This is a genomic window from Micromonospora sp. NPDC004551 (genome assembly GCF_040609975.1).
Lineage (GTDB): Bacteria > Actinomycetota > Actinomycetes > Mycobacteriales > Micromonosporaceae > Micromonospora.
In genome coordinates this window covers 1-189,937 of the sequence record NZ_JBEXLM010000013.1, presented here as the reverse complement: position 1 = coordinate 189,937, position 189,937 = coordinate 1, and the positions used below count along the sequence as shown (strand labels likewise).

The window sequence follows — 189,937 nt, the reverse complement described above, 5'->3', positions numbered from 1 at the left end:
ATCCAGGGCGGCAGGCTGACCCTGAAGGCCACGACAGCGGCCACCGCGGCGTAGCCGCCCGCCAGCAACGCGGTCGGAAGCACGGCCAACGGCTCGGGTCCGCACTCCGACGTGTCCTGCACGAACGGGGGCGCGCAGGCCTCGGACGGAGCCATGGACACGACAAGTTCAATGCCCGAGCAGCACATGATCGGCAGTAGCGGGATCGCCAACAGCACGAGTGCGACAGTCGCGCCGACGCTGGTGCGACCCTGCGGCGGCGCTCCGCGCTCGTGCCCGGCTGCTCCGCCCGTGCTCCTGCGGTCGATCACCGTCATCCCCCGTGATGCCTGAGCTATTTCTTGTCACGCTGGACCACTGGGATACAACCTCGACGCCTGCCGTCACAGTGCGGTCAACACGACATGGAAGTTGAGTAACGACAACCAGGGATCGACGCTGTCCAACGCCGATCAGCGGCAAACAGCATGCGCCTGGGACCATGACCAGCGAGCATGCTGACGTGGAATTGGCAACTGGGGCAGATGGTCCGCGTGCACGTTTCGAGGCGAAGCTGAGCGACCTTCGAGGCCGGCGGCTTACGGCAGTCGACTACTGGGATCTCCATAACCCCGGCCCTGAACCGACGCGATGGGACTACGGTGATTGGCATCGCGCTGTCATGGGCGTTCAGCTCACCACCGACCTCGGGCCCGCGACGGTGACCTGGACCGCTACCTTCGACCCCTACGGCGTCGAGGTCTTCCACGACCCGATCGAGGACCACCTCGTCCTGAGTGAAGGCGGCCCGGAGCGGGTCGGCCCGGACCCCGAATCCGCGAGTCCCTGGGCTCGGCACCTCGGGTCGCTGATTTGCGGTACCGCCTTCCGTTGGGAGCGGCTGGAACTGGGGCCGAGCCGGCGGGCCGATGGCAGCATCGTCGGGCCCGCGCACGCTGTGGACCTGCCGACGGCACTCCGTATTGACTTCCACGCCGGACCAGTGTGGTTTGTCGCTGCCACCCCGCAGCCACCGGAGATGCAGCGCGTCTTCATCCCCGGCGACGACATCATGGTTGTCTTCTCCCACGAGAAGATGCGCGATATGGGCTTCGACGACCGGGCGTTCCTCCGATAGTTCAGCGCGGATGGTCATCAGCATGATCGAACGCACCGTCATCGGCAGATCCGTTCGTTGTGGTCGCTACGTTCCAGAGGCCATGTACGCGGCGAGGATGTAGTTGAGGCGCCGGTCGAGGTTCTTGCGGGCGCGGTCGTAGCGCATGGTCGTGCGCGGATCGGCGTGACGGGCGGCGATCTGCACGTCGCGCAGGCTCACGCCAGCGTCGAGCATGGTGGTGACGAAGGTGTGGCGCAGCATGTGCGGGTGAATCCTTGGCATCCGTATCCCTGCAATGGCCGCCAGGTGCTTGGGCCGGCGGGTTGCCGCGTGTCGGTCCATCCGCACCCCGAGGGGAAGCGGCGCCGTCCGACGCGAGGGTCCGCGCAAGGTGCGGGACAACGCGCTGATGGATGATCACCGGCGCTGCCGTCTTTCCGTCGACGACGGCGAGTTGGAGCTTGCCGGGCCGCCGGCTGCCCTCCGTGCCCTCGGCCGGCTGCTACGCCAACATCCTGAGGCCTTCCCTGTGCCGATCACCGGCGGGGTTGTCAGTCAAGAGGCGACCACCGGCCCGCTGCTCGTCCGTATGCAAGACGGGACCACGCTGCACTTCTCCGGTGGTCGCGAGTATCTCGACATCATTTGGGATGCGCTCGACGGCGTGGCTCAGCAAGCCGAGACGGCCGATGACCGGGCAGTCAACCGGCATCAGCACCTCGAGTACCTTCCTGGCGACCACTACCGGTCGCCGGACTCAGTCCCATTGGTCATCGTGGCCGACTGGCCAGACACGCCGTAGCAGGTAACGCACTGATCTCGGCATTTCCGGACGGCAACCGAGCCAGTTCGGCGTGACATGAACGCCGCTCAGTTGGGCGATGAGTCGTCCGGCGCTTTGAGGACCAATACCGTCATGTCCAACAGTCGCTGGTAGTACGCGGACTCATCGTCGTCCAACTCCGGGATGACACGGCGGAGTTCCTGTTCGCATGCCGCAAGGATGTCCCACCGCCCGTCATCGATGTTTCCGCCTCGATGCAGCCAGGTGCTGACGCAGCCGGCCACATTGGAATCGAGCAGCACCATGCTGACGCCGACCACGTCAACACTTCTCAGTCGGCCAGGAAACGGGGCCTGCGTGTGCGCCTCCCAGAGCTCGGCGACTGCCGCCAGTCGGTCTGTCATGCGAACCGGCACTCCGATCTCGACCAGGTACTGACTGTAGACGCACTCTTCTCGGCTACCGGAAGCTGAAGCACAAGGCGGACCGGTCACTGTCGGTGACGCGTCATCAGCGGCGAGATGAGTACGGCGAAGCGATTTCGTCGGCCGGCTCCGGGGGCGGCACTTCGCTGGCCGCCCCCGTGCCTGGTCGAATCCTGGCCGATACCGCAGCAGCGACGTCCCCCCGGTGCCGGCCACGCCTCGGCTCAAGCCTCAGCCGACGAGTGACGATCTCATCCCTGCAAGACGCGCCGCGGCTTGAACCGGCGAACCTCCTGCGGCCAGCCGCATGCCTCCGCGATCTTGCCGGCCCACATCCGGGCGGTCGCCTCATCCGGCACGTCCACGATGGTCAGGCCACCCAGGAACTCCTTGCTCTCGACATAGGGCCCGTCGGTGAAGACCACCGCCCCGCCCGTGGCGTCTGCGTTGAAGACCGGGCCGTCCTCTTCCTCCAGGCCCCCGGCGAAGACGAATGCCCCGGCGGCCTTGATCTCATCAACAACCGCCCTGGCGAGTGGACCGCGCCCGCGGAACCACCCCTCGGTGTGCTCACCCACCCACTGCTGATTGAAGTAGATGAGGTACTCAGGCATGTCCGCCCCCTCCGATCGTCCCCGGACCCGACGTCCGTGTCTGCATACGCTACGAACGGCACCCGGCAGATCCGACACCCTCCAGCTTGATCTCCGTCAACCGGTCAACCGTCGCACTCACATCGGCATGTGAGTGCACGGGGCGCGTCGAGGTGTGCGCCAGTCGGGCCACGGAGGCTACCGCGTCCAGAAGCGCGTCAGGGTCTGCTTCTGTGGTGATGGCCGCCGGGTCACCGGGCGTCGCTCGGACCGCGTACCGTCTGCCCCGTGAAGCGCAGGACGGCGCGTTCCTCGCTGGCGGCGCTGACGGCGGTCGTGGTCGGCGTCGGGCTGGCGGGATGCGCAACAGGATCGCCCGGCCCGGCACCGGTCTGGCACGGCGGCACGGCGGGTCCGACCTCGTCCGCCAGCGACGCCGCGACGCCGGAGCCGAACTCTGCGGTCGAGGTGCGGCTGGCCTTCGCCGGTGACGTCCACTTCACCGGCCGTACCCTGCGCCTGCTCGACGAACCGGAGACGGCGTTCGGACCGATCGCGTCAACGCTGCGCGACGCCGACGTCACGCTGGTCAACCTGGAGACGGCGGTGACCGACCGGGGCACCCCGGAGCCGAAGAAATACCACTTCCGGGCCCCGAAGACCGCCTTCGCGGCCCTGCGCGCGGCAGGCGTCGACGCGGTGTCGATCGCCAACAACCACATCCTCGACTACGGCCAGCAGGGGCTCTCCGACACCCTCGACGCCGCGGCGGAAGCCCGGTACCCGGTGTTCGGTGCGGGCCGCGACGCCGAGGCGGCGTACGCGCCCTGGTTCACGACGGTACGAGGGCTGCGGATCGCGGTGCTCGGCATGTCCCAGGTACACGACCTGGCCGGGTCGTGGCGGGCGACCGACACCCGACCGGGGGTGGCCATGGCGTTCGATCCCGCCCGGGCCACCGCCGCGGTGCGCTCGGCGCGGGCGCAGGCTGACCTGGTCATCGTCTTCATGCACTGGGGCATCGAGGGCAATTCGTGCCCGACCGGGGAGATGAAGACGTTCGCCGGCAGGCTGTCCGGGGCCGGCGCCGACATCGTGGTCGGTGCGCACGCGCACACGCTGCTGGCCGACGGCTGGCTGGGCCGGACCTACGTGCACTACGGGCTGGGCAACTTCCTCTGGTACAGCACGTCGCACAGTACGGACTCCGGCGTGCTGCAGCTGGTCGTACGCGGCCGGACAGTGGTGGACAGCAAGTTCGTCCCGGCGACCGTCTCCGGCAACGGCCAGCCGGTACCGGCTACCGGGGCCGGCCGGCAGCGCATCCTCGACAAGCTCGCCACCGCACAGCGGTGTACCGGTCTGGCGGCCAAGCGCCCCGAATAGCCCGGCGGACGTGGCCCGCGATGTGGCTGGCCGCTACTGCCGGGCGTCAACCGGGTGGGCTGCCGGCGGGGGGAGGTCGTCGGGCGCCGGTTGCGGCGTCGGGCGGGCCCGCGCGCGCACCAGGTGGTGCAGCACCACCAGTGGAACCACGCCGACCGGGTACCAGGCCAGATCGACCGGGTCGAACTGCACACCCAGCGCCAGCCTCGCCGCCAGGCTCCGCGCCGACAGCTCGGCCGGCACCCCGGTCAGCTGCGCGCACTCCACCAACCAGCAGAACAAGGTGGCGACCGCCCCGGCCGGGGCCGGCGCCATCCGTGGCCGCAGGAACAGCACCGCGGCCCAGACCATCGACGCGTACAGCGCGGTGCCGGAGTACTGCCGCAGCGCCCCGTCGTCGACGACGCGGATCAGCAGCGCGAGGCCCAGGAACAGCAGCGCGGCCACCGGCATGAGCAGCCGCACAGTACGTGCCGTTGTCAGCATTCGCGCGAAGGGAGCCACCGCCCCACGGTACGGGTACGGGTCCGGACCGATGCCGGTGCGACGGCTACCGCGGCACCAGTCCGGCGGCCAGGTCCGCGGCGGACACCGGTGTCCATGGCGTCCCGGCAGGCCCGTCGAGTAGAAGGGCGACGGAGCCGTCGGCCACCTCGCCGTCGAGGAGCACCGTCAGTCGGTCCTGGTCCACCGTCGCGACGAACGCCTTCCCGCCCTGGGGCCGCGGCGACGTGCCGTCCCGGGTGTCCCGGGTCGCCGCCGCACGGACCGCGGCCACGGTTTCGGCGCCGCGGCCGACCGGCACCTGCGTGGTGGTGCCGTCCGCGTGCGCGACGACGAGCAGGTCGGCCCGCGCCGAGGCGTGCCAGGCGGCAAGGTCCAGCAGGGTCGGGCGGATGCCGGCGCGGAAGTGTTCCCACAGGTCGGCGGCGAGCCCGCCGAGCCGCGCGCGGTACCCGCCGACGTTGTGACCGTACCCGGCGGTCGACAGGCTCGCGTCGATCCACATCACCTCGCCGGTGCGCACGTTGAGCACCAGCGGCGCGAGTGCGCGGGCGTCGCCGCGCAGGTGGAACCGCTGCACGACCCGGGCCGGGTCGAACTGCCGGCCACCCCGCTCCGGAAGGGAGAAGCCGGCGATCGCGGCATCGAGCGCCTCGAACGGTACGTCGTTGTAGCTGAACACCACGGGCACGGCCCACTCCACCCGCGATGACAGCAGCGCGGCCCGGTTGAGGTCGAGGAACTCGGTGGCGCCCAGCGGCGGCGGTGCCGACGTCAGGTCACCGGAGTGGATCGCGGCGCTCCCCTTGAACCGCAGCCGGGTGTAGTCGCAGTGGCCCCGCGGCATCCACTCCCCGTCGTAGAAGGCGCAGGACAGGTCCAAATCGACGCGGAACTTCTCGCCGTCGGTCCAGTGCAGGAAGAGTCGCAGCACGTCCAGGTCGGGCAGGCGGCGGACGCTGCCCCGCGGCCAACCAGCCAGCTGGGCGGAGCCCGCGCGTTCACGTCGCGGGGCGGGCACCCGGCCCAGCGCGGCGTCCAGCACGGCCACATCGAACCGGTCCAACCCGCCGGCCCGGTCGACCAGCTCGGCGTCGACGCTCGCCCGGATCTCGGCGATCGCGTCGGCGGGCAGCGGGCGGCGGCGCTCCGGTGCGCTCCACGCCCGCACCACGTCACCCCTGGGGAAGAACGTGCGCCGCGGCGTACCCGGCTCCGCGCCGCGAACCTGCGCGGCCCTGGCCGGTCGCAGTGTCCGCAGCCCCAGCGCGCGCCCCAGCGCGGCCCCGACCGTGCCGATGTGTCCGACTCCGACCGCCTGCGCGGCCTCCGAGATCGACGCGTCGGCGGCCATCTCCACCGCCTCTACGACCGCGACCGTGGCGTCGCGGCCGGTCAGCGCGGCGGCCGCGTCGGCGAGGACGGTCGGCGAGACCCGGGGCGCGACCTGCCGCGCGGCGTCCAGCACGACGCGCTGCGCGTCCGGGTCGTCGCCGGCCAGGCGCAGCAGATGGTCGAGGCGCCGCCACAGGTCGCCGGGCCGCTGGACGAGCAGGGCGGCGACGTCGGCCGCGTCTCCCTCGGCCGCCGCCCGCTCGACCAGAGCGGCGAAGGTGCGCACCCGCACCGACACCGTGCCGTCGGCGTGCCAGGACAGGATCAGCCGCTCGGGCTCGCGCCCAGCGGCGGTGACCATCGCGGTGCCGAGCGCGCCGCCGGTCGGAGTGCGGGTGCCGCGCAGCGCGGCGAACGCGACGGCCACGTCCGGGTACGCGGTGATGCGCTCGTAGGGGTGCAGCCGCTCGGCGAGCCGCTTCCAGACGGTGGGGTGGCGTGCCATGTCCTCGGCCGCCGTGACCGGGCCGAGGGAGCCGATGAAGGTGAGCACCGTGCGGCGCAGCGGTCGGGGCAGCGCCCGTACCCGCGGCGTGCCGACGGTCACCGCCGGCTCGTCGACCGGCCGGTACATCTCCGACGCCGGGTTGTCGCGGCGTCGCCGCGGCAGGACGAGGCCGGGATCCCCGCCCGAGTACGCCCACAGCGTGCGGGCCACGTCGGTGGCCGTGCCCCAGCGGGCGGCGGCCTCGGCGAGGACCCGCTCCTGGGCGGCGGTGAGTGCCGTGCGGTGCAGCGCCTCCGCGATCACCACAGCCAGGGTCTCCCGGGCGGGCACCACAGCCGGCAGCCAGTCGAGGCGGTCCGGCGCGGTCGCGGCGACGAGCGTCCGCAGGTCGGCCAGATCGGCCTCGCCGAGCGCCGTGGGCCGCCCCACCAGGTCGTCCCGCAGCCGGACGGCGGTACCGGCGGGGGAGTGGTCCAGGGTGAGCCGGCGCAGCCGCACCGGCGGCGCCGTGGACGACGCCGGCGGCGCCGCCTCGGCCGTGAGCGGCAGGTAGGAGTTGCCGGCGGTCAGCCGCCGCCCGCAGATCGGGCAGGCGGTGTACGCGTCGGCGTCGAAGCAGTCCGCGCAGACGAGGTGCCCGCAGGGGTCCAGCGGGTGGACCCGGCCCTCGGCCCCGCACAGGATGCACGGCGCCGCGTCGGTCTGCAGCAGATGCACGATGAGGCGCTCGACGTAGAGCCGGTCCGGGTCGGCCGGGGTGTCCGGGAAGCGGCGGAACAGCGGCACGTGTTCCCGGTCGGCACCGATCAGTTCGGCGGTGACGGCGCAGACGAAGTCGGCCCAGCGCATCCGGGTCACCGGGTCCAGCAGGGCGAACCGCCGCCGGATCGCCGCGTCGAGCAGCCAGCCCGTGGCGGCCAGGTCGGCCTCGAGGTTGGCCACCCAGGCATCGCCGTTGGCGGGCGGCGCGGCGGCCGGCGCCGGCAGCGCCACCGAGCCGGCCCGGCGCAGCAGGATCGTCGCGAGCGCGTCCATCAGCGGCGTCCTCCTCCGGCCGGGTGTGCCGGCGGTCGGCGCCGCTGCGGCAGACAGATGCCGGGGCGGAGAGTCGGCACGCTGCATTCAGTCGAAGAAAGGAGAAGGAAGCGCACCTGGGAGCCGCCCCGGCCCGCCGATGTTACGGGCGACGCCTCAGCTACCGCGACCCGTTTGACGCCGAGACCGCCGCTCGGTCACTTGGCGTTGAACTGTCGCCGGCCTATTGGCTCGTCCGGCGAAGCTGGCCAACCCGGGCGCTGAGCTGCGCAAACACTAAGCGTTGATGGTCCTCGTCGGGTACTCTTGGTCCGCCTTTAACGGCGTGACAACGGACTGGGCCTCGTCCTCGTCGACTCCAGGCTCTCTCGCCCGTTCCGACCCTCGCTTCTAAGGCGCGTTCGGCAAGGGTGGCAATGTCCCCTGACGTTACGGGGTCCGACGTCGGGGCGGCATCCGTCGCCTCTCGTCCCACCTTGGCCGCTACCGTTGATGTCAATGATTGATGTCAGCCGCTGCCCGGGTTCCTATCGCCTCAACCCTTGGTGCTGCGAGGGTTGCAGCAGGAATCGAACACGGCCGCGATCCACTTCGCGGACCTTGTGGTCGCGCCACCCCTCGACCTAAGCCGCGGCGGGTTCGGGACCCTGCCAAGACAGGGCCGCGCCTCCACCCTCGTCGCATGAGCTCTCAAGCCGTGAGCGCGGTGGTCGCCGTCGCAGCGTTCGTGCTAGGGGTCATCAACCTGTGGTACTCGGGCCTCCGACCCTGTTGGCGAAACCGGATCGCGCAGCCAGAGGCGAAGCTTGAGCTCCTTGCTTACGAGACGCGGCATGGCTGGGACCAGGACGAGCGCGTGGTGGTCCTCAATCACGGCCCCGGAAACAGGCCGCGCCGCCGTTGACACATCTTGTCCCCTACATCAGGCACCGACCGGGCACGCGGCAGACAGTGGCCCGGTGTCCGCGAGGGTCGCAGCCAGGTGCGTTGTACGTAGGGTGCGGAAGTGACAAGAAGCGAGCAGCTCTCGGAGCAGTTGGACTGGTACTGGCGCAAGAACCTACGGCCACGACTGGAGGGTCTTACCGACGAGGAGTACTTCTGGGAGCCCGTGAGCGGCTGCTGGAGTATCCGCCCACGGGGCACGTCGGCCGCACCGATGTCGGAAGGTTCGGGGGAATGGACGATGGACTACGTGTTCCCTAGCCCGGTGCCGGCGCCAGTGACCACGATTGCCTGGCGGCTGGCGCACATCATCGTCTCGTGTCTGGGCTATCGGGTCGGATGGTACTTCGGCGGCCAGGACGTCGACTCCGAGACATTCGCCTACGCAGGAACCGCTGACGAGGCGCTCAAACAACTCGATGAGATGTATGGGAAATGGAACGCGGGGGTTCGCGACCTCTCGGACGCTGACCTGGAGAATCCGCCCACGGTGGGTCCCGAGCGGTTTCCCATGGAGAACAGAATCCTGCACGTCAACAGGGAGCTGATCCATCACGGCGCCGAGATTTCCCTGCTGCGCGACCTCTACCGCTGGCAGGACGGAGCCGTACCGCGCCGAATCTGACTTCCCGGCTACCGGCGATCGAGCTTCGGAAAGCTACGTGGCCTCCGTGCCGCTCCGTGGCTGCGAGCTTCCAGTGAAGCTGAGCTGTCAAGCAACCGTCCGATCCCGTCGCTGCCTCCGGCTGAATCACGCACGCGAGGGTGCGGCCGGCCCGGCCGACGCCGGCGGGAGGTTGTCACCAGGCCGGGGCGAGCCGGCCCGGCCCCGCACGTCAGTGGGCCTTGACGCACAGCCGGACGCTGCCGGAACAGACGGAGTCGGCTCTCGTGTCACGGATCGCGTCCCCACTGCCGCAGCCTGAGTCGCAGACCACCGCCGTCGAGGTCGACCGAGTCGTCAATGCCTGCGGCGGCATCAGCATCGCCGGCCGTCAGATCAGCATCGGCCTGCCGCTTGCCGGTCAACGGGTCCGGATCCGCGTCGACGGCATACTCCTGCACGTCATCGACGAAGCCGGGCAGCTGCGTCGCACCCTGCGCTGCCCACTACCGCCCACCGCGCTCGGCCGCATCCGTGACGCCCGCCCAGCGTCCGCGGTCCCGCCGCCAGCAGCCATTCCAGAGGTGGAACGGGTCGTGTCCATCACCGGCAGCATCCAGGTCGCGGGGCAACGCATCCAGGTCGGCAAGGTCCACGCCCGCAAGCTGGTATCCGTCGCCCTCGACGAGCACACCGTCACCGTCTACGACGCCGACACCCCGATCGCGGCCGTCGCCCGCCGCAGCACCACCGACCTCAACCGCACGAAGGCCAAACACCAGATCACTGCGCGCTTTCAACCGTGAGGCCACCGAGGGGTGTTGCGGTCCTCCAACGAACCTGATGGTCGGGCTCGTCGCGGCACTCCAGAACGCCAGCCTGCACCAGGGCATGCAGCATGTCCCATAGCGCCTGACCGAGCCGATTGTCCGACCAGAACACCCACTTGACCTGCATGAACGTTCGATCCGTGAACAGACCCAGGGACCGGCCCAACTCGTACTGGGCGCCATCCACGTCCGTCCACTCAGCGAGATCGTCCGCTAGGGCCATGACACAGATGCTCGCATGCAACAGACCTGTGCCGGCCAACCCCTACGATCACCTTCAACACCAGATCACGACCAGTATTCGATCATGACCCGGCGTCAAACATCCTTCGACGCCGTTTCGTCAACCATCATGCGAGACCAGGCATCGCCGGCAGCTAGCTGTGCGATCTCGGGACCTGCGTGACAGATCGGTATCAGGACCTGGGTGACACTCCGCTGAGGGCTGGCGCAGCGACGGTGCGATTCGATGATCGCGGTGAGAACGTGGCGCAAGGCTGGCTCACCGGCCCGGCTCACGCTCCGGGCAGTCGGCGTGCATCCAGGTGGCGGTCAGGTCCTGGCTCGTCAGGACCAGCGTTCCGGAAAGGCAAACGATCTCATGTCGGCACCCGTGTTCATGCGGCAGCAGCTCGTCCAGCATCACGTCCTGGAGCTGGGCCACGTCCATCCCCTTGTCAGCCGGCTCAATCGCCAGGCTCCGCACGCCGCTGTAGCGGATAGTCAGGTCTTCCTCGTGCTTCCAGCAGTTGTGCCGCAGGTTCAACTCGACCCAGCGGCTCCCGCCCGTCTCAGCGGACGTCAGCCGGGCGGGCTTGAGGTCCTTGACGCACCGCTGCCCGAAGAAGTCGTAGTGACCGGGGTCCGTGGCGAACCGGCGGGCCCCCTCGGGCAACGAGTCAGCAAACGACGGCAACTGCCGCAGGTACGCATCGGGGTCCAGAACCGTGCCGTCCCCGGTCCGCTCCACCCTGACATACCTCACCCTCACGCATCCTTCCACTCCGCCAGCCGCCAAGTAGAGGACATCCTTGCACCGGTCTTGTACGACTTCCCTGACGTGGCGTCCGCCTGCGCAATGATCGACCGGATGATGAAGACCGCAGCCGGCACCTGGCGTGGCTTCATGGAGGCCGTTCGGCAGGAGGCCGACCACCGGCAGACTCAAGAGCTGCTTGCGCCGCGCTCGGTCAGCCGGTGAAGGACTCGGGGCCGAAGCGGCCCCAGGCCAGGAAGGCGGCCAGGGCGAGGTAGATCAGGTCGGGCACGATCGTCAGCGTCTCGCCACGGCGCAGACGCATAGCCGCCGCACCGACGAACAGCAACGCCACACAGACAGCGGTCACCGGCACCAGGACCGGCGCGATGTCGAGTACGGCGGGCATGATCAGGCCCACCGCGGCCAGGATTTCGAGGGTTCCGATGGTCCGGAGGGCGCCAGGGCTGAAGTCCAGGACCCATTCCCCGGCGTGGCCCACGGCGGCGATCTTCTCCCTAGGTACGAAAATCTTGGCGGTGCTGACCAGGAGGACGGCGGACAGCAGTCCGGCGACGATCCACAGTGCGAGGTTCATGGGATGCTCCTTGCGAGTTGGTCGGCGATTCAGGTCTGGTCGGGTGTCCGGGCTCGTTCGCCCCCGGTGGTCGATTCGCTCACGGGGCCGCTACCAGGGGATCGGGCCGTCCTCGCTGAAGAACCCGCCGGTCGGTCCGTCCGCGCCGAGCGTGGCCAGACGCACCACGACCGCGGCGCCCTGGGCGGCGGTGCGGTGCCCGGTGTGCTGGTTGATGTCCGTGGCGCAGAAGCCAGGCGCGGCGGCGTTGACGAGGATGCCGTCCTTGCGCAGCTCGTTGGCGTACTGCAGGGTCAGCGCGTTCAGCGCGGTCTTGGACGGCGTGTATCCGGCCACCGGGGGCAGTCCCGCGAACGGACCGTCCGGGTCGCTGGTGATGGTCAGCGAGGCGGCGTCGCTGCTCAGGTTGACGATGCGCGGCGCCGGTGACCGCCGCAGCAGCGGGAGCATGGCGTTGGTCACCGTGATGACCCCGAAGACGTTGGTCTCGAACACCGCCCGGACGATGTTCAGGTCGGCGACGCTCGGGATCTGCCCGCGGACGTCCAAGGGAGCGACGTTGCCGGCGCCGGAGATGCCGGCGTTGTTGACCAGCGCATCGAGGTGGCCGAAACGCTCCTCGACCTGCCTCGCGGCCGCCAGGACGGTGGCCGGGTCGGTGACGTCCAGGGCGATCGCGTGCGCCTCGCCGCCCGCCGCGCGTACCGCCGCGGCGGCCTCGTCGCCGTGCCGCGCGTTCCTGGCGCCGATCAGGACCGTCATGCCCAGGGCGGCGAGCTGCTCGGCGGTCGCGCGGCCGATTCCCTTGTTCGCCCCCGTGATCAGCGCGACCTGCCGGTGGGTGGTCTGCTCGTTCACAATCAAGCTCCTGCTCGTGGAGTTGCGGGCCGCGCGGACGGGCGCGCGGCGTGCCTACGGGCATGGAGATGCCGGTGATCCGGTCCGTGTGACAGCCGGGTCGCGTGATGCGAGCCACAGATCGCGTGGCAGACGCTGGTGGAGACCTGTGTCTCGTGGACGGCCCGCTGCGCGAGGCGGGCTTCACCGTCGACACCCGCCGCCGGATCGCGCGGAACGGGCCCGGCGAGGTGTCCCTGCCGTACACGTACCTGGGCGCCGACGACCGCGCGGGACTCAACTACACCGGCCAGCCGGCGGTCAGCTCCTCCTACAGCCATCGGTAGGACGCGGGACCTCGCCGTCGATGTCCGCGCCCAACAGGTCCCGTTGATCAGGGGGCTTGTACGCTCGCTCGATGGAACATGATGATCTCCCGACCCTCGAACTCGCCTTTCCGGGTCCGGAACGTGACCGGGGTGTGGCGGCGATCCTGAGCGGTGAGAAGACCGCGCTCACGGGCCTTGTGGAGATCTACGAGCACGCCGGAGAGGCGGTGCCGGTAACCGGTCAGCGTTTCGCGGTGCTTGATTCCGAAGGCCGCCCGGCCGTCACGATCGAACTCGTCGACGTCCGCGTCGTCGCCATGAAGGAGATCGACGACGACTTCGCACGGGCCGAGGGACGCGGTTACGCCGACGTCGCGCAGTGGCGGGCAGCCCACGAGGAGTTCTTCCAGAGCGAGGGTGTGAGCGAGTTCCTGGGCCGCACCCCGGTCATCGATGATGACACTCTCGTGGTCGCCGAACGCTTCCGAGTGGTCGCGCCCGACGACCCGATTCGACCCTGACCTGCATCACGCGGGGAGGGTCCGGCTAGGCCCGGATAAGGCCGTCCGCCTCGACGTCGCACGAGGATCTCGCGGCTGCCGAACGCCGGTCCTTCGACGACGCTGCCCTCTGAGTCACCTGCCGCCTGTTGCTGCGGGACTGAGCATTGAAGATTTAGGTGCTCACCCCGCAAAGCATTCGGGCTGTTCACGCTGGCCGATCCCGGATAGGGTCCCCGCCATCGTCTCAGGCAGGAGGTTTCCGGTGGTCAGGAAGCGTGCGCTTCGCATTGTCGTCGGTCTCGCCGCACTCTCACTCGCCGTCGCCGGCTGCGGCCGCTCGACCAGCGGCCAGACGCCGCAGGCCGGTGCCTCCGCCTCGGCCGCCGCCGACGCCAAGGCGGCAGACCTGGTCCCGGCAGCCCTCAAGGAGAAGGGCGTCCTGCGGGTCGCCACCGCCGAGGGCTACCCGCCGATGGAGATGTACAAGGAGGGGACCCAGGAACTGACCGGCGTTGACCCGGAGCTGGCGGCGGCGATCGCCGGGCGGCTCGGCCTGAAGCTGGAGATGACCAACGCCAGCTTCCCCGGCCTGATCCCGGGTCTGCAGGCCGACCGGTGGGACCTGGCGATGTCCTCGATGAGCGACACCGAGGAGCGCCGCAAGGCCGTCGACTTCGTCGACTACTTCCAGGCCGGCGGCGCCATCATGGTGGCCAAGGGCAACCCGGCCGGGGTGAAGGACCTGGCGGACCTGTGCGGCCGCGCGGTGGTGCTGGCCAAGGGCAGCTCCAACCTCGCCATCGGCGAGAAGCAGAACGCCTCGTGCGCCAAGAAGATGACGATCTCGCAGAGTGAGGACGCCCCGACCGGTCTGCTGCAGATCGACGCCGGTCGTGCGGTGGCCACCATCGTCGATTACCCGGTGGCCAAGATGCTGGCCCAGCAGGCGGGCAAGTACGAGGTGCTGGAGGCCCAGTACGAGGCGGGTCCGTGGGGCATCGCGATCGACAAGAAGGACAGCCAGCTGCGTGACGCCGTCCAGCGGGCCCTGCAGGAGCTGATCGAGTCGGGCGACTACACCAAGCTGTTGGAGAAGTGGGGCGTGCAGGGCAGCGGTGTGCAGGCCGCGACGGTCAACGACCAGAAGTGAGCACGCCGGTGAAGACGAGCGCCACGGGCCCGGCTTCGGCCGGGCCCGCCGGCCTGGAGGCGAACCGGATCAGCCACCCGCTGCGGCCGGGGCGCTGGCTGGCCGCCGGGGTGACCGCCCTGGTCCTGGCCTGGCTGGCCTGGACCATCGCGATCAACCCGAACCTGCACTGGGACATCGTCGTCAAGTACCAGTTCGACCGGGTCATCCTGGAAGGGCTCTGGGTCACCGTCCAGCTCACGGTCGCGTCCATGGCGATCGGTGTGGTGCTCGGCGTCGTCGTGGCGCTGATGCAGGTCTCCGACAGCCGGATCCTGCGCTCCGGCGCCATGGCCTACGTGTGGTTCTTCCGCGGCACGCCGCTGCTGGTGCAGCTGATCTTCTGGTTCAACATCGCGCTGATCTTCCCCGAGATCGGGCTTGGGGTGCCGTTCGGCGGCCCGAAGCTGATGACCTGGGAGACGAACACACTGGTCACCGGATTCGTCGCGGCGCTGCTCGGGCTCAGCATCAACGAGGGCGCCTACATGAGCGAGATCGTCCGGGCCGGCCTGCGCGCCGTTGACCCGGGGCAGCAGGAGGCCGCGGCGGCGTTGGGCATGTCCCGCGCGAAGATCATGACGCGGGTGGTGCTGCCCCAGGCGATGCGGATCATCGTCCCGCCGACCGGCAACCAATTCATCTCCATGCTGAAGACCACCTCGCTGGTCTCGGTGATCGCCGGCGCGGACCTGCTCACCGTCGCCCAGCGGCTCTACCTGACCAACTTCGAGGTGATCGCCCTGCTGATCGTCGCGTCCCTGTGGTACCTGGTCCTGACCACCGTCGCCAGCATCGGCCAGTACTACCTGGAACGCCGGTTCAGCCGCGGCTTCGGCGCCACCGCGCCAGGAAACCTGCGCGGGCGCATCGCCCGCAACCTGCGCTTCACCGGGAGCGCCCGATGACGCCACCGATGGTGCAGTGCCACGCCCTGCGTAAGAGCTTCGGCCGGCTGGAGGTGCTGCGCGGCATCGACCTGACCATCGAACGCGGCCGGGTGGTCTGCGTGGTCGGCCCGTCCGGCTCCGGCAAGTCCACCCTGCTGCGCTGCCTCAACCACCTGGAGGAGCCGCAGGCGGGCCGGGTCTACGTCGACGGCGATCTGATCGGCTACGAGGAGCGCGGCGGCCGGCTGCGGCCCTTGCCGGACGCGCGGCTGCGCCGGCAGCGCGAGTCGATCGGCATGGTCTTCCAGCGCTTCCACCTGTTCCCGCACCGCACCGCCCTGGAGAACGTCATGGAGGGCCTGGTCGCGGTGAAGGGCGTCCCGGCCGCCGCCGCGCGGCGGCGCGCCGCCGAACTGCTCGACCGGGTGGGACTGGCCGACCGCGCCCACCACTACCCGGCGCAGCTGTCCGGCGGCCAGCAGCAGCGGGTGGCCATCGCCCGCTCGCTGGCCATGTCGCCGAAGCTGATGCTCTTCGACGAGCCGACCTCGGCGCTGGACCCGGAACTGGTGGGGGAGGTGCTGGAGGTGATGAAGGACCTCGCGGCGAGCGGGATGACCATGATCGTGGTGACCCACGAGATGGGCTTCGCCCGGGAGGTCGGCGACCACCTCGTCTTCATGGACGAGGGTCTGATCGTCGAGCAGGGCCCGCCGCGGGAGGTGCTCGCCTCGGCGCAGCACGACCGTACCCGCGCCTTCCTGTCCAAGGTGCTCTGATGGACCAGCTGGACCTGCTGATCACCGGCGCCGACGTGGTCGACGGCACCAGCGCGCCGTCCCGCCCCGCCGACGTGGGCGTCCGCGACGGGCGGCTCGTGCTGCTGCCACCGGGCAGCCGCACCCCCGCCGCCGAGGTCATCGACGCGACCGGCCTGGCTGTCACGCCGGGCTTCATCGACGTGCACACCCACTCCGACCTCCTCGCTGGGGACGACGAGCAGCGGGAGGTGCTGCGACGGGCGCCGCTGCTCCAAGGTGTCACCACGGAGATCTGCGGCAACTGCGGCATCAGCCCCTTCCCGGTCCCGCCCCAGCGCACCGAACCGGTGCGGGAGCTGATCGCCGCGACGTTCGGGCCACCCGCGTCGGCGTACGGGTCGTTCGCCGAGTTCGCCGACGCCCAGGGCGTGGCCCGGCGTAACCACCTCGCCGCCCTCGTCGGCCACGGCACGCTGCGCGCCGCCGTGGTCGGCTTCGCCCAGCGGCGGGCCACCCCCGCCGAAATCCAGGCGATGTGCGAGCTGCTCGACGAGGCCCTCGCTGCGGGCGCGGCCGGCCTGTCGACCGGCCTGATCTACTCACCGGGCGTCAACGCCGGCACCGACGAGGTCATCGCCCTCGCGCGGGTCGCGGCCGCACACGGCAAGCCGTACGTGACCCACCTGCGCGACGAGATGTCCCAGGTCGAAGCCGCACTCGAAGAGGCCATCGAGATCGCCACCGCGGCCGGGTCGGCGCTGCAGGTCTCCCACCACAAGACCGCGGGCCGGCGAGCCTGGGGCGCCACCGTCCGCACCCTCGCCCGACTCGAACAAGCCCGCGCCGACGGGCTGGACGTCACTTGCGACGTCTACCCGTACACCGCTGGCAGCACCGCCCTGCACGCGATGCTGCCGCCGTGGCTGATCGCCGACGGGGTACCGGCGATGCTCATCGCCGCCGCCAACCCGGCGGTCCGCGACCGGATCCGCCACGACCTGGTCGCCGGTGTGCCCGGTTGGGAGAACACCGTCGGCAACGGCGGCTGGGACCTGATCCGCGTCGCCTCCGCGCCGAACAACCCCGACGCGCAGGGGCACACCATCGCCGACCTGGCCGCCGCGGCCGGCGTCGACCCCGTCGACTACGCCTGCGACCTCCTTGTCGCCGAACACGGCGACGTCACCATCCTCAGCCACTCCATGCACGAGGACGACGTCCGCCGGGTGCTAGCCAGCCCACTGACCATGCTCTGCTCCGACGGCGTACCGAAGGGAGGCCGCCCCCACCCGCGGTGGGCCGGCAGCTTCACCCGGGTCCTCGGCCACTACGTTCGCGACGTGGGACTACTGGACCTGGCGGGGGCCGTGCACAAGATGACCGCCATGCCCGCCCACCGCTTCGGCCTGCACGACCGCGGGCTGCTCGCCGACGGGTACACCGCCGACCTGGTGATCCTCGACCCGCAGCGGATCGCCGACGGCGCCACCTACGACGATCCCCTCGCGCCGCCACACGGCGTGCGGTACGTGCTCGTCGCCGGCCAGGTCGTCATGGACGGCGGCGCGGTCACCGACGCGCGGCCGGGCCGGGTGCTGGCCGTACCGGACCGGCAGCGCGCCGTGCCGGGGCAGCGATGAGCCCGGTGGTGCGGGTCGGGGCGATGGTGCGGCGCCTCGACGACGGCCGCACCCTCTCGGCCGACCCCGACCTGGTCTTGCCCCTGGCCAGCGTCGGCAAGGTGCTGCTCCTCGGCGAGGTGGCCCGGCGGCTCGCCGACCGGACCCTTGAGGCGGGCCAGCCGGTCGAGCTGCTGGACGAGGATCGGGAGGTCGGCGGCACGGGCCTGCTCGGCCGGCTGTCGCCCCGGTGGTGGACGGTCGCCGACCTGGCCACGGCGGTCGCCACGGTCAGCGACAACGCCGCCACCAACGCCCTGCTGCGGCTGGTCACCCTCGACGCCGTGCAGAACCTGGCCCGCGACGCCGGGCTGCGGAACACCAGCGTGCACGACCGGATCCGCGCCGAACGCGGCCCCGGCGTACCGGAAACCTTCGCCACCGGCACCGCCGGAGAACTCTGCGCCTTCCTCGCCGAGGTGGCGCAGGGGACCTGGCAGAACCCGCAGGCCTGCCGGCTGCTGCGCGGCTGGCTCGCCGGGAACACCGACCGCACGATGGTCGCCGACTCGATCGGCCACGACCCATGGTCGGACGACGGCGTGCGGGTGGAGAACAAGACCGGCACCGACACCGGGGTACGCGCCGACACCGGCATCGTGTCCGGCCGGCACACCGTCGTCTACGCCGTGATCGCCGCGTTCCCGGCGGGGGAGGAGCGGGCCGCCGTCGCCGAACTGCGCCGCTGGGGTACGGCAGTCGACCGGCTCGCCGGGCCCCACCGCTCCGACAACTCCTGACTGAGCGCCGCCGCCGCGTCGCGCAGCCGCTCGACGAAGGCGCCGACCACCGGGTTGGGGTTGCCGGAACGAAGCGCCACGCCGATCTCCCGGTACAGCTTGGCGTGGGCGAGCTGCCGCACCGCCACCCCGCCGGGGTTGCGCAGGCCGAGCGACGGCACCAGCGCCACCCCGACACCGGCGCGGACCAGGCCCAGCACGACCTCGTAGTGGTCACTGCGGCAGCGGATCCGCGGCGCGAAGCCCTCTGCTCGCGCCGCCAGCTCCAGCACCGACACCTCGCCCTGCACGCCGAGGGTGGTGATCCACGGTTCGGCGGCAAGGTCGGCGAGCCGGAGCCGCCGCCGGCGGGCGAGCGGATGATCCGGGGGAAGCACCACCAGCTGGGGGTCCACCATCAGCGGCTCGACCTTCGCGTACGGCGATTCCTGGGCCGGGCTCAGCGGATGGTCGAAGACCACCACCAGGTCCAGCTCACCCTGGTGCAGGCGGGGGAGCAGTTCGTGCGGCTGCCCCAGGATCAGCGCCAGCTCGACCTGCGGATGGTCCCGGGTGAAGCTCGACAGTGCGCGCGGTAGCAGTTCGGTGCCGGCGGTGGCGAAGAACCCGATCCGCAGCAGCCCTTGGCGGCCCTCGCCGTGTGCGGCCAGCTCGTCGCGGGCCGCTGACATCAGGTCGGAGATCTGCTGCGCGTAGTCCGCCAGGCGCTGGCCGGCGACGGTGAGCCGAAGGCTGCGCGGCCCCCGGTCCACCAGTGCCACCCCGGCCTCCTGCTCCAACGCGGCGAGCTGGTGGGAGACCGCGGACGGGCTCAACTGAAGCCGCTCCGCGGCGGCGACGATCGTGCCGTGGCGGGCGATCTCCAGGATGACCTGCAGGCGTGCGGTGGTGAACATCGGCCGGTTGCCTCCCTGCTCCGAGGCGGTGCGGTCAGCCGTCGACCGCCATCCGGCCCACACTCTCGCACGCCGGTAGTGCCGGCCGGCCAGCTGCCTGGCAGGGCAGCTGGCTGGCGCGCGGCGGTGGGGCCGTGGCGCGGCGGATCTGATCGCCGCCACCATCCCCGCCTCGAGGGGCGGTAAGCGTGGCCGTCACCTGGCGCTTCCCTCAAACTCCGCATAACGCCGATGCGCAGCGTAGCGGGATCGTAACTTAGAGCTGCTGTCTGGCCTTCCCAGGGTCGACCAGGCCGGGCCGAGGCGGCAGAACGGGGGAACCATGCGGAGACTTGCCATCGCGCTGGCGGCGGGCGGCATTGCGGCGATCGGCGTCGCAGCACCCGCCCAGGCCGACCCGGGCCTCAACTACGGGCATTGCGTCAGCGCGGGCCTGGTGGAGCCTTCCGATGGCACCACGGGGCCGGCCAAGATCAACCCGAAGGGCAAGATCACGGGCGCCTACAACGCCTCTCAGGCCAGCAACGGCAAGAGCCACTTCGACGGTTGGGCGCTCTGCCCGAAGGGCTGACTGGAACCGATCCCACGCACGAGGCACCGCTCTCACGGCCCGCGCATCACCCGCGCCGGCCCCGAGAGCGGTGCCTTCGGGCTGCCCACCGCCCTCGATCGCTACAGCGGGAGAGCATGCCCGTATTGGCGCAACCAGCGCCTGACTTACGACAGGAGCCTTGGCTACGCAGCGTAGGGCGGTTATGTTGCGGGCGCCGACGGAGGTGTCCGGTGGGGCGGGTACTTGTCGTGGAGGACGACGATCGAATAGCTCGGCTCGTGTCGCGAGCGCTGCGCGACGACGGGCACGTCGTCGAGCGGGCCGGCACCGGGCCCGACGGTCTGGACGCCGCCCTCGCCAACGACTTTGATCTCGTGGTGCTGGACCTGATGTTGCCGGGCATCAGCGGTGTCGAGATCCTCGACCGGCTCGTCGGCTCCCGCCCCGACCAACGTGTCTTCATCATCTCCGCGCTGCCGGAGATCGGCATCAGGGTCGCCTGCCTGGAGGCCGGGGCGGCGGACTTCCTCGTCAAGCCGTTCTCCGTGGCGGAGTTCGTGGCCCGGGTGCGCACGAGGATGCGCGGCCCCGCCCCAGGTCCGGCCAGGCGTTCCCTGTCCGTGGGGCCGATCCGTCTGGATCTTCGGCTGCACCGCGCCTCGGTGGACGGCCGGCCGATCGAGCTGTCGCTGCGGGAGTTCCTCCTGCTTCAGCACCTGATGGAGCGGGCCGGGCAGGCGTGCACCCGCGACGAGTTGCTGGCCGACGTGTGGGGACTCCTCTTCGACCCGGGCAGCAACGTGGTCGACGTTTACGTTCGCCGGCTGCGAGCGAAGCTGGACGCGCCCGAGCGCGTGGAGACAGTGCGCAATGTCGGGTACCGACTCCTCGCGGAATGACCGCCTCCTCCTCGCCGGCTGGGCCGCCACGGCAGTCGTCAACAGCTGCCTGATGTACGTCCTACCGGGAAAAGAGACGGTCCCCTTCCACCTCGTGTGGATCGGACTGTCCGTCGTCTACGGGCTGACCGCCTGGCGCCCGATTGTCACGGCCGCCGTGCTCGCCGCGGTCACGCTCACCACGGGCTACATCCTCGTCCACCATGCCGCCGCAGGCGCCATCGGGTGGGAGGAGATCACCGAGGTGCCGCTGATGGCCGCGGTGTTCGGGGTCATGGTCTGGCACGTGCGGCGGCGTCAGCAGATGGTGGCCGAGGTCGCCCGACTCGCCGACGCCGAGCGCCGCCGCGCCGAGTCCCAGAACCGCTTCGTCCGGCTCGCGTCACACGAGCTGCGGACCCCGATCACCATCGCCCGTGGGCACACCGAGCTGATGGGTGCCGCCACCGCCGACCCCGTGATCCGGGAGGACACCCGGATCGTGCTGGAGGAGCTGGACCGACTGGCCGGCATCACGCACCGGCTGGTGACCCTCATGCAGATGGACGGGCCGTACGTCCGCGAGATGCGAGACGTCGACCACCTACTGGCCGGCATCGTGCGGCGCTGGCGGCCCACCGCGGATCGCCGCTGGGACGTGCGCTCCACGGTGGGGACGGCATCAATCAATCAGGACCGTCTGGAGGTGGCCCTCGACTGCCTCCTCGACAACGCGGTCAAGTTCACCGACACCGGTGACCGCATCGAGGTCGAAGCAACCGGCACGCGAGACGGCTGGAGCATCGTGGTCGCCGACTCGGGCGCGGGAATGCACCCCGAGCAGATCGAGGCGCTGAGCCGCGCGGGCGAATCACCGGCCTCCCCAGGCACGTACTCCGGCACCGGGCTCGGCCTGGCGATCGTGCGAGCCGTCGTCGGCTCGTGGGGCGGCTCGCTGCGGGTGGACAGCGAACCCGGCGTGGGAACGCGGGTCTGCCTGATCTTCCCACGCCACGCCGCCCAACAGGCGCGCCCGGACGCGCCCGCGCCCCAGCCGCGCAGTTCCCGCCCCGGCGATTGATGCCGTCCGGTGCGACCGCGACTGCGGGGATCCGGGCCTGCGGCATGACAGTCAGATGACAGACCTGTCACGAAAGTCGCGGCCCGACGTCGCGGATCCATCATCGGGTGTGACGCATGACCCGTGCTCTGATCAGGGAATACGTGCCGAGCGTCGCGCCGGGAGGTGGAGCCGATGCGACCAGATCGGTCGAGGCCGACGATGACAAGCGCACTGCGGACAGCGTGCAAGACGTGGCGTCCACGGCGGCGATTCGGGCCGATTCGCCGGGTGATCGCACCCTCGACGGTCGTCCTCATGGTCGCCGCACTCCTGCCACCGCTCCTGGGACTCACCGGTGCCTCTCCGGCGCTGGCGGCGACGGCGTGCCCGACCGGCGGCTGCACGGTGACCGTGGACGCCCGCGACTACGCGACCGCTCGGGACAACCCGGTCGCCGGGCAGCTGGCGAACTTCAACTACATCATCAACACGGACAACACGAAGCTTCCCGCCGATCCGCTCGCCTTGAGCACCGAGAGCAACAGCCCGATCGTGGCCGAAGGCGACCAGAGCCGTCCCACGGTCAAGCTGCCCGCGGGACGTTACCTGATCTCGGTGCGCGCGCTGGATCACAAGATGTGGGGCAAGCACATCACGCTGCCCAACGACGCCGCCGCCGACGGAACGCTGACCGCGCGGATCGACCTGACCGAGCAGAGCGAGGATCACCCGCTTCCGCTGGGCAAGATCCGGGTGTTCGTGTTCGAGGACAACGCGTGGGCCAACGGCGCCCCGGACACCGAAGAGGGGGGCCTGGAGGGCTTCAAGGTCGGGCTCGAGGAGCAGACCGGCAACGCGGTCACCGTGGACTACAACAACAACCCGCTGTGCGGCGGGAACTGCCTGACCGACGACACCGGGTTCGTCCAGGTCGACGACCTGGGGCCGGCCACCTACTTCATCGACGTGCACCCGCCGGACCAGCCCTGCAACAGCGACCCCGACAGCCGGTGGTACCAGACCACGACGATCGACGGTGGGCTGCAGTTGCTGGCCCCCGTCGAGGAGGGCAGCGACGGCACCGGTGCGCCGGGCGAGCAGCTGTGGGAACCGCCCAACAACCGCACCGCGTACTGGTTCGGCTTCGTCTGCTCGCCCACCCCGTTCACCGGCAGCGGCACGGGTGAGATCACCGGCCGGGCACGCAACTGGGTGGAATGGGCGCCCTACACCACCGGCACCTACAACGAGCCCGTCGCCAACCCGTTCGTCGCCCTGTCGGACAGCAGCACGGATCAGACCGTGTACATCGGCCGGGGCGACGAGGACGGCAACTTCGACATCCCGCACGTTCCGGCCGGCACCTACAACCTGGCGGTCTGGGATGAACAACTCAGCTACATCATGCGTTTCAAGCCGCTCACCGTGAACGCCGGACAGAGCGTCGACGTCAACGACACCGGCGATGACGGTGAGGTCGGTCTCGGCGTGTCCCGCTGGTTCGGCTGGCTCGACGGGCACGTCTACAAGGACTTGAACAACAACGGCCGGTACGACGCGGGCGTCGACGCGGCGATTCCGAACACCGACGTGGACCAGCGGTGGCGCGACGGCTCCATCAAGGAAGCCACGGTCACCGACGCCAACGGCCACTACGAGTACCCGACGGCAGAAGGCGGCGCGCTCGGCCGGTGGATCATCAACGAGCAGGGCTTCGCCCGCTTCACCGCCTACCCGGGCCCGTCCGTGCACGACGAACACACCGGCGCGGTCACCCCGTCGTGCAGCGTGGCGCCCCCGGCGGTGCCGGCCAACCCGTGCGTGCCGACGGACCAGGGCGGCGGTCTGCTGCACAACCAGCTTCTGGTCGAGGGCCACCGCGCGACGGTCGACTTCGGCAAACGCGACTACCCGGCCGGTACGCCCGGCCAGATCGTCGGCATCACCTTCAACTCCACCACCCGCAACGAGTTCGACGCGCGGTTCCAGGCCGCCGAGGACTACGAGCCGGGCATCCCCGGCGTGACCGTCCTGCTGGAGGGCCCCGGGCCCGACCGCCTGGCCAACACGGCCGACGACGTCGTGCTCAACCGCTACGTCACCGACCACTGGCAGCAGCCCAACGCCAGCCAGGACCCGCAGCCCGACGGCAACACGTTCAAGCAGAACTGCAACCCGATCCGGGACTTCAGCGGCGCGGACATCACCGCCCAGTTCAACCCGAAGATCGGGCCGAACTGCCTGGAGGTGCCGCTGACCGGCGAGCAGGCCAAGGACGGGGCGTTCGACGGCGGCTACGCCTTCGCCGACTACTGCCCCAGTGGGTTCAACCTGGGCACCGACCTGTGTACCGACGGCTCGGACCCGTCCGATCACCCGCTCGTGGCCGGCACCTACATCACCCACGTGGTCATGCCGAAGGATGCCGCCGACACCCGCGCCTGCAACCCGTCGGGCGCCACCCAGCGGATCAGCAACCCCAAGGGCGCCGTCCCCGGCGGCGGCAACGGATGCCTGTACCACATCGTCCGGGAGGAAGACGTCAACGTCGACCTCGGCAACCAGTTCACCCCGCAGATCCCGCCGCCGCCGTGCGCCGGCGACAACCACGTCATCGACCAGGCGACCCTGACCCCGCGCAGCGTCTACTACACCGGCAACCAGGCCACCAGCACCTCCCGGCCGCTGTGCGACAAGCGCCTGGTCGTGCTCGAGAACGGCCAGAACGCCAACGCCGACTTCTTCCTCATGACGAACTTCCGGACCGACCCCAACGGGACCGCCGCCACGGACAACCGGACCGGCGACGTGCAGCCGCCGGGCCGCCTGGTCGGGCAGGTCTTCAACGACATCTACTTCGAGCGCAACAAGCTGTCCCCGTGGTACGGCGAGCCGCGACCGATCGCCGGCATCCCGGTCGGCATCTACGCCCGGGTGGACACCGTGCCGAACGTCAACCAGCCCTACGACGCGAACACCTGGCGGCTGCTGACGACCGTGACCACCAGCCCGGACGGCTCGTTCGAGGCGCTGGTGCCCTCCACCGAGACGTTCAACTGCCCGATTCCGCAGGGCCCGTGCCCCGGCATGTACCTGGTCAAGGTCGACGACCCGGGGACCAAGGAACACCCGAACGCCAACTTCAACCCGAACCTGCTGGTCGCCACCACGCCGGCCGAGGCGTGGCCCGGCCTGACCACGCAGCTGGACCTGCCGCTGGACCCGATCTCCGGCACCGCATGCGAGGACCCGGCCGTCCCGGCCCGGCCCGAGCTGCTGCAGGTCTCCACCCCGGTCGTGCCCGCCACCGGCAGCCGGCAGATCACCGTCCAGGCCGACTTCATCGGCGCGACCGGCACGGCAACCGGCACGACCGGCGTGCGGGCGACGCTGACCGACGCCCGCACCGGCCAGGTGCAGACCCTGACCCGATCCAGCGGCGGCATCGTCAGCTGGACCCCGGGCAGCGGCGCCACGCCCGACACCATCGTGCTCAACGTGCCCGCGCTCAGCACCACCTTCCGGCCCGGGCCGAAGCAGCTGACGATCACGACGGCGGACGCGAACGGCGGCGTGTCGAGCGTCAACGGCATCACCCTGCACGTGCTGGGCAGCAACGGCTCCGGCACGGACATCGTCACCTACACGCCGACCGTGGTGAACGTGCCACCGCCACCGCCGGCCACCGGGAACGGCGGAGTGCACGCCCTGCAGAACGCGATCAACAGCGCCGCCCCGGGCAGCCTGCTCGTGCTCTCACCCGGCGTCTACAACGAGAACGTGCTGCTGTGGAAGCCGCTCAAGCTGCAGGGACGGGGCCCCGGCGGCATCATCGGCGCCCACGAACTGCAGGCCCGCGACCCCGAGGACCCCCGGTTCAACGTCCCCGGCACCGTCATCGACGGCCGGTACTTCCAGCAGAACGCCCCGGACTACGACGCGACGATCAGCGCCAACTCGCCCTACGCCGGCGTGACGAACAACGGCCTGAGCGGCGCCCACCCGGTGCTGCGCGGCGCGGACATCACCGTGCTGGCCAAGACCACCACGGCGTACGACATCGGCACCAGCGCCACCGCGGCGTTCAACCGGGCCCGCATCGACGGCCTGGGCCTGACCACCGGCCAGGGCGACGGGGCCGGCGGCATCCAGCTGCAGGCATCGGCCAACAACATGCAGCTGACCAACAACGTGCTGGAGAACAACGGCGGGATCGTCGCCGGCGGCATCGCGCTCGGCCAGCCGTACGACGCCGGACCGCGCGGAACCGGCACCCGGGTCAACCACAACTACAACGTGCGGATCGCCAACAACCGGCTGACCGGTAACGGCGGCCTGACCGAGGCCGGCGCCGTAGGGCTGTTCTACGGCTCCAACGGCTACGAGCTGGCCAGCAACATCATCTGCTCGAACTTCAGCGTCAACTATGGAGCCGGCGTGTCCCACATCGGCCTGAGCCCCGGCGGCCGGATCCACGACAACCAGATCTACTACAACGACTCCGTCGACTCCGGCGCCGGCATCGCCATCGAGACCGAGCTGCCGGTGGGCTCGCCGTCCTCCCTGGGCGACGGGACCGGGACGGTGGACGTCGACCGCAACCTGGTCCAGAGCAACTACTCCGGCGACGACGGCGGCGGACTGTTCGTGCTCGACGCCCTCACCGCGCGGATCAACATCCGCAACAACATGATCAACAACAACGGTGCGGCGGATATCGGCGGCGCCATCACCCTCGATGACTCGTCGAACGTGTCGATCGTCAACAACACCGTGGCCAACAACGTCTCCACCGGATCGTCGGAGGACTCCGACGGCAACCCGCACTCCGCCGGCCTGGCCTCCGAGGCGAACGACCCGCTGTTCCAGGCGACGCTGCCCGCCGGTTCACCGCGCTTCTCCAACCCGGTGGCGCTGTTCAACAACATCTTCTGGAACAACGACGCGTTCACCCTGAGCCAGCCCGGCCCAGGCGCGACGCTGGTCGATCAAGGGTTCATCGACTTCGAGGTGCGCGGCACCACCACCAACACCGACACGTTCACCCCGCGGTACTCCACGCTCACCAACGGCCAGATCCTGGGGCCGGACGGCACACTGCGGGCCCTGCCCGCCGGCCAGGCGAACCGGATCGGCGAGAACCCGCTGTTCACGACGCCGTTCGTCAACGAGCTGACCGTGTCCGGGTCGCGGCTGGACCCGCAGACCGCGGCGGTGACGATCACCGGGCAGGACCCGCCGGTCGGACTGACCGGTGACTACCACCTCCAGGGCACCTCGCCGGCGATCGACCGCGGCGTGCGCTGCTCCAACACCCCGGTACCGGCGAACATCTCGACGTGTTCGGCCACCGCGATCGGCGCTCCCGTCGGCACCCCCGGCGACTTCGACGGTCAAACCCGCCCGCAGCTGCGGATATCAGGGCGGGACACCACACCCTGGGACCTCGGCGCCGACGAACTGGCCGGCATCACGGTGATCGTCCCCCCGAGCGGCCAGTGAGGAGCCCGACGTGAAAGCCATGACGCCAACCTCGACACGCAGAGCGTTCCTCCGAGCGGTCGGCTGGGGCGCGGCCGGAGTCGCCGCCGGCGGCATCCTCGGCACGACCGCGGTCTACGGGCCGCTGCGCGCCCGCCGCGCAGAGGCCGCCACGACGGAGCTGTCCCTGGTGGCCACGGACGGGTACCTCACCGTCCCCGGCCGGGAGGGCAACCCCCTCTACATCTTCGGCTTCGTCCCGGTCGACCCCTCCCTGTCGGTGACGCAACTGACCGCCACCTACAAGGGGCACACCAAACACACCGCGCCGACGCTGGAGTTCCGGCAGAACGACGACATCAAGATCACCCTGACCAACCTGGGTCTGGTGCAGCGCCCCGACCTCACGGACTCCCACACCATCCACTGGCACGGCTTCGACCTGCCCTCGCCGTTGAACGACGGTGTGCCCGAGGTGTCGGTGGCGGTGCCCATCGGCAAGCAGCTGACCTACTTCTACCGCCCGCACCGCGAGGGCACCTACATGTACCACTGCCACTTCGAGGACGTCGAGCACGTACAGATGGGCATGACGGGCATCGTGTTCGTCCGGCCCCTGCAGGACGGCACCTCGATCGGCGGGTTCACCCGGTTCGCCTACAACGACGGCGACGGGTCGACCGGATACCACCGGCACTTCGCCATCCTGCTCAACGAGCTGTGGACCGACTTCCACGACGGTGACCGCGACATCCAGGAGTCCATCGCCACCGACTACGACCCGCAGTGGTTCACGATCAACGGCAGGGTCTACCCGCAGACCGTGCTGCCCAACGACAGCGCGAGCCTGCCGGCGAACCTGCGCATCGCCACACCGAACCCCAACTACGGCGACGCCCCGGACTACAGCCAGCCGAACTCCGCGCTCATCCAGGTCAACCCCGGCGACCGGGCCCTGCTGCGGGTGGTCAACCTCGGCTACCAGCAGCACAGCATGCAACTGCCGGGCATCGCGATGCACGTCATCGGGCAGGACGCCGCGCTGCTGCGCAACGGCACCGTCGACACGTCGTACTGGACCAACACCCTGTACGTGGGACCGGGGGAGGCGCGCGACGTCCTGTTCGACGCGCCAGCCTACGACCCGGCGCGGCCGTCCGGTTCGGACAGCTGGGGCAGCTACAACGTCTACTACTTCAAGAACCGGGACTGGCGGCGGCTGTCGAACTTCGGCTCCACCGCCCCGGGACCCGGGGGAATGATGACCGAGGTCCGGGTCTACTCGCCCGCCCGTCCTCTTCCCGCCCAAACCGTTGTGAGCCAGACCTATGTCTGAGTGGGCGTGGCCGCGCGTCGCGGAAGGAAAGGCCATGATGAGGCAGAGGGCCCAACGGCTGGTCGCCGTCGTCACGCTCGCCGCCGGTACGGCGCTGCTGGTGCCGGGACCCGCCGACGCGCTTCCCGTCGGGGCGCCCAAAATCGGCATGGTGTGCACACCCGGCACCGTCTCGGGCGGCACCCGCACCTTCAACCTGGTGGCGAAGACCGGCTACATCGACACACCCGACGGCAACAGCGTCTTCATGTGGAGCTACGCCAACGCCGACGCCCCCGACAGCGGCCAGTTCCAGAGCCCCGGGCCGGTGCTGTGCGTGACCCAGGGGGAGACCGTCGTGGTCAACCTCACCAACAACCTGCCGGAACCCGCGTCCATCGTGTTCCCGGGCCAGGACGCGGCCGTGACCGCCACCGGCGGCGCCGCCGGTCTGCTGACCACCGAGGCGGCGGCGACGATCGGGACCGTCAGCTACCGGTTCCTGGCCGGCAGCCCGGGCACCTACCTGTACGAGAGCGGCTCGGACATCGCCAAGCAGATCGAAATGGGCCTCTACGGCGCGCTGGTCGTGCGCCCGAGCGTCGGACCGGGCTACGCCTACGACGCCGCGACCCCGTTCGACCCGTCGCGGGAGTACCTCCTGCTGCTCAGCGAGATCGACCCGGACCTGCACCACGCGGTGGAGACCGGCGCCACCTACGACGTCAACGCCCGACGCGACCGCTACTTCGCCGTCAACGGACGCGAGTTCCCGGACACCATCCAGGACAACGGATCCGGGCTGCTGCCCAACCAGCCGTACGGGGCGCTGGTGCGGATCCGCCCGACCTCGCCCGGCACCCCGCCCGCCCTGCTCCGGATGATCAACGCCGGTGCCCTGAACCACCCCTTCCACCCCCACGGCAACCACACCAGCCTGATCGCCCAGGACGGCCGGCCACTGCGCGCACCGGGCGGGGCATCGGCAGCCACCGAGCACTTCGGCGAGACCATCGGCTCCGGGCAGACCGAGGACTTCCTCCTGCGCTGGGACGACCAGGACCAGTGGGATCCCAACACCCACCCGCTGCCCGTGCCGCCGCCCAACTACCGCGACGTCACCTTCAAGGACGGCAACACCTGGTACGGCGGCAGCCCCTACCTCGGATACAAGGGCACCCTCCCGACCGGGGTCGTGTCGCAGAACATCTGCGGCGAGTGGTACTTCCCGTGGCACAGCCACGCGCTCAACGAGTTCGCCAACTTCGACCAAGGCTTCGGCGGCATGGCCACCCTGCTTCGGGTCGACCCACCCGGCGGCTGCACCGGTTACCCGGCCTCGGGCGCCATCGTCGGCGGCGCGCTCAAGGGCGGCACCGTCGCCGATCTCACCGCGGACGACAGCACCTACTACATGGTCAACCCGCGGACGACGACCCGGCCGACGGCCACCACCGCCACGCAGACGAGCATCACCGTCGCCTCAGCGGCCGGCTTCCCCGCCTCAGGCACCTACTACGTCCGGATCGACAACGAGGTGCTGCTGGTCACCGCCGGGCAGGGCACCACAACCTGGACGGTGACACGAGGCCAGCTCGGCACCGCGGGGGCAAGCCACCTCAGCGGCGCCACGATCACCGGCCTGGCAACCGACTGGTATGCCGCGTTCACCGGCATCCCGGCCGGAGCCCAGAACGTCAAGGTGACCTACAAGGGCAAGAACTGCGGCAGCACGACCTCCACCACCTGCGTGACCATCAGCTCGAACCAGCCACAGCAAACCGTCAAGATCTGCAACTGGACGATCGCCGGCGCGGCAGGCTGCTCCTCTGCGACCTCCGCCGGCTGGGTGACCCTTGCGCCACCGCCGGCCCAGCCGCAGACCGTCGGTTCCACCGACATCACCTCGACATGGACGCTGCCCGGAGCCGCCAGCGCCTACGTCGGCACCGGAGCCAACGCCGGCCAGGTCCGCGTGCTCGTCCACACGCAGCGGTACACCGCTGCCAACCCGACCCCCTTCTCGACGTGGGGCAACCTCATGGCCCTCACCTACGACGCGCCATGACCGGCCGCGAGGCTAAGGAGAGATCGGCGATGCGCGCACACGCATGGAAGACGACGACCAGGAGCCTGCTCGTGCTGACCCTGATCGCCGCCGGGCTCGGGGTCGCCAGCTCGAGGGTCTCAGCCGCACCGGTGTCCATCAACCTGTGCGCGAAGGCCGGTACCACCACCCTGGCCGGCGCAGTGACCGTCCCGATCTGGGGCTTCGGCACCACCGCGACGCCCGGGAACTGCGCCGGCACCACCGCGGGCCTGCCCGGTCCGGTTCTGACCGTCAGCGTCGGGGACACCGTCACCCTCGCCGTCACGAACAACCTCCCCGCGGGCCACCCGCTGTCGTTCGAGATCCCGGGCATCGCCTTCAACGCGGGACCGGCCGACGCCGCCGTCGGCGCGACGGTCACCCGCACCTTCACCGCGAACGCTCCCGGCACCTACCTGTACGGCAGCGGCGGGGACGCCGGACGCCAGGCGGCCATGGGCCTCTACGGCGCGCTCATCGTCCGCCCGGCGACACCCAACCAGGCCTACAACTCCGCGACGACCGCCTACGACGTGGAGGCCCTGCTCGTCCTGAGCGCCATCGACCCCGCCTTCAACACCGCACCCGACACCTTCGACATGCACGGCTACCGGGCGACGTACTGGCTCATCAACGGCAAGGCCTACCCCGACACCGCACCGGGCATCACCGCCGCCGCCGGCCAACGCGTGCTGCTGCGCTACCTGAACGCCGGCTACGACAACACGACGATGCTGCTGCTCGGCATGCACGAACGGGTCGTCGCCCGCGACGCCCGGCCGCTGAACGTTCCCATCGACGCCAACGCCGAGACGATCCCCGCCGGCGCGACGGAAGACGCCATCGCCACCGTCCCGGCCGGCTCCGGGCCGAGCCCCAACGGATTCCCGCTGTACAACCGCCAGCAGCACCTCACCAACGGCGCACAGGCCGGCCAGGGCCCGGCCCCGGCCACCGGCGGCGGCATGCTGACCTTCATCCACCACTGAGTGGAGGTACCGCCATGAGCGACCCACTCCACCCGGACAGCGCGCCGGATCCCCCGCGACGGGGGCGGTGGCGCTGGGGCGGTCGGCGCGCGCGCCTCGCCGGAGGGCTCACCGGCGTCGTCCTGGCCATCGCGCTGACCGGGGTCGCCGTGTCGGCCCGACGCGCCTCGACCGACGACGCGACGACCGCCGACGACCCCGTCCCGGCGGCCTGGGCGCGGCCGGCCGTGGACGCCGACAGCCTCGGCCAGCGCAGCGGCGTCCGGATCACCCGGGTGGCGGTCACCGGTGGGGGAGGACTGGTCGACCTGCGCTTCACCGTCGTCGACCCGGAACTGGCCAACAGCCTGCACGACGAGGGCACGCCACCGGCCGTGGTGGACGAGCAGACCGGCCTCGTGGTCCACGAACTGCTGATGAACCACTCCCACACCGGCACGTACAAGACCGGCGTCACCTACTACCTGGTGTTCGAGAACCCAGGAAACTGGATCCATCGCGGCGGCAGGGTCAGCGTGCTGCTGGGCAACGCGCAGGTGGAGCATGTCCCGGTCGGCTGACCCGGCCCGCCGGCGAGCCGCCCGCACCTGGTGGCGGCTGCTCGGCGCCGCCGGTGCGCTCCTGCTCGTCCTCCTGCCCGCGCGGCCCGCCGCCGCCCACGCGGTGCTGCTCGAGTCGCAGCCCGCCAACGGCACGACCGTCACCGCGGCACCCCGGGTCGCGCTGCTGCGATTCAACGAGGACATCTCACCCGAGTTCAGCACCGCGTCGCTACTCGACAGCACCGGACGCACGGTCGACGGAACACGTATCGCGGCCGACCGCCAGGGCCCGCGCCAGCTCGCCCTTCAGATGCCGGCGCTCGCACCCGGGACGTACGGCATCACCTGGCGCGTCCTCGCCGAGGACGACGGGCACACGACGAACGGAGTCGTGGTCTTCACCGTCGGCAGCCCGTCACCCGGCGCGCCGGCACTGCAGACCTCCGACCTCGGCGATGGCACACCGCCGCCACCGGACATCCTCCGCCGGTGGCTCGGCCTGTGCCTGCTCGCCGGACTGATCGGCGCACTGGCGGTCGCCGCGGTCGTGCTCCGCCCCACCGGCGCGGCGGCGCCCGAGCCGGTCCGCGTTGCCGTCGACGAGGCGCGCCGCCGGACCCTCACGCTCGCCGCCGGCGCGGGCGCTCTGGCGGCGGTCGTCGGCGGCGCTGATCTCGCCGTCCAGACCTACCGGTCCGGTCCGCTCGGACTCTCGACGGCCGTCATCCTGCTGTCTGACACCCGTTGGGGCAACCTGTGGCTGGCCCGCGAGGCGGTGCTGCTCGCACTCGCGGCGCTCGCCGCCGCCCTGCGATCCCCGAACCGGGGACCGTACCTCCGCGGCGCGGCACCATGGGCGGCCGCCGGGTTGCTCGTGTCGGCCGCCGTGACCGTCGAGGCGCTCGGCGGCCATGCCGCCTCGGTCGGGCCCGCCCGGACCGTGGCGGTCGCCGCGGTCGCCGTGCACGCCCTGACCGCCTGCCTGTGGCTGGGCGGCGTCGCCACACTGGCGCTGCTGCTGGCCCGCAGCGGCGGATCCGACCTGCTGAGGGCAGTCGGTCACCGCTTCACGGCGCTGGCCGCCGCCGGCGTCGGGCTGGTCGTCGCGACCGGGCTCTACACCGCCGGACGCGAGGTCGACTCGGTGCGCGCGCTGATCGACACGACGTACGGCCGGCTGCTCATCGCCAAGAGCGCGCTGCTCGCGGTGGCGGGCGGCCTCGGCCTGGTCAGCGCCCTCCGGCTACACGGACGGGTGGCGGCCCGGCCCGCCGCGCCGTCACGGCGGCTCCTCGCGGCCGAGGCCGCGGCGGCTGTTGTGCTCCTGCTCCTGGCCGGGGCGCTGGTCGAGACGCCCCCGTCGAGGCAGTCCACGGCCCTCGACGCCGGCGCCACCACCGCCGTCACCCGGACCGGATCCGTCGCAGATATCGTCGTCTCGGTCACGGTCACCCCCAACCGCCCCGGCACGAACGGGTTCACGGTGCTCGCCGCCAGCTCACGCCGTCCGCCACCGGCGGAGATCGAGGACGTCACCATCTCGCTCGACCGCGGATCAACCGCCGTGGCCCTGCGTGAGATCGAGCCGGGCCGGTACTTCGGCACCGGCGACCTGTCCGAACCCGGCGCAGTCCAGGGCACCGTGGTGATCCAGCGCGGGGGAGCGCGCCTGATGGTGCCCCTGCAGTGGACGGTGCCCACACCGGCGGCCGCCCCGCAGCGGCCCCGCGACCGTCTCGCCCCGATCACCAACGTCGCCGCCGTCGTCGTGCTCGGCGTACTGGCGGTCCTCGGAGGATGGCGCCTCACGGCGGTGCGGCGCCGGCGGCCGCTCGCAGTGCCTGCCGACGAACGCGAGCAGAGGATCCGGGAGGGCGTCCGATGAAGCGCACGCTCATGGCCGCCGCCCTCGCCGTGGCGTTGGCGGCCCCCGCGGTGGCCGGACCTCCGGCCACGGCAGCACCCTCCAACGCGGATCCCACGGCCTCGGCGGAACCTGCGGGACTGGTGAAGGCCATCGTGGTGCTCAGATCCCAGGTCGATCCGAGCACCGTCGTGGCACCGACCCGCCGCCAGCGCACGGCCGCGCTCGTGCGTGCCCTGCACCCTAGGGCGGCCGCCGACCAGACCGGCGTGCTCCGCCTGCTGGCCCGCCGACGGGGGCAGGGCCTGGTGACCGACGTGGTACCCCTGTGGGTGCTCAACGCGGTCGCGGTCGTCGCCCAGCCGTCGGTAATCGCCGAACTCGCCGCCCGGCCGGACGTACGCGAGATCCGTCCCGACCGCACCGTCCAGGCCCCGCCGTCGACGGCGACCTCGACGACCGCCGCCACGCCCGTCGAGCCGAACGTCGCGGCGGTCAACGCCCCCGCGCTGTGGAACCTCGGCCACACCGGTCAGGGCACGGTGGTGGCGACGATGGACACCGGAGTCGACGGCAGCCATCCGGACCTCGCCGCGCGCTGGCGCGGCGGCAGCAACAGCTGGTACGACCCCAACGGCGAGCACCCGACGACGCCGACCGACGTCAACGGGCACGGCACGGCGACGATGGGCGTGCTGGTCGGAGGTTCGGCGGGCGGCACGTCGATCGGTGTCGCACCGGGCGCGAAGTGGATCGCCGTCAAGATCTTCAACGACCACGGCAGCACCACCACCTCGCGGATCCACCAGGGCTTCCAATGGCTGCTCGACCCCGACGGCAACCCGGCCACACCGGACGCACCCGACGTCGTCAACAACTCCTGGAGCGGCAGCACCGGCGGCTGCAACCTCGACTTCCAGCCCGATCTACGCAACCTGCGGGCGGCCGGCATCCTGCCCGTGTTCTCCGCCGGCAACTACGGCCCCGACCCCTCCACCGTCCTCAGCCCCGCCAACAACCCCGAAGCCCTCGCGGTCGGCGCGCTCGACGACAACGCAGTCATCGACCCCTCCAGCAGCCGCGGACCCTCGGCCTGCGGCCAGGCGATCACACCGCGGCTCACCGCGCCCGGCGTCGGCGTACGGACCACCGACCTGTACGGGGGCTACCGCGACGCGTCCGGCACCTCCCTGGCCGCGCCGCACGTCGCCGGCGTGCTCGCCCTGCTGCTCGGCGCGTACCCCGACCTGAGCGCGGACCGCCAGCAGAGCGCACTGGAGAACGCCGCGGTCGACCTGGGCCAGCCCGGACCGGACAACATGTACGGGTACGGCCGGGTGGACGCCCTCGCCGCCTACCAGTGGCTGTCCACGGCACCCGACTTCACTTTGGCGGCATCGCCCGTGAAAGCGACAACCCTCCCGGGCGGGACGGTCACGTACACCGCAGCCGTCTCCGGCGTGCACGGCTTCGCCGGGGACGTCGCGCTCACGCTCGGCGGACTCTACGGCGCACCGGCCACCTGGACGATCACCCCGGCCGTCATCACGGGCGGAACGGGCTCCGCCCAGGTGGCCGTCACCACCGCGCCCACGATCGCGGCCGGAACCTACCCACTGACCCTCACCGGCGCCAGCGGAGGGCTGACCCGGACAGCGGCGGTGCAGCTGGTGGTCACCCCGCCACCCGACTTCGGCCTCACCGCCACGCCGACCTCCACCAGCGTCGTAGCGGGCTCCAGCGCCGGCTACACGATCAGCGTCACCGGCCTGAACGGCTTCACCGGCACCGTCGGGCTGAGCCTGAACGGTCTACCGGCTTCCGTCGGCACCGCATCCTTCTCGCCGTCGATCCTCGCCGGACCGGGCAGCGCGACCCTGGGCATCGCGACGTCCAAGTCGGCGCCGCCCGGGACGTACGCCCTGACCGTGACGGGTACGAGCGGCTCGACCAGCCACTCCACCGGAATCACGCTGGTGGTCACGCCGACGCCGAACTTCTCGATGACAATCTCGCCGCCGTCGGCGACGGTGCTGCGGGGCCAGGCCGCCACCTACACGGTCTCGACATCGGCGACCGGCGGATTCACCGGGGCGGTGGCACTCACGGTGACCGGGCTGCCGACCGGCTCATCGGCCAGCTTCACGCCGAACCCCGTCAGCGCCTCCGGCGCCTCCACCCTGCGGGTGAGCACCACCAGCCGAACCCCGCGCGGCACCTTCACGATCGTCATCACCGGCACCAGCGGCTCGCTGATCCATCAGGCCACCGCGACCCTGGTGGTGAGCTAGCCCCATCTGATGCCGGCACTGCCAGCCATGGTGGTCACCGTGCTGCCCGCGACGGCGTGCAGCAACCGGTCCCGGGCTTGAGGGGTGGGCCGGCGTGCGCCGTCCACCTGTTGCTGAAGCATCCGTGGCCTCTCTGAAAGCGGCCGTCATGCGGTAGCGCCTCTTGACGGTGTACGCCGTACACCCTACTATCATCCAAGTGTACGGCGTACACCCTAGGCAGTGGCGAAACGGCCGGCTGGCCAGTGGATGAAGGGAATCCGCCATGACCCCCTTGGCCAAGCGAGAGTGGCTGGTACCCGCCGGCCTGATCATGCTCAGCGCCGTTCCCGTGATCGCCGGTGCCGCCAGGGCCGCCGAACTCAGCGGCGGCGCGGCGGTCACACCGGACAACGCCCGCTTCTTCGCCTCGCCCATGCCCGTGCTGGTGCACATCGTCGGCGCCAGCCTGTACTGCCTCCTCGGGGCATTCCAATGCGCCCCCGGCTTCCGCCGCCGCCGACCCGGCTGGCACCGCCTCGCCGGACGAGTGCTGATCCCCTGCGGGCTCGCCGCCGCCCTGTCGGGCCTGTGGATGACGCTGTTCTATCCCCGCCCGCCGATCGACCACGTGCTGGTGACCCCGATGCGGCTCGTCTTCGGCACCGCCATGTTCTGCTGCATCGTCCTCGGCCTCGCCGCCATCCGGCGCCGCGACATTCCCCGCCACCGTGCCTGGATGGCCCGCGGCTACGCCATCGGTCTCGGCGCGGGCACCCAGGTCCTGACCCACCTGCCCTGGATGCTGCTGGCCGGCCAGCCGAGCGGGGTCGGGCGGGCGCTGCTGATGCTCGCCGGGTGGGTGATCAACCTGGCCGTCGTCGAATGGGCGCTTCGCAGGCGGCCGGCCAAGCCGACCCGGAGGATCCAGCGACATGCCGACGCTCCCGCCGGCGTTCTGGCCAGCCAATGACGGTGGTACGCCAGCGGTGACCCCGGTACCGGCTAATGGGTGGAGCCCTTCGTCGAGGTCGGTTCGGGGATGGGCTAACCACCAAGCCGCATCTGGCGGCAGCCGTTGTCGAATCTGACGACCGCTGGTCATCCCGGTCCAGGCCGGTCCGGGCACCCCGCCTCAGTTACGGACGAGCCCGAACCCGGCCCGAACCGGATCCTGGCCGACAAGGCATACCGCTGCACAGCCTGGGCCGGCGCCACCAGGCCACCGCTAACGTCGCCGCTGCCGACAGCTGGCGCTCAAATCGCAGCGATTACGAGGCGCGTTGCCAGAGCGGGGAGATCTCAGCCCGCGAGAGGCGCCAGCCGGTCGGCGTGCGTACGGCGGTGTATCGGGTCTGGAGGCCGGCCAGCCGGTGCGGCACCTCGCCCTGGCGGAAGAAGTACACGAGCTGATGGGCGCGGACCTCGGCGTGGTCGCCGTCGAGATCAACCACGACGTCGGTGTTGAAGTGCTGGGTCAACACGTCCTCCGGGCTGGTTCGCTGGACGACGTCGACGATCTCGTCAATACCGCGCAGGGCACCGCGCGGGCTGCGGGTTTCGGCGTCCGGGGCGTAGACGGTCCGCAGGTCGTCGAAGCGCCGCTCGTCCAGTGCCCACGCGAGCCTGGCGACCATTTCGGCGATCTCGGTGCGGTCGGTCACGGTTGACATCTCGAATCTCCATTCGTTGGTGCGGCCAACGATAGGGCAGATTGTTGGCGCGGCCAACGGTCTTGTTAGCATGGTCACCGTGGAACCGACACCGAGTCGTCTCGCGACAAAGGCGAGCTGGTTGATCTCTCAAACCGCCGTGCACTCACGGCGGTTCGTCGCCGAGGGGTTCACCGCCGCCGATGCGCGGGGCTACCACTATCGGCTGCTCGCCGCGCTGGAGGAGTTCGGTCCCGCGAGCCAGGCCGAGCTGGGGCGGCGCAGCCGCATGGACCGCAGCGACGTCGTCGCGGCCGTGACCGAACTGGAGGGACAGGGCTTCGTCGAGCGCAGCGCCGACCCGACGGACCGCCGGCGCAACACCGTCACGATCACCAGGGCGGGCACGCAGCAGCTTCGGCGGCTGGACCGCGTGCTCGACACCGTGCAGGACGAACTGCTCGCCCCGCTGTCGGCCACCGAGCGGCAGACCCTGGTCGCGTTGCTCGGCAAGTTGATCGAGCACCACGGCGGTGTGCCGACCTCATGATCCGACTCGGGTGGCCATCAGGCCAGGGTCGAACACGACACACGCCCGCATTCGCCTGGCCAGCGGACCACCCGGGCGTCGGGTCTCACGCTCGCCCCGGCGGTGGCTCCTTTCGCGGCGGTGATCCTGCGGCGCCGCCCTCGGCCTGCCCCCGCTGCAGCCATCTCGGGCTCACCGAGGAATAACGCCTGCTTCGTCGCCCACGTACAGCACGGCGATGTCGGTCTGGATGCAGCGCGCCTTACCGGCTCTGCGCTCCGGGGAGGACCAGACGAACTTGTTGCCGGCGGCCCCGGAAATCGAAGCCGTCACCGTCGATCTCGACCACGTGAGGCAGCGCCAGCCAGGTGACGGATGTCGTGCGCGTCAGTCATCGTCGGCCGCCGAGCGCGCGTCTCGTTCGGGGACGTCGCAGGTGGATGCGTCGGTCACGACAGAGATGCGTCCCAGCGCTCGCCGAGTCTCCGCCGATCTGCCGGGCCCGCTGTGGCGCCGTATCCTTCGTCAACGTCGGCCAGATGGCCCACGAATGGCTACCGGCGGAACGGGCGGGTCATGGCTGCGAGGAGGGAATGCTCGCTGTCGTCACCGGCGAGCTGCCACGTGAACGCGCCGCGGAGCCCGTGACTCGCCGCGTACGCCGCTCGTTCCTCGATGGAGTCGGCGTCCTCGTAGCTCACGAACGTCTGAGTATCAGGATGGTAGAGCCACGGTGTGCGGGCGACCGGATGGCGGTGGCGCTGCCATGCCGGGTCGGGCAGCAGGTCACGGCTGATGTCGCGCCAGTTGCCGACATCGACGGTACCGATCTGGGGCTGGAACAGACCGGCTTGCTCGCCGGGCGAGGTGACGCGGAATCCGCGGCCGTAGAACGGCACACCGAGTACGAGCTTGTCCCGTGGTACGCCGTGACGCTCGTAGTAGTCGACCGCACCGGTGATGTTGTTCCACCGCCGTAGGCCGGGTTCGAGCGGGTCGTCGGCGACTTCCGCCAGTGGCGCATTGAACGTAGCGATCTCGGAGAAGCCCGTGCCGAAGTCGTAGGTCATGAGGTTGACGAAGTCGAGGACATCGGCGAGTTCCGCGAGCTCGAAGCTGTCCGCTGGGTCATAAGGGCCGGCCGACTGCAGCCGCCCGGCCGGCAGGGCGGCGGTCAGCAGGCGGTCCGGGCCGAGACGGTCACGCAGATCCTGGGCGAGCAGCGTGAAGTTACGCCGATCCTCGGGGCGTCGGGTGAGCTCGGCAGGGCCGCCCGAAACCGGGAACTCCCAATCCAGATCCACGCCGTCGAAGCCGGCGGCGAGTTCCACGCATTCGGCGACCAGGTCGGCGCGTGTGCGGGGGGTCAGCGCAGCATCGGAGAACCCGCCGGCACCCCAGCCGCCGATCGAGATAATGATTCGCAGGTGCGGATGGGCCCGCCTGATCGCGGCGACCTGCGCTGGTGCCGCGGCAGGAAGCGTCAGGTGCCCGTCCTCGATCGTGGCGAATGCATAGAACAGGTGGGTCAGCAGGTCGGCGGGAAGGTGCTCGATCGGGTACTCGTGCGCGTCTGCTCCGGGAAAGTAGGCACCCAGAACCGTCCGCCCCATGATCATCCGGACACGGTAGCAGCCGGTGTCCAGCGCCGGGTCGGTGAATTCGGTGCGATGGAGTACCCGCTCGCCTGAGTGGCGCTGGCCGCGAAGCCTCCGGACTTGACGATGTGAGTGCGTGCCGGTTCAGCTCGTTACTTCAGGCTGCGGCGATGAACACGAACTCACGGCCTGGGCGATCCGGGGCCTCCCGTACATCAAGGACCCGATAAGCGTTGGCAGCCAGGCTCGATTCGACCTCGTCGCGGCTGCGAAACCGGAGGGTCGAGTCGGATGTGAGTACCGCGCCATCGGCCAGGAAACGGTAGGTGTACCGGAAGGAGACGAACGGAAGACTGACGTCGGTGACCGCAAGGCGCCGTTCTACGTGCCCGATGCCCGGGACGTCGAGGTTGACTGGATCAATGTCGGCGGCCCATTCCTCCCAGGCGCGACGTTCGGGGCACCTGGTCTCGAACACGAGATAGCCGTTCGGGCGAAGTGCGGCGTGGATGCCCTGGAGAGCCTGTGCCCAGTCGTTGTCGGTGAGGAAGACCTGCGCCACGTTCCCGGTCATCGTCGCCAGGTCGGCATCGAGCGCCGGCACTGATGTGGCATCGCCGTGGATCCAGGTGATCCTCGCGGCGTCGTCTTTCAGCTTCGCGACCTCAAGTGACGCCTCGGCGGGGTCGACAGCCACGACTGTGTGGCCGCTGCGAGCGAGCAGGATCGCCAGAGCTCCTGTGCCGCAACCAACATCAAGCACACGGCGTGCTCCACACTCGTCGGCGATCGCGAGGTAGGCAGCCAGGTCGCCGCGGTCTCCATCAAAAGCGTCGTAGACGCGTGCGAGGCGAGGGTGAGCGAAGATCGCATCGGGCACCGGGCGACCATATCGACCATGAAGTGCTCTGGCGATAGAGATCCGACGCCATCAGGTGCGCGCTCATGCCGCTGACAATGGGCGGCCCCGACGATCCGGCCAGTGCGGCGCGACTCAGGCGCTGCCCGGAGCGGGTGACGGCAACCGTGCTGGCGCACGCATCCGCTTGACGTCCCAGTTGATCCCACTCACCCACGCCGCGTGGCCGCTGCCCTCATCAGTGTTCGGCTCCGCAAGTACGGTTATGGCGGCGCGTGCTGGCGGCGGTCGGGGCGATCCGTCTCCCCGTCTCGCCGCGGTTCCTTGCGTCAAGCCGTGTCTCGATGTCAGGCGATCGCGGGTGCGGCGGACCGCGGCACCGGTACGGCAGCGCCTACCAGAACCGCGTCGACACCGGCTCCCAGAACTGGACCCAGGACGCGCTGAACGAGAACGACGAGATCTGGGGACGACTGGCCTCTCGCACCCTCTCGCCCCGTCGGTTCGGCGCCTGATGCCAGCCGGACGCCGTGACGTCAAGGCCGGACTACCTCACGAGCACACGGCCTCTGGCCTGGCTACGGCGGCGACCGTCAGGAGATGACCGGTGTCGTCGTACCTGTGGGGCTTGCCGACGGCGACGCCGGGTCGGTGGACGCGGAGCCGCTGGGAGCCGGGCTGCTCGGCCCCGGAGTGCCGCTCGACGGGGTCGGGCCAGGGGCGGACGGGGACGGGGTGGGGGTGCCGGACGGGCTGGGCGTAGCGGTGGTCGGGGGCGATGAGGGGGCACCGGTCGATCCGGGCGTCGGCGGGACCGTCGGGCTCGTAGTCGGTGGCCTGGTTGCCGAGCTTGTGGCGGTCGGCTTCGGTGCGCCGGCCGCCGGACGTGGAGTCGCCGGGCGTGGAGTCGGCGGGGTGGCGGTCGGCTGCCGCGGCGACTCCGTCCGGGCCACCTGATCAGTCGGCGGCGGGATGTCGGTGGGAGACGGACCGGAGACGGCGTCGGCGCTGGGCGTCGTCGGGAGATCTGGCGTGGGGGTGGCCGGTGCCGGCCGCTGGTCCGGCGCTCCGGCGGCCCGCACCTGTGCGGCGCTGCCAGGATCAGCCTCGGCGTCTCCGATCAGCGCGAAGCCGAGACCCGCTCCGCCGACCAGCAGGGCGGCGAGGGCTCCGGTCGCGACGGGCAGCGCGGCCGAACGGGGTGGGCGGGGACGCCGGTGGGCGGGCAACAAATGCTCCTGACCTGCTGGGACGGTTGAGCTGGCGCGACGACGCCGGCCCTGACCCTGCCGCCCGCGATGCGCGGCCGCCAATGGCCAGACAGCGGAGGTGACCGGTGTCACCACCAGGCAGGCATGCGGCAGCCGAAGCAGCCACCAGACCGACATGTCGGACGAGGGACCTGTCGAGCTGTACCGGCGCGGACGAGTATGAGGTGTCCCATGCGCTCGGTGTACGCGCTCGACGGCTGCACGGCTCGCCCGTCGTTTGGGTCATCCGGCAACTCGACCCAGGTCTGATCGATCTGGTGCGCGCCCGCTATCCCGGGCCGAGGAGTGAGGGCGGGCGGTCGTGGTCGGCCGGTCGGCTGGCCCGCGCGGGCCGATGCCCGTATGGCAGTGGCCGAAACGCCGTTCGGTTATCGAGCCGAATGGATGGTGCCACACTGCGTGGCTTCCTCAACGGCTACGTCGTCCGGCTGCACGCCGCCGTTGCGCGGCACCCCACCGTCGGGCGGCGTTTCCTCAGCGGCACAGGCCGAGGGTATGGAGCCCGCGCCACGCCCCACCTGCCCCAGCAGCACCAGCGGCCACGGCCCCGGCCGCAGCGTTGCTGGTGACTCCCGCCCCTACCAGGGGGTATCCTGCGGACATGGCCAACAGCAGCCCCGACAGCGGTGCCCGCAGCGAGGACGTCCTCGCCGCCGCCGGCATCGTCGTCACCCCGGAGGGCAAGGCCCGCGCCCGGGAGCGGCTCAGCGAGGCCAAGCGGCGGTGGACCCCGGAGCTGGACGCCGAGCTGCGCGCCCAGCTCGGCCTGCCCGCCCGCGCCGCGTGACCGACCGGCCCGTCCGGATCGTCCTCGACGCCTCCGCGATCCTCGCGTTCTGCCGCGAGTCGATTCACGTGGGCGAGGTGATCGCCGAAATCGCGGACGAGGAGTGCCTGTTCGGGCTGCCCGTGATGTGCCTCGCTGAGGCATCCAGGGCGGCCGCCGACGGCGATCGGCTGGATCTGCTTGTCAACCACCCGGCCGCCACGGTCCTCGACGTCGACCCGTCCAACTGGCGGGCCCTGGCGGTCGTCTACGACACCGTGGGCCGGCTCGACGCGGCGGCCGCGCTGCTCGCCGCGGTCGACAACGACGGCTACGTGCTCACCGGGCAGCCCGGCCTGTACGCCGGCCTCGCTGGCGGCGGCCCGATCATCGTCTTCTGACACGCCTACGACGAAGCGCCTGCACCCTGGCCTGGGTGCGGGCGCTTCGCTCTACACGAGCCGTCTGGCTGGCCTGGCCCAAACAGCCCTGATCTACGGCCTGTTTCATAACTGTGTGGAGTTGTGAGACAGCGCCCTTCTCGGGCGTCCGCGCCTGGCCCTGGGTGGGGTGGGTGCGGTTCCTGCGTCATCGGGGCTGGTTTCGCCCGCGCGTGTGCGTGGGCCAGAGCCTTCCCCTCGGCCGGCGTTGGTGACCGGGCCCCTTGCGGGGAGGTCCCGGGTCTGGGCGTGGTGCTGCTCGGCCCAGACGGCGAGGTTGACTGCGGCGTTGTGGTCCCGGTCGGCCTGGTATCCGCATGCCTGGCAGGTGAAGGTGCGCTGGTGCAGGGGCATCGTGGGGGCCACGCTCCGGCATGCGGAACAGGTTTTGGTCGACGGGTACCAGCGGTCGACCAGGGCCAGTTGGCCGCCGCGCCACTGCTGCTTGTAGGCCAGTTGGCGGGCCAGTTCGCCCCATGCGGCGTCGGCGACCGCGGAGGCCAGGCGCCGGTTGCCGAGCATGCCGGTGATGGTGAGGGTCTCGATGGCGAGCCGGTCGTGGGTATTGACCAGCTGGCGGGAGACCTGGTGCAGGAAACGGCGCCGGGTCGCGGCGACCCGGGCGTGGTGGCGGCCCAGCCGGGCTGCGGCCTTGGCGCGGTTGTGGGAGCCGCGCTGTTTGCGGGTGATCTTGCGGGACAGGCGGCGCTGGCGCGCCAGCGCGGCTCGGGCGGGTCGTGGCCAGCCGTCGACCCGCAGGACGGGCGTGCCGTCGGCGCGCGCGGCGGCGACGAACGTCGACAGGCCCCGGTCGACGCCCACCCACCCGGCGGCGCCGGTGTTCGGCCGGTGGCGGCGGGCCTCGTGCAGGTCGGCGGCTTCGCAGGTCAGTGACACCGCCCACCGGCCGGCCCGGTGGCTGACCGTCGCGGACACGACCTTCGCCCGCCCCTTGGCCAGCATCCGCCGCAGCCGGCGGGTGTCCTGCCGCACCGCCAGGGCACCGATGCCGGGCAGGGTCACGGTACGCGGCGCCTGCTCACCCACCCGGATACCCGCCCGGCCCGCAGCGGAGGTCCTGCTGCGGATGCGAAACGACAACGGCGCGCGTTTCTTGGACTTGAACCTCGGAAAACCGACCCGCCGGCCCCGCCGCTGCCCGGTGCGCGACGCCGTGTACGCGCACAGGCCGCGGCCGAGATCGACCGCGGCTTCCTCAAAGACCTGCTGACAGATCTCGCCCCGCCATACCAGACCAGTCACCTGCACCGTGACGGTCCCGTCACCCGCGGCGACCATCACCCGGCCCGCGTCACCCGACCGTTTCCACCCGTTGAACGCATTGATCAAGTCGAAGCCCGACCACGGCACCTTACCGACCCTCCCACCACGCTTACCGTCCAACGCATCCTTGACCAACCGCAGGCACTGGTTGTAGCCGAACCGGGCCGCACCCGCATGCCGACGCAACACAATCTCCTGCTCGACCGTCGGGTCCAGACAGAACCGGAACGTGGTGAAACGGGCCACGACAGCACCATGCCACCCACCACCGACAAACAACCCACTTGCACAGACCCACAAACCCACCAGCTGACCCACAACAAGGGCTGACAACACCCAACACCAGCCGCTCACTTAGGGGGTGTCTCAGTTGGTGAGGTTGCGGCCTCGGGCATGATCTTCTATTCGTGGCGGATGTTGTCGGGGACATGATCCAGACCTGGGCGCCGGAGGACTTGTGGGTGGTTGCGCAGCCGTTGATTCCGGTTGCCGCGAAACGGCCTCAGGGCGGTGGGAAGCGCCGGGCTGACGACCGGGCTGTCCTGGCGGCGATCGCGTACATGGTGCAGGCCGGTTGCTCGTGGCGGAAGCTGCCCGCTGCATTGTTCGGGGTGTCCCGGCCGACGGTGCACCGCCGGTTCACCGAGTGGACCCGGTACGGATTGTGGGAACAGATCCATCACGAGCTGCTGCACCGGTTGAACGTGGCCGGTGGGATCGACTGGTCCAGAGCCATGATCGACTCGATCAGTGTCCGGGCTTTGAAAAGGGGGATCTGACCGGGCCAAACCCGGTCGACCGCGGCAAACCAGGCTCGAAGATCCACGTCTTGTGTGACCGGCGGGGCGTTCCGCTGCAGGTGCTGATCTCAGCCGCGAACACCCCGGACGCGCAGTTGCTGTTCCCGTTGTTGGATGCCTTCACGCCGGTGCGAGGCCGTCGCGGCCGGCCCCGCCGCCGTCCGGGCAAGCTGCACGCGGACAAGGCCTACGACCACAAGGCGATCCGCGCCGAGGTCCGCCGCCGGGGCATCGTCGTGCGGATCGCCCGTAAAGGCGTCGAGTCCTCCCAGCGTCTTGGCCGGCACCGGTGGATCGTCGAGTCGTGCCTGTCCTGGTTCACCAACAACCGCCGCCTCGCTCGTCGCTACGAACGCAAAGCCGAGCATTTTCAAGCCTTCGCCGACCTCGCTGCCATCCTCATCTGCCACCGCCGACTCGCAAAGATCACCAACTGAGACACCCCCTTATGAAACACGCCGTAGGCCGTCGCCGACGTGCGGGTCCCCGGAGGGCCGCCGGGCTCATCGCGCCGGGGATCGTCGCCCGGGCGCGGTGGTCCGGCCGGCACATCACGCCGGCGCTACCGATCATTGCTCGCCACAGCGCACGGGAAGGAAACGGGGACCGGAAACGCGTTCGGTTATCCGGCCGGGCCCGCGCGGCGCCGAGGCCGGCGCCAACGCTCACGGGGCCGGCACGACCGAAAGAGCGCGGCAGCGGGGAATGCGTCGATGGCGAGCCTGCGGCCGGGCCGGCGCCCGTACGGTGTGATTAGGCGAGGACGGCGCGGAGGTCCGGAGGACGTCGATGGTGACCGAAGGCGGCGCCGACGCGGCGGCTCCGACCCACGGGACTCCGCCCGCCCGGCGTTCCTGGAACTCTTCTTCGACCTGGCGTACGTCTTCGCGATGATATCCCTGGTCAAGACGCTCGCCGACGAGGTGAGCTGGACCGGCGCCGGGGAGACGCTGGTCCTGCTGCTCGCGTTCACCCTGGTTTGGGCGGTGACCACGTGGGCCGCCGACACGCTGGACCTGATGCGACCCGCGGTTCAGGTGCAGTTCATCGGGGTGGCGGCTGGCAGCCTGCTGCTGGCGGCCGCGGCACCTGAGGCGTACGACGGGCGCGGCCTGCTCTTCGCGATCACCTACTCGGCGATCCACCTCGGCTCGACCATCTACTACCTCCTGCTCCGGCCGACCGCGGCCGAGCCGCTCCGCAGCGGCCGGGTCTTGTTCTGGTACACCTTCGCCGCCGTCGGCTGGATCGGCGGCGCGCTGGCCGGCCCCACCCGCCTGCTGCTCTGGGCGGCGACCGTCGCCATGGAGTACGTCGCCGCCTCGCTCGGCTGGCCGCTGCCAAAGCTCGGGCGGTCGCAGCCGCAGGGGTGGCGGCTGGTCGGCGAGCGGGTGGCCGAGCGGTACCGGCAGTTCGTCATCATCGCGCTCGGCGCGTCCACGGGCTAACGCGACGACCGCGCAGAGGCAAGATCGATGGTGGCTTGCAGTGCGGCTCCTTACTGGCGATTGCGTGGGCGATGTCCCGCAGTTCAAGCGTTGCCCGCGCTCACGAGGTCCCAGGCCATTGCCACCGACTGCCCGAAGTGGGCGGCTCCCGCGTTGGCGACGTAGGCGGCGACATCGGCAGCTGCTGCGGCCCGCAGGTCGACGGCAGCAGATAGCCGTCGCAGCGTCAGCCCGACAGTCCAGTGATTGTGGCCAGCGCGCGCCTGCTCGGCGGCGCGCCCCAGAGGCCCAGGTCCGACTGCGAACAACGGGACGGCCTGGGCGGCGACTCGACCGACACGTAGATCCGCAGCTGTGAGCGGGCGGCTCCGGCTCGCGAGCATCTGAATGCGCGCCTCATCGAACGGATGGTTTAGGCAGAACGCTCGGCAGAATTGGCAGGGACAGTTCCACCGATGCGCTGGATCGAGGACCATTCGCTCAAGCACGTTCCACGTGCGCACCTTGAGCTTCGCCGGCTCGGAGACGTACAGCGTGCCCTGAGCCGCGTCCTTGATCGGGCTGGTCGCATCGTAGGTGACGCTTCGGACCGACCGGGCGGCGTACGCGGAAAGGGGCAACATGACGGGCGCGCCCAGTCCGAGGAAGTGGAACCGATCCGGCGCGGCGGATCCGCCCGCGGCCCATCCGTCGAAGAAGCCTCGGACGACCAGGGCGGTCCGCAGGTAGCGCATCGGGAGTGCCTGGGGCAAAGGGAGCCACCGGCCGCCGTACTTGATCCGTGTGGTCCACGAGTCGTCGGCCATGAAGGCGCCGAAGCCCATCGCGACAGCGCGGACGCCTGTGTCGCCCAGTGCCTGCCCAGCGTCGAAGGCGCTGTCATAGTCGTGTGCGGACGGCACTGTGTAGACGGTCAGCTCTGGGTGCGCTGCCTGCATGGTCAATCCGCGACGTGCGACGGAACGGTTTCGGCGACGCAGTTCGCTCCGTCGCTGAACCAGGTCGGTTTCCCCGACGCCGGCGCGGAGCCAACAGGCCAGGGTGATGTCTTCCGGGCCGATGACGGCGTCGGGGCGTACGGCCAACTGTTCGGCCAGCTGTGAGTTCGGGTCGACGGCACCCGCTGCCGTCCGCACGGCTTTGACCCTTGCGGCGTTGTCCGCGCTGGGGGGCAGTGATGCCGCGATTTTGCCGATCGTGTCGTAGGCTCCGTTGTCGGCGAGCACGAACCTGCGGCGCAATGGCCCGGCCAAAGCCGCCACTGTGGCGGCCGCCGCGCGGTCGGGCGGGAATAGGATCCCGCCCGCGTACATGCCGTTCAGAAATTCTCGGCTCAAGGTCGAGGGACGGGCGTTGACGAGAAACGAGAATTGAGCCACGGCAGTGCTCCTGGCGGTAGCCGGTCAGTCCGGCGTCGAGACGGTGTGCTCGGAGAAGCACTTGCACGCTGCGGTGATGGCCTTCTCGGCTGCGGCAATGGCGCCCTCGGCCTGCTCCTGGGCCAGGATCAGGCCCTCACCGGCGCTTTGAGTCCACAGCAGACCTCCAATCATGGCCAACCCGGCGCCGCCCAGGCACACAACAGTCCCGACTCCCGCGGTGGCAAGAGTGCAGGCGAGAGCTCCGGCGCCCGCCGCCCCGGTGGAGATGCCGCCGGCCTGCATGTTGTGCTTCGCGCTGTCGAACGCCAACTTGGCCTGTTCGAGGGCCTTTCGGCTGTCCTCGAGTGCCTTGATTTCTTCCTTGCAGGCTCCAGGCGTGAGTTCCTCGCCCATCACAGCCTCCGTTCGAACGGCAGCCAGGTTCCGTACCGCAGCTGGTTGTTGGCACCGGACAGTCCCCGCTCCCACGAGCTGGCGTAACGCAGTCCGTGTGGCACGGGCGTCACCACCCATCGGGTCAGATGGGTTGCGGCGGCCAGGAATGAGTGCTCGCCTTCGTCCTCGTAGCTGTGTCGGCCGACGCGCAGGATCGGCGTGTGGTTGAACACGGGATCGTCTGCAACGTAGCGGCCGGCGACCGTTGCGTAGGCGCACTCGTCGAGTCCGCCGGAGTCGAGCTTGATGTGTTCGATGCCGACCGTCAGCGAGAGGCCGTCCTCGTCGAGGAGGGAAGCTGTGGACAAGACTTTGCCGCGTACGTGCTTGATCGTTACCTGCCCGACGACACCTGATACGACGACATCGTGGCCGTCGAACGTCGCCGGGTTGGACTTCAGCTGGGCGAGGGTGACGTCCTGGCCGGGGCCGAGTTCGTTCGGCAACGGCAGTGCGCTCGCCGCTCGCCAGCGGTCGAGATTGTCTCCGCCGAGTAGCGCGGCCCCCTCGACGGTGAGGCCGATCGCCTGCGCCAAGATCAAACTGCGGATGAGTTCACCGGCCGCCTGCGCCGCCGGTCCCAGCGTCCACCGCGAGGCGACGTCGCGGCGCGCAACACTGAGATCCACGGCTCGTCGCACTGTGTCGTCTAGTGTTGTGCCGCGTGCCCAGTCCGCCAGAGAGCGGGCGTTCGTACGGATAGCGTCCCGGTCGCCGGAACCGATCGTGTCGCAAAGCTGCGTCAAGCGGTCGTTGAGCTCGGCAGTGAGCGGGCTGACGATATCGTCTCCGAAGGGACCCGGTACGAGTGGCCGGGGCCGGCGAGTGTTAAGCGCCGCGATCGCCTCGGCAAGCCTGGCGCCGACTAGTGCAGCTCGCCACTGTTCGGCGGAGTTGGCCAAGAACTCGTCGAGGTCCGCGACAGGCTTCTCCATCCTGGACTTGACCGCCCGGGCGGTGGTCGCCCCGAAGTCGTCCGCCAGCGCTTCAGCCTTGGCCGATCCGGTCTGCGGCTTTAGCGTCGCCACCAGCTGGGCCCTGACCTGCGGCCAGTCGGCTCGACGATCCGGCCGCACCCAACCGGCGAGCAGGTCGTCAGCGTGCGTTGCGATGTCCCTATGCGTGCCGCGAACCTTCTCCTGCAGCCTGGTGATCGGCCCCAACGCCGAGCGGGCGTCGCGACGCTGTTGTTTGGCGAGGGCGATCAACCCAGGCCAGTCCGAGGACGCCGCAGCCTTCAGATAGACCGCCCGTGCCGTCTCCGGCAACGGAGACGATGGCCACGTGACGTCGACCAGCTGTTCCAACCTGCGCTGCAGGGTCCGCGCGCGTACCGCTGTACCGACCATCACCGCTCCTCGAGCGTCGCGCGCCCCCAAAGAGACGCCTAAACCACTGAAGTCATGTTCCTCGCTGGGTCGGGAACCTCAACGGCACTGGCGGAATCGCGACACCCGACCGTGGGTCGGTCACAATCTGGACCAGCGCACCACCGACACGCTCGACCAATATGGCGCGGAACGATTCCAGGCCGAATATCTCCCCGCTCGCCCTCCGTGCTGGCGCTTCGTCAGCAGCTCGCCCGCCCGTTCCCGTTCGGTCGGAATGCCGAGGATGGTGCGGTAGCACGTCACGTTGGTCGCCCGATCCGGATGAGGCAGGGTCACCCGCCGTTGCAGGAGGCTTGTCAGCAGGGCACACCGAAGCGAACCTGGGCGCGAATGATCTCAGAGTTCCGTAACTCGCGGTTCGACCGGATTCGGTGGGGAGGAGATTCAGTTGGAGTACCAGGACTTCATCAATGCAGTGGCCACGCGGGCAAAGGTGTCCACCGATCAGGCGGCGACAGTCACCCGCGCGACGTTGGAGGCATTGGCAGATCGGATCAGCGCCGGTCAGGCTGAGGACCTTGCCTATCAGCTTCCCGGCGGGCTTGACGACTGCCTGCGCAAGCCGCTCAGACAGGACCAGGTCAAGGCGTCGCTCGGGTTCGACGATTTCGTGCAGCGGGTGGCGGATCGCCCGGACGTGGACCGTGCGCTCGCCGATGCCGGGGTCGGCCCGGTGCTCACGACGCTCCGTGAGGCTGTCACCCGCGACGAGTTCGAGAACGCGGTGGCTCAGCTTCCGAAGGAGTTCCGGCAGGCGATCGAACCGGTGGGTGCCGGTGGCGGGCGGCGTCTCGGCTCGTAGCAGGCACAGTCGAGGCAGGAGCAGGGGCGCTGGCCGACCGGTTGCCTGGTGAGGCAGCCGGCCGGCCGGCGCGTCGGCCCGTCGCGTCGCCAGCGTTGGGAACGGGCCGACGATGGGTCCGGACTCCAGCGGTCAGCCGGCCACGGACTGCTTGTAGTCCTTGATCGGGTCGGCCAGCGGCTGCTGCTGCTCCGGTGCCGCCCCCGGGGTTCGGTGCCGCTGAGCACCGGTGCCTGCATGGCCTGCTCGACGGCTTGCGGACCTGCGGCAAGGCGACCAGCAGGCAGCCCTGGGTGGCCTTTCTCAGCGGGGTGTTCTGCACCTGGGTGCTGGCGGTCTGGACTGCGGCCGCTGGGTCACTCACTGCTTGTCCCTGTCGGTGTCCACGCCTTTGCTGATCAGGTACCCGGTCGTGGTGTGCCAGGTCGCCAGCGAGTTCCCTTGTCGGACAGGAACTTCACAAACTCCCACGCGGCGCGCTTGTGGGGCGTCGTCCTTGCCCTTGCCGACCACCCAAAGGGAGGCACCGCCGATGATCGGGCCGCCGGTGTCGTTGAGATGAGTTCATCCGGGAGCAGAAGGACCGCCGGGTGATCCGAGGCGCACAAGACTACCGGGCTGGTCGACCAGGTCCGCGCGGTCGGCATAGCCGCAGATCTCCCCGTCCCGCGTGACGGGCGCGAAGTCGAAGCCGGCGTCCGTCAAGGCATTGGCGACATCCGCGGCGGGCGTGTCCACGCCGTAGCACAGGGCGCGAGCGATCGTTGTCTGCAGGTGTCGCGTGCGGATCGCCGTCGCGATGTCGTCGGAATGCCCTAGGTACATGTCGACAGTTGGTCGTGGTCGCGCCGACGACAGGGGTGACTTCGACGCGACCCCGGTGTGCCGCACCGCCTGCGAGGACCGATCCGCCACCACCTCGTTGGGGCGGGGCAGCTATCCGGTCATCTCGACGGCGGCCGCGTCAGCCGCCTCGTCTCCGAAGAACACCCGGACCGCTGCCCGGACCTCCTGGGAGTCGTTGGCCATCGCCGTGCGCGCCTGGGCGAGCAGCGCCTGGTGTTCGGCCTGCCGCTGCCAGTCGAGGTCGGCCAGCAACTGGTCGATGTTCGGCACGTTCCGCTCGCCGGTCAGCGCGCGAGCTGGTGGCCGCAGGTCCATGAGGTGGCAGAGCAGTCGCAGCGGCCGGTGCCCGTACACCCGGGTGCCGCTGGGCGGCGCGGGCAGACCGTAGGTGAGCAGCCGCGTCACGGCGCCGTCGAGCAGCGGGGTCGCCCAGTGAGCGTTGTCGAACAGGCTGTTCGAGGTGGCCTGCGGCAGGCCGAGGCCGGCCACCACCCGGTTGACCTGGTCCGCCGCGGCGTCGGCGACGACGAACACGTGGGGTGAGATGCGGCTGCGGCGGAAGACCTCCGACCACAGACGGCCCTGCCCCGAGGATGTCACCGGGGCGTTATGCGAGGCGCTCACGTGAGGGTCCCTCCTGGTCGTTGCGCTGACGAGCCGCGTCGAGCAGGCGGCCGAGGGCTGCGCGGGTCCGGCCGGTTGCGGTGGCGAGGGCACCGAGCGGGTCGGCGTGCCGGCGGCCGGCCAGGTCGTCGTAGACCGCGAGCAGGTCGGCCTCGAACCCGTCCGCGGTCGCGCCGCGGGCCTGGGCGAGTTCGGCGAGCCGGCTCTCGATGTAGCGGCCCACCATCACCTGGTAGGCGCCGACGCTGGGCATGTCGTGGAACTCCGCCACCATGTCGTCGACCTGTCGGCCCATGCGGTGCAGGACCGCGGAGGTGATGCCGTGCTGACGTGCCTCGTGGGTTGCGTCGTCGGCGATGCGGATGACGACCTCGTCTGGTCCGTTGATTTCGTCCGATCCGGTGTCGGTGTGCCAGCGGGCTGTGACGACGAAGCCGTCGTCGCGCCGGGACAGTTCGAGGGGTCGGTCGGGCACGGCGTGGAGGCGGTTCTTCTGGGACATGCGTTCCTGTCTTTCCGGCGGCCTCGTGGGCGCCTGTTTCCGGGCCGCGGTGGCGGCTGCGTGTCACACCTGTTGTTCAGGGCGTCGGGGCGGCGGCGCTCAGGACGCTGCCGAAGAACACCATGGCGGTGAGCAGGATCATCGGGCCGACGAAGACGTAGCCCAGGACGAGGCCGGGGACCGCCATGCCGTGCCCCGACCGCATGCCGTCGCGGGTCTGGCGCAGGGCCAGGTGGCCGAGGATGACGGCCAGGACGCAGGGCAGCCCGAAGAGGCACCAGCCGCCGAGCACGCCGAGGATCCCGAGCACCAGCGACGCCGTCGCCATGCCCGACGTCAGGACGGGCTGGACGGTGAGCCGCTGGATGCCCGGCGGGTAGCCGCCGCCCTGGTAGGGCATGGCCGGGAGCGGCGCGTACGCGCCGGTTGGCGCGGACACCGGGGGATACGGCCCCACGACGGCCGGCAGCGGCGGCCGCGAGCGGGTGGGGTCGAGGCCGGGCTGCGGGTAGGTCATCGGCGCGGTTCCGTTCTTCCGTCGAGGTGGGTGAGCAGGACGCTCACCTCGGTGTGCAGGCGCCGCAGCTCGGCGGCCGTCGGCGCCAGCTCGTAGCAGTGGTGGTGGGCGGCGGCCGACAGGGCCGCCCAGGTGAAGGCGACCCGCCGGGCCACGGCGGGGCCGGGCCCGAACCGGCCGCGCAGCATCAGCTGCTTCGCCCGGCCCTGCCGGCAGGCGGCGATCACCGGGCGGGTGCGCCGCCAGTAGGCGTCGATGCCGCCTTCGAGGGCGAGCCGGATCAGGCAGGCGCACGCCCGCGGCCACCAGCCGGCGGTCACCGCGGCGGCGCCGAGCGGGCCGGCGCCGCGCAGCATCTGGTCGGCCGCCGCCAGGCAGGCCCGGGGCGTCGGCGCGGTCACGACCGCACCTCCGCGCCGTCGCGGGGCGCGGGCACGGCAGCGGCGTGGGTCCGCAGCGCGTCTGCGAGGTGGCGTGCGTCGGAGACCAGTTCGGGCAGGTCGAACAGGTACGCCCCGTGCACGCCCTCCTTGCACGCCTTGTACGCGCCCACCGCCCGCGACCCGTGCCGGCGACTCAGGTACCCGAGGACGTCGCCGCCGCGGTCGGCGTCGTCGAACAGCGCCAGCGCGACGGTGGTGGTCAGCCTGCGGGACGCGGCCACGACGGCCGCCTCGATGTCGGCGTGCGGCACACCCCGGGCCACTCGTCGCCGCCACACGAGCTGGTGGCAGGCCGCCTCGATCGCCGAGCGGCACAGCTCCGCCACCACCGGCCCGCGCACCTCGGAGGCGATCTCCTCGGTGCGGGCCAGCGCGTACGCGTCGTCCAGGTAGCGGGTCACCGGGTCGGAGCCGGGCCGCAGGGTCACCACCGACCGTTCCGCGCGGGTCACCGCCACGATGCGGGACCGGCCGAGGTCGAGGCGGGCGAGGGCGTCGGGCAGTCGGGTGTCGTGGGTGAAGACCACCACCTGCCGCTGCTCGGCCAGTTCGGCGAGCACCCTGGCCAGCCCGTCCACCTTGGCCGGGTCCATGCTCTGCACCGGGTCGTCGACCACGATGAACCGGAACGGGCTCTCCGGCGCGCAGCCGCGCGGCAGGAACGTGGCCAGCCCGAGGGCGTGCATCTCGCCCTGGCTCATCACCCCGAGGGCGGTGCCGTTGTCGGCGCCGTCCACGCTGACCGGGATCACGACCCGCCGCCGGGTGTTCATGCCCGCCAGGGTCATCGCGCCCAGCTCGACGTTGCTCTCCTGCCGCAGCTGCGCCCAGATCCGCTGCGAGTGCTCCGCGAACGGCGCCACCCGCTGGTTGCGCAGCTGTGCCCCGGTCGCCTTCAGCCACGCCCGCGCCGCCTTCACCCGCGCGAGGGCGCGTTCGCGCTCCGGCAGCGTCCCGGCCGACGCGATCCAGGCCCGCAGCTCGCCGGCCACCGCCTGCCAGCCGGTGTCGCGCTGGCGGAGCAGACCCTTCGCGTACTCCTGCGCGGCCTGCGCGGCCGCGAGCACCGCCGGGTACCGGGCGGTCAGGTGGTCGGCCAGCTCCTCCGGCCCGCCTGGTGTCAGCCGTAGCGCGGTCACCGCCGCGTGCAGGTCGCCGACCGGCGCCCCGTCGGCGCCATCACCGGGCACGTCCAGGTCGTCGATCAGGTAGTGCGCCCGCTGCAGCAGCGCGGTCAGCCGGGAAGCGGCGGACTGGGCGGCGAGGGTGCGGTCGCGCAGCTCTGCCAGGGACTCGGCCGCGCTGATCCGCCAGCCGTCGTCGAGGCGGCCGGTCGCGCAGACCGGGCACAGCCCATCACCCTGCTCGTCGTGCTGCTCGACGGCCAGCCGGAGCAGCTCGGCGGTGCGCAGCGACGCCCGCGACCGGCCGCCGTCGTGCCGGCGCGCCTCCGAGGCGGCCTCCCGCAGCTGCCCCGCCAGGCGGGTCACCTCGTCGGCGTCAGGCACCCCCATCGCCACCAGCTGCCGGCAGAGCAGCACCGCCTCGTCGACGGCCGGGTCCTCCGGCTCGTCGAGGATCGCGGTCAGTGCCGCCAGGTCGACGGCGCCCCGAGTGCGAAGCAGCGCCGCGGCCCGCCGGGCCCGGTCGTCGTCGATCCCCGCGAGGGTGTCGGTCAGGGCGGTGCGCTGTCCGCGTACCTCCTTGATGGCGGTGTCGGCGGGGCGCGCGGCGGCCATCAGGCGGCGGTCCGCGTCGCTGATCGCCTCCAGGCCGAGGATCGCGGAGATGGCGTCGAAGAGCTGGCTCTGCGTGCCGGCGGTGAGCCGGCCCAGCTCGGCGGCGGTGAGGAACGGCCGGTACAGCTCCAACGGCCGGGCCAACCCCAGCTCGGCAAGGTCCCGGTGGGTGCCGCCTGCGCTCGTGACCGTCACCTCGGCGTCGCCCAGCTCCGCCTCCGGCGCCCAGGAACGGACCACCCGGGTGGGCGTGGCCACCCCGTCGACCCGCAGCTCAACGGCGATTCGGCACGGATCGCCGGCGTGCAGGTTCCGCCACCCGGTACGCCACACGCTGTTGCGGTCCGTCCAGCGCGCGCTGTCCCCGGTCAGGGCCAACTCCACGGCCTCGGCGAAGCTGGACTTGCCGGAGCCGTTCCGGCCCACCACCACGGTCAACCCCGGGCCGGGCTCGATGGCGAGGGTGCGCTCCGGGCCGACGCCGCGGAACCCGGCGACGGTGACCGACGACAGCCAGATCCGCTCCCGCGGCTCGTCCGCCGCGGTGCGCTGCGGCTCCAGCGCGGCCGGCGCGCCGGCGAGCGCCGCGTCCAGGTCGGCCTCGCCGCTCAACGCGGCGAGGACCACCTCGGCGGTGTCATCGGGTACGCGGTCGGCGGCGAGCCGGTCGAAGATCAGCTCGACCAGGGGTTCGGTGTGGTTCATCAGGCAACCTCCGGGGAGGGCATGGAAGGCGGATGGCTCCGGCTCGGGCCGGTTCGCTGGCGGTGGTGGTGCGACGACGCTGTGCGGTTGCCCTCTGTGAAGTGATCGGCGGTCAGGCCGGTAGTGCAACAGGACAGTGGGGGGCGGCTGGTCGCGTGAGCAGGCCGGGGGCGGCCTGGCGATCACCGCGCGAGCCGTCGATCCGACCGTCGATGCGGCGGCCGGCAGTCCGACCGGCTGGCGCGGGCACATTCCCGGACCGGCCCAGAACGGTTGTGCAGAGGTCATCGTCTTCTCCTCCAGGCGCGTGGTGTCCGCGGGCCGATGACTCGTCGACCCGCCCGATGGGGTGGTGGGAAGTTGCTGCGGTTTGGCGGTCTATCGGTAACGGCGTCAGCCGGCGTGCCCGGCCAACCGGCCGGCGGGCCGGGTCAGTGGGGGAGAGCCGCGTGCCAGTCGTGCAGGAAAGCGTCGACCAGGGCATGCGCCCGTGGACGAACGTCGAAGGTCTCCGCGATCCGGCGGCGGGCCATGTGCGACAGGCCGTCGGCGGCCTCGTTGAGGGCGTGCCCGCTGTGCCCCTTCACATGCTGGAAAGACAGGTCCGGCCGATGACTCACCTGATCGGCGAGCCGGACCAGCGTCGGCCGGTCGGCCCACCGGCGCTGGCGCAGGCTGTAGCCGGCCGGCATCGCCGAAACCTCACCGGCCTGCCACCGGCGCAGCCAGCGCAGCGCCACCGTGCTGTCCAGCAGCACCGTCATCCCCGCCGGCGCCTCCTCGTACGCCGAGAGCAGGAAGTCCACCGCCCGCAGCTCGTTGATCAGCACCCGCGACGCCCCGGTCGGGTCGAGCCGGCCCGTGCCTCGGCCACGCAGGCCGTAGTGGCCGTCGCTGACCACGTACGCGATGCCGCCGACGCGGCCCTTCCAGCTGGCGTCGGTCGCGGCAACGACCGGTGCGGAGGCTGCCGCCCAGCGCGTGACCCGGCCGCGACCGCGCTGCTGGTCCGGCTGGCGCCGGCAGGCCGTGCCGTGCGCGGCGGCGAGCCGCTCGGCGGCGTCGAGGAGTTGGCCGGCCGAGTCGAGCTCGTCGTAGTTCGCCGCGGTGAGCGCGAGGGTGACCGCGTCGCCGATCCGCTGGCAGTCCGCGCAGGCGGTGCGGTGGACGTAGCGGCGCAGGGGGAGGGCACGGGCGTGCAGGGGAGTGGGGAGCAGGTGCAGGGCGCGGAGGAACTCATCGGGACGCACGACGCCTCCTGACGTCTCGTAGCCAGCGAAGGGGTAGGCGGTGCCGGCCGCACGGTTGTCAAGACGTCGGCTGCGGCGGTCCTCGGTGTGGAGGTGGTGTCGTGTACGGGTTAGGCGGGCGTGATCGTCCAGTAGCCGTCGGCGGTGATCTGGACGAGCGCCGGCGCGGACAGCGGGCGGGTGCCGGAGTACGCACCGATCTCGTTCACCAGCAGGCCACCCTCGCCGGTCTCGAGCGAGTAGGCGTGGACGGCGAAGTTGGAGGTGCCCTTCCGGTGGGTGATCTTGAAGGCGGCGGCGGTGCCACCAAGCACCAGCACGTCGTCACCCTTGCCGGACGCCTTCCCGCTCGGGAACGCGGTGGCCAGTTGGTCGACGGTCCCGATCGTCAGCGTCCATGATCCGGTCGCCTCGATCTCGAACTGCGTGGTCAGCGAGCCGTCTTCCAGGTTGATCCAGCGCTTGCCGCTGTACGAACCGATCTCGTTGACGAGCAGGCCGTCGCCGTCGCTCTTCAGCACGGTGTTGCTGTTGCACTTGCAGGTGAACTTCACGACGGACAGCTCCGTCAGTTCGCGGATCCGCACCACGTCGTCGCCACGTCCCTTGATCACCTTCGGCTTGGGAGTGGGCGGTGCCGTGGTCGGCGCTGGTTCCGTCGTGGCCGGGGCGGCCGACGTCGGGGCGACAGTCGTCGGTGCTGCGGTCGTGGGCGCCACGGTCGTCGGTGCCGCGCTGCTCGGGCTGGCCGAGGTGGCGGCGATGGATGTCGCCTTGGCATCGTCGTCGCTGCCGAGCGCGTTGATCACGGTGCCGCCGCAGCAAAGGGCGATGGCGAGCGCGGCGCCACCGATCACCAGGGCGCGGGCGGTGGAGGGCTTGGCGGGAGTGGCCGGGCTGGCGAGCGGTGGAGTGGCGGCACCCGTCGGCGTGGGCACGGGCCCCGGCGGTACCGCATCCTGGTCGGCCGGGCCATTGTGCGGCAAGGGCTGGGTCGGGTCGGACATGACGGTCTCCTCTGTGAACAGTGGCGGGGGACAGGAGATGGGCGGGGCGGGCGGTAGCACCCGCCCCGGGTTGAGCGGCTGATCAGGTGAGGGAGACGGTCACGCCGCCGGAGAACGGCGAGTCGTGCAGCTCGAGCTTGGCGAGCTTGACGTTCTTGGGGATGTCGAAGACGACCACGCCGGTGACCTGGTTGCCGGGGTTGATGTCGTTGAGGAACGTCTCGGCGTTCTTGTTGGCGTAGATGGCGGCCCCGCCGTCGGCGGAGTACTCGGTGCCGTTGGCGGCGTACGCCTTCTGGCTGCTGCCGTCGAACATCTGCGACTCCTTGCCGATGTTCTTGACGTTGACCGTGACCAGGCAGAACTGGCCCTGCGCCTTAGCGCCGAGCATGTCGGTGCCGATCTTGGCGACGCCGCACTTGGACGACTTGACCGTGAACTCGAACTTGCCGTCCCGGGCCGGCTGGCCGATCTTCGCGACCTTGGCGGGCTTGTCGTCGCCCTTGGCGCCGCCGGCGTCGGCCTCCCTGTTGGTGGCGTCGTCGGTGGAGCCGGCGCCGCAGCCCAGGGCGACGAGACCGGTGGCGAGCAGAGCGAGAGTGGTGGCCTTGCGCATCGTTTTCCTCCTGCTATGAACGTGACGGCGTCAATGAGAGCATCATCTGTGAACGCTGTCAACAACTATGATGCTTGACAGGTGTGACACACTCCGAACGTGCAGGAGACACCGACCATCACCGCAGCGGAGATCGCCCGGCTCGCCGGTGTCGGTCGGGCCGCAGTCAGCAACTGGCGCAAACGACACGCCGACTTCCCCGCCCCGGTAGGCGGCACCGCGGCCAGCCCCGAGTTCGACTTGGGGCAGGTCGAACAGTGGCTCCACGCCCAGGGGAAACTGCCCGAACTGGCCAGCGCCGACCGGCTGTGGCGGCACCTCGCCGCAGCCAGCCAGTCACCCGCCGCCGGCCTCGCCGCCGTCGGCGCGCTGCTGCTTGCCCGGCAACGCGGTCAACGCCCCGGTCGATCAGCTGAGCCGCAGCTCAAGCCGCTACTGCCCGACATCGACGCCCTCGCCGACGAACTCGGACCACAGGGCGCCTTCGACGCCCTGTGGCAACGGTTCTCCGCCCCCGGACCCGGCCGCCCGTTCGCCACCCCGGACGACCTGGCCGACCTGATGGCCGGGCTCGCCGGCGTCGGTGGCGGCTCCGTCCTCGACCCGGCCGCCGGCTCCGGCGCCACGCTGCGCGCCGCCGTCCGCGCTGGCTGCACCTCGGCGTACGGGCAGGAGATCGACGAGGACCTCGCTCGGCTCGCCGGGCTGTGGCTCGCCCTGCGCGACGTGGCAGGGGAGGTCTGCACCGGCGACTCGCTGCGCGCCGACGCATTCGCCGGACGCACCTTCGACGCCGTCGTCTGCCACCCGCCGTTCGGGGCCACCAACTGGGGAGACGAGGAACTCGGCCACGACCCCCGCTGGATCGTCGGCACCACCCCGCGTACCGAACCGGAGCTGGCCTGGGCCCAGCACGCCCTCGCCCACCTGCGCGCCGGCGGCCACGCGGTCCTGCTGATGCCACCCACCGTCGCCAGCCGCCGCGCCGGCCGGCGCATCCGCGCCGAGCTGCTGCGCCGCGGCGCCCTGCGGGCCGTCATCGCGCTCCCGCCGGGGGTAGCCGCGCCGCACGGCGTACCCCTGCACCTGTGGGTGTTGCGGCGGCCCACGCTCGACGCCCCGCCACCCGCACGGACGCTACTGGTCGACGCCGCCGCTGGCGACTACGGGCGAATCCTCGACACCTGGCGGGCGTTCACCGCCGCACCGGACGCCGATGTCGAGGAAGCCGGCTTCGCCCGGGCCGTCCCGGTCATTGAGCTGCTCGATGAAGAGGTCGACCTCACCCCCGCGCGCCGCCAGCCTGCAGTCGGAGGCGAGGCGACGGGGGAGCATCTGGTACGCACCAGAGAGCGGCTCGCTGCCATAGTCGGTGACCTGCCAGGGCTGATGCCGCAGGTGACGCCGGCGCCCGAGGGTCTGGACGGGGAGTTCCTGTCGGTAGGGGAGCTGGCTCGCGCCGGCGCACTGCAACTGCTCGGCCCGATCCGTGCCTCGTCATCCGAGGGTGGTGAGCCGTCAATGGGCGGGCCGTCGGTGTTGACCGTGCAGGACGTCCTGAGCAGCGAAGGCCCCTCCGGTCGGGACGACGGGCGGCTTGATCAGGAGATCCCGCTCGCGGTCGGGGACGTGGTGGTGCCGATGATCGCGCGGCAGCTCACCGCCCGGGTGGTGACGACTGTGGGGGCACTGCTGGGGCGGAACCTCTACCTGCTGCGGCCCAATCCGGCGGCGCTGGACTCGTGGTTCCTCGCCGGGCAGCTGCGGACGTCGGCGAACGAAAAGCAGGCGTCGAGCCTGTCCGGGACGCTGCGCTTTGACATCCGGCGGGCACAGGTGCGGCGGCTGCCGCTGGACGAGCAGCGCGTGCACGGGGAGGCGTTCCAGCGACTCGACGCCTTTGAGTCGGCAATCCGACAGGCGGCAGCGCTCGGTGCGGAGTTGGTCCAGCTCACGGCAGACGGTTTGGCCAATGGTGGTCTGCGCCCTGAGCATCGTGCGCGATGAGTGCCGGCTTCAGGGTTCAGGCCGGATCGAAACACGTGACTCCCGGCCATCAGGCCAGCACAATGCGCCAAAGGGGCACTAGCAGCGTGATCATCCAACGTTGTACGGTCATGCGTCCGTCAGGCGTGGGGCCGACATGACGGAGCAGCACGGGGCGAGTGTCATCGTGAGGGGGACGAATGACGCTGGGTAACATCGGCGGCTATGAGTTAGTCCGACCGCTCGGGTCGGGCGGCATGGGCGACGTGTTCTTCGCCGTGTCGCCGACCGCGGACCGTGTCGCGCTCAAGGTGATCAAGCAGCACCTCGTTGAGGAGCCGACGGTTCGGGATCGGTTCGCTGCGGAGGTCGACAGCCTCAAGCTGGTCTTCGGCTCGCGGGTGGCTCGCCTCGAGGACGCCGACCCCTTCGCGAACCCGGCCTGGCTCGCTGTCGAGTACGTCCCCGGCGCCACGCTGCGCCAGCACGTCGACGCCCGTGGCCGCCTCGCGCTGCAGCACGCCGCGATGGCCGGTGCGATGCTCGCCGACGGCTTGGCCAAGGTGCACCAGGTCGGGCTCCTGCACCGCGACCTCAAGCCGCAGAACATCATCCTCGGCCCGGACGGCCCGAAGCTCATTGACTTCGGTCTGGCGGTGCTGGTCGACCGTGAGCACTTCCTGACCGAAGCCGGAGCCCTTGTCGGCACGCCCGCCTACATGTCTCCCGAACAGGTCCGGGGCGAGCGGGAGTTGACTCCCGCCGTCGACATCTACGGCCTTGCCGCAACACTCGTCTTCGCGCTCACCGGGCATGGCCTCTACCCGCCGACGAACTCCTGGAACCTGCTGCTGCGGATCACCGAGCCAACCGACCTGCCTGACCTTTCCGGTGTGCCGGCTGAGCTGGCGCCGTTGCTCGGCGCGATGCTGGCGTTCGACCCGACCGCCCGTCCCGGGCTGGACACCGTCCGCACGCGGCTGCTGGAGGTCGCCACGGCAACCAGCGGCAGGACGGCCCTCGAGCTGCGGCAAGAGGTCGCCGCGCTCACCTACGACGGAGACACGGAGCTGCTTGTTCCGCAGGGCCTCGAAGATCCAAAAGAAGAGCCCGAGGATCTGCCCGTCGTCGAGGAGCAGAGCACCGTGGAGGCGCCGGAGACGACGCCCACGAAGGTCGAACCCGTGGGGGCCGCCAATCCGCCTGTCGATGTCAGTTGGCTGGTCGACAAGATGCGCCGCCAGTACGCTCGCCGCTCGACCCTGTAGGAAGGCTCCACCGATGACCACCTCCCAGGACGCCACCTTCGCCCCGGGCTCCCGCATCGTCGTCCGCGACGAGGAATGGCTGGTCCGCAGCGTCAAGACCGGCACCGCGGACGGCACCATGATCAAAGCGGTCGGCGTCTCCGAGTTCGTGCAGGACGTCGAGGCGACCTTCTTCACCGCGTTGGACGAGGACATCCAGGCGATGCGCCCCGAGGAAACGGTCCTGGTCCCGGACACCTCGTCCCGGTTCCGGCAGAGCCGGCTCTTCCTTGAGGCTGTGCTGCGGCGAACCCCGCTGCCCCGCACCGAGCGCGGCCTGGCCCTGGCCGACCGATTCCTGCTCGACCCGCTGACCTACCAGCAGCGTCCGGTCGAGCTTGCCCTGTCCGGCCTGCGGCCACGAATCCTGCTCGCCGACGTGGTCGGTCTGGGCAAGACCCTGGAGATCGGGCTGATTCTCGCCGAGCTGATCCGCCGGGGCCGGGGCGACCGGATCCTGGTTGTCTCGCCTCAGCAGGTCCTCGAACAGTTCCAGCGGGAGCTCTGGACCCGGTTCGCCATCCCGCTGGTGCGGCTCGACTCGACCGGCATCCAGCGCATCCAGCAGGAGATCCCCGCCGGGAGAAACCCGTTCACCTACTTCAAGCGGGCCATCATCTCCGTCGACACGCTCAAGGACGCCGGCCAGTTCGGCCATCACCTCGACGCGACCGCCTGGGACGTGGTCGTCATCGACGAGTCGCACAACCTCATCAACAAGGGCACCCAGCGCAACGAGCTGGCCCGCCGGCTCGCCGCGAAGACCGACGCGCTGCTGCTGGCCAGCGCCACCCCGCACAACGGCAACCGGGAGTCCTTCGCCCAGCTGATCTCGCTGCTCGACCCGGCGGCCATCGCCAACGAGAAGGAGTACGAGGCCAAGGACATCGCCCACCTCTACCTGCGCCGCACGAAGATCAGCCCGGAGGTACGCGACCAGATCGGCGACCGGTGGGCCGACCGTGGCCCATCCCAGGCGGTGCACTGCCAGGCCAGTCCGCTCGAGGAGCAGATCTTCGACGAGCTGACCGACGTGTGGCTGGCCGGCAAGTGGAGCGACGAGGCGATCACCGGTCAGCACCGGCTCTTCCCGTACACGCTCTTGAAGTCCTTCCTTTCCTCCCACCGGGCGCTGCACGAGACGGTGAAAAACCGGTGCAAGAAGGCCGCCGGCACCGAGCGGGTGGCGCTGGACCGGCTCGCGGAGCTGACCTCCGCGATGACCGACCGCGACTCCAGCAAGCTCCGGCAGCTGGTTCAGGAGCTGAAGAAGATCGGCGTTGGCAAGGGCAGCGACACCCGTGCAGTGGTCTTCTCCGAGCGCGTGCCGACCATCAAATGGCTCGCCGAGATCGTCCCCGGCCTGCTTGGCCTCAAGCCGAACGCCGTCCGGGTGCTGCACGGCGGCGTCGCCGACCAGGACGAACAGAAGATCCTCCAGGAGTTCGAGCTGGCCGGCAGCGACGTGCGGCTGCTCTTCACTGGCGACGTCGCCTCCGAGGGTGTCAACCTGCACCAGCAGTGCCACCACCTGATCCACTACGACATCCCGTGGAGCCTGATCCGGATCGAGCAGCGCAACGGCCGCGTCGACCGCTATGGCCAGAAGCACCAGCCTCAGTTCCGCGCGCTCATCCTCACCTCCGACCGCGAGGACGCGAAGGACGACCGTACGGTCTCCCAGAAGCTGCTCGAGCGGGAGGAGAACGCCCACCGCAGCCTCGGCAGCGTGGAGGCCGCGACCGGCCAGTTCGACGCCAAGGCCGAGGAGGACCGGCTGGTCCGCGACCTGCTCAACGGCAAGACGGTGGACGAGTCCTACGAGGCCGCCCACGCCGAGATCGATGTGATGGCCGACCTCTTCGGCGACGTCGGCACCGCCCCCGTCGCGGCGGACGTCCCCCAGGCCCGGGTGCCGAAGCTCTTCGACTCCACGCAGGATTTCGTCGACGCTGCCCTGTACGAGATCTATGAGGACCGGCCCGAGGACCACATCGACCTGCGGCGCGAGGACGAGCTGCTGACCTTCCTCGCCCCCGACGACCTGGTGCACCGGCTCACCGACCTGCCCCGCTCCTACCTGCGCTCCCATCGCGAGGGTGAGGACCTGCGGCTCAAGGTCACCTTCGACCGTAAGCTGGCCCAGCGCAAGCTCGACCAGGTCCGGGAGAGCAAGACCCCGATGTGGCCGGAGATCTCCTTCCTCAGCGACGTCCACCCGATGGTCGACTGGCTGGTCGACAAGGTCCTCATCCGCCTCGGTCGCCAGCAGGCCCCGGTCCTCACCGCCGACGTGACCGCACCGACCTACCTGATCCAGGGCGTCTACGCCAACCGCCTCGGCCAGCCGACCGTCGTTCAGTGGATGGCAGTCTCCGGCCTGCCCGCAGCCCCGGAGATCCGGCCCATGGACGAGGCGCTCCGTGAGGCCAACGTCGGACCGTCGATGGTCAACCGCGCCGAGGTCGTCGCGCTCCAACCGTTGAAGCAGCTCCTGCCGCAGGCCGTCGATGCCGCCCGGATTTACCTAGAGGGGAAGCGGGACGAGTGGGCGGAGGCCAACGCCGAGCCGCTACGGAAGTACCGCGAGCAGCTGACGCACTTCCAGCAGGCCAGCCTCTTCGACGAGTTGCCGGCGTCGCATCGTGAAAAGCGCCGCCAGCGTGTCAACGCCACCGTCCAGGAGCAGCACGACCTGCTCGACCGCTTGGAAACCGACGGCGACCCGCTGCTGCGGGTCCTCGCCGTCCTCGTACCGTCCCCGGAGAGTGCAGCATGAGTTTCGAGTCGCTGACCAACCGCGGCGAATACCTCTCCGCCCACTACCTCGCCGAGATCCTGCCCACCACCCTCAAGGGCGGCCTGCTCAAGCAGTGGAGCGAGCGGGAGAAGGCCGGCGACTCGACCCCTCGCACCGGCCTGCGTAGCCTGCGCCGGCCCTACTTCGAGGCCAAGACCGAGCTGGCCGACGACGAGTTCTTCGACCCGGAGCGGCTGCGCAAGCTGCACCAGGACCTGCTGCGGGCGCTCGGTTTCGAGCCGCAGCCCCAGACCATCACCGTCGAGCGGGCCGGCCAGGAACAGCAGATCAAGGTGGCCCATGCCGAGTTGACGACCGCGCACGGCATCGTGGCGCTCGACTGCGGCTGGGCAGTCGACACCGAGGCTGCCCAGGACCCGGACGACGCCGGCCGCCTGCTCGACCCGGTCACGCTGGCCGCGAACGACACCATCGACACCGGCGCGAAGCTCGCCTCCTGGATCTTCGCCGCCGAGACCCCACCCCGGTATGTGCTCATCCTTAGCGGCGGCGTCATCACGCTGGCCGACCGCACTGCCTGGGGCGAGGGCCGCTACCTCGCCGTCAGCCTCGACACCGCTTACGGCCGCAACGACGACAAGGAGTACGACGTCGTCGCCGCCCTCTTCGGCGCCGACTCGCTGCGCCCGCCCGCCGAGGGCGGCACCGAACCCCTCGCCGACCTGGTCTCCGGCTCCCGCCAGCACGCCGTCGGCGTCTCCAGCGAACTGCGCGAAGGTCTCAAGGTCTCCGTCGAACTCATCGCCAACGAGGTCCTCGACCGCATCCGGCAGGCCGGCTACCAGCCGCAGCAGGTGATGGACCTTGACGAGCTGGCCAAGGAGTTGGGCCGCGAAGCACTGCGCTATCTCTACCGGATCCTGTTCCTGCTCTACGCCGAGGCCCGCCCCGAGCTGGGCGTGCTCCCGGTCAACGACCGTGAGTACATCGAGGGCTACAGCCTCGCCCGCATCGGCGACCTCGTCTCCCGCCGGCTCGCCCCCTCCGCCGAGGGCGGATTCCACCTGCACGAGTCCCTCGACCTGCTCTTCCAGATGGTCAACGAGGGCCACCGGGCCCGCGGCGGCGCGGAAATCGAGGACAAGTCCAGCGAGAGCGAGGGCTTGCGTTTCGAGCCTATGCGCTCGGACCTGTTCCTGCCCGAGAAGACCAAGCTCATCGGACGGCTCATCGCCGAGCCCGGCAGCGACCCCGACGACCCCGACGGCCCGAAGATCGACACCCGGCTGCGCAACAAGGTTCTCTACCAGGTGCTGCGCCGGCTGATGCTCACCAAGGGCGCCAAGAAGCACCGCGGCGGCTTCGTCTCGTACGCCCAGCTCGGTATCAACCAGCTCGGCGCCGTCTACGAGGGCCTGATGTCCTACACCGGGTTCGTGGCCACCGAGCAGCTCTACGAGGTCGCCAAGAACGGCGACCCGAAGGATGGCTCGTGGATGATCCCGGCCTCGAAGGCCGATGAGTACGAGGATGGCGTCTTCGTCTACAAGGAGGACCCCTACACGGGCGTGCGTAGCCGGGTCAGCTACGCCCCCGGCGCGTTCGTCTACCGGCTCGCCGGGCGAGACCGGCAGACCAGCGCCTCCTACTACACGCCGCAATCGCTGACCGAGGTCACCGTCCAGCTCGCGCTGAAATACCGCCTCGACCAGGACGGCTCGGTCACCCCGGCCCGGGAACTGCTGGACTGGACGATCTGCGAGCCGGCGCTCGGCTCAGGTGCGTTCCTGAACGAGGCGATCAACCAGGTCGCCGCCGAATACCTGCGCCGCCGCCAGAAGGAACTCGACACCACCCTCGACCCGGAGCAGTACCACCTGGAACTCCAGCGGGTGAAGGCGCACATCGCCCTGCACAACAGCTATGGCGTCGACCTCAACCGCACTGCCGTCGAGCTGGCCGAGGTTTCACTCTGGCTCAACGTCATGCACGCCGGCCTCCAGGCACCCTGGTTCGGCCTGCACCTCCAGCGAGGCAACTCGCTTATCGGCTGCGGGCGCAAGACGTATGAACCGAAGCAGCTCGCCGACAAGTCCTGGCTCACCACCGCACCGGCCGAGAAGCCGTTCCGGGACGGGCCGATCGACGAGGGCGTCATCCACCACTTCCTACTCCCCGCCGACGGCTGGGGCGCGGTCGCGGGGGAGAAGGAAGCCCGGGAGCTGGCACCGGAGGAGACCTCCAAGCTCAAGGCATGGCGTACGGCGATAAAGCGCGTCCCGTCGGCCAAAGGGAAGAACTCGCAAGTCAAGCGGTTGCAGGCGCTCGCTCGGCGGGTTGAGTTCCTGTGGGGCCTGGTGCAGGAGCGGCTCGCCATCTCCGAGCGGGAGATCCGCCGCGACATCAAGGTCTGGGGCGTCGACGACCTGCCCGAGGTGCGCGACGCCGTTGCTCGGGAGAAGATCCTCGCCGACCTGACCGCGCCCGGCACGCCGTACTGGCGGCTGAAGACGCTGATGGACGTCTGGTGCGCGCTGTGGTTCTGGCCGCTCGACAAGGTCGGCCTGCTCGACGGCTCCGACCCCGCGTACCCGGCCGAGCCCGTCCGAGTCTCGCACGTCAAGGACGTGCCAGCGTACGAGGACCCTGTGGTCTACGAGGTCGCGGACTTCTTCGGGAACCTGCAACCGCAGCAGATGATGCTGCCGAATAGGTCAGCCGGCACCCGGCGTATGACCGTGGCGGAACAACTCCGCCAGCAGGTGCCGCTGACCAACCTCGACGACTGGCTCACCTTCGCCGAGGGCCTCATCGGCCGCAGCGACGTGGACGAGGACAGCGAGCGGTTCTACGGCCGGAAGTTCGACAGCCTGGCAGAGATGCGCGAGTTCGAGCAAAAGCTCGATGGTGTGATCGGCGTGGACTCCCCGTGGATGCTGTCCGACCGGTTCCCCTGGCTACTTGCCGCTGAGCGGATTGCCGAGCAGCAGGCATTCTTCCACTGGGAACTGACCTTCGCCCAGGCATTCGCCCAAGGCGGCTTCGACCTCCAGGTCGGCAACCCGCCGTGGGTGCGTCTGGACTGGGATGAACCGGGTGTTCTTGCCGAATGGTATCCATGGTTCAGACTCGGCGCTGGTTCCTCAGATGACCTTTGGCGTGCAAACAAAATTTCGTTACTTAGTCAACTGACCACGCGCAACCAATATTTGGTCCTGATGGCGGAGAATTCAGCTTCGGTCGCCTATCTCGGGGGTGCGACGACATATCCCCTTCTTGTAGGGACGCGGCCGAACCTCTATCGCGCCTTCGCAATAAGGTCTTGGGGCAACATCTCGCATTCGGGTGTCTGCGGGCTTCTCCATCCGGACTCTCATTTCACCGGTGCGAAAGAGGGCAAGTTGCGCGCTGCCTGCTATCGGCGTCTTAGATTCCATGCGCACTTCGTCAACCAGCGGACGCAGTACCTATTCAGCGAGATTGACCATCATGTGGAATTCGGTATCCATGTGTATGGGGGGCGCAAGCGCATCGCGTTTCGCCAGGCTGCGTACCTTTACGATGCAACCACCCTCGTTGGCTCCCTGGTTCATGACGGGTCAGGAGACCCTCCTGGGGTCAAGCGTGATGGAGAATGGGACTTGCGCCCTCACGCTTTGCGATTGATCGACGTAGACGATGAAGTATTGTCCGAGTGGCGCCTGCTTGCAGGCGACCCCAAGACGCCCCTCGAGGAAGTGAAGTTACTGTATCCGGTCAGTGCCGTCGAGCAGGATGCTATCAATTCCCTGGCGGATTTTGAGCTTAGGCTGGAGCGTCTGAAGATCCAAGTAAGTAGCGGATATAACGAGACCAACGGCAAGCGTGAGGGCTTGATCCGGTGGTCTACGTCTGATCCTCGTAGCTGGTCGGAGGTGGTACTTCAGGGTCCGCATCTCGGAGTAGCAACCCCTCTTGCCAAGCACCCCAATGTGCCCTGCCGGAACAACAATGATTACGAGACCTGGGACCTGACTACCGCACAAGAGGATGCCGTTCCGAGGACGAATTACCGTCGGGCCTCCGGTCTCGACCGCTATTGTGCTGCCCAGGATCGATGGAACGGTCGGCCGTACACTGAGTACTTTCGCCTGGCCTGGCGGGAAATGATCGCCCTGAACAACGAGCGAAGCCTTTTCGCTGCACTCGTGCCACCCGGACCTGCTCATATTCATGCAGTGCGAACGATGACTCTGGGGGATAATTCCGCTACTGCTCTTCAGGCTGGCTTTTTTGCGGCGTTGCCCTTGGACTACCTTCTCCGGATCTCGGGACGAGGTCACTTGGATGTTAACGAGGTAAAGGCCATGCCTGCCGCCGTCAAGAACCACCCTCTGGCGTCGGCACTGCTTCTTCGCGCCCTCAGGTTGAACTGCGTCACCAACGCGTACCGCGACTTGTGGCGTGAAGTGTTCGACGAGGCGTGGTATGTAGAGGGCCATTGGGCGGCGGGCTGGCGCGGTGTGGCGCCCTTGAACGAAGGCTTGTCCCGTGAGTGGCACGTCTCCACGCCGCTGCGTGACGAGCGATCCCGGCGTTCAGCACTCGTTGAAATCGATGCCCTAGTGTCAGCCTGGATCGGGATCGACGCGGACGGACTCCTTGCGATTTATCGATCTCGTTATGCCGTCCTTAATGGCTACGAGAAAGATATGTGGTTCGACGCCGATGGCCGCCGGATTGCCCGGGAGTTCCATGCCCAGGGCGTAAACCAGCCAAAAGATGCGTTCAAGCAGCTGATTTCGTACTTGGACAGCCCGGATCAAAATCCGGTGCCCGACGGATATGTGGCGCCGTTCTACAAGGCGGACCGGGAGACCGAGTATCGGCAGGCGCATGCCGTGTTCAGCAAGCGCCTCCAGGATGCAATTGAGGCGGGATGGCAGCCGTCATGAGGCCGACCCTTGCCGCCGACACCCTGCGCCGCGCCCTGACCCAGTACCTGGCCACTACCTTCGGTCTGACTGAGGAAGGCGTACGCCGGGGCCTGGAGGACTTCCTCTCCCACCCGGAGCAGGGCATTTTCCGCGGGCCGTACCTGCGGATCCGCACTCCCTTCCGCCCTGCGGAGGGTGGCTGGCGAGCGTGCCTGGACTGGGCGCCGGCCGGCTTCACCCCCTACCTGCACCAGGCGAAGGCGTTCGCCCGGCTGTCAACCAGGGGCAAGGCCGCCGAGCCGACCCTGATCACCACCGGCACCGGCTCTGGCAAGACGGAGTCGTTCCTGATTCCGGTGCTCGACCACTGCCGCCGGCAGCGGCAGCAGGGCAAGGCCGGCGTTAAGGCGATCCTGCTCTACCCGATGAACGCCCTCGCGACGGACCAGACGCAGCGCATCAACGAACTGCTTGCAGACCCGGCGCTCAATGGGGTCACCGCCGGTCTCTACATCGGCGACGTCGCGGCCATCGAGTACCAGCACGTGATGACCAAGCGGTCGGAGATGCGCCGGACCCCGCCGGACGTCCTGATCACCAACTACAAGATGCTGGACCTGCTGCTCCAGCGCGCTGACGACCTTCCGCTCTGGGAGGGGGCCGAGCCGGCGTACGTGGTGCTGGACGAGTTCCACACCTACGACGGCGCGCAGGGCACGGACGTGGCGATGCTGCTACGGCGGCTCGCCGCCGCGCTCGGCCTCGCCGAGCCGGACCGCCCGTTGGGCCCGATCTGTCCGGTGGCCACCTCCGCCACGCTCGGTGAGGGCGGTGGCCGGGACGGCCGGACGGCGATCCGTGAGGTCGCCGAGCAGGTCTTCGGCGTCTTCTTCGACGCCGGGTCGTTGGTGGGGGAGGACCGTTATGAGCCGGGCGAGTTCATGGTCCACCAGGACTTCAGCCTGCCGCTGCCCAGTCCGGAGCAGCTCGCCGCCGTCGACGACCGGGACCCCGAGCGGATGATGGCCGAGGTCGCCGAGCTGGTGGTCGGCGAGCCCTGCCTCAACGATCCGGCACGCCTCGGTGAGCTGCTGAGACATCACCCGCTGACCAAGGCGGTGCTCGACTCGCTTCAGACGCGGCCGTGCACCCTCGACGAGATCATCGATGTGCTGCCCCGCAAGAACGCCACCGGCTGGGGCAGCGCCATGAGGAGCAGGCCGGTGGTCACCGCGAAGGCTCTCGCCCGATTCGTCGGCCTGCTCTCGATGGCGCAGAACCCGCAGGCACCGGGCCGTCCGCTGCTCAACATCGAGACCCACCTATGGGTACGGGCCGTCTCCCGGCTGCTGCGGGGCACCTCCCACCAGCCCGCGTTCGGCTGGTACGGCGAACCGCCCCGAGAGCTCGACCCGTATGCCCCCGATGCCGACGTTGTTGTCGCCGACAACCGCAACCCGCGCCTGCCGGCCATCTACTGCCGGCACTGCGGACGGGCCGGCTGGATGGCGCTGTCGCCGGAGAGGGATCCGCAGGAGCTGGAGATCGACCCGGACAAGATCTACCGGGCAAGCGTCGGCCGGGACAAGCGCCGGGTCCGCGCGTTGATCGTGGCGACTGACGATGAGATCCGGCAGCGTTCCGCCGGCCTGCTGGTCCTGGAGTACGGCCGGCGGGTGCGCCCCTTCGACGAGCAGCGGGACAGGAAGCCGAGTGAGGACGAGGTGGTCGTGCTCGGCGACATCCTCGCCATCGACGCGGCCGAGAAGGATCGCTGCCCGTCCTGCCAGATGGACCACGGCATCCGCTTCCTCGGCGCCGGCCTGGCCACCCTCGCATCGGTGGCGATCACCCAGCTCTTCACCGGCGGCGAGCTGGACGAGCACGAGAAGAAGACACTGCTCTTCAACGACTCCGTTCAGGACGCCGCACACCGCGCCGGCTTCGTCGCCAACCGCTCGTACGCCTTCTCCCTGCGCTCCCTGCTCGCCAGCCGGCTGCACCCGGGGCAGGCGGTCGGACTGGATGACCTCTTCGCCGAGATGATCGAGGCGGCGGCGCGACCGGAGATCCTCTCCACCGTCGTCCCGCCGGATTTGCACGACCAGCCGGGTGTCGACGCCCTGCTTGCGGGAGAGCACACCGGCAGCCGGGAGACCTGGTCGCTGATCAGCGAGCGGCTGGTGTTCGCCACCGTCATGGAGGTCGGGCTGCGCTCCCGTCAGGGGCGCACGCTGGAGCTCACCCGTAGCGTCGGCGTCGAGGTTGCCCTCAATGATCCCGCGAAGGCCGCCGCGATTTGCCGGGACGTACACCTGACCCGCCCTTGGCAGCTCGGCGGCAAGCCGCCCGACGACGCCCGCTACCTCGCGTTCCTTCGCGGCCTGCTGGAGCGGCTGCGGACCCGCGGCGCGGTTTACCACGAGTGGCTGGCGCCGTACCTGAAGCGGGGCGGCACCCGGTGGCAGGTGTGGGGCGGTCGCCCGGCCGGTCTGCCCGCCTTCCCGAGGGGGGTCTCGGCGCCCGCGTTCCTGCTCGCTGCGCCGAAGGCCCGCTCCGAGTTCGACGCGATCACCGCCCGCGGCAACTGGTACCAGGACTGGACGTTCCGCTGCCTGGGCCTGGACCTCGGCGACGCCGGCAGTTACCTCAGCCGGCTGCTGCCGGCCCTGGCCGCCGCCGGGATCGTGGCCGCTGGCGACACCGAGGACGGCAACCAGGTGTACGGGTTGATGCCGGGCCACCTGCGCGTCACCCGGCTCGACGACACCGCTGCCGTGCTGGCGGGGGTGGGCTGCGACACCTGCCACTGGCAGCAGACCGAGCATCCCGACCGGGTCGCTGACTGGGTCGGCCAGCCCTGCCGGCAGTACCGCTGCCGCGGGCGGCTTCAGCCCGCCCACGACGACACCGCACCCGACGACTACTACCGGCGGCTCTACCTGGAGAGCGACGTGTTCCGCGTGGTGACCGGCGAACACACTGGCATGCTCACCCGCGTCCAGCGGGAAACCGTCGAGCAGCAGTTCCGCGAGGGTCAGCGGTATACCGATCCGAACGTCCTCTCCTGCACGCCCACCCTTGAGATGGGCATCGACATCGGCGCGCTCTCCGCAGTCGTGCTGGCGTCGCTCCCTCAGGGTCCGGCAAACTACGTGCAGCGGGCCGGGCGCGCGGGCCGCAAGAGCGGCAATGCGCTCGTCCTCACTCTGGTCGGCCGTAGCGAGCGGGACCGCTACTACCTGACCGAGCCGAGGGACATGATCGTGGGGCAGATCGTGCCACCCGGTTGTTTCCTCTCCGCCGTGGAGATCCTGCGCCGGCAGTACCTGGCCCACCTGATCGACCTGGCCGCGCGCGGCCGGCTGCCCGGGGTCCTGCCGATGCCGCGACGGGCGCACGTCCTCTTCGGCCCGAGCGGCTGGCTCACCAACCTCGCCGAAGCCGGCCGGCGCGACGGGGCCCGGCTGGTGGAGGACTTCCTGACGCTGTTCGGTGACAAGGTCCTGCGGGCCGCCGCCGACCAGCTCCGGGAGTTCGCGGTGGACGGCATCGTGCACCGGGCGAAGGAGGCCGACGAGACCTGGGAGGAACGGCTGGCCGACCTGCGGCGCCGGCTCCAGGAGATCGCCACGGCCCGCGGCACCCTGGTGCCCAGCGACCCGGACCACGCCCGCGAGATCAAGATGCTCACGGCGGAGGAAGCCGCGGTCCGTCGCAGGCTGCGGGAGGTCAGCGCCGCCGCCGCCCACGGCACCCTAGTCGAGTTTGGGCTGCTGCCGAACTACGCGCTCATCGACAGCCGCACCGACCTCGAAGCAACCCTGACCTGGGAGGAGCAGACCGACGGCGACCGCCGGTTCCACAGCGAACTGCGCGAGTACGCCCGCCCCGCCCGCCCGGCCCTCGTCGAGATCGCCCCCGGCAACAGCTACTACGTGCGCGGCTACAAGCACGAGATCTCCGGCCTCGACATCGGCCCGGCCGACCGGCCCGCGTACGAGCAGTGGCGGGTCTGCGCCCAGTGCGGGTACGTGCGCACCCACCTGGCCAAGGAGGACACCAGCCCGTGCCCGCGCTGCGAGGACGGGGGCATTGCCGACCACGGCCGGCTGTTCCAGGTACTCCAACCGACGCGGGTCTACAGCCGGGACAAGCGCGACGACGCCCGGATCCGGGACGACAGCGATGACCGAGACCGCCGCTTCTATGCCACCAGCGTCGCGGTCGACATCGACCCCGCCAAGGTCGAGTCGTCGTGGCGGCACGCCCGCGACACCTTCGGCGTCGATTACAGCCGGCACGCGATGATCCGCCACTTCAACCTCGGCGCCCAGCGCTACGACCGCGCCGCCGAACTCTTCGCCGGCGAGGAGGTGCGGATCAACCGATTCCACACCTGCACCTCATGCGGTGGCACCACGGTGGATGGCACCCCGGCGGCCAGCCAGCAGCTCGCCGCCCAGGCCTCCGGCGCGACCGTCATCCAGGGCGCGGAGCACCACTTGCCGTGGTGCCCTTACCGGCGGTCGGCGGCCGGCCCGGACAGCCACGTGGACCTGATCCTGGCCCACGAGCTGGAGACCGAAGCGCTGCGCATCCTCATCCCGGCGGCGACCGCGATGGTGCAGGAGCGGCTGCTGTCCTTCGCCGCCGCGATCCGGCTCGGCATCGCGGCCCAGTACGGCGGCGAGCCGGCCCACCTGCAGGCCGTCCCGGCCACGATGCCCGACGGGCACAGCGAGGGCACCCGCAACTTCGTGGTCGTCTACGACACCCAGCCGCAGGGCACGGGCTACCTGCACCGTCTCGCCAAGCCGGACGAGTTCCGGGCGGTCCTCGAGCTGGCCCGGCAGCGCATCGCCGACTGCGACTGCCGGCACGAGGCAAAGCCGGTGTGCCACCGCTGCCTGCTGCGCTACGCGCGCAACGAGCATTTCGCCTTCATGAGCAGGCGTGAGGCGCTGGACATGCTCGAGAAGCTCCTCGACAGCTGGGACGTCGAGGAGGGCACCCGCACCGACGAGATCTCGCTGATCCACCAGGTGGAGAGCGAGCTGGAGCTGCAGTTCCTGAACAAGTTGCTGGCCCTCGGCGAGACGCCGGGCTCCGGGCTGCGTATCGACCGGCGTACGGATCACGACGGCGCTCGGATCGCGGACCTGAGGTTCGTCAGGGATGGGGGCCAGAGCGTCACGCACTGGCAGATGAAGCTGCAGAATACGGTCAAGGGCACCCGGCCCGACGTGCACTTCAAGCGCCTCGACGCGCCGGCGCCGGAGGTAGCGGTCTACCTCGACGGGTTCAAGTACCACGCCTCTTCGCAGTACAACCGGCTCGCCGACGATGCCGAGAAGCGAGCCCGGCTGCGTGCTCACGGCTACCTGGTCTTCGCCGCCACCTGGGACGACGTCAAGACCTGGGGGAGCGCTGACGGGCAGGGGCGCTGGACGCCGTACGGCGGGGTCTGCAAGCAGACGGCGCGGGAGCGGTATCGGCAGTTCCTCCCCGGTGCGGACCCGGACGAGCTGGAGGAGGCGATCTGGACCAACCCGATCGAGCAGCTGATGCGCTTCCTCGCTGACCCCGATCTTGTCCGTTGGCAGCGCCGAGCGGAGGCGACCCTCGCGGGCATGCTCAAGCAGGCCCGCGACAACAGCCCCACCGACTCTGCTGGAGTCGGTGAGCGGTTGCTCGCCTCGCTGCGCGGCGAGCCGCTACCCGCGCCCTCGCCGCAACGCCACATCATCGTGGGTCGCGCTCGTGACAACGCGGATTGTCCCGTGACGGTGGTCGTGGACAGCCGGCGCAAGCCACTGCCAACGTGGTCGGCGTTCACCGTTGTCGACGATCTGCCGGCGGCGGTTGCCGGCGAGGGGCACAAGGAGCGTTGGGCGGCCTGGCTCGCCTGGGGCAACGTCATCCAGTTCCTCGCCAACGGCGGCGGTGACGCCGGCCAGCTCGCGGTCACCACCCTAGGCGCCTTTGATCCCGCGTCGATGGCGGTCACCGAAGGGACGGGACTGGTGTTGGCCCAGCGGGCGCTGCCGCTGGACGAGGAAACCGCCACCTGGCTCGGCGTCGCGCCGCAGCAGGTGGCGACCGAGCCGGAGCCGGTCGACAACGAGTCGCCGTGGCACGAGGTACTGCAGTACATGGACCGCGACGAGACCACGCTGGAGCTTCTCGTCCAGCAGCTCGCGCGGCAGAACCTGCCCGCACCGGTCGTCGGCTACGAGCTGGGCGATCAGGCTTGGCCCGCCGAGCTCGCCTGGCCGGATCGGCGGATCGCCATCGTGCTCACCGGCCGGCCCGACGATCCGGAGACGGAAGATCGCGACCGGGCGTACGCCGAGGCGGGCTGGCACGCGCGAACCGCGCGGGAGTGGTCGATCGACGAACTGGCGGCACAGCTCACGGGGACGAGTGGGGGAGAGAGCTGATGAGCACCGGAGCCACCCTGCGGATGCTGGACCGCGCCGACAAGGAGGTCATGAAGCTCACCCGCGCGGACATCGGCGCGGTCTACGAGTTCATGCACAAGTTCCGGCACAACCCGGAGAATCCCGGGCTCAACCTGAAGGCGCTCAACGGCGACTCCCGGCTGATGTCCGCGCGGGTGAGCAAGGACTACCGTGCGCTGCTTCTCCACATCGCGGACCGGGATTATCTGCTCGTCGCGGTCAAGCATCGCGGCGAGGTGTACGACGACCTGTCGCGGTACGCGTACCGGATCAACCGGGTCACGGGTGGCATCGAAGTCGTCGACCTGGCGCCGGTCGGCGATAGCATCGTCGGTCGGGTCGTACCTCCGCCCGCGGACCCGGAGCCTGCGCAGAAGCCACTGTTCGACGCGTACACCGACGCCCAGCTCCTGGAACTGGGGGTCTCCGAGCCGCTGCTGCCGCAGATCCGTGACCTCACCACTGAGGCCGAACTGCTGGAGCTACTGGACCGGGCACCGCAGCTCACCACCGACGTCCTGTTCGCGCTCTTCGACGGCACCCCCTACGACCAGGTGCTCCAGCAGGTCACCGACCCGGTACGCGCCGACGAGCCGGTCGACCCGGAGGACTTCGAAGCGGCCGTGCAACGGCCGGCCACACAGGTCACCTCCGACGACGAGGCGCTGCAGGCGATCATCGGCGAGGCCTTCGAGCGGTGGCAGATCTTCCTGCACCCCACCCAGCGCAAGCTCGTCGAGAAGAGGTACAACGGCCCCACCCGGGTCGGCGGCGGTCCCGGCACCGGCAAGACCATCGTCGCGCTGCACCGGGTCGCCCATCTTGCCCGGCAGCTGCCGCCCGGCACGGACAAGCCCATCCTGCTCACCACCTTCAACCGCAACCTCGCCGCCGACCTGCGGACCCGACTGCTGGCACTCGGTGGTCAGGAGTTGGTCGCGCGCGTCGACATCGTCAACATCGACCGCCTGGCCAGCCGGGTGGTGAGCGAGGCGAAGGCGGGTGGCAGCCGGCGGGTCGTCGACGACAACCGGGTCTCCGAGCTGTGGAGCGAGTTCCTCCTCGAGACCGGCGAGTCCGGCTGGGACGCGGAGTTCCTCACCGCCGAGTGGACCCAGGTGATCCTCGGTCAGGTGCTCAACTCCCGGACCGAGTACTTCAAGGCACGCCGCCCCAACCGTGGCCGGAGCCTGACCCGGGTCGAGCGGGACCAGATCTGGCAGTTGACCGAGCGGTTCACGACGTGGCTCGAGAGTCGCGGTGTCTGGACCTGGCGCCAGGTGGCCCAGCGGGCAGCGCGCCTGGAGATGGATCGCGCAGCGGCTTCCAGCGAGTCGTCCGGCGGTTTCTACCGCCCGCGCTACCGGCACATTGTGGTCGACGAGGCGCAGGACCTCAGTGCCGCCCACTGGAAGATGTTGCGCGCCATGGTGGCCCCGGGGGCGGACGACATGTTCCTCACCGGTGACACCCACCAGCGCATCTACGACAACCACGTGACCCTGAGCAGCCTCGGCATCAACATCCGCGGCCGCTCGTCCCGCCTTACCCTGAGCTACCGGACCACCCGGCAGATCCTTGCCGACGCTCTGCAGATCATGACCGGAGAGGTGTATGACGACTTGGACGGTGGCGAGGAGGACCTGGCCGGCTACCGTTCGCTGTTGCGGGGCGGCCGACCGGTGTTCCGGGGCGCGGCTACCTGGGCGCAGGAGCGGGACCTCATTTCCGAGCAACTGCGGGGATGGGGCAACCCGACCGACGGCTCGGTGGCCATCTGCGTCCCAACCAGAGAACTCGCGGCCGACGTGATCAGCCGACTCGAAGCCGACGGATTACCCGCCGTGGAGATCGGGCCCGACGGTCCGAAGCAGCCCGACGGCATCCACGTCGGCACCATGCACCGATTCAAGGGCCTCGAGTACCAGCGCATGATCATCGCAGCCGTCAGCGATGGCCTCGTACCCCGGCAAATGATCAGCCGCTACCGGGACACCGATCCCAAGCGCTACCAGCGCGAGCGCCAACGGGACCGGTCCCTGCTGTTCGTGGCCGCCACTCGGCCCCGTGACGAGCTCGCGGTGTTCTGGCACGGCACGCCCAGCCCGTTCCTGACCGCCCGCCTCGTACAGCGACAGCTAACGTAAGTGCCGCCCAGGCAGGGACGGCGTGCGACCAGGGGAGACTGCAGGTGCAGGCGCGGGACCGTATCGGCGACCGGTACGAGCTGACGTATCCGGTCGGCCGTGGTGGAATGGGGCAGGTCTGGGCGGGCTACGACGAGCGGCTCGACCGGCCGGTAGCGGTCAAGTTCCTCCGCCAGATGGACGTGCCCGAGGACGGGCGCGAGGCCGCCGTCAAACGCTTCCGAAGGGAAGCCAGGGTCACCGCCCGGCTCGACCACCCCGGCGTACCGGCTGTTCATGACCTCGGTCAGCACGGCCACGACCTCTACCTCGTCATGCAGCTCGTACCCGGGATGGTGCTCGCTGACCTGATCGCCGAGGAGGAAGAACTTCCCATCGCTCAGTCGGCCTCAATCGCCGCCCAAGTGTGCGACGTTCTGGCCGCCGCACACGCTGCCTCACTGGTGCACCGCGACCTCAAGCCGCAGAACCTCATGATCACGCCGACCGGCACGGTGAAGGTCCTCGACTTCGGCGTCGCCGCCCTGGTCGACCCCGCGGAGGCCTCGCGGCTCACCGCAACCGGCCACACGCTCGGCACGCCCGCCTATATCGCGCCAGAACAAGCGGAGGGCGGCACGGTAGGCCCCGGCACCGACCTCTATGCCCTCGGCTGCATCCTGTTCGAGATGCTCACCGGCCGTCCGCCGTACGAGGCCAAGACGGCCCTTGACATGCTGCATCAGCACAGGCGCGGACCGATTCCAATCGTCACGGAATACCGGCGTGACGTGCCCGACGACCTGGCCCACCTGCTGTTCTGCCTGCTCGCGAAGGATCCCGCCGAACGACCCGCCTCGGCTGCCGAGGTCGGACAACTGCTCGCCCCATTCAGCGACGGAAGGGGCACCCGGGACAGCGCGGCGACAACAGTGAGGGAACAGCCCGCGGTGGCTCTGGCCCAGCAAACAGCAGAGACACCGGGAGAACTGCACGCACGAGCCCTGGAACTGGCTGAGGAGGAGCGCTTCGTGCAGGCTGCCGACGTGCTGGAAGCAGCCTTGGCAGCGCATCAGTCACCGAATCTCGACGACGTCACGAGGGTGCGCCTGCGGTTCGAACTCGCCACAATCCGCATGCTCGCCGGGAACTCTCGCGATGCCCAGCACGACTTCGAGGTACTGGCACGTGAGGTTGAAGGGCGAGACAGCGACCTCGCTGACGAGTGCCGACGGCGCGCCCGAGCGTGCCATTCAGGCGGTCAGCCGATGAGCCTCGAGCCGTAGGGGCGATCTGCAGTTAAGTGTTACCCGACGACGCCGGGATCGGCGTGGCTCATGCATTCGGGTACTTGGTATACGAAGGTCCTGTGAGCAGACGCCGGCTCGGCCGGGTCGCTCCAACCGCCAGGGACCTACGTAGCGGGCGCGCGCCGCCGGAGTCGCGCCGCGAGTGATTCCGTGCGAAACGCCGGTAGTTCGGCGCGCACGAGGTGAGCGAACTCGTTCCGCGACACGGCGAGATCTGTTGGACGGCCTGCCAGCCGGGTGCAGAGGTCGGTGAGCGGCCAAGCCGTGTAGTGCCCGAAGCGCGCCGCGTATATCGCCACGGTGTGGAGCGTGAATGAGTCCGAGTAGCCCAGAAGTACGTACCCCAACAAGTTGGTCCAAGTCGGCCCGGGTCAGGGTGGCGGCGCGGCTACCGTCCTGCCGGGGCCGGCCGCCCTGACCGGACTTGAAGTCCACCAGCACCCCACCGATGATCAGGTCGGCATCGGCGTTGAGGTCGCTGCTCCCCTCAAACGTCGACCCTCTGCTGACCGGCCCGGATGGCAGCGCCGGTAGCAGCCGCTCGACCGCGAGATCCCGCATCGTAATCAGGTCGGCAACCTCGTCGTCGTTGGGCAACGCGAGCAGGTCCGCAGCCCGGAAGCTGGTGGCGGTCTCGCGGGTTTCGCCGGTGAGGATTTCGGTGCAGGCCAGGCGGGAGTGGTGTTCCAAGGCGGTGTGCAGGAACGCATAGCCGGGCCTGGCGCCGCCCCACCGGTCGGTGGTGTGCCCGAGTGTGCCGGTGCGGTTGAGTTTGCCTACTCTTCCGAGTCTTGGAGATCCCGCCGGTGGGCTTTGATCCACCGCTCCACGTCGTCGGCGCGCCAGATGCGCCCGACGGACAGGACGGCCACCGGATCAGGGAAGGTCTTCGAGTTGGTGATCTGGTAGGCGCGTGTGCGTGAGACACCGAGCATTTCCTGAATTTCCTGGCTCGCCACCAGCCGAAGCTCTCCCACGGGCTCACGGTAAGAGCAGACGAACTGAACACTTGCTCTCTGCGCACACGCACTCTTCATGCGCACATGTGCGTGTATGCTGTGCATCTGTTCACCACGGCGGTAGGATCGGCGGTCAGTAGGGGAGGCGTGGCGAAACATGGGCAGGCGGTGGAAGTGGTTCTTGCGGCCTCGGAAGGTCGTGCTTGATCTGACCGGGCATGCGCTGCCGGATGGGGACGTGCGGGCGCGGTTTCGGCGGCTTGGCGGTCGAGCACGTCGTGCCGGAGCTGCGGATGACGTCGCGGTGCGACGGCGCGCTCGTCTACGAGCGGTCCAAGGAGCGGCCGGCGGTGTCCTCGCCGCGCGACCAGCGTGCGGGCCGCTACGAGCCGGACCGGCGAGGCGAGTGGAGCCCGGGGAGGTTCCCGACTCCGGCCGACAAGGCGCCGGCCGGCGGTGAGCCGGCCCGGTCCGCCCGCCCGGCTGCGGATGACGACCTCTTCGTGACGGCTGCTCAGCTCGCCAGGGCAAACCGGGTGGTCGAGGTGCACTGGCGGAGCCCCACAGAGGATCCCCGTACCAGGAAATGCCCAGACTGCCGCGCCGACGGCAACTGCCCCCGGGCGACCTGGGCCGACTCGATCATCGTGCGCTGTTTGCGGACGTACTGGCGATGAACGTCTTCGACCTGTCGCCCGCGCAGATCCGTAACCGGGTGATCTTCCGGTCCCGGCGGGCGGCGTTGGCCGCCGGGGTCGGGCCGCAGCCGCCAACGCGCCCGCATGGCCACGCAGAGGCGGCGCCAGCGGGGGCAACCTGGGTGCCGGTCGTTCCGTGCGTGTCCGTTGCCCCCGGGGATGTGGTCCAGCTCGCCGAGTCCGACTATCGGTACGCGGACGGTCCGCTCCTGCTCCGGATCGTCCGGGTCCGGCCGGAACTCAGCGAGTGGTACGACGGCGAGTGGGTGTGGCTCGAAGGCGTCGAGATCGGCCCGGACCAGGATGCTGCGTTCCGGCCGGTGCTGGCCCGGGTCGCCGCGCTGCAGCCGGAGGGGTGATAGCGCAACCGGCTGGGCTGTCGACCGGCAGCCTGGGCAACGGCTGCCAGCGCGTCCCATCGACATATCACATCGATGTATTCATTCCTTTTCGAGTCAGCTCCCATACGCCACGATGCTCGGTTGGCTTGATCAGTCCTTCATCGACCATGTCCTTGCGCTCCCAACGAGCGGCGTTTCGCCACCGCACTTCGCCCCCATCGAGAACCCGGTAGTCGCCCTCGAGGAAGACGTGCTCCATGCGGCGTTCGAGCTCCGCGAGCAATTTGTCGGCTTCCTGCCGGCCGCCGGCCTCCTGGAGAATCGCGAGTATGTACGCCCGAAAGGCCTTCTGCGGCGTCTGGCCGCGCTTTTGCCCTACGGAACGCTGAGGCGGCACCTCCAATGACGCCTCGGTGGAGGGGGTGCCGGTCGTTGATGCCTGCTCCGCCCAGATGTCGCTGAGAGATTTCCCGTCGCTCTGCCGTTGCCAAGCCGTCCAACCGTTGACCTCATAGCCAGCGACATGACGGGCGGCGCTCGAAGGAGTCTCGTGCAGGGAACCGTCCTGCAGGCGAAGCCGACCGTCGTTCGTGAGCCAGGCCCCGTATTGCTTCCCCTGATTCCGTCGATTCCACACGAGGGGCTCATCTACCTGGAGGATGCCGTCGGCAAGCAGCCGAGCGAGTTTGGTCGACGACGCCGGCTTCACGTGCGGTCTCCTTGCCGGGCTTTCTGCGGGGCCAGCGACGCTTCCGGTCAGGTTCAAGAGTCGCCGCAGCACTGTGTTGGGGGTGTCGACGAACGCTTCGGCCTTGGACTGCAGTAGGGCGTACACCTCGTCGTCTACCCGGATGGTTGGTGCCATCTGCTACCTCTCTGCGTCGCGGCTCCCAGAGGTCACAGTGTTGCAGTCAGACAAGGGCCTATGAAGGCGTCGGTCGATCAAGTAGCCGACTGTCTGTTGCGGATACCGGCATGGTCTTCGAAGCCCTGACCGATCGGTGATTACCCCTCGCCCGTCTGCTTGTACGTCTGGACCCTGGTTGGTGAGAGCATGATCGTCATGTCGAACGACTGCTTCTCCGTTCCGAACCGATTGCGGGAACTCCTGCATCGATGGGACGCCGAGGGGCGCCGACCTCAGGGCGAGATCGGGTGGAACCGGAGGACGTGGCTCGCCAGCTTGACGGAGCACCAGGACCTTCTCGCGGAGCTGCCGGACCGACTCGGCCGCGATCATGTGACAGAACGAGGCCGCCGGGCTGATGAAGGCGAGAATGAGGCCGTCCGGGCGTTCGTGACAGCGATGGTGTGGGGGTACGGGCGGGTCGGGTACGGCGCGTTCCGAACCGCCCGGGTGCTGCGGGAGAACGACGAGGCGCCGCGGATTCTCCGCGAGGTGGCGTCGAAAACGCGCCGCGATGGCGGGGCGGAGGCGTTCGAGTGGCTGAAGCGGCACCGCCTTCGCTACCTCGGAGTCTCCTTCGCCTCCAAGTACCTCTTCTTCTGCAGCGATGCGGCGGCATCGCCAGCGCTGGTGCTCGATCGGCGGGTACAGCGGTGGCTCTGGCAGTACGCCGCCTGCCACGTCAGTCTGGACTGGAACGTCGAGGACTACCGCCGGTACCTGTGTCTGGTGACCAAGTGGGCCCAGGACCTCGACCTCAGGCCGGACGAGGTGGAATACCTGATGTTCGCCGACGACGGCTCGCAGCGAAGGGCTGCCGAGGACGTCTCCGAGGAGTCTGACGAGTTCGCCGTCCTGGATGCTCTCGACGAGGCTGCTGCTGCCTTCGCCGCACTGCCGGGCGACATCGACCCGGACGATCTGGAGGACTTTGAGCGTGGGGTACGGCAGCTGCGCCGTATCGTGCTGGCTCGCGGCTTCGCTCGGCGCGAGCCCGAGCAGTGATCATGCCTTGCTCAGCGGTGAGGCTCGCGCCATACAAGGTGTCCGGCGTCCGCCGCGGTCAGTGCTCACCGAGCCGGGGACGCGGTGCGTTAGGGCGACTCCGGCGAGGCAGCCAGCCGGAGCTCGCCCGAAAGCTGTTCGTTCAGACATGCCGCCAGCCCGCCGCGCTTGAGCTGGTGAGGCTGGCCAATGTTGTGGTTGGTAGGGCGATCCAACCCTCGGTGGTGGCGGCGGCCAGGTCGGCCTCGGCCGGCCGGGTGGCCTGACCGATGGCGGCCGCACGAGCGGTCAGGGCAGCTACGACAGCGTCAACGGCATGATCGCTGCCCCGGCACACCGGCTCGAAGCCCCCGAGTTGCAACCACGGCGCAGTGGTGGTCAGTTGATCCACCAAGCCGTTCAGGGTGCCGCTGTTCTGCCGCCCCTTGTATCCCCGATGGGGCAGCCCCCACTGCCTCAGCGACGCCGCGGGGTAGACCTCGACGACTGTTCCGCCGCCGCTGCGGTCCACGGGTTGCCCGCCTTCGGCGAGCCGCGCCAGCAGGGCCGCACACCGCATGGCCGTGTGTGCGATCCGATCCGCGGCCACGCTGAGCGAGAGGCGGCCGGTCAGCTCGTGGGTCACCACGTCGGTGCGTCGCCAGGCCAGCCTCCTGCGCCAGTCGCGCCCGATCAGGTCGGTCGGGGCGGTCAGCTCGCCACGGTGGTGCGCGATGACGAATTCCACAAACGGCTCCGGCCAGCCCAGCGGACAGTCGATCCCGGCCTTGTCGGCGGCCGATGCGGCCCGCAGAAGCTCATCATCGCCGGCGCCGATTACCAGCTCCTCTAGCACCGCTCCGGTCGCCGTCCACCGGATCCAGGCCACCGCGGTGTTGGTGTCCTCCGCCGCAAGATCGATCCCCGCTGTCAGCATCCGCCCAACCTACTGGGCTTGAGCGAACGTCCATATCGTCCGCTGCGCCAGCTCGCGACCGGTCGCTTCACCGACGGCAGTCAAGCCGTGCATGCCGCCGCCCCAGGCGGACCGCCCGAGATATGTGTCGGTACGGAGGATTGGCAGCCGAATTCCAGTTGATGATGATTGCGCCCGTGACGCTCTTCCTGACCGACCTGGATCCTCGTGCTCGCGTGAAGGGGTCGCGGGACGGGCTCGGTGCGCAGGCTGTCTGGTCAGCGACGGGGCGGCCGCTCATCGGCAATCTCACCACCGTCACGGACTCGCTAGCGGGTTTCACCACGTTGCTCGTCGGGCTCCGACTGGCTGAGCTCGCCAGTGCCGACGAGTTGGACAACCCGACGAACGCCTTCCTGGTGTGGGAGCAGATGGCGGCGTACGTGCGGCACGCCGTGCACGGTCATCGGGGCTTCTTCGGGCTGCAGCGGATCGCGGCGCGGGCGGCGAAGGCGGGCGGCAACGGCGGCAGGGTGCACCTGTCGGCGCAGCCGGAGTACCAGATTCTCAGCAATCAGCGAACGGACGGGCTGCTCGGTAACTACACCGCCCCGGCAAGGGCCTCCGGGCTCGTCGCGACGGGAAGCCCCGCGCGGCTCACCCCAGAGGCAGCCGCCTTCGTGGATGCCGTCTACCTCCCGCGACTCGAATCCGGGTGGGGTGCGGATGCCCGCCACCTCGTCCGAGAGCTGCGGCGGGACCGGGTGGTGTTCGACCTCGGCGCGACCGAGAAGCGTGAGTCGGTGGCGAGCATCTTCAGCCCGGTGAGGTCGCACCAGGAGGTCGCCTTCTACCGGTACCACCTGGTCGAGGGCGGGCCGGGCGACCCGACCGAGGGCCGGCAGCCCAGGTTCGCCGCTCTCCTCGAGGCCAGACCATCCGAGTCGGTCTGGCCCTCGCGGCCGTACCTGATGGCGATCGCCGACGATGCCGAGTCGCGCGGTTGGAGCGACATCGCCGACCTGGTGCGCCGGGTCGTCGCCTGCGAATCCGTGCTCGCGCCGGCGACCCTACTTTTCAGCTACCTGCTCGGCCGGAACGGCGCCCACGTCGACAAGGTCGTGGCCGACATTCGGTCGTCCTGGGGTGACCGCCTCGACTCGATCGACCCGCTCGCGGTGTCCGCGTTGCCCGGCCACGACTGGCCACGCATCGCCGAGGCGCTCACCGGCGGCGACTATCCGGAGCTCATCAGGGTGTTGGCGGAGCGCAACGCCACGGTGATGCGGGAGCGCGGTGGGGCGCTCGCCTGGCTGGAGGTGACCGAGCAGGACGAGTTGCGGGTGCGGTTCCGCGACGAGCCGGCCGGCATGCCCGCCGGGGACGAGATTCCGGAGCTGTGGTGGCACCCGTACTTCATTCCGTCACTCGTGTCCATGCTGACGGCGATCAGGAAGGGCGACGCGTGAGCGAGGGCATTCCGCGGGCGGTACTCACCGAGGCGTTGCGCGAGAAGATCAACGGCCGTGAGGTGCTGGCTGCGGTGTTCTGCACGTTCCGCTTCGATCCCGGCTTTTTCGAGCGCGAGATCCTCCCGGCTCTCTTCGACCTTCAACTGCACCAGGACCCGCAGATCCGGCGGGTCCAGCTCGAGGAGGCGCTGCGCCCGCTCTCCGGTCGCGTCGCCGTCTATTACGACCCCGGCGCGATCGTGACGGGTGACGGAACGGCTTGCCTGGATGTACGACGAATCCCGGTCCGGCCCCGCACCGGCTACTTTCATCCGAAGAACGCCTTCATCCTCGTTCGGGACCCGTCGACGCTGGAGCGGTCACTGGTGGTGCTCACCGGGTCGGCGAACCTGACCCAGTCGGGCTGGTGGGAGAACGTCGAGTGTGCCCACCTGGAGGAAATTGCCGAGTTCGGCCGGTCGCGGACCGCACCGGAGATTCAGCGGTTCCTCCGGCACCTGCGGACCATGGCGAAGAACTTCGGTACCCACGTAGCTCTGGATGACATTCGCGGTGTGCTTCGTACCGTGCAACCGATCACGCACCGCACGGCAAGCGGCAGGATGCACCCGCACTTCCTCTTCAACGGGCAACGTGATGCGGAGTCGCTGGTCGACCAGCTCGACGCCGTCGCTGGCGAGTGGTTACGTCACGCCGATCTGGAGGTGCTCTCCCCGTACCTCGACGATGCCGATGCGTCAGTGCCGCTCGAGACCTTGATCGACCGTTTCCAACCAGGGAAGTGGCGAGTGCTGCTGCCCGAGGAGGGCGGTCTCGCGCGGTGCCGTCCGGAGCTCTACGACTGGGTGCGCGAGCGAGGCGGCGAATGGGGACGGCTGCCCAAGGCGGTCCTCGCGCGCGGCGGCAAGCAGGCGGCGGGAGCGGGTTACCGGTCTGTGCACGCGAAGGTGTACCGGTTCTTCACTAAGGACTGGGAGATCACCCTCGTCGGGTCGTTCAACCTCACCGGCCCGGCGCACTCGGGCAGCGGCAACGTCGAGAGCGGGGTGCTGTCAGAGGCGGCCGTCGACCGGCGCCCGCAGTTTTGGCTGGAGGCGATCGAGGAACCACCGCCTTTCGCGCAACCGGGCGGCGAGGACGAAGGCGTCGACCAGGGCTACGTGCCACTGCTGGCGCGATACGACTGGGCATCCGGACAGGCGGAGGTGCTGTGGGACGGCACGAGCCACAGCCCGCACATCCAAATGTACGACCGCGGCGTACACCTCTTCGAGGTCGGTCACCTGGAACGAGCTTTTTGGACGGCGCTGACCGTCGACGACGCGGCGATCCTGCGCGAGCGGCTCCGCGAGACCAGCTTCCTCACCGCGGTCGCCGGTGACCATCGCGGGATCGTCCTCGTCCACGAGACCGGCATGGCACATCGCCCGTCGATCCTGCTCGACCTGACTCCGGCCGACATCCTCCGCTACTGGTCGATGCTCACCGCAGAGCAGCGAAACGCCTGCATCGCCGAGCACGGGGAGGCGCTGCGCGGACCCAGCGAGGGTCTGCCGTTGGAGCGCCCTCCAGACACCATCTTCGATCGGTTCGCCGGAGTGTTCCACGGGTTCGCGTCGCTGGGTCGCGCCGTGCGCGATGCCCTCGACGAGGATCTGATCGAGGAGGCTCGGTTCCGGATGTTCGGCGCCAAGTACGATTCCCTACCCGTCCTCGTCGAGCAGATGGCGAACGAGACGGCGGGGGATCCGCTGGATCGGTACCTCATGGTGCTCTGCGCGCAGCAGCTCGCCGACCACGTACGCCGCGACTTCCCCGCATTCTGGGCGTCGGATCCGGCCGGGGTCTCCCGCCTGGAGAAGGCGCTCACCGTGCGGGCCGCCCTGCGGGAGCAGCTCATCGCGCGTAACGACGCCGAGATGGCGGAGTTCCTCGACTGGTACGAGCCCCGGTTCCTCGGCGAGACGGCGGCGGTGACGGCATGATGATCACAACCGACACCGCGGCGCAGCTGCTGGACTTCGACCGGGTGATCCGCAATCCGCAGCGGGCCAGGGATCAGCTCCACGGGGCGGTCGCCCTGCACAACATCCTGCAGCGCCATCGTGTCGCCTACCTGGCCGACGAGGTCGGCATGGGCAAGACGTACGTGGCGCTCGGCGTCGTCGCGCTGCTGCGCCACTTCGCCCCGGACCTGCGGGTGCTCGTTATCGCGCCGCGGGAGAACATCCAGCAGAAGTGGGAGCGGGAGCAGGGCGTCTTCACCAAGAACAACGTGCGCGTGGACGACCTGCGGGTGCGGATGCCGGGTGGTCTGCCGGCCCGACCGCTCGTGCACTGCCGGAGTCTGATCCAACTGTTGGAGGAGACTGCGGTCGGCCCCGACCGCGACTTCTTCGTCCGGCTCCCGAGCTTCAGCCTGCCCATGCGCCGCGACGCCCAGCAGCGCCGCAACCTGCGTGACCGGCTGCGCGAGCAGGTGCCGTGGCTTCCCGACGACCTGGTCGACCTGCGGGCCAACGCGGACGTCATCAAGGACCGTTTTGCTCAGGCGATCAACGCCGCGTTGCCCCACTTCGACCTCGTGGTCGTCGACGAGGCGCACAACCTCAAGCACGGCTGGGGACCGCAGTCGTCCTCCCGAAACCGCGTGCTCGCCACCGTGCTCGGCCGCGACCGCGCGGACGTCGACCCGAGACTGCGCGGGAAGTACGGCCGGCGAGCCGGCAAGGTGCTGCTGCTGTCCGCGACGCCGGTGGACGACGACTACCGGCAGCTGTGGAATCAGCTCGATGTCTTCGGGCTGGCGGAGCCCTTCCGGCCGCTGCGGGACCCGGACGCCAGCGAGCAGCAGCGGCGGGAGGCGGCAGGGGAGTTCCTGATCCGCCGGGTGACGTCGCTGGAGGTTTCCGGGCAGCAGTTGACCAAGAACCTCTACCGGCGGGAGTGGCGCGGCGGGGGCGTCGCGACGCACGATGAGCCGATCCGGATCTCGGACGACCGCCAGCGCCTGACCGTCGCGCTGGTCCAGAAGAAGGTGAGCGAACTGCTCGACGACGAGCGGTTCGGCACTCGGTTCCAGGTTGGCATGCTGGCGTCGTTCGAGTCGTTCCTCGAAACCAGCGCCGCGAAGAAACCGACCGGGACCGAGGACCCCGACGACATTCCGGACGAAGCCGTCGAGGGTAACTTCGACGACGCCGGGCAGGCCACCGATGCGGTCGAGCGGCAAGGCATCGACGTGCCGATGCTCAACGACCTGGCCCGCGACCATTTCCGGCGCTTCGGCCGCGAGCTGCCGCACCCGAAGATGGACGCCCTCGTCCGTACCCTCGCCACGTCCTGGCGCGACGGCCGCAAGGGGCTGGTCTTCGTCCGCCGGGTCGCGTCCGTCACCGAACTCAAGCGCAAGCTCGACGACGAGTACAGCGACTGGCTCGTCGACCGACTACGCAACCGGTTGAAGGAGCGGCATCGGCCGGCGTTCGAGCACGCCGTCGACGATTTCCGCCGGCAGCGACCGATGCGTGACGCGGCCGCCCCCATGGCGGTGGAACAGGTTCGGGAGGACGATGACGCCGGCGGGCAGGACACGTTCTTCGCATGGTTCTTTCGGGGTGCCGGACCCAGCGGCATCGTCAGCGGGGCTACCGTGCAGGGACGGTTCCGCAACCAGGGCGGCGCGCTCGGCACCTTCTTCGACGACAACCACGTCATGACCCTCCTCGGCGCCGGCCCGGGACAGGTCGGGGAACTGCTGGCAGGCGTGCTCGGCCAGGAGCGGGACAAGGTCGACCGGCTCATCCGTGAGCACTCCCGCCACTACCTCACCGAGGTAAAGCAGGCGACCCGCGCGGCGCGGTTCGACGCTGTGCAGGCCGCCGCGCTCGAACTGCTCGCTCACCAAGAGGGACCACACCGGGAACGTGCCGAGGTGATCTGGCGTGAGTTGTACCGTCCGGAGAAGCGCAGCGCCGTCTCGGCGGAGGCGGACCCGGATTTGCTGGAGACCAGGACGTTCTTCACCGAGCTCCGCCGGCGCGAGCGGCTGCGCAGCCTGATCTGGCCGGAGCCCACCGGGGCCGACCCGGGCGAGTCGTTTCGCGAGCAGTACCTCCGTGCACAGCTCCTCTCTGCCGCTGCCCGCCTCGGACACGCCTTCCTCGACCTGTACGCCGTGGTCACCGACCACCTGCCAACGCTGGAGCCTTCCGCCGCGATCGACCGGCCCGACGTGGCGATCACCGCCTACCTCGATGAACTCGACCGCCAGGCAGCGGCCTCACCCGGCACCCGACAGTGGGCAGGGTTAGATGAGCTTGCCGCCCTGGCCGAGCACTACGAACTCGTCCTCGACACGAACCTGCCCGACGCGAGGCAGGTCGATCTGCGAGAAGCACGCGCTCTTGTCAGCCGGCTCTTCACCGCGCAGGAGCCCATCGCCGGGATGTCCGGCCGGGTCAACAGGCGCCACGTGCACCAGTTCCGTCTCCCCGGTTATCCGCTCGTGCTGATCTGCACCGACCTCCTCCAAGAGGGGGAGGATCTCCACACCTTCTGCTCCCGCGTCTACCACTACGGTCTGGCCTGGACACCGTCCGCGATCGAGCAGCGGATCGGCCGGATCGACCGCGTACGGTCTGAGAGCGAGCGCCGGTTGACGGTCCTGAACGGTGCCGGCGGCGACGATCTGCTCCAGGTGTACTACCCTTATCTCACCGACACCGTGGAACGGCTGCAGGTCCGCCGCGTGCTGCGCAGGATCAACGACTTCCTCCGGCTAATGCACGAAGGCTTGACCCTGCCGACGGCCGGGGAAGGCCACCTCGACGTCAGCCGGGAGGCACTGGTCGACGACGGTGTCCCACCGCCGCCTGCCGAGCCACTCCGGACCTCCTTCCCTGTACGCCGCGAGCATCTCGACGGGCAGGACCGGCCGCTTGCGGTGAACGAGACGCTCGCCATCAAGCAGTTCGAACGCTTCAAAGCGCTGGCATGCGTTGTCCTTCCCGGCCTCGCGGTCGAGTGGGAGCGGAACCAGCCCGGCGACGGCGCGCTCCTCGGCACGGTCGTCTTCGCCGGCGGGCGGCAGCAGCCGTTCAGTCTGCAACTCGAACGGGAAGGCACGCACCTCGTTGTCCGATGCGTGAGCCCGATCGGGCGGATCAGCACCGCGGACCAGTGGGATGACCTGGCCAGGTGGTCGGCCGGCATCTCGGCGCGGCTCGGCACCGTCGAGGCTCGCGGCGGCAGCTACGACGTCACCGTGGAGGAAGATGTCCTGCTCACCGCGCCGGCGTATGACCCGCCTCGGGTCGCGGCGCTGATCCGGCGGGTCACGACGCTCGCTGATGGGCTCGAACGGGAGCATTTACCCGAACGCGATCGACTGCTCAAGGAGTTCAGGGCGGAGTTGGAGCGGGATGTTCGGCATACGCGATGACTGGCGTCGGCTCTGCGAGGCCGACGACATGCGGCCAAAGGGAAGGCAGGTGAGAGTCTCCTTCGCCAATGGCCGGTCACATTCGGTACACGTACACGACGGCGCGGATGGGTATCTTCTCACCGCAGTGGTCGCCGGAGCTGACGTCGTGGGGCAGTGGGTCTGCCTGTATCGGGAGGCGTGGGAGAAGAACCGCCACAGCCGGCTGGTGGGCTTCCGGGTCGACGCGGACGGCCGGATGGTCGCCCACGGGTGGACGCCGAAGGACGGACTCACCGCGGACGCCTTCCAAACCGTCGTCCGGGCCGTCGCCCGCGAGGCGGACCGTTACGAGTTCCAGCTGACGGGCGCGGACCGACGCTAACTTGGCTGTCCAGCCCCGACGATCCGTCGTATTACTGGCCGTTGCGACGAGTGCAGTGCTGATTATCAGGCCGCTAACCTGCGTTGCACGGGAGGTGGTCGGATTGGCCGCTCGGCGGTGGGACGCCTGGTTCGAGAAGGAGCACCTTGTCGTCCGACGTCGGCGGTTGCTGCCCTGGCTGAAGGCGGACGCCAGACGGGTACCGCTGGCCGCGGTCCTCGACATCGGGTCCCTCACCGCAGCCGACCATGCAAAGCGGCGCGCACAGCTCACCGTTCAGGACCCATCGACACCGCACCAGACCGAGATCATCCCGGTGAGGTTCACGCCGGAGCAGTGGGACTACGCCGGCTGGTTCATGCGGGAACGGCGAGCCGCACCCACCGAGACCCCGCAATCCGGCGAGGGGGCGTCGTCGGAACGGACTGTGTCGCCCCGCCCGACCGCCGACATCCCGGCACAGTTGCGGCGACGGGCGCAGCCGGCGGCCGCTCTTCAGCCACCCCGGTCGGCCGAGCCAGCCTCATCGACGCCGTCGTCGAGACGAACTCCCGCGTCGACGACCCCAATGATGCGGGCCGGCGATGGCAAGAGGCCGGTGTGGCTGTGGCTCCAGAACGAGACGATCCACGCCTCTCTCGTACCGGTAGGCAACGCCTCGCAGCACCGGTTGAGTGCCGCCGATGTCGCCCATCTCTTGCTCGCTGACCCCTCCAGAGCGATACCGGCGATCCGTGCGCTGACTGGCATCGCCGACAGCCAGCAAGCTCTGGCTCGCCTGCAGAGCTGGCGGCGGTCGGATCGTGTCGTGGTCAACCTGAACGCCTCCGACCTCGCCGGTCGGCGAGTTGCCGAGGCTCTCCAGAAGCCGGGCCGGAGCAACCCGGACGGCAGCGTTCGGACCGTGTCCGGCGGCCTTCCCAGCCTGAATAAGCGCCGCCGGTGAGCGTGAGCCATGGGAGACGCCGGCCGGGAAGCGATGCCGGCGTCTCCCGTCGTTCCTCAGCCGGTCACCACCCGATACCGACGCCGTCGAGTAGGTTGATCAGGTCGTCGTCGCGGGTCAACTCGTAGCCACGCTCACGAAGCTCCGCGACCAGTTCCGCCTCGCGGTCGAGCGGAACCTGCAGGTACTCACCGTTGTGAACCGTGAGCACGACTTCTCCGTACCGGTCCTGCAGGTCCTGCGGCAGCACGTCGAGCGTCCGCGCCGTGACCATCTTGGGCCAGTACCCGTCCACGATCGCACCCAGCTCGGTGATGTCGAAGGGCTTGTCGTCGGCGTAGTCGTCCTCTTCGTAGCATTCGGGGCCGGCGGGGTTCTCCAGGTGGGTCATCTGCACCTGCCGGGCCTCGCCCCAGGTGCGCGCGGCGGCGAGGGCCCTGATCTCCGCGGCCTCCCCTGCGGCGGCGTCGGCGTCGAGGAAGGCCAGGCAGTCGTGATTGGTGGCGTGGCCGTAGACCAGGCGCCGGGTGTTCGGGTGGTGCGTCGTCATGGCGCACATCCTGCCCGAGGCGTACGACAACCAAGATCGGCATACGGCCGGGGGAGGATCCACCGGCCGGACGACCGCTAGGCTGGCCCTTCCTGGCCTCGCCACCTGGAGAAACGCCATGTCCGACAGCGTCTTCGCGCAGTTCACCGCCGACGACGACCAGCTCGCCGTCGCGCTGCTCGTGCAGCCGGCGATCAACGCCGCCCTGGTGCACAACCGGGTGCCGCTGGTCCGCCACCTCACGCTGGTCAACCGCGGTACGGAACCGCTGGCGGACGTGACGCTGACGCTGGAGCTGCTCGGCCCCGACGGCGCTCTTATCGAGCCGTGGACGCGTACCCTCACCGCGCCGCTGCGGCCCGGGGCGAGCACCGGTTGGGACGACTTCCGGGACGTCACGCCGGACCGCGCGCTGCTCTATCGCACCGACGAGGCGTTCCCGGTCGACTACCGCCTCACCGTCGAGGCGGATGGCCAGCCGTTGACGCTGGTGGCCCCGTCACGAGTGCTCGCGCACAACGAGTGGTTCAACAGCCCGGCCCTCTACGACAGCCTGGCGGCCTTCGTGCAGCCGAACACCCGGGCGGTCGAGGCGGTGCTGCGGTCGGCGGCGCAGCTGCTGCTCGCGCGTACCGGCTCGGGCTCGCTGCAGGGCTACCAGGACGGCCCGGAGCGGGCGGCGCTGATCGCCGGCGCCGTGTACGAGGCGCTGCGCCAACTCGAGATCACCTACCAGACCCTTCCGGCGTCGTTCGAGAACAGCGGCCAGAAGGTGCGGACGACGGCCGCGGTGCTGGACGGGCGCCTCGGCAACTGCCTCGACCTCTCCGTCACCTACGCCGCTTGCCTGGAGGCGGCCGGGCTGCACCCGCTCATCTTCATCAGCGAGGGGCACGCCTTCGGCGGCTTCCTTCTCGAAGAGGAGCGGCTCGGGTCTGCGGCGGTCACCGAGACCAACCTGCTGATCTCGATGGTCGACTCGGGCCGGGCGGTGCCGGTGGAGCTGACCCGCATCGGCCCAGGGGCCCAGTCGGCGACGTTCACGGAGGCGGTACGGGTCGGGCTCGGCCACTTCCGCGGAGAGGGCCACCGGCTGCAGGGCGTCGTCGACGTCCACCTCGCCCACCGCTCCGGGATCATGCCGCTGCCGTCGGCCGACGAGCTGGTCGCGCCCGCGCCCGTCGACGCCGAGACGACCCCCGACGCCGGCGCGTCGCTCGACCTCCCGCCCGGTGTCGCCGCCGCGAAGCTGCGCCAGCTCGCCGACGAGGGCGACGAGGTGCCGCAGCCCGCCGACGGCTCCCCGGCGCGCATCCAGCAGTGGCGGAAGTCCCTGCTCGACCTCAGCCTGCGCAACCCGCTGCTCAACCTGCCCAAGCGTGGCCGCGGCCTGGACCTGCACGTGCCGGCCGGCGCCCTCGCCCTGCTGGACGACCTCATCCACGACGGCCGCCAGGTGCAGGTTATCCCGCAGGACGACATCAGCCACGTGCACGAGTTGGCCGGCGCGCGCCGGGCGCAGGACCTCGACGCCGAGATCCTCACCCGGGAGCTGCGCACCGACCGGCGGGTCTACGGCGCCGTCACCGAGGCCCGCTACAAGACCGCCATGCGGGCGCTGCAGCGCGAGGCGCGCACGATGGAGCAGGAGACCGGCAGCAACTACCTCTACCTGACCATCGGCACCCTGGTGCACACCAAGACCACCGGGGGAGAGGCGTACGCACCGCTGTTCCTCCTGCCGGTGCGCATCGAGGGCGGCAGCGGCCGCCGCCCGTACTCGATGGTCATCGACGGCACCGAGGTGGCCAGCCCCAACTACTGCCTCATCGAGTGGCTGCGCGTCAAGCACGGGGTGCGGATCCCGGAGCTGGAGCAGCCGGTCCTCGACGAGCACGGCATCGACATCGCGAAGACCCTCGCGGCGATCAACACCGGGCTGGTCGACAACCGGCTGAACTACCGCATCGACGAGACCGCCAGCCTGCGGCTGCTGCAGTTCTCCACCTTCCAGATGTGGCGGGACCTCGGCGACCACTGGCCCCGGTTCATGGAGAACCCCGTCGTCCGGCACCTGGTGGAATCCTCCGGCGCCACGTTCGACGACCCGGCCCGCCCGGACCACGGCGCCGACGTGGCCGTGGACGAGGCGGAGCTGCACCTGCCGATCCCCGCCGACGGCTCCCAGATGCAGGCCATCGTCATGGCCGAGCGCGGCCAGTCGTTCGTGCTCGAAGGGCCGCCCGGCACCGGCAAGTCACAGACCATCACCAACATGATCGCCCGCGCGGTCGCCGCCGGCCGGTCGGTGCTGTTCGTCGCCGAGAAGCAAGCCGCCCTCGAGGTCGTGAAGCGCCGACTCAAGCAGATCGGCCTCGGACCGTTCGCGCTGGACCTGCACGGGCGCAAGCAGTCCCTCAACGCCATCCGACAGCAGCTGCGCGACGCAGTCGACCAGTACGACCTGGCCACCGACGGCGACTGGACGGCCGTCGAAACGGCCTACCGGGCGCGACTCGCCCCGCTAGCGGAGTATCCAGCGCAGGTCCACACCGCCAACCCCGTCGGGATGTCGCTCTGGTCGGCCTACGAGCAGGTCCTCGCGTACGCGGACGGCCCGGCCGCCCCGGTCCCGGTCAGCTACCTGCACGCACCCGCCGAGGTACGCGCCCGGGTGGAGACGACGCTGCGCGAATTCCCGGCCGCCGCCCGCTCGGCGCGGGTCCGGCCCGAGCATCCCTGGGCGCTCAGCGGCTGCCGGACCCTCGACGGGCTGCACGCCGCGGCCGTCACCGAAATCGCCGCCGACCTCGAACGCCTCCGCGCCGACCTCGCCGCCCACCCCCACCTGGTCGGGCTGCTGCGCACGCTGCCCACCCCGGAAACCGTCACCGAACTGCAGGCCGGCGCCTGGCTCGCCGTACGCGGAATGCTGCCGGACCGGGAGACCACCTTGCGCGCCGGCGACCGGCGGTGGGACGAGGCCGTGGCCCAGCTCCAGGGGGAGCTGGCCGCCTTCCACCAGGGCTTCGCCGGTGAGCTCGCGACCTTCCGGCCGGACGTGTTCGCACGCCCCGAGCTGGCTGCCTGGCACGCCGAGGCGCAGGAGGCGGCGAAGAAGCTGCTCGGCAAGCGCAAGCGCCGGCAGGCCGTCGTCGACAAGCTGGCCGTGCACCTGGTCGCCGGTGCGACGCTCGACGTCGAGCGGGTCGAGGTGACCACCGGACGACTGGTCGCCGCCCAGGCCCAGGCCGCCGCGCTGCACCAGCACGCGGACGCGCTCGGCGGCCTACGGATCCCGGCGTTGCAGCCCACGAACCCGGACGCACAGCAGCGGCTCGCGGAGGCGATCGAAGCGATCCGGGCCAGCCGCACCCTCCTGGCCCGGCACCCGCAGGCCTGGGAGCTGTTCCAGCGCGGCATCTCCGACGTCGACGCCGCCCTCCTGGACCGGGTCGCCTCCCGGTGGCGGGCCTGGCGCGGGGTGCTGCGCTCCGCAGAGCCGGAGTTGGCCCTGTGGTCGGCCGGCTCGCACTGGGTCGACGCCTGGCAGCGGGACGGCGCGACCTGGCTGCACGACCTGCGCAGCGAGGAACTCTTCCCACTGCGCCGCTGGGCCACCGTCCTCACCCACGCCGACGTGCTCGCCTCCGCCGGCCTCACCGACTACCGGGACCAGTTGCTGCGCGCCGAGGTGAACGGACAGTTCGCCGAGGAGGTGTACCGGCGGGGCGTCGCCGCCGCCTCCCTCGGCGAGCGGCTACGAACCGGCGGGCTGCAGTACTTCGACCCGGAACTGCACGACGACGAGATCGCCCAGTTCGAGACGGCCGCCGGTGAGCTGCGGTCGGCGCTGCCCGAGCGCCTGCCCTCGGTGCTTGTCCGCCGCCGTCCGTTCAGCCCGACCGACCGGCGGGGCCGCTTCGCCGACTTCGCGGCGGAACTGCGCCGCAAGCGCGGCGGTCGGTCCTTCCGGGAGCTGTTCGAGCATTACCCCGACGCCGTGCTGGCGTTGACGCCGTGCGTGCTGGTCAGCCCCGCCTCGGCGGCGAACTTCCTGGCACCGGGAGGCCAGCGCTTCGACCTGGTCATCTTCGACGAGGCGTCGCAGATCCGGGTCGCCGAGGCGATCGGCGCGATGGGGCGGGGCAGCGCCGTGGTGGTCGTCGGCGACTCCCGGCAGATGCCCCCGAGCAGCATCATGCAGGCCAGCCACACCGTTGACGACGTCGACGAGGGCGACGGCCCGGTGCTGGAGGACCTGGAGAGCATCCTCAGCGAAGCCGTCGAGTCGGGGCTGCCGCAGCGGTGGCTGTCCTGGCACTACCGCAGCCACGACGAGTCGCTGATCGCCTTCTCCAACCGGTACTACTACGACAACAAGCTTTCCAGCCTCCCGTCGCCCGGCATGAGCGGCTCCGCCGGCATCGCCTGGCGGCGGGTTGACGGCCGCTACGACCGCGGCGGCTCCCGGACCAACGACGTCGAGGCGCGCGCCGTCCTCGCCGACATCACCCGGCGCCTGCACGACCCGGCCACCGCCGGGCAGTCCATCGGTGTGGTCACCTTCAACATCCAGCAGCGGGACCTCATCCTCAACCTGCTGGAGGACAGCACCGACTCGATCATCCGCGAGCAGCTCTCCGGCGCGGTCGCCGAGCCGATCTTCGTCAAAAACCTGGAGAACGTGCAGGGCGACGAGCGAGACGTCGTCCTGTTCTCCCTGGCCTTCTCCACCAACCCGGAGACCGGCCAGCTCCCGCTGAACTTCGGACCGCTGAGCCAAGCCGGCGGTGAGCGACGGCTCAACGTGGCGATCACCCGGGCCCGCCGGCAGGTGGTGCTGTTCTCGTCCTTCAACCCGTCAGACATCGACCTGTCCCGCACCTCGGCCATCGGCACCCAACACCTGCGGGCGTACTGCGAGATGGCCGCCGCCGGCGCCGACCGGCTGGGCGACCTGGCCACCGACCGGGCCGAGCGGCGCAGCCGCATCCGCGACGAGGTGGCCGCCGCGCTGCGCGACCGCGGCCACGAGGTCCGCACCTCGCACGGCCTGTCCGACTTCACGGTGGACCTCGCCGTACGCCGGCCGGGCTCGGCCCGCTGGCAGGTGGCCGTCATGCTGGACGGCCCCGACTGGAGCGCCCGCCCGACGGTGGCCGACCGGGACCTGGCGCCCGCCCTGCTCCGGACCATCATGGGCTGGCCAGAGGTGGTGCGGTTCTGGCTGCCGGCCTGGATCCACGACCGGTCCGCGCTGCTCGACCGCGTCGACGACGCCGTCGCAAGAGCCGACGCCCCAGAGCCGCCCGCGCCAGTGGACGCCGTCGCGCCCCGCGGCACGGTCGATCTGCCGGCGCCCCGCGCTGCCGAGGACGTCGAGCAGGTCCACCTGGTCGAGCTCTCGGGTCCACCCGTTGCGGAGGACACCGAGCCCGCCACGGGAGTGTCGCCGGCACCTGTCAGGGGCCTCGCCACCGCGTCCGCGCCGGCCCCCGTCACGGACCTCGCCACCGCATCCGCGCCGGCCCCCGTCGCGAGCGCGCCCCAGGCGACGGCCGGCGCCATCGACGTCAGCACCTTCGTCCCGTACACCCCGACGCCGCTCGGCGACCAGAGCGACCTCGACCTGCTCTCCACCGACCAGCGGACACGCGGGCTCGTCCGGGAGGCGCTGCGGGAGATCATCGCGGCCGAAGGACCCGTCGAACAGCACCGGCTCGCCCGCCTGGCCCTGGCCCGCTTCGGCTTCCTGCGGACCCGGGAGGACCGGCGCCTCGCCGTGCTCGCACTCGTCGACAGCCGCCGGCTGTACGGCCATCCCACTGTGGGGCGGTACGCCTGGCCCGAGGGGACGGACCCGCAGACCTACCGCGCGTACCGGGTCACCCAGTCGAGCGACGACCGGGCCTTCGAGGAGGTGCCGCCCGAGGAGGTCGCCAACGCGTTCGTGCACGTTCTGCAGAGCGTGCCGAGCATGGATGAGGAGCGCCTGCTGCGCGCGGGGCTGGAGCGCCTCGGCTACCGGCGGCGCACCGACAAGATCGACAAGCTGCTCCGGTACGGCCTGCACGTCGCCGAGACCAGCGGTCGAGTTCGGTTCGATCAAGAGGGACGCCTCACTCTGGGTTGACCTGAGTCACCGACGTGACTGCGCCTGAGTGGAGCCCTCCCGGCTCCGCCGGTCGACTTTCGCTTGCCGACAGACCGCGAAACGGAGCGGAGCGGTTCCGACGCGACCTGTAGCGCAGGCCGCGAGCAGTGCGCCAGGTAGCCAGACTTCCGAACCCCGCGGACCCTGCGCCCGTGCGATCGACTTCTTGCGACAACAAGCGCGTCGAGGAGGAAACGGCGGAGCGAGCCCGGTCCGAGCATCGTAATGCGGCGGCGGCGTTATCGGTGGTGCCGTCGGATGGAACCAGGGATGGATTGATTACCTCGCCACCATCGAGAGACAGGCCGCCGGCAGAGAGGCCGAATCGCAGGCTCGGGCCGGAATGGGTCTTGGAGATCGCGTACGGCGATGATGTCGGTAGTTGGTGGCGACCTCGCGGCACTCGCCGCCGTTGCCACCGCTGCGGGTGCTCTTGCGCGTTGTACGCGGTTCTCCAGGTCGAGTCGCTCTGGACAATGCAGTACAGGACCTGACCCTCGCCGATTGCCAGGGTCAGGTCGTCGCCGTAGAGCTGGTGCGAGCATGACTGGGGCAGTCTGAGGAAGAACGGTGGCGGGGCTCATCTGGTTAAGGGGGTGTCTCAGTTGGTGAGGTTGTGGCCTCGGGCATGATCTTCTATTCGTGGCGGATGTTGTCGGGGACATGATCCAGACCTGGGCGCCGGAGGACTTGTGGGTGGTCGCGCAGCCGTTGATTCCGGCCGCAGCGAAACGGCCGCAGGGTGGTGGGAAGCGGCGGGCTGACGACCGGGCTGTCCTGGCGGCGATCGCGTACATGGTGCAGGCCGGTTGCTCGTGGCGGAAGCTGCCCGCTGCATTGTTCGGGGTGTCGCGGCCGACGGTGCACCGCCGGTTCACCGAGTGGACCCGGTACGGCTTGTGGGAGCAGATCCATCACGAGTTGCTGCACCGGTTGAACACCGCCGGTGGGATCGACTGGTCCCGAGCGATGATCGACTCGATCAGTGTCCGGGCGTTGAAAAGGGGGATCTGACGGGGCCAAACCCGGTCGACCGCGGCAAACCAGGCTCGAAGATCCACGTCTTGTGCGATCGGCGGGGCGTTCCGCTGCAGGTGTTGATCTCCGCGGCGAACACCCCGGACGCGCAGTTGCTGTTCCCGCTGTTGGATGCCGTCACCCCGGTGCGGGGCCGTCGCGGCCGGCCTCGCCGCCGTCCGGGCAAGCTGCACGCGGACAAGGCCTACGACCACAAGGCGATCCGGGCCGAGGTCCGCCGCCGGGGCATCGTCGTGCGGATCGCCCGTAAAGGCGTCGAGTCCTCCCAGCGTCTTGGCCGGCACCGGTGGATCGTCGAGTCGTGCCTGTCCTGGTTCACCAACAACCGCCGCCTCGCCCGCCACTACGAACGCAAAGCCGAACATTTCCAAGCCTTCGCCGACCTCGCCGCCATCCTCATCTGCCACCGCCGACTCGCAAAAATCACCAACTGAGACACCCCCTAAGCGTGGGGTCGAACAGACGGCTCTCCTGGGCCGCGAACAGGACGAGGTGTCCGGCGTCGTCACGGTTAGCGGTGGTTGGAGAGCGCCTTACTGTCCCGCCAGAAACGATCGGGATCACGCTATCCACCGTTTCGCCCGGTTGGCAGGAGCCCGCAGGCCATTGGGGCGCGACCGCGACCGGCACCGGCTCCGCCCCGGATGTCCTCCCCGAGCTCTCCCACGCTGCTGCCGAGGAAACAGCGGCTGCGGTGCCCCGACGGCGGTCAGCGGAGCGTAGCCGGCATAGGCAGCCGAGCCGAGCGGCAGATGCTCGCGGTCGTGGACCTTCCTCATCTCGCAGAGGAAGATCATCCCTAATCGTCCCCGAGAATCGCTTGCGAACCGAGGTCAGCGATTTTGGTTGGCAGGAGGTATTCCTCGATCTGCTCTGCGAGATGAAGCGGCCAGGGCAGGACGGTGGTGCCCCGTACATACGGTGCTGCATCCCGCATCTCGTGCGCCAGCGCCGCCCAGTGCTCGGGCTGGTCGCCGTCCTGGATTCCGGCCACGAGCAGCTCGATGAACTGCGGGTTCCATACCTGGGCCTTCGGCTTCGGGGCAGTGAGCTTGCCGTTGTGCTCGCCGGGGATTAGCTTCGACACGCCCTTCAACGCCCCGGAGTGCGTGCTGGGCTTGCCCGTAGTGCTGCCGTACACCCGAGGGACCAGGAACCGCCACAGACCCTTGGGCTGGCCCGTCTCGTCGTCGGTTACGCCGTAGCACTCCGGTGTCTCACCGCCTTCAGCGGTGCGAACGCGCACATGGCGCAGGCCGGGCAGCTTGCTGATCGGCTGAGGCTCGCCGGCGCCGAAGCCGAGGCTGTCGAGCTGGATGCGGCCGTTGGTGAGGGTGTTCCAGACGCCGCGCAGGTTCTGTGCATGGGTGAGCAGCAGGGTGTCGGGGAATGCGTCGGTGGCCTCATCGATGACATCCTTGATGAACCGGATCACGTCGTCGGGGCCGCACTTGAGGTCCACGTTGACGTACCGCTTACCGATTTCGAGCAGCCCGGTGTGCAGAGGTTGCCAGGGCACCTTGGGCGCACGGACCTCTACATTCTGACCGGTGGGATCGAGGAGCACGGCGACGGGCACCTGCCGTGCGAGCCCCCAGACACGTCCCTTGTTCTGGCGGATCATCCAGATCGCCAGAAGGGCAGGCTGCCGGAGAAGGGTGTCTCGTGCCGGGTCAGGCAGCGGCTCGGGGCGTACGCCGAGCTGCCGGAACAGGTCATCGACGGCTGCGGCGAACCGTTCTCGGTTCGGGTCGGACGACTCTTTGCGCGGGGGGCGCTTCGGCTCGGCAACCGGGGTGACGAACTGGCTGAGCCGTCCCGTCCGCAGCAGGCCGTGCCGGATGGCGAACTTGGGATCGTCGCCGCGTCGCCGGCCCTGATAGGCGTCGGGGTGGGCGATCTCGACCAGGGCGATTGTCGGGTTTGCCGCCTGGCCGAGCGCGTCGGCGATGTGCTCGATGCGGGCCTCCACCGCGGCCTGGGGCCGGCGTCCGACACGGTCAAGGTCGGCGCGGATCGTCGGTGCCGCCAGCCGCCGAATCCCGACGGTTGCCGAGCCGAGGTCGATGTGAGCCCCGGCTTCGTCAAGCTGCTCGGCACGGGGCATCGGGACACCGAGACGGGTGGCGAGCCGGTCGAGGGCGTATTGCGTGGCGCGGTCGGTGTCCGTGAGCAACTCGATGTCCAGGCGCGGCCCGACGATCTCACCGAGATAGGTTGCCGAAACCCGGCTCTCGCTAATGCCACCAAGCCCTTTGTACACAGTGCACTTCTCGCGGGGTAGCGGCGCGGCCGGACGGAGGTGTGGGCTGAGCTCGCTGATGACCCAGTCCATCAGCGGCTGGCGATCGACGATCGACAGCCCGGCGCTGACCTTCTCAGCTGAGAGCATGCCGGTGCTGTAGACCAGAGCAGCTGCGTCGCCGTGGCGCTGCAGGTAGTCCAGTGGCTTGTCGACTAGCTGCTGCGGGTCGGGCAGGCGGTCGAGACAGCCGACTGCCTTCAGCACCCTGGCGAGGGCGTCGTCCCAGCGGGGCCCATAGCTGCTCGAGCTGTCCTTCTCCGCCACCTTGACCTGCTTGATCCGCGCGGTGCCGAAGTGACGAGAGTTCGCCAGGCCGGCCAGATACGGCACGGTCGGTGCCAGGTAGACCGAGTGGCCGTGGTCGAAGGCGAGCTTGCCGCGTACGGGCATCCAGCGTCGCACGCCGTACGCCAGATAGACCAGCAGCTCATCACTCGTGGGAAGGGTCTGCGCGCTGATTCCGATCTTGACCGAGAACGGGGTCTGGTCCTCGATCCGCTCCGGCGGCCAGGACATGACCTCGGCGCCGGCGGCGCTCGGGCAGCGGAGGAATCGCAACTCGTTATGTGGACAAGTCGCGTCAGGCCGGGACAACGTCGCCGCGATCTCCATCGGGAGCAGCCGCATGGCTCGCTGCCGTTCTTCCGGTGCACTCAGGTTGAGGTGAACCGGCGACCAGGTGAGGTGGTTGGCGCTCAGCTGGGACAGGGCCAGGGAGATCTGCTCGGGAGCGGCCTTCTGTGCCCGTACCCACGCCGCGACCAGGTTGAAGATAGCTGCTGGATTTACCTCGCGGTATGCCAGCAGCCAGTCCTGGTCGTCGTCGCCACGGCCGGCGGACGGAAGTGTGACGACGCAGTCGGGGACGAGGGCGGTGATCGCGTCGTTGAGTGAGGCGATGGGAATGCTGGCGACATCGCCGCCGCGCTGCGCCTGAGCTAGCCGACGCAGCGGATCCTTCCAGCGGCCAGGGAACCGCATGAGGTGGTAGGTGCGCTCGATCGGGGCCGCGCGATCGAGACGCAGGACAGTGACAGCGAGGTTGTCGTAGCGGGGTGCCATTTAGCGGTCTCCCATGTCGGTGAGGGCTCGGTACAGGGGCTGGTAGAGCGCCTGGACGAGGTGCCGATCGGTGTTGGCGCCGGTGGGTTCGAAGTACGGGGTGAGCACCTCGCGCATGCCGTGCAGCAGACTGGTGCTGGCATCGTCGAGGTCGCTGTCGGTGTCGCTCCTGCGGGCGGTGACTGGTGCGAAGGCGGCGTCGCAGAAGTAGATCTTCGCGGCCTGGCCGCCACGTAGGAGCCGGCCGATCACCTGCCAGATGGTTACGAGTTGGGTCCAGGCCACCCGTTGGCGTTCGTCCGTGCCGAGCTGGCTGTAGGCGACCAGGGCGTGCAGCAGTCGCCGCCACTGGCGCTGCGCGGCTCGGCGTCGCCGGCTGCCGGCATCTACAAGGCGTTCGTGTATCGGGCAGGCGTCGTCGAGCGGCTGCGGGCGTAGTTGTCCGAGGGCGTATTGGTTGATCCGCTGGGTGACGTAGCTGAGATCCTTCGGCCGTGGGTGAGGACGTACCAGGAAGAACGCGGCGCCGATGGCGGCCACGCCGTCGTTGTTGAGGATGTTGTGCCCCCGCTCGACGGCCAGGATTGGGGCGACCAGCAGCCACGCGTCGTCCGTGCCGAAGTCCGCGACATCTCCGCGGCGCAGCAAGTGGCCGTCATCCCAGCCGGTCTCCAACTCGTCGTCGCCGATGAGGCAGCGGACCTGCCCCTTCCAGGAGGATTTGCGCCGAAGTAGCTCGTTGGTGACGGTGCGGGCCTCGGCGTAGCTGCCGACCAGCAGCATGATCTTCTGCCGGCCGGGCGGCAGGGCGGCTCGTTCACGCTCCAGGCGGTTGGGCTGGCCGCGGCCCGCGCCGGGCTGAGTCAGGGCCGCGACCATCTGCCGCAGGGCGCTCGCGCGCTCCTCCCCGTAGCGGCCGGACACCCAGATCGGGATACTCCGTTCGCCGTGATGCTGGATGTCCAGGGCGAACGTGGTCTCGGAGATGGTGGCGAGCTTTTGCGGTGAGGGGCGCAGGATCGCCTCGACCGGTACGTCGATGTGATAGCGAGGCGAGGTGCCGGCCCAACTGGTCCCGGATAACAGCAGTACGCTCGGGCCCGGCCCGTCGGCGGGAAACAGGTCTGGCAGGCCGACCAGCAGGGCCCGGCCCACGCCGGTATAGCGGAAGAACCGGAACTCGCCCAGCTGGCCATCGCGGCGCTCGGTCTGGTCTTCGACGTACTGGAACCCCAGCACGTTGCCCATCGGGGATTCGGGCACCGCGACGGCGAGGTCGCTCGGCGGTCGGCGTACCTCTGCCGGAAGCGTGTCGAACATGTCCAGCTCGGCCGCGACTTCCGGCCAGATTGCGAGCATCAGGTTGAGTCGGTGTGCCATCACCGCTACTGCGATGGCCAGCTCCAGCCGCCACACGTTTCGGTCGAGCTCCGCGGGTGCGATCTTCCTACCTTCGACCAGCTCTCGATCGCTCAGCTCGGTCAGCCACTGCCGGACGGTGTCCTCCCGCGTCTCCTCTTCCGTGTCGGACAGTTGCGCCTCGGCCAAGGTGGCTAGACCCCCGGCTACCTCGCCGGAGGCTCCCGTCGGCTCGTCGATGAACGCGTTGAACTGCTCGCGCAGCAGCTTGTAGAGCTGATCGTTGTCCCAACCGGGGTCGGGTCTGCGGCCCTTTGCAGCGGTGTAGCCGGCCCAGTCCTTGGCAAGGCTGTTGAACAGTGTCCAAGCCGTGAAGTAGTCGGGGTCGAGCCAACTCAATACCGGCTTGCCGGCCCGAACCCGGTCCCGCTGCAGCAACTGGTAGATGATGTCGGCTTCGGAACGGGCCTGGTTCAGTGCCGTGATGAATCGGCGGATCTGCCGTGAACTGACCGGCGCGCGGCCCGTCGCGCGCAGCTTCTCCGCCACCCGCGCCCCGATCTCGTCGATCCACGCTTCCTGGCTCGGGCCTAGCAGTACCTGGGCGCTGGCGAACATCTCATCGAGGTTTGCCTGCACCTGGTCGGCCTCGTCAACCAGGATCAGGTCGCTGCGTCGCCAAGCCGCCTCCAGGTACCGCAGTTGGTCATGGCTCAACGGTCCGGGCACGGGGGTGTGCACAAGGCTCCACGGCGTCGCGATCCACACGTTCGCTGTGACCAGTCGACGCGCGGCCTTATGCCGCTGGCAGCGATACCACAGGGGACAGGTGCGTCGGGCCCCGTCCCGCCAGCCGTCCACCGGCGCGTCCGGGTCCGTCTCAATCAGGTGCTGGCAGGGCGCCTCGCGTACCTCGAGGGGGATGGGGGCGCCTCGGACGGCATCGAGTGGGCAGGCCGTGCTGACCAGGTCGAACGCGTACGGCTCGACGGGCAGAAGCCGGCCAGGCGCCGGCGGTTGGAGCCGATGGAGCCGCTCCGCATGCCGGGTTCGATTTTGCCCCATGACCGGTGCCGCCGCCACGCCGTCGTACCAGGACAGCTCGTGCGCCATGCGTAGTGCTGCCGAGTTATCGCCGACCACAATCGTCACTCGGCGGCCATGCTGCGCCGCCCAGGTCGCGAGGATCGCCACGAGGGTGCTCTTGCCGACGCTTACCATGCCGACCATGTGCAGGATCCGGTCGATGCGAAGGGTCGTGACGTCGCCGAAGGTGTCGTCGGCCAGCCGGACCTGCAGCGTGACGTCCAGCAGGCGCTCCTCCCATCGGTGAGGGGAACGCCCGGCCTGCAGATCGGCGGCGTCCATACCTCGGGCGGCCTCCACCAACTCATGCCACGTGACCTCGATCGGTGCCCGGGTCCGGACGGCCAGGTCATGTAGAGCCGGTGCCGGCGTGGGTGGAAGGTTGTCCGGCACCGTCACGCCGTGACCACGGGCTGTCGAACTCATGCGGTATCGGCCGGGCGTGGCGAACCGGACGCCGGTGGTGGCGAAGGGCAGGGGCTTGGTGAGCAGCTGCTCGTACCAATCCCACCGGTTCGCCGCCACGCTGCACTGCCGGCGTACCGGTCGGCCGAGCGGGTCCAAGTGGTAACCCCGCACTGCCTCGGGAGCGGACCGGTAAGCCCGCAGCAACTCGTCCCACCCGTAGGGGCGCTGGCTGCGCCACAGCAGGGCTCGCGCGTTGGCGAGTCGGACCCCCGCGTCAGCTGGCGGGTTCGGCACCGCGTCCCACAGCGCCCGGTAGCCGTCGAGCAGCGCGGGTACTCCGCTGGCGGCCTGGTCGGCGGCTACTGTTTCCAGCAGATACAGGCACAGTTCGGTGTCCATGAGGCGGGCCGGCGAAGGCTGGTCCCCGGTCGGGTTGTAGTGGCCGCGGAGGGCGCCAGCGAAGCGGTTGCGGATAGTGTTGATCTGCCTCATGCCCCGGCCTCCACCCGCCGCTTCACGGCACCGATGAACTCCGCCTCGGAGACCGCCACGATTCGCTGTCCCGGCCGCACCTGGGGGCACGCCTTCCGTAGCCGCGCCACGTACCGCGGATGTGCCTTGACCTGCTCCCGGCCGATGACGACGTAGGCCCTCTCCGCCTCCGGCGACACGGTGAACAGCCGCTCCCGCAGCCGCCGGGCCAGCCGTACCGGGTTGCGCCAAGCTTTGACGTCGGCGACCCAAGGTCGTTCCGCGAAGACCGCGATGTCGCACGCGTCGAAGTCCGGCCACAACGCGACCGGCACGCCGAGCTTCCCAATCGCATCGGCGATGCGCAGCTCCGCACGACCCGGTGCGGTGATAAAGGTGCGCAGCTCACGCCGCAGCCAGCACACTCCTTCACTGGCCGGGTGGTCCGCCCCGGCCGTTCCGGGTGCTGGGCAGGACTCGTCCTCACAAACCCAGGTCCGGTCGTCATCCAGCGGCAGCCGAAGACCGCCGCATCCGCCACAGGTCCGGATCACACCGTCCGCCACCGCCTCCGGCGGCGCCTCCACATATGCCTGCCGCACCTCATCCGCCAGCAGCGCCAGGTCAGCATCGGCCATCCGCCCGTCGAGCTCGATCGACGGGATCGCCGGCTGCCGAATTAGGAGCTCGCGAAATGCGACGTAGGACTGCGATGCGTTGTGGGCACGGGCCTTGTCCATCACCGCCCGCAGCAGCGCGCTCTCGCGGATCTCGCCTTCGACATCCCCACGGAGGCTGCCGAGCTCCTCGCAGGCCACTGTCGGACGCCCATAAGTCAGCAGCGATTCATCTGGGTCCAGGTCGGCGCCGGTGAGGTCGACCTTCCAGTCGCCGAACGGCTCCTGCGCAAGCTGGAGTAGTTCCACCACGCTGGCTGGCGCGGGCGCGTCCTGATGCCACGCGAGCAAGGTCAGCCGGTCCAGCGCGAGCTGCAGGTTCGCCGGGTACGGCAGCCGGAACGCGTCACCCGATGCGGTCTGCTGGGCGTATCCAAGGATCCCGCTGGCGAGCTGCGCAACCGCGATCTGCGGGTCGGGCAGCCACGCCGGGGTGGCGGGCGAATCGATCATGCATGCACCCTCTGTCAGAGGACGACGTGGGCCAAGGGTTTTGCGCCAATCCGACTCGTCTGGATGCGCAACCCCTCGGCCATGGGAGGCTGCATCCACAGTCGCCGACGAGGTGGTCCATCGCCAGCCGCAACGCTGAGAAGCCGAGTTATCGGAGTATTGGATACTGTGACCTTGCGTGATGTCGCTCAGCTCGCTGGCGTACAGCGTGCCGTGGTCAGCATGTGGCGTCGCCGGCCCAAGGTCGACCGGGCCGGGTCAGGGCCAAGCCGCTACGCGGTCGCCTTCGGCGAGCCTTGACCAGACCGAGAACCCGGGCAGGAACACGCCTGCCCGACCGAGGAGACCCGCCCACCGCACGGCCCGCTTGACAACCGCCATTGAGACTCGTCCGGTAGGGCGCTCCACCTTGTCGCCCTGGCCCTGGTCTGCTCCACGAACGTGTGCCAATCGGCCTACACCTCAGCCTCACGCCATCCCGTCCGCCGCCGACGCAGGCAGAAGGTGACCAATTCTCATGGTGTAACCGCCTAACGTGGTCGAACGCGTGTTCTAAGAACTGTTGTTGCTTGCGTCAACCTATATGCCAGGCTCTAGAATGCGAGAACAGGCTTTGCCAGCGAGATCACGGGAGCGCTAGGGGCGGCGTTAAGGCTGTTGGCGTCGAGCGAGGCAGGACATCTTGATCTGGAACCCCGGAATCCCACTGCGGCAGAATGTTGATGTCTATCGCGTTAGTGCAACCGACGCCGAGGTTGTCGGCGGCGAACGTTTCTGCCCGTTGAGTCTCGCGCTCAAGGTGCGCCCGAAGACGATCCCGGAGACCGGCGACTGGGCACTCCGAAAATCGCCGTTCGTCCTAGGGGCTTTGGCTGACGCGATCAAGCGGGTCGGCTGGCGAACCAATCGCGGGAGCGACCTGTGGCAAACGGTCGAGGAGCAGAAGAGTATTTTCGCCGATCTGCACGACGGGGTGCGGCAATTTCTTGAGCATGGCCTTGACCGGTACTTCGAGTATCACGAGGCTCGTGAGGAGCTGATCGGAAGGCTGTCCTTCCTAGATGGTTGGGTTGAGGCCCAGAAAGCGCACAATGCGTCACTATTCGCGTGGGCCTTTTTGTACGAAACAAGCGATGGTTATCGAGAGATTAGGCGGCTGAGGCACTCGTCAGCCCAAGCCGCCGTTACATCTTGGGCCTACGTCGCAGCGCATGTGGCCGCGGAATACCCAAGTCAAATTCCCGCTCAACGAGTATGGGTTACCGAGATCGGCCTTGCTGATGGCATCGAAAACCATTTGCTGGAAGGCGTAACGCCTGACGATGCACGTAGGCTGTATGAAGAGAGGGCGAGATCGGACGTCCGTGCCACATTGCGAGGCGAGGAAAGAGTCACGAGCAGATCCTGTGGCGAATGTAAATTCACTGGAGCTTGTGATTCTCTGATACGTCTCGACGGCTTTCTTCAAGCTCGGCAGCCTGGGCCGTGGACGAGGTCTGTCTCCGCCTCAGACCTTGAAGCGTACGAGCGGTGCCCGGCGCAGTGGTACATGGAACGGGAAGCGCATCTACCTCGCTCCGAGGAGGGCAATCAGGCATTGTTGCGAGGACTGGCAGCTCACCAGTGGATCGCGCAAGCTCATACCCGGGGAATCCCCTGCTCCATTCATGATCTACCTGACCCGGCCGATCTTGACCGCCTAAGCTCCATAGCGAACGGGCCCATAGATCCCGCCGATTACGAACTGGCCTACCCTTTTCTTCGGGCTCATATTGAGTGCTGCCCACTTGAGGCGGGCATCCGCACGTCACTAGTAGCCGAGAGGACGCTGTACGCCTACGACGCAGAAGCTGACGTGGTCATCGCGACTAAGGCTGATGCTTTCTGGGTTCGGGATGACATGCTGACGATGCGTGAAATCAAGACAGTCCAGACCCAGCCTGATGCTAACGAGGATCAGATCTTCAGCGCATTCCTCTCTGTAGCCTGGGACCTTGTCGCAATCGAGGCCGGACTCGCCGACCATTACGGCGTAACGCATGGCGAGGTCCAGCTGGAAGTACTGTCTCCAGATTCGGCGGCGGTCTACGCGTACTCCACACGCGACACCGCGCTGATGAAGATGGCCCGGGGGCGGGTGCGGCGCCTAGCTCGACAGTGGCTCAACGACACCCAGTGGGATCCCCTTCCGAACCCGGGTTGCAGCAGGTGCAGTGTCCGGCGTTGGTGTGGCGCGCGGGACGCCTACGCGTCGTCTGTTGCTAGTAGAGTAACCACTGGGACTGGAAGCATCCCTGTAACCCCGCAGCGCTGAAGGGGCCGCCAATGGCAGAGGGTCCGCCCAAGATCTCACCCAGCATGATGCCTTGTCGCCTGAGGTCCGTGCCTCCTGCCGCTTCCATGCCACAGCGCCGTCACGCCTTCAGCACTGCGGTACCACGGCGGGGCTGGCCCAATGCGATCGTCTATGCCGACACGGGGATCTTGGTTAGTGTTGGTCGCAATCGGAGCTGTGTGCCACGGTTTAACGCACACTACGAGGGACGCTTGCGGGTCGCCGAGAGCGTCGCCCTGGAGGTGCAGAGGAACGCAAGCCCCGCCACGCACGTCGATGGGAAACTTCGGACGGCCGCGGCGGTGGCGAAGACGACGATCCTCGATTCAGGAGCGTGTGTAGTCGACTCCGACGAAAACTACGACGCCCGGGTCTTCGACGAGGTCCACACGAAGCTGCGGAATCTTCCCCGACGAAGCGACGAGCCATTGCACCCGTTAGCGCATCTAGGAGAGGCAGCATCCATTGCCCTGTGCGTTGCCCGGAGCAGCGAGGGTAGTCTTGTCGTCTTCCTAGTTAACGACGGGGGTGCTAGTCTCGTCGCCTCACAACATGGCATTCCAGCCCGCCATTTCGGCCAAGTCTTGGCTGAACTGATCTGCGGTGGGCGTTACACGAGCGGAGACGCCTTCGCGGTCTTCGAGTGTGCGAACACGGTCAGTGGCGTGCCACTTGACGTTGCGCCGACCAATGCGGCGGAACTTGAATGCCGCTGGTCTGGGAAGACGCAGCTGTGTGTGATCTGCGATGCCGCGTCCACCTAGGGTTGCCGCGGTCGTACAACAGAGACTGGTTGCTCATACCCCTCAGCCGCTAGCTCGCGCTCGACCTCAGCGACATCGCCGGGGCGCCCGAGCACACGTGCAACGACCTCGGTTGAAACCAAACCATCCCGATAAGCATCAAGCGCCATTGACAGCACCCAGTGGGAAGCTGATGAATCACCTTGCGTTGCGCACGCCTCAGACCATTCGCCGCTGAGTTTCGCCTGCCTCATGATGTCAGAGATTCTTACGCTCTTATATGGCTCTAGCGCACTCTGGGGCACCCCGGCGGCCTCCACGAGAGTCTTGATGCTGGCTTGGCGACTAAGCCCGAAGTGCATCATGAACCTCGCCAGCGGAGCGCCGTATCCGTCTACTGGATTCCGAGGTCGGTGTTGGGACCAAAACTCGCGAACCGCGTAATCAGGGGCGAGGAAGTGGCGGGCGAAAACTTCCGCCCTAACCTCTACGAGGTCCTGGTCGCCATACTGCTTCCTATTCACAAAGAACGACTTGTCGTCTCTGTATAGGAAGTGGCAAAGTTCGTGGGCGAGGGTGTATCGCTGCCGACCCCACCACGTTTCCTGCGTGTTGACGACGACAACCGCCCTCCAAGCATTCTCAGAGGGGTCGCGCAACGTAATGCCCTGGATGGGTCCAGGCATGCCCTCGAAGATGACCGCGACACCGAAATCCTCAAGGAGTTGAACGATGTTGCCAACCGGTTGGTCGTCGTCCAGCTCCAAGTAATCGCGAAGACGCTCTGAGGTCCGCAGAGCCGCACGTACATAATACGGATCCGTCGCCACCGCCCTACGAGCTTCCTGGGCTAGAGCACTTGTACGCGCTGCTTCCTGTGGATACCACGACAGGAGCAGCTCGAGGTCGCGTAAGGCGGTCTCCGCACGTTGGGCAGCTGAGGCTATGTCCTCCTGCGTTGCCATCACGCCGGCACGCAAAGCAAGGGCAAGGCTTCGCTGGATCGGTGTATCGCCGACCAGGACGGCTAGCGGAATCCCTGAGTACGCAGACAGCAGCGCAAGCTGGGACCTAGAAGGGGCGACACGCCCAGCCAGGGCCTCCCCAAGCCATCCGCCAGTGTTGGGTACGCCAAGGTCACGGCAGAGAACGCTGATCGAGCTAGTGGAGAGGGCAAGCGCGTCCCGCAGGCGCTGGGCCCAGTCGGGTAACTCGTGGCGCTCAGACATCGCTACCTCTCGTCATGGCGGTTACGGGGGGTAGTCGGTTTGCAACTTCGTAGCTGTTGCTAGCATACTCGGCCCCCCTGACACGCATAGCCCGACCGGGCGTGTTGTCACCTTCTTCGGCATTTCGACCCAACCGGGCAGCTGCCGCCGATGCTCGCAGCGGCAGCGAGAGGCGTTCCCAGATCAGTGGGGTGCCCCATCGACATCGATGGGCCGTCGGACGACGGGCAGGCCGTACATGCTCGCGATGATTTTCTTGGCTTCTTCCAACGCATCCTCCCCTCCCGGGCCCAAGCTCGACGCCAACCTCTCGATCTGCGTAAACCGGTTGTAGGAGTCGCGCATCAGCTTGACCTTCGATCGCGGGTTGAGGTGACCAGCATCAGAACCAAACGCTGAATCAGTAAAGAGCTGCCACCAGCCGCTCTTGTGGACACCATTATTGACAAGGCAACGGCCTCTTTCCTGCCTGGCGAAGGTCGGCATGATGTCATGACATTGACGACCGAATGGCACCAGGTTCTCCGGCGCCATCGACCCGCCGAGCGCATGGTCGTGAAGGTGGGACCGCTCCAACCAGCCAGCAGCCGAGTCCCACACGTCCTCTAGGCTTGACCGGGCGTCGTCTGAGCCGCCGCCACTCGATCTGGTCCGCCAGTAGATGGGTGGTTACGCAGGGAGCACCTCGTTCTTGGTCAGCTCCACCTTGTCAGCGACGACGAGGAACCTTTGGCATCAACGTGGACTTCTTCAAAGTCGTTCAGGTCGACCAAAAGAGCGTCTATCGCGCGCAGCCTGGCAAGGAGCAGCGCCAGGGCCGTGTAGTCCGAGTTGCGGGCGGGACCGGAGGCAGTAGCGCCGCCGGCGCGACTACGGAGAGCCCCTGGCTGCCTGACTCCACCCGTTGGCCGACCTCGGGGTCTGATCCTGCCTCCTGGCTGCTGGGTCAACTCCGATCGGTGCTGCTGGCATGCATGTCGCCGGCCATCCAGGTCACCTCTTCGAACGCCGCCGTCCAAGGGAATACCCGCTGGCGGCTGTTGCCGCTGCCGGACGGGTGCGGCTCCCATCCGTCGTCGGTCCCTAGGAAGACCCGTACCCGCTCATTGCGGAGATTCGCCACGGCGCGTTGGAAGGGTACGCGGGCGGCCAGCGCGGCGTTGACGAACGGGACGACCACTGTAGGCGCTTGCCGGCCGATCAACTCGGCGACCGTGGTCATCGCGTAGTTGTCGGCGATGCCGAGGGCGATCTTGTTGATGGAGTTATAGGTGGCGGGGGCGATGATGAGCGCGTCCGCGGCGGAAAAGGTGCGGCGCCCGCCAGGCGACGACCGGTAGGTGGACCGGACCGGATGCCCGGTCAGGCGCTTAATTGCCTCGACGTCGATGAAGTCGAGGGCGTTGGGTGTTGCGGTCACCGCCGTTGTCCACGACTGTTGCGTCGCGGTGGTGATCAGTTGGGTCACGTCTGCGGCAGGGCCGGCAGCGCAGACGACGATCTGCAGATGGTCCCTGGTCATACACGGATTCCGGCCTGCTGGGCGAAGTCGAGGACGGCGGTGCGGGCGTGTCCACGGGTGAGGGCTGCCATGTCGCTGGCGATGGTTTGCACCGCTGGCCGGCACCGGATTTCCTCCGGTGCCACCTTATACGCGCTGCGAAGCGCGTTCAGGCCGTGCTCGTAGCGTCCCCACTGGGTGTAGGCGCGGGCGACGTCGACGAACAGGGAGGCCTTGCGTTCGGCGAGTTGGATTTTGTCCAGTGGCACCTGGCGGGCGAGAGCGACGGCGGTACCGGCGTCGCCCAGCGTCAGCGCGACGTTGACGCGGTGCAGCAGGACATTCGTGGCACCGAAGCTGGTCCACCGATCGTTGCCGTCGTAGCCGAGCCGTCCGGCGGCATGGGAGGCCTCGTCGATCATGGCTTGTGCGCTGTCGCTGTTGTCGTCGCGGGCGGCGGCGATGGCGCCGCGCAGCAGCAGGGCGCCATAGACGGCGACCAGGTCGGTCGAGTCGAGTCGGGTGGCGTGCCGAAGGGCTTCGGCCCCGTCTTCGGCGAGCTGCCTGGCCTGGTGGCAGTGGCCGTTGCTCATGAGGGCGTGGGTCATGATCCGGGCGCTCGCTGCCATCGCCACCGGGTCCTGACTGATCGAGGCGGCGCGGGTGCTGCGTTCGGCGGCGACCAGGGCCATGCCCTTGTCACCAACTTTGAGGAGCACGCTGCCGGCGACGTGGTAGAGGTCGCTGGCCAGGGCATCGACCTGCGCTCGCTGCTTACCGTCGAAGTCCGCACGGGTCGGTTCCAGGGCGGGCAACAGGGCCACGAGTCCTGCGAGGACCCGCTCGTACCGGCATGCCTGGTAGTCGATCTTCGCGGTGGCGACGCATTGAGCGACATGCCGGAGCGGTAAGGCAACCGGCTCGGTGTCTCGAGGGGGTGGTGCGACCAGTGCGTTGAGCAGAGTTGCGACCGTTGGCAGGGCCATGCCGCTGATCGTTGCGCCGGTCAGGAGGTCTCTTCGACGCACGTCGCCGTCCGAGTCGATGTCGTGAATGCTGCCTTCGCCAGAATGGACGTCCGTGGCAGTGACGGACGGCGTCGCGGGATCCGCAAGTGCACCATTGGTACCTACTCTCACCAGTGCTTTGAACGCTCGCGGACGTCCGGGGTGGCACGCGCCAGCACCGTGTCCAGGGCGGCCTGCATGTCGGCGCGCAGGTGAACCTTGTCGCCCTGGCTGCTCCATTTGGCCACCGTCCGCCGGGCCGCGCCCAGGTGCTCGGCGAAGCCGGTAACGCTCATCCGCATCGCCTTGCGCAGCGCGTTTGCTTCCCTACCGGTCCAGGTCGTCACCGCGGCCATCGCACGTCCTCTCAGGAAGACAGTTGTCGGCCGGACGATCGTAACGGCACTGGACGTGCCTGCCGGTGCACCGTGAGTGCACCGCTAGGACATCCCCATCCCGCGCTCACCGAGCGAAGCTGATCGTGCTGGTGCGCCGCTCGCCGGGGAGCAGGCGGCCGGCACCCAATCGCACTCACGGTAGGGAAGTTGAGATGAACGGCGGGACCGCCGGAAAGCAAGAGTATTCGCCAACGCGTCGGCCGGCACCATCGTGTGACGCCCTCCTACGCGTGCGGATGAGGCCTCGCCTGCGTACCGCCATGAGGGCTGCGTGGGTGGGTGACCGGCGGACTGCTCCCAGCCGCCGCGGTGCGGCGGTGGGCTTGCCTTTCCCCCGGCGAGCCCACCGCTCACCGGATCGGATGGGCATGTCGGAATGACGGTGTACATCTCGCTCAACGCGATGGCTGACCAGTCTCGGCGGCCCGAGCCCGGGCGTGCGTCGTCGCACTGGCAGACGCGGTCCGCTGATCCGCCGTTGCTCACCCATGTGTGGCGTCGACTCTTTGAGCAGCGGGCCCAAGAAGGTCACCATCGATGACCGGGGAGCAGTGCCGGGTCGTGGGGCATCCGATCGCGGGGGAGCGCGTGGAGCATCTGCCGCTGCGCCCGCTATGGCTGTGCCGCCGGTGCGGGCAGCCGTGGCCCTGCGGAGCGGCGAAACTCGCTCTCCTCGCGGAGTACCAGGACGGCCGGATAAGCCTGTTCCTCTACCTGGCCGGATGCCTGCACGACGCGATCGACGATCTGCACCGGCTCAACCCCGCTGAGACCGGCAGCGCCGCTGACGTATTCGACCGGTTCCTCGGCTGGCCCGCTCGCCACACCAACTCCTACGGCGTGACCACCACCAGAGCCATCGATCTCGAGGAAAAGTGACCTTCAGCGGCAACGGCCGCATCAACGCGAGAGTTGCCGGCCGCAAGGGACGCCGTGCCATCAATCAACCGGGGTGGGTCAGTTGGCCGCCGGCGATGTCGGTCCTCAGGACGTGCGTGATAGATCCCTTCTCCCTACTGACCCTGCGCATCGCCGCCCCCTGGTCACCCTTAACGAAGAGCTGCGGCGGAAAAGGCACCACGGGGGCCGCATGATCTGCGTCACTGCCGCTGATGGCTCGGGCGGCGCCGGGGTGGGTGCCCCGCTCGTGGATCGACCCCGTCGAGATCGCCAGCGTGATGCTCAAGCCGCGTGCAGCCGCCGTAGCCAGCTGACCTGATCGGGCGCGGCGCTGGTCGACCACCCGTCGGCCAGCGCCGCCCGCGTCAGCGTCACAGCTTCGAGGGATCCAGCCCGAGCACCACCGGCACCTCGTACGGCCAGGTCGGCGCCGGCTGGCCTACGTACGCCGCGGCGGCGTCGGCGGTCACCTTGACCACCGCGCGAAAGAACCTCATGCAGTCGATCGCGTCGCTGAGCCGCACATTCGGCGTCGGCTGACCTGTCGCCGAGGAGGGCCGGTCGCGTACCGCTTGGAGGACCGTGACCGCAGGCAGCACCGCGTGGCCGTGAGCAACGCCGTGCCGGACATCCAGCCATTGACGCATCGCCGTGTCCACCTGGTTCGGCGTGACGCGCACCTTCTTCCCTCGCGCTCGCTGCTGCCACGTCCAGGTCGGCTTCGGGTCGAACCCGACGCGCTGTAGCAGCGTCTGCGTCTGGCCGGGGCCGGGCGTCGAGAACTTCTCCAGCGATGAGTTGAAATCGGTCTCCCACTGCCTCATCGCGCCGGTCAGCAGTGGAGGGGCGGTGGCCGCCTGCAGCTGCAGCAGGGTGGCGTCCCTGAGCGCCATCGCCAGATCCTGGACGAACGCCTGCCAAGTCGCCGCAGCGAACACCACCACGCCACGGTTCAGCGACGTCTCCTCGACCCGGCGGCCGCGACCGCCGTCACCGACGGCGCGATGCACGACGAGCATGTTCTGACAGTGCTCGAGCGCCATGACGAAGTTGCGCACCGTGTCCTGGACGTTCACCACGACCCCCTGTCCGATCTGCGAGAAGCCCTCACGGGCTGGATGGATTCTCGCGCCAACTGCAGCGCCCGGCGGCCCCGCTGCGGCGGGCGTCGTGTCGCGGTGTGCAGGTGTTTCTGACCTCGACGGGCGTCGCAGGCGGGCTCGAGGTGCTGCCGAATGGACGGGTGCCCGTCTACGAGCGGGTCGGTAACCGCCTGGTCGGCACGCCGCTGCGCCAGGTCCGCGACGTGCGGGAGTTCGGCGTGTGGCTGCTCGAGCGGGAAATCGACCCGGGGCAGACGGTCACCGGCTGACCCGTTGCGGGGAGCCGGCACGATGCGAGGCCCGACCGGGGAGACCTGCGATAAGAGGGCAACGACCAGTGCGGAGGTGGCGGCCTGAGTCGGCGAAGGTGACGGACTGGCTGCAAGGATTCTCCGCGCTGCTCGCCGTGGTGCTGGCGGCGCCGGCGCTGATCGTGGCCGTCGTGACCTACCGGGACCAGCAAGAGATCAACCGCGCTCAGCTGGAGTCGACGCGCATCGAGCGTCAGCGCTACGAGCAGCGTTTCGCGTCGCGAGTAGCCGTGTGGAGCCCGGGTGTGCTGGCCGTGCGGGTGCCGGGGCTGCTGGTGCTCCTGCGGCCTGTGGGGTGTGCGGCGTCCCCGTACCCTCAGTCTGTGCTGCCGACCTACGCCTCGCTCGCCGTGTGGCTGACCCGGGCCGAACTGGGGGACGTCGCCACCTGGATCGGGTCCACCGCGAACGTCGCCACCTGCGGCCTCGCCCTGGCCGCTGCGGTCGTCGGCTTCCGCGTTTACAAGATCGAGTCCGGGCGTGACCAGCGGGCCGAGGATGAACGGCGGGAACGCGCCGCCGACGCACGGCGCAGCCAGGCCGAGTTGGTTTCGGTGTGGTGGGGGCAGGCGACGAAGACGGTCTACTCGGACTGGGGAGGAAAGCTCGGGCCTAGGGAAGTGAATGTATGGGCAGCGCACGTCCTCAACGCCTCTAACCTGCCCGTCTACCAGGTGGTAGTTGCCTTCCAGACGCGCTGGACGCGTCGGTCCTCGCTCGAGCACCTTCGGGTTGTGCCTCCCCACCAGGCCCCACTGACCATCGAGCTGCCCGAAGCTATGAAGAGCTGGCCGGAAGTTAGCAGCGGCGCCTCGGACAACATCAACGTCAAGCTCAGTTTCCGCGACTCCGCAGGGCGTCGCTGGGTGCGCGAGGAGGACGGATTCCTGCGCGAGGTCCCGGTACGGCCGCGGCGCTCCCGCCCGGCCAGGGCAGGTAAAGGGCCGGCAGTGGCGAAGCCTGCGGGCCCTTCACCTGCCAATTCAGGCTCCGAGGGTCGACCTCCCCATGAGCGCCTGGTGGAGCAGCTCCCCTCGCATGATGTGGATCGTGCCGAGGTCGACGGTCGGTGACGGGTGCACCTTGTGCAGCGCCGGCGGGGTGCCTTCGGCGGCGATCCGCGTGGACAGCTCGTTGGCGGCCGCGGTGATGCGCTCGAGCTCATCGGGGTGGCAGAAGATGTGCACGGTGTTGGCCTCGATGAACCGGCGCATCGTGGCGAGCATGTCCGCCCCGTCCGGCGGCGCGCTGGTGACGGCGGCCGGGTCGACCGTGATGAGGTCCTGGAGACTTACCGCTGGTGCTCCTTCCGGTGCTCGGCGAACGGCCTGGCGGAGCTCCCCGAGGTTGACCCGCCGGGCCAGTGGGATGATCGCCCTGTCGCAAGAGGCAGCTGCTGTCGTTGCAGGAGTCTCAGCACGCTCTACCACAGCAGGAACGCGATCGGTGCGGTCCACAGCGGCCGGTCTGTCCACAGATAGCACGACGCCGCTCGGGCCGGAGGGCACGAGAGGCCAAGCCTTACCTCCTCACCAACCTCCACGTCATGGTCGACACCCTGGATCTGCACAAGCTGGCCTGCCTCCGCGACCGGTCGGTCCTGGTCCTCAGGTTCGCCCTCGGCGCGCGCGGATCGCTGGCACCAGCGGCACCCGCCTCGATGAGACGGCCCCGGCCGAAGACCACCCAAACTGCGGGAAGAGTTCCTGCGCCTGTCCCGGAACGGCCGGACGCTCGCGGCAAAGATCGCGGCGCTCGAGGCCGAGCAGCAGCGGATCACACGCCAGCTCCCCGCCCCGGTCCGGGAGAACGCGCTGACCGAAGTGCCGTTGGCGAAGCTCCGCCGGGACGCCCCGAGGGTCGCGAAGATCGCCGACCCGGACAACCGGAAGGCCAAGGCCGAGGAGCTGGCAAAGTACCTGTATGAGCTGCGCCGGCAGGTCATCCGCGAGCGGACCGAGGCGGCCGGGATTCTGCACGTCCACGAGGGCCGGCCGCTGGCCCAGCTGGTCGACGTGATCACCCCGCGTTCCCGCAACCAGGGGCAGCTGCGTACGCAGATCACCCGGCTGGGTGCGGTGCCGCCAAAGGTGGTTGACGCCGAGGAGGTCCTCGAGGAGCGGTCCGCGACGGCGCGGGGCCTGACCGAGCTGATGAACGAGGTCCGCGCCCTGCGCGGATGAGCACCACCGGGCGGCCCGGCACCGGGCTGGGTGCGCTCACGCCGCCGGGTGAGCGACCGCTGTAGATGAGGAGGGAGCAGCTTGAGCAGCGGAAACGTCATACCCGGCCGCCAGGATCAGGCCGCGGCGGGTGAGAGGGAAGCCCAGGACGCCCCCTGCGGGCCCTGGTGTGGGACGAGATCGTCGACGCAACTCAGCAGATCGAGGAGGGCGGCGAGCCGTCGCGGCTGGCGGTGCTGCTCGAGCACCGCGCGAACCGGTGGCGCCGGTACGCCATCCTGGCGCCGGAGCCGGGGTACGCCGCGGCGGCTGATATCGCCGTCGGGGTGGACGAGGCCGGGGCCGCCGACTACATGCGCGGGGCGGCCGATCCGGACGCCGACCGCGAGGTGCAGCGAGTCTCCTGACACGCCGAGGCCGGAGCGGGATGCCGCTCCGGCCTCGGTCGTAAGAGAATCCGCTGCTCTGCCAGTTGAGCTACGCCCCCAAGCGTGGAAGCGACGGGACTCGAACCCGCAGCCGACCGGATTGATCTGGGGACACCGTGGTGCCGCACGACAAGCATACCAGAAGCTAATTAAATCGGTCAATCAGGGCGGGGGTGAGCGACCCCTCCCTGGGAGGAATCCACGATGGCCACCAGAGTGCCACCACGACGAAGCGGAGCACCGGCGGGCGGACGCCGGCGCGCCGCCCGACCACCACCCGCAACCCCAAGCGCACCACCCCCCGCCGGTCGCGCGGGAAGAGCACCACCGGGAAGGAGATCGCCGTTGTCGCGCTGGCCGGCACAGTGCTTGGCGCGAAGTGGCTGCACGCCCGCTACGGGCACCGCGTCCAGGTCGACCCGGCGCACCGGCGCATCGGCCTCGGCCTGGTCCACGCCGTGGCCGCCGTCGTCGTCGGCGCGGCGGTGTGGGCCGACCGGGCCGGCCCGGCTGGCACCCGGGCCACCCGAGGGGCGACGGCGCTACTCGGCTGGATCGCCTTCCTGCTGCCCGGCCTTCGCGCCGTCCGGGCCCTGCGCCTCATGCGACCGGCCGGCGGGTTCCACCGGCCGCGACTTAGGTCGTCCGCGACGCGCTCATCACCGCGTTCGCCGCCCTACCCGGCGACCTCGCACGGACGCTGAGCCGCTCATCCTCGGACAAAAACCGCTCAGAGATCTGCACGGACGCCATGATCGGCGCGTACTGCCGCGAGCTGCCGTCAGGGTTGCGCACGGTGCGGCCGTATCGCCAGCGGATGCCGGTCCGCGACCGACACCCACGATCCTGCAGGCTTCCGTGTTGTTCATACCTTGCGCCATCAGGCGCAGATAGTTGTCACGCTTCTCGGTCAGCGGCAGCGAGCCAGGCAACCCCGGCGGACGACGCGGTGAAACCAATGCAACTCCTGGATACGGCAGGTGTTGCAACCACCCCTAGAAGTCGCCCAACCACCACCGCGCACACACCTCACTCGGCGGCGAAGCACCCATCACCCGCGTCAACAACGGTGCTGGACGCTACAACTAGGCCCGTGACCCGCAACCCGGGCTGGGGGCGCTGGCGGCCGCGCTGGTCCTCGCCGGGTCGAATGCGTTCACCTGGGACTGGTACGACCGGCTCACCGAGTGGAGCGCCGTCCCGAACCTCGCCCGCCTGGTCGGTCACGTGGTCGGTGGTGTCGCCGCCGCCTGCGCCGCGCAGTGCATGGTGGCGTACTGGGCGGCCGACCGGGCCGGACGGGCCCCCGCTACAAGCTGGCCATCTCCACGGTGATCGCCGCGGCGATGACCGTGCTGTTCCTGACGACGCACACCGAGCAGGAGCGGGGGAGTGGCAGGACCGGTACGTCCACATCCCGCAGATCGCCGTCTGCGTGGCCCTGTTCAACCTGGCCCTCGGCTGGATGCTGTACGACGCGCCATCCTCGCCGTACGCCTGCGGCCGCTGTGGGTCGGCGATCCGCGAGATGTTCCCCAGCCCCCGCCCCGACGACGAAGCCGTGCCGCGCGGCACCACCCACGCCATCATCAGTGGCCCCACGGCCAAGGACGACCTCCCCGTCAATCGGATGGTCATCGACATCCGGGACGGCTACCTGGAGATACCGCCGTGGCTCGACTCGGACGTGGTGGCCAAGGCCCGCCGCGTCGCCCAGCAGGCGGACCTGTCCGGGGAGACGTTCGAGACGACCGTGGAGGCCGCGACCCTGGCGTGCGCTGCGCGACAAGCAGGTCGGCCGGCGGCCCGCCAAGCCCGGCGAGGTTGACGGCGGCGCCGCCGACATGGCCGGCGAGGCCCGCTGGCTGCCCGGGTCTCCCAGGCCGTAAGGTCCCGGGTCGTGAAGGTTGTCCTCGAGCAGACCGCGCCGAAGCGGTCGTGGGTGGAAGAGCAGCCGGGCGCGCTCGGCTTCTTGGGGCGCCGCTGATGAGCCGCGTCCTCGCGCGGGCCACCACCGAGGCCCTGGCGCCGGCGGTGCTGGCGGCCGCCATGCCCGTCATCGTCGCCCTGGTCGCCGCGCCCACCGTCGAGCAGGCCCTCGGCTGGGGCGCGGCCGCCGCCCTGTTCTCCGCGGTCATCCCGTTCGGGTCATCCTCCTCGGCGTGCGGCGGGGCCGGTACACGGACCACCACCTGGGGCAGCGGGAGCAACGACGCCTGCCCCTGCTCGTCGGGGTCGCCTCGGTCGCGGTCAGCCTGGTGCTGTTCGCCGTGGCCGGCGCGCCCCGCCCGTTGACGGCGATGGTGGCGGTCATGCTCGCCGTCCTCGCCGCCGTGGCGGTCGTGAACCACTGGTGGAAGCTGTCCGGCCACGCCGCGGTGGCGGCCGGCTCCGTCACGGTGCTCACCCTGCTGCTCGGCCCCGTCCTGGCGGTCAGCTGGGCGGCGGTGCCGCTGGTGTGCTGGGCGCGGGTCCGGCTGCGCGACCACACCCTCGCGTAGGTCGTCGCCGGCGCGATCGCCGGCGCGGCTATCGCCGGCGGGGTCTACACCGCGGTGGTGTAGGCCCGCGCCACCTGCAGCGCGGACGGTGGATCCGCGTCGTACCTGCCCCTCATCATGGTGGTAGACCAACGAGAGGGGTACTGCGTGGCCGAAGCTGTGCGGCACATGCGGCTCGGGATCGACCTGAACCTGAGCCGAGCGGATCTGGGGCACCCGGAGCTGCCGGGACTGTGGCAGGAGCTGCGGTCGCGGGTGATTCACGCGGGCGAGCTGCGGTGCATGGGGACGTGCTATCGGAACGACCCGGACTGCCCGGAGTGGATGTACCTCAAGGGCAACCCGGACGGGACCGGTCTCCGCCAGGCCGTGCACCTCAACCATTCCGCCGCGAAGAACCATCCGACCGCCGTCGAGTCGGACAAGCACAAGGCCCTCAAGGAGCGAGTTGCGACCGTCTCCGAGCGGGCCGGCTTTTCGGTGGAGGTGGAGGCCCGCTCGGAGACCGGCAAGCGGGTCACGGACGTGCTGGTGCGCGGCGCGGGCGGTCTCAAGCTCGGCCACGAGCTGCAGGTGTCGAAGCTGTCGGTCTCGACGATGAAGAAGCGCATCCAGATCGCCCGGCAGGACCAGGTCCTGCCGATGTGGACCACCGACAACCCCGCCGTGCAGGTCGAGCACCGGGCCCCGTGGGCCACGATCCCGTCGACGAACGCCGGCTGGGTCCGCGCCGGCACCGAGCTGCTGGTTTCCGGTGGCGCCCGGACTGCCGAGATCGAGCGGTGCGGCCGGCGTGACGCGCGCTGCCCGGTGACCCGGGGACGCCCGTGCGGGCAGCTGCACGTCTACCTCGAGGCCGCGCGGGGCCTCAACCTGGACGATCTGGTCGTCGGGGCGGCGTCGGGTGAGTGGCGGTCGCTCGAGCAGGCCGACACCCGCGGTCGGTCGCTGTACTACTGGGTGACCTCCGACGACCTGGAGCGGTACCTGAACGACCGCGGCGGCCGGCGGCCCGTCACGAACATCGAGCTGGCCCCGAGCCCGGGCGGCGCCGTGACGATGACGCCCCGGGAGCTGGACCTCGACTGCAACTACGGCGTCGACACGGGGCACCGGCGGCCGCCGGCGGCTCCCCGGGATCCGCGCGGCGCCGTGGTGGTCGACCTGGGCGGCTCGGTCGCCAAGAAGCTCGCAATCATCTTCGACTGGTCCAAGCACGCCAGCGGTGAGCCGCTCCCGTGCCGGTTCTGCGGGGCTGGCGCGTGGATGCGCGACAGTGAGGGGCGGCCGTGCCACAAAGCGTGCGCGGAGGACGAGGCGGCGGCCAGACAGGGCAGCTGAGCGTGAAGAAGAGGCCTGGGGAGTCCCCGGCCTCTCCTTTTACTAGGGGTGCGCTGCGGCGGCCAGCTCACACCACCACCGCTTCATCGCCGCTTCCGCTTCCCGCGTCTGGGGCGCGCCCACACGACGAACACCAGTAGCGGCATCATCGCGACCGTCGTGTACCACGCACCGTAGTGGTCGTCGAGCAGCCAGCCGAGCAGCCACAGGTACCCGCCGCAGATCCCCAGCAGCACAGCCGCGATGGCGACGACCGTCAGCGTGGCCCACATCCTCGTCATATCGCCAGTCTCTCCATGACCTTATTACTAGGGGTGCGTTCAGCTGCCGGAGGTGGCGGCGGCGACGAGGAACGACGGGTCACGGTCGAGATTGTCGCGGTCGCGGTCGTACCGCTGGGTGGTGCGCGGGTCCTTGTGGCCCAGGGCGTGCTGCCGGTCCTCGAGGTCGGTGCCGCTGTCCCGCGCGATCGTGTTCCACGCATGGCGGAACGAGTGCGTGCTGATCTGGTGCCAGTTCGGCATGCCCGCCGCCTTGGCGAGGCGCTTCACGAACCGGTACACCTCGTGCCGGTCGATTCGCTCCCGGGTGAGGGTGACGAAAAGCGGCCCGGTCAGCCGGTCGACGGGGACGCCGGCCTGGGCGGCCCGATGCGCGAGGTACGCGTCGACCAGCTTGGCGACTGCCGGCGGCATCGAGCGGGTCCGCCGCTTGCCACCCTTCATCTGGAGCAGGTGCACGACCCGGTGCCCATCGCGGTGGCCGAGGTGCTCGACGTCCAGCGTGCAGAGGTCCGACACCCGGACGCCGAGGTCGACGAGCATCGCGGCCATCGGCGGCGCGGCCGCACCCAGCCACCGGTCGCCGGCGGCGGCCACGCCGAGCATGGCGGTGGCCTCGGCCGCGGTGAACCCGACGGTGGGGGAGTAGTCGCGGTCGACCACGGGCCGTTCGGCGATCTTCGCCGGGTTGGTCGGCACCGCGGCGAGCTTGGCGAGGAAGTCGTACCAGATGGACACGGCGGAGATCCTGCGCGCGACCGTCGACGGCGCCGGCGGCCGACCGTGGCGGGTCGGCGTCTCCTCGAACTCGCGGGCCCGCTCGTTGACGTGGAGGAACGTCGCCCGGAGCAGGTCGACGTCCCGCTCGGCGCACCAGGTGGTCCACAGGCCGACGTCGTGGCGGTACGCAGTGCGGGTCGCCTCGGACAGCCGCCGGTTGGCCAGCCACCTCTCGGTGAACGACTCGATCGCGGCCAGCTCGCCGGCGACGAGCGCCGTGGTGGTGAAGCGGTCCAGGTCTGTCATAGTGCGCCGTCCTCGAGGTGGAGGCGGTGGGTGCATGCGTCGCACAGGTCCAGCCGGATGGGGAGGTCGGTCATCGCCCGGCGCCGCGCCCGAGCCGTCGCCGAATTCCGGAGGCCACGTCAGCGAACAGGTCGCCGAGCCCGTAGACCTCGGCGGGAGGCTGCCTAGGGGCGCGGGCGGCCTCGTGGGCGGCATTGTGCTCGGGCTTGCCGCAGCAGACGTGATCGGTGACGTAGGGCCTCGCCTTCTTGGTGCATGGGCGGTGGGCGCAGACGACGTAGCCGGGCGCTGACTGGACCTCGAGCCATTCGGCGGGGATGGGCATGGGTGCAGATCCTCTCTGGCAGGTCATGAGAAGCCACCGCTGCCATCGCGGTGAGAGGTCTGAGTTGGGTTCCGGGGCGGTCAGGTTGACCGTAGGTCCTGGAGCCGACTCTCCTGACCCGACCCGCCGCATTTAGAACTCCTAACAGAATGATCTAGGCGGACGCGTAGAGCTGTCCCGCGTGGACGATCAACTACCATGATCGGCCGTGAGGCGAGGTGAGCAGCCGCCGTGGATCGTCTCTGACGATCTATGGGCCGAGATCGAGCCGTTGCTACCGACCCGCCCGCCTCGCCGGCGGCGCTACCCCGGTCGCAAGCCGCTTGATGATCGCAAGGTGTTGTGCGGGATCTTGTTCGTGCTCTACACCGGGATCCCGTGGGAGTTCCTGCCCCAAGAGTTGGGGTTCGGGTCAGGCATGACCTGCTGGCGCCGGCTACGGGACTGGAACGACGCCGGCGTGTGGCAACGACTGCACGAGGTCCTGCTGGGCAAGCTGCGGGCTGCCGGTCAACTGGACATGTCCCGGGCGGTGATCGACGGCTCCCACGTCCGGGCGCTCAAAGGCGGCCCAAAACCGGCCCGAGCCCTGTCGACCGCCGCCGTCCGGGCTCGAAACACCACCTCATCACCGACGCCGGCGGCATCCCCCTCGCCGCGACCCTGACCGGCGGCAACCGTCACGACGTCACCCAACTACTGCCCCTGGTCGACAAGGTCCCCCGGATCAAGGGCAAACGCGGCCGACCAAGGCAGCGGCCCGGCCGGATCTACGCCGACCGGGGATACGACTACGACATCTACCGCCGCCAGCTGCGCGACAGAGGCATCACCCCGGTCATCGCCCGACGCGGCACCGCACACGGCTCCGGCCTCGGCACCCGACGGTGGGTAGTCGAACAGAGCATCGCCCTGCTGCACTGGTTCCGCAGGCTACGCACCCGCTGGGAGATCCGCGACGACATCCACGAAGCCTTCCTCACCCTCGCCTGCGCCATCATCTGCTGGCGACGACTCCAACGCTCAAAGAGTTAGGAGTTCTTAATCGTCACTATGTGACCCGCCGCGCCTCGCCAGCGCCAGTTCCCGGCGGGGGAGTGCCGCGGTCCTGCTCCCGCCACTGGCCGGCGGCGTCGGCGCGCAGCAGGCGATCAACCATCTCCAGCGCCGGTGGCTCCGAGTCGAACTCCCAGCGCAGCACCTTTCCGGACTCCGTGTCCCCGGCCCGGGCCATCACCGTCCAGCGCGTCTCGCGGACCAGCCACACGTCGCGCCGGGTCAGGCGCCCCCAGACACCGTTCCACCACCGCCGTACCACTTCCTGCACCCCGAGATCGTACATACGTTCGATCTGGTGGGCGGCTCGGATGGCGAGCGTGTCTCGCGCCTGTAGCGAAGGTCACTCGCAGCGGTCCTCCGCGCCCCGGCCGTAGGGCTCGCAGCAGTCCGGGCGGTGCCGATACACGCGAAGATCACGTCCGCTGCGGTGGGCGAGCTCCGGCGTGCACCAGAACCGCCGCTGGACGTCCTGGCACCGCTGGACCACCCTGGCGATTCTCGCCCACGCCTTCCTCGCCGCCGCGACCACACACCGCAGCCGTCCCGACCCGGCCGGACTGATCGCGCTGGCCGTCAACGAACTACGCCAACTGTTCAACATCCTGATCATCGAACCCGGCCGCCGCCGCTGCGGCCCACTGTTCTGGTCGGTAGGCCGACGCCGTCACCAAGCACGAGCCATGACCAGCCACTACGCCCGGCAAGTCCTCACCGAGCCGTGATCACAATCCCCGGCTGGAGTATTAGGTGCCGGGTCAGTCTCCCCCTGGGCGCTTGCCGACGGCACGTGGAAGCGCGGATCGCCCCAAGATCCGTTGGTGCTTCATGGATGGTCCGGAGCACCACACCAAGTTCAGCATTCAACACGTTCCACTGTGCATCCGAGAGTTTCCGATGAGCGCATGGTAACCTCCCGGAATGCCTCGGACAGCTCAAGCTGACGCCAATATCCTCTTCCCGGAGCCATTGCCATGGAACGAGCGCGATCCCGCCTTGGGGAACATCGAGGGTGATCGCTCGTACTTCATTGACAACCTCGTAGCCCTTCTGAGCTTTGTTGGCGATGGAGTAACGAAGAGTGAGGCATTTTCTTGGCCCACATCTGGCAAGGAGATCGCGGTTGGAACGGTCTGTCGGCCGATCAATAGCTCAGGGCTGCTTGCTTCGGATGGTCAGGCAGTCCGTCTCTCGCCCCATGCCAGGCGCTGGCTTGAAACTCAAGATCCGGGCCACTTAATTGGGATAATTCATGCCCACGTGCGCTTTATCGGAGAGATATTGAGCGAAGTCTCGAAGAGGCCGCTTTCCCAGGTGAAGCTTCATGAAATTGCGTGCGCCAATTATGGCTTCGGTTGGCGCAATAAGGGACCGATCCATGTAAGGATCAAATGGCTACAAGCGGCCGGAGCGGTAAGCGTCTACAGTCATCGGGTCAATATTACCGACAAGGGCAGGGAAGTCCTTCGCTCACTGTCTGTTTATGAACCCGAAGCGACCACTATTTCGCCTGCCGATTTGCAGCCCGCTCCTCGAGCGATCGAAACGCTCCTGAGTTTCTTGGAATCAACTCACGAGGGCCGATCCCGGGCAGCCGCTTTTAGCATTCCGAATAGTAGCAGGAATCGTGGTCAGTTGGACGCTATTCGGTCGGTGGTGGAGACGTGCGCATCGGCGACCGATCAAAATATGCTGGTTGATAAGATCGTATCCATCTTCGAGACTGGACCTACTGCGGCTGAAAAATGTGTGCAGTCGCTCAAGATTGCCGGCTTAATCGAACGGGTCTCTCCAACCGAGTTCAAAGCGACAGCAGCTGGTTCGGCATGGGCGGCGAGCACCTACAGCATCGACCTGGCGCGCATCATTCACGCCAATATCTGGTATTTTGGTGAGATCGTGAAAGAGCTGGAGAGTTCGGTTCAGCTCACGTTTGCCGAAGTGCTTAGCCGAAGCGCAAAATATTCGAGCGCGAATCAGTCGCCGCTTAGTCGGAACGGATTGACGGCTCGTATGTCCTTGCTTACCGCATTAGATCTCATCATGAGAACGGCTAAGAGCACTTATAGGGCTACGCCGTTAGGCATCGCCTTCGCTGGATCAGTCTCCTGCCTTACTCCAATCGCCCATGACGCAGAAGATCAAGCCCCGCTTACCCCGCTAGACATCTCCCAAGCGGAGGAAGTGCAGCGCGTCACGAATACCGGCGACCAAGACGTCACGAATGCAGAATCAGAATCTCAGGCTATTGCCGATCGCCTGGTCAGAGCCGCGAGACAAAGCGAGAAATCTGTCGAGCTGGAATTGGCGACAATTCAGGCGCTGAGGTACCTCGGGTTGCCGGCGACGCATATAGGAGGGAACGGAAGGCCGGATGGAACGGTCCGGACTGCGCCGGGGAAACTAGGTGACCTGCTAACGGTGGAGGCCAAGTGTGCCGCCAATGGCATAGTCCCAGAGGAGCAGGCAAAGCAGCGCACCTTGGCTGACCATCGTGAGCAATATAATGCCGTGGGAACGGTCTATATCGGACCTGGCTTCGAGCGCAGACTGCTCGACACTCTTGATAATGACGAGAAAGTAGCAGTCGTCTCTACCGCAGTTATCGCTGAGGCGGTGAGGCGACAGCCGGATACGCCGTTGACGCCAAAAGAGCTTGACCCACTTATCAACGCCTCTATCCCCGAGGGGGAGCGAAGGGGACACCTGCTTAGTAGGTGGAAAGAAAAAGAAGACTGGACGCTAGCGATGCGCGCAATCGTTGAGATTCTCGCCCGTGAAGCGGAGTCGCCCATGTGGGACGACGAGCCAGACTCTGCCGGGCTAGGCTGGTTGGACATAACATCGATTCGCCGATCGCTACGCGATTTGCTGTCGCGTGAAGTTTCAAAAGAGCTAATTTTGGACGTCCTTAACTTCCTTGTCTCGCCTCAGGTTGCGCTTGCAGAGAGTTCTGAAGATCGTTACCGGTTGGCGGTCGCGTCGGAGGTGGTCGCTCACCATTTCGAGTACCTTGGGCGTCGCTGGCTTTTGGGAAATCGGTTATACAGTCGCCGAAAGGCCGACCGGCAAGGTTGGCCTGAGTAGTAGTCGCTCCGTGCCGTGCGAAAAGGATGCGGACACTCGGCCCAGCCTCGTTGACGAGATACCGGTTCTTGAGTGGCCAAGCCGCTGTACCCTCGCTCGGCTCAACGCCGATGATCTGGCGTCAAAGACCTTGCATGGGACATGTACGGATGTTTTCTTAAGCGGCCGACGGGTCCTTGAAAAGACGTGCGAGCATGGGCCACGCAGCTCCTGATACCGGCGTACTACGCAGGTCCCAAGACCGGATTGAGCAAGGTGGAGCTGTCGGGCTCCACTTGATCCGTGACACGCCGGCTAGACGATCATGGTCGTGGATGTTATCCGATGTGGGGTGGTTCGGGCTGGGTAGGCGGTTGCCAGTCGGTTTCCCCGCCCAGGCCGACGGTCATCGGGTCTACACCGATGCCCGTGAGGTGCCAGGACTCGTAGTTGTGAACGGATTCGACGTGTAACTCGGTGCCGTTGTCGAAGGTCAGATGGAGGGCACCCTTGCCGCGGGTCTCAACGCTGCTGACTGTCAGGCCGAACAGGTCCAGGACGGGCGCCAGGCTGGCGCCCGTGCCGGGGGAGCCTTGAGCGTCCACCCTGCCGCCAGATGGGCGATCAGCCACCGCTCGGGCAGGGTGCCGTCGGTGTCGCGGGCGACGCGGCGCCCGGCCGGGAGCCAGTGACCTGTCCGATCGCCGGACGCTAGGGTCGACTTGATCGTCCGGGTAGTCGTCCAGCCATGTAAGCAGGTCGGCCACGAGGCTATGAAGGAGACGTGAGAGTGCAGCATCACCATCGGCGCCCATGGTCCGCGACGAGACCTGGATCGGATTGTTCAGGCGGCGCTCCGGAGGACGCCAAGTGTCTGGATCCTGCCGATGAGCGGGCATTCGGGGCTTCCTGGAGCCAGGTGCCGATTTGGTCCGCGAGGTAGCGCCGATGTCTGCGCCGGTCGGCCGCACACCACTGCCCACCGAATGGAGCGAGTGAACGTCGGTCACACCGACGCTGCTCACCTGCTCCATTCATCATGCCCGCACCAGGCACCCATGCCCACCACCGCACGTGACCAGGCCCGGTACGTGCGGACGGGGCGGCCCCTCGTCAATTGGGCTTGAGGCCTACTCGGGCGATGCCGGTCGTCGTCTCGGATCCAGTCGGCTCCGTAGACGTCGTGCCGGCGATCTCGCCCTTACTGCCCGCCCCGATGGCAGCGTGGCTCCGCCGTTTAAGCTCTTCGCGTTCGACGTCCGGGATAGTCATCGACTCGGCGAGCACGGCGGCAAGCGTGTCCACCTGAGTGTTGTCGATGTCGACCTGGAAGTGCCATCGGATGTTCTCGTCGCGCGTGATGAGGTCGATCGCCGAGCGTGAGCTTTTGTCCTGGCTGGTCGCTGCTCGGACGTATCGCACCCGGTCGATCGGGATTTCCTGATGGATCTCGCCCTGCTCGAGGAATGTGGTCGTCTTGGCCGTGATGATGCGGCGATCGGTGACGGCGACAAGTGTCTTTGCCGGCACCTTGTCCCTCGCTACTGCCAGCATTTCCATCGCTCCGTTGAGGATCGAAGAAATGGGATCGGAAGCATCGGGCTGATCTGGGAAGCCGAGGACACGGAGGGTCTCGCCGTCCTCGAGGAACCATCGCAGAATGCGGAGGTACGGTTCGAGATCCAGCGATTCGGGTGCGCAGACGGCGTCCGGCGCCTCCAGCGGAGGGGCTGGCGGATGGAGAGCATCGGCAAGCGGCTGGATCGCCTCCAGCAGACCGGCGCAGGTTTGGCGGACCGCGGTCGAGTCCTTCCGCTCGCCCGACAGCGGCAGTGTGCCGCGTCCGGGGAGCTCAACGATGATGCGTAGTTCCCGGGTCAGCGCGTCGACGAGGCTGGTCGCCTCGGGGAGAGCGGAGTCGAGCGCCGCGCGGGTGTCGCGCGCGATGACGCCGACGAGGTGTGCCTCGTCGACGTCTTCGGCTCCAGCGGCTCTAGCCCGCGCGGCGTGGAGCGCCTGATATCCGGTCCATGCCTTGAGGGAAGACAGCAGGGCGTGTGCGTCGAAGAGGATCGCCTCGGCGTTCGTCTCGAGAAATGCACGGCGGCCCTGTGTGTTGTGACGGATCTGCCGGACGTGGTCGCTGACGTTCAGCCGGTACAGCTCAAGCTGCTTACGCAGACCCGGTTCAGTGCCCGCGATGCTGTTCCACAAAGAGGTGGGAACCGATCCGATCTCTCGCGCCCGGTCGACCGCGCGATCGATGCTAGCGACGAGCGCCGTCAGTTCGGCCCACTGCTCGTGGCGGATGGTCGTGAGTACCTGGCTTGTCAGCGCGATGTTGGTTCGGGTGAGGCCGGTAACCTCACTGAGCTGCATCTGGATGGCGATCATGGTCAGCACCGGCCCGAGCGTGGCCGCGAGCGTCGCCGGGTTCACCGCTGTAACGGGGATGAAGCGGGCCGCATGGACGATCCTGCCGTTGAAGAACACCGCGCCGAGGTTCGCGCCGTCCTTGACCGCGAGTGCTCCGCCGGCCCTCAGCCAGGCCTGTGCCGTGTGGCCGATCCGGTAGAGCCCCTGCGCGCTGGCGAATGCGTTTCCGAGGTTGCCGGCCACGGTCGCCGTGTTGCCGATCGAGGCGAGAAATGTGGAGATCTGCGTGCGGTCGGCGGCCGGCACGAGCCCGAAATCAACCAAATCGAGCTTGAGCACCGCCGGGACATCACCGAAGACGACAGCAACTCCTGGGAGCACCTCCGCTAGGACCGTCGATGCCGTCGTTGAGTCGATGTCCGAGTCGGGTGCCGGCTTGTCCACAACAGACGAGTCGACGGTCTTGCGCTGACCGTTCTCCTCAGGCACGGCGCTCGCCATCGAGTCCGATGGGTCTTGCATGCGATCTCCTCCCCGCGCGGGCGCGCAACGGCCAGACGTCGTTGGCGCTCGATGCCGGAGAGCGTACGGCTAGACGCCCTGAGTTCAGACGCCGCCGAGAGTAGAACAAGTTCACTCGCGAACAATCGTGCCGCGCACCCTCCCCTGGCCTCACCCCCGTACCACATGAGGTGTGCGCTTCTGCCGCGAGCCGCTTGCCCTCCACCGGCCACCCGCTGGCATCCTCGTGAAGGATTGCGGGCATGCGGTCCCATGTCAGCTTGGCACTCCCGGCCACTGGAAGACGAAGGCTGTCGGAGGAAGCTCGTCATCAGCGAGCAGCTGGACGAGTTCGTCGAGCAGTCCGTCCAGGTCCTCTCAGTCGGCCAGTTCATAGTGCTTGTTCACGACCCGGTCGTCGGTCAGGCGCACCGTGGAGAGGTCCGCCTCGCCGCTGCTCCAGACCGTGACTTCCACCAGCCAGACTGCTGACTCGAACTCCACGCCCGTGACCGGTTCCAATGGTTCGGGTCAACGGGAAGCAAGCGCTGGCGCAACTCAGCGCGACCCACGTGCTTGCTCGCTCCTGGACCGCCGGTTCCAACTCCTCAAGCGCAAAGACCACAGCAACGATGATCCCCCCTTCAACGGCGCGAGGTGCTTCCGGATTTGCCGCAGACAGTGTGGGTGCGGCCATCCGGTCATGCCGCTGACCGCGCTGGTCGCAACCGGTAATGCGTCGCTACTCGAGGATCAGTCTCACCCGACGCCGTATGAAGGCCATAATAGACCTTCTTGGTGCAGGACGAGGACCGTACGCTGTCGGCCGCGCTGGCCGCAGCTCACGCTGAAGGCATCTCCACCGACCATGACGGTCACGACTTCGAGCCGTACGACGAGTTCATGTGGTCCATGGAAACGGTTGAGTGGTGGCAATCCTGGACCGGCAACCCGACCGCCGGCACCGCACCGTTTCGAGTGTTCGGGCAAGACGGGTCTGGCGGCCTGGCCGCCTTCTGGATCCGCGTGCCTGGCGCCCCGATCGAGACCCAGCCCATCGTGTTCCTTGGCTCCGAGGGCGAGCTGAACGTGATCGCCAGCAACCTCGGCGACTACCTGTGGCTGTTAGCCAATGGCGTCGGCCCCCTCGAGACCGTCGACGGCATCCACCGCACGACCACGCCCATCCCCACGCTTACCGTGATCGCACGGAGCTACACCGGCGACACGCACCGGGCCACCGCGACGGTGATCGACGCAGCCCAAGCCGAGCTCCGCGCGCTAACAACGCTGGTCGACACGACCGCGCGGTAGTTGCTGGCCGTACCCGTTCACGGGCTCTGTGTCCTAGGGCGGGGTCAGCAATGGTGGCAGGGGGCGAAGTTTCGTCGTGGCTTGATCGGAGATGATCACCGGGTGGCTGGGTTGATTGAACACTTGGAGTCGTTCCTCGGGCTCATCGCGAGTGGTAGCCGAGGCGACGATACGACGCCGGAGGGCGTTCAGGTGGCGTGGTTTGGCCCCGACGTCCCGTTCGGCGGGGTCACGACCCTGGTGACCGTCGGGCTGTCGCGGCGTCATCTCAACCTGCCGAATGACGGGGCCCTGCACCAAGAGTTGGTCATGCACGTTCCAACCGATGACTACCCGGCCAGGGCGGCCGGGCTGTTGTTCCAGGTGGCCGGTGAGATGGTGCGCCGCAGGGCCGGCTTGTCGCATGGCCAGGTGATTGGTCCGCGGGGGCCTCTCTTCCCGGGCGGCCAGACCACAGCCATCGTGGCGATCAGCCCGAGATATTTGCCGGAGTCCTTTGCCGTCTGTCACACCGAACCCGCGCCGGTGGTCTTCACGTGGTTGGTTCCGATCACCACGGGTGAAGCTGAGGTAATCCAGAAGTTCGGGTGGGGGACGCTGGAGCAGGCATTCGCGGCTCAGGATCCTGACCTGGCCGACCCCGGTCGGGCAGAAGTGGCGCTGGATGGGTTGGGCTCGTAGGCCTCAGCGGGCGGGTGATCGAGTATCCGGATCTGTAGCCGCGATCCGCGCGGTCATGGCTCCCCTCTGTGTCATCCAGGGGCGGCGGCACCAGTGCAGCAGAGGCGTTGGTACCGGGCGGGCGGACCGCCGTCACCCTGACCTTGGGCGGTCTGTTCCACGACCCGCCGTCGGGTGCCGAGGCCGGAACTGTGATCGGACAGCGTCAGGCGATGACGGGTGTGATGCCCCGTGTCCGCTGCTCGGCGGCGGTGAGTGTCGAAGTCGTAGCCGCGGTCGGCGTAGATCCAGCCGGGCCGTTGCCGGAGCCTTCCGCGAACGCCCTTGATCCGAGGAACCCCGTCGGCCAAGGGCAGCAGATGGGTGACGTCGTGGCGGTTACCTACGGTCAAGCGGGGGCGCCGCAGGCTCGAGGCGGGCCGAGTGCGAGATTGTCAGGCCTCTCGGCCGTCGAGGAGGCGGCGGAGGGCTGGGCCGGCGGTGGGGAAGGCAAGTCGCAGAGTGTGCGCGGTGAGTCCTATACCCCACCAGGTGAGGGCGATGAGGTATCCGACGATGAGTGCCTCGTTGGTGTCGTTGGTGAAGACGATGGCGTAGCCGATTCCGAGGCCGGGTGCGGTGATGGTGCGGATGGTGCGGCTTCGGCTGGCGGTGAGGGCGGTGGCGACGCCGAGGAGCGCGGCTCCGGCGCTGCCGATGAGGCCGGGCATGCCGGTCAGGTCGACGGGTGGGGTGATGGTGAGTGCTGCTCGCATGAGGTAGATGCCGGTGGTGGCGATGGCGGCGTGCAGGATCGCTGGCCGGGTGCGTGCGAGCCAGGCGGGAAGGGCGTTGGCGGGGATGCGGGGTGCGGTCGCGGCGATGACGGCGGCGCAGACCGCTAGGGGTAGCGCGGAGCCGAGGGTCCATTTCAGGTACGGGCTGTAGTCGTATTGGACGGAGGTGCCGGTGGCGAGGCCGTAGAGGCCGGCGACGACTGCGCCGCCAACGGCGGCGGCGAGGTATCCGCGTCGGATGAGACTGCCGGTCGCGGGTTCGGGCGCAGACGTGCTGTGTGCGCCGGCGAGCCAGGTGGTGGGGGCGAGGTGCGCCACGGCGAATGCGGTGAGCATGGCGAGCGCGCCGGCGGCGCCGAGTTGCGGTAGGGAGGTGCGGACACCGACGACCCGCAGGAACGTGGTGGTGATGTCCGCGGTGAAGATGGCTTGGAGGAGCAGGGTGAGGGAGCAGGCGCTGAGCAGGAGAGCGCTGGTCAAGTCCCTGATGCGCAGTCGGACCCGTGGTAGATGGGTGCTGGCGGCGGTGGGTGTGTGCTGCTGTGGTGCCGTGAGCGTCAGGGCGCCGTCGGCGGGGGCGTGGAACTGGTCGGCGAGGACTGCCGGGGTGAGGCTGGTGGCGGTGGCGAGCCGGTCTTGGAGGCCCGGTATGGCTTCGGCTTGGCGGAGGATGACGGCGCTGAGGTGTTGGCGGTCGACGTCGGCCGCGTCAAGGGCGTCGCGGACCGCGTCGTGAACCCTGTCGAGGAGGGGCTGCGCCGCGATGGCAACGTCGTCGTGGGTGATGACCGCGGGCTTGCGCGGTGCGGGGAGCAGTACCGGCGCGCGGTCCTGCGCCGTTAGGAGCTGCCTGGCCTGGCGGACGGATTCCAGCATCGCTGAGCTGTCCTGGTGCGGCGGGGACTGGCTTATCTCGCGTCGCAACGGGTCGTCGTCGCTGGTGGCCTCGTCGAGGATTCGCTGGGCGAGAACCTGGTTGAGGTCATGAGGTAGGCCGATCGATCGTGTTGCCAGCTCACGGTATCCGTCGGCGCTTGTTTGCAGGATGGTCAGGGTGGCCGGGTGGCGGTCGGCCTGGCAGATCAGCAGGCAGGAGCCGTCAGGTGCGGTGAGCCCGTGGGCTGAGGTGTAGGCGGCGAGGGCTGCTGGTGCGGTGACCATGGCCGGGGCGGGCAGGCCGGCTCCAGCCGCTGCATCGGCGAGTTGTGCCCGGCGGCGGGGTCCCCAGTTCGGCGGGATGGTGACGGTGAGGGCGGTGATCGGCTCACCGATCTGACGGGCGGCCTGGTCGGCGACATGCCACAGCTGTGCGGCGAGCAGTCGCACGCCGTCGACCGGCTGGTCTGTTGCCGGTCTGCCGAGCAGCTCCAGCGGGTCGCTGACGAATTGATGCTGCGCCGATGTCTGGGACGCTGTGGACACTCCGACCTGGATGTTGCCGCTGGGGTCGACGGCGACGCCGTGCGGCATGGCGAGGCTACCGTCGAGCATGACGGCGATCCGGGCGCCGTGCCGGTCGACGGTGGCGGCGATCGCCGACGAACTGAGGTCGATGGATAGCCGGATGCCCCCGTTTGGCATGTGCGGCAGTCTCTCCCGGCGGGGGAGTGGATCGTCAACTTCAGTCCCGCGCAGTGATCACTTGTGCGCGTATGGTGAGAATCCTTCTCCGCGAGGTGGCCATCGGCAGTCATCCTCATGTATGTGCGGGAAGGTCGGCATAGGAGCGGGTGGAGGCGAGAGAGTGCCGCAGGACTCCGGGGATAAAGCCAATCGGCTAGCCGAGTATGCGCGTCCCACGGTCTATGCGCCGCATGAGTCGTCATCGCATCGGCCGCCAGGACGGCGGTCAGCGGGCCTGGTCCGGGCCCTCCGCGCCGGCGTGGGTGCCCTGATCTTCCTGGTCGGCGTGCCTGGGCTGCTCTGGATCGTCGCTGGTAGCCCTGTGCGGCGGCTTCCGACGTGGCCGCAGGTTGTGGGCTGGTTCGACGAGCCGAGCGGACGGTTCACCCCGAACGTTCTTGCTGGCGCGGCCGTCTGGGTGCTGTGGCTGCTGTGGGCCGTGTTCGCGCTGCTCCTGGTCGCCGAGCTGTTCGCGGTGGTGACCCGGTGGCGGATCCCGGCGCTGCGGCTTCCGGCACCGCTGCACCGGCTCGTGTTCGGCTTGGCCGGCACCGCCGCCATCGCCGTCACCTCCGTCGGATCCCTCAACGTAGGGGAGGGCGGTGACAGGTCTGCGGCCGTCGTCGCCTCCGCTGAAGGCGGCGGTGTCATTCCACGGCAAGCGGTCGCGCGAGGTCCCGCACTGATCCGGGTCGCCGACACCCGCTACGTCTACACGGTCGAGCGGCACGACACCCTGTCCAGAATCGCTAAGGAGTGGCTCGGCGACGCGGACAGGTGGCCGGAGATTTGCCGCCTGAACAAGCACCGCCACTTCCCTCGAATCGGCGGCACCCTACGGGACTGCAACCTCGTTTACCCCGGCTGGGAGCTGCGGCTCCCCGCCGACGCCCGCCCACCGCAGACCGCCACCCCGGCAGCACCGCCGGCGCCATCACCGTCGGCCGCGACCCCTTCGGCATCGCCAAGTACAGCCCCAACCGCGCCCAGTCCTACCGTGCCGCCCGCCACGCCCGATCAGGAAGCAGCACCACTCCCCAGCAGCACACCGTCGGCGACCCCGAGCGCCCGAGAGTCCACCTCGCCGACCCCGATAGGGACCTCCGCCGCCGAGTCGGCGTCGCGGTCCGCCTCGCCAACTGCGGGCGACATACAAGGCTCGACCGCGGCAACTGACGAGCACGGGGTGCAGCTATCGCCGTCCGGTTGGCTGCCCTGGTCACTTGCCGCAGCGATCAGTGCGGCCGCCGCGCTGGTCTGGGCGCAACGCCGCCGTCGATACACCGGTGAGCCCGATGCCGATCCGCCCACTCAACTGCCACCGCCAGTACTCCAGCTGCGCCGCGCCGTGGCCCGCAACCCCGAACTGCCGTATCCGGACGACCAGCACACCGAGCCGCCCGCGCTCGTGCCCGACCTCGCGCCGCTGCCGCCGGGCGGAACCGGCATCGTCGGCGACGGCGCCCACGCCGCCGGCCGCGCCGCCCTGGTCGCAGTCCTGGCATCCGGCGGCCCGCACCACCCGGATGCACGTGGCGAAGTCATCATCGACGCCGCCACTCTGCAAACCCTGCTCGGCCCCGACACGGCGGCCCCCACCCCATGGCCACGACTGCACATCGCCAACAGCACGGGTGACCTGCTTGCCGTGATGGAAGCCAAACTCCTGCACCGTAGCCGCATCCTCGACGAATACGCCCTCACGGACCTGGACACCCCGCCCCGGGAGGCCCTCGCCGAGGAACCGCTGCCGCCGATCCTGCTCATCACCAAAACTCCGCCCGAGGGCGCCCGCATGCGCGCCAAGGTCGCACTCGCCCTCGGCGCCGACCTGCACCTCTCCGCGCTGCTGCTCGGCGAATGGACCCACGGCCCTACCGTCGAGGTAGGCCCCGACGGCCACACCACACTCGTGTCCGGCAAGGCGACAGAGTCGATGCCGCCGCGCCTGCCCGTACTCGACCACGACACGGCCATACAGATCCTCACGACCCTGCGGGAAGCGCAGACAGGTGAACCACCCGCCCTCGCATCACCCGCTGTACCGGTCGCGGTCGTCCCACTGCACGCCAACCGAACCGACACCAAACCCACCGAACAACCGACGGTCACTGCGCAGCCCGACGCGACCACCCGCAAAGCGCAGCTCCGAGTGCTCGGCCAGCCGCGGATCGACAACATCACCCAGCCCGGCCGACCGCTGCGAGCCAAGGCCCTCGAACTCGCCGTGTTCCTCGCCTGCCACCCCGACGGAGTCACCACCCGCGACATCGGCGAATACCTCGAACCCGACGCCCGCCTCAGCCAAGCCGACCAACGCGTCCACACCAACGCCAGCAACCTGCGCCACGTCCTCGGCCGCGCCGGCGCCGCCGACACGAAGAACGCCTACGTCATCAAAACCGCCGGACGGTACCGACTCGACCCGGCCACCGTCGACGTCGACGTCTGGACGCTCCGTGACCTCCTGCGGACCGCGGCGATCGCCACCGGCCCGCGCCGCCGGGATCTGCTCACCGCCGCCTGCGACCTCTACACCGCGCCACTGGCCGACGGCCGAGACTACGAATGGCTCCAACCACACCGCGAAGCCGTACGGCGGTGGGGAACCGAAGCCCACCTCCTGCTCGCTGACGACCTCCTCGACAGCGACCCGCAGGCCGCGTCCGACCTGCTCGACAAGGCCATCAGCCTGGACCGCTACAACGAAGCCCTCTACACCCGCGCCATGCGTGCCCGCCACGCCCTCGCCGACGCCGACGGCATCCGCACCCTGCTACGAGCCCTCACCAAAATCCTCGCCGATCTCGACGCCGAACCCCAGGACGAGACCATCGCCCTGGCCGCCCAGCTTGGTGTCGACCTGGCCGTAAAGTAGGCGGCGCCGATTGCGGTGCACGGGTTGTGCCAAACCGACCCTCGAGCGCCGCCAGCGGTGTGCAGTGCCTGCGGCCCGCCGATCCTGGCGCTCGACCGGACAGAGAGGGTCAGAGGGTAGCCTCGCACCTGCAGCTGCGCTCTATCGCGGGGTGGGCGCCGCGGTGGCCGCGCCGAGGCGACCGACAGTGTCGGAGGGTGACCGCGAGCCCGCCAGCAGTGCCGGTCGGGGGAGGATCCCGGCGAACGGGTGGCGGATGAGCAGGTCTAGGCGGTCCCGGTCGACGCACGGCCTCGGCCAGGCACAGCACCGGCAGCCCCAACACTCAGTCGTCGTCCGCGGCGACCTCGGCGACTACCTCGCCGACGCCGGTCGATCTACCCTCGAATGCGATGGTCGGGGGGCATCGAGGACAACCCGGACGGACGGTCACGCGGCGCGGGCGGGCGCCGAGCTGCTCGCGCGCGGCCACGTCGAGATCCGGCGTCCACGACTCCTGAGCGTCGTCCAGCCGGCGGCGGCCGCGGGCCTTTCCCCTCGTCGGGGACGACGATGCCGGCGGCGGGCAGGACCCGGCTTCCGCTGCATGCTCAGGAAAGCTGGGTGATCAGATAGACGACGCCGCCATCGACTGCGGCTAAGCCGACGAGCGCAAACGCGATCCCGGCAATGTAGCGGCCAAGCACGAACCCCGGCCGTTGCTTTATCTCCTCCGGGGATACCTGTCGGCCTTCCACCCAGCGTCTGAATGAGCTCTGCGACATCTTGCGGGCCTGCTCATCGACGGCACCGAAGACGTTCGCCACCAACATGAGGCCGAGGAACCCAATCAACAGGCCCCATCCGATGAGGCTGAGTCCCCTCAGGAGTTCCAACACCATGGCGGCTCCACTGGCGGGCGAATGGGTTCGGCGTGCGGCGAAGCCAGGGTAGGTGGTCGTGACAAGCGGTCACTTCCCGTCCGGTCGACGCGGACCGATTGGCGCGGTCGCGGTGCCTTCGGCGATGGCGATCGTGTCGTAGCCGGGCGGGCCAGCCAGGAGTACTCGCCGCGGACACCCGACTGCTTGAGCCGGGCCTGGTTGCTTGCTGCGACGACGGATTCGAGTACTTCCGCGGCTGGCTGCTCACCAAGGGGAGAGGCGTTCGAACGCGCCGTGGCAGACCGGATACGCTCGCCGGCCTGCTGGTCGTTCAACGCGTTGCGGTCGACGGCGAATTCGATCGCGAATGTACCAGCGCTACGAAAATCCACCTCAGAGCCGACAGCATCTGGTAAGCGGGTCCCGCCGTATAGCTGCGCTCGATCGCCTCGGAACGGCAGGCGCCGCAGCGGCAAGCGGCCTGACCAATATGCCCAGGACGCTGGCACCGGCCACCACCGCCGGCCTGTGGCACCGCCGCGCGCGGCCGCCAGTCGGTCCCGGCTGGCGCCAGCGTCCGCAGACTCGTCGGGCCGAAACCGACGCCACCCCGGGACGCCAGCCTGGCCGGGACGTGAGCATCGAGATGGCGAGCATCTTGCGGCCTGGGACAGGCCCGGGAGGTTCCGTGCAGGGCTGGATCTACGAGGTGCTGGTGCTGTCGCATGGGACACCGACATCGAGTTGCACGTGCGTCTCCTGACCGCGCGATTGGATCGTCAGCGGTAGACAGGTCGCCTGCGCAACCCAGGTTCCGCCGGCGAAGGCCAGCCACCGATTTTGACCTGGGGTAGACGCACAGGCACGCACTCGAGCGCTGACGGTGGGCCCGACTGAGGGTCCCCACCCGATGCGTGCCTTGTTCTCCCACGGAGGCGGCACTTGAAGATCGACCACTGCGCCGGCGCGTACGATCAGTCCCCATTTGGCGAATAGTCGGGCCGCTGGATCGGATTCGCCGGAGTCCGCTACTTGCAGCACCCTGCCGTGAGGTACTGCGACGTCCTGTCCTGCGAGGCGATAGCCCGTCGGTATTTCCGACGATTCGTTGATCGATTCGGTGCATGGTGTCTGGCCAGGCGTCGACGGGGAAGGGCCGTCCTCGGTCTTGTGGGGTGCAGTTGATACCGGAGGCTGTGCCTCTCGACGTGGACTGGAGTCCTCCGAGGAAGTACAGGCTACGGTCGCCACCATCAGGCACATGCCGAGCGACGACCCCACCCAGCGGCTGGTCCTTCGCATGCGCATACCTCCCAGGTGGTCGCGTCAATACGTGAGGCGTTGGACGGTCAACGTACCCGAGGGCAGGGCGCATCCGATGCCCTGCATGCTTGTCAGGGATCACCGCACCATCAGACAACCCCGGCGACTCAACCGACACAACGCGCTACTAGGCCTTGCCCACCTTGGCCAGCAGTTCCGGGCCGTGGGTGCCCAGCCGCCGGTAGGCCAGCCGGCCGAGGCCCCAGGCGAGGAGCACGCCGATCACGGTGCCGGCTGCGACGCCCGCCATGGGAAGCCCGACGGCGACGAGCACGATGACCGGGGCGGCGGCGACCGCGAGGACCGGGAGCACCAGCCAGACGAGCCCGGCGAGCGAGCCACCGTCCTGGCCGGGGTTGCTGCCCCGCCGGTGCGGGTCGGTCATCCGGATGGGCACGTACACCGAGATCAGCAGTATCAGGCCAGCGCCCGCGCCCAGCGTCACCGGCAACAGTGCCGCCGCCCAGTGCAGCATCGTCCGCTCACCGTGTGCGAGCGCGCCGAGCGCGGTCAGGACCACGGCGGGCGGGCCGACCAGCACCAGCCAGGCGAGCTGACGACCACGGACGTCGGCCCGCTCGTTGCCCGGTGCCAGGAGCGTGTGCCACAGCGCCGTGCCGTCGGAGCTGTAGAGGTGGGCGCTGCAGCCGGCCGCGAGTGCCAGGCCGAAGACGCCGGTCATCGGCAGGTAGTCGGTGGAGCCGATCGCGAGCGGCAGGAGCGTGTATGTGACCGCGTACACGAGCGCGAACGTGAGGAAGTGGATCCGGACCAGGTCACGGCTCCACGTCCGTAGCTCCTTGCCCATGACCGCACGGATGGCGGTCGGCGGCGCCCACGCCTGCGTGGTGCCCGGCGTGATGACCGGCGCCGGCTGCGGCCGGCGGAGCAGGCGGGCCCAGAGCAGCACCGCCGCCGCGACGATCGCCGCCATTGCGGCGAGCGCGGCCAGCGCCACGCCCCACTGCCCACGGCCGGCCGCCTCGACGGCCGCGACCGGCCAGCCCGACGGCGCGACCCGCAGACCGTGGGCGAACCCGGCTGGCAGGGGGCCGGCGGCGTCGCCGCCGAACGCGGCGATGAGGGTCCACCCCTGCGCGGCCAGGCAGATCAACACCCCCCACGGGACGGCCATCAACGCGGCCGCCCGTCGGGTGTTGATCAGCGAGCCGACGCCGACGACGACCACGTTGGACACCGCGACCACGAGTAGGACCAGCAGGAGCACGGCCGGCACGGCCACCGCTGCGGCGCCCGTGCCGATACGGGCCGCGTACACGATCAGGGACGCGGCGGCGACCAGCATGACCGCCGGCCCGACGCCGACCAGGGCGGCGGCGAAGAGCGCGAGCGCCTTGCGCCGGTGGGTGATCGGCAGGCGGTCCAGGTGCTCGGTGCGGATGCCCGGGTCGCCGCTGCCCATCATCGGAGCCAGCACCCAGCCCACGACCCAGGACGCGAGCGTCAGCGCGAGCAGGTCGCCGGCTGCGGCGCCGGCCTGCACGACGAACCAGATGGTGGCGGCGGCGGCGAGGAGCCCGGCGGCGAGGCCGGAGATCATCGTCGCGGCCTTGGTTCCGCTGAACGAGTGGCGCAGGACCAGGTATTTCGTGTGCATCAGGATGCCAACCACGTCAGCTGCTCCTCTCCGGTGGTGCGGGCGCCGACGAGCGCGACGAACGCGTCGTCGAGGCAACGGCCGTCGCGGACCGCGTCGAGTCCACCGGCGGCGACCACGCGACTCTGGTTCATCACGGCGACCGTGTCGCAGAGCTGCTCGACCAGCGGCATGACGTGGCTGGACAGCACGACCGAGCCGCCTGCGGCGACGAAACGCCGCAAGATCGACCGGATGGTGGCCGCCGACACCGGGTCGACCGCCTCGAACGGTTCGTCCAGCACCAGCAGCTTCGGGCTGGCCAGCAGGGCGGTCGCGAGGCCGATCTTCTTGCGCATGCCGGCCGAGTAGCCGAGCACCAGCGTGCGGTGGGCCCGTTCCAGGTCGAGCACGGCGAGCAGCTCGTCGATCCGCTCGTCCAGCACGTCACGCGGGATGCCGTGCAGCCGGCCGAGGTAGGTCAGCATCTCGCGGCCGGTGAGCCGCTCGGTCATCGCGAGGCCGTCGGGCAGCACGCCGACGAGCCGCTTGGCGGCGACCGGGTCGGCCCATACGTCGGTGCCGAAGATGTGCGCGGTGCCGGCGTCGGGGCGCAGCAGCCCGACCGCCATCGACAACGCGGTGGTCTTGCCGGCGCCGTTCGGGCCGACCAGGCCGAAGAACGAGCCGGCGGGGACGGTGAGGTCGACCGCGTCGACCGCCGTCGTGTCCCCGAATCTCTTCGTGAGGCCCGAGAGCTTCAGCGCGGGAGTCGTTGGTGTCATGCCGGGAACGCTAGAAACCGGACGGGCGCGCGGTAATGACGCCAGACCCCCGAGGGGGTGTAGCTAGCCCCACCCCCTCAAGGCGGGCCCTGGACCCAGTGTGGCCGCCGAGCCGGGCAGGCCAGACTTGTGCCCATGACGTGGATGACGCAGGGGATGGCCGCGACGGGACGCGCTCTCGTACGCGGTGGGCTGGCCATCGTGTCGGCCGTGCTCCTGGTCGTCCATCTGGCGCTGCTCGTGCCGGGCTTCGGCCTCGGGCTGCTCTTCCTCATCCCGTGGCCGTTCGTCCAGATGCGTCGGATCACCGGGCTCGCCCGCAGGGTCGCCGGCGGCGTGCCCGCCCCGTACGCGGCGAAGCCGCCCCCACCTGAGCCGGAGCCGGACGGCCGCTACCGGCACGCTCGCCAGCTTTACACGCATCCGTACTGGCCGCGCGCGGTCCGCTACCTCGAATGGGTCACGGGCGACCGGGCGACCTGGCGCGACCTCGGCTGGATGGTCGCCAACCCGCTGGTCGGCACGGTGCTGGGCTTCGGCCCGGTCGCGCTCGTCGCCGCAGGCGGCGCGCTCGCCGCCGTCCGGCCCGCAGCGCTCGGCTGGTGGGCGATCCCGGTCGGCGTGGTTGCCGCCGTGCTCGGGTTCGCCGTCGCGCCGGTCGCCGTGCGGGCGCACGACCGCTGGACGGGCACCGTGCTCGGCCCGCCGCCGGCCCGCATCGGCGCTGTCAAGGCCTGGTACGGGCGTCGCCTGTACGACCTCGTCCGGCTGGCCGCGCTGGGCGGGCTCACCGTCGTGTCGGCGTTCTACGCCGCCCTGTCCTGCATGCTGCTCGTCGCGGTCTTCGCGGTGGGCCTGGTCGTCTTCCTGCCGCCGTTCGCCGAGCACATCCGGTGGCTGACCAACCTGCGCCGGCGGCTGGCGCGCGACTGGTCCGGGGTGACGGTGGACGGGCCCTACCGGCCGCAGCCGCAGCTGCCTGCGCGGCGGCCGGACGGGCTCTACGAGGTGAACAAGCACCTCTACAAGAGCGCGCAGTGGGCCCGCTACAACCTGCGGCTGGACCGGGCCTGGCGCGACCCGGCCACCTGGCGAGACGTTGCCTTCCTGCTGCTTGACCCGATCGTCGGCGGCGCGATCGCGGGCGTCCCGCTCGGCGCGGTCGGCGTCGGCTTCCTGGGCCAGGTGATCCCCGGGGTGCGGCTGCTCGTCGGCGACGACAACGTCGAGGGGCCGCTGGTCCTCGTCGACCGGCCGTGGCTGGCCCTCGTTCTCGGCGTCGCGCTCCTGGTGTTCGGCTTCGTGGTCGCCCCGGCCGCGCTGCGCCTGCACGGCCGGTGGACGAGCTGGCTGCTGCGACCGACCGAGAAGGCCCGGCTCGACCTGCGGGTGCGGCAACTGACCGAGAGTCGTGCCGACGCCAACGAGGCCCAGGCGGCCGAGCTGCGCCGCATCGAGCGCGACCTGCACGACGGCGCTCAGGCCCGGCTGGTGGCGGTCGGCATCACGCTCGGCCTCATCGAATCGCTCATCGAGAAGGATCCGGCGGCCGCCCGCAACCTCGTTGCGGAGGCGCGGGAGAGCTCGACGAAGGCGCTCGCCGAGCTGCGCGACCTCGTGCGCGGTGTGCACCCACCGGTCCTTCAGGAGCGCGGGCTGGGCGATGCGGTCCGGGCCCTGGCTCTGGAGGTGCCGGTGCCGACCACGGTGAGGGTCGACCTGACCGGCCGCGTCCCGGCGCCGATCGAGGCCGCCGTCTACTTCGCGGTCAGCGAGGTGCTCACCAACGCGGCCAAGCACTCCGGGGCGCGGCGGGTCGAGGTCCGGATCGAGCATGACGGCCGGGCTCTCTACGTCCGGGTCGAGGACGACGGGCGGGGCGGCGCCGACCCGGCCCTGGGTGGCGGCCTGCGGGGCCTGCGGCATCGGCTCGCGGTCTTCGACGGTACTGTCCGGGTGCAGAGTCCTTCGGGCGGCCCGACCGTCGTGACGTTGGAGGTACCGTGCGCGTCGTCCTCGCCGAGGACCTGTACCTCCTGAGGGAGGGGCTCATCCGGCTGCTGGAGGCGCACGACTTCGACGTGGTCGAGGCCGTGGACAACGGTCCCGACCTGCGCAGGGCCCTGCTGGAGCATCGGCCGGACGTGGCGGTCGTCGACGTCCGGCTACCGCCGACCCAGACCGACGAGGGCCTCCAGGCCGCCCTGGCCGCCCGGCACGAGATCCCCGGCCTGCCGGTGCTCGTGCTCTCCCAGCACGTCGAGCGGCTGTACGCACGTGAGCTGCTCGCCGACGGCACCGGCGGGATCGGCTACCTGCTCAAGGACCGGGTCTTCAACGCCGAGCAGTTCGTTGACGCCGTGCGTCGGGTCGCCGCAGGTGGCACGGCGATGGACCCGGACGTCGTGGCGAAGCTGCTGGCCGGCGCGCCGACGACGGCGTCCGGGCGGGCGGTCGACCGGCTCACGCCGCGGGAGAAGGAGGTCCTGGCGCTGATGGCCGAAGGCCGGTCGAACACGGCGATCGGGCAGCGGCTGTTCCTCAGCGAGAGCGCGGTCGGCAAGCACACGGCCAGCATCTTCACCAAGCTCGACCTGAGCGTCTCCGACGACGACAACCGCCGGGTGCTGGCCGTGCTGGCCTACCTCGACGGCGCAGGCTGAGCGCACCCCGCAACATGATCAGCGTTGCCATCGGCGACCCATGGCCGCTGGTGGCAGATCGAGCACGAGCGAAGCTGCGGGAACAACATGGCTGCTGCCTGGGGAGCTTCCTTCGACCCGGCGGCATCCCACGCGACTGCGACCTCGTCTATCCGGGCTGAGACGTGTGGCTGCCCACCGGCTCGCCCCGGCCCGGGTGCCTGCGCCTGACGGCGGCTGGCGTCGGGTCACCACTGCGGGATGAGCGGCTGCTCCGGTTCGTGCTGCCGCCAAGCTTGCGCGAGGCGAGCGAGGCGGGTGGGGGCGGCGATGCCGCGTACGGTTGCGATCTTGCCGCCTGTGATGTCGAGCGTCACGGCGCCGATGACCTGGTCGCCGAGCACGAAGAGGATGGCCGGGGCGTCGTTGACGAGCGCGTAGTGGATGGCGGGCGTGCCGCCGGCAAGCCGCCGTTTCGCGGGTGTGGGTTTGAAGCCGGCCCGTACGACGGCGGCGATGCGCTGCGCAGTGTCGTACCGCAGCAGCGTCTCGGTCAGGCCAGCGCCGTCGGAGATCGCGGTCGCGTCGTCGGTGAGCAGCGCCACCAGCCGTTCGGTGCGGCCCGAGCAGGCAGCCGCGAGGAATTCCTCGACGATCCTGCGGGCGGATGCCGGATCGACCTCGCCGCCGCGGCGGCGCGCGGCCGTGATGCGGTGCCGGGCCCGGTGCAGGTGCTGCTGGCTTGACGACTCGGTGATGTCGAGGATCTCGGCGATCTCGGCGTGGCTGCAGGAGAACGCTTCGCGCAGGACGTAGACGGCCCGCTCGAGGGGTGACAGGCGCTGCATGACGGTCAGCATCGCCAGGGAGACCGATTCGCGCTGCTCGAATGTGTCGGCCGGGCCGAGCATCGGGTCGCCGTCGAGCAGTGGTTCGGGCAGCCAGGCGCCGACGGCGCGTTCGCGGCGGGCTCGTGCCGAGCGGAGCCGGTCGAGGCACAGGTTGGTGACCACCTTGGTCAGCCACGCTTCCGGCACCTCGATCCGCTGCCGGTCGACGGCCTGCCAGTGCAGGAACGCATCCTGCACGGCGTCCTCGGCGTCGGCGGCGGAGCCCAGCAGCCGGTACGCCAGCGAGGCCAGCCGGTTCCGGCTGGCCTCGAACCGACTGGTGTCGAAGCGATCAGTGGCGGTGCTGTCCACGCCGGCCACCCTAGGCGACAACGCCGAGCGCCTTCTTGGCCGACGTGTTCGGCGCGGCGGCCAGGCGGCGCTTGCGCCTGGGCAGGCCGAAGGTCGGGTGCGAGGTCGCCCACAGCGACATCTTGAGGATGCCCGACTTGATCCGCGCGGCCTTCCGGCCACCCACATACTTCGGCTTGGCTTGCGCTTCGTGGTCCACCAGCTGCAGGATCCCGTCGCGCCGCCCGAGGCTGATGTGGTTGCCCGGGTAGGCCAGCTTGGTGTTCGCGACCTTGCGGCCGGTCAGGCGTCCCATGATCGCCTCGATGGCCTGCTGGCCGGTGTAGCCGGCCGACGCGCAGGACATCGGCAGCGGCCGGCCGTTGTCGCCGATGGCGTAGGCGCTGTCGCCGGCCGCGTAGACGTTCGGGTGCGAGACCGACCGCATGCTGCGATCGACGACGATCCGGCCGTGCTCGGTGACCTCCAGCCCGCTGGCGGCGGCGATGGGATTGACCGCGAACCCGGCCGTCCACACGGTGGCGTCGGACGCCAGGGCGGTGCCGTCGGCGCACAGCACCCGCGCTGCTTCGACGGCTTCGACGCTGGTGTGCTCTAGGACGGTGATGCCCAGCCGATCGCAGGCCCGACGCAGGTGGCTGCGGGCGCCGGCGGACAGCCGGGCACCCAGCTCGCCGCGGGCGAGCAGCGTCACCGACAGGCCGGGCCGAGCTTCGGCGATCTCGGTGGCGGTTTCGATGCCGGTCAACCCGTCACCGACGACCACCACCCGCCCGCCTCCGCGCCGCCTGCCCAGGCTGTCCAGTCGCTCGCGTAGGCGCAGCGCGGAGGGCCGGGCGGCGATGTCGAAGGCATGCTCGGCCACGCCGGGGACGCCACGATCGTCGCCGCGGCTGCCGAGGGCGTAGACAAGCGTGTCGTAGCCGAGCTCGCCGCCGCCGTCGGCGCCGGCCAGGGCGACGACCTGGCGCTCGGGGTCGACGGCGGTGACACGGGCCAGGCGCAGCCGAATCCCCGTGCCCGCGAAGACGTCAGCGAGCTTCGGAGCCTTGATCTCGTGGCCGGCTGCGAGCTCGTGCAGCCGCAGCCGCTGGACGAAGTCCGGCTCGGCGTTGACCACGGTGATCTCGGTGTCCGCCGGGGACAGCCGGCGGGCCAGGTTCCCGGCCACGAAGGCCCCGGCATAGCCGGCGCCGAGAACGACGATGCGGTGCTTCATGAGTGGCTCCTGTCGGTTCGCTTGCTCTCGGTGAGTTGAGCGGGACGGCGCCCCGATTGCTGACAGGAACCACATGTGGCATGGGCCACAGAGCGGCAGAGTTCGCCGCCCACCGATGCTCGCGACGCCGAGCCGGCGCACATGCAGGCCGAGCAGCGTGGCCGAGATGAGCACGACTGACACTGCCTCGCAGCTGGGTACACGCTGACGCCAGATCCAAGCGACGAGCAGTGATTGTCGAGGTGTCCGACGGCAGGGATCACACACCACTGGATACGGCGAGAGGGACAGGGGCCTTGACGGACTACGGCCTCGTGGTGGGCAATGCCGACCAGCGGCGACCGGGACGCCCTGCATCAACCGGAATTGCCACGACCACCTCCGTTGAGCCAGCGCACAGGCTGTCGGGCCATCCAGGCCGCGGGCGGCCGGGCCGGGGAAACCGGTACCCGACCGCCCGCGTTGCGATCGCTGGCGAACCTACAGAGCCAGGGGCTCGATCCAGATGTTGCGGTACTGGACCGGGTTGCCGTGATCCTGCAGCCGGATGGCACCCGCCGCCGGGCCCTCGGGCCGGCTGCTGCCGGTCGGGCCGAGGATCTCGACGTCGTCCTGCACCTTCACGCCGTTCCAGACCACCGTGACGCGCGGGTTCTCGACCTTCTTGCCGGCCGCGTCGTAGCGGGCCTGCCGGTAGACGATGTCGTACGTCTGCCAGGTCTGCGGCGGCAGCGCCGCGTTCACGTCGGGGGCCTTCTGGTTGTAGATGGCCGCGGCGTCGTTCTTCTGGGGCGGGTCGATGCCGAACGAGTCCAGGATCTGGATCTCGTAGCGGTCCTGCAGGAACACGCCGCTGTTGGCGCGCGCCTGGCCGGTCACGTCCGGCGGGTACAGCGGCAGGTTGAACTCCAGGTGCAGGCGGAAGTCCCCGAAGGCCTGCACCGTGCGCAGGTCACCGTTGCGCACCGTCATGGCGCCGTCGGCGACGGTCCAGGTCGGTTCGCGTCCGTCGGTGTGTTGCCATTCGGTGAGCTCGCCGCCGTTGAACAGCGTGATGCGCTTGCCGTGCGGCCGCACCGCGAGCACGTCGAGATTCACGTGTCCGGAGTCCGCGGCCTCCTTGCGGTACTCGACCACGTTGCGGCCCTTGTTCAGCGGCACGGTGGTGGTGACCGTTCCCCATTCCTCCCAGGTCACGGTCGAGGGGAAGACCGTCTGCTCGACGCGTTCGCCGTTGACGTACAAACTCAGCTGTTTCTGCCCGGAGTAGGGGTTCGGGCCGTTGCTGTAGCGCATCGCCAGGTCGTAGCTGCCGCTCTCGGCGACGTCGACGGAGATCCGGGTCGACGAGCCGTTCTCGGTGAACCCGGCGGCGAAGCCCGCGCCGGAGTAGGCGGCGTGGTCGGTGGCCATACCGACCGCGACCGTCCGGCCCTCTTCGGCCTCGAAGAATGTCTGCGGTTGCACCACGCGGCCCGGGATCTCGTTGAGCGTGTACCAGGCCTCAGTGTTCCACAGCTCCTCGCCGCCGGCGGAGGAGAACGGACGCGGGGAGCGCACGTGCACCACGCGGTTCTCCTTCAGACCCGGGATCCGCAGCTTGACCGTGCGACGGTCGGCCGACAGCTCGGCCTTGGCCACCTTGAGCGTCTCCAGCTCGAGCTTCGGACCGCCGTACTGGCTCGTGGCGCCGTAACGCCACTGCTCCACCTGATACGCGTCCGCGAGCCGCTGTGCGGTCTCGGCGGACAACGGCTCGGTGTACTCCAGCTCGAATCCGACATGCGACGCGCGCATCTGCTTGACCTCGAACACCGAGGTGCCGTTGAGCGTCAGCTTCTGCAGGCCGTAGGTGAGCTTGCCCTCCTGGCCCCAGTTACCGCCGGCGCCCAGGCCACCGACGTACAGCGCGCCGTCGGGGCCCAGGGCCACCTCGTTGATGCCGGACTCCAATCCCTGCGTGTGCCGGAACACCGCACCCTGGTACTGCCCCTCGATCTCTTCCAGGAAGACACGCTGCAGGCCGCCGTAGGTCACGTCACCGACGACCAGCTGCCCCGCGTACGGCCCCTGCTTCAGCAGCACCGGCGTGGACGGCGAGTTGGCGATCTCGTTCTGCGGCAGCCAGACGATGGGACGGGTCACCGCCTTGTCGTCATAAGGGCCCGCGGGGGTGGTGTAGTGGTTGTAGAACGCCCCTTGCTTGATCTGGACCAGCTTGTTCGCGGGCAGCCAGCCCCCCTGGTTGTCGGTGACGAGGACCTCGCCGCGCGGTCCCCAGCCGATGCCGTTGGGGGTGCGCAGGCCGCCGGCGACGTACGTGATCTCGCCGGTCGCGGCGTTCACCTTGATCGACGTGCCGCGGTTGCGCGCCGGCTGGGGCACGGTGGTGGCGCCACCAAGGTTGATGGCGACTGACAGGTTGAGATAGAAGTACCCGTCCCGGTAGAGCAGGCCGAACGCGAACTCGTGGAAGTTGCCGCCCCACGGCCAGGTCGCCACCGTCCGCTGGTCATCGGCGACGCCGTCGCCGTCGGTGTCGCGCAGGGCGGTCAGCTCGTGCTTCTGGCTGACGTAGACCGTGCCGTCGACCACCGCCACTCCCTGCGGTTCGCGCAGCCCCTGCGCGAACTTGCGGTAGGTGACCTGCTCGGAGCCGGTCTTGCCGGTGACACCATCGACCAGGTAGACCTCGCCGGTCGCGTTGTCGGTGCCACCCCAAGTCGAGACCACCAGGTCGCCGTCGGGCATGAACGCCATGCCGGTGACCTGCGGCGTGAAGCCTTCGGGGCGCAGGTCGGTGAGCGTGTAGCCGGGGTGCACCCGATCCAGAGGAAGGCCGTCGCCCGCCGAGTCGGTCGCACCCTCGCAGTACTTCCAACCCGGGGCGGTGACACGTACGACGTCGGCCTCGGTGCTCAACGCGGAGGTCGGCACGAGTTCGAATCCGCTCGCGCCCGGGGGACGCCACTCCAGCCGCAGCACCTGGCCGCCGCCGTTCTCGAAGAACTCGACGAACAACGGGTGCAGGCCGGCGGTCAGGCTCAGCGACCCTTCCTTGGAGGTTTCGCCGTGCAGGCCGTCGTGGTCGACGACGAGCTTGTCGCCGATCGTCAGCCGCGACCCGTCGTCGCTGGTGAGGCGGAACGCGTACTCCCCGTCGGTGGGCACGGTGAGGTTGGCGATGGCGTGGCTGATGAACCGGTCGGACAGGCCGAACTCGTCGGTGCTGGTCCAGTTGATCTGCGGCATCAGCTTGTCGACGTTCGGCGTCTGCGCGGGTTTGAGGGTGCACAGCGCCGACAGTGGTACACCCATGTCGTATGAGCGCAGGGTGACGCCGGGTTCCTGCGGCGGGACGTCGGCGTTGACGGGCGCCGCCGCGGACGGGGTGACGGGTACGGCAGCGAGCAGGGTCGCCAAAGCGGCACCTGCGGCCGCGAGCGCGGCTCTCCGGCGTCGGTGCCGGCCGTTCGGTGCGGTCACGGTTCCTCCTGGTGCGAGTGGTGGGGGCCCGGCCCGGGAGGATCGGTGAGGCTCGCCTCCCTTGGACCGGCGTCTTCGATCCCGCAGCACAAAAGATCGATGAGCCACACGCTAATCTTTAGATCGATGCGATTCAACTTTTGAATTCTTGAATGAAAGTGAGGCCCTCCGGGACGGGTGCCGAACCGCCGAAAGGTCAGGACTTGTCGACCATCTCGACCAGTGCGGCATCGCCCCGCCCGATGACCGGGGTACCCGGATGGTCGACCAGTGCGGCGAAGTTCCACCGCAGAGCCGACAGCACATGGTCAGCCGGTTCGGCCGTTCATCTGCGCTCGATGGCCTCGGAACGGCAGGGGACGCAGCGGCCAGCGGGCTGACCAACATGCCCGGGCCGCTGGCACCGGCCGCCGGCCTTTGGCGTGGTCGCGCGTCGCCGGTCGGTTCCGGCTGGCGCCGGAGCCCGCCGGCTTGTCGGCAGATACCGCCGCCACCCCGGTGCGTTCACAGGCGCGTCGTCCTTCAATTGGTCTTCAGTACTTCGGGTGACACTCTGGCTGTCACCCCCGGCAGGCACATGTGTCACCCCCGCCGGTGGTTCTGTCACCCCCGCTGCGGCTGTGGTCCGTCGGTTCGCGTGCGCGAGTCGGTAGACGCGCGTGGCGATGCCGACGACCTTCGACACGACGAGGCGACCCAGTTGCACGAGCTTGGCCAGGCATCGTTGCACTGTGCGTTCGGAGCAGCCGACGTACTCGGCGAGGGTGGCCACGGATGGCCAGGCGTTGCCCTCATGGTTGGCGTGGGCGGCGATGGCGATGGCCACCGCTCGCTCGTTCTTCCCAAGGTCTCTTGTGGTGAGCAGGGCAGCCTTGACGGCTTGACTCATGGCTTGCGGATCTCCGTCCGTCAGGGCCCTGGCGCCTGTCGTGGCGCCCTGGGCCGGTCTCTGGGTTGAACCGCCGGCTTTTCCGGCGCGGCGGTGCGATACGTAGGCGAACGCTGGTTGCTGCGGCGTTTCTCACTGCCGGGGGAACTGTCGACGATCGGCGTGAGAACCCGCTCTTGGCCGCCCGTGGGGCGTGAACCTGATCCACGCTCAATCCGTTGCCGGGGTCAAGCCACGTCAGTCGCCGCAGACGGTCTGCGGCCTGGTCCGGCCGCCCGACGGGCGGATTCCGGCTGCCCTTGTCCGGCACCTCCTTGGCGATGAATCCGCCGCCCGAGGGCTTGGATCGCGCCCGGCCAGCCCACGGAGCCGACCAGCTCTGAGGGCCGGGGGCCTTGCACCGCTGCAGCAGCGGGAGTCGTACCGGCTTGATCCGTTACACGATGGCTTCAATCGATGCGTTACACGGGCCTTGAGCATGCCGAACACGGAGCGTGATGCCGACAGTCCGTGACGGCTGGTGTGTCGGGCATCCGCTTCTAGCCGATGTGGGTGCGACGGTTTGACCGGTTGACAGAAATCAAGCTGGAGGGTGTCGGATCTGCCGGGTGCCGTTCGTAGCGTATGCAGACACGGACGTCGGGTCCGGGGGCGATCAGGGGGAGCGGACATGTCTGAGTACCTCATCTACTTCAATCAGCAGTGGGTGGGTGAGCACACCGAGGAGTGGTTCCGTGGGCGCGGTCCGCTCGCCAGGGCGGTTGTTGATGAGATCAAGGCCGCTGGGGCGTTCGTTTTCGCCGGGGGTCTGGAGGAAGAGGACGGCCCGGTCTTCAACGCAGACGCCACGGGCGGGGCGGTGGTCTTCACCGACGGGCCGTATGTCGAGAGCAAGGAGTTCCTGGGTGGCCTGACCATCGTGGATGTGCCGGATGAGGCGACGGCCCGGATGTGGGCCGGCAAGATCGCGGAGGCGTGCGGCTGGCCGCAGGAGGTTCGCCGGTTCAAGCCGCGGCGCGTCTTGCAGGGATGAGATCGTCACTCGTCGGCTGAGGCGTGAGCCGAGGCGTGGCCGGCGCCGGGGGGACGTCGCTGCTGCGGTATCGGCCAGGATTCGACCAGGCACGGGGGCGGCCACAAAAAGCGCCCGCCCCCGGAGCCGGCCGACGAAAGCGCTTCGCCGGACTCATCTGCTGTTGAGTGTGCGCGGATAGCCGAATACGGACACTCGCTGGACGAGTTGTCCGAGGGATGTAGCTGGGATCCCGGAGGGAGCCGAGCAGCCCCGGCCGGCGAAGCATGCGCTGGTCGGGCGACCAGTGGCTGGGGCTGTTCCAGGCCCGCAGGCCCGCCGATGGCGACCGTTTCGGACCATCGATCATGCCGTCCTACACCCGTGGGGTGCGATCAGGTGTCGCCGGGCGTGACGAGGCCGGTCTCGTAGGCCAGGACGACCGCCTGCGCACGGTCGCGGAGCGCGAGTTTGGCGAAGATCCGCGCCACGTGGGTCTTCACCGTCGCCTCGCTCAGGGTCAGCGCCTGGGCCAGTTCGGTGTTGGAGAGACCGCGGCCGAGGAGCGTCAGCACTTCCAGCTCGCGCGGCGTCAGCGCGGCGAGATCCCGGTGGATGGCGGGGGTCGGTCCGTCGCCAGCCGATTGGTCCGCACTGGCGAAGCGCTGGACGAGCCGCCGGGTTATCGAGGGCGCGAGGAGGGCGTCGCCGGTGTCGACGAGACGTACGGCGGCGGCGAGGTGGTCGGCGGTGACGTCCTTGAGGAGGAAGCCGCTTGCGCCGAGTGCCAGGGCGGCGTAGACGTATCGGTCGAGGTCGAACGTGGTGAGCATGAGCACCCGGCAGCGGGGGCTGTACTCCAGGATCCGTCGGGTTGCCTCGAGCCCGTCCATCGTCGGCATGCGGATGTCCATGAGCACGACGTTGGGACGCAGCCGCCGCTCGGCCGCCACCGCCTCGGCGCCGTCAGCGGCCTCGCCGACCACGTCGATGCCGCGGGCGGTGAGGATCAGCCGGAAGCCGGTGCGGATCAGCTCCTGGTCGTCGGCGATGAGCACACGCGGCGAGGGCAAAGGCGCCGGCCCTGGCGGTCTGGCAGGGTCGGGCTGGGCCTTCACGGATGTTCCACCGGGATGCGGGCGCGGACCCGGTACCCGCCGCCAAGCCGCCGGCGGGCGTCGAGATCGCCACCGTAGACCGCAACGCGCTGTCGCAGCCCCAGCAATCCCCGCCCGGCGCCGTCTCCGCCGCGTGGTGCAGGATGGTCGCCCGTTAGCACGCTGGGACCTCCGGTGAGCACCTCCACCCGCAACGAGTGCTCGGCGTAGCGGATCGTCACCTCCGCCTTCCCTCCGGCGCCGTGCTTCAGCGCGTTCGTCAGCGCCTCCTGCACGATTCGGTACGCGGTGACGTCGATCCCGGACGGCACTGGCCGGGGCTCACCGGAGATCCGCACCTCTACCGGCAGGCCGGCGAACGCGATCCGGTCGATCAACGGGCTGAGCCTGCTCAGGCTGGGTTGCGGCGCCAGGTCGGCCCCGTCCATGCCATCGTCGCCGTCCGCCGCGGGCGCCAGCAGGCCGAGCAGGTGCCGAAGCTCGGTCATCGTGGTCCGTCCGGCGCCCTCCACTGCCGACAGCGCCGCTGCGGCATCGTCGGGCATGGTCGTGAGCACCTCACGTGCAGCGGCGGCCTGCACGATCATCAGGCTCACGTTGTGGCTCACGATATCGTGCAGCTCCCGGGCGATGCGGGCACGCTCGGCGTCGACTGCGGTACGGGCCGCGCTCTCCCGCTCCCGTTCAAGGAGCCAGCCCCGCTCCTCCAGCGCCCGACGGTGCTCGCGCCGGGCCCGGACAAGTACGACACTGAGCCATACCGCGGCCGCGCAGGCTGCGACGAGCGCGCCGACCAGCCACACCGCCCCCGATTCCACCCCAGCATTTTCGCAAACGCGGACCGGCGCCACATCATCCCCGGTGTCCACCCGGTACATCCCTGGGATGACAGCCCCGGCGGCTTACATCCCGGGACCGACGACCCGGCGCTACCCGCGGCCATAACGTGCTGCCATGACCACTGACACCTGCGTCGTGCGGCTGGACAACGTCCGCAAAGAGTACGGCGACACGACCGCCCTGGACGGCGTATCGCTCGAGATCCGCGCCGGCGAGGCGGTGGCGGTAATGGGCCCGTCGGGCTGCGGCAAGTCCACCATGCTGAACATGATCGCCGGGTTGGACCGGCCGACATCCGGGTCGGTGCGCGTCCACGACGAGGAGCTCGGCCGGCTGAACGAAACGAAGCTGGCGCTGTTCCGGCGGCACCGGATCGGCATGATCTTCCAGTTCTTCAACCTGCTCGACGACCTACCAGCGATAGACAACGTGGCGCTCACCGCCCAGCTGACCGGTACCAAGGCAGGCCCGGCACGCAAGCGGGCCATGGAACTGCTCGACGAACTGGGCATCGCCGACCGGCGCAACGCGTATCCGGCAGCCCTCAGTGGCGGCGAGCGCCAGCGCGTCGCGGTGGCCCGAGCCCTCATGAACCGCCCGGCACTGCTGCTCGCCGACGAGCCGACCGGCGCCTTGGACAGCCGCTCCGGCGAGCAGGTGATGGACCTGCTGCTGGACCTCAACCAGATCGGGCAGACCCTGCTCATCGTCACCCACGACGAGCGGCTCGCGACGCGGTGCGCCAGCCGCGTGGTCGAACTGGCTGACGGGCGGATCATCCGCGAACGCAGTCTGGAACGCGTATGAGTGCCGTGTGGCGGGCCTCGCGGGCGGCGGTTAGGCGACGTCGGGTGCAAACGTTCGTCATCGGCCTGGTCGTCCTGCTCTCCACCACGACGATCGTCGTGGCGCTGGCACTGCTCGAGGCGTCCTCGGCGCCGTTCGACCGCGCCTTCGCCAGGCAACAGGGACCACACGCGATCGCCGTGTACGACCCGGCCAAGGTCACCGACGCGCAGCTCGCCGACCAGCGAACCGGCGTGACGGCCGCGGCGGGACCCTTCGGGCAGATCACACTCGACCTCACCGACGGCGGCGGGCCGGGCCCACGAGGCCCGCTGACCGTCGTGGGGCGCGCCGACCCAGCCGGCCCGGTGGACCGCCTCAACCTCTGGCAGGGGCGCTGGCCCACGGCCCTCGGCGAGGTCGTCCTCAACCAGCCCGAACCCGGCGCAGACTCGAGGGGATTTCCGCCGGACAGCAGCGGGCAGGTGACCCTCGGCGGCAAGCGGTACACCATTGTCGGCCGGGCCCACAGTCTCAACCAGACCGCCGACGCCTGGGTGTCACCGGAACAGATGACCGCGCTGCACCCCACGTCGGTCCAGATGCTCTACCGGTTCACCGGTGACGTGTCTACGAAGTCCGCCGTCCACGCCGACCTGGCCGCCGTCACGGCTGGCCTGCCAACGGGCGCGCTGATCGCCGCGCAGCCGTACCTCGTCGTCAAGGAGAAGGTCGCCTCGGACATCGGCGTGTACGTGCCGTTCCTCGCCACGTTCGGCGTGCTCGGACTGATCGTCGCGGTCGTCATCGTGGGCAACGTGGTCAGCGGCGCGGTCGTCTCCAGCTTCCGGCACATCGGGATCCTCAAGGCGCTCGGATTCACACCGCGCCAGGTTGTCTCCGTCCACCTCGTCATGGTGTCGGTACCCGCCCTCATCGGCTGCGTCCTTGGCACCGTCGCCGGCACCCTGGGAGCCCAGCCGCTGCTGAGCGACGGGTTCGAGGGCCTCGGGCTCGACGTCGGCATCAACGTCGGCGTCTGGATCTGGGTCGCTGGGCTGATCGGCGTGCCGACACTCGTCGCCCTGGCGGCGTTCGTGCCCGCCGTCCGGGCACACCGACTGTCGGCCGCCGAGGCGATCAGCGCCGGCAGCTCCCCACGGGCCGGACAGGGGACGCGGATCCAGCGTCGGCTCGCCGGTGTCCGGCTGTCGCGTGCGGTGACCCTCGGGCTGGGCCTGCCGTTCGCGCGACCGGGTCGGACCGTCTTCACCGTCGTGGCCGTCCTGCTCGGCGTGACCACCGTGACGTTCGCGACGGGATTGGCCGACACGCTGACCCGGATCTCCACGATCGAAGACCGGGCCTCGGGACAGATCGGGGTCCGGCCGTCCGATGGCCGGACGCGGATCGCCCCCGAAGGTCAGCTGCCGCCCACGGGGCCGCAGGCCACCACCACTCGGACCGATGCGCAGGTTGAGCAGCTGCTGCGCGGGCTGCCGGACGTCGCTCGGGTCACCCCCGTCTTCAGGCTGCCGGTCCCCACCATCGGGCAGACGCAGCCGCTGACCGTCAACTTCGTCCGCGGTGACTACTCGTCGATGGGCTACCAGGACGAGCTCACCGCCGGACGCTGGATGACGCGGGTGGACGAGACAGTCGTGCCGTCGGAACTCATGCGTGAGCGCGGACTGAAGGTCGGTGACAAGCTCACCCTGCAGCTCGGCGGACGGCGGACGGTGCTGACCGTGATCGGCGAGACGATGGACGGCGCGCCCGGACCGCCCGGCATGTTCGTGGACTGGCGCGTCCTCACCGACCTCGCGCCGGACCGCGCCGTCAGGCCAGACGAGGTGTACTACCAGGTCCAGCTCAAGCGTGGCGGCGATGTCGCGGCGTACGTCGCCGGGGTCAAAGCGGCCGACCCGGCGATCGACGCGTGGGACACCTCCCAGCTCAGCGACTTCGCGGTGACCGTGATCGGCTTCTCGTCGGTGCTCTCGCTACTGCTGTCCACCGTCGCGGCCCTCGGCGTCTTCAACACGGTCGTGCTCAACGTCCGGGAACGCCGCCGCGACCTCGGCACGCTCAAGTCGATCGGGATGACGCCACGCCAGGTCGTCACGATGGTGCTGACGTCGATGGCCGTTGTCGGCGTGGCGGGCGGTGTGCTCGGCATCCCCCTGGGGATCGTTGCGCACCGGTACATCGTGCCGACCGCCGCCGACGCGGCCCAGATCGCCATCCCACACTCGGTGCTGGAGGTGTGGCAGGCGCCGACGCTCGCGCTCATGGCCCTCGCCGGCGTCGTGATCGCGCTCCTCGGTGCACTGGTCCCGGCCCGCGGCGCGGCCCGGCTCGCGATCGCCGAGGTGCTCCGCAACGAGTGAGCCGTCGCCTCGGGGCCTCCGGACGCAGATACCGCAGGCCCCGAGCCGACAGCCAACCCCGGAGGGCGTCGACCAACCGGCACCCTCCAAGTGGAGTCGATGTATGACGGATCGAGTCGAGCCCGGCACTGCCTCAGCCTGATGCGGTACCGAGGTCTCCCATCGCTTGGCGGGCGTAGACGGTGTTGGGCTACTCCGCCAAAAGACGATCACCGAATCGGAGTGGGGTGATCCCACACGCCAAAGTGCTTGCTGAAGATCAGCAGCTCAGTTGGCGCGGCGCTCGGCGAGCCCTCACCTGACGGGGGCAACGATGCGACGAAGCGCTGCGACCTGATTGATCCAACTGCTCAGCCGGGTGAGCCTCACGACGTCGCCGGTCTTCGGGGCTTGGATGACAAGTCCCTCGCCGAGATACATGCCGACGTGGCGTGGGTTGGCGATGGTGCCTTGGCTGCCCGGAATGAGGATGAGGTCGCCCGGGAGCAGGAGCGCTGGGTCGGTTACGGGATTTCCGGCGTTGGCCTGGTCGGTGGTGATGCGGGGGATGGAGATGCCGGCCGCTCGGTACGCCGCCTGCATGAGCGATGAGCAGTCGCACTGCTTATCGGGGTTGCCGGAGTGCGGGTCGGTGCATGATCCGCCGAAGTGGTACGGGGTGCCGAGTTGGTTGACGGCCCAAAAGACGGCGGTCGCGACGGCGGGCGGGGTGTTGGCGGGAAGCGCGAACCCGTCCGGCAGGGCGGCTGGCGCATCGGTTTCGCAGCTCGTCGGGGTGCTGGTCAGCTGCTCCACCAGGTGCGAAGCGTCGTCGGCCCACTTGGCGTACGCGTCGGGGAAGGCCGAGGCCTGGACCGCCTGTGCGGCCTCGGTGAGGGGCATCGACTCCCAGCCGGGAACGGTCAGCAGCTTGTCGAAGAATCTGCCCGCCTGGTAGGCGGGCTCGGACAATTGCGCGACGGTGCCCCAGCCCTGGCTGGGGCGCTGCTGGAACACTCCGATGGAGTCGTGGTCGTTGTTGTCGCCGAGGTGGGGCAGATTGCGCAGGCCTGATTCCTGCATGGCCGTGGCGACGGCGATGACCCAGCCCCAGCGGGGGACGCCTTTGGCGACGCCGACGTCGAGAATGATTGCGGCGTTCTCCAACTGCTCGGTGTCCCATCCGGCGCTGGCGGGCGGCTGCCCTGAGTGGGGCACGGCCACGATGCCACACTGGCTGGCGCCGCCGCCCAAGACGGACGACAGCAGCAGCATAGGCAGGCCGAAGCAGGCGACGATGACGACAGTGGCTACTCCGATAATGACTTTGGTCATGGCGATTCCTTCAGTGAAACGAAAAGGCCCGGTCTGCGCGGGTGCACGGCCGTCAGACGTACGGTCAGGTAGGGGCTACAGGCGGTGAGTGAGCGGCGGCAGCTCGGTATGGACGTCGTTGAGGAAGCCAGCGAGCAGGTCGGCGTTCTCGAACAGTGGGTGGCCCCGTCACCGCTGTTAAACCGGCTCGCCGTGCTACTCGACTGGGAGGGATCGGCAGACGCGGGGCTTGACTGGCCAGCCCTCGCGGAAGCCGCTGGCCACCCGTTCCCAGAGGACTACCGCCGTTACGTTGAGCGCTTTCCACCCGGTGAAATCGGCTTCCTGAAGGTCCTACATCCCCACCGCTGGGCCGCAGTGGAGGACTTCCTCACATACGCAGGGAACTGGCACGCCGTGATGAACGACAAGGCGGAGCATGCAGGAGGTTTCCCCTACCACTTCGGCGCGTCCCCGGGTGATCTCCGGGTATGGGGAACCGTGAACGTCGACTATCTGCTCTGCTGGCATCTCAACGACGGTCCTCCCGAGCAGTGGCCGACGGTCGTTTGCGACACCGCCATGATCGACCCGCCGGAGCGCTACGCCGGCACCCTTACGGAGCTGCTAGTCGACCTCGCTGAGGCACGGAACCCGATACCGGTGATTGGTTATGTGACCGAGATTGAGGGGGTGCCCTACAGGTTCTCCCGATACGAGTAGGGCGTTCGGCTGCGCGGAGCCACGTGGGCGGTCACCGGACAGAACGGGGTTCAGGTCTTGCTCGACTGTTGAGGATGCGTGCGGCAGCATGTGCCGGTGAGTTTTGACCTTGATGTGCTGGCCATCGACCCGGCCGCGAGCGATGACGCGGTACGCGCCATGGTGAGGCGCTGCAGTAGCAGCCAGCATCCCGAGGGCGAGTTGGACGATCGCATCGTCGGCCTCTACGAGAGCCTTCGTGCCCGCTACCCCGACTTCCCCCCATACCGCGATGACTCGCCCTGGATGTCGATGCCACTCGACGTTGGTATCGACCACCTCAGCGTGAACATGACCTTCGGGGAGCGCAGCACACCGGCCATCGAACTGATCTTGACTCTTGCGGAGCGATATGGTTTGACGATCTACGACCCACAGGGCGATGAGGTGACGCGGCCTCACCCTTGACGTCCGAGCACGGTCGGCAGCCAGTCGGCTGTGGTGGGCCGGGGGCAGCGGCGCGGTGATCGCCACCCCCGGCCGGTGAACAAGGGGGCGGTCAGACCTTCAGCAGGTCAAAGGCGGCGATCTTCAGATGGTCGGCGTTGCCGGTCAGCACCCGGTTGGCGCGGGCGGTTGCGTTCTTGGCGGGCTGGTAGTGGTCGAGGTATTCGGTGATGGCCTGGTAGCCGGCCCAGCGGCTGCCGGCGATGGGTTTCTGGGTGTCGGCCTCGCGGATGAGGTACTTGAGGGTGCCAAGCCGCTGTTTGGCGTTGTTGCGGGTCTGGTCGGAGGCGTTGTCCTTGACCGGCCAGACCTGCGCGACGACCTTCTCGAACTCGCGCATGGTCAGTTCGGTCTGCAGCATCCGTCCGGCGGCCTTCTCGAAGGTCTCCACGTACTGCCACATCAGGCCCAGTGCCTCACGGGCCTGACTGATCTGGGAGTTGACGTTGGAGGTGTGCCGGAACGTGTAGTGGCCGACCGCATGCCGAAAGGCGGCGCGTTGGGTGTTGGCGCACACGACCCGGATCGGGCTGGCGTCCACTCGCAGGGCGGCAGTGCCGTCGTGGGAGGTGGTGCCGATCAGGTACATGTCCAAGCGGTCCACCCCGGCGATCTCCATCGCGTCGGGCAGCTTCATGGTGACGAACACGCTCTTGCCACGGCGCAGGCTGCCGGCGGTCTCGAAGTGGGCGCCGCCCACCTGATCGACGAGGTGGTCGAGCATCTCGGCGCACTGCTCGTTCTGGACCACGGTGTAGTCGGTGCCGACGATGCCCAGGTACTCGGTGTCGCCGGTGACGGGGTTGCGGCGCACGGTCATGCGCTTGTCGTCGGCGGGGATCTGCACCTCGACGCCGTCGACGATGTCGATGCCGACGGTGGGGATGGTGCGCACGCCCCAGTCGCCGAGTCGGGCGGCGGCCATGATCTCCTCGGCTTTCATCGTGTTCTGGGTGACGGTGCCGAGCTGGTGCCAGGCCGACAGGCGGGCGCTGGCGAAGGCGGTGGTTCCGTCCGCGAGCGTTTCGAGTTCGTGTGGCACGTGCTTCTCCTCTTATGCGCTGCGGGGGCCGAGCCCGACGGGCTCGGCCCCCGCATGGGTGGGGATGGTGGGGGTCAGGACTGCTCGGCGGTGTCGCCGTTGTCGGCTGGCGCGGGGTAGGTGAAGGTCAGCGGCGTGTCGGAGACCAGGAGGATGCGGCCGGCGGCGGCGGCCTTGGTGCAGTTGTTGCGCACCGCCCCGGAGCTGACCGTGCGGCCGAGCTGCCCGCCGATCGCGGTGGCGATGTCCTGCGGGGTCATCGCCCCGCCCGGGTTGGCGGCAAGGACGTCGAGGGTGAGCCTTTCCAGCTCGCCCCGGCCGAACGGCTGGCTGCCGTCGGTGTTGGCGGTGCCGTCGCCGCGCCGGCCTCCGCTCCTGGCGACGCCCGTCGCGCGGGTGCGCGGGGGCAGGGTGACGGCGTGAGTCTGACCGTCCGGGCCGACGACGTGCAGCGTGCCGTCAGGCCTGATCAGTGGCAGCACCGCCGTGGTGGCGTACGGCGTGTTCGCCAACCTGCGGATGGCCTGGTGGCACAGCGGGCAGCGGGGCGGCTCGGGGTTCGGGTCGACGTCGCTGGCCTTGGTGGGGCCTGGGATCCAGCGCTGCGGCGTCCCGGGTAGGCGGCGGGCGGCGTCGGCCTGCTCCATCGCGGTGAGTAGGCGCGTCGCGGTCGGGTGACCGATGCCGCTGTCCGCCACGATCACGTCGAGGGCCACGCCGTCGTCGCCGTAGTCGGCCAGGACGCCTTTGATGGCCATGACCTTGCGGTCCCCGGGCCGCGCCGCCTGCACAACGGTGACATTGGGACTCTCATCGTCCCTCGTGCTGTCCTCGTCGACGGCGTCTTCGCCGCCGTCGTCGATCTGGCGGGCCTCGGCCTCCCCTTCATCGCCGGCGTCGTCTGGGGCGTTCCCGCCCTCGCCGCTGTCGGGCTGATCGGTCCGCTCGCTGTCACCGGTGTCTGGCTCGTCGGCCGCGTCGTCGACGTGCAGGTCGCCGAGGTCGACCTCGTCCATGATTCCGCTGCGCTCGTCGGCGAGGTCGACGTCGTGCGGGGCGACGTCGGACGCCCGGGTCGCCAGGGTCCACTGGGTGGGCGTGCCGTCGGCCGGGTCGGCGTCGGTGTACACCGCGACGATCACACCGGCGTCGGCCAGGGTCTTGATCGCCTTGTCGGTGGTCGACCGGGCCTTGCCGGACTTGTCGGCCAGTTCGTGGACGTTGCCTCGGCCGAGTTCGACCAGGGCGTCGAGGACGGCCTGCGTGGCAGGCGTCAGGGACAGACTTTCCACGTGCGATTCCCTCCTTGGGAACTAGGGGTTGGAACGCCCGGCGCGCTGTTTGCCGGGCGGTGGTGCGCCGGGTCGCGGGCAGCGGTCAGCACGGCAGCCGCGTGGAGCGGTGCGCTGCCGTGCTGGGTGCTGCGGATTGCGGCCCGGCGACCTGGGGCGGCGTGGTGCCGCCGAGGGGCCGGTGGTCGGCGGGCGGTGGGCTCGTCGGCTACTGACCGCGGGAAGCTACGACGGCGGCCGCCGTTTGAGATGCCGCTGGCAGGGGGCAGCCGCTCCGGACGGTGATCGAGTGTCGCCCGCGAGCAGTGCCGCCGTCGGCATTCAGATCAGATAAGGCCGACTGTCAATAAGCGAAATCAGGATTGAGTGAGGCCACAAGCGACACGGATCTGCAAGGCATTGAGATTCGCATCTCGGCAGGCGGAGTTCCTGGCCGATGAGGAGAAATGAACTCTATGCTTGCCGCCGCTGCGGCTCATCCGGGCCGAGGGACACCAGTGCAAGGATTTGCGAATGCGCCGGAATTCTGCTCTGAACAACGGCACTGCTGGCATCAGCCAAGTAACAGCAAACGGCGAACCGGCAACCTCTACCGCTGAGGGCGTCGCGCGCCGATCCGCGGTCGCCGAGGAACAAGAGTTTCTCGACGTGGCCGCGGCCCGGCGCGACAGGCTGGCCGACCACCTACAGGCCGAGCTTTCGTCAGAGGCCCTGGACGCGTTGGAGCGGGCCCGGCAGCGCATGCTCCGCCAGCAGTACGAAGAGCTACGGCGAGCAAGGGACGGGCTGGTCTTCGGCCGCCTCGACGGTCTTGATGGCACCGTGCGACACGTGGGCCGGGTCGGTCTGCGCAACGACGGCGAGGACAGTGAGCCGCTGCTGGTGGACTGGCGCGCTCCCGCAGCTCGGCCGTTCTACACCGCGACGGCTGTCGACCCACAAGGTCAGGCACGGCGCCGTCACATCCGCACGGCGGGATCGGCTGTCGTCGGCGTGGATGACGAACCACTCGACGGGACCATAACGGCGGAACTCGTCGGGGAAGGTGCTCTACTGGCCGCCCTCGACGAGCGTCGCACGGGCCGCATGTCGACGGCGATCGCCACGCTGCAACGCGAACAGGACGACATCATCCGGGCCGAGGCGACCGGCCCGCTGATCGTTCAGGGCGGTCCCGGCACCGGCAAGACCGTGGTTGCTCTGCACCGCGTCGCCTATCTGCTGTTCGCCCACCGGACGATGGCCGAGCAAGCGGTCCTGGTCCTCGGCCCGTCGCCGCGGTTCCTCGAGTACATCGCCCAGGTGCTGCCCGCGCTCGGTGAGACCGCCGTCGTCTCGGCGACCTGCGACACTCTGTTGCCCGGGATCCGCGTGGGCCGCGACGAGAGCCGGCTTCTGGCCGAAATCAAGGGCCGCGCCCTCTGGCAACCCGCGCTCGAAAACCACGTCATGTCGCTGGTTCCCCGGCCCCGCGAGCTGAAGCTGCGCTGGGAGGGCGAGTTCTATGTCGTCCCAGCCGCAACAGTGGCGCAGGCGCTCGCCTCGGCGGTGCAGGGACGCCCGTACCACCGCGCCCGCGCGGCGTTCGCCGAGCAGCTGCACCACCTGCTTGCCGAAGCCGTCGTGGAGCAGCGCGAGGCGCTGATGGACGAGATGGAGGAGGGCTTCGAGGACATCCTCGCCCGCGTCGACCGGAGCATGCGGCAGGACCACCAGCCCGGCAGGGCGCCCGCCGGCATCGACGTCGACGGGCTGCTCTCCGAGGAAGAGGTCGAAGACCTCCGTCATCGGATCGCCGAGAACGCCACCATCGCCCGGTTCATCGAGGCATGGTGGCCCACCCTCGACGCCGAAACCCTCCTGCGTGATCTCCTGACCGACCGCACCCTGCTGGCCCGGTTCGCCCCGCAGCTGTCCCCGCAGGAGATCACCGCCGTCTCGGCGGAGCCGGCCCCATGGGCGTCGAGCGACATACCCTTGCTCGACGCCCTCGCCGACCTGCTGGGCGAGGTCGACGCCCCGCAACCACAGGGCGAGTTCCTCGCCGACCGTGCTCGCCGGCAGCGCGGCTGGGTGTACGGCCACGTCGTCATCGACGAGGCGCAGGAGCTGTCCGAGATGCAGTGGCACATGGTCCTACGGCGCTGTCCCAGTCGCTCCATCACCGCCGTCGGCGACATCGACCAGGCGGAGGCAGCACACCGGCACACCAGCTGGGCACAAGCGGTGCAGGCTGTGTTCGGTGACCGCTGGACCGCCGCGGAACTCACCATCTGCTACCGGACCCCGCGTGAGGTCATGGACCTCACCGAACCGGTTTTGAAGAAAGCTGGCAGCCACAACACGCCGCCACGGCCGGTACGCTCCTCCGGCGTCGCCCCCTGGCAGCTGACGATCACAGGCGCCGAGCTTGCCGATGCCGCCGCCCAAGCTGTGCGACAGCTTCAGCAACGGTGGCACGGTGGCACGGTCGGCGTCATCGCCCCCGCCGACCGCATCGCCGAACTCCAAGCTGTGCTGGGCGATGTGCCGGTGCTCACCGCGACCCAGTCCAAGGGATTGGAATGGGACGCGACGCTCCTCATCGACCCTGAGGGCATCGCCGCTGAACCGCGCGGCTGGAACGGCCTCTACGTCGCGCTCACCCGATGCACCCAGGAACTCGGACAGCTGATGCTCACCCAGCAATCGCCGCGCCCTGGGCGCTGAGGTGGGCGAGTTCGGCCGGGGTGAGCTGGCCGGGGGTGCGGCTGCGCCAGGTGTCGGAGTGGCGCAGGTGCCACCAGCGCAGCAGTGATCGGCAGGCCGAGGCGAGGTCGTCACACCACGGCAGCGGATAGGTCAGGCCGGGCTGTGTCTGGCGATGCTGCAGGTTGGTGTACGCGGTCGGCGTCCAGCCCGCGTCGGTCTGGGCGACCTCGCCGACGAGCCGGCACGGGTAGGGGATATCGAAGGCCCTGGCGGCTTCGGTGTCGGGGAAGACCAGCCAGGTGTGGGGAGCCTGCGGACGGAGGACGGCCACGCCGCGCGAGGGGTCGCCGGGTTGCAGCAGCAGATGCCGCTCGTCGGCGTCGCCGAGCGGCCGGTGGTTGCGCCAGCCGCGGTAGGCGGTGATGAGCATGGTGCCGAGGACGATGTGCCGCTCGCGGGCGGCGCGTGCGTCGGTCAGTGCCTGGTGGTAGCCGGCCAGGTGTAGGTCGGCGCGGGCAGCCAGCTGGTGGTGGGCTGCCTCGGCGAGCTCGCGCAGCCGGGTGAGGGATTTGTCGAGGGTGGCGGTGCTGTCGTTGAACTCGAGGGCGGTCTTGTGCAGGACGCGGGCGAGGTCGCCGAGGGCGTCGAGGGTGGCGGTGTCGTGGCGCCACAGGTGCTCGGGCAGGACGTCGTTGGTGTCGGCGGCGATGCGCCGTAGGGCGGGATCTGTCAGGAACACGGGGATCTCCTTTGCGGGCGGGGCGGGTTGTGGGCATGCCGAGGGCCGGTCGCAGCGGGGCTGCGACCGGTCCTCGGTGTTCGGCGATTGAGGGTTCAGGCGATGGCGACGGCGCACAGCCGTGCGCTGCGGTGCAGGTTGCGCAGGTAGGCGCATGCCTCGTTGAGGAAGCGGAACCGGTCAGCCATGGAGTCGCTGGCCGAGAGGAGAAGGCGGCCGTCGGTGGTGATCAGCGCATCGCCGATCAGGGCGATGCGCCAGTACAGCCCGGCGTAGGTGGCTTCGCCGGCCTGGTAGACGGGCAGCTCGTAGGGGTCGAAGGAGTGGGCGAGCATCGCCAGGACGCGGGGCTGTTGTTCGAAGCGGCGGCGGGCCTCGGCGAGGCTGACCTTGTCGGGGTCGGCGTGGTGCTGGGCGAGGTAGTCCTCCCAGCTGCGGGCCGGGCGGGTTGTCGCAGCGATGTGGGTGTTCCAGGCGTGCCAGCGCCGGGCGGCACGTTCGGCGGCCTTGGCCGCGGTGCCGGTCAGGTCGAGGCGGCCCTTGCGGCCGCCGGCGGCCATGGTGACCGCGCCGAACCGGCGGGCAGTGTGGAGCAGGTAGTAGCGGAAGAAGCGGGTCAGCCAGCCGATCAGCCGGCGGTGGCGGACGTGATAGCGGCGGGTCGGGGTGCCGTTAGCATGCAGCACGTCGTTGACCTTCTCGGAGGCGGCGAACCAGTCCATGTCATCGCCGGGGGCGAAGCAGACGGTGACAACGCGGATGGTGAGCTGCCTGGGCCTGGACATGGCAGGGTGATCCCTTCCTGAATGGGTGGGCAGGGCGGGTGTGCGGTGGTGCCACCGGGCCGCGGCGTCTGAGCCGGCGAGCTGCCGCGAAGGGCGCAGGGCGTGGATCACGAGCCGACCGAAGGGTGGGCTGGGGGTGATCCCGCCGGCGCGGGCAGACCCGGGAGGGACAGGTAGGGCGGCGGTGCGAGCAGATAGAAGAAACTGCACCGTAGCTTCGTGACCTGACAGCACGGCCTCTGTCAGGAATCACGACCATGCCCGTGAGCTGCACTGACAGAACCGCCTGCGCGGCTGTCAGGTTGACTTCACCGAAAGCTGGCGGTGCGCGTCCGCCATGCGCCCGGTCGGCGCGCGTAGCGGCATGCTGGTGCGCCGCGTGGCGGCAGTCCATCGCGCGGTTTCTCGTGGCCGCCTGGAAACAGCCCCAGCAGATGGCCCCGCCCTGCAGACGATCGCCGCCCCTGGCGGACCACCGGGGCGTGAAGGTTAGTTTCGTGTCGATAGGCACCTACGGCAAGAATGTCCAAACTGGCGTGGACCGGGCCGCGGGCAGCCGCTAGCTTCCTCTGTCATGTGGAAGATTGTCGATGTCTCGCGCCGTCCGGTCGCCGCTGTCGCCGCCGCCGCGCTCTCCGTCGTCCTGATCGCGACCGTGCCCGGCACGGCGTACGCGTACGCCGACTCGGCCACCGGCACCATCAACACCTCCGGCACGGCGCTGAGCGTCCGCTCGGGACCAGGGACCGGCTACACGGCCTGGCGCACCGTGTCCGACGGGTCGACGGTCACGCTGCTGTGCCAAACCAACGGCACGTCGGTGACCGGCACCTACGGCACCACGACCCTGTGGGACCTGCTGTCCAACGGCGGCATGGTCTCCGACGCCTACGTGCACACCGGCTCGGACGGCCAGGTCGTCAACAGCTGCGCCTACGTCGGCGACGAGCCGTCGTCGAAGACGAACCCGCGATCCGCCAACGGCGCGATCGACTGGGCCTTCCAGCGGTACCGCTCCACCGCCTACGAGAACCTGTGCTTGGCCTTCGTCGCCCAGGCCTACGGATGGGGCGGCTCGGGCTGGAACACCGCGGAGATCGGCGGCGACTGGGAGAGCAGCAACGGCTACCTCAAGACCTCCGGCATCCCGCCGCGGGGCGCGCTGGTCTGGTACCACAACTCGGTCGGCAGCGGGCACGTGGCGATCAGCCTGGGCGAGGGCAAGGTGATCGGCACGTCCGTCAGCGGCGGGGTCGGGGTGGCCGGCTACCTCGACCACGGCTCCTACCGCGGCTGGTCGGTCGCCTACCTGCCGGCGGCCTGGTGATGCCCGAAACGCCGGCCGGGCCGGGGCGGCGACCCGAGCGCCGCGACCGCCCGGAGGCGACCCTGCTGGACCGCAGGCGCCTGCTCGGCCACGCGGCCGCCGCGACGCTCGGCGCGGTCAGCGGCGGGCTGCTCGCGGCAGGTGCGGGCAGGGCAGCCCTGCCGGAGGTCGACATGGAGGCGCTGATCAAGGCGGCGCAGATCGACCCGAGGCGAGCGGACACCGCGATCACCGCCGGCAGCTATGACAGCGTGCTCCTCGTCGAGCGGGCGCTGCGGGACCGGGGCCTGCTCGCCGCCACCTACGTGGACGGCCACTTCGGCACCAGCACCGTGGCCGCGTATGCCGCCTACCAGCGATCCCTGGGGTACGCGGGCCTCGACGCCACCGGCCTGCCGGGGCTGACCTCGCTGCGGGCACTGGGGGACCAGCGGTTCACCGTGGTCCGGCCGCTGACTCCGGGCGGTGTCCTGGACTTCCGCGGCGCCCGTGTGAACAGCCGGACCAGGGCGATGCTGCTGGAGGCCGAGCGGCTGCTCGGCCGCCAGTTGGCGATCAGCCAGGGCTCGTACAGCACGAGTGACCCGACCTCGGCCGGCACTCACGACGGCGGCGGGGCGCTGGACCTTGCCGTGGACGGCATGTCCGGGACCTACCGCACCACGGTCGTCCGGCACCTGCGCCGGGTCGGCTTCGCCGCCTGGTTGCGCACACCCGCGCAGGGCAACTGGCCCTACCACATCCACGCGGTGGCGCTGGCCGACACCGACCAGTCGGCGCCCGCGCAGCACCAGGCGGGCGACTACTACCTCGGGCTCAACGGGCTGGCGAACCGGGGTCCCGACGACGGGCCGGTAGTGAGCCCCGTGCTCACCTGGGAGGAGTACCAGCGGAGCTGACCGGCGCCGTGCCCACCGCGGACGAGGTGCCCGGCGTCCCGTCTCCCAGTGTCCGGGGGACGGGACGAACCGTGCGTACGTCACTCAGCCGGTACGCCACTTCTGGTTGGCGGTCCCGGCGCAGCCAGAAGGCCAGCACATCCTGCGCTCAAGTCGGCTTGGCGAGCCGCTGTTCCTGCCCGATGGCCCCAGCGACCTTCGCCAGCACCGTGGCCTCATCCAGACGCGCGACAGCGCCACTATGGTCGACCACCTGCGTATACGCGAGTCCAGCTTCGCGAGCCTGCCCGCGAACCTGAGCCCGATCGAACGTTGGCTGCTGGCCGCCGCGCCATAGGCAGCCGCGAACGAGACGTCCATCTCTGGGACCGCGACCACCGCTCCGCCGCCCCGGACTGTTCGCACAGCTTGGCATCGGCATCGGCATCGGCATCGCTCCGCCCGGGGCGTCGACGCGTTCGCTCGACAAATTCGCTACCCGGCGGTCGGAGCGCAGTGATACACAACCGCAGTGCAAAACAATCTGGAGTTCCCCGAGGTCCTGCGGCTGATCGAAGACCGCTCGGCCGCATTCCGCGCCGCGATCGCGTCCGCCCCCGACCTTGACGTCCAGGTCCCGACCTGCCCTGACTGGACGCTGCGGGAACTGGCGCAGCACCTCGGCGACGGCCGCCGCCGCCAGGCCGCCATCATCGCGGCGGGCCTGGGCGCTGAACCCCCGGCGAGGACCGACCCGAAGGGCGCCCCGACCGCGCCCCGCGACCGCGAAGCCCTGGACGCCTGGCTCGCCGAATCGACCGAGCTCATGCTCGACGCGATGCGCGAGGCCGGCCCGGACCGCGGCTGCTGGACCTGGTGGGGCCGCTCACAGGCCCCGCAGACCAGCGGAGCCGTGGCCAGGCACCAGATCCAGGAGATCGCCGTCCACACCTACGACGCCCAGCTCACCCAGGGCGCCGCACAGCCGCTGCCCACGGACGTCGCGGTCGAGGGCGTCGACGAGTTCCTGACGACCGTCTCGGCGACGACCGTCCCCTGGCCGTTCAAGCCGGCGACCATCGACCTGCACACGACCGAGGGCCGCTCCTGGCGCCTGACCCTCAACGCCGACGGCGTCCGCTGCGACGACCTCGCCGCAGACGCGGAGCCGGGCGACATGGCGATGCGAGGCGCAGCGAGCGAACTGGTCCTCTACTTCTACGCGCGCGTCCCGCTCGACGGCCTGGAGACCACCGGCGACACCGAGCCGATGGAGCGGCTCGCAGACTGGGACCCGAACGCGTAAAAGGTTGTGATCACGGTGGTGTGATAGAAGAAGCTGCACCGTAGCTTCGTGACCTGACAGCACAGCCCCTGTCAGGAATCACGACCGTGCCTCTGAGCTGCACTGACAGAACCGCCTGCGTGGCTGTCAGGTTGACTCCACCGATAGCTGACGGTGCGCGTCCACCAGGCGCCCGTTCGACGCGATAATGCCCAGATGGTGCGACGGTGGAGGCGACGGGACCGGGAACAGGTCGTCGCGGGACTGCTCAGCGCGGCTCTGCTGGAGATCCGCATGCTTGCCTTCAGGCCGGAACTGTCCAGGCATCCCGACGGTCACCTCGCCGAGATCCACATGATCGCCGACGTGTGTCACAACCTGCCGAGGGCAGCCGCGGTACGCGCCGCCAACGGGTTCGACCCGTTCGTTTACATGTGGCAGACCGCGACCGCTGATCAGCAGCGGTGGCTCAGCGAGCATCTCGAGAGGTTGGGCGTCGACTACCGATACCTCGCGCAGAGCCCGCCCTGGCCGCCGCCCGCCACAACGCCGGCGCGACGGCCGAGGCTGGCCCGCCGTGGCTGGCGGATCCCGCGCGACCCCCGGGGCTTCGTCGCTGTAGACACCGCCACGATGCGGGAGTTGGTGCGGGAGGCTCACGCGCTTGAGCCGTCAGGCCGCAAGTCACCCGAATGGACGCTCGCGCACCTGCAGCCAGAAGGCCAGCACATCCTGCGATCCAGTCGGCTTGGCGAGCCGCTGTTCCTGCCGGATGGACCCGGCGACCTTCGCCAGTACCGTGGTCTGATCCGGATGCGCGACGGCGCCACCGTGGTCGGCCATTTGCGCATACGCGAGTCAAGCTTCGCGAGGCTGCCCGCGAACCTGAGCCCGATGGAACGTTGGCTGCTGGCCGCCGCGCCATATGGCAGCCGCGAACGGGATGTCTCTCTCTGGGGCCGCGACCACCGTTCCGCCGAACCGGACTGTTCGCACTGCTCGGCATCGGCATCGGCCGGCACGCCTGGGCCCCGTTCAGAGGCGTGATCATGGCGGTGTGGAGGCCGGCCGGTCGGCCGCCTCCATGCGGCCACCCACTTACAGGCAGAACGTCAGGCAGACTACTCAGCCTGGGCGGCGTCCCCAAGCCGAGATCAGCGGCGCGAGGGTGAGGTCGAGCTCGCCGGCATCGACAGCAGCCAAGTGCGCATCGATTTCGACGTCGTCGGCCAGCCCTGCGGCGAGCAACTCGGCGCGGACCATGCGCACCGTGGAGGTCTCCAGCCGGTCGCAGGCTACCCCGCCGACCGGGAAGCAGCCGGCCGCCGTGACATCGACCAGGCCCGCCGCACGCAACGCCCGCGGCAGCGTACGGCCGAATCGCAGATCGGCGCCGCGGCGGGCCATCAACTCCCGGACGGCGCGCCGCAGCCGGTTGGCGCGCCGCTGCGCCGGGCCAACCTCATCGAGGCAGGCCAGCGGCTGCAGTTCGGTGTCGGCATCCTCTACCAGCAGCCAACCGCCGGGCCGCAGCGCCGCCACCATCGTCGCCAGCGCCCGGGCACGGTCGGGCACGTGAACGAGCACGAGCCGCGCGTGTACCAGGTCAAACGTGCCTGGCTGCGGTGGCGGGTCTCCGACGATGTCGTGCCGGAGCACCTCGTACCCGCCGTGCGGGTCCAACCAGGCCGGATTGATGTCTGTGGCCAGCACGTGACCGGTTGGTCCGACGGCCGCGGCGAGTGCCTCGGGAATGCTGGGGCCTCCGGCACCAACTTCCCAGCAGCGCCAGCCCGCCCTGATTCCGAGCCGGTCGAAGTGCCCACGCGTGACTCCGTCGAACAGCTCGGCCAGCCAGGTGAACCGCTCGCCCGCCTCCACCCGGGCGTTGTCGAGCAGGTAGCGGTGATCCGGGGAAGAGTCCGACGACGGGGGCCTGGAACGCCCGCCAGCAGTATTTACCGGCCCGCCCGCGGTCGTGTCCGGCTCGGGTCCGGGGTCGGCGCCGGGCTGTGATGAACTCATGCCCACATCCTCACGCCCGACCGCGTGCGCTGTCAGCGCGACACGGGCTGAGCCCAGCCACAGCCTGGCGCCAGCCAACCAGGCCGCCCCCTCACCCTCGACACGATCGCCCGCTCATCCGGGACTGCGGTGTCCCGCCGCTTTCCGGCCGCCTGGCCGCGCCGCGCCAACTCGTACTCCAGGCCCCGGCGCCGATCGGCGGTGAGGCACCCGTCGCGTATTGGCGTGCTGACGTGAAGGCTTCGCCGGCGTCATGCGGTGCCAACCCCGGACAGAGAGTGCCAACAATCGCTGCTAGCCAGATCAGGGCCTGTCAGAGCACGAAGACGCCCTCGTCGTAGTTCGGGTTGTCCGCCACCGGCTGCCCGTGGTCACTGGGCAGCTCGACGAGCCGGACCCGGCCGGTGGCGCCGGCCGGGAGCCAGACTGCCTCGGCGGGGTCGTTGTGATGGGTGGCGGTCGCGGCAGGGACGTCGCCGGGCCGGCCGCGTAGGAGCCGGTGGAGGTGTTCCTCGCGTTGCTCGCTGCCGAGCCAGAACAGCACCGGGTACCGGGGGCCGCCGCGGCGGATCAGCTGCGCGTACCGGTCGAGCTTGGTGACCACCCGGCTGCGTAGTGCTTCGGTGCCGGTGTCGGCCTCGAGGAAGAACCCGACGGTGGTGTCGGCGACGCTCCACAGGCCGTGGCCGTCAGCGGTGATGGTCCGGTACTGCTTGGTGGTCAGCGTTTCGGACCACCACCGGTCCAGCCGCGTCTCGGGGTGGTGGCGGGCGTGTGCGGTGAGCCGGACGAAGAACTCGTTGGCGGTGAGCAGGTGGGTCAGGTGCGGGTTGGCCGACAGCCGTTGCACGGTTTGGCGGCTGGTCCGGGCGGTGGGTTCGGGCTGGTTGTGGGCGGCGGCTTGGAATCGGTGCCCGTTGTGGCCGAGGGTCCAGTGCCAGGGTTGGCTGCCGCCTCCGTCGCGGGCGAACCGGAACCGGTCCAGCAGGCCCAGGGCGGCCAGCTCGGTGAGGCGGACCTGGCAGGTCCGGCGGGCGTGGAACAGCATGCGGTGGATCTGGTCGGTGGTGAGCACCTGGTGGTCATCCAGGAGTTGGAGCAGCAGCCGGTCGCGGCTGGTGATGTGCGGGTAGATGGCCAGCAGACTGGCGGAGCGTGCTTGCGGCATAGGCGGTTCACCCCTGTGGAGGAGAGAGAGTCCCGTAGGGAGTCTGGATAGATTGATCTTGGCTGCGGTCCTGCCGGCTGGCGGGTTTGGGCACGTCAGGCACCTGACAGGCCGGGGTGGAGGGGACTCGTGTGGGGTCTCGTGTCGCGGACACCCCCAAACGAGCCCCCGGTGCCGCACCCAGCCGAGCCCTCGAACGAGCCGACCCGCGGTTTCAGCGGTCGCGTTCGGTCATGCGTCGCTTCATCGCCGTGCGGGCGAGCTGCTGCATCGGCGGCTCACCGTTCGTGCGGCTGTGGGCGGCGGCGCACGCCTGCCGTATCGCGGTCGCCTCACCCACGACCGGCGCCGGCGGGTTCGTTACGAACGTGAAGCTCGGTAGTTCCCGGTTGCCTACGAGGAGCCGGGCGGCGGCGGTGTAGACGTCAAGGTGGGCGAGGTCGTGCTCGTCCAGCTCGGGTTTGGTGTGCCGGGACAACTCCCGCGCATCGGCGGGGTCGACGGTGAAGAACAGCTTCGACCGGGCGTTGGCCGACACCGCCGCGGCGACATCCTTCGGTAGCTGAGCGAGGTCCTGGTGGGCGAGGACGAGACCGAGCCGGAAGCCGCGTGCCTCGGCTAGCATGTCCCCGACGCTGCCCGGCAGCGTGAGGAAGTTCTGACACTCGTCGACGTACAGGCAAGCGTCTTTCCGCTGGGGCTCGGGGATGGTGGCGCGGGCGATGGCGGCCTGCCACACCCTGGCCACGATCAAAGAGCCGAGAATCCGGCTGGTCTCCTCCCCGAGGATTCCCTTCGGTAGTCGGCACAGCAGCACTCCGCCGTCAAGCACCCGGCCCATGTCGAACGACGAGTGGGCGTTGCCGATCACGCTCTTGACGAAGTCCCGCAGCAGGAACGCCCGCAACCGTGCCAGGACCGGGGCGATGACCTGGCCTCGGAACTGCTCGTTGATGCCGTCGTACCAGAGCCAGAACCCGCCGAGCCCGTCCGGGTCGTCCAGGCCGTGGGTGAACCTGGCCCGGAACTCCCGGTCCTGCAGCAGCGACGGAACCAGGCTCAGGGTGGGTTTGGCATGCCGCATCAAAGTCAGACACGCCACCCGCATGGTGTCGTCCATGCGTGGCCCCCACTGCCCTTGGAAGATCTTCGCGAAGATCCCGACCAGGTTGTCCACCGCCAGGTGCGGATCGCCCTGGTCGTCGAGCGGGTTGAAGCAGCCCCGGTTCTCCTGGTCCGGGTCGATGATCACAATCTTCTCGGCGTGGGAGGCGGGGAGCCGGTCGAGGATGTCGGTGATCAGGTCACCGCGCGGGTCGATGACCACCGTCCCGCGGCCGGCTTTGATGTCGCCGAGAATCATGTTCAGCAGCAGCGTGCTCTTGCCGACGCCGGTCTTGCCGACCACGTGCACGTGCTGCCGGGCATCGGTCACATTCAGGCCGACACTGTGACGGCCGACCTGCGAACGGCCCAGCACCTTCACACCCCGCCCGCCGGAAGGCACCTGCACCGGCGCCGGCACCGCCTTCGCCCGCGCCCGGTCCAGGCCCGGCACCGCGAGGTCCTGCGGCAGCGCGGCCAAGGCTGCGAGTTCGGGCACGGTGGCCAGGAACCCGCGCCGCAACCTGCGCCCGGCGAGGGTGGCGACCGGCTGCGGCATTCTCGTGCGCCGCAGCCGATTCGGGCCGGTGTAGGTCGCGGCAGCCGACGCGATGGTGTGCCGCAGCCCGAGCAGGCGTGCGCGGACCTGCCCGGCCCGCTCACGGTCCGGTGGTGTCTTGTCCGCGTCGGCGGCCACGGCGAACCGGACCGCGATCTCGAAGTGCGGCACCCGCACCGCCTTGTCCACGATCGTGCGGGCGTCGGCGATGGCCACCGGGTCCCGCTCCGCTGCCCGCGCCGCCGTGGCGTATGCCGGGCTGTGAGGCCGGGGAGATGAGCCGGGCGTGAACACGTCGAGGAGCCACAGGAGGGGTTCGATGGCCAGCCGCGCCGCGCCGGAGACGGCGCGGGCGGCCACATCGGGCCGCCCGTGCGGATGGGTATTGCTGGTGGCCGCCGCCCGTCTGGCCGCCCGGACGCGGCGGGCGGGTGCCGGGCGGGCGAGGATCTGCACGCACGCGTGTTCGCGGTGGCGGACCTCGGCGCCGGCGGCGAGCAGCGCCCGCAGCGGGTCGGCGTCGTGGTCGCTGCGCAGCGGCAGCCCGTCGGTGTGCTGCGGCCAGTGCGCCCCACCCACCTCCTCGCCAACCTCAGCCGGGATCGGCGGGGCGGCGTCGACGATTGTCATGGTCGCGGCGGGCCAGGCCGCGCGGACAGCGGCTTCGACCGCGCCGGCCGGCACCGTCCCGGGCACCCACACCCGGATGGTCAGGGCGCGGCCGGTCCAGGTGTACTCCCACCCGACGTGCGGGCAGCCGTAGAGCCGGCGCCGCCACCCTGGCGGGGTCAGCACGCCGACGAGGGTGGTCCAGAACGCGGCGGCTGCCTCCTTGGTGACCTCCGGCGGCGCGGCGATGGTCAGCCACCGCGCGCCGGTCACGAGTCGCTGGTGCCGCCAGGCGAGCAGCTGGTCATGGGCGAAGACCACGCCGACGGTCGCGGCGGCGGCGAGGACACCGAGCCACGGCCGGGACGTGATCCAGTGCCAGGCCTCTTCGGGCCAGATCGGGTCGATCATCCCTCGGCCTCCCCGAGCCCGGTCACGGCGATCTTGTGCTCGGCAGCTGACCCGAGGGCGCGGAACGGAATCCGGCTGCGGCCGGCGACGAGCAGACCCTCGCCGCGCGGCGCCGACAGCAGCAGCCGCGACTCCCCGGCGGTCAGGTTGAACGCCTCCGACACCGCGTCGATGGACTGGGTGCTCTGGCGCATCAGCACCTGCGTTGCGGCGTTGGACACGACAGCCAGGCCGAGGTCGGTCGACAGCACGTCGGCCGCGTCCTGGGTGATCACACACAGGCCCGCCGCGCGCTTACGGGCGGCCTTGGCCATCCGGAACAGGAACCGGCTGCCTTCGCCGTCACGCATCAGCAGCCACGCCTCATCCACCACGACAAGCTGCCGCCGCCGGCGGCCGCCCGCGGCGGGTGTGTCGATGCTCGACCAGATCGAGTCCAACGCGAGGAGCGTGCCGACGGTGCGCAGCTCGTCGGGCAGGTGCCGCAGCGACCACACCACCAGATGCCCGGCCGGGGTGGTGGTGGTCGGCCCGTCGAACAGGCTGGCGAAGTTCCCGACCGTCCACGGGGCGAGCCGCGCGGAAAGGTGCCCGGCGGCCGGGTCGTCATCTGCGGCGAGCACAGCGGCCAGGTCCCGCAGGAGAGGGGCGGGTTTGGTCCAGGTGGCGGGGTCGCCGTTGATCCCGGCCTGGTGGTAGGTGGCGGTGATGGCTCGGTCGAGGGCGGCGCGTTCGGCGGGCGGCGGTGGCGTCCCGAGCATGACCGAGATCAGCGTGTGTAGATACAGGCCGCGACGGGTGAGGGTGTCGGGCCGGTCGTCGGCGGGAAGGTCGAGGGGGTTGATGCGGACGCCGGGCTGGCCGAGCTGCACGACGGTGCCACCGACGTGCTCGGCGAGGGGCGCGTACTCGTCCTCGGGGTCGATGACCGACACCGCGGTGCCCTGGTACAGGTTGCGCAGCACTTCCAGCTTGACGAAGTACGACTTCCCGGCACCAGAGCGGGCGAGGACGACGCTGTTGTGGTTGTCCTGCGCCCACCGATTCCAGATGACGACCCCGTTGCTGGTGGTGTTGACCCCGTACAGCACGCCCTCGGGTGGGGCGACGACGCCGGGGGAGGGGGCGGCGAGGTCCGCTGAGGCGAGGGGGAACGCCGCGGTGAGGGCGGTGGTATCGAGGATGCGGCGCATCCGCAGCGGGTCCACGCCGACCGGCAACGTGGAGATCCAGCCCTGCTGGTGCCGGAACGTCGCCGGCTGTAAATCGAGGAGCACGCTGGCGGCGGCGGACTTCACGCCCCCGGTGACAGTGTGCAGTTCGTCGAGGGTGCGGGCGTGGATGGTGACGTAGATGCCGACCTCGAACAGCTTCGCCCCGCCGCGGGCGACCCGCTCGGCGAGGTCAGCGGCGTCGGCCGCTGCCGCCTCCACCATCGGGTCACCCAGCCGGCCCTGGTCAGCGTCGAGGCGGCGGGAGGATTCGAGGCGGGCGCGCTGGCGCTTGAGCATCGGCGCGGCCAGCTGCGCCGCAACGGGCTCCACGTGCACGGCGACGTCGACCCGGCCGGGGTAGGACAGCAGCGGATCCAACCAGGCGGGGCCGACCTCGGCCGGGTAGCCGCACACTGCGTAGGTGGCGGCGTAGCCGTCGCCGACCTGCACGTGCCACGGCGTGACCGACAGCGCGGCCGGAGCGGGCATCCCTTCCCCGGCCGCGACAGTGTTCTTCTTGGGCTTCAGCAGGTTCATAGTGTGCTCCGTAGGGTGATCGGGGCGCCGTGCACCGCGCGGGGGCCGGGCGGCGGGGGAGAGAACGGGTCGACCGCGGCCGCGAGGGCCGCAGCCACCGCTGGCCCGTCCAGCGCGGCGGCCTCGATGCCGAGCCCGGACAGGGCGCGCACGGCCGGGTCGGCCGCGTGCGCGCCGGTGACGACGGCGAGGACCTGCCGGCGCAACGGATCACGCTCTGCATTGAGGTCGAGCAGGAACGCGGCGTAGTCGCCAGCGGCGGCCTGCAACGCCGGATGCGGCAGCCGCGGCGCGTGGTCGACGGTCGTCTGCGCGTAGACGGTCAGGTCTTGCCGTTGCGCGGCCACCACGATCTGCGCTGGCCCGGTCAGGCTGTTGAGGAACCGGCCGAACCCCTCCAGTAGTGCCCCTTGCTCGCTGCCGGTGCGCAGGTGGATGTTCGTGGTGCCGCAGGCGATCACCACTTTGTCGCTGCCCTCGCTGGTGAGGACTCCAGTTGGACTGATCGACGTGACCGGAGAGCGCAGCGGGGCCGGGACGCTCGGCGCGCCCGCCACGGCCGCGACGGCGCTGGCCCGAGCCTCACCCGGCGCAAGGGTGCGCGGGCTGCGGCCGAGGGTGAACCCGTGCCGCAGCCACACATCCAGGGGCAGGCCGTCACGGCGGCCGAGCGCCACCACGATCGCGACGGCGAACACGATGCCCCCGGGGACGATCCACGCCGCAGGCGGGAGCAGGTGCCCGAACGTGCGGTAGAGACCGAACCCGGCAAGCGCTGTGCCGCCGATGATGCCGAGTTGCCGGAAGGTCAGCCCGAACGCGATCCGGTCGGGCTCGTTGACGTTGGCCGGGACGACCGCGCGCGGGGGAGTGTCCTCGTGCGTCATCGGCCACCTCGCACAGCAGCAGCTACACGGCCGAGTGGCATCGGCAGGCGGCGGGTGACGCCCTGGATGAACACCGCACGCAGCAGCACCCCGCCGACGTTCGACGACCCGCCACGGGTCACGTACCGGCGCATCATCCCGGGGATCTTGATCGTCACCCAGAGAACGACGATGACGAGCATCAGGTTCACCGCGTCCGAGCCCGGTAGACCGAGCAGAATCGGCAGGTTCGACTCCGAATCGATCAGCAGGTCAATGCCCGCCGTGAACGCGACGGCCTGCAGCGTGGGTGTGGCCAGGCAGCCCAGCAGACTGCGCCACCACAGCTGCGCGGCGCCCTGCGTCCACGGGGTGGCGTAGCACGCCAGGGCCACCGGCGCGATCCCGGCCAGAACGACCAGCACCCCGAGCCGCGCGAGCCAGGTGCCGACGAGCATGAACATCAACACGACGATGAGCAGCCCGATGACCGCCATCAGCAGGGCGGAGCCCTCGTCGATCATCCCCGCGGCGATGCGAGCCCGAACGAAGGTAACCGCCTCGGTGGTCGGCGCCGACGTGCCGACGACCGACACCGTCAGGGCGTTGGCGACGTCGATGAGCACACCGGTCAGCGGGACCGCGAACGCCGACAGGACGAACCCGACGACAAGCCGTGGGAGTAGCTCCTTGATCCCGTAGCGCACCTCAACCGAGTCGCCGACCATCGCTACGACACCCACAGCGATGATCGCGAGAATGAAGCAGGCGCTGACGACCAGGGCGCTCTTGTCGGCTATCGACTGCACCTGCGGCAGGACGGTGACGTCCGGCGATACGAACATTGAAGAAGCCAGGAACGCCAGCAGGCCACTGAGAAGGTCGACGACCTTCTCGGCGAGCCAGCTGACCAGGCCGTTCATCATCCAGTCGACCATGACCGCCGCCTCAGCCGCCGAGGATGCCCTGCAGCACCTGCAGGATCACCGGGGCCAGCACCGCCAGGGCGTAGCCGATCAGCGCGGACTTGACGTTGCCCTTCGCCTGCTCGACCTGGGCCGGGTCACCGCCGGCGGCCATGTACCGCAGGCCGCCGATGACCAGGAACATTGTCGCGACCAACGCGATGATGCCCATGACCCAGCCAGTGATGTTGGAAATGACCTGCGCGATGGACTTCGGGCCCCCGCCAGCAGGGGCGGCAGCGGCCAAGACCAGGTCGTTGAGAATGGAGATTGTGTGCATCGCGGCGCTCCACAGGGATATGTGGGCCGCCGTGGTGGGGACCGAGGGAAGGACCGTGTGGTCCGGTGGGGGCGCTCCTCCCTTGCGCGTAGCGAAGGGTTGCGGTGTGTCAGTACGCCGCGCCAGCCATGCCGGACCGATGGCCTCGCCGGATAGGCGGTCCCCACCCGGCGGGCATGCCGTGGATGACATGCACCGCCCAGATCTCGGCTGTCAGCTCGGATGAACTCGCCGACTTCCTGTCACAGCCTGACAAGACCGGGCAGCGACTCAAGTTGCCTGACATAGGTGGCGTGGGCCGGAAGCAGGAGGTCGATACTGGCCGTCGCCCGGGACGGCCTCGCGCATAAGACCTCGGGGCTCCGACCCGAACCCGGGCCCACCTCAAAGCTCAGCTGGGAGCGGATCGCCTCGCCTGGCACCACAAGCCCTCCCAGCCTCCCTGGACCGGGCCGAGCTCGTACGTCCGGTCGGGCCTTCCACCGTGTCCCGGCTTGGGGAGGCTAGACGGTCCATGAGCCTTTCCACGCAACGGTTGGTGACGTTGGGTAGTCGATCGCTTGGGTGGTGAGGGCGCGCCAAAGCCGTTGCGGTATGTCGCAAGACCTGGAACCCGCTATATGGCCGGCTGCGCGTCTGGCAGCGCACGCGGTTCGCGTCCAGGGAGCCGGCCACGCACAGCATGCCGTTACGTTCGCCGACGACTGCCGTCATCGCTCGGTGGTACCGGGTGACGCGGCTCTGCCAACACCTTTTCTGCCCGCCTGCCCGCCAACACGGGCAATATCGCTACCTGGGTTGCGCAATTGATCACCCTCATCTAGCCTTACTTCCGCTACGCAGGTATCGGAAAGGTGGTGACCATGCCCGAACGTGGCCCCTCTCGGGGCCGTCCCCGAGACATCGACGCTGACCGGCGGATCCTGATCGCCGCCCGGGATCTGTTGCTGGTTAACGGTTACGCTGCACTGTCCATCGACGAGGTTGCCGGCCAGGCCGGCGTCGCCAAGACCACCCTCTACCGGCGTTGGCCGACCAAGGACCATCTGATCGTGGCCGTTGTCGCGCTGATGCAGGATGACGTGCCGATTCTGGATACCGGTGACATCCGGGCCGATCTGACCGACTACCTGCGTCAGGTGGCCGACGGCCTGAACACCATGCGCCGGGCCGGCTTGCCCGAAAGCGCGGACGACCGCTCGGCTGGCGTTGTCGCGGAAATCGCGGCGGCGGCCGCCCGGCACGCCGACCTCGGCACGCTGATTCGGGCCGTATTCGCGCGCCGGAACGCGATGGCCATCGGACTGCTGGCCTCCGCGGCCCGACGCGGCGCACTGCGCACAGACCTCGATGTTGCCGTTCTGTTCGATCAGCTGGTCGGCCCGCTGTACTACCGGATCCTGGTTACCGGCGAGCCGGTCGACCATCCGTACCTGGACCTGATCATTGACGGCGCCCTTCGCGGTGCCCGACCGTCCCACGCCCACCCGGCCTGAGCATCACCCTGGAGGAAGTCATGTCCACGCCCGTCGCTACCGTGCAGCAATCCACCGTCCACTTCTCGGTTCCGCCCGGGCGGCTACGCCTTGCCCGCATCCTGCTGATCATCGCCACAGTCAGTGCGTTTGGTGCCGCGGTGGCCCAGATCCAGGTCGTGTTCGATGCGGGCGGTGCGACCAAGGTGGTGGAGACCTGGCGGCTGTACGGGTTCGTGGTCTTCGCCGGCCTGTTCGCGCTCCTGGCCGTCAGACCCCTGGGCAACCTCACGGTGTGGCTGCTGGTCATCATGAACAAGCTGGCGTTGACCGTGACCGGCCTCGCCTACCAGGCCCACGGCGGAATCGCGGAAACCGGCCCGATCATCACCTGGGACGGCGGCCTGACCGTGCTGCTGCTGGCCGCATTCGCGGTCAGCCGCCTTGGGGCCAGGCCCTCAGCCGGCTAGCTAGGCGGTGTCTCGAAGTCGGGTGCGGCGTGTCGGTGATCGATAGATAGCGAGGTCTCCGGTAGAGGGTTCATCGACCAAGAAGAACCTGAATACCGGAGACCTCGTGGCCACCATAGCGGTGACGAGGCGGCACGACCTGACCGACGCCCAGTGGAGGCTGTTAAAGTCGTTGCTGCCTGCGGGTAAGCGTCCGGGCCGACCGTCACAGTGGGGCAGACGGCAGCTCATCGATGGCATCCGGTGGCGGGTGCGCGTCGGTGCGCCGTGGCGGGACGTGCCGACGTGTTACGGCTCCTGGCAAGCGATCTACGCGCTGTTCCGACGCTGGCAGCGGGCCGGGATCTGGCAGCAGATCGTCACCAAGTTGCAGGCCCGCGCCGACGCGGCCGGGCTGATCACCTGGGATGTCAGCGTCGATTCCACCATCGCCCGGGTTCACCAGCACGCCGCTGGCGCACGTCGGTGTCATCAGGACAGGGATTCCTGGCTGGGCCCTGATCGTTGTTACCGCACCTTGCGCTGGCCGTTCCCGCTACGTGTCCGATCCCCTCGCCTTGATCAGTGAGCTGAGCGCATCGGCGATGTGCTCGTCGCACTCGCGGGCGGTGTGGCGGTAGATCATCGCCGTCCGGGTCGAGGCATGGCCCATCCGGACCATCAGGTCGCCCAGGCTCGCCCCGGTCCGCGAGGCCAGGGCGTTGCGGTGTGCCGCAGATCGTGGAACAAGAATCGCGCGACCGATCTCCGTCAGTTGAAGTCCGACATGTGTCAGGGAACTAGGCGGCAGGTCATGGGTGTCTGAACACGGAGATCTGCCGATGTCAGGTTGCCGCCAAGCAGACGGGGGAGAATCGCGCGCCGATTTTGAACCTGGGCCGGGGCTGGGCGCATCAACTGGGTGGAGCTCACGAGGGAGGCGGCCGTTGCGCACCGAGCAAGAGCATGAGTACGTCGAGTATGTCCAGTCCCGGTTGTCGTCGCTGCGGCGGACTGCGTACCTGGTGCTGGGCGACGGCGACCGGGCTGACGATGCGGTGCAGGACGCCCTGACCGTGCTGTATCGGCGGTGGGGACGGCTCACTGACGTGGCGAGCATGGACGCGTACGTGCACACCATGGTGGTCAGAGCCTGCCTGACGTACCGGCGGCGTAGTTGGTCCCAGGTCTTGCTTCGCGGTGATCCGCCGGACTCGGCGGTCGAGTCAGGCAGCGGCCGGGTCGACGACCGGCTGGTGGTCCGGGAAGCACTCGGCCGGCTGCCGGTACGGCAGAGGATGGCGGTGATCCTGCGGTACCTCTGCGACCTGCCGGTCTCCGACGTCGCCCATGTACTCGGCTGTTCCGAGGGGACCGTCAAGAGCCGCACTTACCACGGGCTGCGGGCATTGCGGGCCGCCCTCGGCGAACGCGCACCCGCGTCGGAGCCCGCCGCCATCGCAGCGCACGGAAGGGGACAGGCATGATCGAGGACACTTTGCACCGGTACGCCCGGCAGGACCTACCTCCGTCCCGGCTCCAGGCCGCAGACGTGCTGGTCGAGGCTCGACGCCGGAATCGACGCAGGGCCCGGCTCGTGGGTGCCGCGGCGGGCGCGGCGGCGGTGCTGGCGACGATCGGCGCCGCCGCAGTGGTGCGGGCGGGCGCCACCACGCCGATCACGGCCGCTGGGTCCGGCTGCGTGGTCGATCAGCTGGACATCCCAGCCGGCACCACCGGTGGCGTGGTGGCCAACGGGGTCGACCCATCCGGCCGGTACGTGATCGGGCTGGCCGGAACCCGGGACGCGCCGCAGGCGGTGCTGTGGACTGGTGGAACGGTGAGGGTACTGCCGGCGTTCGCTCCCCAGGCGGTCAGCGCCGCCGGGCTGGTCGTCGGCTTCACCGGCCCGGTTCGGGTTCAATATGGCGACGAGAAGCGGCAGCGCCCTGTCGTGTACGACGGCACCCGGCTTGTTCCGCTGCCGCTGCCCGACGGCGGTCTCGGCGGCGTGGCGTACGCGGTGAACACCCACGGTGACGTGCTCGGTACCGTGGTCCGCGCGGACGGGTCGTCGGCAGCGGTTCGCTGGCGCACCACCGGAACCATCGCGATCGTCTCGACCGTCGCGGGGGCATCCGGACTGGGCCTGAATGACGACGGCGTGGCGGTCGGTTTCGGCATGCCGCTCTCGCACGCGCTGCGCTGGGCCGCGGACGGCGTCACGACTGCGCTGCCGGTACCACACGGGGTGGACTCCGCCACCGCGTTGGCTACCGCGGGTGACTGGGCGGTCGGCGACGCACAGCTGCGCCCGACCGACAACAAGGATGACCTGATGGCCCGGGCGGCGGTGCGGTGGAACCTGCGCACCGGTGCCGTCGAGCTGATCTCCGGCATCGGCGGACGCCGAGTCAGTGCGTCCGGAACAGTCGCTGGCACTACCAGCACCGATGCGCCGGCGCTGTGGCGCAACGGCCGGATCTTCGCGCTGCCCTTGCCGGCGGGCGGCATGTCGTACGGCAGTTCCGTGTCCGGCATCACCGCTGACGGGCACAGCCTGGTCGGCGGCGTGGAAGTGTCGGCAGGCGCCATTTCCACGTCGGGGCCAGCCGGCGACCCGGTGGCCAGCGACCGGACGGTGCCGGTCGTCTGGCGTGGCTGCTGACCGGCGCCAAGGTAACGGTATGCAGGGCCGGCAAGCCGGGAGTCCGTCGGACGGACCGTACGGTCTTGTCGAGTTGAGGGCGTTGCCAGGTGTGTTGAACCCGACGGCGTTCACGGGACAGCTTCGACCTAGGCGAGCGGAACCGGCAGCGGAGCCGGGCCGGTGCGGCCCGGCTCCTTGCTGATCAGTGCGGGCGGAAAGCCGTGAAGAACTGCGTCAGTTCGCCAGAGAGCAGGTCCGGTTCCTCCAGCGGCATGAAGTGCCCGCCCCTGCCGGGTTCGCTCCAATGCCGGATGTCGGTGCAGGCGCGTTCGGCGATCTCTCGGGGGAAGTTGGCACACGAGGGTTCGGTGCTCACCGTGAACGCGGCGGGCACGGTGATGTCGGGTCGTGGACTGTTGTGGTCGAAATCGAAGTACTGGCGAAACGACGAACCGATGGCACCACTGGTCCAGTACAGGGTGATGATCGTCAGCAGCGTGTCCTGGTCGAACCGGCTCTCCAGGTCCCCGCGGTTGTCGCTCCAGTCTCGGTACTTGTCGACGAGCCAGGCAGCCAGCCCGGCCGGCGAATCGACCAGCGCCGCGGCGATGGTGTCCGGCCGGGTCCCCATGATGGCGCTGTAGCCGCCATCGGTCACGTCGTACGCCGCCTCGGCGTCGAGATACGCCTGCTCGGCGGGCGACAGCGGGTGGGCGTCGAAGCTGGCCGGGAACGGCGGATGGATCATGTGAATGCCGGCTACCTGCTCGGGATACAGCGCGCCCAGCCAACCGGTGACCACGCCGCCGACATCGCCACCGAAGGCGCCGTACCGCTGGTAGCCGAGGATGTCGGTCATCAACAGGTGCAACGTCTGCGCCATCGCAGCGCGGGTGAGCGGACCCTTCGGCAGCTCCGAGTAGAGGAAGCCGGGCAGCGAGGGCACCACCACGTCGAAGGCGTCGGCGGGGTCGCCCCCGAACTTCACAGGGTTGGTCAGACGGTCGACCAGCGGCAGCATTTCCACGAAGCTGCTGGGCCAGCCGTGACTCAGGATCAGCGGCAGCGGTGCCGGCGCGCTGGCCGGACGCACCGCGGGTACGCGAAGGAAATGCAGGCGGCGGCCGCCGACCTGGGCCTGGTAATGCGGCAACGCGTTGAGCTCCGCCTCACGAGCGCGCCAGTCGAACCCGTCGACCCAGTAGGACACCAGGTGCCGCAGATAGTCGGGGTCCGTGCCTGCCTGCCACGGCTGATCGCCGCTGCGGTCCGTGAAGCGGGTACGGGCCAGTCGGGCCCGCAGGTCGTCGAGTACCTCGTCGGATACGTGGATACGGAACGGGGAGAAGGTCATTGTTCCTCCGGCTAGGAGGGCGCTCCCCGACGCGAAGTCAGCGGACAGGGACGGCGGGGTGGAGCGCCCAGACGTGACATTGGCTGCTCACCGGGCTCACCTCCCCTCATCGCTGACGCGGGTCATCTTACACATCCTCTTCTAGCCGCTGAGTGTGCGCGGATCTGGCCGCCGACCGGGCGCTACGGACCTTGACCGCGTACCCGGTGTCGCAACGCCCGGTACTGGCTCCCCTCTGTGTCAAGACACCGTCGGGAGGAGAGTTCTATCCTGGGTCACGGCGGGTCCGGGAAGTGACTTCTCCGAAGAGCCGGCTGGGGGATGTGAGCTGGTCACGCTGGAGTCAGTAGTCGTTCCCCGGTGTCCTCCCGGGCCCGCCGCCATGGTGGCCACCGCGTCGCTGATCATGCATCGGTAGACGATGTCGGACAGGCGTCGTTTCAGGGCGCGCATCGCTTCCATTGATGTCTTGCCGCCGGCTTTCTTCCGGTCGAAGTAGGCGCGTCCTTCGGTGGGGTTGCGCAGCTGGACGGTGGCCATGATGTGCAGGACCCGGTTGATTTGCCGGTTGCCGGCGCGGGAGAGCCGGTGCCGTACTTGTTCGCCGGAGGACGCGTCGATGGGGGCGGTGCCGTTCCAGGAGGCGAAGTGGGCCCGGTTCGGGAACCGGGTGATGTCGGCGATCTCGACCAGCAGCCGGGCGGCGCCGGAGGGTCCGATGCCGTGCAGGTCCATCAGCGTGGTGCCGGTGGAGGCGATCAGTTCGGTCAGTTCCTTGTCGGCTTCCTTGGAGCGCCGGTAGACCCGTTCGAGGTCGCTGATCAGCTCCGCGG

General features: G+C 69.4%; 152 protein-coding genes and 3 pseudogenes. 83 read left to right on the top strand and 72 right to left on the bottom strand.

The window, feature by feature from the left end; genetic code table 11:
- A partial coding sequence (locus ABZW14_RS17920) for a hypothetical protein (protein WP_355347261.1) occupies positions 1-317 on the bottom strand: 317 nt, incomplete at its 3' end.
- 164 nt (positions 318-481) lie between these two features.
- Between ABZW14_RS17920 and ABZW14_RS17915 the strand changes: the two genes are divergently transcribed.
- Entirely contained in the window at positions 482-1,117 is a 636-nt protein-coding gene (locus ABZW14_RS17915; RefSeq protein ID WP_355347258.1) for a hypothetical protein, read from the top strand.
- Positions 1,118-1,183: 66 nt separating this feature from the next.
- On the opposite strand, the gene ABZW14_RS17910 is transcribed toward ABZW14_RS17915, so the two are convergent.
- Entirely contained in the window at positions 1,184-1,441 is a 258-nt protein-coding gene (locus ABZW14_RS17910) for a site-specific integrase (RefSeq protein ID WP_355347255.1), read from the bottom strand.
- 49 nt (positions 1,442-1,490) lie between these two features.
- On the opposite strand from ABZW14_RS17910, the gene ABZW14_RS17905 reads away from it, so the two are divergent.
- Positions 1,491-1,901, top strand: a complete 411-nt coding sequence (locus tag ABZW14_RS17905; RefSeq protein ID WP_355347252.1) for a hypothetical protein — start codon at positions 1,491-1,493, stop codon at positions 1,899-1,901.
- Between the two features lie 68 nt (positions 1,902-1,969).
- Here the strand turns inward: ABZW14_RS17905 and ABZW14_RS17900 are convergent, their stop codons facing one another.
- Positions 1,970-2,287, bottom strand: a complete 318-nt coding sequence (locus tag ABZW14_RS17900) for a hypothetical protein (RefSeq protein ID WP_355347249.1) — start codon at positions 2,285-2,287, stop codon at positions 1,970-1,972.
- 272 nt (positions 2,288-2,559) lie between these two features.
- Positions 2,560-2,922 (bottom strand): YciI family protein, encoded by a 363-nt coding sequence (locus ABZW14_RS17895; protein ID WP_355347246.1) that lies wholly within the window; start codon positions 2,920-2,922, stop codon positions 2,560-2,562.
- Positions 2,923-3,189: 267 nt separating this feature from the next.
- Between ABZW14_RS17895 and ABZW14_RS17890 the strand changes: the two genes are divergently transcribed.
- Complete coding sequence (locus tag ABZW14_RS17890) at positions 3,190-4,287, top strand: CapA family protein (RefSeq protein WP_355347243.1); 1,098 nt, start codon at positions 3,190-3,192, stop codon at positions 4,285-4,287.
- A gap of 33 nt (positions 4,288-4,320) precedes the next feature.
- On the opposite strand, the gene ABZW14_RS17885 is transcribed toward ABZW14_RS17890, so the two are convergent.
- Positions 4,321-4,773 (bottom strand): DUF2809 domain-containing protein, encoded by a 453-nt coding sequence (locus tag ABZW14_RS17885; protein WP_355347240.1) that lies wholly within the window; start codon positions 4,771-4,773, stop codon positions 4,321-4,323.
- A 64-nt stretch (positions 4,774-4,837) separates the two neighbouring features.
- Complete coding sequence (locus tag ABZW14_RS17880; RefSeq protein ID WP_355347237.1) at positions 4,838-7,669, bottom strand: MXAN_6230/SCO0854 family RING domain-containing protein; 2,832 nt, start codon at positions 7,667-7,669, stop codon at positions 4,838-4,840.
- 1,006 nt (positions 7,670-8,675) lie between these two features.
- On the opposite strand from ABZW14_RS17880, the gene ABZW14_RS17875 reads away from it, so the two are divergent.
- Together ABZW14_RS17875 and ABZW14_RS17870 are read left to right on the top strand one after the other, a co-directional pair.
- Positions 8,676-9,239 (top strand): DinB family protein, encoded by a 564-nt coding sequence (locus ABZW14_RS17875; protein WP_355347234.1) that lies wholly within the window; start codon positions 8,676-8,678, stop codon positions 9,237-9,239.
- A gap of 266 nt (positions 9,240-9,505) precedes the next feature.
- Positions 9,506-10,024 carry a hypothetical protein gene (locus ABZW14_RS17870; RefSeq protein ID WP_355347231.1) on the top strand — a complete coding sequence of 173 codons (519 nt, stop codon included), beginning with the start codon at positions 9,506-9,508 and terminating at the stop codon, positions 10,022-10,024.
- Here ABZW14_RS17870 and ABZW14_RS17865 read toward each other — a convergent pair.
- Both ABZW14_RS17865 and ABZW14_RS17860 read right to left on the bottom strand, forming a co-directional pair.
- On the bottom strand, positions 10,002-10,271 hold the full coding sequence (locus ABZW14_RS17865) for a hypothetical protein (protein ID WP_355347229.1): 270 nt from the start codon (positions 10,269-10,271) through the stop codon (positions 10,002-10,004). The genes ABZW14_RS17870 and ABZW14_RS17865 overlap by 23 nt on opposite strands.
- A 279-nt stretch (positions 10,272-10,550) precedes the next feature.
- A complete protein-coding gene (locus ABZW14_RS17860) occupies positions 10,551-11,018 on the bottom strand; it encodes a hypothetical protein (RefSeq protein ID WP_355347226.1) in 468 nt (155 codons plus the stop codon).
- 72 nt (positions 11,019-11,090) lie between these two features.
- On the opposite strand from ABZW14_RS17860, the gene ABZW14_RS17855 reads away from it, so the two are divergent.
- Positions 11,091-11,249, top strand: coding sequence for a hypothetical protein (locus ABZW14_RS17855; RefSeq protein WP_355347223.1), 159 nt, complete (start codon positions 11,091-11,093; stop codon positions 11,247-11,249).
- On the opposite strand, the gene ABZW14_RS17850 is transcribed toward ABZW14_RS17855, so the two are convergent.
- On the bottom strand, positions 11,239-11,622 hold the full coding sequence (locus ABZW14_RS17850) for a DoxX family protein (protein ID WP_355347220.1): 384 nt from the start codon (positions 11,620-11,622) through the stop codon (positions 11,239-11,241). The genes ABZW14_RS17855 and ABZW14_RS17850 overlap by 11 nt on opposite strands.
- 90 nt (positions 11,623-11,712) lie before the next feature.
- Positions 11,713-12,480, bottom strand: coding sequence for an SDR family NAD(P)-dependent oxidoreductase (locus ABZW14_RS17845; protein WP_355347217.1), 768 nt, complete (start codon positions 12,478-12,480; stop codon positions 11,713-11,715).
- 155 nt (positions 12,481-12,635) lie between these two features.
- Between ABZW14_RS17845 and ABZW14_RS17840 the strand changes: the two genes are divergently transcribed.
- From ABZW14_RS17840 to ABZW14_RS17810, 7 genes are all read left to right on the top strand, one after another.
- The gene (locus ABZW14_RS17840; protein WP_355347215.1) at positions 12,636-12,806 is read left to right on the top strand and encodes a hypothetical protein; all 171 of its coding nucleotides are present in this window, start codon (positions 12,636-12,638) and stop codon (positions 12,804-12,806) included.
- Positions 12,807-12,877: 71 nt separating this feature from the next.
- Entirely contained in the window at positions 12,878-13,309 is a 432-nt protein-coding gene (locus ABZW14_RS17835) for an ASCH domain-containing protein (protein ID WP_355347212.1), read from the top strand.
- 244 nt (positions 13,310-13,553) lie between these two features.
- Complete coding sequence (locus ABZW14_RS17830) at positions 13,554-14,441, top strand: ABC transporter substrate-binding protein (protein ID WP_355347209.1); 888 nt, start codon at positions 13,554-13,556, stop codon at positions 14,439-14,441.
- Positions 14,438-15,388, top strand: a complete 951-nt coding sequence (locus tag ABZW14_RS17825; protein WP_355347206.1) for an amino acid ABC transporter permease — start codon at positions 14,438-14,440, stop codon at positions 15,386-15,388. Before ABZW14_RS17830 ends, ABZW14_RS17825 begins: the two co-directional genes overlap by 4 nt.
- Positions 15,385-16,149 (top strand): amino acid ABC transporter ATP-binding protein, encoded by a 765-nt coding sequence (locus tag ABZW14_RS17820; protein WP_355347203.1) that lies wholly within the window; start codon positions 15,385-15,387, stop codon positions 16,147-16,149. The genes ABZW14_RS17825 and ABZW14_RS17820 overlap by 4 nt, the downstream gene beginning before the upstream one ends.
- Positions 16,149-17,771: a D-aminoacylase gene (locus ABZW14_RS17815; RefSeq protein WP_355347200.1), complete on the top strand. Its 1,623-nt coding sequence runs from the start codon at positions 16,149-16,151 to the stop codon at positions 17,769-17,771. The genes ABZW14_RS17820 and ABZW14_RS17815 overlap by 1 nt, the downstream gene beginning before the upstream one ends.
- On the top strand, positions 17,768-18,550 hold the full coding sequence (locus ABZW14_RS17810; RefSeq protein WP_355347197.1) for a serine hydrolase: 783 nt from the start codon (positions 17,768-17,770) through the stop codon (positions 18,548-18,550). Before ABZW14_RS17815 ends, ABZW14_RS17810 begins: the two co-directional genes overlap by 4 nt.
- On the opposite strand, the gene ABZW14_RS17805 is transcribed toward ABZW14_RS17810, so the two are convergent.
- Positions 18,433-19,446, bottom strand: a complete 1,014-nt coding sequence (locus ABZW14_RS17805) for a LysR substrate-binding domain-containing protein (protein ID WP_355347194.1) — start codon at positions 19,444-19,446, stop codon at positions 18,433-18,435. The genes ABZW14_RS17810 and ABZW14_RS17805 overlap by 118 nt on opposite strands.
- 322 nt (positions 19,447-19,768) lie before the next feature.
- Here ABZW14_RS17805 and ABZW14_RS17800 point away from each other — a divergent pair, with 322 nt between their 5' ends.
- The 11 genes from ABZW14_RS17800 (at position 19,769) to ABZW14_RS17750 (ending at position 37,463) form a co-directional block, all read left to right on the top strand.
- The gene (locus ABZW14_RS17800; RefSeq protein ID WP_355347191.1) at positions 19,769-20,017 is read left to right on the top strand and encodes a hypothetical protein; all 249 of its coding nucleotides are present in this window, start codon (positions 19,769-19,771) and stop codon (positions 20,015-20,017) included.
- Positions 20,018-20,247: 230 nt separating this feature from the next.
- Entirely contained in the window at positions 20,248-20,898 is a 651-nt protein-coding gene (locus ABZW14_RS17795; RefSeq protein WP_355347188.1) for a response regulator transcription factor, read from the top strand.
- Between the two features lie 94 nt (positions 20,899-20,992).
- Positions 20,993-21,958, top strand: coding sequence for a HAMP domain-containing sensor histidine kinase (locus ABZW14_RS17790; protein ID WP_355347185.1), 966 nt, complete (start codon positions 20,993-20,995; stop codon positions 21,956-21,958).
- A 297-nt stretch (positions 21,959-22,255) separates the two neighbouring features.
- Positions 22,256-27,442, top strand: a complete 5,187-nt coding sequence (locus tag ABZW14_RS17785) for a hypothetical protein (protein ID WP_355347182.1) — start codon at positions 22,256-22,258, stop codon at positions 27,440-27,442.
- A 19-nt stretch (positions 27,443-27,461) separates the two neighbouring features.
- The gene (locus ABZW14_RS17780) at positions 27,462-28,757 is read left to right on the top strand and encodes a multicopper oxidase domain-containing protein (protein ID WP_355347179.1); all 1,296 of its coding nucleotides are present in this window, start codon (positions 27,462-27,464) and stop codon (positions 28,755-28,757) included.
- 34 nt (positions 28,758-28,791) lie between these two features.
- Positions 28,792-30,804, top strand: coding sequence for a multicopper oxidase domain-containing protein (locus ABZW14_RS17775; protein WP_355347176.1), 2,013 nt, complete (start codon positions 28,792-28,794; stop codon positions 30,802-30,804).
- A 29-nt stretch (positions 30,805-30,833) separates the two neighbouring features.
- Positions 30,834-31,814 (top strand): multicopper oxidase domain-containing protein, encoded by a 981-nt coding sequence (locus tag ABZW14_RS17770; RefSeq protein ID WP_355347173.1) that lies wholly within the window; start codon positions 30,834-30,836, stop codon positions 31,812-31,814.
- 14 nt (positions 31,815-31,828) lie between these two features.
- Positions 31,829-32,374 (top strand): hypothetical protein, encoded by a 546-nt coding sequence (locus ABZW14_RS17765; RefSeq protein WP_355347170.1) that lies wholly within the window; start codon positions 31,829-31,831, stop codon positions 32,372-32,374.
- Complete coding sequence (locus ABZW14_RS17760) at positions 32,358-34,241, top strand: copper resistance protein CopC (RefSeq protein WP_355347167.1); 1,884 nt, start codon at positions 32,358-32,360, stop codon at positions 34,239-34,241. Before ABZW14_RS17765 ends, ABZW14_RS17760 begins: the two co-directional genes overlap by 17 nt.
- On the top strand, positions 34,238-36,511 hold the full coding sequence (locus tag ABZW14_RS17755) for a S8 family serine peptidase (protein ID WP_355347164.1): 2,274 nt from the start codon (positions 34,238-34,240) through the stop codon (positions 36,509-36,511). Before ABZW14_RS17760 ends, ABZW14_RS17755 begins: the two co-directional genes overlap by 4 nt.
- A 265-nt stretch (positions 36,512-36,776) precedes the next feature.
- Positions 36,777-37,463 carry a DUF2306 domain-containing protein gene (locus ABZW14_RS17750; RefSeq protein WP_355347161.1) on the top strand — a complete coding sequence of 229 codons (687 nt, stop codon included), beginning with the start codon at positions 36,777-36,779 and terminating at the stop codon, positions 37,461-37,463.
- A gap of 298 nt (positions 37,464-37,761) precedes the next feature.
- Here the strand turns inward: ABZW14_RS17750 and ABZW14_RS17745 are convergent, their stop codons facing one another.
- The gene (locus tag ABZW14_RS17745; RefSeq protein WP_355347159.1) at positions 37,762-38,163 is read right to left on the bottom strand and encodes a nuclear transport factor 2 family protein; all 402 of its coding nucleotides are present in this window, start codon (positions 38,161-38,163) and stop codon (positions 37,762-37,764) included.
- Positions 38,164-38,233: 70 nt separating this feature from the next.
- Between ABZW14_RS17745 and ABZW14_RS17740 the strand changes: the two genes are divergently transcribed.
- Positions 38,234-38,692: a MarR family transcriptional regulator gene (locus tag ABZW14_RS17740; protein ID WP_355347156.1), complete on the top strand. Its 459-nt coding sequence runs from the start codon at positions 38,234-38,236 to the stop codon at positions 38,690-38,692.
- 533 nt (positions 38,693-39,225) lie between these two features.
- Here the strand turns inward: ABZW14_RS17740 and ABZW14_RS17735 are convergent.
- Positions 39,226-40,290: a glycosyl hydrolase family 18 protein gene (locus ABZW14_RS17735; RefSeq protein WP_355347153.1), complete on the bottom strand. Its 1,065-nt coding sequence runs from the start codon at positions 40,288-40,290 to the stop codon at positions 39,226-39,228.
- A 136-nt stretch (positions 40,291-40,426) separates the two neighbouring features.
- Entirely contained in the window at positions 40,427-41,149 is a 723-nt protein-coding gene (locus ABZW14_RS17730; protein WP_355347150.1) for a class I SAM-dependent methyltransferase, read from the bottom strand.
- 323 nt (positions 41,150-41,472) lie between these two features.
- Here ABZW14_RS17730 and ABZW14_RS17725 point away from each other — a divergent pair, with 323 nt between their 5' ends.
- From ABZW14_RS17725 to ABZW14_RS17710, 4 genes are all read left to right on the top strand, one after another.
- The gene (locus ABZW14_RS17725; RefSeq protein WP_355347147.1) at positions 41,473-41,643 is read left to right on the top strand and encodes a hypothetical protein; all 171 of its coding nucleotides are present in this window, start codon (positions 41,473-41,475) and stop codon (positions 41,641-41,643) included.
- A gap of 85 nt (positions 41,644-41,728) precedes the next feature.
- Positions 41,729-42,085, top strand: coding sequence for a hypothetical protein (locus ABZW14_RS17720; RefSeq protein ID WP_355347144.1), 357 nt, complete (start codon positions 41,729-41,731; stop codon positions 42,083-42,085).
- A gap of 915 nt (positions 42,086-43,000) precedes the next feature.
- Entirely contained in the window at positions 43,001-43,186 is a 186-nt protein-coding gene (locus ABZW14_RS17715; RefSeq protein WP_355347141.1) for a hypothetical protein, read from the top strand.
- Entirely contained in the window at positions 43,183-43,566 is a 384-nt protein-coding gene (locus ABZW14_RS17710) for a hypothetical protein (RefSeq protein ID WP_355347138.1), read from the top strand. Before ABZW14_RS17715 ends, ABZW14_RS17710 begins: the two co-directional genes overlap by 4 nt.
- A 105-nt stretch (positions 43,567-43,671) precedes the next feature.
- Here the strand turns inward: ABZW14_RS17710 and ABZW14_RS17705 are convergent, their stop codons facing one another.
- Positions 43,672-45,135 carry an RNA-guided endonuclease TnpB family protein gene (locus ABZW14_RS17705; RefSeq protein WP_355347135.1) on the bottom strand — a complete coding sequence of 488 codons (1,464 nt, stop codon included), beginning with the start codon at positions 45,133-45,135 and terminating at the stop codon, positions 43,672-43,674.
- A 182-nt stretch (positions 45,136-45,317) separates the two neighbouring features.
- Between ABZW14_RS17705 and ABZW14_RS17700 the strand changes: the two genes are divergently transcribed.
- Together ABZW14_RS17700 and ABZW14_RS17695 are read left to right on the top strand one after the other, a co-directional pair.
- Positions 45,318-46,126 (top strand): IS5 family transposase gene (locus tag ABZW14_RS17700; protein ID WP_355347132.1). Its coding sequence is split into 2 segments (ribosomal slippage): positions 45,318-45,653 and positions 45,656-46,126, totalling 807 coding nucleotides; the frame shifts between segments, so codons are not numbered across the junction.
- A 276-nt stretch (positions 46,127-46,402) separates the two neighbouring features.
- Complete coding sequence (locus tag ABZW14_RS17695) at positions 46,403-47,137, top strand: low temperature requirement protein A (RefSeq protein ID WP_355347129.1); 735 nt, start codon at positions 46,403-46,405, stop codon at positions 47,135-47,137.
- Between the two features lie 83 nt (positions 47,138-47,220).
- Here the strand turns inward: ABZW14_RS17695 and ABZW14_RS17690 are convergent, their stop codons facing one another.
- The 3 genes from ABZW14_RS17690 to ABZW14_RS17680 are packed head-to-tail and all read right to left on the bottom strand — an operon-like array spanning position 47,221 to position 50,303.
- Positions 47,221-48,516: a hypothetical protein gene (locus ABZW14_RS17690; protein WP_355347126.1), complete on the bottom strand. Its 1,296-nt coding sequence runs from the start codon at positions 48,514-48,516 to the stop codon at positions 47,221-47,223.
- 24 nt (positions 48,517-48,540) lie between these two features.
- Entirely contained in the window at positions 48,541-48,912 is a 372-nt protein-coding gene (locus ABZW14_RS17685; protein WP_355347123.1) for a hypothetical protein, read from the bottom strand.
- Positions 48,912-50,303, bottom strand: a complete 1,392-nt coding sequence (locus ABZW14_RS17680) for a hypothetical protein (protein ID WP_355347120.1) — start codon at positions 50,301-50,303, stop codon at positions 48,912-48,914. Before ABZW14_RS17680 ends, ABZW14_RS17685 begins: the two co-directional genes overlap by 1 nt.
- A gap of 430 nt (positions 50,304-50,733) precedes the next feature.
- Here ABZW14_RS17680 and ABZW14_RS17675 point away from each other — a divergent pair, with 430 nt between their 5' ends.
- Positions 50,734-51,147: a DUF2267 domain-containing protein gene (locus ABZW14_RS17675; protein ID WP_355347118.1), complete on the top strand. Its 414-nt coding sequence runs from the start codon at positions 50,734-50,736 to the stop codon at positions 51,145-51,147.
- Between the two features lie 564 nt (positions 51,148-51,711).
- Here the strand turns inward: ABZW14_RS17675 and ABZW14_RS17670 are convergent.
- The 9 genes from ABZW14_RS17670 to ABZW14_RS17630 form a co-directional block, all read right to left on the bottom strand.
- Positions 51,712-52,062, bottom strand: a complete 351-nt coding sequence (locus tag ABZW14_RS17670) for a hypothetical protein (protein ID WP_355347115.1) — start codon at positions 52,060-52,062, stop codon at positions 51,712-51,714.
- Between the two features lie 21 nt (positions 52,063-52,083).
- Positions 52,084-52,617: a hypothetical protein gene (locus ABZW14_RS17665; RefSeq protein WP_355347112.1), complete on the bottom strand. Its 534-nt coding sequence runs from the start codon at positions 52,615-52,617 to the stop codon at positions 52,084-52,086.
- On the bottom strand, positions 52,601-53,119 hold the full coding sequence (locus ABZW14_RS17660) for a hypothetical protein (protein WP_355347109.1): 519 nt from the start codon (positions 53,117-53,119) through the stop codon (positions 52,601-52,603). Before ABZW14_RS17660 ends, ABZW14_RS17665 begins: the two co-directional genes overlap by 17 nt.
- A gap of 76 nt (positions 53,120-53,195) precedes the next feature.
- Positions 53,196-53,636 carry a DUF4190 domain-containing protein gene (locus ABZW14_RS17655; RefSeq protein ID WP_355347106.1) on the bottom strand — a complete coding sequence of 147 codons (441 nt, stop codon included), beginning with the start codon at positions 53,634-53,636 and terminating at the stop codon, positions 53,196-53,198.
- A complete protein-coding gene (locus ABZW14_RS17650) occupies positions 53,633-54,037 on the bottom strand; it encodes a hypothetical protein (RefSeq protein ID WP_355347103.1) in 405 nt (134 codons plus the stop codon). The genes ABZW14_RS17655 and ABZW14_RS17650 overlap by 4 nt, the downstream gene beginning before the upstream one ends.
- Positions 54,034-56,523: an AAA family ATPase gene (locus tag ABZW14_RS17645; protein ID WP_355347100.1), complete on the bottom strand. Its 2,490-nt coding sequence runs from the start codon at positions 56,521-56,523 to the stop codon at positions 54,034-54,036. Before ABZW14_RS17645 ends, ABZW14_RS17650 begins: the two co-directional genes overlap by 4 nt.
- A 431-nt stretch (positions 56,524-56,954) precedes the next feature.
- A complete protein-coding gene (locus ABZW14_RS17640) occupies positions 56,955-57,773 on the bottom strand; it encodes an RNase H family protein (RefSeq protein ID WP_355347097.1) in 819 nt (272 codons plus the stop codon).
- 110 nt (positions 57,774-57,883) lie between these two features.
- Positions 57,884-58,780, bottom strand: a complete 897-nt coding sequence (locus ABZW14_RS17635; protein WP_355347094.1) for a hypothetical protein — start codon at positions 58,778-58,780, stop codon at positions 57,884-57,886.
- A gap of 82 nt (positions 58,781-58,862) precedes the next feature.
- Complete coding sequence (locus ABZW14_RS17630; protein ID WP_355347091.1) at positions 58,863-59,396, bottom strand: DUF4352 domain-containing protein; 534 nt, start codon at positions 59,394-59,396, stop codon at positions 58,863-58,865.
- Positions 59,397-59,495: 99 nt separating this feature from the next.
- Between ABZW14_RS17630 and ABZW14_RS17625 the strand changes: the two genes are divergently transcribed.
- The 7 genes from ABZW14_RS17625 to ABZW14_RS17595 all read left to right on the top strand — a co-directional run bounded on the left by ABZW14_RS17625 (position 59,496) and on the right by ABZW14_RS17595 (position 80,242).
- Complete coding sequence (locus ABZW14_RS17625) at positions 59,496-61,403, top strand: N-6 DNA methylase (RefSeq protein ID WP_355347089.1); 1,908 nt, start codon at positions 59,496-59,498, stop codon at positions 61,401-61,403.
- 179 nt (positions 61,404-61,582) lie between these two features.
- Positions 61,583-62,650: a serine/threonine-protein kinase gene (locus ABZW14_RS17620; RefSeq protein ID WP_355347086.1), complete on the top strand. Its 1,068-nt coding sequence runs from the start codon at positions 61,583-61,585 to the stop codon at positions 62,648-62,650.
- A 13-nt stretch (positions 62,651-62,663) separates the two neighbouring features.
- Complete coding sequence (locus ABZW14_RS17615; protein ID WP_355347083.1) at positions 62,664-65,468, top strand: helicase-related protein; 2,805 nt, start codon at positions 62,664-62,666, stop codon at positions 65,466-65,468.
- Entirely contained in the window at positions 65,465-70,384 is a 4,920-nt protein-coding gene (locus ABZW14_RS17610) for a class I SAM-dependent DNA methyltransferase (RefSeq protein WP_355347080.1), read from the top strand. Before ABZW14_RS17615 ends, ABZW14_RS17610 begins: the two co-directional genes overlap by 4 nt.
- On the top strand, positions 70,381-76,809 hold the full coding sequence (locus tag ABZW14_RS17605; protein WP_355347077.1) for a DEAD/DEAH box helicase: 6,429 nt from the start codon (positions 70,381-70,383) through the stop codon (positions 76,807-76,809). Before ABZW14_RS17610 ends, ABZW14_RS17605 begins: the two co-directional genes overlap by 4 nt.
- A complete protein-coding gene (locus ABZW14_RS17600) occupies positions 76,809-78,977 on the top strand; it encodes a UvrD-helicase domain-containing protein (RefSeq protein WP_355347074.1) in 2,169 nt (722 codons plus the stop codon). The genes ABZW14_RS17605 and ABZW14_RS17600 overlap by 1 nt, the downstream gene beginning before the upstream one ends.
- Positions 78,978-79,021: 44 nt before the next feature.
- A complete protein-coding gene (locus ABZW14_RS17595) occupies positions 79,022-80,242 on the top strand; it encodes a serine/threonine-protein kinase (protein ID WP_355347071.1) in 1,221 nt (406 codons plus the stop codon).
- A gap of 642 nt (positions 80,243-80,884) precedes the next feature.
- Here ABZW14_RS17595 and ABZW14_RS17590 read toward each other — a convergent pair.
- Together ABZW14_RS17590 and ABZW14_RS17585 are read right to left on the bottom strand one after the other, a co-directional pair.
- Positions 80,885-80,980 (bottom strand): annotated as a pseudogene (locus tag ABZW14_RS17590) (IS481 family transposase); the annotation flags it as partial.
- A gap of 62 nt (positions 80,981-81,042) precedes the next feature.
- The gene (locus ABZW14_RS17585) at positions 81,043-81,243 is read right to left on the bottom strand and encodes an AlpA family phage regulatory protein (RefSeq protein WP_355347068.1); all 201 of its coding nucleotides are present in this window, start codon (positions 81,241-81,243) and stop codon (positions 81,043-81,045) included.
- 242 nt (positions 81,244-81,485) lie between these two features.
- Between ABZW14_RS17585 and ABZW14_RS17580 the strand changes: the two genes are divergently transcribed.
- Both ABZW14_RS17580 and ABZW14_RS17575 read left to right on the top strand, forming a co-directional pair.
- Positions 81,486-81,902 carry a hypothetical protein gene (locus ABZW14_RS17580; RefSeq protein WP_355347065.1) on the top strand — a complete coding sequence of 139 codons (417 nt, stop codon included), beginning with the start codon at positions 81,486-81,488 and terminating at the stop codon, positions 81,900-81,902.
- Positions 81,899-82,282: a hypothetical protein gene (locus ABZW14_RS17575; protein WP_355347062.1), complete on the top strand. Its 384-nt coding sequence runs from the start codon at positions 81,899-81,901 to the stop codon at positions 82,280-82,282. Before ABZW14_RS17580 ends, ABZW14_RS17575 begins: the two co-directional genes overlap by 4 nt.
- A 67-nt stretch (positions 82,283-82,349) precedes the next feature.
- On the opposite strand, the gene ABZW14_RS17570 is transcribed toward ABZW14_RS17575, so the two are convergent.
- Positions 82,350-83,129, bottom strand: coding sequence for a winged helix-turn-helix domain-containing protein (locus ABZW14_RS17570; protein WP_355347059.1), 780 nt, complete (start codon positions 83,127-83,129; stop codon positions 82,350-82,352).
- A gap of 189 nt (positions 83,130-83,318) precedes the next feature.
- Between ABZW14_RS17570 and ABZW14_RS17565 the strand changes: the two genes are divergently transcribed.
- Positions 83,319-84,176: a hypothetical protein gene (locus ABZW14_RS17565; protein ID WP_355347056.1), complete on the top strand. Its 858-nt coding sequence runs from the start codon at positions 83,319-83,321 to the stop codon at positions 84,174-84,176.
- Between the two features lie 142 nt (positions 84,177-84,318).
- On the opposite strand, the gene ABZW14_RS17560 is transcribed toward ABZW14_RS17565, so the two are convergent.
- A complete protein-coding gene (locus ABZW14_RS17560) occupies positions 84,319-85,092 on the bottom strand; it encodes a DUF429 domain-containing protein (RefSeq protein ID WP_355347053.1) in 774 nt (257 codons plus the stop codon).
- Positions 85,093-85,232: 140 nt separating this feature from the next.
- Between ABZW14_RS17560 and ABZW14_RS17555 the strand changes: the two genes are divergently transcribed.
- The 5 genes from ABZW14_RS17555 (at position 85,233) to ABZW14_RS17535 (ending at position 93,296) form a co-directional block, all read left to right on the top strand.
- Entirely contained in the window at positions 85,233-86,540 is a 1,308-nt protein-coding gene (locus tag ABZW14_RS17555) for a hypothetical protein (protein ID WP_355347050.1), read from the top strand.
- Positions 86,537-88,528 (top strand): hypothetical protein, encoded by a 1,992-nt coding sequence (locus ABZW14_RS17550; RefSeq protein ID WP_355347047.1) that lies wholly within the window; start codon positions 86,537-86,539, stop codon positions 88,526-88,528. Before ABZW14_RS17555 ends, ABZW14_RS17550 begins: the two co-directional genes overlap by 4 nt.
- Positions 88,525-91,986 (top strand): helicase-related protein, encoded by a 3,462-nt coding sequence (locus ABZW14_RS17545; protein ID WP_355347044.1) that lies wholly within the window; start codon positions 88,525-88,527, stop codon positions 91,984-91,986. Before ABZW14_RS17550 ends, ABZW14_RS17545 begins: the two co-directional genes overlap by 4 nt.
- A gap of 148 nt (positions 91,987-92,134) precedes the next feature.
- Positions 92,135-92,350: a hypothetical protein gene (locus ABZW14_RS17540; RefSeq protein ID WP_355347041.1), complete on the top strand. Its 216-nt coding sequence runs from the start codon at positions 92,135-92,137 to the stop codon at positions 92,348-92,350.
- A 103-nt stretch (positions 92,351-92,453) separates the two neighbouring features.
- Positions 92,454-93,296 carry a hypothetical protein gene (locus ABZW14_RS17535; RefSeq protein ID WP_355347038.1) on the top strand — a complete coding sequence of 281 codons (843 nt, stop codon included), beginning with the start codon at positions 92,454-92,456 and terminating at the stop codon, positions 93,294-93,296.
- A gap of 64 nt (positions 93,297-93,360) precedes the next feature.
- Here the strand turns inward: ABZW14_RS17535 and ABZW14_RS17530 are convergent, their stop codons facing one another.
- Positions 93,361-93,846, bottom strand: a complete 486-nt coding sequence (locus tag ABZW14_RS17530) for a hypothetical protein (RefSeq protein WP_355347035.1) — start codon at positions 93,844-93,846, stop codon at positions 93,361-93,363.
- Positions 93,847-93,964: 118 nt separating this feature from the next.
- On the opposite strand from ABZW14_RS17530, the gene ABZW14_RS17525 reads away from it, so the two are divergent.
- Together ABZW14_RS17525 and ABZW14_RS17520 are read left to right on the top strand one after the other, a co-directional pair.
- Positions 93,965-99,982 (top strand): DUF4011 domain-containing protein, encoded by a 6,018-nt coding sequence (locus ABZW14_RS17525; RefSeq protein ID WP_355347032.1) that lies wholly within the window; start codon positions 93,965-93,967, stop codon positions 99,980-99,982.
- A 684-nt stretch (positions 99,983-100,666) separates the two neighbouring features.
- A protein-coding gene (locus ABZW14_RS17520; protein WP_355347029.1) for an IS5 family transposase occupies positions 100,667-101,475 on the top strand; the annotation gives its coding sequence in 2 pieces (ribosomal slippage) (positions 100,667-101,002 and positions 101,005-101,475; 807 coding nt in all).
- A 365-nt stretch (positions 101,476-101,840) separates the two neighbouring features.
- On the opposite strand, the gene ABZW14_RS17515 is transcribed toward ABZW14_RS17520, so the two are convergent.
- The 3 genes from ABZW14_RS17515 to ABZW14_RS17505 are packed head-to-tail and all read right to left on the bottom strand — an operon-like array spanning position 101,841 to position 108,862.
- Positions 101,841-104,408: a DUF3962 domain-containing protein gene (locus ABZW14_RS17515; RefSeq protein ID WP_355347026.1), complete on the bottom strand. Its 2,568-nt coding sequence runs from the start codon at positions 104,406-104,408 to the stop codon at positions 101,841-101,843.
- A complete protein-coding gene (locus tag ABZW14_RS17510) occupies positions 104,409-107,753 on the bottom strand; it encodes a transposase (protein ID WP_355347023.1) in 3,345 nt (1,114 codons plus the stop codon).
- The gene (locus ABZW14_RS17505; protein ID WP_355347020.1) at positions 107,750-108,862 is read right to left on the bottom strand and encodes a hypothetical protein; all 1,113 of its coding nucleotides are present in this window, start codon (positions 108,860-108,862) and stop codon (positions 107,750-107,752) included. Before ABZW14_RS17505 ends, ABZW14_RS17510 begins: the two co-directional genes overlap by 4 nt.
- 682 nt (positions 108,863-109,544) lie before the next feature.
- Here ABZW14_RS17505 and ABZW14_RS17500 point away from each other — a divergent pair.
- Positions 109,545-111,176: a PD-(D/E)XK nuclease family protein gene (locus tag ABZW14_RS17500; protein ID WP_355347017.1), complete on the top strand. Its 1,632-nt coding sequence runs from the start codon at positions 109,545-109,547 to the stop codon at positions 111,174-111,176.
- Positions 111,177-111,957: 781 nt separating this feature from the next.
- Here the strand turns inward: ABZW14_RS17500 and ABZW14_RS17495 are convergent.
- From ABZW14_RS17495 to ABZW14_RS17480, 4 genes and pseudogenes are all read right to left on the bottom strand, one after another.
- Complete coding sequence (locus tag ABZW14_RS17495) at positions 111,958-113,169, bottom strand: ImmA/IrrE family metallo-endopeptidase (protein ID WP_355347014.1); 1,212 nt, start codon at positions 113,167-113,169, stop codon at positions 111,958-111,960.
- A gap of 183 nt (positions 113,170-113,352) precedes the next feature.
- Entirely contained in the window at positions 113,353-113,769 is a 417-nt protein-coding gene (locus tag ABZW14_RS17490; protein ID WP_355347011.1) for a hypothetical protein, read from the bottom strand.
- A gap of 346 nt (positions 113,770-114,115) precedes the next feature.
- Positions 114,116-114,691: a flavoprotein gene (locus ABZW14_RS17485; RefSeq protein WP_355347008.1), complete on the bottom strand. Its 576-nt coding sequence runs from the start codon at positions 114,689-114,691 to the stop codon at positions 114,116-114,118.
- A pseudogene (locus ABZW14_RS17480) lies at positions 114,688-116,033 on the bottom strand (hypothetical protein). The gene ABZW14_RS17485 and the pseudogene ABZW14_RS17480 overlap by 4 nt, the downstream one beginning before the upstream one ends.
- Positions 116,034-116,451: 418 nt before the next feature.
- On the opposite strand from ABZW14_RS17480, the gene amcA reads away from it, so the two are divergent.
- The gene (amcA, locus tag ABZW14_RS17475) at positions 116,452-116,616 is read left to right on the top strand and encodes a multiple cyclophane-containing RiPP AmcA (protein WP_355347005.1); all 165 of its coding nucleotides are present in this window, start codon (positions 116,452-116,454) and stop codon (positions 116,614-116,616) included.
- Entirely contained in the window at positions 116,613-116,954 is a 342-nt protein-coding gene (locus ABZW14_RS17470; RefSeq protein WP_355347003.1) for a hypothetical protein, read from the top strand. Before amcA ends, ABZW14_RS17470 begins: the two co-directional genes overlap by 4 nt.
- A gap of 392 nt (positions 116,955-117,346) precedes the next feature.
- On the opposite strand, the gene ABZW14_RS17465 is transcribed toward ABZW14_RS17470, so the two are convergent.
- Positions 117,347-118,051 (bottom strand): hypothetical protein, encoded by a 705-nt coding sequence (locus tag ABZW14_RS17465; protein ID WP_355347000.1) that lies wholly within the window; start codon positions 118,049-118,051, stop codon positions 117,347-117,349.
- Between the two features lie 104 nt (positions 118,052-118,155).
- On the opposite strand from ABZW14_RS17465, the gene ABZW14_RS17460 reads away from it, so the two are divergent.
- Positions 118,156-118,347, top strand: a complete 192-nt coding sequence (locus ABZW14_RS17460) for a hypothetical protein (RefSeq protein WP_355346997.1) — start codon at positions 118,156-118,158, stop codon at positions 118,345-118,347.
- Between the two features lie 98 nt (positions 118,348-118,445).
- Entirely contained in the window at positions 118,446-119,462 is a 1,017-nt protein-coding gene (locus tag ABZW14_RS17455; RefSeq protein WP_355346994.1) for a hypothetical protein, read from the top strand.
- On the opposite strand, the gene ABZW14_RS17450 is transcribed toward ABZW14_RS17455, so the two are convergent.
- Positions 119,373-119,615 (bottom strand): hypothetical protein, encoded by a 243-nt coding sequence (locus ABZW14_RS17450; protein ID WP_355346991.1) that lies wholly within the window; start codon positions 119,613-119,615, stop codon positions 119,373-119,375. The two genes, ABZW14_RS17455 and ABZW14_RS17450, sit on opposite strands and share 90 nt — an antisense overlap.
- A 603-nt stretch (positions 119,616-120,218) precedes the next feature.
- Between ABZW14_RS17450 and ABZW14_RS17445 the strand changes: the two genes are divergently transcribed.
- The 6 genes from ABZW14_RS17445 (at position 120,219) to ABZW14_RS17420 (ending at position 124,842) form a co-directional block, all read left to right on the top strand.
- Positions 120,219-120,572, top strand: a complete 354-nt coding sequence (locus ABZW14_RS17445; RefSeq protein ID WP_355346988.1) for a hypothetical protein — start codon at positions 120,219-120,221, stop codon at positions 120,570-120,572.
- Positions 120,573-120,739: 167 nt separating this feature from the next.
- On the top strand, positions 120,740-120,979 hold the full coding sequence (locus ABZW14_RS17440) for a hypothetical protein (RefSeq protein WP_355346985.1): 240 nt from the start codon (positions 120,740-120,742) through the stop codon (positions 120,977-120,979).
- 194 nt (positions 120,980-121,173) lie between these two features.
- Positions 121,174-121,704 (top strand): hypothetical protein, encoded by a 531-nt coding sequence (locus ABZW14_RS17435; RefSeq protein ID WP_355346982.1) that lies wholly within the window; start codon positions 121,174-121,176, stop codon positions 121,702-121,704.
- Positions 121,705-122,435: 731 nt separating this feature from the next.
- On the top strand, positions 122,436-122,828 hold the full coding sequence (locus tag ABZW14_RS17430; RefSeq protein WP_355346979.1) for a DUF6545 domain-containing protein: 393 nt from the start codon (positions 122,436-122,438) through the stop codon (positions 122,826-122,828).
- 334 nt (positions 122,829-123,162) lie between these two features.
- The gene (locus ABZW14_RS17425; RefSeq protein WP_355346976.1) at positions 123,163-123,501 is read left to right on the top strand and encodes a hypothetical protein; all 339 of its coding nucleotides are present in this window, start codon (positions 123,163-123,165) and stop codon (positions 123,499-123,501) included.
- A 147-nt stretch (positions 123,502-123,648) separates the two neighbouring features.
- Positions 123,649-124,842: a hypothetical protein gene (locus ABZW14_RS17420; RefSeq protein WP_355346973.1), complete on the top strand. Its 1,194-nt coding sequence runs from the start codon at positions 123,649-123,651 to the stop codon at positions 124,840-124,842.
- Positions 124,843-124,925: 83 nt separating this feature from the next.
- Here the strand turns inward: ABZW14_RS17420 and ABZW14_RS17415 are convergent, their stop codons facing one another.
- The 3 genes from ABZW14_RS17415 to ABZW14_RS17405 all read right to left on the bottom strand — a co-directional run bounded on the left by ABZW14_RS17415 (position 124,926) and on the right by ABZW14_RS17405 (position 126,474).
- On the bottom strand, positions 124,926-125,123 hold the full coding sequence (locus tag ABZW14_RS17415; protein ID WP_355346970.1) for a hypothetical protein: 198 nt from the start codon (positions 125,121-125,123) through the stop codon (positions 124,926-124,928).
- A 39-nt stretch (positions 125,124-125,162) separates the two neighbouring features.
- Complete coding sequence (locus ABZW14_RS17410; protein WP_355346967.1) at positions 125,163-126,149, bottom strand: tyrosine-type recombinase/integrase; 987 nt, start codon at positions 126,147-126,149, stop codon at positions 125,163-125,165.
- Positions 126,150-126,219: 70 nt separating this feature from the next.
- Complete coding sequence (locus tag ABZW14_RS17405; RefSeq protein WP_355346964.1) at positions 126,220-126,474, bottom strand: hypothetical protein; 255 nt, start codon at positions 126,472-126,474, stop codon at positions 126,220-126,222.
- Between the two features lie 235 nt (positions 126,475-126,709).
- Between ABZW14_RS17405 and ABZW14_RS17400 the strand changes: the two genes are divergently transcribed.
- Positions 126,710-127,509 (top strand): IS5 family transposase gene (locus tag ABZW14_RS17400; protein WP_355347267.1). Its coding sequence is split into 2 segments (ribosomal slippage): positions 126,710-127,046 and positions 127,046-127,509, totalling 801 coding nucleotides; the frame shifts between segments, so codons are not numbered across the junction.
- A 16-nt stretch (positions 127,510-127,525) separates the two neighbouring features.
- Here ABZW14_RS17400 and ABZW14_RS17395 read toward each other — a convergent pair.
- The gene (locus ABZW14_RS17395; RefSeq protein ID WP_355346961.1) at positions 127,526-127,801 is read right to left on the bottom strand and encodes a hypothetical protein; all 276 of its coding nucleotides are present in this window, start codon (positions 127,799-127,801) and stop codon (positions 127,526-127,528) included.
- A 178-nt stretch (positions 127,802-127,979) separates the two neighbouring features.
- Here ABZW14_RS17395 and ABZW14_RS17390 point away from each other — a divergent pair.
- Both ABZW14_RS17390 and ABZW14_RS17385 read left to right on the top strand, forming a co-directional pair.
- Positions 127,980-128,255, top strand: a pseudogene (locus ABZW14_RS17390) (IS701 family transposase); the annotation flags it as partial.
- Positions 128,256-128,451: 196 nt separating this feature from the next.
- On the top strand, positions 128,452-130,617 hold the full coding sequence (locus tag ABZW14_RS17385; protein ID WP_355346958.1) for a hypothetical protein: 2,166 nt from the start codon (positions 128,452-128,454) through the stop codon (positions 130,615-130,617).
- A gap of 317 nt (positions 130,618-130,934) precedes the next feature.
- Here ABZW14_RS17385 and ABZW14_RS17380 read toward each other — a convergent pair whose 3' ends face one another.
- Together ABZW14_RS17380 and ABZW14_RS17375 are read right to left on the bottom strand one after the other, a co-directional pair.
- Positions 130,935-131,228 (bottom strand): DUF6188 family protein, encoded by a 294-nt coding sequence (locus ABZW14_RS17380; protein ID WP_355346955.1) that lies wholly within the window; start codon positions 131,226-131,228, stop codon positions 130,935-130,937.
- A 481-nt stretch (positions 131,229-131,709) separates the two neighbouring features.
- On the bottom strand, positions 131,710-133,494 hold the full coding sequence (locus tag ABZW14_RS17375; RefSeq protein WP_355346952.1) for a hypothetical protein: 1,785 nt from the start codon (positions 133,492-133,494) through the stop codon (positions 131,710-131,712).
- A 777-nt stretch (positions 133,495-134,271) separates the two neighbouring features.
- On the opposite strand from ABZW14_RS17375, the gene ABZW14_RS17370 reads away from it, so the two are divergent.
- Complete coding sequence (locus ABZW14_RS17370; protein WP_355347264.1) at positions 134,272-134,787, top strand: SMI1/KNR4 family protein; 516 nt, start codon at positions 134,272-134,274, stop codon at positions 134,785-134,787.
- Positions 134,788-134,889: 102 nt separating this feature from the next.
- Entirely contained in the window at positions 134,890-135,468 is a 579-nt protein-coding gene (locus ABZW14_RS17365) for a suppressor of fused domain protein (RefSeq protein ID WP_355346949.1), read from the top strand.
- Positions 135,469-135,539: 71 nt separating this feature from the next.
- Here the strand turns inward: ABZW14_RS17365 and ABZW14_RS17360 are convergent, their stop codons facing one another.
- Together ABZW14_RS17360 and ABZW14_RS17355 are read right to left on the bottom strand one after the other, a co-directional pair.
- Positions 135,540-135,860, bottom strand: a complete 321-nt coding sequence (locus ABZW14_RS17360) for a transposase (RefSeq protein WP_355346946.1) — start codon at positions 135,858-135,860, stop codon at positions 135,540-135,542.
- A 42-nt stretch (positions 135,861-135,902) separates the two neighbouring features.
- Entirely contained in the window at positions 135,903-137,825 is a 1,923-nt protein-coding gene (locus ABZW14_RS17355; RefSeq protein WP_355346943.1) for a hypothetical protein, read from the bottom strand.
- A 301-nt stretch (positions 137,826-138,126) separates the two neighbouring features.
- Here ABZW14_RS17355 and ABZW14_RS17350 point away from each other — a divergent pair, with 301 nt between their 5' ends.
- Positions 138,127-140,745: a transcriptional regulator gene (locus ABZW14_RS17350; RefSeq protein WP_355346940.1), complete on the top strand. Its 2,619-nt coding sequence runs from the start codon at positions 138,127-138,129 to the stop codon at positions 140,743-140,745.
- 590 nt (positions 140,746-141,335) lie between these two features.
- Here ABZW14_RS17350 and ABZW14_RS17345 read toward each other — a convergent pair.
- The 3 genes from ABZW14_RS17345 to ABZW14_RS17335 form a co-directional block, all read right to left on the bottom strand.
- Positions 141,336-141,626 (bottom strand): hypothetical protein, encoded by a 291-nt coding sequence (locus ABZW14_RS17345; protein WP_355346937.1) that lies wholly within the window; start codon positions 141,624-141,626, stop codon positions 141,336-141,338.
- A 1,432-nt stretch (positions 141,627-143,058) separates the two neighbouring features.
- Complete coding sequence (locus tag ABZW14_RS17340; RefSeq protein ID WP_355346934.1) at positions 143,059-144,564, bottom strand: hypothetical protein; 1,506 nt, start codon at positions 144,562-144,564, stop codon at positions 143,059-143,061.
- Entirely contained in the window at positions 144,549-145,313 is a 765-nt protein-coding gene (locus ABZW14_RS17335; protein WP_355346931.1) for an ABC transporter ATP-binding protein, read from the bottom strand. The genes ABZW14_RS17340 and ABZW14_RS17335 overlap by 16 nt, the downstream gene beginning before the upstream one ends.
- Before the next feature lie 135 nt (positions 145,314-145,448).
- Here ABZW14_RS17335 and ABZW14_RS17330 point away from each other — a divergent pair, with 135 nt between their 5' ends.
- Both ABZW14_RS17330 and ABZW14_RS17325 read left to right on the top strand, forming a co-directional pair.
- The gene (locus ABZW14_RS17330) at positions 145,449-147,353 is read left to right on the top strand and encodes a sensor domain-containing protein (RefSeq protein ID WP_355346928.1); all 1,905 of its coding nucleotides are present in this window, start codon (positions 145,449-145,451) and stop codon (positions 147,351-147,353) included.
- Positions 147,317-147,976 (top strand): response regulator transcription factor, encoded by a 660-nt coding sequence (locus tag ABZW14_RS17325; RefSeq protein ID WP_355346925.1) that lies wholly within the window; start codon positions 147,317-147,319, stop codon positions 147,974-147,976. The genes ABZW14_RS17330 and ABZW14_RS17325 overlap by 37 nt, the downstream gene beginning before the upstream one ends.
- Before the next feature lie 227 nt (positions 147,977-148,203).
- Here ABZW14_RS17325 and ABZW14_RS17320 read toward each other — a convergent pair whose 3' ends face one another.
- The 4 genes from ABZW14_RS17320 to ABZW14_RS17305 all read right to left on the bottom strand — a co-directional run bounded on the left by ABZW14_RS17320 (position 148,204) and on the right by ABZW14_RS17305 (position 154,751).
- Positions 148,204-149,157 (bottom strand): sigma-70 family RNA polymerase sigma factor, encoded by a 954-nt coding sequence (locus ABZW14_RS17320; RefSeq protein WP_355346922.1) that lies wholly within the window; start codon positions 149,155-149,157, stop codon positions 148,204-148,206.
- A 10-nt stretch (positions 149,158-149,167) separates the two neighbouring features.
- Positions 149,168-150,376, bottom strand: a complete 1,209-nt coding sequence (locus ABZW14_RS17315) for an FAD-dependent oxidoreductase (protein WP_355346919.1) — start codon at positions 150,374-150,376, stop codon at positions 149,168-149,170.
- Between the two features lie 480 nt (positions 150,377-150,856).
- Positions 150,857-153,862, bottom strand: coding sequence for a family 16 glycoside hydrolase (locus ABZW14_RS17310; protein ID WP_355346916.1), 3,006 nt, complete (start codon positions 153,860-153,862; stop codon positions 150,857-150,859).
- A 325-nt stretch (positions 153,863-154,187) separates the two neighbouring features.
- A complete protein-coding gene (locus ABZW14_RS17305; protein ID WP_355346913.1) occupies positions 154,188-154,751 on the bottom strand; it encodes a helix-turn-helix domain-containing protein in 564 nt (187 codons plus the stop codon).
- 670 nt (positions 154,752-155,421) lie between these two features.
- Between ABZW14_RS17305 and ABZW14_RS17300 the strand changes: the two genes are divergently transcribed.
- Positions 155,422-155,784: a YciI family protein gene (locus ABZW14_RS17300; RefSeq protein ID WP_355346910.1), complete on the top strand. Its 363-nt coding sequence runs from the start codon at positions 155,422-155,424 to the stop codon at positions 155,782-155,784.
- A gap of 374 nt (positions 155,785-156,158) precedes the next feature.
- On the opposite strand, the gene ABZW14_RS17295 is transcribed toward ABZW14_RS17300, so the two are convergent.
- Together ABZW14_RS17295 and ABZW14_RS17290 are read right to left on the bottom strand one after the other, a co-directional pair.
- Positions 156,159-156,836 (bottom strand): response regulator transcription factor, encoded by a 678-nt coding sequence (locus ABZW14_RS17295; protein WP_089015547.1) that lies wholly within the window; start codon positions 156,834-156,836, stop codon positions 156,159-156,161.
- Positions 156,837-156,877: 41 nt separating this feature from the next.
- Positions 156,878-157,759: a histidine kinase gene (locus ABZW14_RS17290; protein ID WP_355346907.1), complete on the bottom strand. Its 882-nt coding sequence runs from the start codon at positions 157,757-157,759 to the stop codon at positions 156,878-156,880.
- A 76-nt stretch (positions 157,760-157,835) separates the two neighbouring features.
- On the opposite strand from ABZW14_RS17290, the gene ABZW14_RS17285 reads away from it, so the two are divergent.
- Both ABZW14_RS17285 and ABZW14_RS17280 read left to right on the top strand, forming a co-directional pair.
- Positions 157,836-158,528, top strand: coding sequence for an ABC transporter ATP-binding protein (locus ABZW14_RS17285; protein WP_355346904.1), 693 nt, complete (start codon positions 157,836-157,838; stop codon positions 158,526-158,528).
- Positions 158,529-158,572: 44 nt separating this feature from the next.
- Complete coding sequence (locus tag ABZW14_RS17280) at positions 158,573-160,897, top strand: ABC transporter permease (protein ID WP_355346901.1); 2,325 nt, start codon at positions 158,573-158,575, stop codon at positions 160,895-160,897.
- Positions 160,898-161,191: 294 nt separating this feature from the next.
- Here ABZW14_RS17280 and ABZW14_RS17275 read toward each other — a convergent pair whose 3' ends face one another.
- Positions 161,192-162,211 carry a C40 family peptidase gene (locus ABZW14_RS17275; protein WP_355346898.1) on the bottom strand — a complete coding sequence of 340 codons (1,020 nt, stop codon included), beginning with the start codon at positions 162,209-162,211 and terminating at the stop codon, positions 161,192-161,194.
- A 108-nt stretch (positions 162,212-162,319) separates the two neighbouring features.
- Between ABZW14_RS17275 and ABZW14_RS17270 the strand changes: the two genes are divergently transcribed.
- Positions 162,320-162,913: a hypothetical protein gene (locus ABZW14_RS17270; protein ID WP_355346895.1), complete on the top strand. Its 594-nt coding sequence runs from the start codon at positions 162,320-162,322 to the stop codon at positions 162,911-162,913.
- 96 nt (positions 162,914-163,009) lie between these two features.
- Positions 163,010-163,360 (top strand): hypothetical protein, encoded by a 351-nt coding sequence (locus ABZW14_RS17265; RefSeq protein ID WP_355346892.1) that lies wholly within the window; start codon positions 163,010-163,012, stop codon positions 163,358-163,360.
- 91 nt (positions 163,361-163,451) lie between these two features.
- Here ABZW14_RS17265 and ABZW14_RS17260 read toward each other — a convergent pair whose 3' ends face one another.
- Together ABZW14_RS17260 and ABZW14_RS17255 are read right to left on the bottom strand one after the other, a co-directional pair.
- The gene (locus ABZW14_RS17260; RefSeq protein ID WP_355346889.1) at positions 163,452-164,441 is read right to left on the bottom strand and encodes a DUF932 domain-containing protein; all 990 of its coding nucleotides are present in this window, start codon (positions 164,439-164,441) and stop codon (positions 163,452-163,454) included.
- Positions 164,442-164,515: 74 nt separating this feature from the next.
- Positions 164,516-165,733, bottom strand: a complete 1,218-nt coding sequence (locus ABZW14_RS17255; RefSeq protein ID WP_355346886.1) for a MarR family transcriptional regulator — start codon at positions 165,731-165,733, stop codon at positions 164,516-164,518.
- 513 nt (positions 165,734-166,246) lie between these two features.
- Between ABZW14_RS17255 and ABZW14_RS17250 the strand changes: the two genes are divergently transcribed.
- On the top strand, positions 166,247-168,442 hold the full coding sequence (locus tag ABZW14_RS17250) for a UvrD-helicase domain-containing protein (RefSeq protein WP_355346883.1): 2,196 nt from the start codon (positions 166,247-166,249) through the stop codon (positions 168,440-168,442).
- On the opposite strand, the gene ABZW14_RS17245 is transcribed toward ABZW14_RS17250, so the two are convergent.
- Together ABZW14_RS17245 and ABZW14_RS17240 are read right to left on the bottom strand one after the other, a co-directional pair.
- Positions 168,411-169,163, bottom strand: a complete 753-nt coding sequence (locus ABZW14_RS17245; RefSeq protein WP_355346880.1) for a hypothetical protein — start codon at positions 169,161-169,163, stop codon at positions 168,411-168,413. The genes ABZW14_RS17250 and ABZW14_RS17245 overlap by 32 nt on opposite strands.
- 95 nt (positions 169,164-169,258) lie before the next feature.
- A complete protein-coding gene (locus ABZW14_RS17240) occupies positions 169,259-169,948 on the bottom strand; it encodes a hypothetical protein (protein ID WP_355346877.1) in 690 nt (229 codons plus the stop codon).
- Between the two features lie 574 nt (positions 169,949-170,522).
- On the opposite strand from ABZW14_RS17240, the gene ABZW14_RS17235 reads away from it, so the two are divergent.
- From ABZW14_RS17235 to ABZW14_RS17220, 4 genes are all read left to right on the top strand, one after another.
- Entirely contained in the window at positions 170,523-171,275 is a 753-nt protein-coding gene (locus ABZW14_RS17235) for a hypothetical protein (RefSeq protein WP_355346874.1), read from the top strand.
- A complete protein-coding gene (locus ABZW14_RS17230; protein WP_355346871.1) occupies positions 171,275-172,174 on the top strand; it encodes a peptidoglycan-binding domain-containing protein in 900 nt (299 codons plus the stop codon). Before ABZW14_RS17235 ends, ABZW14_RS17230 begins: the two co-directional genes overlap by 1 nt.
- Before the next feature lie 511 nt (positions 172,175-172,685).
- A complete protein-coding gene (locus tag ABZW14_RS17225) occupies positions 172,686-173,459 on the top strand; it encodes a maleylpyruvate isomerase N-terminal domain-containing protein (protein ID WP_355346868.1) in 774 nt (257 codons plus the stop codon).
- Between the two features lie 195 nt (positions 173,460-173,654).
- Positions 173,655-174,485 carry a hypothetical protein gene (locus ABZW14_RS17220; RefSeq protein WP_355346865.1) on the top strand — a complete coding sequence of 277 codons (831 nt, stop codon included), beginning with the start codon at positions 173,655-173,657 and terminating at the stop codon, positions 174,483-174,485.
- A 78-nt stretch (positions 174,486-174,563) separates the two neighbouring features.
- Here ABZW14_RS17220 and ABZW14_RS17215 read toward each other — a convergent pair whose 3' ends face one another.
- The 7 genes from ABZW14_RS17215 to ABZW14_RS17185 all read right to left on the bottom strand — a co-directional run bounded on the left by ABZW14_RS17215 (position 174,564) and on the right by ABZW14_RS17185 (position 183,176).
- Positions 174,564-175,463 carry a methyltransferase domain-containing protein gene (locus tag ABZW14_RS17215; RefSeq protein ID WP_355346862.1) on the bottom strand — a complete coding sequence of 300 codons (900 nt, stop codon included), beginning with the start codon at positions 175,461-175,463 and terminating at the stop codon, positions 174,564-174,566.
- Between the two features lie 313 nt (positions 175,464-175,776).
- On the bottom strand, positions 175,777-176,631 hold the full coding sequence (locus ABZW14_RS17210) for a replication-relaxation family protein (RefSeq protein ID WP_355346858.1): 855 nt from the start codon (positions 176,629-176,631) through the stop codon (positions 175,777-175,779).
- 214 nt (positions 176,632-176,845) lie between these two features.
- Entirely contained in the window at positions 176,846-179,314 is a 2,469-nt protein-coding gene (locus ABZW14_RS17205) for a DUF87 domain-containing protein (RefSeq protein WP_355346855.1), read from the bottom strand.
- Complete coding sequence (locus ABZW14_RS17200) at positions 179,311-181,065, bottom strand: DUF87 domain-containing protein (RefSeq protein WP_355346852.1); 1,755 nt, start codon at positions 181,063-181,065, stop codon at positions 179,311-179,313. Before ABZW14_RS17200 ends, ABZW14_RS17205 begins: the two co-directional genes overlap by 4 nt.
- Positions 181,062-181,952, bottom strand: coding sequence for a PrgI family protein (locus ABZW14_RS17195; RefSeq protein WP_355346849.1), 891 nt, complete (start codon positions 181,950-181,952; stop codon positions 181,062-181,064). Before ABZW14_RS17195 ends, ABZW14_RS17200 begins: the two co-directional genes overlap by 4 nt.
- A complete protein-coding gene (locus ABZW14_RS17190) occupies positions 181,949-182,869 on the bottom strand; it encodes a hypothetical protein (protein WP_355346846.1) in 921 nt (306 codons plus the stop codon). The genes ABZW14_RS17195 and ABZW14_RS17190 overlap by 4 nt, the downstream gene beginning before the upstream one ends.
- A gap of 10 nt (positions 182,870-182,879) precedes the next feature.
- Positions 182,880-183,176 carry a pilin gene (locus tag ABZW14_RS17185; RefSeq protein ID WP_355346843.1) on the bottom strand — a complete coding sequence of 99 codons (297 nt, stop codon included), beginning with the start codon at positions 183,174-183,176 and terminating at the stop codon, positions 182,880-182,882.
- Between the two features lie 863 nt (positions 183,177-184,039).
- Between ABZW14_RS17185 and ABZW14_RS17180 the strand changes: the two genes are divergently transcribed.
- From ABZW14_RS17180 to ABZW14_RS17160, 5 genes are all read left to right on the top strand, one after another.
- Positions 184,040-184,672 carry a TetR/AcrR family transcriptional regulator gene (locus ABZW14_RS17180; RefSeq protein ID WP_355346840.1) on the top strand — a complete coding sequence of 211 codons (633 nt, stop codon included), beginning with the start codon at positions 184,040-184,042 and terminating at the stop codon, positions 184,670-184,672.
- 20 nt (positions 184,673-184,692) lie between these two features.
- Positions 184,693-185,121, top strand: a complete 429-nt coding sequence (locus tag ABZW14_RS17175; RefSeq protein WP_355346837.1) for a hypothetical protein — start codon at positions 184,693-184,695, stop codon at positions 185,119-185,121.
- A 106-nt stretch (positions 185,122-185,227) separates the two neighbouring features.
- Entirely contained in the window at positions 185,228-185,689 is a 462-nt protein-coding gene (locus tag ABZW14_RS17170) for an IS5 family transposase (RefSeq protein ID WP_355346835.1), read from the top strand.
- 358 nt (positions 185,690-186,047) lie between these two features.
- Complete coding sequence (locus ABZW14_RS17165; RefSeq protein ID WP_355346832.1) at positions 186,048-186,587, top strand: SigE family RNA polymerase sigma factor; 540 nt, start codon at positions 186,048-186,050, stop codon at positions 186,585-186,587.
- 65 nt (positions 186,588-186,652) lie between these two features.
- On the top strand, positions 186,653-187,768 hold the full coding sequence (locus tag ABZW14_RS17160) for a hypothetical protein (protein WP_355346830.1): 1,116 nt from the start codon (positions 186,653-186,655) through the stop codon (positions 187,766-187,768).
- Between the two features lie 184 nt (positions 187,769-187,952).
- Here the strand turns inward: ABZW14_RS17160 and ABZW14_RS17155 are convergent, their stop codons facing one another.
- A complete protein-coding gene (locus ABZW14_RS17155; protein ID WP_355346827.1) occupies positions 187,953-189,104 on the bottom strand; it encodes an epoxide hydrolase family protein in 1,152 nt (383 codons plus the stop codon).
- Positions 189,105-189,344: 240 nt separating this feature from the next.
- On the bottom strand, positions 189,345-189,937 hold a 593-nt coding region (locus ABZW14_RS17150), incomplete at its 5' end, for a transposase (RefSeq protein ID WP_355346824.1).

Excerpts from the sequence above, each read along its gene's own strand:
- ABZW14_RS17545 (WP_355347044.1), top strand. The coding sequence starts at position 88,525 with ATGATGATCACAACCGACACCGCGGCGCAGCTGCTGGACTTCGACCGG.
- ABZW14_RS17470 (WP_355347003.1), top strand. The coding sequence starts at position 116,613 with ATGACCGGGGAGCAGTGCCGGGTCGTGGGGCATCCGATCGCGGGGGAG.
- ABZW14_RS17635 (WP_355347094.1), bottom strand. The coding sequence starts at position 58,780 with ATGTCCGACCCGACCCAGCCCTTGCCGCACAATGGCCCGGCCGACCAG.
- ABZW14_RS17355 (WP_355346943.1), bottom strand. The coding sequence starts at position 137,825 with ATGCCAAACGGGGGCATCCGGCTATCCATCGACCTCAGTTCGTCGGCG.
- ABZW14_RS17820 (WP_355347203.1), top strand. The coding sequence starts at position 15,385 with ATGACGCCACCGATGGTGCAGTGCCACGCCCTGCGTAAGAGCTTCGGC.
- ABZW14_RS17605 (WP_355347077.1), top strand. The coding sequence starts at position 70,381 with ATGAGGCCGACCCTTGCCGCCGACACCCTGCGCCGCGCCCTGACCCAG.
- ABZW14_RS17505 (WP_355347020.1), bottom strand. The coding sequence starts at position 108,862 with ATGATCGATTCGCCCGCCACCCCGGCGTGGCTGCCCGACCCGCAGATC.
- ABZW14_RS17240 (WP_355346877.1), bottom strand. The coding sequence starts at position 169,948 with ATGTCCAGGCCCAGGCAGCTCACCATCCGCGTTGTCACCGTCTGCTTC.
- ABZW14_RS17345 (WP_355346937.1), bottom strand. The coding sequence starts at position 141,626 with ATGGTGTTGGAACTCCTGAGGGGACTCAGCCTCATCGGATGGGGCCTG.
- ABZW14_RS17485 (WP_355347008.1), bottom strand. The coding sequence starts at position 114,691 with ATGACCAGGGACCATCTGCAGATCGTCGTCTGCGCTGCCGGCCCTGCC.
- ABZW14_RS17835 (WP_355347212.1), top strand. The coding sequence starts at position 12,878 with ATGGAACATGATGATCTCCCGACCCTCGAACTCGCCTTTCCGGGTCCG.
- ABZW14_RS17570 (WP_355347059.1), bottom strand. The coding sequence starts at position 83,129 with ATGGCACCAACCATCCGGGTAGACGACGAGGTGTACGCCCTACTGCAG.
- ABZW14_RS17410 (WP_355346967.1), bottom strand. The coding sequence starts at position 126,149 with ATGACAGACCTGGACCGCTTCACCACCACGGCGCTCGTCGCCGGCGAG.
- ABZW14_RS17780 (WP_355347179.1), top strand. The coding sequence starts at position 27,462 with ATGACGCCAACCTCGACACGCAGAGCGTTCCTCCGAGCGGTCGGCTGG.
- ABZW14_RS17155 (WP_355346827.1), bottom strand. The coding sequence starts at position 189,104 with ATGACCTTCTCCCCGTTCCGTATCCACGTATCCGACGAGGTACTCGAC.
- ABZW14_RS17385 (WP_355346958.1), top strand. The coding sequence starts at position 128,452 with ATGCCTCGGACAGCTCAAGCTGACGCCAATATCCTCTTCCCGGAGCCA.
- ABZW14_RS17300 (WP_355346910.1), top strand. The coding sequence starts at position 155,422 with ATGTCTGAGTACCTCATCTACTTCAATCAGCAGTGGGTGGGTGAGCAC.
- ABZW14_RS17800 (WP_355347191.1), top strand. The coding sequence starts at position 19,769 with ATGCGGAGACTTGCCATCGCGCTGGCGGCGGGCGGCATTGCGGCGATC.
- ABZW14_RS17220 (WP_355346865.1), top strand. The coding sequence starts at position 173,655 with ATGGTGCGACGGTGGAGGCGACGGGACCGGGAACAGGTCGTCGCGGGA.
- ABZW14_RS17415 (WP_355346970.1), bottom strand. The coding sequence starts at position 125,123 with ATGACGAGGATGTGGGCCACGCTGACGGTCGTCGCCATCGCGGCTGTG.
- ABZW14_RS17195 (WP_355346849.1), bottom strand. The coding sequence starts at position 181,952 with ATGACGCACGAGGACACTCCCCCGCGCGCGGTCGTCCCGGCCAACGTC.
- ABZW14_RS17495 (WP_355347014.1), bottom strand. The coding sequence starts at position 113,169 with ATGTCTGAGCGCCACGAGTTACCCGACTGGGCCCAGCGCCTGCGGGAC.
- ABZW14_RS17765 (WP_355347170.1), top strand. The coding sequence starts at position 31,829 with ATGAGCGACCCACTCCACCCGGACAGCGCGCCGGATCCCCCGCGACGG.
- ABZW14_RS17525 (WP_355347032.1), top strand. The coding sequence starts at position 93,965 with ATGTCCGACAGCGTCTTCGCGCAGTTCACCGCCGACGACGACCAGCTC.
- ABZW14_RS17810 (WP_355347197.1), top strand. The coding sequence starts at position 17,768 with ATGAGCCCGGTGGTGCGGGTCGGGGCGATGGTGCGGCGCCTCGACGAC.
- ABZW14_RS17530 (WP_355347035.1), bottom strand. The coding sequence starts at position 93,846 with ATGACGACGCACCACCCGAACACCCGGCGCCTGGTCTACGGCCACGCC.
- ABZW14_RS17775 (WP_355347176.1), top strand. The coding sequence starts at position 28,792 with ATGATGAGGCAGAGGGCCCAACGGCTGGTCGCCGTCGTCACGCTCGCC.
- ABZW14_RS17515 (WP_355347026.1), bottom strand. The coding sequence starts at position 104,408 with ATGGCACCCCGCTACGACAACCTCGCTGTCACTGTCCTGCGTCTCGAT.
- ABZW14_RS17575 (WP_355347062.1), top strand. The coding sequence starts at position 81,899 with ATGAACGTCTTCGACCTGTCGCCCGCGCAGATCCGTAACCGGGTGATC.
- ABZW14_RS17600 (WP_355347074.1), top strand. The coding sequence starts at position 76,809 with ATGAGCACCGGAGCCACCCTGCGGATGCTGGACCGCGCCGACAAGGAG.
- ABZW14_RS17305 (WP_355346913.1), bottom strand. The coding sequence starts at position 154,751 with ATGAGTCAAGCCGTCAAGGCTGCCCTGCTCACCACAAGAGACCTTGGG.
- ABZW14_RS17560 (WP_355347053.1), bottom strand. The coding sequence starts at position 85,092 with ATGCTGACAGCGGGGATCGATCTTGCGGCGGAGGACACCAACACCGCG.
- ABZW14_RS17315 (WP_355346919.1), bottom strand. The coding sequence starts at position 150,376 with ATGAAGCACCGCATCGTCGTTCTCGGCGCCGGCTATGCCGGGGCCTTC.
- ABZW14_RS17850 (WP_355347220.1), bottom strand. The coding sequence starts at position 11,622 with ATGAACCTCGCACTGTGGATCGTCGCCGGACTGCTGTCCGCCGTCCTC.
- ABZW14_RS17615 (WP_355347083.1), top strand. The coding sequence starts at position 62,664 with ATGACCACCTCCCAGGACGCCACCTTCGCCCCGGGCTCCCGCATCGTC.
- ABZW14_RS17275 (WP_355346898.1), bottom strand. The coding sequence starts at position 162,211 with ATGACCAAAGTCATTATCGGAGTAGCCACTGTCGTCATCGTCGCCTGC.
- ABZW14_RS17910 (WP_355347255.1), bottom strand. The coding sequence starts at position 1,441 with ATGGACCGACACGCGGCAACCCGCCGGCCCAAGCACCTGGCGGCCATT.
- amcA (WP_355347005.1), top strand. The coding sequence starts at position 116,452 with ATGACGGTGTACATCTCGCTCAACGCGATGGCTGACCAGTCTCGGCGG.
- ABZW14_RS17755 (WP_355347164.1), top strand. The coding sequence starts at position 34,238 with ATGAAGCGCACGCTCATGGCCGCCGCCCTCGCCGTGGCGTTGGCGGCC.
- ABZW14_RS17885 (WP_355347240.1), bottom strand. The coding sequence starts at position 4,773 with ATGCTGACAACGGCACGTACTGTGCGGCTGCTCATGCCGGTGGCCGCG.
- ABZW14_RS17685 (WP_355347123.1), bottom strand. The coding sequence starts at position 48,912 with ATGGGCGAGGAACTCACGCCTGGAGCCTGCAAGGAAGAAATCAAGGCA.
- ABZW14_RS17895 (WP_355347246.1), bottom strand. The coding sequence starts at position 2,922 with ATGCCTGAGTACCTCATCTACTTCAATCAGCAGTGGGTGGGTGAGCAC.
- ABZW14_RS17715 (WP_355347141.1), top strand. The coding sequence starts at position 43,001 with ATGGCCAACAGCAGCCCCGACAGCGGTGCCCGCAGCGAGGACGTCCTC.
- ABZW14_RS17235 (WP_355346874.1), top strand. The coding sequence starts at position 170,523 with ATGTGGAAGATTGTCGATGTCTCGCGCCGTCCGGTCGCCGCTGTCGCC.
- ABZW14_RS17695 (WP_355347129.1), top strand. The coding sequence starts at position 46,403 with ATGGCGAGCCTGCGGCCGGGCCGGCGCCCGTACGGTGTGATTAGGCGA.
- ABZW14_RS17745 (WP_355347159.1), bottom strand. The coding sequence starts at position 38,163 with ATGTCAACCGTGACCGACCGCACCGAGATCGCCGAAATGGTCGCCAGG.
- ABZW14_RS17815 (WP_355347200.1), top strand. The coding sequence starts at position 16,149 with ATGGACCAGCTGGACCTGCTGATCACCGGCGCCGACGTGGTCGACGGC.
- ABZW14_RS17205 (WP_355346855.1), bottom strand. The coding sequence starts at position 179,314 with ATGATCGACCCGATCTGGCCCGAAGAGGCCTGGCACTGGATCACGTCC.
- ABZW14_RS17770 (WP_355347173.1), top strand. The coding sequence starts at position 30,834 with ATGCGCGCACACGCATGGAAGACGACGACCAGGAGCCTGCTCGTGCTG.
- ABZW14_RS17750 (WP_355347161.1), top strand. The coding sequence starts at position 36,777 with ATGACCCCCTTGGCCAAGCGAGAGTGGCTGGTACCCGCCGGCCTGATC.
- ABZW14_RS17190 (WP_355346846.1), bottom strand. The coding sequence starts at position 182,869 with ATGGTCGACTGGATGATGAACGGCCTGGTCAGCTGGCTCGCCGAGAAG.
- ABZW14_RS17725 (WP_355347147.1), top strand. The coding sequence starts at position 41,473 with ATGTCAGGCGATCGCGGGTGCGGCGGACCGCGGCACCGGTACGGCAGC.
- ABZW14_RS17250 (WP_355346883.1), top strand. The coding sequence starts at position 166,247 with ATGCGCCGGAATTCTGCTCTGAACAACGGCACTGCTGGCATCAGCCAA.
- ABZW14_RS17230 (WP_355346871.1), top strand. The coding sequence starts at position 171,275 with ATGCCCGAAACGCCGGCCGGGCCGGGGCGGCGACCCGAGCGCCGCGAC.
- ABZW14_RS17740 (WP_355347156.1), top strand. The coding sequence starts at position 38,234 with ATGGTCACCGTGGAACCGACACCGAGTCGTCTCGCGACAAAGGCGAGC.
- ABZW14_RS17180 (WP_355346840.1), top strand. The coding sequence starts at position 184,040 with ATGCCCGAACGTGGCCCCTCTCGGGGCCGTCCCCGAGACATCGACGCT.
- ABZW14_RS17450 (WP_355346991.1), bottom strand. The coding sequence starts at position 119,615 with ATGCTCGCCACGATGCGCCGGTTCATCGAGGCCAACACCGTGCACATC.
- ABZW14_RS17680 (WP_355347120.1), bottom strand. The coding sequence starts at position 50,303 with ATGGTCGGTACAGCGGTACGCGCGCGGACCCTGCAGCGCAGGTTGGAA.
- ABZW14_RS17630 (WP_355347091.1), bottom strand. The coding sequence starts at position 59,396 with ATGCGCAAGGCCACCACTCTCGCTCTGCTCGCCACCGGTCTCGTCGCC.
- ABZW14_RS17880 (WP_355347237.1), bottom strand. The coding sequence starts at position 7,669 with ATGGACGCGCTCGCGACGATCCTGCTGCGCCGGGCCGGCTCGGTGGCG.
- ABZW14_RS17175 (WP_355346837.1), top strand. The coding sequence starts at position 184,693 with ATGTCCACGCCCGTCGCTACCGTGCAGCAATCCACCGTCCACTTCTCG.
- ABZW14_RS17270 (WP_355346895.1), top strand. The coding sequence starts at position 162,320 with ATGGACGTCGTTGAGGAAGCCAGCGAGCAGGTCGGCGTTCTCGAACAG.
- ABZW14_RS17210 (WP_355346858.1), bottom strand. The coding sequence starts at position 176,631 with ATGCCGCAAGCACGCTCCGCCAGTCTGCTGGCCATCTACCCGCACATC.
- ABZW14_RS17290 (WP_355346907.1), bottom strand. The coding sequence starts at position 157,759 with ATGTACCGGGTGGACACCGGGGATGATGTGGCGCCGGTCCGCGTTTGC.
- ABZW14_RS17375 (WP_355346952.1), bottom strand. The coding sequence starts at position 133,494 with ATGCAAGACCCATCGGACTCGATGGCGAGCGCCGTGCCTGAGGAGAAC.
- ABZW14_RS17215 (WP_355346862.1), bottom strand. The coding sequence starts at position 175,463 with ATGAGTTCATCACAGCCCGGCGCCGACCCCGGACCCGAGCCGGACACG.
- ABZW14_RS17915 (WP_355347258.1), top strand. The coding sequence starts at position 482 with ATGACCAGCGAGCATGCTGACGTGGAATTGGCAACTGGGGCAGATGGT.
- ABZW14_RS17285 (WP_355346904.1), top strand. The coding sequence starts at position 157,836 with ATGACCACTGACACCTGCGTCGTGCGGCTGGACAACGTCCGCAAAGAG.
- ABZW14_RS17565 (WP_355347056.1), top strand. The coding sequence starts at position 83,319 with ATGATCGTCATGTCGAACGACTGCTTCTCCGTTCCGAACCGATTGCGG.
- ABZW14_RS17660 (WP_355347109.1), bottom strand. The coding sequence starts at position 53,119 with ATGTCCCAGAAGAACCGCCTCCACGCCGTGCCCGACCGACCCCTCGAA.
- ABZW14_RS17620 (WP_355347086.1), top strand. The coding sequence starts at position 61,583 with ATGACGCTGGGTAACATCGGCGGCTATGAGTTAGTCCGACCGCTCGGG.
- ABZW14_RS17655 (WP_355347106.1), bottom strand. The coding sequence starts at position 53,636 with ATGACCTACCCGCAGCCCGGCCTCGACCCCACCCGCTCGCGGCCGCCG.
- ABZW14_RS17330 (WP_355346928.1), top strand. The coding sequence starts at position 145,449 with ATGACGTGGATGACGCAGGGGATGGCCGCGACGGGACGCGCTCTCGTA.
- ABZW14_RS17405 (WP_355346964.1), bottom strand. The coding sequence starts at position 126,474 with ATGCCCATCCCCGCCGAATGGCTCGAGGTCCAGTCAGCGCCCGGCTAC.
- ABZW14_RS17510 (WP_355347023.1), bottom strand. The coding sequence starts at position 107,753 with ATGAGGCAGATCAACACTATCCGCAACCGCTTCGCTGGCGCCCTCCGC.
- ABZW14_RS17335 (WP_355346931.1), bottom strand. The coding sequence starts at position 145,313 with ATGACACCAACGACTCCCGCGCTGAAGCTCTCGGGCCTCACGAAGAGA.
- ABZW14_RS17865 (WP_355347229.1), bottom strand. The coding sequence starts at position 10,271 with ATGGCCCTAGCGGACGATCTCGCTGAGTGGACGGACGTGGATGGCGCC.
- ABZW14_RS17720 (WP_355347144.1), top strand. The coding sequence starts at position 41,729 with ATGACCGGTGTCGTCGTACCTGTGGGGCTTGCCGACGGCGACGCCGGG.
- ABZW14_RS17900 (WP_355347249.1), bottom strand. The coding sequence starts at position 2,287 with ATGACAGACCGACTGGCGGCAGTCGCCGAGCTCTGGGAGGCGCACACG.
- ABZW14_RS17785 (WP_355347182.1), top strand. The coding sequence starts at position 22,256 with ATGGTCGCCGCACTCCTGCCACCGCTCCTGGGACTCACCGGTGCCTCT.
- ABZW14_RS17185 (WP_355346843.1), bottom strand. The coding sequence starts at position 183,176 with ATGCACACAATCTCCATTCTCAACGACCTGGTCTTGGCCGCTGCCGCC.
- ABZW14_RS17645 (WP_355347100.1), bottom strand. The coding sequence starts at position 56,523 with ATGAACCACACCGAACCCCTGGTCGAGCTGATCTTCGACCGGCTCGCC.
- ABZW14_RS17735 (WP_355347153.1), bottom strand. The coding sequence starts at position 40,290 with ATGATCATGGGGCGGACGGTTCTGGGTGCCTACTTTCCCGGAGCAGAC.
- ABZW14_RS17805 (WP_355347194.1), bottom strand. The coding sequence starts at position 19,446 with ATGTTCACCACCGCACGCCTGCAGGTCATCCTGGAGATCGCCCGCCAC.
- ABZW14_RS17200 (WP_355346852.1), bottom strand. The coding sequence starts at position 181,065 with ATGAACCTGCTGAAGCCCAAGAAGAACACTGTCGCGGCCGGGGAAGGG.
- ABZW14_RS17760 (WP_355347167.1), top strand. The coding sequence starts at position 32,358 with ATGTCCCGGTCGGCTGACCCGGCCCGCCGGCGAGCCGCCCGCACCTGG.
- ABZW14_RS17610 (WP_355347080.1), top strand. The coding sequence starts at position 65,465 with ATGAGTTTCGAGTCGCTGACCAACCGCGGCGAATACCTCTCCGCCCAC.